Source organism: Pantoea sp. SM3640, from assembly GCF_015654165.1.
Taxonomy (GTDB): Bacteria; Pseudomonadota; Gammaproteobacteria; order Enterobacterales; family Enterobacteriaceae; genus Pantoea; species Pantoea vagans.
In genome coordinates this window covers 2,473,659-2,704,344 of the sequence record NZ_CP064872.1, presented here as the reverse complement: position 1 = coordinate 2,704,344, position 230,686 = coordinate 2,473,659, and the positions used below count along the sequence as shown (strand labels likewise).

208 protein-coding genes, 3 tRNA genes, 1 other RNA gene, 1 pseudogene and 1 riboswitch (1 of these 214 running past the window's edge) are annotated in these 230,686 nt (G+C 56.1%); of the genes and pseudogenes, 128 read left to right on the top strand and 85 right to left on the bottom strand.

All coding sequences use genetic code 11. The annotated features are described in order from the left end of the window. The first annotated feature begins 305 nt into the window (after positions 1-305). The 15 genes from cydA to IV493_RS12520 all read left to right on the top strand — a co-directional run bounded on the left by cydA (position 306) and on the right by IV493_RS12520 (position 9,980). Positions 306-1,877 carry a cytochrome ubiquinol oxidase subunit I gene (cydA, locus tag IV493_RS12590; RefSeq protein ID WP_061061929.1) on the top strand — a complete coding sequence of 524 codons (1,572 nt, stop codon included), beginning with the start codon at positions 306-308 and terminating at the stop codon, positions 1,875-1,877. Between the two features lie 11 nt (positions 1,878-1,888). Further along, a complete protein-coding gene (gene cydB, locus IV493_RS12585; protein ID WP_195857233.1) occupies positions 1,889-3,028 on the top strand; it encodes a cytochrome d ubiquinol oxidase subunit II in 1,140 nt (379 codons plus the stop codon). A 15-nt stretch (positions 3,029-3,043) separates the two neighbouring features. Beyond that, positions 3,044-3,148, top strand: coding sequence for a cytochrome bd-I oxidase subunit CydX (gene cydX / locus IV493_RS12580; protein WP_013357150.1), 105 nt, complete (start codon positions 3,044-3,046; stop codon positions 3,146-3,148). Continuing rightward, positions 3,148-3,441, top strand: a complete 294-nt coding sequence (gene ybgE, locus IV493_RS12575; protein ID WP_095707545.1) for a cyd operon protein YbgE — start codon at positions 3,148-3,150, stop codon at positions 3,439-3,441. Before cydX ends, ybgE begins: the two co-directional genes overlap by 1 nt. A 178-nt stretch (positions 3,442-3,619) precedes the next feature. Continuing rightward, the gene (gene ybgC / locus IV493_RS12570) at positions 3,620-4,024 is read left to right on the top strand and encodes a tol-pal system-associated acyl-CoA thioesterase (protein ID WP_010260759.1); all 405 of its coding nucleotides are present in this window, start codon (positions 3,620-3,622) and stop codon (positions 4,022-4,024) included. Next, positions 4,021-4,707 carry a Tol-Pal system protein TolQ gene (gene tolQ, locus IV493_RS12565; protein WP_003853142.1) on the top strand — a complete coding sequence of 229 codons (687 nt, stop codon included), beginning with the start codon at positions 4,021-4,023 and terminating at the stop codon, positions 4,705-4,707. Before ybgC ends, tolQ begins: the two co-directional genes overlap by 4 nt. 13 nt (positions 4,708-4,720) lie before the next feature. Beyond that, on the top strand, positions 4,721-5,149 hold the full coding sequence (tolR, locus tag IV493_RS12560) for a colicin uptake protein TolR (RefSeq protein ID WP_013357153.1): 429 nt from the start codon (positions 4,721-4,723) through the stop codon (positions 5,147-5,149). Positions 5,150-5,176: 27 nt separating this feature from the next. Further along, positions 5,177-6,502 carry a cell envelope integrity protein TolA gene (tolA, locus tag IV493_RS12555; protein WP_013357154.1) on the top strand — a complete coding sequence of 442 codons (1,326 nt, stop codon included), beginning with the start codon at positions 5,177-5,179 and terminating at the stop codon, positions 6,500-6,502. Between the two features lie 115 nt (positions 6,503-6,617). After that, positions 6,618-7,913 (top strand): Tol-Pal system beta propeller repeat protein TolB, encoded by a 1,296-nt coding sequence (gene tolB, locus IV493_RS12550; protein ID WP_013357155.1) that lies wholly within the window; start codon positions 6,618-6,620, stop codon positions 7,911-7,913. A 51-nt stretch (positions 7,914-7,964) separates the two neighbouring features. Beyond that, a complete protein-coding gene (gene pal / locus IV493_RS12545; protein WP_003853135.1) occupies positions 7,965-8,492 on the top strand; it encodes a peptidoglycan-associated lipoprotein Pal in 528 nt (175 codons plus the stop codon). A 9-nt stretch (positions 8,493-8,501) separates the two neighbouring features. Beyond that, positions 8,502-9,296: a cell division protein CpoB gene (gene cpoB / locus IV493_RS12540; protein ID WP_013357156.1), complete on the top strand. Its 795-nt coding sequence runs from the start codon at positions 8,502-8,504 to the stop codon at positions 9,294-9,296. A 164-nt stretch (positions 9,297-9,460) separates the two neighbouring features. Beyond that, positions 9,461-9,536, top strand: a tRNA-Lys gene (locus IV493_RS12535). A gap of 69 nt (positions 9,537-9,605) precedes the next feature. Further along, positions 9,606-9,681: transfer RNA gene (locus tag IV493_RS12530), tRNA-Lys, on the top strand. Between the two features lie 46 nt (positions 9,682-9,727). Beyond that, positions 9,728-9,803 (top strand) — tRNA-Lys (locus IV493_RS12525). 43 nt (positions 9,804-9,846) lie between these two features. Beyond that, positions 9,847-9,980, top strand: a non-coding RNA gene (locus IV493_RS12520) — RtT sRNA. Positions 9,981-10,379: 399 nt separating this feature from the next. On the opposite strand, the gene IV493_RS12515 is transcribed toward IV493_RS12520, so the two are convergent. Beyond that, on the bottom strand, positions 10,380-11,855 hold the full coding sequence (locus IV493_RS12515; RefSeq protein WP_013357157.1) for an AlkA N-terminal domain-containing protein: 1,476 nt from the start codon (positions 11,853-11,855) through the stop codon (positions 10,380-10,382). Positions 11,856-12,013: 158 nt separating this feature from the next. On the opposite strand from IV493_RS12515, the gene IV493_RS12510 reads away from it, so the two are divergent. The 3 genes from IV493_RS12510 (at position 12,014) to pnuC (ending at position 14,481) form a co-directional block, all read left to right on the top strand. Beyond that, positions 12,014-12,547, top strand: coding sequence for a methylated-DNA--[protein]-cysteine S-methyltransferase (locus IV493_RS12510; RefSeq protein WP_033782350.1), 534 nt, complete (start codon positions 12,014-12,016; stop codon positions 12,545-12,547). 126 nt (positions 12,548-12,673) lie between these two features. Then, on the top strand, positions 12,674-13,735 hold the full coding sequence (gene nadA, locus IV493_RS12505; protein ID WP_195857232.1) for a quinolinate synthase NadA: 1,062 nt from the start codon (positions 12,674-12,676) through the stop codon (positions 13,733-13,735). Between the two features lie 23 nt (positions 13,736-13,758). Further along, complete coding sequence (gene pnuC, locus IV493_RS12500) at positions 13,759-14,481, top strand: nicotinamide riboside transporter PnuC (RefSeq protein ID WP_013357161.1); 723 nt, start codon at positions 13,759-13,761, stop codon at positions 14,479-14,481. Here pnuC and zitB read toward each other — a convergent pair. The 4 genes from zitB to IV493_RS12480 all read right to left on the bottom strand — a co-directional run bounded on the left by zitB (position 14,475) and on the right by IV493_RS12480 (position 19,558). Next, complete coding sequence (gene zitB / locus IV493_RS12495) at positions 14,475-15,464, bottom strand: CDF family zinc transporter ZitB (RefSeq protein WP_195857231.1); 990 nt, start codon at positions 15,462-15,464, stop codon at positions 14,475-14,477. The two genes, pnuC and zitB, sit on opposite strands and share 7 nt — an antisense overlap. Next, entirely contained in the window at positions 15,442-18,528 is a 3,087-nt protein-coding gene (locus IV493_RS12490; RefSeq protein ID WP_195857230.1) for an ATP-binding protein, read from the bottom strand. Before IV493_RS12490 ends, zitB begins: the two co-directional genes overlap by 23 nt. Beyond that, positions 18,510-19,091 carry a response regulator transcription factor gene (locus IV493_RS12485; protein ID WP_033782354.1) on the bottom strand — a complete coding sequence of 194 codons (582 nt, stop codon included), beginning with the start codon at positions 19,089-19,091 and terminating at the stop codon, positions 18,510-18,512. Before IV493_RS12485 ends, IV493_RS12490 begins: the two co-directional genes overlap by 19 nt. Positions 19,092-19,189: 98 nt before the next feature. Then, positions 19,190-19,558: a YbgS-like family protein gene (locus IV493_RS12480; RefSeq protein WP_033731893.1), complete on the bottom strand. Its 369-nt coding sequence runs from the start codon at positions 19,556-19,558 to the stop codon at positions 19,190-19,192. A gap of 287 nt (positions 19,559-19,845) precedes the next feature. On the opposite strand from IV493_RS12480, the gene aroG reads away from it, so the two are divergent. Continuing rightward, entirely contained in the window at positions 19,846-20,898 is a 1,053-nt protein-coding gene (gene aroG, locus IV493_RS12475; protein WP_033731895.1) for a 3-deoxy-7-phosphoheptulonate synthase AroG, read from the top strand. A gap of 342 nt (positions 20,899-21,240) precedes the next feature. Here aroG and gpmA read toward each other — a convergent pair whose 3' ends face one another. The 6 genes from gpmA to modE form a co-directional block, all read right to left on the bottom strand. Continuing rightward, the gene (gene gpmA / locus IV493_RS12470) at positions 21,241-21,993 is read right to left on the bottom strand and encodes a 2,3-diphosphoglycerate-dependent phosphoglycerate mutase (RefSeq protein WP_003851893.1); all 753 of its coding nucleotides are present in this window, start codon (positions 21,991-21,993) and stop codon (positions 21,241-21,243) included. 152 nt (positions 21,994-22,145) lie between these two features. Beyond that, the gene (gene galM / locus IV493_RS12465; protein WP_195857229.1) at positions 22,146-23,180 is read right to left on the bottom strand and encodes a galactose-1-epimerase; all 1,035 of its coding nucleotides are present in this window, start codon (positions 23,178-23,180) and stop codon (positions 22,146-22,148) included. Continuing rightward, positions 23,174-24,322 (bottom strand): galactokinase, encoded by a 1,149-nt coding sequence (gene galK / locus IV493_RS12460; protein ID WP_195857228.1) that lies wholly within the window; start codon positions 24,320-24,322, stop codon positions 23,174-23,176. The genes galM and galK overlap by 7 nt, the downstream gene beginning before the upstream one ends. Beyond that, positions 24,319-25,365, bottom strand: a complete 1,047-nt coding sequence (gene galT, locus IV493_RS12455) for a galactose-1-phosphate uridylyltransferase (protein ID WP_095707539.1) — start codon at positions 25,363-25,365, stop codon at positions 24,319-24,321. The genes galK and galT overlap by 4 nt, the downstream gene beginning before the upstream one ends. 605 nt (positions 25,366-25,970) lie before the next feature. Next, positions 25,971-27,443: a molybdate ABC transporter ATP-binding protein ModF gene (gene modF / locus IV493_RS12450; protein WP_195857227.1), complete on the bottom strand. Its 1,473-nt coding sequence runs from the start codon at positions 27,441-27,443 to the stop codon at positions 25,971-25,973. Positions 27,444-27,512: 69 nt separating this feature from the next. Continuing rightward, the gene (modE, locus tag IV493_RS12445; protein WP_195857226.1) at positions 27,513-28,295 is read right to left on the bottom strand and encodes a molybdenum-dependent transcriptional regulator; all 783 of its coding nucleotides are present in this window, start codon (positions 28,293-28,295) and stop codon (positions 27,513-27,515) included. A 136-nt stretch (positions 28,296-28,431) separates the two neighbouring features. On the opposite strand from modE, the gene IV493_RS12440 reads away from it, so the two are divergent. The 4 genes from IV493_RS12440 (at position 28,432) to modC (ending at position 31,250) form a co-directional block, all read left to right on the top strand. After that, positions 28,432-28,587, top strand: a complete 156-nt coding sequence (locus IV493_RS12440; protein ID WP_033731900.1) for an AcrZ family multidrug efflux pump-associated protein — start codon at positions 28,432-28,434, stop codon at positions 28,585-28,587. Between the two features lie 145 nt (positions 28,588-28,732). Then, positions 28,733-29,506 (top strand): molybdate ABC transporter substrate-binding protein, encoded by a 774-nt coding sequence (gene modA, locus IV493_RS12435; RefSeq protein WP_033782358.1) that lies wholly within the window; start codon positions 28,733-28,735, stop codon positions 29,504-29,506. Then, positions 29,503-30,192, top strand: coding sequence for a molybdate ABC transporter permease subunit (modB, locus tag IV493_RS12430; protein ID WP_195857225.1), 690 nt, complete (start codon positions 29,503-29,505; stop codon positions 30,190-30,192). Before modA ends, modB begins: the two co-directional genes overlap by 4 nt. Further along, the gene (modC, locus tag IV493_RS12425) at positions 30,192-31,250 is read left to right on the top strand and encodes a molybdenum ABC transporter ATP-binding protein ModC (RefSeq protein WP_013357174.1); all 1,059 of its coding nucleotides are present in this window, start codon (positions 30,192-30,194) and stop codon (positions 31,248-31,250) included. The genes modB and modC overlap by 1 nt, the downstream gene beginning before the upstream one ends. Here the strand turns inward: modC and IV493_RS12420 are convergent, their stop codons facing one another. Next, positions 31,251-32,069: a pyridoxal phosphatase gene (locus IV493_RS12420; protein WP_110331532.1), complete on the bottom strand. Its 819-nt coding sequence runs from the start codon at positions 32,067-32,069 to the stop codon at positions 31,251-31,253. A 155-nt stretch (positions 32,070-32,224) separates the two neighbouring features. Here IV493_RS12420 and pgl point away from each other — a divergent pair, with 155 nt between their 5' ends. After that, a complete protein-coding gene (gene pgl / locus IV493_RS12415; protein ID WP_013357176.1) occupies positions 32,225-33,226 on the top strand; it encodes a 6-phosphogluconolactonase in 1,002 nt (333 codons plus the stop codon). A gap of 356 nt (positions 33,227-33,582) precedes the next feature. Here the strand turns inward: pgl and IV493_RS12410 are convergent, their stop codons facing one another. Together IV493_RS12410 and bioA are read right to left on the bottom strand one after the other, a co-directional pair. Next, a complete protein-coding gene (locus IV493_RS12410; protein ID WP_013357177.1) occupies positions 33,583-34,059 on the bottom strand; it encodes a kinase inhibitor in 477 nt (158 codons plus the stop codon). A 75-nt stretch (positions 34,060-34,134) separates the two neighbouring features. Then, positions 34,135-35,439, bottom strand: coding sequence for an adenosylmethionine--8-amino-7-oxononanoate transaminase (gene bioA / locus IV493_RS12405; RefSeq protein ID WP_195857224.1), 1,305 nt, complete (start codon positions 35,437-35,439; stop codon positions 34,135-34,137). Between the two features lie 86 nt (positions 35,440-35,525). On the opposite strand from bioA, the gene bioB reads away from it, so the two are divergent. Genes bioB through bioD form a run of 4 tightly spaced genes read left to right on the top strand, consistent with a single transcriptional unit; the run spans position 35,526 to position 39,115 of the window. Then, the gene (gene bioB / locus IV493_RS12400) at positions 35,526-36,557 is read left to right on the top strand and encodes a biotin synthase BioB (protein ID WP_095707533.1); all 1,032 of its coding nucleotides are present in this window, start codon (positions 35,526-35,528) and stop codon (positions 36,555-36,557) included. Next, positions 36,557-37,708 carry an 8-amino-7-oxononanoate synthase gene (bioF, locus tag IV493_RS12395; RefSeq protein ID WP_195857223.1) on the top strand — a complete coding sequence of 384 codons (1,152 nt, stop codon included), beginning with the start codon at positions 36,557-36,559 and terminating at the stop codon, positions 37,706-37,708. The genes bioB and bioF overlap by 1 nt, the downstream gene beginning before the upstream one ends. After that, entirely contained in the window at positions 37,692-38,447 is a 756-nt protein-coding gene (bioC, locus tag IV493_RS12390) for a malonyl-ACP O-methyltransferase BioC (RefSeq protein WP_195857222.1), read from the top strand. The genes bioF and bioC overlap by 17 nt, the downstream gene beginning before the upstream one ends. Next, complete coding sequence (gene bioD / locus IV493_RS12385; protein ID WP_195857221.1) at positions 38,444-39,115, top strand: dethiobiotin synthase; 672 nt, start codon at positions 38,444-38,446, stop codon at positions 39,113-39,115. Before bioC ends, bioD begins: the two co-directional genes overlap by 4 nt. A 121-nt stretch (positions 39,116-39,236) precedes the next feature. On the opposite strand, the gene IV493_RS12380 is transcribed toward bioD, so the two are convergent. Then, positions 39,237-39,959, bottom strand: a complete 723-nt coding sequence (locus tag IV493_RS12380) for an ABC transporter ATP-binding protein (RefSeq protein WP_013357183.1) — start codon at positions 39,957-39,959, stop codon at positions 39,237-39,239. 892 nt (positions 39,960-40,851) lie between these two features. On the opposite strand from IV493_RS12380, the gene uvrB reads away from it, so the two are divergent. Then, positions 40,852-42,873 carry an excinuclease ABC subunit UvrB gene (gene uvrB / locus IV493_RS12375; protein WP_033731912.1) on the top strand — a complete coding sequence of 674 codons (2,022 nt, stop codon included), beginning with the start codon at positions 40,852-40,854 and terminating at the stop codon, positions 42,871-42,873. Here uvrB and yvcK read toward each other — a convergent pair. Beyond that, positions 42,857-43,780 carry a uridine diphosphate-N-acetylglucosamine-binding protein YvcK gene (gene yvcK, locus IV493_RS12370; RefSeq protein ID WP_033782368.1) on the bottom strand — a complete coding sequence of 308 codons (924 nt, stop codon included), beginning with the start codon at positions 43,778-43,780 and terminating at the stop codon, positions 42,857-42,859. The two genes, uvrB and yvcK, sit on opposite strands and share 17 nt — an antisense overlap. A 204-nt stretch (positions 43,781-43,984) precedes the next feature. Further along, positions 43,985-44,118, top strand: a riboswitch (molybdenum cofactor riboswitch). Between yvcK and moaA the strand changes: the two genes are divergently transcribed. The 5 genes from moaA to moaE all read left to right on the top strand — a co-directional run bounded on the left by moaA (position 44,108) and on the right by moaE (position 46,804). Further along, positions 44,108-45,094 carry a GTP 3',8-cyclase MoaA gene (gene moaA, locus IV493_RS12365; RefSeq protein ID WP_195857220.1) on the top strand — a complete coding sequence of 329 codons (987 nt, stop codon included), beginning with the start codon at positions 44,108-44,110 and terminating at the stop codon, positions 45,092-45,094. (Overlaps the previous riboswitch by 11 nt.) A 14-nt stretch (positions 45,095-45,108) precedes the next feature. Further along, a complete protein-coding gene (moaB, locus tag IV493_RS12360; protein WP_013357188.1) occupies positions 45,109-45,624 on the top strand; it encodes a molybdenum cofactor biosynthesis protein B in 516 nt (171 codons plus the stop codon). Between the two features lie 2 nt (positions 45,625-45,626). Beyond that, positions 45,627-46,112 carry a cyclic pyranopterin monophosphate synthase MoaC gene (moaC, locus tag IV493_RS12355; protein WP_095707527.1) on the top strand — a complete coding sequence of 162 codons (486 nt, stop codon included), beginning with the start codon at positions 45,627-45,629 and terminating at the stop codon, positions 46,110-46,112. Next, entirely contained in the window at positions 46,105-46,350 is a 246-nt protein-coding gene (gene moaD / locus IV493_RS12350) for a molybdopterin synthase sulfur carrier subunit (RefSeq protein ID WP_095707526.1), read from the top strand. Before moaC ends, moaD begins: the two co-directional genes overlap by 8 nt. Position 46,351: 1 nt before the next feature. Next, positions 46,352-46,804, top strand: coding sequence for a molybdopterin synthase catalytic subunit MoaE (moaE, locus tag IV493_RS12345; protein ID WP_095707525.1), 453 nt, complete (start codon positions 46,352-46,354; stop codon positions 46,802-46,804). Positions 46,805-46,899: 95 nt separating this feature from the next. Here the strand turns inward: moaE and IV493_RS12340 are convergent, their stop codons facing one another. Then, a complete protein-coding gene (locus tag IV493_RS12340) occupies positions 46,900-47,685 on the bottom strand; it encodes an OBAP family protein (RefSeq protein ID WP_195857219.1) in 786 nt (261 codons plus the stop codon). A 106-nt stretch (positions 47,686-47,791) separates the two neighbouring features. Between IV493_RS12340 and IV493_RS12335 the strand changes: the two genes are divergently transcribed. Beyond that, positions 47,792-48,886 (top strand): DUF1615 domain-containing protein, encoded by a 1,095-nt coding sequence (locus IV493_RS12335; protein ID WP_195857218.1) that lies wholly within the window; start codon positions 47,792-47,794, stop codon positions 48,884-48,886. A gap of 98 nt (positions 48,887-48,984) precedes the next feature. Further along, positions 48,985-49,692 carry a Bax inhibitor-1/YccA family protein gene (locus tag IV493_RS12330; protein WP_195857217.1) on the top strand — a complete coding sequence of 236 codons (708 nt, stop codon included), beginning with the start codon at positions 48,985-48,987 and terminating at the stop codon, positions 49,690-49,692. A 48-nt stretch (positions 49,693-49,740) separates the two neighbouring features. Here IV493_RS12330 and IV493_RS12325 read toward each other — a convergent pair whose 3' ends face one another. Genes IV493_RS12325 through IV493_RS12315 form a run of 3 tightly spaced genes read right to left on the bottom strand, consistent with a single transcriptional unit; the run spans position 49,741 to position 52,708 of the window. Next, complete coding sequence (locus tag IV493_RS12325; RefSeq protein WP_013357195.1) at positions 49,741-50,706, bottom strand: lysylphosphatidylglycerol synthase domain-containing protein; 966 nt, start codon at positions 50,704-50,706, stop codon at positions 49,741-49,743. Further along, the gene (gene clsB, locus IV493_RS12320; RefSeq protein ID WP_195857216.1) at positions 50,706-51,950 is read right to left on the bottom strand and encodes a cardiolipin synthase ClsB; all 1,245 of its coding nucleotides are present in this window, start codon (positions 51,948-51,950) and stop codon (positions 50,706-50,708) included. The genes IV493_RS12325 and clsB overlap by 1 nt, the downstream gene beginning before the upstream one ends. Further along, the gene (locus IV493_RS12315; RefSeq protein WP_013357197.1) at positions 51,947-52,708 is read right to left on the bottom strand and encodes an endonuclease/exonuclease/phosphatase family protein; all 762 of its coding nucleotides are present in this window, start codon (positions 52,706-52,708) and stop codon (positions 51,947-51,949) included. The genes clsB and IV493_RS12315 overlap by 4 nt, the downstream gene beginning before the upstream one ends. A 179-nt stretch (positions 52,709-52,887) precedes the next feature. Here IV493_RS12315 and IV493_RS12310 point away from each other — a divergent pair, with 179 nt between their 5' ends. The 4 genes from IV493_RS12310 to IV493_RS12295 all read left to right on the top strand — a co-directional run bounded on the left by IV493_RS12310 (position 52,888) and on the right by IV493_RS12295 (position 57,079). After that, positions 52,888-53,280 carry a YbhQ family protein gene (locus tag IV493_RS12310; RefSeq protein WP_031594396.1) on the top strand — a complete coding sequence of 131 codons (393 nt, stop codon included), beginning with the start codon at positions 52,888-52,890 and terminating at the stop codon, positions 53,278-53,280. A 217-nt stretch (positions 53,281-53,497) separates the two neighbouring features. After that, positions 53,498-54,868: an ATP-dependent RNA helicase RhlE gene (gene rhlE, locus IV493_RS12305; protein ID WP_013357199.1), complete on the top strand. Its 1,371-nt coding sequence runs from the start codon at positions 53,498-53,500 to the stop codon at positions 54,866-54,868. 2 nt (positions 54,869-54,870) lie between these two features. Then, a complete protein-coding gene (gene dusC, locus IV493_RS12300; RefSeq protein ID WP_095707520.1) occupies positions 54,871-55,821 on the top strand; it encodes a tRNA dihydrouridine(16) synthase DusC in 951 nt (316 codons plus the stop codon). 70 nt (positions 55,822-55,891) lie between these two features. Then, positions 55,892-57,079, top strand: coding sequence for an MFS transporter (locus tag IV493_RS12295; RefSeq protein ID WP_033782378.1), 1,188 nt, complete (start codon positions 55,892-55,894; stop codon positions 57,077-57,079). Between the two features lie 20 nt (positions 57,080-57,099). Here IV493_RS12295 and IV493_RS12290 read toward each other — a convergent pair whose 3' ends face one another. The 4 genes from IV493_RS12290 to IV493_RS12275 form a co-directional block, all read right to left on the bottom strand. Then, positions 57,100-58,701, bottom strand: a complete 1,602-nt coding sequence (locus IV493_RS12290; protein ID WP_147788501.1) for an inorganic phosphate transporter — start codon at positions 58,699-58,701, stop codon at positions 57,100-57,102. A gap of 187 nt (positions 58,702-58,888) precedes the next feature. Beyond that, on the bottom strand, positions 58,889-59,992 hold the full coding sequence (locus IV493_RS12285; RefSeq protein ID WP_195857215.1) for a L,D-transpeptidase family protein: 1,104 nt from the start codon (positions 59,990-59,992) through the stop codon (positions 58,889-58,891). Between the two features lie 214 nt (positions 59,993-60,206). Then, positions 60,207-62,021 carry a glycoside hydrolase family 15 protein gene (locus tag IV493_RS12280; protein ID WP_195857214.1) on the bottom strand — a complete coding sequence of 605 codons (1,815 nt, stop codon included), beginning with the start codon at positions 62,019-62,021 and terminating at the stop codon, positions 60,207-60,209. Between the two features lie 202 nt (positions 62,022-62,223). Beyond that, a complete protein-coding gene (locus IV493_RS12275) occupies positions 62,224-62,805 on the bottom strand; it encodes a DedA family protein (RefSeq protein WP_033782384.1) in 582 nt (193 codons plus the stop codon). Between the two features lie 205 nt (positions 62,806-63,010). Between IV493_RS12275 and IV493_RS12270 the strand changes: the two genes are divergently transcribed. From IV493_RS12270 to IV493_RS12260, 3 genes are all read left to right on the top strand, one after another. Continuing rightward, positions 63,011-63,598, top strand: a complete 588-nt coding sequence (locus IV493_RS12270) for a Yip1 family protein (RefSeq protein ID WP_013357206.1) — start codon at positions 63,011-63,013, stop codon at positions 63,596-63,598. A gap of 179 nt (positions 63,599-63,777) precedes the next feature. Then, positions 63,778-64,725, top strand: a complete 948-nt coding sequence (pbpG, locus tag IV493_RS12265; RefSeq protein ID WP_033782386.1) for a D-alanyl-D-alanine endopeptidase — start codon at positions 63,778-63,780, stop codon at positions 64,723-64,725. 227 nt (positions 64,726-64,952) lie between these two features. Further along, on the top strand, positions 64,953-67,394 hold the full coding sequence (locus IV493_RS12260; protein WP_095707516.1) for a DUF3772 domain-containing protein: 2,442 nt from the start codon (positions 64,953-64,955) through the stop codon (positions 67,392-67,394). Between the two features lie 80 nt (positions 67,395-67,474). Here IV493_RS12260 and IV493_RS12255 read toward each other — a convergent pair whose 3' ends face one another. The 3 genes from IV493_RS12255 to dld all read right to left on the bottom strand — a co-directional run bounded on the left by IV493_RS12255 (position 67,475) and on the right by dld (position 73,560). Next, positions 67,475-70,126, bottom strand: a complete 2,652-nt coding sequence (locus IV493_RS12255; protein WP_195857213.1) for a beta-N-acetylhexosaminidase — start codon at positions 70,124-70,126, stop codon at positions 67,475-67,477. Between the two features lie 50 nt (positions 70,127-70,176). Beyond that, positions 70,177-71,574 (bottom strand): OprD family outer membrane porin, encoded by a 1,398-nt coding sequence (locus IV493_RS12250; RefSeq protein ID WP_195857212.1) that lies wholly within the window; start codon positions 71,572-71,574, stop codon positions 70,177-70,179. A 282-nt stretch (positions 71,575-71,856) separates the two neighbouring features. Then, a complete protein-coding gene (gene dld / locus IV493_RS12245; RefSeq protein ID WP_195857211.1) occupies positions 71,857-73,560 on the bottom strand; it encodes a D-lactate dehydrogenase in 1,704 nt (567 codons plus the stop codon). Between the two features lie 155 nt (positions 73,561-73,715). On the opposite strand from dld, the gene bglX reads away from it, so the two are divergent. Together bglX and IV493_RS12235 are read left to right on the top strand one after the other, a co-directional pair. Beyond that, the gene (gene bglX / locus IV493_RS12240; protein ID WP_195857210.1) at positions 73,716-76,013 is read left to right on the top strand and encodes a beta-glucosidase BglX; all 2,298 of its coding nucleotides are present in this window, start codon (positions 73,716-73,718) and stop codon (positions 76,011-76,013) included. Between the two features lie 96 nt (positions 76,014-76,109). After that, positions 76,110-76,982, top strand: a complete 873-nt coding sequence (locus IV493_RS12235) for an oxygenase MpaB family protein (RefSeq protein ID WP_195857209.1) — start codon at positions 76,110-76,112, stop codon at positions 76,980-76,982. Between the two features lie 720 nt (positions 76,983-77,702). On the opposite strand, the gene IV493_RS12230 is transcribed toward IV493_RS12235, so the two are convergent. Together IV493_RS12230 and IV493_RS12225 are read right to left on the bottom strand one after the other, a co-directional pair. Further along, complete coding sequence (locus IV493_RS12230) at positions 77,703-79,160, bottom strand: MFS transporter (protein ID WP_095707511.1); 1,458 nt, start codon at positions 79,158-79,160, stop codon at positions 77,703-77,705. A 104-nt stretch (positions 79,161-79,264) separates the two neighbouring features. Then, positions 79,265-80,011, bottom strand: coding sequence for an SDR family NAD(P)-dependent oxidoreductase (locus tag IV493_RS12225; protein ID WP_095707510.1), 747 nt, complete (start codon positions 80,009-80,011; stop codon positions 79,265-79,267). A gap of 128 nt (positions 80,012-80,139) precedes the next feature. Between IV493_RS12225 and IV493_RS12220 the strand changes: the two genes are divergently transcribed. Then, a complete protein-coding gene (locus IV493_RS12220; protein WP_095707509.1) occupies positions 80,140-80,988 on the top strand; it encodes a LysR family transcriptional regulator in 849 nt (282 codons plus the stop codon). Positions 80,989-81,015: 27 nt separating this feature from the next. Here IV493_RS12220 and IV493_RS12215 read toward each other — a convergent pair whose 3' ends face one another. From IV493_RS12215 to IV493_RS12180, 8 genes are all read right to left on the bottom strand, one after another. Beyond that, positions 81,016-81,327 carry a chorismate mutase gene (locus IV493_RS12215; protein WP_095707508.1) on the bottom strand — a complete coding sequence of 104 codons (312 nt, stop codon included), beginning with the start codon at positions 81,325-81,327 and terminating at the stop codon, positions 81,016-81,018. 105 nt (positions 81,328-81,432) lie between these two features. Continuing rightward, a complete protein-coding gene (locus IV493_RS12210) occupies positions 81,433-82,011 on the bottom strand; it encodes a DUF308 domain-containing protein (RefSeq protein WP_095707507.1) in 579 nt (192 codons plus the stop codon). Positions 82,012-82,223: 212 nt separating this feature from the next. After that, positions 82,224-82,877: a hypothetical protein gene (locus IV493_RS12205; RefSeq protein ID WP_143813133.1), complete on the bottom strand. Its 654-nt coding sequence runs from the start codon at positions 82,875-82,877 to the stop codon at positions 82,224-82,226. 329 nt (positions 82,878-83,206) lie between these two features. Then, positions 83,207-83,797: a TetR/AcrR family transcriptional regulator gene (locus tag IV493_RS12200; protein ID WP_095707506.1), complete on the bottom strand. Its 591-nt coding sequence runs from the start codon at positions 83,795-83,797 to the stop codon at positions 83,207-83,209. Between the two features lie 54 nt (positions 83,798-83,851). After that, a complete protein-coding gene (locus IV493_RS12195) occupies positions 83,852-84,427 on the bottom strand; it encodes a cytochrome b (RefSeq protein WP_095707505.1) in 576 nt (191 codons plus the stop codon). Continuing rightward, positions 84,427-85,470 carry a catalase family peroxidase gene (locus tag IV493_RS12190; RefSeq protein ID WP_095707504.1) on the bottom strand — a complete coding sequence of 348 codons (1,044 nt, stop codon included), beginning with the start codon at positions 85,468-85,470 and terminating at the stop codon, positions 84,427-84,429. Before IV493_RS12190 ends, IV493_RS12195 begins: the two co-directional genes overlap by 1 nt. Before the next feature lie 292 nt (positions 85,471-85,762). Then, complete coding sequence (locus IV493_RS12185) at positions 85,763-86,653, bottom strand: alpha/beta fold hydrolase (protein ID WP_195857208.1); 891 nt, start codon at positions 86,651-86,653, stop codon at positions 85,763-85,765. Continuing rightward, the gene (locus tag IV493_RS12180) at positions 86,646-87,275 is read right to left on the bottom strand and encodes a TetR/AcrR family transcriptional regulator (RefSeq protein WP_095707502.1); all 630 of its coding nucleotides are present in this window, start codon (positions 87,273-87,275) and stop codon (positions 86,646-86,648) included. Before IV493_RS12180 ends, IV493_RS12185 begins: the two co-directional genes overlap by 8 nt. 1,016 nt (positions 87,276-88,291) lie before the next feature. On the opposite strand from IV493_RS12180, the gene IV493_RS12175 reads away from it, so the two are divergent. From IV493_RS12175 to IV493_RS12165, 3 genes are all read left to right on the top strand, one after another. After that, a complete protein-coding gene (locus tag IV493_RS12175; RefSeq protein ID WP_095707501.1) occupies positions 88,292-88,657 on the top strand; it encodes a hypothetical protein in 366 nt (121 codons plus the stop codon). Positions 88,658-88,995: 338 nt separating this feature from the next. Next, on the top strand, positions 88,996-89,631 hold the full coding sequence (locus IV493_RS12170; protein ID WP_195857207.1) for a DUF2268 domain-containing protein: 636 nt from the start codon (positions 88,996-88,998) through the stop codon (positions 89,629-89,631). A gap of 401 nt (positions 89,632-90,032) precedes the next feature. Continuing rightward, positions 90,033-90,446, top strand: a complete 414-nt coding sequence (locus IV493_RS12165; RefSeq protein WP_095707500.1) for a hypothetical protein — start codon at positions 90,033-90,035, stop codon at positions 90,444-90,446. A gap of 229 nt (positions 90,447-90,675) precedes the next feature. Here IV493_RS12165 and IV493_RS12160 read toward each other — a convergent pair whose 3' ends face one another. Next, the gene (locus tag IV493_RS12160) at positions 90,676-91,281 is read right to left on the bottom strand and encodes a hypothetical protein (protein ID WP_195857206.1); all 606 of its coding nucleotides are present in this window, start codon (positions 91,279-91,281) and stop codon (positions 90,676-90,678) included. A gap of 241 nt (positions 91,282-91,522) precedes the next feature. Then, complete coding sequence (locus tag IV493_RS12155) at positions 91,523-92,515, bottom strand: threonine/serine dehydratase (RefSeq protein ID WP_179291178.1); 993 nt, start codon at positions 92,513-92,515, stop codon at positions 91,523-91,525. A 52-nt stretch (positions 92,516-92,567) separates the two neighbouring features. Between IV493_RS12155 and IV493_RS12150 the strand changes: the two genes are divergently transcribed. Together IV493_RS12150 and IV493_RS12145 are read left to right on the top strand one after the other, a co-directional pair. Next, a complete protein-coding gene (locus tag IV493_RS12150) occupies positions 92,568-92,906 on the top strand; it encodes a helix-turn-helix transcriptional regulator (protein ID WP_195857205.1) in 339 nt (112 codons plus the stop codon). 746 nt (positions 92,907-93,652) lie between these two features. Continuing rightward, on the top strand, positions 93,653-94,627 hold the full coding sequence (locus tag IV493_RS12145) for an alpha/beta hydrolase (RefSeq protein WP_230300009.1): 975 nt from the start codon (positions 93,653-93,655) through the stop codon (positions 94,625-94,627). 255 nt (positions 94,628-94,882) lie between these two features. Here IV493_RS12145 and IV493_RS12140 read toward each other — a convergent pair whose 3' ends face one another. The 5 genes and pseudogenes from IV493_RS12140 to IV493_RS18575 form a co-directional block, all read right to left on the bottom strand. Beyond that, positions 94,883-95,257 carry a hypothetical protein gene (locus IV493_RS12140; RefSeq protein ID WP_195857203.1) on the bottom strand — a complete coding sequence of 125 codons (375 nt, stop codon included), beginning with the start codon at positions 95,255-95,257 and terminating at the stop codon, positions 94,883-94,885. A gap of 166 nt (positions 95,258-95,423) precedes the next feature. Continuing rightward, positions 95,424-96,350, bottom strand: a complete 927-nt coding sequence (locus IV493_RS12135; protein WP_195857202.1) for a hypothetical protein — start codon at positions 96,348-96,350, stop codon at positions 95,424-95,426. 365 nt (positions 96,351-96,715) lie between these two features. Then, positions 96,716-97,006 (bottom strand): Bor family protein, encoded by a 291-nt coding sequence (locus IV493_RS12130; RefSeq protein ID WP_195857201.1) that lies wholly within the window; start codon positions 97,004-97,006, stop codon positions 96,716-96,718. A gap of 198 nt (positions 97,007-97,204) precedes the next feature. Beyond that, a pseudogene (locus IV493_RS12125) lies at positions 97,205-97,363 on the bottom strand (molecular chaperone DnaJ); the annotation flags it as partial. A 449-nt stretch (positions 97,364-97,812) separates the two neighbouring features. Beyond that, positions 97,813-98,145, bottom strand: a complete 333-nt coding sequence (locus IV493_RS18575; RefSeq protein WP_049788858.1) for a hypothetical protein — start codon at positions 98,143-98,145, stop codon at positions 97,813-97,815. A 155-nt stretch (positions 98,146-98,300) separates the two neighbouring features. Between IV493_RS18575 and IV493_RS12115 the strand changes: the two genes are divergently transcribed. Beyond that, positions 98,301-98,879, top strand: coding sequence for a TetR/AcrR family transcriptional regulator (locus IV493_RS12115; RefSeq protein WP_230299970.1), 579 nt, complete (start codon positions 98,301-98,303; stop codon positions 98,877-98,879). Between the two features lie 33 nt (positions 98,880-98,912). Here the strand turns inward: IV493_RS12115 and IV493_RS12110 are convergent, their stop codons facing one another. Continuing rightward, complete coding sequence (locus tag IV493_RS12110) at positions 98,913-99,692, bottom strand: BPL-N domain-containing protein (protein ID WP_195857200.1); 780 nt, start codon at positions 99,690-99,692, stop codon at positions 98,913-98,915. 675 nt (positions 99,693-100,367) lie between these two features. Between IV493_RS12110 and IV493_RS12105 the strand changes: the two genes are divergently transcribed. The 3 genes from IV493_RS12105 (at position 100,368) to idi (ending at position 104,253) form a co-directional block, all read left to right on the top strand. Beyond that, positions 100,368-101,477, top strand: a complete 1,110-nt coding sequence (locus IV493_RS12105) for a suppressor of fused domain protein (protein WP_195857199.1) — start codon at positions 100,368-100,370, stop codon at positions 101,475-101,477. Between the two features lie 191 nt (positions 101,478-101,668). Continuing rightward, on the top strand, positions 101,669-103,564 hold the full coding sequence (locus IV493_RS12100) for a methyl-accepting chemotaxis protein (RefSeq protein WP_135909628.1): 1,896 nt from the start codon (positions 101,669-101,671) through the stop codon (positions 103,562-103,564). Between the two features lie 146 nt (positions 103,565-103,710). Then, entirely contained in the window at positions 103,711-104,253 is a 543-nt protein-coding gene (idi, locus tag IV493_RS12095; protein ID WP_013357221.1) for an isopentenyl-diphosphate Delta-isomerase, read from the top strand. A 55-nt stretch (positions 104,254-104,308) separates the two neighbouring features. Here the strand turns inward: idi and IV493_RS12090 are convergent, their stop codons facing one another. Further along, a complete protein-coding gene (locus IV493_RS12090; protein ID WP_195857198.1) occupies positions 104,309-105,784 on the bottom strand; it encodes an MFS transporter in 1,476 nt (491 codons plus the stop codon). 306 nt (positions 105,785-106,090) lie between these two features. Here IV493_RS12090 and IV493_RS12085 point away from each other — a divergent pair, with 306 nt between their 5' ends. The 4 genes from IV493_RS12085 to IV493_RS12070 are packed head-to-tail and all read left to right on the top strand — an operon-like array spanning position 106,091 to position 109,840. Further along, the gene (locus tag IV493_RS12085) at positions 106,091-107,002 is read left to right on the top strand and encodes an ABC transporter substrate-binding protein (protein ID WP_107319444.1); all 912 of its coding nucleotides are present in this window, start codon (positions 106,091-106,093) and stop codon (positions 107,000-107,002) included. A 3-nt stretch (positions 107,003-107,005) separates the two neighbouring features. Beyond that, positions 107,006-108,181 (top strand): ABC transporter permease, encoded by a 1,176-nt coding sequence (locus IV493_RS12080; RefSeq protein ID WP_195857197.1) that lies wholly within the window; start codon positions 107,006-107,008, stop codon positions 108,179-108,181. Next, positions 108,174-109,121 (top strand): ABC transporter ATP-binding protein, encoded by a 948-nt coding sequence (locus IV493_RS12075; protein ID WP_033782408.1) that lies wholly within the window; start codon positions 108,174-108,176, stop codon positions 109,119-109,121. The genes IV493_RS12080 and IV493_RS12075 overlap by 8 nt, the downstream gene beginning before the upstream one ends. Continuing rightward, a complete protein-coding gene (locus IV493_RS12070; RefSeq protein WP_033782410.1) occupies positions 109,109-109,840 on the top strand; it encodes an ABC transporter permease in 732 nt (243 codons plus the stop codon). The genes IV493_RS12075 and IV493_RS12070 overlap by 13 nt, the downstream gene beginning before the upstream one ends. A gap of 175 nt (positions 109,841-110,015) precedes the next feature. On the opposite strand, the gene IV493_RS12065 is transcribed toward IV493_RS12070, so the two are convergent. Continuing rightward, a complete protein-coding gene (locus tag IV493_RS12065) occupies positions 110,016-110,750 on the bottom strand; it encodes a MerR family transcriptional regulator (RefSeq protein ID WP_013357228.1) in 735 nt (244 codons plus the stop codon). 149 nt (positions 110,751-110,899) lie between these two features. Between IV493_RS12065 and IV493_RS12060 the strand changes: the two genes are divergently transcribed. The 4 genes from IV493_RS12060 to ybiB all read left to right on the top strand — a co-directional run bounded on the left by IV493_RS12060 (position 110,900) and on the right by ybiB (position 115,262). Continuing rightward, positions 110,900-111,463: an XRE family transcriptional regulator gene (locus tag IV493_RS12060; RefSeq protein ID WP_095707489.1), complete on the top strand. Its 564-nt coding sequence runs from the start codon at positions 110,900-110,902 to the stop codon at positions 111,461-111,463. Beyond that, positions 111,460-111,978, top strand: coding sequence for a GNAT family N-acetyltransferase (locus IV493_RS12055; RefSeq protein ID WP_013357230.1), 519 nt, complete (start codon positions 111,460-111,462; stop codon positions 111,976-111,978). The genes IV493_RS12060 and IV493_RS12055 overlap by 4 nt, the downstream gene beginning before the upstream one ends. Positions 111,979-112,101: 123 nt before the next feature. Next, complete coding sequence (gene dinG, locus IV493_RS12050; RefSeq protein WP_195857196.1) at positions 112,102-114,270, top strand: ATP-dependent DNA helicase DinG; 2,169 nt, start codon at positions 112,102-112,104, stop codon at positions 114,268-114,270. Between the two features lie 26 nt (positions 114,271-114,296). Beyond that, positions 114,297-115,262, top strand: coding sequence for a DNA-binding protein YbiB (gene ybiB, locus IV493_RS12045; RefSeq protein WP_195857195.1), 966 nt, complete (start codon positions 114,297-114,299; stop codon positions 115,260-115,262). 1 nt (position 115,263) lies between these two features. Here the strand turns inward: ybiB and IV493_RS12040 are convergent, their stop codons facing one another. The 3 genes from IV493_RS12040 to hutH (IV493_RS12030) form a co-directional block, all read right to left on the bottom strand. Then, the gene (locus IV493_RS12040; protein ID WP_195857194.1) at positions 115,264-116,421 is read right to left on the bottom strand and encodes a M20 aminoacylase family protein; all 1,158 of its coding nucleotides are present in this window, start codon (positions 116,419-116,421) and stop codon (positions 115,264-115,266) included. Between the two features lie 200 nt (positions 116,422-116,621). After that, a complete protein-coding gene (gene hutU / locus IV493_RS12035) occupies positions 116,622-118,307 on the bottom strand; it encodes a urocanate hydratase (protein ID WP_195857193.1) in 1,686 nt (561 codons plus the stop codon). 15 nt (positions 118,308-118,322) lie between these two features. Then, on the bottom strand, positions 118,323-119,873 hold the full coding sequence (hutH, locus tag IV493_RS12030) for a histidine ammonia-lyase (protein WP_195857192.1): 1,551 nt from the start codon (positions 119,871-119,873) through the stop codon (positions 118,323-118,325). 326 nt (positions 119,874-120,199) lie between these two features. On the opposite strand from hutH (IV493_RS12030), the gene hutC reads away from it, so the two are divergent. Further along, a complete protein-coding gene (gene hutC / locus IV493_RS12025) occupies positions 120,200-120,955 on the top strand; it encodes a histidine utilization repressor (RefSeq protein WP_013357236.1) in 756 nt (251 codons plus the stop codon). On the opposite strand, the gene IV493_RS12020 is transcribed toward hutC, so the two are convergent. Both IV493_RS12020 and IV493_RS12015 read right to left on the bottom strand, forming a co-directional pair. After that, on the bottom strand, positions 120,939-121,481 hold the full coding sequence (locus IV493_RS12020) for a HutD family protein (RefSeq protein WP_195857191.1): 543 nt from the start codon (positions 121,479-121,481) through the stop codon (positions 120,939-120,941). The genes hutC and IV493_RS12020 overlap by 17 nt on opposite strands. After that, positions 121,478-122,833 (bottom strand): formimidoylglutamate deiminase, encoded by a 1,356-nt coding sequence (locus IV493_RS12015; RefSeq protein WP_195857190.1) that lies wholly within the window; start codon positions 122,831-122,833, stop codon positions 121,478-121,480. Before IV493_RS12015 ends, IV493_RS12020 begins: the two co-directional genes overlap by 4 nt. An 81-nt stretch (positions 122,834-122,914) precedes the next feature. Here IV493_RS12015 and hutI point away from each other — a divergent pair, with 81 nt between their 5' ends. From hutI to hutH (IV493_RS11980), 7 genes are all read left to right on the top strand, one after another. After that, positions 122,915-124,132 (top strand): imidazolonepropionase, encoded by a 1,218-nt coding sequence (gene hutI, locus IV493_RS12010; protein WP_147788481.1) that lies wholly within the window; start codon positions 122,915-122,917, stop codon positions 124,130-124,132. Next, the gene (gene hutG, locus IV493_RS12005) at positions 124,129-124,920 is read left to right on the top strand and encodes an N-formylglutamate deformylase (protein WP_147788480.1); all 792 of its coding nucleotides are present in this window, start codon (positions 124,129-124,131) and stop codon (positions 124,918-124,920) included. Before hutI ends, hutG begins: the two co-directional genes overlap by 4 nt. Positions 124,921-125,227: 307 nt before the next feature. Next, a complete protein-coding gene (locus IV493_RS12000; protein WP_147788479.1) occupies positions 125,228-126,076 on the top strand; it encodes a transporter substrate-binding domain-containing protein in 849 nt (282 codons plus the stop codon). Positions 126,077-126,088: 12 nt separating this feature from the next. After that, on the top strand, positions 126,089-126,808 hold the full coding sequence (locus IV493_RS11995; protein WP_013357242.1) for an ABC transporter permease: 720 nt from the start codon (positions 126,089-126,091) through the stop codon (positions 126,806-126,808). Between the two features lie 8 nt (positions 126,809-126,816). Next, complete coding sequence (locus tag IV493_RS11990) at positions 126,817-127,557, top strand: ABC transporter permease (RefSeq protein ID WP_095707478.1); 741 nt, start codon at positions 126,817-126,819, stop codon at positions 127,555-127,557. After that, a complete protein-coding gene (locus IV493_RS11985) occupies positions 127,550-128,344 on the top strand; it encodes an ABC transporter ATP-binding protein (RefSeq protein ID WP_013357244.1) in 795 nt (264 codons plus the stop codon). Before IV493_RS11990 ends, IV493_RS11985 begins: the two co-directional genes overlap by 8 nt. After that, positions 128,341-129,858, top strand: coding sequence for a histidine ammonia-lyase (hutH, locus tag IV493_RS11980; protein WP_195857189.1), 1,518 nt, complete (start codon positions 128,341-128,343; stop codon positions 129,856-129,858). Before IV493_RS11985 ends, hutH (IV493_RS11980) begins: the two co-directional genes overlap by 4 nt. Positions 129,859-129,861: 3 nt before the next feature. On the opposite strand, the gene IV493_RS11975 is transcribed toward hutH (IV493_RS11980), so the two are convergent. Continuing rightward, complete coding sequence (locus tag IV493_RS11975; protein WP_013357246.1) at positions 129,862-130,494, bottom strand: flavin reductase family protein; 633 nt, start codon at positions 130,492-130,494, stop codon at positions 129,862-129,864. 141 nt (positions 130,495-130,635) lie between these two features. Between IV493_RS11975 and rlmF the strand changes: the two genes are divergently transcribed. Further along, positions 130,636-131,568: a 23S rRNA (adenine(1618)-N(6))-methyltransferase RlmF gene (gene rlmF, locus IV493_RS11970; RefSeq protein ID WP_195857188.1), complete on the top strand. Its 933-nt coding sequence runs from the start codon at positions 130,636-130,638 to the stop codon at positions 131,566-131,568. Between the two features lie 307 nt (positions 131,569-131,875). On the opposite strand, the gene glnQ is transcribed toward rlmF, so the two are convergent. From glnQ to rhtA, 5 genes are all read right to left on the bottom strand, one after another. Then, the gene (gene glnQ, locus IV493_RS11965) at positions 131,876-132,598 is read right to left on the bottom strand and encodes a glutamine ABC transporter ATP-binding protein GlnQ (protein WP_010254327.1); all 723 of its coding nucleotides are present in this window, start codon (positions 132,596-132,598) and stop codon (positions 131,876-131,878) included. After that, positions 132,595-133,254 carry a glutamine ABC transporter permease GlnP gene (gene glnP, locus IV493_RS11960; RefSeq protein WP_013357248.1) on the bottom strand — a complete coding sequence of 220 codons (660 nt, stop codon included), beginning with the start codon at positions 133,252-133,254 and terminating at the stop codon, positions 132,595-132,597. The genes glnQ and glnP overlap by 4 nt, the downstream gene beginning before the upstream one ends. Before the next feature lie 78 nt (positions 133,255-133,332). Next, positions 133,333-134,079 carry a glutamine ABC transporter substrate-binding protein GlnH gene (gene glnH, locus IV493_RS11955; RefSeq protein WP_013357249.1) on the bottom strand — a complete coding sequence of 249 codons (747 nt, stop codon included), beginning with the start codon at positions 134,077-134,079 and terminating at the stop codon, positions 133,333-133,335. A 318-nt stretch (positions 134,080-134,397) separates the two neighbouring features. Further along, the gene (dps, locus tag IV493_RS11950; protein WP_013357250.1) at positions 134,398-134,901 is read right to left on the bottom strand and encodes a DNA starvation/stationary phase protection protein Dps; all 504 of its coding nucleotides are present in this window, start codon (positions 134,899-134,901) and stop codon (positions 134,398-134,400) included. A gap of 325 nt (positions 134,902-135,226) precedes the next feature. Further along, positions 135,227-136,141 carry a threonine/homoserine exporter RhtA gene (rhtA, locus tag IV493_RS11945; RefSeq protein WP_013357251.1) on the bottom strand — a complete coding sequence of 305 codons (915 nt, stop codon included), beginning with the start codon at positions 136,139-136,141 and terminating at the stop codon, positions 135,227-135,229. Positions 136,142-136,509: 368 nt separating this feature from the next. Between rhtA and ompX the strand changes: the two genes are divergently transcribed. Continuing rightward, positions 136,510-137,022: an outer membrane protein OmpX gene (gene ompX / locus IV493_RS11940; protein WP_013357252.1), complete on the top strand. Its 513-nt coding sequence runs from the start codon at positions 136,510-136,512 to the stop codon at positions 137,020-137,022. Positions 137,023-137,263: 241 nt separating this feature from the next. Here ompX and IV493_RS18680 read toward each other — a convergent pair whose 3' ends face one another. Beyond that, on the bottom strand, positions 137,264-137,455 hold the full coding sequence (locus IV493_RS18680; protein WP_033782439.1) for a hypothetical protein: 192 nt from the start codon (positions 137,453-137,455) through the stop codon (positions 137,264-137,266). A gap of 253 nt (positions 137,456-137,708) precedes the next feature. On the opposite strand from IV493_RS18680, the gene mntR reads away from it, so the two are divergent. From mntR to IV493_RS11900, 7 genes are all read left to right on the top strand, one after another. After that, positions 137,709-138,167, top strand: coding sequence for a manganese-binding transcriptional regulator MntR (gene mntR / locus IV493_RS11930; RefSeq protein ID WP_163842972.1), 459 nt, complete (start codon positions 137,709-137,711; stop codon positions 138,165-138,167). A 20-nt stretch (positions 138,168-138,187) separates the two neighbouring features. Continuing rightward, entirely contained in the window at positions 138,188-139,297 is a 1,110-nt protein-coding gene (locus IV493_RS11925; protein ID WP_095707474.1) for an SLC13 family permease, read from the top strand. A 149-nt stretch (positions 139,298-139,446) separates the two neighbouring features. Next, a complete protein-coding gene (locus IV493_RS11920) occupies positions 139,447-140,592 on the top strand; it encodes an HlyD family secretion protein (RefSeq protein ID WP_033782445.1) in 1,146 nt (381 codons plus the stop codon). Next, a complete protein-coding gene (locus IV493_RS11915; protein WP_013357256.1) occupies positions 140,589-142,157 on the top strand; it encodes a DHA2 family efflux MFS transporter permease subunit in 1,569 nt (522 codons plus the stop codon). Before IV493_RS11920 ends, IV493_RS11915 begins: the two co-directional genes overlap by 4 nt. 1 nt (position 142,158) lies before the next feature. After that, positions 142,159-143,688 (top strand): efflux transporter outer membrane subunit, encoded by a 1,530-nt coding sequence (locus tag IV493_RS11910; RefSeq protein ID WP_195857187.1) that lies wholly within the window; start codon positions 142,159-142,161, stop codon positions 143,686-143,688. Between the two features lie 868 nt (positions 143,689-144,556). Beyond that, positions 144,557-144,958: an H-NS family nucleoid-associated regulatory protein gene (locus IV493_RS11905; protein ID WP_003850507.1), complete on the top strand. Its 402-nt coding sequence runs from the start codon at positions 144,557-144,559 to the stop codon at positions 144,956-144,958. 178 nt (positions 144,959-145,136) lie between these two features. Continuing rightward, entirely contained in the window at positions 145,137-146,729 is a 1,593-nt protein-coding gene (locus IV493_RS11900) for an ABC-F family ATPase (protein ID WP_033782451.1), read from the top strand. Between the two features lie 303 nt (positions 146,730-147,032). Here IV493_RS11900 and moeB read toward each other — a convergent pair whose 3' ends face one another. Together moeB and moeA are read right to left on the bottom strand one after the other, a co-directional pair. Further along, entirely contained in the window at positions 147,033-147,809 is a 777-nt protein-coding gene (moeB, locus tag IV493_RS11895) for a molybdopterin-synthase adenylyltransferase MoeB (protein ID WP_195857186.1), read from the bottom strand. Next, positions 147,810-149,045, bottom strand: a complete 1,236-nt coding sequence (moeA, locus tag IV493_RS11890; RefSeq protein WP_230299969.1) for a molybdopterin molybdotransferase MoeA — start codon at positions 149,043-149,045, stop codon at positions 147,810-147,812. It lies immediately after the preceding gene. A 256-nt stretch (positions 149,046-149,301) separates the two neighbouring features. Between moeA and IV493_RS11885 the strand changes: the two genes are divergently transcribed. The 9 genes from IV493_RS11885 to IV493_RS11845 all read left to right on the top strand — a co-directional run bounded on the left by IV493_RS11885 (position 149,302) and on the right by IV493_RS11845 (position 159,163). Then, complete coding sequence (locus tag IV493_RS11885; RefSeq protein WP_195857185.1) at positions 149,302-150,261, top strand: isoaspartyl peptidase/L-asparaginase family protein; 960 nt, start codon at positions 149,302-149,304, stop codon at positions 150,259-150,261. A 10-nt stretch (positions 150,262-150,271) separates the two neighbouring features. Continuing rightward, positions 150,272-152,128 carry a dipeptide ABC transporter ATP-binding protein gene (locus tag IV493_RS11880; protein WP_013357263.1) on the top strand — a complete coding sequence of 619 codons (1,857 nt, stop codon included), beginning with the start codon at positions 150,272-150,274 and terminating at the stop codon, positions 152,126-152,128. A 54-nt stretch (positions 152,129-152,182) separates the two neighbouring features. Then, positions 152,183-153,718 (top strand): glutathione ABC transporter substrate-binding protein GsiB, encoded by a 1,536-nt coding sequence (gene gsiB, locus IV493_RS11875; protein WP_033782461.1) that lies wholly within the window; start codon positions 152,183-152,185, stop codon positions 153,716-153,718. Positions 153,719-153,764: 46 nt separating this feature from the next. Further along, on the top strand, positions 153,765-154,694 hold the full coding sequence (gsiC, locus tag IV493_RS11870) for a glutathione ABC transporter permease GsiC (protein WP_195857184.1): 930 nt from the start codon (positions 153,765-153,767) through the stop codon (positions 154,692-154,694). Beyond that, on the top strand, positions 154,691-155,596 hold the full coding sequence (gene gsiD, locus IV493_RS11865; RefSeq protein WP_013357266.1) for a glutathione ABC transporter permease GsiD: 906 nt from the start codon (positions 154,691-154,693) through the stop codon (positions 155,594-155,596). Before gsiC ends, gsiD begins: the two co-directional genes overlap by 4 nt. After that, positions 155,593-156,042, top strand: coding sequence for a DUF4385 domain-containing protein (locus tag IV493_RS11860; RefSeq protein ID WP_013357267.1), 450 nt, complete (start codon positions 155,593-155,595; stop codon positions 156,040-156,042). The genes gsiD and IV493_RS11860 overlap by 4 nt, the downstream gene beginning before the upstream one ends. A gap of 435 nt (positions 156,043-156,477) precedes the next feature. After that, positions 156,478-157,113, top strand: coding sequence for a carbonic anhydrase (locus IV493_RS11855; RefSeq protein ID WP_013357268.1), 636 nt, complete (start codon positions 156,478-156,480; stop codon positions 157,111-157,113). A gap of 141 nt (positions 157,114-157,254) precedes the next feature. Beyond that, complete coding sequence (locus IV493_RS11850) at positions 157,255-157,914, top strand: DUF3313 domain-containing protein (protein ID WP_033782464.1); 660 nt, start codon at positions 157,255-157,257, stop codon at positions 157,912-157,914. Positions 157,915-158,026: 112 nt separating this feature from the next. Continuing rightward, positions 158,027-159,163 carry a PQQ-dependent sugar dehydrogenase gene (locus tag IV493_RS11845; RefSeq protein WP_195857183.1) on the top strand — a complete coding sequence of 379 codons (1,137 nt, stop codon included), beginning with the start codon at positions 158,027-158,029 and terminating at the stop codon, positions 159,161-159,163. A gap of 147 nt (positions 159,164-159,310) precedes the next feature. On the opposite strand, the gene IV493_RS11840 is transcribed toward IV493_RS11845, so the two are convergent. Continuing rightward, positions 159,311-159,967 (bottom strand): HAD family phosphatase, encoded by a 657-nt coding sequence (locus IV493_RS11840; protein WP_195857182.1) that lies wholly within the window; start codon positions 159,965-159,967, stop codon positions 159,311-159,313. 272 nt (positions 159,968-160,239) lie between these two features. Here IV493_RS11840 and IV493_RS11835 point away from each other — a divergent pair, with 272 nt between their 5' ends. Further along, the gene (locus tag IV493_RS11835; protein WP_195857181.1) at positions 160,240-161,442 is read left to right on the top strand and encodes a serine hydrolase; all 1,203 of its coding nucleotides are present in this window, start codon (positions 160,240-160,242) and stop codon (positions 161,440-161,442) included. Positions 161,443-161,681: 239 nt separating this feature from the next. On the opposite strand, the gene ybjG is transcribed toward IV493_RS11835, so the two are convergent. After that, positions 161,682-162,287, bottom strand: a complete 606-nt coding sequence (gene ybjG, locus IV493_RS11830) for an undecaprenyl-diphosphate phosphatase (RefSeq protein ID WP_013357273.1) — start codon at positions 162,285-162,287, stop codon at positions 161,682-161,684. 403 nt (positions 162,288-162,690) lie between these two features. After that, positions 162,691-164,379: an aspartate:alanine antiporter gene (locus tag IV493_RS11825; RefSeq protein WP_013357276.1), complete on the bottom strand. Its 1,689-nt coding sequence runs from the start codon at positions 164,377-164,379 to the stop codon at positions 162,691-162,693. Between the two features lie 258 nt (positions 164,380-164,637). Here IV493_RS11825 and ybjM point away from each other — a divergent pair, with 258 nt between their 5' ends. Further along, on the top strand, positions 164,638-165,003 hold the full coding sequence (ybjM, locus tag IV493_RS11820) for an inner membrane protein YbjM (RefSeq protein WP_033782470.1): 366 nt from the start codon (positions 164,638-164,640) through the stop codon (positions 165,001-165,003). Between the two features lie 89 nt (positions 165,004-165,092). On the opposite strand, the gene IV493_RS11815 is transcribed toward ybjM, so the two are convergent. Next, positions 165,093-165,356 carry a GrxA family glutaredoxin gene (locus IV493_RS11815; RefSeq protein WP_003849263.1) on the bottom strand — a complete coding sequence of 88 codons (264 nt, stop codon included), beginning with the start codon at positions 165,354-165,356 and terminating at the stop codon, positions 165,093-165,095. 254 nt (positions 165,357-165,610) lie between these two features. On the opposite strand from IV493_RS11815, the gene IV493_RS11810 reads away from it, so the two are divergent. From IV493_RS11810 to rlmC, 10 genes are all read left to right on the top strand, one after another. Continuing rightward, entirely contained in the window at positions 165,611-165,862 is a 252-nt protein-coding gene (locus IV493_RS11810; protein ID WP_013357278.1) for a DUF1418 family protein, read from the top strand. Positions 165,863-165,878: 16 nt separating this feature from the next. Next, a complete protein-coding gene (gene nfsA / locus IV493_RS11805) occupies positions 165,879-166,601 on the top strand; it encodes an oxygen-insensitive NADPH nitroreductase (protein WP_013357279.1) in 723 nt (240 codons plus the stop codon). A 20-nt stretch (positions 166,602-166,621) separates the two neighbouring features. Further along, positions 166,622-167,524 (top strand): 30S ribosomal protein S6--L-glutamate ligase, encoded by a 903-nt coding sequence (rimK, locus tag IV493_RS11800; protein ID WP_013357280.1) that lies wholly within the window; start codon positions 166,622-166,624, stop codon positions 167,522-167,524. Between the two features lie 87 nt (positions 167,525-167,611). Further along, a complete protein-coding gene (locus IV493_RS11795; RefSeq protein ID WP_003849273.1) occupies positions 167,612-168,091 on the top strand; it encodes a YbjN domain-containing protein in 480 nt (159 codons plus the stop codon). A gap of 384 nt (positions 168,092-168,475) precedes the next feature. Then, the gene (gene potF, locus IV493_RS11790) at positions 168,476-169,585 is read left to right on the top strand and encodes a spermidine/putrescine ABC transporter substrate-binding protein PotF (protein ID WP_010669743.1); all 1,110 of its coding nucleotides are present in this window, start codon (positions 168,476-168,478) and stop codon (positions 169,583-169,585) included. Between the two features lie 123 nt (positions 169,586-169,708). Next, positions 169,709-170,842, top strand: a complete 1,134-nt coding sequence (potG, locus tag IV493_RS11785) for a putrescine ABC transporter ATP-binding subunit PotG (protein WP_195857180.1) — start codon at positions 169,709-169,711, stop codon at positions 170,840-170,842. Positions 170,843-170,851: 9 nt separating this feature from the next. Further along, positions 170,852-171,814 carry a putrescine ABC transporter permease PotH gene (gene potH / locus IV493_RS11780; RefSeq protein WP_110331608.1) on the top strand — a complete coding sequence of 321 codons (963 nt, stop codon included), beginning with the start codon at positions 170,852-170,854 and terminating at the stop codon, positions 171,812-171,814. Next, complete coding sequence (gene potI / locus IV493_RS11775) at positions 171,811-172,656, top strand: putrescine ABC transporter permease PotI (RefSeq protein WP_013357282.1); 846 nt, start codon at positions 171,811-171,813, stop codon at positions 172,654-172,656. Before potH ends, potI begins: the two co-directional genes overlap by 4 nt. Positions 172,657-172,731: 75 nt before the next feature. Further along, a complete protein-coding gene (locus IV493_RS11770; RefSeq protein ID WP_195857179.1) occupies positions 172,732-173,199 on the top strand; it encodes a YbjO family protein in 468 nt (155 codons plus the stop codon). Positions 173,200-173,240: 41 nt separating this feature from the next. Beyond that, positions 173,241-174,371, top strand: coding sequence for a 23S rRNA (uracil(747)-C(5))-methyltransferase RlmC (gene rlmC, locus IV493_RS11765; RefSeq protein WP_195857178.1), 1,131 nt, complete (start codon positions 173,241-173,243; stop codon positions 174,369-174,371). A gap of 21 nt (positions 174,372-174,392) precedes the next feature. Here rlmC and IV493_RS11760 read toward each other — a convergent pair whose 3' ends face one another. The 6 genes from IV493_RS11760 to IV493_RS11735 all read right to left on the bottom strand — a co-directional run bounded on the left by IV493_RS11760 (position 174,393) and on the right by IV493_RS11735 (position 178,869). After that, on the bottom strand, positions 174,393-175,124 hold the full coding sequence (locus tag IV493_RS11760) for an arginine ABC transporter substrate-binding protein (protein WP_013357285.1): 732 nt from the start codon (positions 175,122-175,124) through the stop codon (positions 174,393-174,395). Between the two features lie 115 nt (positions 175,125-175,239). Further along, positions 175,240-175,908 (bottom strand): arginine ABC transporter permease ArtM, encoded by a 669-nt coding sequence (gene artM / locus IV493_RS11755; RefSeq protein WP_013357286.1) that lies wholly within the window; start codon positions 175,906-175,908, stop codon positions 175,240-175,242. Further along, positions 175,908-176,624 (bottom strand): arginine ABC transporter permease ArtQ, encoded by a 717-nt coding sequence (gene artQ, locus IV493_RS11750; protein WP_195857177.1) that lies wholly within the window; start codon positions 176,622-176,624, stop codon positions 175,908-175,910. The genes artM and artQ overlap by 1 nt, the downstream gene beginning before the upstream one ends. Positions 176,625-176,630: 6 nt before the next feature. Then, complete coding sequence (gene artJ / locus IV493_RS11745; RefSeq protein ID WP_033732083.1) at positions 176,631-177,362, bottom strand: arginine ABC transporter substrate-binding protein; 732 nt, start codon at positions 177,360-177,362, stop codon at positions 176,631-176,633. A 15-nt stretch (positions 177,363-177,377) separates the two neighbouring features. After that, positions 177,378-178,106 carry an arginine ABC transporter ATP-binding protein ArtP gene (gene artP, locus IV493_RS11740; protein WP_013357289.1) on the bottom strand — a complete coding sequence of 243 codons (729 nt, stop codon included), beginning with the start codon at positions 178,104-178,106 and terminating at the stop codon, positions 177,378-177,380. A gap of 223 nt (positions 178,107-178,329) precedes the next feature. Then, entirely contained in the window at positions 178,330-178,869 is a 540-nt protein-coding gene (locus IV493_RS11735) for a lipoprotein (protein WP_013357291.1), read from the bottom strand. A gap of 106 nt (positions 178,870-178,975) precedes the next feature. Between IV493_RS11735 and IV493_RS11730 the strand changes: the two genes are divergently transcribed. Then, positions 178,976-179,296 carry a heavy metal-binding domain-containing protein gene (locus IV493_RS11730; RefSeq protein ID WP_003849304.1) on the top strand — a complete coding sequence of 107 codons (321 nt, stop codon included), beginning with the start codon at positions 178,976-178,978 and terminating at the stop codon, positions 179,294-179,296. Beyond that, a complete protein-coding gene (locus tag IV493_RS11725; RefSeq protein ID WP_095707458.1) occupies positions 179,293-180,117 on the top strand; it encodes an N-acetylmuramoyl-L-alanine amidase in 825 nt (274 codons plus the stop codon). Before IV493_RS11730 ends, IV493_RS11725 begins: the two co-directional genes overlap by 4 nt. Before the next feature lie 4 nt (positions 180,118-180,121). Here the strand turns inward: IV493_RS11725 and ltaE are convergent, their stop codons facing one another. The 3 genes from ltaE to IV493_RS11710 all read right to left on the bottom strand — a co-directional run bounded on the left by ltaE (position 180,122) and on the right by IV493_RS11710 (position 183,946). Continuing rightward, entirely contained in the window at positions 180,122-181,123 is a 1,002-nt protein-coding gene (gene ltaE / locus IV493_RS11720; protein ID WP_195857176.1) for a low-specificity L-threonine aldolase, read from the bottom strand. Positions 181,124-181,194: 71 nt separating this feature from the next. Then, complete coding sequence (gene poxB / locus IV493_RS11715; protein ID WP_195857175.1) at positions 181,195-182,916, bottom strand: ubiquinone-dependent pyruvate dehydrogenase; 1,722 nt, start codon at positions 182,914-182,916, stop codon at positions 181,195-181,197. A 130-nt stretch (positions 182,917-183,046) separates the two neighbouring features. Continuing rightward, positions 183,047-183,946: a lysine exporter LysO family protein gene (locus IV493_RS11710; protein WP_195857174.1), complete on the bottom strand. Its 900-nt coding sequence runs from the start codon at positions 183,944-183,946 to the stop codon at positions 183,047-183,049. A gap of 125 nt (positions 183,947-184,071) precedes the next feature. On the opposite strand from IV493_RS11710, the gene IV493_RS11705 reads away from it, so the two are divergent. Further along, a complete protein-coding gene (locus tag IV493_RS11705) occupies positions 184,072-185,709 on the top strand; it encodes an ATP-dependent endonuclease (RefSeq protein ID WP_195857173.1) in 1,638 nt (545 codons plus the stop codon). A gap of 74 nt (positions 185,710-185,783) precedes the next feature. Here the strand turns inward: IV493_RS11705 and cspD are convergent, their stop codons facing one another. Beyond that, positions 185,784-186,005, bottom strand: coding sequence for a cold shock-like protein CspD (cspD, locus tag IV493_RS11700; protein ID WP_013357297.1), 222 nt, complete (start codon positions 186,003-186,005; stop codon positions 185,784-185,786). 316 nt (positions 186,006-186,321) lie between these two features. Between cspD and clpS the strand changes: the two genes are divergently transcribed. Both clpS and clpA read left to right on the top strand, forming a co-directional pair. Beyond that, a complete protein-coding gene (gene clpS / locus IV493_RS11695) occupies positions 186,322-186,642 on the top strand; it encodes an ATP-dependent Clp protease adapter ClpS (RefSeq protein ID WP_003849318.1) in 321 nt (106 codons plus the stop codon). Positions 186,643-186,694: 52 nt separating this feature from the next. Next, positions 186,695-188,971 carry an ATP-dependent Clp protease ATP-binding subunit ClpA gene (gene clpA / locus IV493_RS11690; protein WP_033732099.1) on the top strand — a complete coding sequence of 759 codons (2,277 nt, stop codon included), beginning with the start codon at positions 186,695-186,697 and terminating at the stop codon, positions 188,969-188,971. 86 nt (positions 188,972-189,057) lie between these two features. Here clpA and infA read toward each other — a convergent pair whose 3' ends face one another. From infA to trxB, 5 genes are all read right to left on the bottom strand, one after another. Then, positions 189,058-189,276: a translation initiation factor IF-1 gene (gene infA, locus IV493_RS11685; protein WP_002211347.1), complete on the bottom strand. Its 219-nt coding sequence runs from the start codon at positions 189,274-189,276 to the stop codon at positions 189,058-189,060. 345 nt (positions 189,277-189,621) lie between these two features. Then, a complete protein-coding gene (gene aat / locus IV493_RS11680; RefSeq protein WP_110331618.1) occupies positions 189,622-190,314 on the bottom strand; it encodes a leucyl/phenylalanyl-tRNA--protein transferase in 693 nt (230 codons plus the stop codon). 13 nt (positions 190,315-190,327) lie between these two features. Further along, positions 190,328-192,076 (bottom strand): cysteine/glutathione ABC transporter ATP-binding protein/permease CydC, encoded by a 1,749-nt coding sequence (gene cydC, locus IV493_RS11675; protein WP_195857172.1) that lies wholly within the window; start codon positions 192,074-192,076, stop codon positions 190,328-190,330. After that, positions 192,076-193,845 carry a cysteine/glutathione ABC transporter permease/ATP-binding protein CydD gene (gene cydD, locus IV493_RS11670; protein WP_147788457.1) on the bottom strand — a complete coding sequence of 590 codons (1,770 nt, stop codon included), beginning with the start codon at positions 193,843-193,845 and terminating at the stop codon, positions 192,076-192,078. Before cydD ends, cydC begins: the two co-directional genes overlap by 1 nt. A gap of 143 nt (positions 193,846-193,988) precedes the next feature. After that, entirely contained in the window at positions 193,989-194,957 is a 969-nt protein-coding gene (trxB, locus tag IV493_RS11665) for a thioredoxin-disulfide reductase (protein ID WP_013357303.1), read from the bottom strand. Positions 194,958-195,477: 520 nt separating this feature from the next. On the opposite strand from trxB, the gene lrp reads away from it, so the two are divergent. From lrp to IV493_RS11635, 6 genes are all read left to right on the top strand, one after another. Then, positions 195,478-195,972: a leucine-responsive transcriptional regulator Lrp gene (gene lrp, locus IV493_RS11660; protein ID WP_006118610.1), complete on the top strand. Its 495-nt coding sequence runs from the start codon at positions 195,478-195,480 to the stop codon at positions 195,970-195,972. Positions 195,973-196,090: 118 nt separating this feature from the next. Continuing rightward, positions 196,091-199,612, top strand: coding sequence for a DNA translocase FtsK 4TM domain-containing protein (locus IV493_RS11655; RefSeq protein ID WP_195857171.1), 3,522 nt, complete (start codon positions 196,091-196,093; stop codon positions 199,610-199,612). Positions 199,613-199,789: 177 nt separating this feature from the next. Continuing rightward, entirely contained in the window at positions 199,790-200,401 is a 612-nt protein-coding gene (gene lolA, locus IV493_RS11650) for an outer membrane lipoprotein chaperone LolA (protein ID WP_003849334.1), read from the top strand. 7 nt (positions 200,402-200,408) lie between these two features. Continuing rightward, a complete protein-coding gene (locus IV493_RS11645; protein ID WP_095707449.1) occupies positions 200,409-201,752 on the top strand; it encodes a replication-associated recombination protein A in 1,344 nt (447 codons plus the stop codon). 92 nt (positions 201,753-201,844) lie between these two features. Next, positions 201,845-203,137 carry a serine--tRNA ligase gene (gene serS / locus IV493_RS11640; RefSeq protein WP_195857170.1) on the top strand — a complete coding sequence of 431 codons (1,293 nt, stop codon included), beginning with the start codon at positions 201,845-201,847 and terminating at the stop codon, positions 203,135-203,137. Between the two features lie 319 nt (positions 203,138-203,456). Further along, complete coding sequence (locus tag IV493_RS11635; RefSeq protein WP_041457190.1) at positions 203,457-204,608, top strand: MFS transporter; 1,152 nt, start codon at positions 203,457-203,459, stop codon at positions 204,606-204,608. 52 nt (positions 204,609-204,660) lie between these two features. On the opposite strand, the gene pflA is transcribed toward IV493_RS11635, so the two are convergent. The 4 genes from pflA to ycaO form a co-directional block, all read right to left on the bottom strand. Next, positions 204,661-205,401, bottom strand: coding sequence for a pyruvate formate lyase 1-activating protein (gene pflA, locus IV493_RS11630; protein WP_195857169.1), 741 nt, complete (start codon positions 205,399-205,401; stop codon positions 204,661-204,663). Between the two features lie 162 nt (positions 205,402-205,563). Next, positions 205,564-207,846: a formate C-acetyltransferase gene (gene pflB / locus IV493_RS11625; protein WP_013357310.1), complete on the bottom strand. Its 2,283-nt coding sequence runs from the start codon at positions 207,844-207,846 to the stop codon at positions 205,564-205,566. Between the two features lie 71 nt (positions 207,847-207,917). Further along, positions 207,918-208,778: a formate transporter FocA gene (focA, locus tag IV493_RS11620; protein ID WP_033782513.1), complete on the bottom strand. Its 861-nt coding sequence runs from the start codon at positions 208,776-208,778 to the stop codon at positions 207,918-207,920. Positions 208,779-209,151: 373 nt separating this feature from the next. Continuing rightward, positions 209,152-210,915: a 30S ribosomal protein S12 methylthiotransferase accessory factor YcaO gene (gene ycaO, locus IV493_RS11615; protein WP_110331626.1), complete on the bottom strand. Its 1,764-nt coding sequence runs from the start codon at positions 210,913-210,915 to the stop codon at positions 209,152-209,154. A gap of 326 nt (positions 210,916-211,241) precedes the next feature. Between ycaO and serC the strand changes: the two genes are divergently transcribed. The 12 genes from serC to IV493_RS11555 all read left to right on the top strand — a co-directional run bounded on the left by serC (position 211,242) and on the right by IV493_RS11555 (position 225,250). Beyond that, on the top strand, positions 211,242-212,327 hold the full coding sequence (gene serC / locus IV493_RS11610; RefSeq protein WP_013357313.1) for a 3-phosphoserine/phosphohydroxythreonine transaminase: 1,086 nt from the start codon (positions 211,242-211,244) through the stop codon (positions 212,325-212,327). 82 nt (positions 212,328-212,409) lie between these two features. After that, complete coding sequence (gene aroA, locus IV493_RS11605) at positions 212,410-213,696, top strand: 3-phosphoshikimate 1-carboxyvinyltransferase (protein WP_195857168.1); 1,287 nt, start codon at positions 212,410-212,412, stop codon at positions 213,694-213,696. Between the two features lie 199 nt (positions 213,697-213,895). After that, a complete protein-coding gene (cmk, locus tag IV493_RS11600) occupies positions 213,896-214,582 on the top strand; it encodes a (d)CMP kinase (protein WP_013357315.1) in 687 nt (228 codons plus the stop codon). Between the two features lie 108 nt (positions 214,583-214,690). Continuing rightward, entirely contained in the window at positions 214,691-216,364 is a 1,674-nt protein-coding gene (gene rpsA / locus IV493_RS11595; RefSeq protein ID WP_013357316.1) for a 30S ribosomal protein S1, read from the top strand. A gap of 82 nt (positions 216,365-216,446) precedes the next feature. Then, complete coding sequence (gene ihfB, locus IV493_RS11590) at positions 216,447-216,731, top strand: integration host factor subunit beta (RefSeq protein ID WP_003849360.1); 285 nt, start codon at positions 216,447-216,449, stop codon at positions 216,729-216,731. Positions 216,732-216,935: 204 nt separating this feature from the next. After that, positions 216,936-219,191 (top strand): DNA internalization-related competence protein ComEC/Rec2, encoded by a 2,256-nt coding sequence (locus IV493_RS11585; RefSeq protein WP_195857167.1) that lies wholly within the window; start codon positions 216,936-216,938, stop codon positions 219,189-219,191. Between the two features lie 34 nt (positions 219,192-219,225). Beyond that, positions 219,226-220,974 (top strand): lipid A ABC transporter ATP-binding protein/permease MsbA, encoded by a 1,749-nt coding sequence (msbA, locus tag IV493_RS11580; protein ID WP_013357318.1) that lies wholly within the window; start codon positions 219,226-219,228, stop codon positions 220,972-220,974. Then, the gene (lpxK, locus tag IV493_RS11575; protein WP_195857166.1) at positions 220,971-221,957 is read left to right on the top strand and encodes a tetraacyldisaccharide 4'-kinase; all 987 of its coding nucleotides are present in this window, start codon (positions 220,971-220,973) and stop codon (positions 221,955-221,957) included. The genes msbA and lpxK overlap by 4 nt, the downstream gene beginning before the upstream one ends. Before the next feature lie 39 nt (positions 221,958-221,996). After that, the gene (locus tag IV493_RS11570; protein ID WP_195857165.1) at positions 221,997-223,211 is read left to right on the top strand and encodes a winged helix-turn-helix domain-containing protein; all 1,215 of its coding nucleotides are present in this window, start codon (positions 221,997-221,999) and stop codon (positions 223,209-223,211) included. Positions 223,212-223,316: 105 nt separating this feature from the next. Further along, positions 223,317-223,499 carry a Trm112 family protein gene (locus IV493_RS11565; protein WP_003849374.1) on the top strand — a complete coding sequence of 61 codons (183 nt, stop codon included), beginning with the start codon at positions 223,317-223,319 and terminating at the stop codon, positions 223,497-223,499. Beyond that, positions 223,496-224,245, top strand: coding sequence for a 3-deoxy-manno-octulosonate cytidylyltransferase (kdsB, locus tag IV493_RS11560; protein WP_195857164.1), 750 nt, complete (start codon positions 223,496-223,498; stop codon positions 224,243-224,245). Before IV493_RS11565 ends, kdsB begins: the two co-directional genes overlap by 4 nt. Positions 224,246-224,356: 111 nt before the next feature. Beyond that, positions 224,357-225,250: a phosphotransferase gene (locus tag IV493_RS11555; protein ID WP_195857163.1), complete on the top strand. Its 894-nt coding sequence runs from the start codon at positions 224,357-224,359 to the stop codon at positions 225,248-225,250. On the opposite strand, the gene elyC is transcribed toward IV493_RS11555, so the two are convergent. Continuing rightward, the gene (elyC, locus tag IV493_RS11550; RefSeq protein WP_095707440.1) at positions 225,230-226,015 is read right to left on the bottom strand and encodes an envelope biogenesis factor ElyC; all 786 of its coding nucleotides are present in this window, start codon (positions 226,013-226,015) and stop codon (positions 225,230-225,232) included. The two genes, IV493_RS11555 and elyC, sit on opposite strands and share 21 nt — an antisense overlap. A gap of 125 nt (positions 226,016-226,140) precedes the next feature. Between elyC and cmoM the strand changes: the two genes are divergently transcribed. The 4 genes in view from cmoM to mukB are tightly spaced (each overlapping or abutting the next) and all read left to right on the top strand, a layout consistent with a single transcriptional unit that may run on beyond the window. Then, entirely contained in the window at positions 226,141-226,926 is a 786-nt protein-coding gene (gene cmoM, locus IV493_RS11545) for a tRNA uridine 5-oxyacetic acid(34) methyltransferase CmoM (RefSeq protein WP_013357324.1), read from the top strand. Next, the gene (gene mukF / locus IV493_RS11540; RefSeq protein WP_013357325.1) at positions 226,923-228,245 is read left to right on the top strand and encodes a chromosome partition protein MukF; all 1,323 of its coding nucleotides are present in this window, start codon (positions 226,923-226,925) and stop codon (positions 228,243-228,245) included. The genes cmoM and mukF overlap by 4 nt, the downstream gene beginning before the upstream one ends. Then, positions 228,226-228,951, top strand: coding sequence for a chromosome partition protein MukE (gene mukE, locus IV493_RS11535; protein ID WP_013357326.1), 726 nt, complete (start codon positions 228,226-228,228; stop codon positions 228,949-228,951). Before mukF ends, mukE begins: the two co-directional genes overlap by 20 nt. Beyond that, positions 228,948-230,686 carry the beginning of a chromosome partition protein MukB gene (mukB, locus tag IV493_RS11530; protein WP_195857162.1) on the top strand. 2,749 nt of this gene lie beyond the right edge of the window, so 1,739 of the gene's 4,488 nt are visible here — the first part of the coding sequence; the start codon lies at positions 228,948-228,950; its stop codon lies off the right edge, out of view. Before mukE ends, mukB begins: the two co-directional genes overlap by 4 nt.

Sequence of the window (230,686 nt, the reverse complement as noted above, 5' to 3'; positions counted from 1 at the left end):
CTGGCAAAGCGCAACGCTAAGAGCGTAAATTGCGCTGCATCAATCCAGCCTTTTACACAAATTTTCAAACGTCTGCTCAGCCCGGGATGACACCCGCTTTCCTCCTGTTAAAGCACGCGTTAATGAAAGCGCGGATTGACAATTTTCAGAGCTGCTTTATTCGCTACTCGCCTGTTCGGGCAGCTCACAAATCTGTTCTGCTGGTCATAAAAAAACTGGAATCAATAAACAGTCGTTCCTGACTCTGATTACGTTCGTTCTGATCGCGCGCGTGACGGAGACAAAGCGAGGAGCAAGGAGTCCTTATGTTAGATATCGTCGAACTGTCGCGGTTACAGTTTGCCTTAACAGCGATGTACCATTTTCTGTTCGTCCCTTTAACGCTGGGTATGGCGTTTTTGCTGGCGATCATGGAGACGGTCTATGTCCTGAGCGGTAAACAAATTTATAAAGATATGACGAAGTTCTGGGGCAAGTTATTTGGTATTAACTTTGCGCTGGGTGTCGCTACCGGCCTGACCATGGAATTTCAGTTCGGGACAAACTGGTCATATTACTCTCACTACGTCGGCGATATCTTCGGCGCGCCGCTCGCCATTGAAGGTCTGATGGCGTTCTTCCTGGAATCGACCTTTGTCGGCCTGTTCTTTTTTGGCTGGGATCGGCTGGGTAAAGTGCAGCACATGGCGGTGACCTGGCTGGTGGCGCTGGGCTCGAACATGTCCGCGCTGTGGATTCTGGTTGCTAACGGCTGGATGCAGAACCCCATCGCCTCTGAATTCAACTTCGAAACCATGCGCATGGAGATGGTCAGCTTCTCAGAGCTGGTACTGAACCCGGTGGCGCAGGTGAAATTCGTTCACACCGTAGCGGCCGGTTACACGACCGGTGCGATGTTCATTCTGGGCATCAGCGCGTGGTACATGCTGAAAGGGCGCGACCTTGCTTTTGCTAAACGCTCGTTCGCTATTGCGGCCAGCTTTGGCATGGCGGCGGTCCTCTCCGTGATCCTGCTGGGCGATGAGTCAGGCTATGAAATGGGCGACGTGCAGAAAACCAAGCTGGCCGCTATCGAAGCGGAGTGGGAAACCCAGCCGGCACCAGCCTCATTTACGCTGTTTGGCCTGCCCGATCAGGCAACGCAGGAGAACCGGTATGCCGTGCAGATCCCGTGGCTGCTGGGCCTGATCGCAACCCGATCAATCGATAAGCCGGTCACCGGCCTGAAAGATCTGATGGCTCAGCATGAAGTGCGCATCCGCAACGGCATGAAAGCCTACACGTTGCTGAATGAACTGCGCAGCGGCAGTCAGGATCCCGCAGTACGTGACGCGTTCAACAGTCACAAGCAGGATCTCGGTTATGGTCTGCTGCTGAAGCGCTATACCGATAACGTGGCGGATGCGACCGAAGCGCAGATCAAACAGGCGACGCAGGACTCTATCCCGCGCGTAGCGCCGCTCTATTTCGCGTTCCGCATCATGGTGCTGTGTGGCGTACTGCTGCTGGGCATTATCACGCTCTCTTTCTGGAGCGTAATACGCAATCGCGTGGGCAAAAATCGCTGGTTACTGAAAGCGGCGCTGTTTGGTATTCCGTTACCCTGGATTGCCGTCGAGTCAGGCTGGTTCGTAGCCGAGTATGGTCGTCAGCCCTGGGCTATCGGTGAAATCCTGCCGACCGCGGTGGCCAACTCCTCGCTGACTGTTGGCGATCTACTGTTCTCGATGATCCTGATCTGCGGACTCTACACGCTGTTCCTGGTGGCAGAAATGTACCTGATGTTCAAATTCGCCCGCCTTGGGCCGAGCAGCCTGAAAACCGGGCGATATCATCATGAGCAGATTACGGCAACTACTCAGCCGGTTCAGGGATAAGGAGAGCGACCATGTTTGATTATGAAGTTCTGCGCTTTGTCTGGTGGCTGCTGATTGGCGTGCTGCTGATTGGCTTTGCTGTCGCAGATGGTTTTGATATGGGCGTCGGCATGCTGACACGCATTCTGGGCCGCACCGATACTGAACGTCGCATCATGATTAACAGTATAGCCCCGCACTGGGACGGTAACCAGGTCTGGCTGATCACCGCGGGTGGCGCACTGTTTGCCGCCTGGCCGATGGTCTACGCAGCGGCCTTCTCCGGCTTCTATGTGGCGATGATTCTGGTGCTCGCGTCACTCTTCTTCCGTCCGGTCGGTTTCGATTACCGCTCGAAGATTGAAGATAACCGCTGGCGCGGTGCCTGGGACTGGGGCATTTTCATTGGCAGCTTCGTGCCACCGCTGGTGATTGGCGTGGCCTTTGGCAACCTGTTACAGGGCGTGCCGTTCCATGCCGATGCGTATCTGCGCCTGTTCTATACCGGCAACTTCTTCCAGCTGCTGAATCCGTTTGGCCTGCTGGCGGGTGTGGTCAGTGTGGCGATGATTCTGGCACAGGGCGCAACCTACCTGCAGATGCGCACCACTGGCGAACTGCATCTGCGTTCGCGTACCGCTGCACAACTTGCCGCGCTGGTGATGATGGTCTGCTTCATCCTGGCGGGTGTCTGGGTGAAATACGGTATCGAGGGTTATGTGGTGACCAGCACAATGGATCACTTCGCCGCCTCAAACCCACTGGGAAAAACTGTCGTGCGCGAAGCGGGTGCCTGGATGATTAACTTCCAGAACCATCCTGTACTGTGGCTGTTCCCGCTGCTTGGTTCGGTGCTGCCGCTGCTTACCGTACTCTGCTCGCGGGTTGAAAAGGGTGCCTGGGCGTTCCTGTTCTCATCACTGACGCTGGCCTGCGTCATCATGACTGCCGGCATTGCGATGTTTCCGTTCATCATGCCATCCAGCACCGTACCGGGGACCAGCCTGACCATGTGGGACGCCACGTCCAGTCTGCTGACGTTGCAAACCATGACCGTGGCCGCCGCTATCTTTGTCCCAATCATTCTGATTTACACCACCTGGTGCTACTGGAAGATGTTTGGCCGTATTACCAAAGAGCAGATTGAAAGCAACAGTCACTCACTCTATTAATAAAGGAGATGTCGCATGTGGTATTTTGCCTGGATTCTCGGCACGTTGCTGGCCTGTGCCTTTGGTATCGTGACCGCGCTGGCGATTGAGCACGTTGAAGCGCAGGATGAGACTCACTGATGCGCACGCCAGTTCGGATGCTCTATGATCTGATGGATAAGGGCCCGTTACGGGCCCTTTCACTGCTGCTGGCGCTGCTGACGGCGGGCGGCGTGATGTGGGATCCGACCCGTTTTGCCAATCAGGCGGGCCAGCTTCCTGCTCTGCAGGGGCTGGTGCTGATCTGGGCGGTCTGCTGCGGCGTAATTCACGGTGTGGGTTTCCGGCCACGGAAAACCCGATGGCAGGCGCTGTTTACGCCGTTACCGGCTCTGCTGGTGTTAGTGATTGCGCTTTACCGTTTTTACCTTTAATTCCCCACCTCACCCGCGCTGTCAGTGAATATTTGTCAGCATCTGGTCAATAAATCTCTCTGAAATCGTTCCGTTTGTTACGGAGCGATAATTATTTTCGCCTGGCTCTGGCGACCCATTCCCAACCCCAATTCTCTTGCGTATAGTAGCAACGTTTAAAACGAGGCCGGGATGTAGAGTGAGTACAACGCTGTTTCGCTGGCCGGTTCGGGTCTACTACGAAGATACTGATGCCGGTGGTGTGGTTTATCACGCCAGCTATATCGCTTTTTATGAACGAGCACGTACCGAAATGTTGCGACAGCACCATTTCAATCAGCAGACGCTGTTAGAACAGCAGATCGCTTTTGTGGTACGGCGCATATCGGTGGACTATCTGGCGGCGGCGCGTCTTGATGACCTTCTGGAGATCCAGAGTGAGGTTACCTCAATGACACGGGCAACCATGACGTTCACGCAGCGTATCGTGAATACTGAAGGCAAAGTGCTCAATGAGGCAGAAGTCCTGATTGCCTGCATTAACCCACATCTGATGAAGCCGATTGCGCTTCCCAAGTCTATTGTCGCGGAGTTCAAGCAGTGACTGACATGAACATTCTTGATTTGTTCCTGAAGGCGAGCCTTCTGGTCAAACTTATCATGTTGATTTTGATCGGCTTTTCTATTGCCTCCTGGGCCATCATTATTCAGCGCACACGTATTCTGAATGCGGCGGGAAGAGAAGCGGAGGCGTTTGAAGACAAATTCTGGTCCGGTATCGAACTCTCGCGCCTGTATCAGGAGAGCCAGGAGCGCCGGGAAGAACTGGGCGGCTCGGAGCAGATTTTCTATTCCGGCTTCAAAGAATTTGCCCGCCTGCATCGCGCCAATAATCATGCGCCGGAAGCGGTCATTGACGGGGCGAGTCGTGCTATGCGCATCTCAATGAACCGTGAGCTGGAAGCACTGGAAAACCACATTCCATTCCTCGGCACCGTCGGCTCTATCAGTCCTTACATCGGGCTGTTCGGTACCGTCTGGGGAATTATGCACGCCTTTATCGCGCTGGGCGCGGTGAAGCAGGCGACGCTGCAGATGGTGGCACCGGGTATCGCTGAAGCACTGATTGCGACCGCTATCGGTCTGTTTGCCGCGATTCCGGCGGTCATGGCGTACAACCGTCTGAACCAGCGCGTGAACAAACTGGAGCAGGGCTACGACAACTTTATGGAAGAGTTCACTGCCATCCTGCATCGCCAGGCTTTCTCCAGCGATAGCGCTAAGTAAATAGAGGTTAATGATGGCCAGAGTACGTGGTCGCAAAAGCCGCGACCTGAAGTCGGAAATCAACATCGTTCCGCTACTGGACGTCCTGCTGGTGCTGTTGCTGATCTTCATGGCAACGGCACCCATTATTACCCAGAGCGTGGAAGTGGATCTGCCTGATGCGACCGACTCTAAAACGGTTTCCAGCGATGATAATCCGCCGGTAATTGTTGAAGTCGCGGGCGTGGGGCAGTACAGCCTGGTCGTGGATCACGACCGCATGGACCAACTCCCGCCTGAGCAGGTGATCAGCGAAGCGCAGCGTCGACTGGAAGCGAATCCTAAGACGGTCTTTTTGATCGGGGGCGCGAAAGAGGTGCCTTACGATGAAATTATTAAAGCGCTCAACCTGCTGCACCAGGCGGGTGTTAAATCTGTCGGTTTGATGACGCAGCCGATTTAAAATCGAACCGTTTTTTGGGAACCGAGTGTGTCGAAGGCAACCGAGCAAAACGAGAAGTTAAAGCGCGCGATAATCATTTCGGTGATTCTGCATATCGTGCTGATCGCGCTGCTGATTTGGAGCTCGTTTAATGAGCACGTTGACCCCAGCAGTGCGGGTGGCGGAGGCAGCGATATCGATGCAGTGATGGTCGATCCCGGTGCCGTCGTGAGTCAATACAATCGTCAGCAGAACCAGCAGAGCGACAGCCAGCGGGCTGAGCAGCAGCGTAAAAAGCAGGCGCAGCAGCAGGCTGAAGAGCTGCAACAGAAACAGGCTGCTGAACAGCAGCGTCTGAAAGCGCTGGAGAAAGAGCGTTTAGCCGCGCAGGAAACCGCGAAAGAAGAGGCTAAACAGCAGGCTGAGCAGCAGAAAGCGGCTATCGATGCTGCTAAACAGGCTCAGGAGCAACAAAAAACCGCTGAAGCGGCGGCAGCCAAAGCGAAAGCGGATGCGAAAGCCCAGGCGGATGCACAGGCAAAAGCCGCCGCCGAGCAGGCGAAGCAGGCCGCCGCCGACGCAAAGAAGCAGGCTGATCAGCAGGCGAAAGCCGCCGCGGCGGCCGCCGCAAAAGAGAAAGCTGTTGCGGAAGCCAAAGCAAAGTCTGAAGCGGATGCAAAAGCGGCAGCCGAAGCCAAAGTGAAAGCGGCGGCGGAGGCAAAAGCTAAAGCGGCCGAAGAGGCGAAAGAAAAAGCCGCTGAAGCCAAAGAAAAAGCAGCTGAGGCAGCGAAAGAGAAAGCTGCAGAAGCGGCGAAAGAGAAAGCTGAGGCCGCTAAAGAAGCGGCTAAAGAGAAGGCAGAAGCGGCTGCAAAGGCGAAAGCCGATGCTGCGGCAAAAGCCAAAGCCGATGCGGCAGCCAAAGCAAAAGCGGATGCTGCTGCTAAGGCCAAAGCAGATGCGAAAGCGAAAGCCGCAGCGGATGCCGCCAATGGCAGCGATGTCGATGATTTACTGGGCGGACTCGCTTCCGGCAAAAATGCACCGAAAAGCGGCACTTCCGGTGGCGCAGCAGGGCAGGGAAACCAGAAGAAAGCGGGCGCATCAGGCGCGGAAATCAACTCCTATATGGGGCAGGTTGTCAGTGCGATTCAGAGCCGATTCTACGATGCCGATCTGTATCGCGGAAAAACCTGTGATTTGCGGATTAAACTTGCGCCTGATGGCTTGTTAATCGATGTTAAGTCAGAGGGTGGCGATCCTGCGCTCTGTCAGGCCGCGATTGCTGCCGCTAAACAGGCACGCATTCCGAAGCCGCCTTCGCAGGCGGTCTACGAAGTGTTTAAAAACGCCCCAATGCGTTTTAAACCGCAATAATGCAGTAACGGGCGGCAAGTTGTTCTATGTTTAGCTTGCCGTACTTAAGTTGTACTCGTGGTTTCCAGGAACAGTGCCAATTATCGTGGACTGAGGTTCAGATAAGGGAGATAAAATGAAGCAAGCTCTTCGCGTTACGTTAGGCTTTTTTATCCTGCTGTGGGCAGCCATGCTGCATGCAGAAGTTCGAATTGAGATCACCCAGGGTGTCAACACTGCGCGCCCGATTGGCGTGGTGCCGTTTAAATGGGCGGGTGCGGGTGCTGCGCCGGAAGATGTCGGCGGCATCGTAGCGGCTGACCTGCGTAACAGTGGCAAATTTAATCCACTGGACCGCTCGCGTCTGCCACAGCAGCCTGCCAGCGCGCAGGAAGTTCAGCCTGCCGCCTGGAGCGCGCTCGGCATTGATGCCGTTGTCGTCGGTCAGGTCGCTTCTAACCCGGATGGCAGCTATCAGGTTTCTTACCAGCTGGTTGATACCGGCGGTGCGCCAGGTACCGTACTGGCACAGAACTCGTATAAAGTGACTAAACAGTGGCTGCGTTATGCTGCCCACACGGCCAGTGACGAAACCTTCCAGAAGCTGACCGGCATTAAAGGTGCTTTCCGTACCCGCATCGCCTATGTCGTGCAGACCAATGGCGGTCAGTTCCCGTATGAGCTGCGCGTGGCTGACTACGATGGTTACAACCAGTTCGTGGTACATCGTTCACCACAGCCACTGATGTCGCCAGCCTGGTCTCCGGATGGCAGCAAAGTTGCCTACGTGACCTTTGAAAGCGGCAAATCTGCGCTGGTGGTTCAGACGCTGTCTAACGGTGCTATCCGTCAGGTCGCCTCTTATCCACGTCATAACGGTGCACCGGCGTTTTCGCCAGATGGCTCTAAGCTCGCTTTCGCGCTCTCTAAAACCGGCAGCCTGAACCTCTATGTGATGGATCTGGCGTCAGGTCAGACGCGTCAGGTGACAGATGGTCGCTATAACAGCACTGAACCGACCTGGTTCCCGGACAGCCAGACGCTGGCTTATACCTCGGATCAGGCGGGTGCCCCTCAGATCTATAAAGTTGGTCTGAATGGCGGCACGCCACAGCGTATTACCTGGGAAGGTGGTCAGAACCAGGATGCGGATGTCGCAACAGATGGTAAATCTATGGTGATGATTAGCACCAGCGGTGGTGCTCAACACGTCGCCAAACAGGATCTGGAAACGGGAGCCGTTCAAACGTTAACGGACACGTTCCTGGATGAAACGCCGAGCCTGGCACCAAACGGCACAATGGTAATCTATAGCTCTACTCAGGGGATGGGTTCCGTGCTGCAGTTGGTTTCAACCGACGGTCGTTTCAAAGCGCGTCTTCCGGCAACTGATGGACAGGTCAAATTTCCTGCCTGGTCGCCGTATCTGTAATGTCTGACAGTTCAGACATCGCAAACAATAAACAATAATGGGATTTTTGAAATGCAACTGAACAAAGTGCTGAAGGGTTTGATGCTGGCTCTGCCGGTTCTGGCAGTAGCGGCTTGTAGCTCACACAAAAACAACAACAATGACCAGACTGGCATGGGCGCTGATGGCGCTTACGGTGCTAACTCTGGCATGAACGGTAACGGCGGCAACATGTCTTCTGACGAGCAAGCTCGTCTGCAGATGCAGCAGCTGCAGCAGAACAACATCGTGTACTTCGGCCTGGACAAGTATGACGTTCAGTCTGATTACGCACAGATGCTGGATCAGCACGCGACCTTCCTGCGCAGCAACCCATCATACAAAGTGACCATCGAAGGTCACGCGGATGAGCGCGGTACGCCGGAATACAACATCGCCCTGGGCGAACGTCGTGCTAACGCCGTTAAAATGTACCTGCAGGGTAAAGGCGTGTCGGCTGATCAGATGTCTATCGTTTCTTACGGTAAAGAGAAGCCAGCCGTTCTGGGTCATGACGAAGCAGCGTATTCTAAAAACCGTCGTGCCGTACTGGTCTACTAAGAGAATCACATGGTTAGTAACTTCAGACGTCATCTGTTGAGTCTGTCGTTACTGATTGGCGTAGCGGCCCCCTGGGCCGCTAATGCCCAAGCGTCAATCAGTAGCGTTGGCTCCGGCTCGGTCGAAGACCGTGTCACCACTCTTGAACGAATCTCTAATGCCCAGGCACAGCTGATGCAGCAACTGCAGCAGCAGATGAGCGATAACCAGCGCGATATCGATGCGTTGCGTGGGCAAATCCAGCAAAACTCGTATCAGTTGAATCAGGTGGTTGAGCGGCAGAAGCAGCTTTACCAGCAGATTGACAGCCTGAGCAGCGCCAGCAGCAGCAGCGGGCAACAGGCAGCCGGCAGCGATGCCGCAGCAGATACCAGCGCAGCAGCCACCGCAGGCGCGGCAGCATCCACGGAGAGCGCACCTGCGCAGACCGGTGACGCTAACAGCGATTACAATGCGGCTGTGGCGCTGATTCTGGAGAAGAAACAGTATGACCAGGCGATCAGTGCGCTTCAGGCGTGGGTAAAACGTTACCCGGATTCGACCTATCAGCCGAATGCGAATTACTGGCTGGGTCAGCTGAACTACAACAAAGGCAAAAAGGACGACGCGGCGTATTATTACGCTACGGTAGTGAAGAACTATCCGAAGTCGCCGAAAGCTGCAGAAGCGTTGCTGAAAGTGGGTGTCATCATGCAGGAGAAGAAAGACACGGCGAAAGCCAAAGCGGTCTTCCAGCAGGTGATCAAACTTTATCCAGACACCGAATCTGCTAAACAGGCGCAAAAACGTCTGGCAAGCCTGTAATTTGTCCGGTTCAGACCAGATATCGTGTGATTTCTGGTCTTGCCGTATGAAAGGTAAGCAACTGAAGCATTTAGCAGAAATAAGAGTTGCGCTACCCCGCTAAATCAGTAATATATGCCGCCGTTGCCGGGACACATTGCAAAGTGTCTGGTAAGCCTGAAGATGGGTCGTTAGCTCAGTTGGTAGAGCAGTTGACTTTTAATCAATTGGTCGCAGGTTCGAATCCTGCACGACCCACCATCTCCTTCAGACGCGCTTTACCGCGCTGTTTTAAGAAGAACACTTCAGCATTGCTTCACAACCTAAGATGGGTCGTTAGCTCAGTTGGTAGAGCAGTTGACTTTTAATCAATTGGTCGCAGGTTCGAATCCTGCACGACCCACCATCTTATCTCAGCCGCCTGGCGCGCTGAACGGTTGTAAGCCCCCAGCGGGTCGTTAGCTCAGTTGGTAGAGCAGTTGACTTTTAATCAATTGGTCGCAGGTTCGAATCCTGCACGACCCACCAATTAAGAAAGAAGCGCCTTTAAGGCGCTTTTTTCGTTTTCAGAGCACGGTATTCACCGTGCAGGGTGAGAACCTGCAGCAGGTTCGACTGAATCGCCCGGCGATTCAGGCTGATGCTTCAGCATCACCCGGAGGGCGAGGCCCTGGAAGGGCCGAGGCAATCCTGCACGACCCACCAATTAGAAAGAAGCGCCCTTTGGGCGCTTTTTTCGTTTCTGCGGTATCTGGCTCACGTTAAATGTATAAAGCCACTGGCGTTTGAGGTAGTGGGCAAAGTCTGGCGCAGTTCGCTGAGAGATCCAGCCTGCGCAGAGAACACGGTCAGATCAGAAAGACGCAAAAGCCGTCATCCATGACACGCTCGGCCCGCGCCGTCCTGGCGCGGGACGCTTTCCTCCTCTGACCGTGTTCCCTGCGCATCGGGCTTAATTGTTGCTGGAGGATTAAAGCTGATTTAGCTTTCTCAGCCATCTAAAAGCGCTGCTGGCGATAATTGCGCAGGACGCTTTCTTCTTCTGAGCGTATTAACTGCTCGTTTTGCTTTTGCTTTGCGGGGAGAGTTGCCCTGTACTCATCCTCACGCCTTTTTCTTCACCTTCGCCACTGCCAGGCTCTCCCAGATATGCATCACCGCATAGCTGCGCCAGGGACGCCAGGATTGCGAACGCGCTTCCGCTTCTCTGGATGTCATGCCGCCCAGGTTGTTACGGATGGCGATATCTTCCTTGGGAAAGGCATCCGGCCAGCGCAGGGCGCGCATCGCGATATAGTGCGCAGTCCAGGGACCAATGCCCGGCAGGCTGACCAGCTTTTTTATCACCTCGTCAGGCTGCTGAGCGGCGCTGAGACGCAGGTCACCGCTGGCGCAGGCGCTGGCAAAGGCGATGATGGCGCGGGAGCGCGCGGCGCTGACAATGCCCATCGGTGCGACATCGTCCACCGTCAGTCCGGCGATGCGTTCAGGAAGCGCGGTATAACGGGTGAGATCGGCAAAAGGCGTCTCGCAGGGCTCACCAAAGGCGGCGGCAAAACGGCTGCTGACCGTGGTGGCCGCTTTGACGGTTACCTGCTGGCCGATAATGGCGCGCACGCCCAGCTCAAAGGCGTCGAATGCGCCGGGCACGCGCAGACCGGGATGTGCGATCAGGCTGGGTGCCAGCAGCGGATCCTGGGCCAGGCAGGCGGCGATACGCTGTGGCTGCGCATCGAGATCGAACAGGTCACGCAGACGGCGCAGCAGCAGAGGCAGCACTGGCGTCAGGGACGTTGAGAGCGTCACCTGCAATGCGTTCTTCTGCGGCAGATGGGAAACGCTGACCCAGCCCCGGCAGCGACCCAGCGCCACAGTGCGTCGCCAGCTGCCATCTTCCACCGCTTCGACCTCCTTCATCAGGTGCGTCTGCAAAAACCAGAGCATCGCCGCCCAGTCATAGGGGGGGCGATAGGTCAGCCGCAGCGTCACGCGGTCGCCGGGCTGCGCACGCTTAGTGCCAGTGTCATCCCGGCGCAGCGCGCTCGGCGTCATGCGGTAGCGCGCCTGGAAAACATCATTAAACCGGCGCAGGCTGCTGAAACCGCTGGCGTAGGCGACCTCTGTGACAGGCAGTTGTGTTTCTGTCAGCAGCTGTTTTGCCAGCAGCATTCGCCGCGTCTGCTTCAGCTCCAGCGGCGAAACGCCGAGTTCATGCTGCACGATACGGCGCAGCTGACGCAGGCTGAGGCCGAATTCCGCAGCAATTGCTTCCAGGCCTTCGCGCTCCTCCAGCATGCCTTCCTCGATACGCTGAATCAGCCGCTCTGCGACGCGATGCGGCTGATCAACCGGCGCATTGCCGGGTGCCAGTTCTGGCCGACAGCGCAGGCAGGGGCGAAAGCGCGCTTTTTCCGCCGCCTCAGCGCTGCTGAAGAAAAGGCAGTTCTTCTGCATGGGTGCTTTAACCGGGCAGACCGGACGGCAATAGATACCGGTTGACGTCACACCCACAAAGAAAACGCCGTCAAAGCGGGTATCACGAGAGGTTAGCGCCTGGTAGGCAATTTCGGGATCGAGCATGGCATTTCTCCGGCAAATAGGGACAGCCTATACCGGCTGGATCCGTCAGACTGGCTGTTTTCGGACAGCAAAACAGTTTAACGCCATGACCGGAAACAGCCAGTCAGGGGGAAAAAAAGTGCGATACTGGATGACGGAACCGTGACGGGAGAATCACCATGTACTACTTCAAACCGATAGCTACCCCGGTAGGTGAACTGAAACTGGTCGCCAGCGACAGTGGCCTGGCGGGCATCTTGTGGGAAAACGACGATCCGAAGCGCACCCGATTTTTGCCGCAGACGCGCAATGACGATCATCCCATTCTGATCGAAACTGAGCGTCAGCTCAGCGAATACTTTACCGGTGAGCGTCGCTGCTTTGAGCTGCCACTCGACATGGTCGGCACCGACTTTCAGAAAAAAGTCTGGCAGGCGCTGGTGGCGATTCCATTTGGTGAAACGCGCAGCTACAGTCAGATTGCCAGAGAGATCGGTCATCCGCAGGCAGTACGGGCGGTCGGCGCGGCCAATGGTCGTAATCCACTCTCCATTGTTGCGCCATGCCACCGCGTGATTGGCGCTAACGGCAAGCTGACCGGCTTTGCAGGCGGGCTGGACATCAAAGCTTTCCTGCTGGCGCTGGAAGCGCCGCAGTCGCTTATCGATAAAGCAGCTTCAGAGCCGGTCCAGTTAGTGATACAGGCGGACTAAAAATCCCACGACACAGTCTGGCTTTTCCGCTATCGTGTTTAGCATATAAAACACGATGGTGGATTGAACGCCATTATTCGCCTTTACTGGCGATTTTCGTTAATTAGATAAAACGAGAGCTGTGTCATGAGTGTGATGTTCGATCCTGAAAGCGCCGTTTACCCTTTTCCGCCTAAACCTGCTCGTCTGAGTGATGACGAGAAGGCGTTTTACCGTGAGAAAATCAAAGCGCTGCTGAAGGCGCGTAACGCGGTGATGGTGGCGCACTACTACACCGATCCGGAAATCCAGGCGCTGGCGGAAGAGACCGGCGGCTGCGTCTCCGACTCGCTGGAGATGGCGCGTTTCGGCAGTAATCATTCCGCCACCACACTGCTGGTGGCAGGCGTGCGCTTTATGGGCGAAACCGCCAAAATCCTCAGCCCTGAAAAAACCGTGCTGATGCCGACGCTGCAGGCGGAGTGCTCACTGGATCTCGGCTGCCCGATTGAAGAGTTTAACGCCTTCTGTGATGCCTATCCCGATCGCACCGTCGTGGTCTATGCCAATACCTCAGCGGCAGTCAAAGCGCGGGCCGACTGGGTAGTGACCTCCAGCATTGCGGTTGAGCTGATTGAGCATCTCGACAGCCTGGGCGAAAAGATTATCTGGGCGCCGGATCGTCATCTGGGCCGCTACGTCACTCAGAAGTCGGGCGCGGATGTGCTGTGCTGGCAGGGCGCCTGCATTGTGCATGACGAGTTTAAAACCCAGGCGCTGCAGCGTATGAAAGCGCTCTATCCCGACGCGGCGGTGCTGGTGCATCCTGAGTCACCACAGGCGATTGTCGATCTGGCGGACGCCGTTGGCTCGACCAGCCAGCTGATTCAGGCGGCGAAATCTCTGCCACATCCGCAGATGATTGTGGCGACCGATCGCGGCATCTTCTACAAAATGCAGCAAATGGTGCCGGATAAAGAGCTACTGGAAGCGCCGACCGCGGGCGAGGGCGCAACCTGCCGCAGCTGCGCTCACTGTCCGTGGATGGCGATGAACGGCCTTAAAGCTATCGCAGAGGCGCTGGAGACGGGCGGCGCGGGACATGAGATTCAGGTGGATGAGACGCTGCGAGAGGCGGCGTTACTGCCGCTAAATCGCATGCTATCCTTTGCAGCGGAACTTAAACTCAACGTGAAGGGCAACGCCTAAGCGTTCCCGGACAGGTGCTCAGCATGGACTTCTTCAGCACACATAATATTCTGGTTCACATTCCTCTGGGTGCCGGAGGCTACGATCTCTCATGGATTGAGGCCATCGGCACGCTGGCGGGCTTACTCTGTATCTGGTTTGCCAGCCTGGAAAAAATCATCAACTATCCGTTCGGTCTGATCAACGTGACGCTGTTTGCGGTGATCTTCTTTCAAATCCAGCTCTATGCCAGCCTTCTGCTGCAGCTCTTCTTCTTTGCCGCCAATATCTATGGCTGGTACGCCTGGAGCCGTCAGACCGCCGATCATCAGGCCGAGCTGAAAATCCGCTGGCTGCCACTGCCCAAAGCGCTCGCCTGGGCGGCGGGTTGCGTGATCGCCATTGCGCTGATGACGCTTTATATCGACCCGGTGTTTGCGCTGTTAACCCGTGCAGCGGTGACGCTGATGAACGGTATTGGCCTGTCGGTGGCGATGCCCGCGTTGCAGCCGGATGCCTTCCCGTTCTGGGATTCCTGCATGATGGTGTTGTCGATTGCGGCGATGGTGCTGATGACGCGCAAATATGTTGAGAACTGGCTGCTGTGGGTCATCATCAACGTGATTAGCGTGATGATTTTCGCCCGTCAGGGCGTCTATGCGATGTCGCTGGAGTATGTGATCCTGACACTGATTGCGCTGAACGGATCGCGTATGTGGATCCGCAGCGCGCGGCAACAGGGTTCCCGCGCGCTGTCGGCTCAGTGAGTGTGTGCTTCGCCTTTAGCGTGAGCAGGGTCATGATCATGGTCGTGAGAATGACTGTGATCATGGCCGGAGGCAGCCGCGCTGCTTAAGCCGAGTTCACATTCGGCGCCGGCACAGGGCTGATACTCCATCTGCACCGTCGCATGCGCAATCTGGTAGTTCTGGCGCAGGTAGTCGTGAATACGATGCAGCAGCGCATCGTGATCGTAAGGCGGGATCACCTGCGCATGCAGTGTCAGCAGCGGCTTTTCGCCGACCTGCCACAAATGCACATGGTGAACATTGCGCACTTCGGCGATGTTCAGCGTCAGATCCCGTATCAGCCGGTTCACATCCAGTGAATGCGGTGCCCCTTCCAGTAACTCCTGCAGACTTTCACGCAGCAGCGCCCAGGCGCTGCGCAGCACCAGCAGGGAGACCAGCAGTGACAGAATCGGGTCAATTGGCGTCCAGCCGGTCAGCAGGATGATTACCGCTGCCACAATCGCGCCCACCGAACCCAGCAGGTCACCCATGACATGCAGCGCGGCGGCACGCACGTTGAGATTCTTCTCTCCGCTGCCGTGGTGCAGCAGCCAGAACGACAGAATATTGGCCAGCAGGCCGCCAACTGCGATCCCCAGCATCAGGCCGCCCGTGACCGGCTGCGGGTCGGCAAAGCGGCGCACCGCTTCCCAGACGATGAGCGCGGTAATGCCCAGCAGTGCGATGGCGTTAACAAATGCGGCCAGCGTAGTCAGGCGCAGCAGGCCAAAGGTGTGACGTGCATTAGGTTTACGGCGCGAGAACTGCACCGCCAGCAAGGCCATCAGCAGCGCGGCGGCGTCGGTCAGCATATGCCCTGCGTCCGCCAGCAGCGCCAGTGAACCCGAGAGCCAGCCGCCAATCACTTCAGCAACCATGAAGACGACGGTCACCCCGAAGGCGGCCGCCAGACGCGTGCGATTACTATCCTGCCCGCTATGAGTGTGGGTATGTGCCATAAGTTTCCAGTTTTTTCAGTAACCTGTTTACGAATAATATCAGTAATTGCCACGTCTCAGACGTATCCTGATGCTGTTTAACCTGCTCCGTCAGCTGCTGGCTGAGCTGCGCGCCATGCTCCAGCCCTGCCAGCAGGCAGCTTCCTTTCATCCGGTGTGCTGCTTCGGCGAACTGCGTCCAGTCTGCGCGTTCGTGTGCCTCACGCATCACCGCCAGGTCCTGTGTCACCGTACTGTGCAGCGTCTGGCTCAGACGGCTGAGGAATTTGTCATTCTGCTGCGCCAGCTGCCACAGATTGTCATCCAGTGTCGCCAGCGGGTCTTCCTGCCACGCCTGCTGCCACTCTGCCAGCAGCGCGCTGAGATCGGCTAACTGTACCGGTTTAATCAGCACCCGCTCGCCCGCCTCAGGCGGTCGTGACAGAAGCTGCGCGTCAGCCGAGCAGAGCACCCGCATCGCCTGACGTCCACGCTGGCGGTCACGCCGCCGCAATATCCGCAGCAGCAACGTACCGTCAGGGCGCGGCATCATCTGGTCGATAAACAATAGATCATAAGGCTGCTTTGCGTCGGCCTGCAGCAGCGCGCGTCCCTGTTCGAAGGTGTCAGCCTGAATCGCAAAGCGCACTAGCTGCTGCTGCATCACCAGCAGATTGGCTGGATGGTCATCGACAATCGCCACCCTAAGATGAGGAAAGCCGGGCAGGGACGTCTCATCCGCATGGCTTAGCGGCGCGCAGATCTCCAGCGGCAGCGTTACGGTGACCTGAGTGCCGTGACCAGGTTCAGAGGTGAGCCGGATGTCGCCGCCCATCCGCAACACCATTTCGCGGCAGATAAACAGTCCCAGCCCGCTGCCCTGCACCGAAACGGATTTTCCGGACGGCGCCTGATACCACGGGTCAAACAGCTTCTGCTGTTCCTCCGGCGGAATCCCGCTGCCGCTGTCGCTCACCGTCAGAACCAGCTGCTGCTTAGCGGCAAGAGTCAGACGAATCGCGCCGTGGCGGGTGAATTTCAGCGCATTGGTCATCAGGTTGTTGACTACCTGCTGCAAACGGTCGGCATCAATCAATACGGTGTCAGGCAGCGGCGTCAGCGCCTCGACGATCAGACGCGGGCCGTCAGTACGCATCAACGGATGATAAAAATGCTGCTGTTGATTGAGCCACTGCGCCAGCGCCAGCGGACGGGGTGCCAGGGTAAAACTGTTGCTCTCGATGCGCGCATGATCCTGCAGGTCATTCAGCAGGGTCAGCAGCGATTGTGCGCTGCTGTGTAGCAGCGAAAGATTCTGGCTACTGTGCTGTTGTTTCTCCAGCTCCAGCAGACCCAGGATCGCCTGCATCGGCGTGCGCAGTTCATGGCTGACCGTCGCCAGGAACTGGCTTTTCATCGCATTGGCATGTTCCGCCTGCTCACGCTGCTGACGTTCCCGGCGCTGCTGCCAGTAGCGGCGCGCCAGCAGCAACAGCAGCAGCACAATGGCTGCACCCGCTACTGCCAGCACTACCATCGGCAGCGAACGCATTACCATCACGCTGCCGGGCTGCGGCGGCGTTGACCAGCTATCACGCATCTGGCTCTGGGTATCGGCCGGAATCTGCTGCAGCGCGCGATCCAGCAGGGTGCGCAGCACTGGCTGGTCCGGCGTGACGCCCAGCGCAATCGGCCAGGCGATGTCGCTGGCGGCAAAGGCGAGGTGAATACGGGTATCATCGCGGCTGGCGATACGCCAGCGGGCGGAGAGCACGTTATCGACCAGCGCATCGATCTGCCCCTTTGCCAGTGCGTCATAGAGGCTATTACGATCGGCAAACGGCTGTGGCTGCAGATCCGCAGGCAGCAGACGCAGCGCCAGGTCATCCTGCAACACGCCGATCCGCTTGCCGCGCAGGTCGCGCCAGTGTGCCAGCGTATCGGACTGGACGCTGTAGATGCCCCACAGCGCGCGCCACACCGGCAGCGACGTGCTCTGCATCGCATCGCCATTCAGCGGCTGCATCAGCTGCAGCATCGCCTGCTTTTGCTGAATCAGCGTGCTGGCCTGGCGGGGATTACTGACCCACACCGGCTCAAACGCTAATCCGGTGCTCTGCGCAATCGCTTTCAGCAAGTCCACGCCATAGCCCCGGGCGGTTCCGCTGGCATCGCGGTAACTCCAGGGATAGTTGTCCGGCTCGGCGGTGTAAGTAATACGCGGATGATCGGCAATCCAGGCGCGCTCAGCAGGGCTGAGCATCAGGGTCTGGGTATCCTGATAGCGCGGCAGGCTGCTGCTCCAGCGCGCCTGTAGCGTGTTCATCAGTTCTGCAGGCAGCTGACGCAGGCTCTGATTTATCCAGCTGATAAGCTGGGGATCGCGCGCCACCGCACGCAGGTTGAGCTGGCCGGCCTCGATGTGGGAGGCGATCTGATAAATCTGGCCCTGTTGCAGCTGGCTTAGCAGAAAGCCGGCGCTGGTTTCATCCGCCACCACATAGTCATTCTGCTGATTAAGCAGGGTATAGAGCGCCTGCAGATCGCTGCTGTAGCGTCGCCAGCTGTGACGGGCCGCCAGCGCAGATGGCAACTGAGCCAGGGTGCTGTCGCTGATTGCAAGCGAGGCATTCTGGCTGTTGAACATTACGGCACGCTGGTTTTGCTGATTGCGATAAACCCGCAGCGGACTGCTTAACCAGTTTTCGCTGCTCAGGGTGCCGGGTGGCAGCGGGGCACTCCACATGCCAAGCGCAAAATCGATTTGGCCGCTGCTGAGCGCCTGCATCAGGTGCGGTTGATCGCTGTAGAGATTGAGCGTGAACTGCGCGCCGGTCAGCTGTCGCAGCGCGGAAAGATAGTCGGCGTTGATACCATAGAGGTCATTGCCGATACGCATCGCCCAGGGCGCGTGGTTTTCTTCCAGCAGGCCGACGCGCAGGATCCTGCCCTGCATGGTTTCCGCATGGGTCACCGGCAGCATCATCGGCAGATTCACGCTGCTCACCGGACGCACCTCAGCCAGCGCGGAGCCGCACCAGAACAGCAGGATCAGCAGAATAATTCTCACTGCTGGGCTTTCCACAGGTCAGCCAGTTCCACCACTGATCGGGCACCGGTTTTTTCCAGGATGTTCTTTTTATGGGTACTGACCGTTTTGTTACTGATGTGCAGCTGAGCCGCGATTTGCAGATTGGACAGGCCGCTGGCCAGCAGTGCCAGAATCTGACGCTCCTTCTGGGTCAGCGGCAGCTCAGGCTCATCATCCATCTCCGGAAAGGCCGTCTGACCGCCCAGCACCGCCAGGATGGCGCTGAGCAACTGCGTCATGCGCTGACTCTTTACCACGTAACCGGCGGCACCCAGCGCCTGAGCGCGACGCATATAGTGGCGGGTCTGCTGCGCAGAGTAGATAAGGACCGGGCAATCAGGACGATGGATCTTGAGGCGACGCAGGAACTCCAGCCCATCGCTGTCCGGCAGGCCGATATCCAGCACAATAATGTCCGGTTGCTCCTCAAGTAAGGGGCGGGCGGCTTTTTCACTGCTGGCAGAAAGCAGCTTAACGGGTATGGGCGACTGGCTCAGGGCAGCTTCAAGTGCCACTTCAACCAGCGGATGATCGTCAATCAAAAGCAAAACGGCCATGAAGGATTTCCTGTAAATTTCACAGGATTAGCATAGCGGAAGAGTGGGGCTGAGGGGAGAAAAACCCGGAGAGCCGCAGCTCTCCAGGCTAAACAGAATTACTGTGAAGTGCCGTCGGTTTTCGTGTTTACATCACCGCCGCCCACTTTAGTCTGAACTTTTTTATTTACGTTCGGACATTTGCCATCTTTACACTGGCTGTTCTGGTCAATTTCGTTAGCAGACATATTACCATTGCTGGTGGTGCTGCCGGACGTTGCCGGATTAGTGTCGGTGCCAGTGTTATTAATTTTGCTGTTATCGACATTATTCGGTGGCAGATTCTCTTTCGCTCCACCCGCTGCTGCACCTGCACTGGCTGCCTGGTTCGCTGTACCGTTATTGCTGCTGCTGTCTGCAGCCAGTACCGCACCGCTGCTCAGTGTCATTGCTGCTGTCAAAAAAATTAAGGCAAACTTTTTCATCATTATGCTCCCGTTAATAAATGAAGAGGCTTTAAGCCCAGAGGTGCAATTTCGGGTAAAGAAATCCCTGACGAAATAAAATTCGCCAGTTGGCTTAAACAGGGTAATTAAATAAGGTAAGCGGGACGTTCCTCAGTGCTTACCATTAAAAAGTTTAGTCGCTAACCTGATTAATGCAAATATGACCCGCACATTTAACCCGCAGCGGGAATTTACACCCCTGACGCTTCGGGCTACATTGGACAGGATGTGTCCGGCGGGCGCCGGGCAAGAAATAATATGGAATCAGTATGAATTACCAGAACGATGATTTACGCATCAAAGAGATTAAAGAGCTGTTACCTCCTGTTGCGCTGCTCGAAAAATTCCCGGCGACCGATCGTGCTGCACAGACCGTTTCACAGGCCCGTCAGGCGATTCATCAGATCCTGCAGGGCAAGGATGATCGTCTGCTGGTGGTGATTGGACCCTGCTCAATTCATGACACTGACGCGGCGAAAGAGTATGCAAGCCGCCTGCTGGCACTGCGTGATGAGCTGAAAGGCGAGCTGGAAGTGGTCATGCGGGTCTATTTTGAAAAGCCGCGCACGACGGTGGGCTGGAAAGGGCTGATTAATGACCCGTATATGGATAACAGCTACCAGCTGAACGACGGTCTGCGTCTGGCGCGTAAGCTGCTGCTGGAGATTAATGACAGCGGTTTACCGGCGGCGGGCGAGTTTCTGGATATGATTACCCCGCAGTATGTGGCAGACCTGATGAGCTGGGGCGCGATTGGTGCGCGTACTACGGAATCTCAGGTTCACCGCGAGCTGGCATCCGGTCTTTCCTGTCCGGTAGGCTTTAAAAACGGCACCGATGGCACGATCAAGGTGGCGATTGATGCGATCAACGCAGCGGGCTCCCCGCACTGTTTCCTGTCAGTAACCAAGTATGGTCACTCCGCGATTGTGGAAACCAGCGGCAACGGTGACTGCCACATCATCCTGCGCGGCGGCAAAGAGCCGAACTATAGCGCGCAGCATGTCGCTGATGTTAAAGCGGGTCTGGCGAAAGCGGGTCTGCCACAGCAGGTGATGATCGATTTCAGCCATGCCAACAGCAGCAAGCAGTTCCAGCGTCAGATGGTTGTGGCAGACGATGTTTCACAGCAGCTGATCAACGGTGAGCAGGCGATTGTCGGTGTGATGATTGAGAGTCATCTGGTGGAAGGCAACCAGAGCCTGGAGAGCGGCGAGCCGCTGGTCTATGGCAAAAGCGTCACCGACGCCTGTATCGGCTGGGAAGATACTGATAAAGTGCTGCGTCAGCTGGCGGCAGCGGTTAAACAGCGCCGCGGTTGATTGGTTATTCAGACTCATTAACAAAGTCTGGCCGGATTTGCTGTGGAGAGTGAGCCTGCTCAGGGAACACGGACAGATCGGAAAGACGCTCAAGCCAGTCCCTGGTCGCTCTGCCCGCGCCATCCCTGGCGCGGGACGCTTTCCTCTTCTGACGCTGTTCCCTGCGCGTCGAGCTAGTTTATTGCTGCCAGACTTAGACGGATTTGAGTATGTGATTAGTCTGGTACGTGCTGACATCCAGGCTTTTACTCTGGCAGTTAAACATGACGCGCAGCATTGCCGGGCGCAGCCCAATAAAAAAGGCCAGACTTTCGTCTGGCCTTTTTGCATGTCAGCGAGAAATTACTTCGCTTTACCCTGATTCGCAACGGCGGCAGCTTTCGCAGCAATCTCGTCCTGGTCGCCCAGGTAGTAGCGTTTCAGCGGTTTGAAGTTTTCATCGAACTCATACACCAGCGGAACGCCGGTAGGAATGTTCAGCTCGAGAATTTCATCTTCGCTCAGGTTATCCAGATATTTCACCAGCGCACGCAGTGAGTTGCCGTGTGCAGCAATGATCACTTTCTCACCGCTTTTGATGCGCGGTAGAATGGTGTCGTTCCAGTAAGGGATAACGCGGTCGATGGTCAGCGCCAGGCTTTCGGTCGTTGGCAGCTGCTCCGGGGTCAGTTTCGCATAACGCGGGTCATGGCCCGGGAAGCGCTCATCTGAACGATCCAGCTCTGGTGGGGTAACGGCAAAGCCGCGACGCCACTGTTTAACCTGCTCGTCGCCATATTTGGCGGCCGTTTCAGCTTTATCCAGACCCTGCAGCGCACCGTAGTGACGCTCGTTCAGACGCCAGGTTTTTTCAACCGGCAGCCAGGCCTGATCCAGCTCATCCAGCACATTCCACAGCGTATGAATCGCACGCTTCAGTACGGAGGTGTAAGCGAAATCAAAAACAAAGCCCTCTTTCTTCAGCAGCTGACCTGCTGATTTGGCTTCGCCACGACCTTTCTCAGAAAGGTCAACATCATACCAACCGGTAAAGCGGTTTTCGTTGTTCCACTGGCTTTCGCCGTGTCGCACCAGAACCAGCTTAGTTACAGCCATAGCTTAACTCCTTAATACTGTGATGTTTCTGTGAGATTGGAAACCTGCTGCTGCCCGCCTGAAAACACGAGCTGATTGCGCCATACCATAACGGAAAAGCGGGCAGCGCGTAAGCCTGTGTGTGACGCACTGCGCGTTTTTCAGCCGGAGGCTCAGCGTGGCGTGAAGCGATACCGCGTCACGGATTCCCAGCGATCTCCCGGCTGCAGCCAGCAATCCGGCTGAGACCACTCAGCATGATTAGGCGAATCCGGTAAAAATTCACTCTCCAGCGCAATGCCCTGGAATGCAGTATAGCTCGCCTGCTCACGGGCACGCGTACCGGCCAGGTAGTTGCCGGTGTAGAACTGCAGTGCCGGTGCCGAGGTGGTCACGCTGAGCTGTAACCTGCCATCTTCTGACCAGAGTTCCGCCGCAGGCTGACTATCGTCGCCTGCACTGTTGAGCAGAAACGCATGGTCATAACCCTTCACCGCCCGCTGATCGTCGTCTGTCAGAAAATCCTGCGCCACGACTTTGGCGTTGCGGAAATCGAAACTGGTATCGGCGACGGCTTTCAGCGGGGCATTCGGAATCCCTTCGCTGTCGACCGGCAGATACTGGTCGGCGTGCAGTTGTAAGCGATGCTGGCGGGCGTCGCCATGATGCGCATCAAGGTTAAAGTAGGCATGGTTAGTCAGATTGACCGGGCAGGGCTGGTCGCAGCGCGCTTCATAGCGGATGCTCAGGCAGTTCTGGTCATCCAGCTGATAGTGCAGGTCGGCAATCAGATTGCCCGGATAGCCTTGATCGCCATCCGGCGAATCGATGCGGTAATGCACCTCGCTGTCGGACTGGCTGACAATCTGCCAGCGGCGTTTATCAAAGCCTTCCGGCCCGCCATGCAGCTGATGGGCACCCTGGTTGGGCACCAGCTGGCGGTTCAGCTTATTGAGCTTTGCTCCGGCGATGCGGTTGGCGTAACGGCCCACCGTGGCACCCAGATAGGCATCCTGATGCAGATAGTCAGAGGGTGTGGCGCAGCCGAGCAGCGCTTCACGCACGGTGCCATCCTGCATCGGGATGCGGGCAGAAAGCCAGGTTGCGCCCCAGTCCATAAAGGTCGCCAGCATGCCGTTGGCATTGCGCAGTACCGTTATGCGCCACGGCTGACCGTCGGGCGCATGGGAGTTGACGTCATTCAGCATTGGCCCGCTCCTTCAGAGGCTTTGCAGACGTAGAAGGTCTCTTTGATGCCAGTCGCGGCTTCATACTGCTCTGCAACGGCGGCTTTCACCTGATCGACCAGATCCAGTGGCATGAGTGCCACGATGCAGCCACCAAAGCCGCCGCCGGTCATACGCACGCCGCCGCGTTCACCGATCTGCGCTTTCACGATCTCAACCAGCGTATCGATCGGCGGCACGGTGATCTCGAAGTCGTCACGCATTGAGGCGTGTGATTCGGCCATCAACTGGCCCATACGGGTCAGGTCGCCCTGAGTCAGCGCATCGGCCGCTTCCAGCGTACGGGCGTTCTCGGTCAGGACGTGACGCACGCGTTTTGCCACCTGCGTGTCGAGCTGCGCCTGCGCCGCTTCAAACTCGGCCAGTTCAACGTCACGCAGCGCCTTCTTGCTGAAGAAACGCGCGCCCGCTTCACACTGCTCGCGGCGGGTATTGTATTCGCTGCCGACCAGGCTGCGACGGAAGTTGGAGTTGATGATCACCACCGCGATATCTTCCGGCATCGACACCGGACGCGTGCCCAGCGTGCGGCAGTCGAGCAGCATGGCGTGATCTTTCTGCCCCAGTGCGGAAATCAGCTGGTCCATAATGCCGCAGTTACAGCCAACAAACTGGTTCTCCGCTTCCTGACCATTCACCGCGATGGCTGCGCCATCCAGCGGCAGGTTATAAAGCTGCTGCACCACGGTGCCAACCGCGACTTCCAGCGAGGCGGATGAACTGAGGCCCGCACCCTGCGGCACGTTGCCGCTGATCACCATATCGATGCCGCCGAAATCAGCATGACGCTGCTGCAGATGTTTCACCACGCCGCGCACATAGTTAGCCCACATTGGTTCCTGCACGCTGACGATCTCTTCGTCCAGCGAGAAGGTGTCCTGCGCATTCTCATAATCAGCCGCGACCACGCGAATCTGGCGATCGTCACGGCGGGCGCAGGCGATCACCGTCTGGTAATCGATGGCACACGGCAGCACAAAGCCGTCGTTATAGTCGGTGTGCTCGCCAATCAGGTTAACGCGGCCCGGCGCCTGAATGGTGTGGGTGGCGGCGTAACCGAAGGTGTCAGAGAAAAGCTGCTGCGTGATGGTTTTTAAGCTCATTGTTGTGCCTCACGGAAGTGAACGTCGCTGACAGAACGCAGACGTTCCGCCGCCTGTTCCGCCGTTAAATCGCGTTGGGTTTCGGCCAGCATTTCATAGCCAACCATAAATTTACGTACCGTTGCTGAGCGCAGCAGCGGCGGATAGAAGTGCGCATGCAGCTGCCAGTGATCGTTGGCTTCGCCGTTAAACGGCGCGCCGTGCCAGCCCATGGAGTAGGGAAAGGAGCACTGGAACAGGTTGTCGTAGCGGCTGGTCAGCTGCTTGATGGCTTTCGCCAGATCGGCACTCTGCGCTTCACTGAGATCGGTCAGCTGTTTAACGTGCGCTTTCGGCAGCAGCAGGGTTTCAAACGGCCAGGCGGCCCACCACGGCACCACGGCCAGCCAGTGTTCGGTTTCCACCACGGTGCGGCTGCCATCCTGCTGCTCGCGTGCCAGATAATCGACCAGCATCGGCGAGCCATGTTTAGCGAAATAGTCGCGCTGATGATCATCTTCGCGCTGCGCTTCATTCGGCAGGAAGCTGTTAGCCCAGATCTGACCGTGCGGATGCGGGTTAGAGCAGCCCATCGCTGCGCCTTTGTTCTCAAACACCTGCACCCACGGATAGTGCTGACCCAGATCGGCGGTCTGCGCCTGCCAGGTGCGCACCACTTCTTCCAGCGCGCTCAGTGACATCTCCGGCAGAGTTTTGCTGTGATCGGGCGAGAAGCAGATGACCCGACTGGTGCCGCGTGCGCTTTCACAGCGCATCAGGATATCGTCGCTCTCGGGCGCGTCAGGCGTGTCGGTCATCAGTGCAGCAAAGTCATTGGTAAAGACGTACGTGCCAGCATAGTCCGGGTTTTTGTCACCGGTGATGCGGGTATTTCCGGCACACAGGAAGCAGTCCGGATCGTGCGACGGTAAGGTATTGACCGCCGGCGTTTCCTGCGCGCCCTGCCACGGACGTTTGGCCCGATGAGGTGAAACGAGAATCCATTGATCAATCAGTGGATTGTAACGGCGATGCGGGTGATCGACCGGGTTGAATTTTTCCATGTGAGATCCTGGTAAGCGTCAAAAGCCAGAGAGGCATCGGTAAAAAGTAGCACATCAGCGCGCCCGAAAGCGTGATCAAGTCTGGATAAATGGTATCGCTTACACAAGCTGAATATTCTTATTTCGTGGCATTGTGTGCGCATTCAGAAGATTAAAGGTGGGAAGGAATGGTAGCGCTTACACAAAGGTACATTAAAATGCCGCGATAGCGGCGTTGCAGATTGCTGACAAACCCAATCAGGGTTGCTCTGACAGCAGCGCGTTAGCTAAAAGCGCAGGCAACAAGGGCAGAGGAGGAAAGCGTCCCGCGCCATGGACAAAAACGCCGGGAGCGTTTTTGAACAACGCAACGCGTTGGCCCGGCAACGGGCGCACCTCAGGGATGAGGTGCGTACTAAAAACGCCGGGAGCGTTTTTGAACAACGCAACGCGTTGGCCCGGCAACGGGCGCACCTCAGGGATGAGGTGCGTAATCGCGCGGGCCGAGCGGCCATGGATGGTTTAAGCGACTTTCCGATCTGACCGTGTTGCCTTCGCAGACTCGGTCTCACAGCTGGGTATGGCAGACTTTGTCAGCAATCTCGTTGAGGGACATTGTTAACGCGTTAGCGCAGCGTTTCCTGCTGAAAAGCGTAGCCGCCATCATCGGGAACAAAGCTCAGACGATGTGTGATGCAGGCGGGCGCATCTTCGACATGATGCGAAACAAACAGCAGCTGCGTGCGACCTTCGCCAATCAGCACATCGACGAAGCGCCGTACCAGCTGGCGGTTAATCGGGTCGAGTCCCTGAAGTGGCTCGTCCAGAATCAGCAGCGTCGGATGCTTAACCAGCGCGCGGGCAATCAGCACCAGCCGCTGTTGTCCCCATGAGAGCGAGTGGAACGGCGCATCGCCCAGCCGGTTATCCATTCCCAGCAGTGTCAGCCACTGTTGTGCCAGCGCTTTCTGCCGATCGGACGCCGCCTGATAGAGGCCGATGGAGTCGAAGAAACCCGACAGGATCACCGTCCGCACATTGGTGCTGACGCGATAATCGAGGTGCAGGCTGCTGCTGACATAGCCAATATGCTGTTTGATATCCCAGATGGTTTCGCCACTGCCGCGACGACGGCCAAACAGGGTGAGATCATTGCTGTAGCCCTGCGGATGATCGCCGGTTACCAGACTCAGCAGCGTCGATTTTCCGGCGCCGTTAGGACCGATAATCTGCCAGTGCTCGCCCGCGTTAACCTGCCAGTTCAGCCCCTGAATCACCGGCTTATCATTGTAGGAGACGGTGCCGTTGCGCAGGATAACGCGAGGGGCATCATCCGCCAGTGAAGGCAGCTGATCCGGCACATCCGCTTCGGGCAGCGCCATACCCATCAGCTGCTCACTGTGTGCCAGCTGTGCCACCAGCGCTTCCGTTAAGATCGTCTGGCGCGGGCCACTGTGCGTGAGCGTGCACTCCGCCAGCACACCCACCTGCTGAACGAAATCGGGAATATCGTCAAAGCGATTAAGCACCAGCACCAGCGTAAACGCCGGATGCTGCAGATTGCGTAACGTGTCGGTCAGGCTGGCACGCGACGCCACATCCAGTCCGTCAAACGGCTCATCTAAGATCAGCAAATCTGGCTGGTTCATCAGGGCCTGGCAAAGCAGGGTTTTGCGGGTTTCGCCGGTTGAGAGATATTTGAAGCGGCGTGACAACAGCGGTTCGATGCCAAACTGCTGTGCCAGCTGTTTGCAACGTTCCGGCTGCTGCACTTCCGCCTGAATCACCTCTGCCACGGTCAGCCCGGTATCCTCTTCGCCTTCGCTGAGCATATCGGTGTTGTTGCGCTGCCACTCCTGCGCCACCAGCGTCTGTAACTGCTCCAGCGACAGACGGACCGGCCTTGTGAAATCGCTGCTGACTGAACCCGCCAGCGGCGGCAGTTCACCGGAGAGTGCGCGCGCCAGTGAGGATTTACCGCTGCCGTTGGCACCGACAAAGGCCCAGCTTTCGCCGCGCTGCAGTTCCACCTGATTCAGCGTCAGTATCCGGGTATCGCTAAGATGAAACGTGCCTTGCAAAATATGCAATGAAGCCATGATCTGTTCCATTTTCTGCATCGTGTCACTGAGTTGTAACCATTGGCTGTAATGATGTCAAATAAGCCGCTAGAGCAGGGTGGCGACGATGGCGTTCTCCGCATTGAAACTGGCGATCACCGCGTCGCCGGGCTGCAGCTTCAGCTGTTGTAGCTGTTCATTAGTAAGAGTGGCACACAGGGTTTCGCCGCTGGCGAGTTGCATCAGCACCTCACTCATCTGCTCACCCGGTTCGATGGCAGTGACGGTGGCGGCCAGCTGATTGTCTTCCTCTGCGGCGTCACGACGGATGCGGATCCATGGCGCTTTGATCAGCACCAGCACCTCTTTACCCGCCGCCAGCTGCAGACGATCGGCGCTGCGCTGGGTCAGCGCCACATTGAGCTGAGTGACGCCATCAGCCAGCTGAATCAGCAGATGCTGAACCACCTGCTGCGCATCGTTGCTGACCACGGTGCCGAACAGCTGGTTGCGGGCGCTGGTCTGCAGTGAGAAGCGAGCGATGGCCGCCAGCAGGCTGTCGAGCGGCAGCGTATCCTGCTGCAGCGCATCGAAGGCTTTCTGCTGGATCTGCTCCATCAGATGAAACAGCTGAATCAGGCGTTCACCGTAGCGGGTCAGCGTGGCACCGCCGCCGCCTTTGCCGCCGGTTGCCCGCGCCACCAGCGTTTCATCCGCCATCTGGTTCATCTCATTAATCGCATCCCAGGCACTTTTGTAACTGATACCAGCCAGTTTCGCCCCCTGACTGATCGATCCGGTCTGCTGGACGCGTTTCAGCAGCTCAATACGCCGCGGATCGGCAAACAGTTTCTGTTGTAAACGGATATGAAGGGATAGTTCAGCTTCCATGACAGCTCCGGCAAAGGGTTAAGGCGAAGGCCGATGATAGCGGCGTTTTATGACCAAAGTAAAAGCACGAAAAGGGCTGCGCAAAATTTTACTGACCCGTTACAATCACTTTTTTGTTAGCAGAGTGAGACTCTCCATGCTGGAATTACTGAAAAGCCTCGCCGTGGCCGTACTGATGGTCCCTGTGGTAATGGCGCTGATGCTGGGTATGATTTATGGCCTGGGTGAAGTGTTTAATATCTTCTCTAAAGTGGGTCATCGCGAAAAATCTTCAGCCCGTTCGCATAATTAATTTCTGCCACGCCCGCCATCCTGGCGGGCGTCGTCATTTTTGTAACGCACCGATTCAACCTTCTCTGACGCCTGCCGATAATTTACTGAACCTCCCTGATATTGCGTTATATTATCCGCTACACAACGAATAGCCGGAGAGAATCATGTCATTTAATTACACCCGCTGGAGCGTCGCGGCGCTGGTTACCGTGTCGCTGGCCGGACAGGCCGTGGCCGCCGATAACATTACCGTGTTTGCCGCGGCTTCTCTGACCAATGCGATGCAGGATATTGCCAGTCAGTATCAGAAGGAAAAGGGCGTAACGGTCGTCTCTTCGTTCGCCTCATCCTCCACGCTGGCGCGTCAGCTTGAACAGGGCGCGCCTGCCGACCTGTTTATCTCTGCCGATCAGCAGTGGATGGATGATGCCGTAGCGAAGAAAAGCGTGATCACCCGCACCCGCTACACCCTGCTGGGCAACGACCTGGTACTGATTGCGCCACGCAGTGCCGCAGCTAAAGCGGTGACGCTGGATCCGCAGACCGACTGGAAAACATTGCTGCACGGCGAACGTCTGGCGGTTGGCGATCCGGACCACGTTCCGGCGGGAATTTACGCCAAAGAAGCGCTGCAAAAACTGGGCGCCTGGGACGGCGTAGCGCCCGCGTTAGCGCCCGCTAATAATGTGCGGGCAGCGCTGGCGCTGGTCGAGCGTAACGAAACGCCTTATGGCATTGTCTACGGTTCCGACGCCGTCGCCAGCGACAAAGTGCAGGTGGTGGGGCGTTTTCCGGCAGACAGCCATAAACCGGTGGAATATCCGATGGCGATCGTAAACGATCACGACACGGCTACCGTTAAAGCCTTTTATGATTACCTGAAAGGACCGCAGGCTGCGGCGATTTTCAAACATTATGGATTCACACCGACGAAATGATACTCAGCGATCCCGAATGGCAGGCAGTACTGCTTAGCCTTAAAGTCTCTGTCATAGCCGTGCTGGGCAGTCTGCCGTTTGGCATCCTGATGGCCTGGATTCTGGTGCGCTGCCGTTTCCCCGGCAAAGCGCTGCTCGACAGCCTGATTCACCTGCCGCTGGTGCTGCCGCCGGTAGTGGTGGGGTATCTGCTGCTGGTTAGCCTGGGACGACGCGGGATCATTGGTGAAAAGCTGTTTGACTGGTTTGGTTTCAGCTTTGCGTTCAGCTGGCGCGGTGCGGCACTGGCGTCTGCCGTCATCGCCTTTCCACTGATGGTACGCGCCATCCGGCTGGCGCTGGAAGCGGTGGATAGCCGGCTGGAGCAGGCAGCGCGTACGCTGGGTGCCGGACGCTGGCGGGTCTTTTTCACCATTACACTGCCGCTGACGTTGCCGGGTGTGATCGCCGGAACGGTACTGGCGTTTGCCCGATCGCTGGGCGAATTTGGCGCCACGATCACGTTCGTTTCCAATATTCCCGGTGAAACGCGCACGCTTCCGCTGGCGATGTTTACCCTGATCGAAACGCCCGGTGCAGAGGGTGCGGCGGCGCGACTCTGCGTGATCGCTATCGTGCTGGCACTGGGTTCACTGCTGGCGTCGGAATGGCTGGCACGGGCAGGCCGTAAGCGGATGGGAAGCTGATGCTATCACTCAACTTTATGCAGCAGCAGGGCGATCATCAGCTTGAGGTCGATCTGCAGATCCCGGCCAAAGGGATCACCGCCATTTTCGGTGTTTCCGGTGCCGGTAAAACCTCACTCATCAACGCCATCAGCGGACTGACTCAGCCGCAGCGCGGGCGAATTGAGCTTAACGATCGCCTGCTGTTTGATGCAGAGCAGAAGATTGCGCTGCCGCCGGAAAAACGCCGCATCGGTTATGTGTTTCAGGATGCTCGGCTGTTCCCGCACTACCGGGTCCGGGGCAACCTGCAATATGGTATGGCGCCGTCAATGAAAGCGCAGTTCGACAGTCTGGTCTCGCTGCTGGGGCTGGAGGCGCTGCTGTCGCGCTTTCCGCTGTCGCTGTCGGGCGGTGAAAAGCAGCGGGTCGCGATTGGCCGGGCGCTGCTGACCGCACCGGATATGCTGCTGCTGGATGAGCCGCTGGCGTCGCTGGATCTGCCGCGCAAACGTGAACTGATGCCTTATCTGCAAAAGCTGGCGAAGCAGGTCGATATTCCGATGCTCTACGTCTCGCACAGTCTGGATGAAATCCTGCATCTGGCTGATAACGTGCTGGTGCTGGATGCGGGCAAGGTTAAAGCCTTTGGTCCGCTGGAGCGGGTCTGGAGCAGCAGCGCGATGCGGCCCTGGCTGCCGGTGAGCGAACTGACCAGCGTGCTGCGGGTGCAGGTGCTGGAGCAGCATCCCGACTATCCGATGACCGCACTGTCGCTGGGCGATCAGCACATCTGGGTCAGCCGGGTAAATCAGCCGGTGAAAACGCCGCTGCGTATTCGCATCGCCTCATCCGATGTTTCGCTGGCGCTGCAACCGCCGCAGCATACCTCCATCCGCAACATTTTACCGGCACAGGTCGTTGAGCTGCTGGAGGTCGGAGACCAGGTAGAGGTGAAGCTGCGTATCGGCATCAGCGAACTCTGGGCGCGCATCACGCCATGGGCGCGCGATGAACTGGGCATCCGGCCCGAACAGTGGCTCTATGCCCAGATTAAAAGCGTCTCCGTGACGCCCTGATTACAGGACGAACTGACGGAGAGTATCGGCAATACCGGTTTCAAGGTTAGTGCCGATCACCTTTTTCGCCCGTGCTTTGATCGCCTCGTCGGCATTGCCCATCGCCACGCCCAGTCCGGCCGTTTCCAGCATGCTGAGGTCGTTGTAGTTATCACCAAATGCGATCACATCGGACATGCTCAGCCCCAGCGATTCAACCCACTGCGCCAGCCGTTTGCCTTTGCTGTTGCCGCCTTTAGCGATATCCACCTGATCGTGCCATGACCATTCGCAGGCCAGCCCCAGCTCCGCTTCCACTGCAGTGGCGAACTGTTGCAGCTCCTGATGATTGTCGTGCGACAGGGCAAACTTCCAGATCGAACCGGCGTCACGTGCCGCCTGGGCTAAATCAGGCACCTGACGGAACAGCGGACGCTGATGCTCAGGCAGCGATTCGGCCCATTTCAGCGTGCGCATCACGTGACCGGTCGGCGTCTGATAGAGCATCACATCATCCACGTAAAGCAAGCCGTGAATCTGCTGCTGATCCAGCCTCTCAATGACCTGTAACGCCAGCTGCGGGTCGAGAGGATCGGACGCCAGCACCTGTTTCGCCTGGTAATCATACAAATAGGTGCCATTACAGCAGATTGCGGGTGTATCCAGTTGTAGTGCCTGATAAAAAGGGTGGATAGCACAGTGATGGCGTCCGGTCACAATAGCGACATGAACACCCGCCTGGCGGGCCTGGTTCAGTGCGTCAATTGACTGCGGCAGAATCGTTTTGGCTGGGGTCAGCAGCGTGCCGTCGAGGTCGAGGGCAATTACCCGGTAGCTCATTCATCCTCTCGTTTTTTCAGGTTTGCAGAGGCTGAAGTCTACACCTGTCCACGGTCCGGAGACAAAAAACAGGGCACAAATGATTCCAGCGCAGGCCAATAAAACACGCTACAGTGATTCACAGATCATGATCAGGCAGCAAAAAAGGAGAATGCATGAAACAGGTTGTCTACACCGCCAGTCCCGAGAGCCAGCAGATTCACGTCTGGCAGATGAATGATGAGGGTGCGCTGACGTTGCTTCAGGTGATTGATGTCGCCGGCCAGGTTCAGCCGATGGTGGTGAGTCCGAAACGCGATTTTCTCTATGTCGGTGTGCGTCCCAATTTTCGCGTGCTGGCGTTCCAGATTGCCGCCGATGGCACGCTGACCGAAGCCGGTCAGGCACCGCTGCCGGGCAGTCCGACCCACATTTCCACCGATCGCGAGGGTCGGTTCCTGTTCTGCGGTTCCTACAATGATGCCTGCGTCAGCGTCAGCCCGATTGGCGATGATGGCATTCCGCAGGCCCCGCTACAGGTGATCAACGGCCTGGATGGCTGTCACTCGGCCAATATCGATACCGATAACAAGACACTCTACGTACCGGCACTGAAGCAGGACCGTATCTGTCTGTTTGCGCTGGGCGCAGACGGTCAGCTGACGCCGCGCAAACAGGCGCAGGTCACGACGGTAGAGGGCGCAGGTCCGCGTCATATGCAGTTCCATCCGGGCGGGCAGTTTGCTTACTGCGTCAACGAGCTCGACAGCACGGTTGATGTCTGGGCATTAAATACCGGTGAAGGCGAAGCAGAAAGCGTGCAGACGCTGGATATGATGCCGCCTGACTTCAGCGGTACGCGCTGGGCAGCCGATATTCATCTGACGCCGGATGGCCGTTTCCTCTACGCCTGCGATCGCACCAGCAGCACGCTGGCAATTTTCAGCGTCAGCGAACTGGGCGATGAACTGACGCTGGAAGGGTTCCAGCCGACGGAAACGCAGCCGCGCGGGTTCAATATCGATCACAGCGGACGTTTTCTGGTGGCGGCGGGACAGAAATCGCATCACATCGAAGTGTATGCGATTAGCGAACCGAAGGGGCTGTTACAGCCGCTGGGACGTTATGCGGTAGGGCAGGGCCCGATGTGGGTGGTGATTCATCAGCTGCAGGCGTAACGCATCCTGAAAAACGCCTCTCCTGAGCGGGAGAGGCGTTCAGACGATTGAAAAACTCAAATCAGGGTGCATCGGACAGCGATGGATTAGCTCAACACGCAGGGAATACAGTCAGAGGAGGAAAGCGTCCCGCGCCATGGACAAAAACGCCGGGAGCGTTTTTGAACAACGCAAAGCGTTGGCCCATTTACGGGCGCACCTCAGGGATGAGGTGCGTAATCGCGCGGGCCGAGCGAGCCAGGGATTGGCGTAAGCGACTTTCCGATTTGACCGAATTTCCTGCGCTGGCTCGGTCTCACAGCTAACCGGGACAGACTTTTAAGTACATCTCTCCCGGTCGGGAAAGATATACTGAATTACTGATAATTCACGGTCAGCGAGGCGCTCGCCAGGGCGTGGAAATGCACATTAAAGCCGACCATTGCGCCACTGGCGCCTTCATCCACCTCAATCGTCTCCACATCCAGCGCATGCACGGTGAAAATGTAGCGATGGGTTTCGCCCTGTGGCGGTGCCGCGCCACCATAGCCCGCCTGACCGAAATCGGTGCGGGTCTGGATTGCGCCTGCTGGCAGTGACGCTTTGCCGGAACCGGCACCCTGCGGCAGTGACGTGGTGCTGGCCGGAATATTCGCCACGACCCAGTGCCACCAGCCGGAACCCGTCGGCGCATCTGGATCGTAGCAGGTCACCACAAAACTTTTGGTGCCTTCCGGTGCCGCTTCCCAGGCAAGATGGGGAGAAATATTCTCGCCCTGATAACCCATGCCGTTGAAAACATGCTTTTCTGGCATCTTCTCGCCGTCATTAAAATCCTGACTAAAAACGCGCATCACATCTCCTTAACTGTCGATGAATAGCCTTTCATCATAACCAAAAGCGCCACCAGTGCCAGTGGTCAGCCCGCTTCAGGCGGCAAAATGTTGCGAATGTTCCAGCGCGCTGCCAATCGCCTGCACCAGCTGACTCAGTGCCTGGGGCGTGATGATGTAGGGCGGCATCAGGTAGATCAGACGGCCAAAAGGCCGGATCCAGACGCCCTGTTCAACAAAGAACTGCTGCAGGGCCGCCATGTTGACCACCTGATGGGTTTCCACCACGCCAATCGCTCCCAGCACGCGCACATCGGCCACCTGTGGGGAACGGCGCAGCGGCAGCAGCTCAGCCCGCAGCTGCTGTTCGATTGCGGCCACCTGACGCTGCCAGTGACCGTCCGCCAGCATGCTCAGGCTCTCCGCCGCCACCGCACAGGCCAGCGGATTGCCCATAAAGGTCGGGCCATGCATAAAACAGCCTGCCGCGCTGCGGCTGATGGTGTCGGCGACGTCGCGGGTGGTCAGGGTCGCTGCCAGCGTCATCATGCCGCCGGTCAGCGCTTTGCCGACGCAGAGAATATCCGGGGTAATGCCTGCATGTTCACAGGCAAAGAGCTTGCCGGTGCGGCCAAAGCCGGTAGCGATCTCATCCGCTATCAGCAGTACGCCATAGCGGTCGCACGCTTCCCGCACCTGCTGCAGATAGCGCGGATGATAGAAACGCATGCCGCCCGCACCCTGCACAATCGGCTCAAGGATCACCGCTGCCAGCTGCCGGTGATGCTGTTCGATCAGTCGGGCGAAATCATCGAAATCGCGTTCGTCCCATTCATCATTAAAGCCGCAGGCCGGTGCCGCCGCAAAGTGGTGCTCAGGCAGATAACCGCGCCACAGACTGTGCATCGAGTTATCGGGATCGCAAACCGACATCGCGGCAAAGGTATCGCCATGATAGCCGCGCTTCAGCGTCAGGAACTGCTGGCGCGTCTCACCCCGGCCCAGCCAGTACTGTAGTGCCATCTTCATCGACACTTCCACCGCCACCGAGCCGGAATCGGCCAGGAAGACGCACTCCAGCGCCTCGGGCGTCATCGCCACCAGCTGACGGCAGAGCGCCACTGCTGCCGGATGGGTAATGCCGCCAAACATCACGTGCGACATCTGCGTGACCTGCTCCGTTAGCGCCCGGTTCAGTCGCGGGTGGTTGTAACCATGAATCGCCGCCCACCACGATGACATTCCATCCACCAGCTCACGGCCATCGGCCAGCTGCAGCTGAAAACCCTGCGCAGCGACGACCGGGTAGCAGGGCAGCGGATCCTTCATCGAGGTGTAGGGATGCCAGATGTGCTGGCGGTCAAAACGGGCATCATCGGAGGAGAAAACGGGGGTAGTCATCGGAGTTGTAAACCAAAATAAAAAAATATAGTTTACAAGTATACCCCTGCTTTCTGTCGGGATGACACCCTTTTCTGGAGTACGTAATGGCTCAACGCTGGACAATTGCACAGGCGCAAGCGCTGTTTGATCAACCTTTTCTTGAACTGATGTTTAAAGCGCAGCAGGTGCATCGTCAGCACTTCGACCCGCGCCAGGTGCAGGTCAGTACCCTGCTGTCGATCAAAACCGGCGCCTGCCCGGAAGATTGCAAATATTGCCCGCAGAGCGCGCGCTACAAGACCGGCCTGGAGTCGGAACGTCTGATGGAAGTGGAGGAGGTACTGACCTCCGCGCGTCAGGCCAAAGCCGCCGGTTCGACCCGTTTCTGCATGGGTGCCGCGTGGAAAAACCCGCACGAGCGCGATATGCCCTACCTGGAAAAGATGGTCGAAGGCGTGAAGGCGATGGGAATGGAAACCTGCATGACGCTCGGCACGCTCAGCGATCAACAGGCGCAGCGGCTGGCGGGCGCGGGCCTCGATTACTACAACCATAACCTCGACACCTCACCGGAATTCTATGGCTCCATCATCACCACCCGCAGCTATCAGGAACGTCTGGATACGCTCGGCAAAGTGCGCGACGCCGGAATCAAAGTCTGTTCGGGCGGCATCGTCGGCCTGGGCGAAACCGTGAACGATCGCGCCGGTCTGCTGGTGCAGTTAGCCAATCTGCCGACCCCGCCGGAGAGCGTGCCGATCAACATGCTGGTCAAAGTCAAAGGCACGCCGCTGGCGGACAACGATGACGTAGAGCCGTTCGATTTTATCCGTACCATCGCGGTGGCGCGCATCATGATGCCGACCTCGCATGTGCGTCTCTCCGCGGGTCGTGAGCAGATGAGCGAGCAGACTCAGGCTATGTGCTTTATGGCCGGGGCGAACTCGATTTTCTACGGCTGCAAACTGCTGACCACGCCGAATCCGGAAGAGGATAAAGACCGCGTGCTGTTCCGCAAACTGGGTCTGAATCCGGAGCATACCCACACCCGGCATGGCGACCAGCAGCAGGAAGAACACCTCAGCGAGCAGCTGTTCCATGCGGACACTGAACAGTTCTACAACGCGGCGCTGTAATGAGCTGGAAGCAACGGATCCGGCAGGCGCTGGACCAGCGTCGTGCGGCCGATGGCTGGCGGCAGCGTCGGGTCATTGATGAGCAATCGACCCGCACGTTAGAGAGCGGCGGTCGCCGCTATCTGCACTTCTCCAGCAATGACTATCTCGGTTTAACCCGCCATCCGGCGGTGATTGCGGGCTGGCAGCAGGGCGCGGCGCTGGCGGGCGCGGGGGCGGGTGCCTCAGGTCACGTCACCGGTTATCACCGTCAGCACGCCGAACTTGAGGCGCAGCTGGCCGACTGGCTCGGCTATGACCGTGCGCTGCTGTTTATCTCCGGGTTCGCGGCCAATCAGGCGGTGATTCATCTGCTGGGCGAGAAAAACGATCGCATCCTGGCCGATAAACTCAGCCATGCCTCGCTGCTCGACGCCGCCAGCCACAGCCCGGCGCAGCTGCGGCGTTTCAGTCATAACGACCCGGAGAGCCTGACGGCACGGCTCGCGTCACCCTGCGAGGGGGAAACGCTGGTGGTGACCGAGGGGATTTTCAGCATGGATGGCGACAGCGCACCGCTGGCTTCGCTGGCGCAACAGACGCGTCAGGCACAGGGCTGGCTGCTGGTGGATGATGCGCACGGCATCGGCGTGGCAGGTGAGCAGGGGCGGGGCAGCTGCTGGCAGCAGGGCGTTAAGCCGGAACTGCTGGTGGTCACTTTTGGCAAAGCCTTTGGCGTCAGCGGTGCCGCGCTGCTGTGCGATGCGGATACCGCCGACTATTTCCTGCAGTTCAGCCGGCATCTGATCTATTCCACCGCCATGCCCGCTGCGCAGGCTGTGGCGCTACAGGCGGCACTGCGCGAAATTCAGCAGGGTGATGCGCTGCGCCAGCAGTTGCAGCAGAACATTGCGCATTTCCGGCGTGGCGCGGCCGCGCTGCCGTGGCAACTGATGGACTCAGCCAGCGCGATCCAGCCGCTGCTGATCGGTGAAAATGGCGATGCGATGGCGCTCTCGGCGCGGCTGGCGGAGGCGGGCTGCTGGGTCAGTGCGATTCGGCCACCTACCGTGCCGCCGGGAACGGCCCGGCTGCGCATTACCCTGACGGCGGCACATCGCCCGGAAGATATCGATCGGTTACTGGAGGCGCTGCATGACGCTGCGGGTTGATAAGCAGGCGGTGGCACGTGCCTTTGGTCGGGCGGCCAGCCATTACGATGCCCATGCGGCACTGCAACGGCTCAGCGGCGATGCGCTGCTGGCACGCGCACCGGCTTACAGCGGACTGCAGCTGCTGGATGCCGGGTGTGGCACTGGCTGGTACAGCAGGCTGTGGCGCGAACGCGGCAAACAGGTGACGGCGCTGGATCTCTCACCGCAGATGCTGCAACAGGCGCGGGACAACGACGCGGCGCAGCGCTATCTGGTGGGCGACATTGACGCGCTGCCGCTGGCGGATAACAGTATCGACATGGTGTGGAGCAACCTGGCGGTGCAGTGGAGTGAGGATCTGCCCGGCGCGCTGCGCCAGTTCCGACGGGTGCTGCGGCCCGAGGGCACGCTGCTGTTTTCCACGCTGGGCGACGGTTCGTTGCAGGAGGTGCATGAAGCCTGGTCCCATCTGGATGCGTTACCCCATGCTAACCGCTTTCTCAGCGAGGCGGAGATTGCGGCGGCCTGCCATGCAGAGCAACTGATTTGCAGCGCAGAAAGGGTGACGCTGCATTTTCCCGATGCGCTCAGTGCCATGCGTTCGCTGAAAGGGATTGGCGCGACCCATCTGCATCAGGGTCGCGACGGGCAGATACTCACCCGACAACGGCTCAACCAGTTAGAGGCACACTGGCCGCGCGATCGGCACGGCTATCGCCTGAGTTACCATTTAATCTATGGAGTCACGCTTTCATGAAACGGCTTTTTATCACCGGCACCGACACCGAAGTCGGTAAAACGGTCGCCAGCGGCGCACTGTTGCAGGCAGCCGCCGCAGCGGGCTACCGCTGTGCGGGCTACAAGCCGGTTGCGTCAGGCTGTGAGATGACGCCTGAAGGCATTCGCAACAGTGATGCGCTGGCGCTGCAGCGCTTCAGCAACGTGCCGTTAAGCTATCAGCAGGTCAATCCGCTGGCGTTTATGGAGCCGACCTCGCCACACATCGTCAGCGCCGAAGAGGGCAGGCCGATCACCCATCTGGCACTGTCAGCGGGTCTGGCGGCGCTGGAGCCACTGGCGGACTGGATTCTGGTGGAGGGTGCGGGCGGCTGGTACACCCCGCTGTCAGAGACGCACACCTATGCGGACTGGGTAGTCAGTGAACAGCTGCCCGTGATTCTGGTGGTGGGAATTAAGCTCGGCTGCATCAATCACGCCATGCTCACCGCCGAGGCGGTGCGTGCGTGCGGCCTGCCACTGGTGGGCTGGATCGCCAACACCGTCGAACCGCCCGGCAAACGCTATCAGGAATATCTCACCAGCCTGAAGCAGCGACTGCCTGCGACCTGTCTGGGCACCATTCCGTATCTCACCGATGCGCAGCAGCAGGCCTCCTGTGGACAGTATCTGACGCTGCCAGAGTAAAGCCTGACCCAACGGGCTTTATGCTTTGTCAGTCTGAGCCTGTGCAGTGCTCACCAGCCTGAACGTCAGGTTGTTGCGCGCTGCCTGCAATCCTGACGCCAGCCGTGGCAGGGACTCAGCGTCAGGCCACCGTCAGCCACTTATCCACGGTGTGGTCATCGAGCTGCTCCATGCTGCCCTGCGCCACATTACGGCCACGGTGCAGCAGCAGGAAATAGTCCGCCACCCGCCGAATCAGCGACAGGCGCTGCTCCAGCAGCAGGATGGTCAGCCCGTAGTCGAGGTTAAGCCGGCGGATCAGGTTGCCCATCTCCTCTTCCAGCCACGGCGACATCCCATCAGTCGGCTCATCCAGAATCAGCAGTTTGGGCTGCAGCACCAGCGCGCGCGCCAGGGCCAGCTGTTGCTGCTGATCGATGGGTAGATCGCCGCTGCGTTGCTGGCGCAGGGAGTAGAGCGCCGGGAACAAATCAAAGACCATTTCGGGAATGGCGCGATGACGATCGCGCTGGCTGGCACCCGCCAGCAGGGCAATCAGCAGGTTATCTTCCACACTCATCTGGGTAAAAATGTGGCGGCCCTGTGGCACATAGCCGATGCCCATCTGCGCCCGCTGTTCGGCCGGTTGCAGCAGCAAATCTTCCGGCGGCGAGCCATCCTCTTTCCAGGAAATGGTGCCGCTGTTAATCGGCAGTCTGCCCATGATGCAGTTGACCAGCGTGGTCTTGCCCATGCCAGGACGGCCCAGAATGCCGGTGCAGGTGCCAGGCGACAGATCCAGGTCCACATCCCACAGGATATGGTTCTGACCGTAAAATTGATTTACCGAACGTAGACTCAGCATCTGACACTCTCCTTCCCGATCATTAGCCTGATTGCTTCCGCTCTTTGTCGTCTGGCAAACAAGTCATCAGCAACGGCAGCCTCACCATTGCAGCACAGTGCGCGTAAAGCGCGGTGACGTTACTGACTCCTGCAATTCCCAGGCCAGATCTTAAAACGGCCCTGTTTCCTGCTGAAGTGCGCTGTATCAGGGAGGAAAGGTGAGAAAAACTTATCAATTACCCATGGTCATCACGCGCCTGCACTTTTACAGTGCCTGTGGGCGCTGTTTGTGGTGCAGACGTGCTGCGGTAACGCAGAATGTCTGATTAAGAATCTTAGTGGAACGATGAAAATTTGCGTGCCACGCCAGGCGACAGAATAAAAATGCAGAATAATCCGTCAGCAGCCGACGCGAAATTTAACGCAAAAAAAATTATTTTCAACGAGGCGGGACGGCAGGGAAAAATTATACACAGCTGATGGCGGCGGGGCTGCCATCACTTATCCACTATTCCTGTGGATAACCTTGTGCATTAGGTAATGAAAACCGGTTAGAAGCGAGGAAATACGCGGCCTGGTAACATAATGACGAGATTCTGGCCTTATTAGCTTAAACCAGTAAAATCAGCTGGTTATCAAAAAACAAGCCTGCGAATTTTCTGTCAGGTAACCGAACTGTAATTTTGTGACGTTCTATTGACAAATGTTAAATCCGATCCCGGTCTGGGGATAACATTGCGCAACACGCTTTGCGATATCACGTATCTGAAGCAGGCGGGCTAAGTCTTACCCTGATTGCATTAACCTTGCACGATTACTGTTTTTATATCCAGTATTATTTTCTGGCAAAATCACCATAGCAGAGTAAAATAAGTGCCTGCCCGCCGACTTCTCCAGCAGGAACTGCATTCATGACCAAAGCTTTTAAACTCAATTCCGCTTTTAAACCTTCGGGCGACCAGCCTGAGGCGATCCGTCGCCTGGAAGAGGGGCTGGAGGATGGACTGGCCCATCAGACCTTATTAGGCGTAACCGGCTCCGGTAAAACCTTTACTGTCGCCAACGTCATTGCCGACCTCAATCGTCCGACGATGGTGCTGGCACCGAACAAAACGCTGGCGGCGCAGCTCTATGGCGAGATGAAAGAGTTTTTCCCGGATAACGCCGTCGAGTTTTTCGTCTCTTACTACGACTACTATCAGCCTGAAGCCTATGTGCCGAGCTCCGACACCTTTATTGAAAAGGATGCGTCGGTGAATGAACACATCGAACAGATGCGTCTGTCAGCGACCAAGGCGCTGCTGGAGCGGCGCGATGTTATCGTGGTGGCGTCGGTTTCGGCGATCTACGGTCTGGGCGATCCCGATCTCTATCTGAAAATGATGCTGCACCTGACCCGCGGCATGATTATCGATCAGCGCAGCATCCTGCGCCGCCTCTCAGAGCTGCAGTACACCCGCAACGATCAGGCGTTTCAGCGCGGCACCTTCCGCGTGCGTGGCGAAGTGATCGATATCTTCCCGGCGGAGTCGGACGATATTGCGCTGCGCGTCGAACTGTTTGACGAAGAGGTCGAGCGTCTTTCGCTGTTCGACCCGCTGACCGGGCAGATCGATTCAGTGGTGCCGCGCTTTACCATTTATCCCAAGACGCACTACGTCACGCCGCGTGAGCGCATTCTGCAGGCGATGGAAGACATCAAAGTCGAGCTGGCGGATCGCCGCCGGGTGCTGCTGGAGAACAATAAACTGCTGGAAGAGCAGCGTATTACTCAGCGTACCCAGTTTGATCTGGAGATGATGAGTGAGCTGGGTTACTGCTCCGGCATCGAGAACTACTCGCGCTACCTCTCCGCACGCGGACCGGGCGAAGCGCCACCGACGCTGTTTGACTATCTCCCTGCCGATGGCCTGCTGGTGGTGGATGAGTCGCACGTCACCATCCCGCAGATTGGCGGCATGTACAAAGGGGACCGGGCGCGCAAAGAGACGCTGGTGGAGTATGGCTTCCGCCTGCCGTCGGCGCTGGACAACCGTCCGATGAAGTTTGAAGAGTTTGAGGCGCTGGCCCCGCAGACCATCTATGTCTCGGCAACGCCGGGCAAATATGAGCTGGAAAAATCGGGCGACGAAGTGGTCGATCAGGTGGTGCGTCCTACCGGTCTGCTGGATCCGATCATCGAAGTGCGTCCGGTCGGCACCCAGGTTGACGATCTGCTGTCGGAAATCCATCAGCGCGTGGCGATCAACGAACGTGTGCTGGTGACGGTGCTGACCAAGCGCATGGCGGAAGATCTCACTGAATATCTGACGGAGCATGGCGAGAAGGTGCGCTATCTGCACTCCGACATCGACACCGTAGAGCGTATGGAGATTATCCGCGACTTACGTCTGGGTGAGTTTGATGTGCTGGTGGGCATCAACTTACTGCGTGAGGGGCTGGATATGCCGGAAGTGTCGCTGGTGGCGATTCTGGATGCGGATAAAGAGGGCTTCCTGCGTTCCGAACGATCGCTGATTCAGACCATTGGTCGTGCGGCGCGTAACATCAACGGTAAAGCGATTCTCTATGGCGATAAAATCACGCCGTCGATGGCGCGTGCCATTGAAGAGACAGAGCGCCGCCGCGAGAAACAGCAGCTGCACAACGAAAAGAATGGCATTGTGCCGCAGGGCCTGAACAAGAAGATCACGGATATTCTGGAGCTGGGCAAGAATGTGGTGAAAACCCGCGGCAAAGCGAAACCGGCTCGTCCTGGCGAGGCTCAGGCACTGGCCGATTTCCAGCTGTTAACGCCGCAGGCGCTGCAGAAGAAAATCCACGAGCTGGAAGGGCAGATGCAGCAGCACGCGCAGAACCTGGAGTTCGAACAGGCGGCCAGCGTGCGCGATCAGCTGCATGAGCTGCGAACGCTGTTTATCGCGGCCTCGTAGTGCCGTCAAAGCTCTGAATGGCGTGTTCCAGCGCCACCCGTAACAGCTGGCGGTCGTGACGATATTTAATGTCGGCGGCCTCCAGCGGTTCACGGACAATCAGCCGGTTTTCAATGCCCTCTGTGGCGACCGACGGTCCGACCACTACGGCATCGATCACCCGCTTGCCGATATAACGTTCCATCATCTGTAGCTTGTCAGCCACTGAAAGACTGGCCGCGGCGGGGCTGAGCTCACGGCCCAGATTGCCGATAAACACCATAGTGGCAGGCGTGCGACGCAGGGCCTGTGCCATCTCTTCCATCAGCAGAATCGGCATCAGGCTGGTGTAGAAACTGCCTGGACCAATCAGGATCAGATCCGCTTCTGCAATGGCCTGCAGCGCTTCCCGCGTCGGCTGGACGTTGGGATGCAGCATCAGCTCCTGCGGCGGCTGCTTCATCTCATCGATGGCGGTTTCGCCGTAAACCATATTGCCTTCGGCATCCATCGCCACCAGGTCCACCGGCTGCTCCGACATCGGGATTAAAAAGGCGTCGACCTTCAGCAGGTTACGGATGATGTTGATCGCTTCCAGCGGGCGAACGCTCAGATGATCCAGCGCCCGTAGCATCAGATTGCCGAGGTTGTGACCGGCCAGTTCGCCGTTACCGGCAAAACGGTACTCGAACATCGCGGAGGCGACGCTGGGTTCTGCAATCAGCTGGTTCAGGCAGTTGCGCATGTCGCCCCAGGCGATACCGCCTTCGGATCGACGAATGCGGCCGGTCGATCCGCCATTGTCGGTGGTGGTGACGATGCCGGTGAGACGGGAGCCCAGCGGGGAAAGGGCCGACATCACGCGGCCTAAACCGTGTCCGCCGCCCAGTGCCACAACGCGATCAAGATCGGCCAGTGTGCGATTCATACTTCTCCTTAACATCTCGTCGCGTAGCGTGGCTCTAAACGCTAATCCCGCGCGGATGACTTGCGTCAAAATCTGGATCGCATTTTAACGTATCCTGTCGCGAAAATGCGGTGAAAATTCGATATGTATAAGAATATATAGCGAAAAGAGCAAATGGAAGAGTGAGGAAATTCACGCTACCATCATGTTTACCGCGCTGATCAACGGGTCAGCGTACACTCAAGCCTGAATGCCTAAGTCTGCGGATAGGGGGTTCAGGCCGTAGCCATCGAGCTGCCAGGGTGCAGGAAGAAATGACTGCATCTCCCAATCTGGAAAGGTGTTCTGGTGTCACAATTTACTGATGCATACGCGCGTAAGTTCTATTACCTGCGCCTGTCGGTCACGGATGTCTGTAATTTCCGCTGTACCTATTGTCTTCCTGACGGCTACAAACCGCAGGGAATTCGTAACAAAAGCTTTCTCTCTCTGGATGAAATCCGCCGCGTCACGCGGGCTTTCGCCGCAGCCGGAACCGAAAAAGTGCGGCTGACCGGTGGTGAGCCGTCGTTGCGCCGTGATTTCACCGACATCATTGCGGCAGTGCGTGAAAACGCCTCTATCCGCCAGATCGCAGTGACCACCAATGGCTACAGGCTGGCGCGCGACGTGAAACAGTGGCGCGACGCGGGTCTGACCGCACTCAACGTCAGCGTTGACAGCCTGGACGCCCGTCAGTTTCACGCTATTACCGGTCAGGATAAATTCCATCAGGTGATGAACGGCATCGACGCGGCGCTGGACGCCGGTTTTCGTCAGGTCAAAGTCAACAGCGTGCTGATGCGCGATCTCAACAGCCGTAATCTGGCCACATTCCTCGACTGGATCCGCACCCGTCCGATTCAGCTGCGCTTTATCGAACTGATGGAGACCGGCGACGGCGGCACGCTGTTCCGCGACCAGCACGTTTCCGGCATGGTGATCCGCGATCAGCTCATTGCCCAGGGCTGGCAGCGTCGCGAAAGCGGACGCAGCGACGGCCCGGCGCAGGTCTTTTATCATCCCGACTATGTCGGCGAGATTGGCCTGATCATGCCTTACGCCAAAGATTTCTGTGCCAGCTGCAACCGTCTGCGCGTCTCGGCGCAGGGAAACCTTCACCTGTGCCTGTTTGGTGACGGCGGCATACCGCTGCGTGACCTGCTGGCGTCCGATGAGCAGCAGGCCGAACTGCAGGCGCGCATCGCCAGCAGCCTGGGACAGAAGAAGCAGACGCACTTCCTGCATCAGGGCAACACCGGTATCACACAGAATCTCTCTTACATTGGCGGCTAATTTCAGGAGGAAGTATGGGTAAACCAGCCAGCGAATTTCAGGCCGTGCAGATTGCGGTGATGACGGTGTCAGACCGTCGCGATGCCAGCAACGATACCTCCGGCGACTATCTGCGCGAGGCAGCGGCGGAAGCGGGCCATGAAGTGGTCGATCACGCCATCGTGCCGGATAACCTCTATCGCATTCGCGCCACCGTATCGCGCTGGATCGCCAGTGACGATGTCCAGGTGGTGATCATCAATGGCGGCACCGGCTTTAACCTGAAAAACAGCACGCCGGAAGCGCTGCTGCCGCTGTTTGACCGCGAGATTGACGGGTTTGGCGAACTGTTCCGGATGATCTCCTATGAGGAGATTGGCGGCTCGACGCTGCAGTCGCGCGCCATTGCCGGTCTGGCAAACGGGACGCTGATTCTGGCCGTGCCGGGTTCCACCAGCGCCTGCCGCACCGCCTGGGAGCGGATTATCGCTGACCAGCTTGATGCGCGCACTGCGCCCTGTAATTTTGTCTCACATCTGAAGAAACGGTAAGTATGTCTCAACTCACACACATTAATGCCGCGGGCGAAGCACACATGGTGGATGTTTCCGCCAAGGCTGAAACCGTGCGCGAAGCGCGCGCCGAAGTGCTGGTGCTGATGCAGCCGGAAACGCTGCAGATGATTATGGAAGGCAGCCATCACAAAGGGGATGTCTTCGCCACGGCGCGCATCGCCGGGATCCAGGCAGCAAAACGCACCTGGGAGCTCATCCCGCTCTGTCATCCGCTGATGCTGAGCAAAGTGGAAGTGAATCTGGAAGCGGAACCAGACCATAGCCGGGTGCGCATCACCACGCTCTGTCGCCTGACCGGCAAAACCGGCGTCGAGATGGAAGCGCTGACGGCAGCGTCAGTAGCCGCGCTGACCATCTACGACATGTGCAAAGCCGTGCAGAAGGATATCGTCATCGATCAGCTGCGCTTAATCAGCAAGAGCGGTGGCAAAAGCGGCGATTTCCAGGCGGTCACGCATGATTAAGGTGCTGTTTTTCGCCCAGGTGCGCGAGCTGATCGGCAGCGCATCCCTTGAGGTTAACGCTGACTATCCGGATGTGGCGGCGCTGCGCGCTGCGCTGGCCGAACGCGACGATCGCTGGGCGCTGGCATTGGAGTCGGGCAAACTGCTGGCGGCCGTCAACCAGACGCTGGTGCCGATGAGTCACCCGCTGCATGCTGGTGATGAAGTGGCCTTTTTCCCGCCCGTAACCGGAGGCTGAGATGGAAACGCAGATTCGCGTCGGCCCCGCACCCTTTGATATGGCGGAAGCGTATCGCTGGCTGGCGGCCTGTGATGAAGATGGAGCGGTAGTGACTTTTACCGGCAAAGTGCGTAACCACAATCTGGGTGATAACGTGGCGGCGCTGACGCTGGAGCACTATCCCGGCATGACCGAAAAAGCGCTGCAGGAGATTGTTGATGCGGCGCGCGAACGCTGGCCGCTGCAGCGCGTCACGGTAATCCACCGCGTCGGCGAGCTGTTTCCCGGCGATGAGATCGTGCTGGTGGGCGTCACCAGCGCCCATCGCGGTAGCGCCTTTTCTGCCGCGGAGTTCATCATGGATTACCTGAAAACTCGTGCGCCGTTCTGGAAGCGCGAAGCGACAGAGCAGGGCGATCGCTGGGTAGATGCCCGCGACAGCGACCATCACGCTGCTCAACGCTGGGACTAAGGCATTAATGGCGCAAGCGGGCAGAGGTTTCTCCGCCCGCTGCGTTACCGCTGATCCCTCCCGCGTCACAGCCCGCTAACACGCAGACACAACGCCTACGGCTGCTTCAACTGCTCCGCCGGACCAAAGTTGGTCTGACCGTGGCTGTGCTCACCACCACCGCTGGTGCGCTTAAGCTGAATAACCTGGCCCTTTTCCCAGGCGTTAGCACCCGGCGCCGCCGGATTGGCTACGATATCCGCCCGATCGGCCCGGATCTGCTTGCTGTCCACGTCAAAGCGGCGATCGCGATCCGCCAGCAGCCGTGGATCCATCTGACCATCCTGGGTAAAGCCCATCATCAGCGACGGAATGCCGATCGGCAGCGTTTTGTCGCGATCGGTATGCCAGGTGTGCCAGGTTTTGCCATAGGTATTCACGATGCGGGTCATCAGCGCGTGGTCGGCGACTTTCGGTAAGCCTGGCGCAATCAGCGTGCCCGATTTCACCTCATACTGATGGCTGTGCCACAGCTTCTTCTCTTCGGGCGGCAGAGTCTTAAACAGCCGTTCGCTGATGATGTACTCCACGCCCATCAGCCGCGCGTCGCGCGTGTTGCCGTCGTAAATCACCGCCTGCATCACATCGTCGTTCAGCACGGTGACATAGTGGTGCGCCTCCATCTGACCGTTTTTATCGCCGTTATAAAAATGGAAGCCATCGAGATAAGTATTGATGGCGTCGATAGGCGGACGGGACTGCATCACGCTGGCACCGGTTTCCAGCACTTTCAGTGAGGAGGAGGTCGGCGCGCCCGGTGACTGCACCTGGGCAGGGGTATTACTGGCGCCGCAGCCGGTTAATAACAGGCTGAACGCCGCAACAGGCCAGAGTTTAAACATCGTAAGTTCCTTTAACGTTAAAAAAGGTAACCTTAGTTCAGTTCTCTCCTGCCTGTGAAACTCTGGCAATGGTAGAGTAGGGCTTTGGTTCATTCTGAGGACAGGCATGTCATCCACCCCGATTCTGCAACGTCTGACACTGGTCGCCGCCCTGGTGCTGGCGGGTTGTAGCAGCAAGAAAACGCCGGAGGCGCCGGTACGGCAGCCTGAAGATGTCAAAGCGCAAATCCAGCGGCTGCTGCCGTCGCACGTCAGCAATAAAGCGGCCTGGAGCGACGATATCTACACCACCTTCCGCACGCAGCAGATCGACCCCAGCGCCAGTAACCTGTGCGCGGTGATCGCCGTGGCGGATCAGGAGAGTAACTTCAGCGCCGAGGCCGCGGTGCCAGGCCTGCCGAAAATCGCCTGGGGCGAGATCAACCGCCGTGCAGCGCAGGTGCACGTCCCGGCCTTCCTGGTGCGCACCGCGCTGCTGATCAAATCCCCGACCGGAGAAAGCTACGCCGCCCGGCTGGACAAGGTGCGCAGTGAAAAAGACCTTAGCGCCATCTTTGATGATCTGATCGATATGGTGCCGATGGGCCAGACGCTGTTCGGCAATCTCAACCCAATTCACACCGGCGGGCCGATGCAGGTCAGCATCGCGTTTGCCGAAGCGCACGGCAAAGGCTATCCGTGGCCGATCGATGGCACCATCCGACGCGAAGTCTTTACCCGTCACGGCGGGATCTACTTCGGGACGATGCACCTGCTCGGCTATCCGGCTGACTACAGCCAGCCGCTCTATCGCTTTGCCGACTACAATGCAGGCTGGTACGCCAGCCGCAATGCGGCGTTCCAGGCGGCAGTGTCAAAAGCCACCGGCATGAAGCTGGCGCTGGATGGCGATCTGATCCTCTATGGCTCAGACGCGGCGGGCGGCACCGAACTGGCGGTGCGGACGCTCTCAAAGCAGATCGACATGAGCAACAGCGCCATTCGCCGCGATCTGGAGAAAGGGGAGAAAGAATCATTCAGCGACAGCGAACTCTGGAAACAGGTTTTTGCCCTGGCGGATAAAATGGCAGGCCGTAAGCTGCCGCGTGAAATGCTGCCGGGCATTAAGCTGGAAAGTCCGAAAATTACCCGTAATCTGACGACGGCGTGGTTTGCGCAGCGCGTCGACAGTCGTTATCAGCAGTGTCTGTCGCGGCGTTAACCGGCATGTTATGGCACAGTTGAGCTGAGCTGTGCCACACTTAAATCTGGCATGGCTCCCGGCAGGGAGCTGTTCATCCGTTCAACAAGAGGTGCATCATGGACCGATATCCACGCAATGATTCCATCGTTCAACCCGCATCTCGCGGTTTACAAGCCTATATGGCGCAGGTCTATGGCTGGATGACCTGTGGTCTGTTACTGACCGCATTTGTCTCCTGGTTTGCGGCGCGTACGCCCGCGGTGATGGAGCTGGTGTTTGCCAATCGCATTACCTTCTTCGGGCTGATTATCGCGCAGCTGGCGCTGGTGTTCTTCCTGTCAGGGATGGTGCATCGTCTGAGCGGAGCCGTAGCCACCGGGCTGTTTATGCTCTATTCGGCGCTAACCGGCATTACCATGGCGAGTATCTTCCTGGTCTACACCTACTCCTCCATCGCCAGCACCTTCTTTGTCACGGCAGGGATGTTTGGTGCGATGAGCTTTTACGGCTATACCACCAAACGCGACTTGAGCCGTTTTGGCAGCCTGCTGTTTATGGGGCTGATTGGCATTGTGCTGGCGTCGCTGGTGAACTTCTGGCTCAAAAGCCCGGCGCTGACGTGGGCGATTACCTATATCGGCGTGGTGCTCTTTGTGGGATTAACGGCTTATGACACGCAGAAGCTGAAAAACATCGGTGAGCAGATTGATGCCCGCGACACGGAAAACCTGCGTCGCTACTCGATCATGGGCGCGCTGACGCTCTATCTCGACTTCATTAACCTGTTCCTGATGCTGCTGCGGATCCTCGGTAACCGCCGCTGATTTTCAGTGTAAAAGGGGGAGGCGCGAAGGTTGCGCCTCCTTTTTTTATTACGATTTCTGTAACTTCTGCTCGTTCTTCTGACGCAGATGCTTCGCCCGACTCTCCAGGCCCAGATAGAGCACCAGCGCTAACAGCAGCGGCAGGATAAAGTAGAGCACACGATAGGCCAGCAGCGCCGCAATGATGGTGCCATGCGAAGCGTGCTGACCGCTGAGCAGCGCCAGGAACACCGCTTCCAGAACGCCAATGCCCGCCGGAATGTGAATGATTACCCCGGCAATACTGCTGATCAGCAGGACGCCCAGTACCATCGGATAGCCCACGTCGCGTCCCAGCAGCAGCCAGATAATCGCGCCCATCACCATCCAGTTGGCACAGGAAACTGCAAACTGCAGCAGCGCCATGCGCAGTGAAGGCAGCTGCAGCGTCTGGCCTTTAATCGTCCAGCGACGCTGTTTTGAGAAGGCGCAGGCCCAGAGGTAAATCGCCACCAGCACCAGCAGAACCACGCCAATCAGCCGCAGCGTGGTCTCACCAATAAACCAGCCGCCGGGGATCGAGACCATGCCCGCACTGAACACCACGCCCGCCAGCAGAATATAGCCCAGCCAGTTAGTCGCGATGCTCAGGGAGAAGATGCGGGTGATGGTGCCGCTGTCGAGGCCCAGCCGGGAATAGAGCCGGTAGCGCATAGCGACACCGCCCACCCACGTACTCAGCGTCAGGTTAAAGGCGTAACAGATAAACGACACCAGCATGACCTGCCGCTTCGCCAGCTTATGGCCGCAGTAGGCGCGGCCAATCAGGTCATAGCAGCCATAAACCAGGTAACTCAGCACCACCAGTCCGGCGGCGGTCAGGACGACAAAGCGGTTGTAGTTAACGATGACCTCATAAACATCTTCCCAGTTCACTTTGCGGGCATAAACCACCAGCAGAACCACCACCGCCACGAAAAACAGCACGGTGAGGATCTTTTTTGCCAGTTGCCAGCGTGGATGTTTTTTTGCCATCAGGATTTTGCTCCCGGGTTGTCTGCTTCTACACGATCCTGCGTTTCCATTTCAGGCTGGACCGGCTCACCCACCTGAGCCAGCAGCGGCGTGTGTGCCGGAAGCCAGCCCGCGATGGCGGGGAAATGACGCAGGAAATGGAATACCACCACGCTTTTGCTCAGTTGCCACCAGTTGCGCGGCGGCAGGCGATCCTCCTGCACGCGCTGGCAGTCGTTGGCCAGCAGCGCTTCGAGGTTGTCACGCAGCGTCTGGTTGAATGGCCGGTCGTGGATGATCAGGTTAGCTTCCAGATTCAGAGAGAGGCTCAGCGGGTCGAGGTTGCTGGAGCCGACGGTCGCCCAGTAATCATCTTTTACGGCGATCTTGCCGTGCAGCGGACGACGGATATATTCGTAGACTTCAACGCCGCCATCGACCAGATAGTTGTAGAGCAGCTCTGCGCCCACTTTCACAATCGGCATATCCGGCTCGCCCTGCACAATCAGTCGCACCCGGACGCCACGCTGCGCGGCATTGCGCATCTCACGCAGCAGCCGGTAGCCCGGGAAGAAGTAGGCGTTGGCAATAATCACATCCTTTTTGGCCTCGCGCAGCATCTCCAGATAATGCACTTCGATGTCGTCGCGGTGCTCGTCATTATCGCGATAGACATAAAGCACCTGGGCATCGCCGGGTTTAGCATTCACCGCCGGACGATGAGAGCGCGATCCCCACCAGCGGCGGGTATGCTGTTCGCTGCCAATCGCCTGTTGCAGATAGCGGGCGATGTCAGCCACGACCGGGCCTTTGACCTGCACGGCGTAATCCTGCTTCGCCTCCGGGCCATAATCGGTGTTGTGTTCAGCCGAGAAGTTGATGCCGCCGACAAAGGCCACCACGTCATCCACCACCACCGTTTTACGGTGCAGGCGGCGGAAGACGTTGGTGCGCATCCCCATCACCAGCGGGCGCGGATCGTAGTAGATAAAACGCACACCCGCGCTGGTCAGGCTGTTCACAAATTTGTCGGAGAGTTCAGCGGAGCCGTAGCCATCGACCATCACTTCGACCCGCACGCCGCGCTGGGCCGCTGCCAGCAATTCGCGGTGCAGGGCGTTGCCGACGTCATCCTCAAACAGAATAAAGGTTTCGATCAAAACTGAGCGTTCTGCCCGCTGAATCGCGCCAAAGACGCGCGGGAAAAACGCTTCACCATTTTCCAGCAACAGCAGCCGGTTGCCTTCCTGCCAGTTAAAATTCATAGATGAATCTCCACCGCCAGCGGCGCGTGATCGGAAAGATGGGACCAGGGCTTACGCGGCAGCGCCCACGGATGACTCACGGTGGCGTTGCGCACATAGATGCGGTCAAGCCGCAATAGCGGGAAGCGCGCCGGGAAGGTGCGCGCCGGGCGTCCGGTCTTCATACTGAATACCTCTTTCAGGCCTGCGCCCTGTTTTAATATGGCGTTAGCGCGTCGCTGCCAGTCGTTGAAATCGCCTGCTACGACGACCGGCGCGTCGGGTGGCAGCGAGTTGACCATTTCACAGATCTTCTTCATCTGCGCGTGACGATGCGCCTCTTTCAGACCCAGGTGAACACAGATGACATGCAGCGTGCCGTGCGGCTCGGGCAGGGCGATCTGACAGTGCAGCATGCCGCGATTTTCACTGCCTGCCACCGAGATATCCCGGTTCTCATAGTCAGTTATCGGAAAGCGTGACAACACGGCATTGCCGTGATGTCCCTCCGGATAGACCGCATTGCGGCCGTAGGCGAAATCGTTCCACATGGTGTCAGCCAGAAACTCATAATGAGGCGATTCAGGCCATTCTTCATGGTTAAGGGAGTGGATGGCATGGGTGCCCATTACCTCCTGGAGAAAGACCACATCCGCCGAGGTTGCGCGAACGGCTTCGCGCAATTCCGGCAGGATGAAGCGGCGATTAAACGGGGCAAACCCCTTGTGTGTATTGATCGTCAGGACTTTTATTGAAAATCCTTGCGCATTTTGTGGCATACTCGCGACGCACTCCTTTTCATCATCAATAGAATCAAAGTGTAGTCTTTGTCACAAATGGGTGGTGAGAGAGCGCGATATTTAGGGCGTTATCCGAAAATTGTTTTACATTGAGGAAACCGTTTCCGGCTTGTGCCGGTAGCACTTGGGCGACCTGTTGGGTCTGCCAGGAGAATTGAATGAAATGGTCTAATCGTATTCAAATCATCACGGGTCAGACGTTGTTGCATATCGCTATGCATCTGCTGGTGATCGCTGCGCTGATCTGGGGCTGGAAACACAAGGCGCTGGTTGATGTCTGCAGCACGCTGGTGGCGATGTACGCACTGGTTTTTGTTGCCATGCTGGTGACACAGCGCATCGCCCGTTTACGTACGCTCGGCGATTATCTTGAAGAAGCGACCACCACTTACTACTTTGGCGCCGCCATGATGACACTGTTCCTGGTGTCGCGGATTTACCACAACAACCTGCTGCTGGCCTGTCTCGGCGTAGTGATGTTGCTGGGTCCGGCGCTGGTTTCGCTGCTGGCGAAAGAGCCACCGCGGCGCATCGAAAATAAACGTAGTTAAGTTGAAGGCCACCGCGAGGTGGCCTTCCTGTTTCTGCGCAGTTAAGTTATGTCAGTAAATGTGAGCTATCTCGCACACTTCATTTAAAGCTGCTACACTCGCCCGCTTACGCATCGTAGTTTGTGCCCTTTTCACGCGTCAGCCCCAGCTGCCGTCACTATCCCTCTGAAAACTACACCGTGAATCACGGCCAGAGCGGACCGGAGTAAACCACGTAATGTCATTTGACTCTCTCGGCCTGAGTGCCGATATTTTGCGCGCGGTTGCCGAACAAGGCTACAGCGAACCTACACCTATCCAGCGCCAGGCGATTCCTGTGGTGCTGGCAGGCCGCGATCTGCTGGCGAGTGCCCAGACCGGCACCGGCAAAACGGCCGGCTTTACCTTACCGTTGTTACAGAAACTCTCTGCCACCGCGACGCCCATCCGCGGTCGTCGCCCGGTGCGCGCCCTGATCCTGACCCCAACCCGTGAACTCGCGGCGCAGGTCGGCGAAAACGTCAGCGACTACAGCAAATATCTCTCGCTGCGTTCGCTGGTCGTGTTTGGCGGCGTCAGCATCAATCCACAGATGGTTAAGCTGCGTGGCGGCGTCGATGTGCTGGTGGCCACACCAGGTCGCCTGCTGGATCTGGCTCAGCAGAATGCCGTTGACCTGTCTCAGGTCGAAATTCTGGTGCTGGATGAAGCGGACCGTATGCTGGATATGGGCTTTATCCACGACATTCGTCGCGTACTGGCACGTCTGCCGGCCAAACGTCAGAACCTGCTGTTCTCAGCCACTTTCTCGGATGAGATCAAAGGCCTGGCGGAAAAACTGCTGACCAACCCGGAAATGATTGAAGTGGCTCGCCGCAACACCGCTTCTGAGCAGGTGGCGCAGCAGGTGCATTTCGTTGATAAGAAGCGTAAGCGGGAACTGCTGTCGCAGCTGATCGGCGAAGGTAACTGGCAGCAGGTACTGGTCTTTACCCGTACCAAACACGGCGCTAACCACCTTGCCGAGCAGCTGGGCAAAGATGGCATCACCGCTGCCGCAATCCACGGTAACAAAAGCCAGGGTGCCCGTACCCGTGCGCTGGCCGACTTTAAGTCAGGCGGCATTCGCGTGCTGGTTGCGACCGATATCGCGGCCCGTGGCCTGGATATCGAAGAGCTGCCACACGTCGTGAACTACGAGCTGCCTAACGTCGCCGAAGATTACGTTCACCGTATTGGCCGTACCGGCCGTGCGGCTGCAACCGGTGTCGCACTGTCGCTGGTCTGCGTCGATGAGCACAAACTGCTGCGTGATATCGAGCGTCTGCTGAAGCGTGAAATCCCGCGTCTGGCGATTGAGGGTTATGAACCGGATCCGAGCATCAAGGCCGAGCCGATCATCAACGGTCGTCAGCAGCAGTCTCGTGGCGGTGCAGGTGGTGGCGGTCGTGGGCGTGGTCAGGGCGGACAGGGTGCAGGCGCATCGCGTTCATCTTCATCCGGCGACAAACGTCCTCAGGCGCGTCGTCAGAGCCAGGCGGCACCTCAGGGCGATAAGCCCGCAGCCCGTCCACGTCGTCCGGCTCCGAAGCGCACTGGAAACGTCTGAGTATGAGGGTTTTACTGGCTCCGATGGAGGGCGTGCTGGACTCACTGGTGCGCCAGCTGCTATCGGAAGTGAACGACTACGATCTCTGCATCACTGAGTTTTTGCGCGTAGTCGATCAACTGCTGCCGGTAAAATCCTTCACCCGTCTCTGCCCCGAACTGCATCACGCCAGCCGTACGCCATCCGGCACGCGGGTGCGGATGCAGCTGCTGGGGCAGCATCCCGAATGGTTAGCCGAGAACGCCGCACGCGCGGTGGAGCTGGGTTCCTGGGGTGTTGATCTCAACTGTGGTTGTCCCTCTAAACTGGTCAACGGCAGCGGAGGCGGCGCAACCCTTCTGAAAGATCCCGATCTGATTTATCGCGGCGCGAAAGCGATGCGTGAAGCGGTGCCTGCCGATTTGCCGGTAACGGTAAAAGTGCGGCTCGGCTGGGATTCCAGTGCCCGCAGCCTGGAGATTGCCGACGCGGTCCAGCAGGCCGGTGCCAGCGAACTAACAGTGCATGGACGGACCAAAGAAGAGGGCTATCGCGCAGAAGCGATCAACTGGCAGGCGATTGGCGACATTCGTCAGCGGCTGCGCATTCCGGTGATTGCTAATGGCGAGATATGGGACTGGCAAAGCGCGCAAAACTGTATGGCGGTCACCGGCTGCGATGCGGTAATGATTGGCCGTGGTGCACTGAACATCCCTAACCTGAGCCGGGTGGTGAAATACAACGAACCGCCGATGGCCTGGCCCGATGTGGTGCGGTTATTGCAGAAATACAGCCGGCTGGAGAAGCAGGGCGATACCGGCCTCTATCATGTGGCGCGGATCAAACAGTGGCTCGGTTATCTGCGCAAAGCGTATGGCGAAGCCGATGGCTTATTCAGTGAAATCCGTGCGTTAAAAAACTCGGGCGACATCGCGCAGGCAATTGACCGTCATGCACATGTTCATGGTTTGTGATAAAAAATCAGGCGACCCCTTAACCGCCTGACGGTATAGTGGGCAAAATTTCCCACACCACAAGCCTGCTATGTCTGACACCGCTGTGTTGAGCAACAGTCAGCTCAACAAACGAATCCTCTCAGTTATCATTTTCACTTTCTTCTGCTATCTCTCCGTCGGACTGCCGCTGGCCGTGCTGCCGGGCTTCGTCAAAAATCAGCTTGGCTTCAGCTCCTTTATCGCCGGTCTGATTATCAGCATCCAGTATTTTGCAACGCTGCTCAGCCGTCCGCAGTCGGGCCGTCTCGCCGATCGCCTGGGGCCAAAAAGGGTGGTAATGCTGGGGCTGCTCTGCTGCGGCATGAGCGGGGTGCTGACTATCGTGGCGGCGCTGCTGAGCAGCTGGCCGTGGCTGAGTCTGGCGCTGCTGGCTATCGGGCGACTGTTTCTTGGCGTGGGCGAAAGCTTCAGCAGCACCGGTTCCACGCTGTGGGGCATGAATATCGTCGGGCCGTTGCAGACCGCGCGCGTCATCTCCTGGAACGGTGTCGCCACCTATCTGGCGATGGCTGTTGGTGCGCCGCTGGGTGTGCTGCTGAACAGTCAATTTGGTATGAGCGGATTTGCCGGACTGATTGCGCTGATGGGCGTCGTTGGGTATCTGATGGCCAGCCGCAAACCGGCGGTCACCGTCAGTGTGGGCGAGCGCATTCCGTTTCATCGCGTCTTCTCCCGCGTCTGGCTTTATGGCCTGGCGCTGGGCTTCGGCACCATCGGCTTTGGCGTCATCGCCACCTTTATCACCCTCTATTTTGCCAGCCGCGACTGGCAGGGCGCGGCCTATGCGCTGACGCTGTTCAGCCTGGGGTTTGTGCTGGTGCGGCTGGGTTTTGGTCGCTTTATTACCCGCTTTGGCGGACTGCGCGTGTCGCTGTTCTCTTTCCTGCTGGAGTGTCTGGGACTGCTGATTATCTGGCAGGCGGACAGCGCCTGGCTGGTGGGCGCGGGCGCGTTCCTCACCGGTAGCGGTTTCTCGCTGGTCTTTCCGGCGCTGGGCGTTGAGGCAGTTAAACGGGTTGAGCGTCAGGATCAGGGCTCGGCGCTGGGCACCTATTCCGCCTTTCTCGATCTGGGACTCGGTTTAACCGGGCCGGTGGCGGGCTTATTTATCGGACACTGGGGGATGCAGTCGGTCTATCTGGCTGCCGCCGTGATGGTGCTGGGCGCGCTGCTGATCACGCTGCGGCTCTATACGCAGCAACGGCTCACCACCTGACCGGTGGTGAGCCCTGACTATCAGAAATGGGTAAACACCCAGTAGAGCAGGGCAGAAAGCAGAATGGAGACCGGCAGCGTCAATACCCAGGCGACAGCCAGATTTCGCAGAGTCGAAAACTGCAGGCCTGAGCGGTTGGCCGCCATGGTGCCCGCCACGCCGGACGACAGCACATGGGTGGTCGACACCGGCAGGCCAAAGCCATCGGCTGCGCCAATGGTCATCATCGCCACCAGCTCGGCGCTGGCACCCTGGGCGTAGCTCAGATGGGTTTTGCCGATCCGTTCTCCCACCGTTACCACAATCCTGCGCCAGCCGACCATGGTGCCAAGCCCCAGCGCTATCGCCACCACCACTTTCACCCACATCGGAATAAAGCGGGTGGCGCTGTCGAGTTCGGTTTTCACAGCCTTAAGATTGCGTTCGGTCTCCTGCGGCAGCGTCACCTTCGCGGTCTGCAGATGCTTGATCGACTCCGAAGCCAGATACATCTGGTTGCGGGTATTGGTCACCGCCTGGGCAGGGATATTATCCATCGAGCCGTAACGGCGAATCTGATCGCCCACTTCGTTAAGCGTCCGCGCCAGCGCCGGTAACACCTCGGCGTTCATCTGGTTGCTGCCGACAAAGCCGGTCAGCACGTCGCGGGCCGCCGGGGGATGCGCCGTCGCCGGTTGCAGTTGCAGTAGCTGATGGGCGGTCACTTCAGTCAGTGCGGCCACACGTGGGATCTGATCGGCCGGCAGCGATCGGTTCAGGGCGTAGGCGATCGGCATGGTGCCCACCAGGATCAGCATAATCAGCCCCATTCCTTTCTGGCCGTCGTTGGAGCCGTGCGCAAAGGAGACGCCGGTACAGGTCAGGATCAGCAGACCACGGATCCAGACCGGCGGTGGCTGGTCACTTTTCGGGGCCTGATAAAGCTGGCGATTACGGATAAACATCTTCATCACCCAGAGCAGCAGCCCGGCGCAGACAAAACCCACCACCGGCGACAGCAGCAGGGCATAGCCGACCTTGAGTGCCTGATCCCAGTCCACGCCGCTCAGTCCGCTGCGCCCATGCAGCATGGCGTTAGCCACCCCGACGCCGATAATCGAACCAATCAGCGTATGCGATGACGACGAGGGCAGGCCAAAATACCAGGTGCCGAGATTCCAGATAATGGCGGAGAAGAGCAGCGCATAGACCATGGCGAAGCCGTTGCCGCTGCTGGCCTGCAGGATCAGCTCGACCGGCAGCAGCGAGATAATGCCAAAGGCCACCACGCCGCTGGAGAGCAGTACGCCCATAAAGTTACAGAAACCGGACCAGACTACTGCCACGCCAGGCGTCAGCGAATGGGTGTAGATCACCGTGGCGACCGCATTGGCGGTATCGTGAAAGCCATTGACGAATTCAAAACCGAGCGCAATCAGCAGCGCCAGTCCCAGCAGAAAGAACGGCAGATAGCTGGTGACCGGGGTGTTGGTTTCTTCAACATCATTGACCAGGTTAAGTCCGGCGAAGGCCAGCCCGGCGATCAGCAGAATGAAAAACAGCGGTTTGCTGAAGCGGCTGCCCTTACCGTTGAAATCGGGGCGTCCCCGGGCTGATGAGGAGGAGAGACTGTTTTCGCTCATGGTGTACCTCACGTGGCTGATGCCGGATGCTGATTTGCATCGGGTTAACGGAGTGTGATACGCGCTTTATATGACAGATTAATGATGGTCACGCGGGGAAGGCGGGCGGAAATGTTCGGTAATTTGCCTTAATCCAGGCAATAAAAAAGCCAGCGACAGGCGCTGGCTTCTTAGAGCAGGACGGCGATTACGAGTTGGTATTGGCCGCTGCTGCAGGTGCTGCTGGTGTGACCTGCTCAGTGGCGGGCTGCTGTGGCTGTGCAGCATCACTGTTTGCACCCTGTGGGGTCACTGGCGTCATCGGCTGTTCCTGTGGTGCAGCCTGCGGGTTTTCCGGCATTGGTACAGGTGCAGTCTGGATGTTGTTTTCCACACCGTTCACTTTTACCGGCATACCGGTACGGCCCTGAATGGCGCCGTTAACCTGATCCTGATTGACGCTGGCATCAACCAGCACTTTGCTTACTGCCTGCGTCAGCGTAATCGGCACCAGTTCACGTGAGTTGAACTGCTCTTCCGTAGTCGACAGCGGGTTATGCACTTCAACATAACGTGAACCGTCTGGCTCTACGGTCGCTTTTACCGGCTGATCGACGAACTGAACGCGCGTACCGACCGGCACGTTCTGATACAGCCATTTAATATCGTCAGCGCGCAGACGCACACAGCCGTGGCTCACGCGCAGGCCGATACCGAAGTTGGCGTTGGTGCCGTGAATCGCATAGAGACGACCGATATAGAGCGCGTAAAGACCCATCGGGTTATCCGGGCCTGCCGGGAACACGGCTGGCAGCGTTTCACCGCGTGCCGCGTAGTCCGCATGCATACCTTTGGTTGGCGTCCAGGTCGGGCCATCTTTCTTACGTTCTACCGCTGTGGTCCAGTTAATCGGGGTATCTTTACCCAATTCACCGATACCAATTGGCAGCACCACGACGGTTTTGCTGCCTTTCGGGTAGTAGTAAAGACGCATCTCTGCGCTGTTAATCACAATACCTTCACGCGGTGCGTCAGGCAGAATCAGCTGCTGTGGGATGATCATTTTGCTGCCAGCTTTAGGCAGATAAACGTCAACACCCGGATTGGCTTCCAGCATATTGCTGAGGCCCATCTGGTACTGCGCCGCAAAAGCTTCCAGCGGCAGCTTGCTGTCTTCAGGAACCGTAATTTCAATATTTTCCCCGATCAGACGGCTGTTGGCCGGCGGTAACGGGTAAACCACAGCAAAGGCTGACTGGCTGAATGCCGCCAGAGCCAGAGCGATTGAAGCGAAAGCGCGAATAATTTTCATATTTTACAAGTCTTTATCGCCATATTTCAGGCTGGTCTATGTGTCGAATTCATGCTGGCCAATGTGACCTGCTGCGCATTATATGTTCATTAATCTGACGTTGTGAATCGGGAATTTAACCTGCCTGCAATACTTTACGTAAATTCACCGCGGATGTTAGCGCATTTCCGGAAAGCAGGGCGTGTAAAATGCGGCTTTCCGGGGGCAGTCCTGATTAAGGTTGCCACTGCGTCTGTTCACCGCTGAGTTTGCGATTCAGGAAAAAGGCGGCACTGATTAACGCCAGATGCGTCAGCGCCTGCGGCGTATTGCCCAGCGCATGACCGTGGCTGTCAAACTCCTCGGCGTACAGGCCCAGCGGATTGGCGTAGCTCAGCAGCTTCTCAAATTCAAAATGCGCTTCCTGAATCCGGCCCGCTCGCGCCAGACACTCGACATACCAGAATGAGCAGGCACCAAAGGAGCCTTCCGATCCCTTGAGGCCATCGGCCGGTGTTTCATGCGTATTGTAACGCCGCACCATACCGTCGCTGACCAGATTGGTTTTGATCGCGTCCAGCGTGGCAATCCAGTCCGGGTCGGTGGCACCGACGAAGCGCACCAGCGGCATCAGCAGCATGGAGGCGTCAAGATGTTCACCATGACGGGTGGCAGAGAAATGGCCGCGTTCACTGTTCCAGAAGTTTGCCCAGATATCTTCGCGGATCTCGCGACGCGCCCGATCCCAGCGTTCATAAGGCATCGGCAGAGATCGCTTCATGCCGAGACGCAGCGCACGATCCATTGCCACCCAGCACATCAGACGCGAATGCAGGAAATGCTCGGGTTCACCGCGCATCTCCCATATACCGGCATCGGGCTGATTCCAGTGTTCACACAGCCAGTCGATCATTTTGACCACATGCTCCCAGCCGCGCTGCGAGATCGCCTCACCATACTTATTGGCCAGATAGACCGCATCCATCAGCTCGCCATAGATATCGAGCTGGGTCTGCTGCCAGGCGTCATTGCCGATGCGAACCGGACGGGAGTCGGCATAGCCGGAAAGATTGAGTAACTCCATCTCATGCAACTCGGTGCCGCTGTCCAGCCGGTACATTACCTGCAGGCGCATCTCATCGTGATGGCTGTTTTCAACACAGCGGCCGACCCAGTGGGTAAAGTGTTTGGCTTCATCCACGTAGCCCAGCCGCATCAGTGCATACATGCTGAACGAGGCGTCGCGGATCCAGGAGGCGCGATAGTCCCAGTTGCGTTCGCCGCCCAGCTCTTCAGGCAGGCCAAAGGTTGCCGCCGCCGCAATCGAGCCGTGCTGATGTGAAGTCAGCAGCTTCAGCACCAGCGCCGAACGCTGCACCATCTCGCGCCAGCGTCCCTGATAGGTGCTGTGGGCGCTCCAGCGTCGCCAGTAGTTCAGCGTCTCTTCAAAACAGTGTTCGGTCGCCAGCGCTTCGATATGTGCATCATCCACGCTGCCAAATTCAAACTGCGCATGTTCGCCAGGCTGTAAGGTGAAGTGGGCCGTGGCGCTGTCGTCTTCAAGCGTCATCACCACGGAGGCTGCCAGGCGCAGCGACGGCTGACCTTCAGCATGAAAGTCGATGCAGCCGTTGTGCGCTTCGGCCCGGGTCTGCGCCCGGGCGTAGTCATGACGCGGTGAACAGCGCAGCTGAAAGGTTGCGCTGCCGCGAACCATCTTGACCCGGCGGATCAGGCGCGGCAGTTTGTTCTTGTCATCACAAATCGGCATGTAGTCGGTGATTTCCGCCACGCCTTCATCATCCAGCCAGCGCGTCTGCAGGATATTCGTGTCGGGCAGGTAAAGCTGCTGACGCCGCGCATTGGGCCAGTCAGGTGCGAGGGAGAAAAGGCCGGCATCATCGCTGTCGAGCAGGGCGGCAAACACCGACGGGCTGTCGAGTTCAGGCCAGCAGAGATAATCAATAGTGCCGTCGTTAGCGACCAGCGCACAGGTGCGCAAATCGCCGATGACGCCGTGGTCTTCAATCTTACGTTTTACCTTACTCATTCTTATCTCCCTGTCAGTGTCCATCCTAACTATAGCTGAGCCATCCGATGCGGCTTCGTTTGGGCACAGATGGTTAACGCGCGATTGAATAAGGAAGGAGAGGGGAAGGTGGGCGGGTGAGACTCACGTCATCGTCAACAGGTCGCCAGACGCTTTTCAGCGTCTGGCGACCTCTGTGTAATCAGGAGAAGACGCCATTCGTTTATTGCTGATCGGCCCGGCGATTGTGCCAGCGACGGATCACCCAGCGCAGCACAAAGGCAAAGACGACCGCCCCGACCAGCCACAGCAGATGTTTCAGATGCTGGTCGAGTTTATGCAGCCACGGCGCGATGATGCCGCCTGCGAAATAGCCCAGCGTCACAAAGATCAGCGACCAGATAGCCGCCCCGATGACGTTAAGAATAAAAAACTTCATCGGGTTAAGGCGGCTGGCACCGATGATGATGGGGCCAATCAGCCGGAAGCCATACATAAATCGCACGCCAATCACGAACAGGCTGGGGCGGCGTTTGATCAGGCGGTTTGCCTTCACCACTTTGTCCTGATGCTTTTTAAAGCGGCGAAGGATCCGCGTGCCCCAGCGGCGACCGACCCAGTAGAGCAGCTGATCGCCAACAATGCCGCCACCCATTGCCGCCAGCACGACCCCCACATAATGCAGCAGCCCCTCATGCGCGGCCACGCCGCCCAGCAGCGTAAATGTCTCCCCCTCGGCAATACAGCCAATAAAAAGTGCCAGATAACCGTATTGCGTAATTAATGCGTTGATATCCAGATGCAAAATGACTCTCCCTGTTCGGTGATGATTTCTTTCAGTCTATACGCGATTTGGCTTCGCTTCCGCCCGGCCACCACGGGTCTGTTTATTTATGCTGTTTTTTTGTCCGGTCACCACGAAAATTTCACTGCCGTTTATACTTGAGGAGACGCTGCCCCCAAAGACGCATGCATCACCGGGCGGCCCATCGCATCAGAGGAGTGACTGTATGAACCATGTCTGGGGACTTCTGGCGCATCCGAACCAGGAAATGCGTCATATCAAGCAAGAGAATGAGAGCGTCTCGCACCACTACACCCACCATGTTCTGCTGATGGCGGCGATCCCGGTGATCTGCGCCTTTGTCGGTACAACTCAGCTGGGCTGGAATCTGGGCGAGGGGCAATATGTGCAACTTAACCTGGCAACCGGCATCGCGCTGGGCATTCTGTTCTACCTGATTATTCTGGGTGGCGTCGCGGTTATGGGGCGCGTGATCCACTGGATGGCGCGTGATTATCCGCAGCGTCCCGGCGTCCAGCGCTGCACCGTGTTTGCGGGATACGTGGCAACGCCACTGTTTCTCAGCGGGCTGGTGGCACTCTATCCGCTGGTCTGGCTCTGTGTACTGGCAGGGGCGCTGGCGCTGCTCTACACCGGCTATCTGCTCTATATTGGCATTCCGCTGTTTCTGAATATCGATCGCGAAGAGAGCCTGCGTTTTTCCGGCTCAACGCTTGCCATCGGCGTGCTGGTTTTTGAAGTGTTACTGGCATTAACCGTGGTGCTGTGGGGATATGGACCGCATCTGTTCTGACTGACCGCTGCCGCCGCTCTGGCGGCAGTTCTCTTTTTACGCCCGGAAACAATCTCACCAGGAAATTTCTTAACCTAAAGCGTATGATGCTGCTGCCAGCCCGCGCGCCGACGTGACTGAAGCGGGCGGCCTGTGTCGGTCTGACACAGTACACAATCATAACCGGGTTTTTTTCTACGATGCCTGCAAAAATTCGCTCCACCCTGCTTTCGCTGGCGCTGCTCGTTTCCGGGCAGATTGTTTCACTTCCGGCGCAGGCGACGACTTCATTGTCGCAACTTACGCCTATTGCTCAGCCGCAGATCGCTTCTGGCAGTGCGATGATTGTCGACCTCACCACCAATAAAGTGCTCTTCTCCAGTCACCCGGATCGGGTCAGGCCCATTGCGTCTATCACCAAGCTGATGACCGCGATGGTGGTGCTGGATGCGCATCTGCCGATGAATGAGATGATTAACGTCGATATCAGCCAGACGCCGGAAATGCGTGGCGTATTCTCGCGCGTTAAGCTCAACAGCCAGATCAGCCGCCGCAATATGATGTTACTGGCGCTGATGTCTTCAGAAAACCGTGCCGCCGCCAGCCTGGCCCACGCCTATCCGGGCGGTTATCACGCCTTTATCCAGGCAATGAATGCTAAAGCGCGGTCACTCGGCATGAAACAGACCCGCTATGTGGAGCCAACCGGCCTCTCAACGCAGAACGTCTCCAGCGCGCAGGACCTGGTGAAGTTACTCAAAGCGACGCGGGAATATCCGATGCTTGGGGCGCTCAGCACCACAAAAGAAGAGACGGCCGTGTTTGCCCATCCGAGCTACGCGCTGCCGTTCCGCAATACCAACCATCTGGTCTATAAAAATGACTGGCATATTCAGCTGACCAAAACCGGTTATACCGACGAGGCGGGCCACTGCCTGGTGATGCGCACGATGATTAACAATCGTCCGGTGGCGCTGGTAGTGCTGGATGCCTTTGGCAAATATACTCACTTCGCCGACGCTAACCGACTGCGCAGCTGGATTGAGACCGGCAAAGCCGCGCCAGTGCCTGCCGCTGCGCTGGCGTATAAAAAGCAGAAGTCGGGCCAGGTTGCCAGCAATGGTGCCGGCAGTGCCGACGTTGAGTAGAAAATAGCCGGTGTCGCGCACGGCGCGCACCGGCATTGCCTGCAGGCTGAGCAGGTAGCCGGGAAGAAACAGGCACAGGCATACAGCGATGTTCATGCCGCTGCCTGTCCCGAATCAGCCCGAAAAATGCCCGTTATTCCTATATTGCCATCCCTTGCAAAGCCCTAAACTTACGCGCGACTGGCGAGGGAAGATCGCCTGATTTAAGCTGCCGGAATCTTACACATATGTTTATACGATCCCTTTTTGCATTGTTAATGCTGGCGCTGGCAGGGTTTGCCCCGGCGCTGGCGCTGGCCGCGGATGATACGGCCGGTGCTGCTCAGGAACAGGATGCTCCGCCGAAGCTGAATGCCGCGGTTGAACTGCCGAAAATGCAGAAGATCCTCGACAAAATTAAAAGTCAGGTTTCTGTCGACGCTGGCGAAAACAAGCTGACGCAGCTGAATGAAATGGCGCTGGAGCTCTCCGGTAATGCCGATACGCTGGGTCAGGCGCTGGTTCCCGATCGCCAGCAACTGGAAGCCCAGCTGCAGGTGCTGGGTCCGGCCCCGAAAGCGGACAGCGGCGTCAAAGAGACGCCGGAAGTGACGCGCAAGCGTAACACGCTGGAGAGTCAGAAAAGCAAACTCGACGACCAGATTAAGCAGGCTGAAGGCATTAAAAATGGCGCACTGATGCTCTCCTCGCAGATTGTTAACCTGCGTCGCGATCAGCTGAAAAGCCAGCTGGCGCTGAACTCCGGCAGCATCCTCGGGGCGCGCTTCTGGTCACCGTTGCTCAGCACACAGGATCTGGATGGCGAGAAAATTGGTGAGTTTCTGCAGGAGTTGCAGGACACCGCTGCGCTCTCCTGGGAGCCGGGCTGGCGCGTGGGCAGTGTCTTCTGGCTGCTGGCAGCGCTGCTGGTAATGACGGTGGGCCGTCGTTACAGTGAAGAGTTTCTGGCCTGGGTCAGCATTAATAAACTGCCGGAAGGGAAGCTGCGTCGCAGTTTCCTGGCGGCAGCGATAGCGCTCACCACGCTGGTGGCGGTTGTCCTCACCTTTAACTTTATCTCCCTGGCTTTCACCCGCCGTGATGAGGTCTCTGAAAACGTTCAGGACTTTGTGGATCAACTGGTTCGGCTCAGCGTCTTTTGTGGCCTGATTGCCGGACTGGGACGCGCGTTCCTTTCTACCCGTCGGCCCAGTTGGCGATTACCAACCATCTCTAATGAAGTGGCGATGGCGTTAAAACCGTTTCCACCGATTACTGCGGTGCTGGTCTTTATCTTCCAGACGGTCGAGGCGTTCAATTACAGCGTCGGCACCAGCCTGAATACCACCATTTTTGCCAACGGGCTGACAGCTCTGCTGATTGGCTGTACTGCGCTGGCGATCAGCATGCGCACCAACCGTGTGCGTCGTCGCATGACGCTGGCGGGCACCCCGCCTGAAGCGCGCTCAACGCTGGTCGGTCTGATTCAGATGGGCCTGACGCTGACCGCAATTGCGATCCTTGTCTCGCTGCTGATTGGCTACGTTACGCTGGCGCGCTTCCTGAGTTATGAGTTGATCTGGTGCGGCTTGCTGTTTGGCTCGTTCTACTTCCTCAGTCACCTGCTGAAAGATGGCTGTGAGAGCCTGTTTTCGACCAGTAACCCGACCGGTCGCCGCATCCAGAGTTCACTTAACATTAATGAGCGTCACCTGCAGCAGACGGCCACGCTGCTGACGGCCATCGGTAAAACCTTCCTGGTGCTGGTTGTGGCACTGGCGCTGGTCAACGGCACCTTTGCCTCCTCAACGCCGCTTGAGCTGCTGCAGAAAGCGATTGAATTCTGGGGCGGTAAAGGCCTTGAATCCCTGAACATCGTACCGGCACACATGGTGAATGCGATAATCTGCCTGATTGTCGGAATCTATGTGCTGCGCTCGGTGCGCCGCTGGCTCGACACCGATTTCCTGCCAAAAACCACCATGGATGCGGGGATGCGCGTGTCGCTGGTGACGCTGTTCAGCAACATCGGTTACGTGCTGATTATCCTGCTGACCCTGTCGATCATGGGTCTGCAATGGAACAAACTGGCGTGGATTGTCAGTGCGCTGTCGGTTGGTATCGGTTTTGGCTTACAGGAGATCGTGAAGAACTTTATCTCGGGGCTGATTCTGTTAACCGAGCGTCCGGTGAAAGTCGGCGATCTGGTGAGCATCAGCGGCATTGAAGGGGACATCCGCCGCATTAACGTGCGCGCCACCGAGATTCAGCTGGGCGACAAGTCCACGGTGATTGTGCCGAACTCGCAGTTTATCTCGCAGAACGTGCGCAATGCGACCATGGGCAATGCGCAGGGGGTGGTCACGATTACGCTGACTTTCCCGCTGGATATCGATCCGGTGAAGGTGCGCGATATTCTGCTGGAAGTTTACAACGAGAACGAACGTATTCTGGAAACGCCGGAGCCGTCTGTTTCGTTTAAAGATCTGACTCAGCAGGGCATTATTCTGAGCGTCACGGGTAACGTAGCGGGTCAGCGCCAGATCTCAGGGGCGAAGAGCGACCTGCTGTTCGATATTCTGACGCGTCTGCGTAAAGAGGGCATTCTGCTCTCCACACCGCAAACCATGATTATCGAGCGCCGTCAGATGCCGGGTGTGGAGCCGGTACCCGAAGAGAAGCTGGTTTAGGTGTGAAAGGGGCCGACTTCTGTCGGCCTTTTTTATGTTCACAACGCTGGTTTCCCGGCCAGTTCTCTCACTCTCGCTTACTACAAAGTTTCCACGCGGCTGGTGCGCTGCCCGTTGCGGCTCACCGAGCGGATTGCCACGGCACCGCTGACCTGCGGTGGTCTGTTGGCATCGTAGCGCTGCCAGTTAACCCCCTTGTCCAGACTGTACTCCAGCGTTACCCCAGGCAAGGCCACGTTCATCGACAGGATGCCATCAACGATTTTTGCTCCCGGCACCGGCAGGCGATAATCGATACCCGCCTTATCCAGCTTCGCCAGTTCCCGCTGTCCCAGCAGGTTGGCAAATCGCTGCCAGTCATGCAGGCGTGCCTGCTGATCGACGAGATGGGTTTTGCCTCCCATGTATTCCTGACCTGGCTGGTAATCCCGCTCCCAGTTGGCGCGGTGCCAGCTTCGTTCCGCGACCGCAAACAGGCGCGGATAGATCATGTGCTCCATCTGGGCATCTGTTCGCACGGTTTCGCTCCACAGCTGGGCCGACATGCCATAAGCACCGCGCCACGGCTTCTCTGATTTAGCGCTGAAAACGTTACCGTCGCGATCCAACGAGGTTTCTGCATTCTGCGGCAGATTGTCCGGTGCGAAGCCGAAGATTTTACGCTCGTCGTTGAAACGCGTGCCCCAGTAGTAGCCGCGCTCCAGCGGGTTCACCTCATACGGAAAGTCCAGATAGAGATAGTCGGGACTAGAGATCACCACGTCGTAACCTTTCTGTGACCAGTCAGCTGCACTGTCAAAACCGCCCCAGTAGAGCGTGTCCCAGAAGTTGACCGCAACCCGCGGGGTGGCGAAGGCTGCGGCATTTCTGGCATCTTTTAAACCATCCTGCCACGCCTGCATTTTGCCGATGCCGTGCCGGTTAACAATCTCACTGACGGTCAGGGCAAAATAGCTCGGCAGGTGTGCCAGATCTTCCACTTTGCCGCTCTTCACCAGTGCCTGACAGACCTGCGATTTTGCCCACGGCAGATCTTCACGGCTCCAGTCGCGCAGTCCGGTATCCGGTTTAGGGCTATTTTTGTCAGAGTAGCCTGCGCCCAGCCGGATGTTTTTCGCCTCGTCGCCGCCAAAATGCCAGACATCGAGCGGCTGTCCCGCTTCCTGATGCATCGCCTGAACTTCACCGATCACCTTGTCAACAAAGCACTGTGAGCCGTCAATGCAGGGATTAAGATAGCTGGTGCGGTCATAGAGCTGCACGGAGGTGGTATTGGAGTCGTCAGTGGGATCAATCAGGCGATACGCGCTGGCCTGTTCAGATTCTCCCTCCTTCATCAGCCGCTGATAGCGTGCTTCCATGGCGATAACCGCCGCGCGGGCATGGGCGGGCATATCGATTTCCGGGATCACCTGAATGTGGCGCGCCTGCGCATATTTCACAATGTCGATGTAATCGGCACGACTGAAAAAGCCACTGCCGCTGTTATCGCTGAACGGACCCGAACCGAGCTGCGGCAGCAGACAACGCTGTTCAGTCAGGTCATGACAGCGTTTAGCGCCCACGTCAGTCAGTTCGGGTAAGCCAGGAATTTCAAGCCGCCAGCCCTCATCGTCACTCAGGTGAAAATGAAAGCGGTTCATCTTCCACGCTGCCATCTGATCAAGCAGCCGCATCACTGCCTGCTTACTGTGAAAGTTACGGGCAACGTCAAGAAACGCGCCGCGATAAGCAAAGCGCGGCGCATCATGGGCTTCCAGCGCGGCGATACGCGCCGCACCCTCGCCAGGGACCAGTGAGAGAATCGACATCAGACCGTAGAAAGCCCCGGCAGCATCGTAGGCCACCACAACGGCGCCGCGAGGCGTGATATCCAGATTGTATGCACCCGATTTCGCCGTTTTGCCGCTGAAGTGGCCTGGCTTGATCTGTGTCGTGATGGCGAATCCATCGGGTGCTTCTTTCAGGCCGAGCAGGGTGAGGCGCTGTTTTACCGCCTCACCGGTTTCAGGTGTCAGCCCGGTAAGCATCAGCCTGACGCCGCGGCTGAGATCGGCATCCTGCGGGCGGAGCTTCACCTCAAGCGGCGTGGGGGTGATTTGACCGCGCAGCGCAGAGACGGGCAGGGCAGCAACATCGCTGTTCTTATCAAACCGGCTGGCGGGCTGCATCAGGACATTGTGGTCATCGGCACTGCGTCGCCAGTGGTCACCCAGCGGCGATACAAACTGGCTGGGGTCTTCATGATCGGTGCTGGCAATAATTTTGGGCGCTGCCTGCCCGGACGTAACATACCAGCGCGGCATCACATCAGTGACAAACAGCTGCCAGTATTCGTTAACGATGGGAATCTGCACCGACTCACCTGCACCAATGCCGGTAAACTTCTCCGTTGGCTCCAGCCGGGTTAAGTCGCCTACCAGATGCGTCATTTTAAACTGATCGTTTTCGACCCGCAGCGTCTGGTGAACGTTGCTCATGTAGATGGCCCAGTGTTTGTCGGTCAGAGCCGGGCCGTTATTGGTCAGGGTAATGGTGGCGCGATTGCAGGCGGCATAATCGGCTCCCAGCGCGGCGCAGTCGGTGCCATTCAGAGCGGCCTGGTTGTCATTTACTTCATAAGTAATGCCAAACTGGCTGATTTGATTCACCACCTGCTGCTCTGACGGACTGGCGTGGCCTGTGACTGCAACGCCCAACAGAGTGAGCGCGATAAGGCTAAATTTTAACATGTTGATTTTTATCCTTGCTGGTGAAGAGATATCCGGAAGCTCGCAGGGCATCAGAACAGCGTAAACGGCACGATAACCATAAATTTGATGTCCTTCTCGTCCTGGAAAATGTTGCCGTAACCGCCGCTGTAACTGGGCAGATCGCTGTGATTGTCGTAGCGGGTGTAGTGCAGTTTAAACAGGGTATCTTTGGCGCGGCCCTGCTGGATTTGATAGATCAGATCGAGGTTCCAGGCGGACTCTGTCAACCGCTGACTCTGGTCAACGGTGGGCAGGGTGGCGGGTCTGGCATCCCAGCCCCAGACGTACGATGCGCCCACTTTCCATCCCGCCAGCTGCCACGGTGTTAAGTCGAGCATCGCACCGGCAAAGATCGCTTTTTCGCCATTGGCATTCCAGTCGGAACGGGCATCCCACCAGATATCCAGTCGGCCATTGGAGCTGGCATAGCCCGGCGTCATGCGCTGCAGGAAGAAGCCCTGATTGCCCTCTGCTTTGACCCAGCTGCCTTCGAGGCGCAGATCCACCGGGCCGACGTTGTAACCGATCGTGATTGCCTGTAGCCAGGCGAGGCCGTCATAAACATCCCGGGAATTAGCCGCACCGCCCTGCACGTTGTCGTGTGCACCGTAAAACTGATAGCTGGTGGAGAGTGCATTGCCGTAAGGCGTGGCCGACCAGGAGGCTTTGGCAAAATATTGATCCATATAATCTGCCGCCTGACCAAATGCACCTTCCAGCACCAGTTTATTTTTGAAGTCATATTTCATGCCGAATGAGTGCAGATAGCTGATATGCGTTTTGCCATCAGCCTGCCGGAAATCATATAAATCACGATACCAGGGTGCCTTATATTTATCACTCCACATCCACGAGAATGATAATGCTCCGGCTTCCTGAAAATCATATAGCGCACCCACTTCGACACCGCGATAGGTGCCGGGTAAGAAACTCCAGTGCGGTGCAATCAGCGTCTGGCCGGTTGGCTGAATATATCCGGCGCGTAACCAGTAATCGTTATATTTAAGCTTTAGCGCGGCTTTATAAACCGAAGCACCGCCGCTGTCGCCATTCCATTTTTCATCCCAGCGGGTACGTGCCTTACTGAAGCCAATTTCGTTGGGCGCGGCGGGGCCACTGTTGGCAAGTTCGGCAGCGCCAAAAACGGCGAGGTCCAGACCTATCCACTCTCCGGCGTAGCCTGACTGGAAGTCGAGATTACTGTTGAGCGAGGCGTGATGTAAATTAGCCCGATACTGTCCCTGATAGTCACTGGCGGGATCGGTGTCTCTGCGATCCCGCTGCCGCTGCCAGTAAAAAACATTGCCTTTTAGCGATGCGTCGTCAATAAATCCGGCCGCATGAGTGGGTGATGAATTTATTGCTGACAGGGCTATTACCACAGTGGCTATTACTGTTAACGCTAACGCGAAATTATTTTTCCGCATGGTCATTCCTCCCTGAATGAAATAAAGGCAATTACACGGCTTTTTGTTTTAGTGGCGACAATCTATTTTTCGCGACGCGAATTATCAATTAGCAGGATGATGATTTGTGAGATGTTGCGCAGAACCCAATGAGAGAAAATAAAGAAGGTGCAATCTGGGAAGAGGAATTAATTTTTTGATGAAGTTGTTAGTAATAAATATGGGCCGTAAAGGGGAGTGAGCGGGTCAAAAAGAAGTGTGACGATCAGCCTGCCCGGACCGGCAGGCTGACCGATAACGCGATTAAACCTGCTTCACCGCCCAGCCTTTTTGCTTGCTGGTTTTGCCAATGCCAGGATTGAAGCTATTGGTCGGATCGAGCTGGCGATAGAACGCCGCCAGCTGCGGTTTTGCCTGATAGAGATGGCCGACATTATGCTCAGCGGGATATTCCGCCCCGCGCGCCTGCAGGATCTCCAGCATCTGCGCTTTAAGTGCATGCACATCCACCCCTTTTCTGACGATGTAATCCTGATGGAAGACATGACAGAAGAAGTGACCATAGTAGAGGCGATGGCTTAATGATGCACGGATCGCATCGGGCAGGGTTTCGAACCAGTCCGCATCGTTGCGACGCAGCGCGATGTCCAGCGCCAGAATATCCTCGACCTCATCTGCATGGACTGCGTGGTAGCGCACAGCCGCACCCGCTGCCGCAAAGCGATGCAGAAACGCGTGCGCACCTTCTTTGCCTTCACACTCGAAGAACTCGCCACCGCCTTCACGGAAGTAGTCGCGCAGATAGTTACGCGCTTCTGCCACGCCGTCGCCCGACATCTTCAGCATCAGATGATGTTCATATTTGTCGCGATACTGCTTCATGCGTTTGGGCAGATGCGCCGGGAACAGTTTGCTCAGGCGCTGCAACAGCCGGTCGCTGAAGTGCGGTTTAACGAAGGAGAGCTTGCTCAGCCAGGCGTCAACCCGTCCTTTCAGCGTGAAAAACAGCGGCATCTTGTCGGTGCCCAGCTTGTCGATCATCAGGAAGGTGTCTTTGCCGTAGACTTCCGCAATGTCATAAATGTCGCGGTGCATATATTCGCCCGCCACCGGCAGATGGGTGAAATGCGCCAGGATGTGACGGCGGATATCGTTAAGCACACCGGGTTCGTTAGTGCCGATGTAAAATACCTGCTGCTGCGGTTCGCTGGTGAACGTATCGAGTCGCACCGCGAAGACCGCCAGCTTCCCGGCACAGCCGGACGCTTCAAACAGGCGACGCGCATCGGCGTTATAACGGGCGGGCGTATCCGCATCGACTTCACGGACCCGGTCGGCATATTCATGATCGGAGGCGTGACGGCCATCGTGTTGCACGTCGCCGGGCTGCCAGCGGTCGTCATCCAGCCGTCCCAGAATCTCTTCCGGCGAGGTCCCCAGATCGATACCCAGATGGTTCACCAGCTTCAGTCTTCCCTGTGCATCAATCTGCGCATACAGGGCCATCTCACTGTAGGCCGGGCCGCGCTTAATCAGCGATCCGCCGGAGTTATTACAGATGCCACCCAGCACCGAGGCCCCAATGCATGAGGAGCCAATCACCGAGTGGGGTTCACGTCCCAGCGGCTTCAGCGCTTTTTCCAGCTGATAGAGTGTGCTGCCGGGGAACGCCAGCACCTGCTGGCCTTCGTCGATCAGCTGAAGCTTATCCAGTCGCAGGGTACTGACAATCACCAGCGGACGGTCGTAATCATTGCCATGTGGTGTTGAACCTTCGGTCAGGCCGGTATTCGCCGCCTGCATCAGGATGATGACATCCGCTTTCACCAGCGTCTGCAATACCCGCCAGAGCTCCAGCAGCGTACCGGGAAACGCCACGGCCAGCGCCTCACCTTCGCCGGAGCGAAAGCCTTTGCGATAGCGGGCAGTCTGTTCAGGTTCTGTCAGCAGATGGGCAGGGCCGACCAGGCGGCGAAGGTCAGAAAGCAGGGCAGAGGTTTGTATCATGAGCAATTCCCTTGTCTTATCAGTGCGTCCTAACTGTAGCACGTCAACTGACCTCAACGCAGTGTGACAGCGGCAGCTACCTGCTATTCTCATCTTGTGGCACACTGCCGCCTGTTTATTCGATATTGCGCAGTTACTTAAGAGAACCCAACCTGATGAAATGGATTTACTCTGTTAGTCTCGCTGTCTCCCTCGCGATGCAACCCGCACTGGCTGAGACAGTGCCAGGTAACCACCCGATGACCGAACAGGCGCGTGATGCCTTCGTTAACCAGCTGCTTAAAAAAATGACGCTGGATGAGAAGATCGGTCAGCTGCGTTTAATTAGTGTCGGACCTGATAATCCGAAAGAAGCCATTCGCGACATGATTCAGAAGAGTCAGGTTGGCGCGATTTTTAACACTGTCACGCGTCAGGATATCCGCGCGATGCAGGATCAGGCGATGCAGCTCAGCCGCCTTAAGATCCCCCTGTTTTTCGCCTTCGACGTGATTCACGGTCAGCGCACTATTTTCCCGATCCCTCTGGCTCTGGCGGCCAGCTGGGATCTGGATGCCGTTAAAGAAGTAGGGCGCGTCTCCGCCTATGAAGCGGCCGACGACGGTCTGAATATGACCTGGGCGCCAATGGTCGATGTCAGCCGTGAACCGCGCTGGGGTCGTGGTTCCGAGGGCTTCGGGGAAGATACCTATCTCACCAGCGAAATGGGTCGCAGCATGGTGCAGGCGATGCAGGGCAAAAGTGCCGCCGATCGCTACAGCGTGATGACCAGCGTGAAACACTTCGCGCTTTATGGTGCCGTTGAGGGTGGACGCGATTACAACACCGTGGACATGAGCCCGCAGCGCATGTTCCAGGACTATCTGCCACCGTATAAAGCCTCACTGGATGCGGGCAGCGGCGGCGTGATGGTGGCGCTGAACTCCATAAATGGCGTCCCCGCCACGGCGGACAGCTGGCTGCTGAAAGATCTGCTGCGCGATAAATGGAAATTCAAAGGCATTACCATCAGCGATCACGGTGCGATTAAAGAGCTGATCAAACATGGCGTCGCCAGCGATCCGCAGGAAGCGGTACGCATCGCCCTGAAGTCGGGTGTCGATATGAGCATGAGCGACGAATATTACAGCAAGTATCTGCCGGACCTGGTGAAGAGCGGCGATGTCACGATGGCCGAAATTGATGATGCGGCGCGTCATGTGCTTAACGTCAAATATGACATGGGCCTGTTTAACGATCCCTACAGCCATTTAGGTCCGAAAGAGAGCGACCCGCAGGACACCAATGCGGAAAGCCGTCTGCATCGCGCTGAAGCACGCGATGTGGCGCGTAAAAGTATCGTACTGCTGAAAAACCGGCTGGAAACCCTGCCGCTGAAAAAATCGGGCACCATTGCGCTGATTGGTCCGCTGGCAGACAGTCAGCGCGACATTATGGGCAGCTGGTCCGCGGCAGGTGTAGCGAAGCAATCCGTTTCGCTGCTGCAGGGCATGCGCAATGCCACCGAAGGCAAAGCGACGCTGCTTTATGAGAAGGGCGCTAACGTCAGCGACAACAAAGGGATTCAGGACTTCCTGAACCTCTATGAGCAGGCGGTTTCCGTGGATACGCGTTCAGCTGAGCAGATGATCGATGACGCGGTTGCCAAAGCGAAGCAGGCCGATGTGGTGGTTGCCGCCGTGGGCGAAGCGCAGGGGATGGCGCATGAAGCCTCCAGCCGCAGCGACCTGGTGATCCCACCAAGTCAGCAGAAGCTGTTAGCGGCACTGAAAGCCACCGGTAAGCCGCTGGTGATTGTCCTGATGAACGGACGTCCGCTGTCGATAGTGAATGAAGATCGCATGGCTGATGCGGTACTGGAAACCTGGTTCAGCGGCACCGAGGGCGGCAACGCTATCGCCGATGTGCTGTTCGGTGACTACAACCCGTCGGGCAAACTGCCAGTCTCCTTCCCGCGTTCAGTGGGTCAGATTCCGATCTACTACAACCATCTGCCAACAGGCCGTCCTTACAACTTTGCGAAGCCGAACAAGTACACCTCGCATTACTATGATGCGGTTAACGGCCCGCTCTATCCGTTTGGTTACGGTCTGAGCTACACCAGCTTCACCGTGTCGCCGGTAAAAATGTCCTCACCGACCATGCCGCGCGACGGCAGCGTTGAGGCCAGCGTGACAGTGACCAACAGCGGTAAGCGCGATGGTGCGACGGTAGTGCAGATGTATCTGAACGACCCGGTCGCGTCCATCAGCCGTCCGGTGCAGGAGCTGCGTGGCTTTAAGCGCATCATGATGAAAGCAGGTGAGTCGCAAACCGTGACCTTTAAAATTGACGTGGATGCGCTGAAGTTCTGGAACCAGCAGATGCAGCACGTTGCAGAGCCCGGCAAATTCAACGTGATGATTGGACTCGATTCCGTTCGTACCGAGAATGCGCAGTTCAGCTATCAATAACCGTCAGCCTTTTCCCTGAACTCAGGGGAAGGTGATGCGGCGCGTCGGGAGCGTCCTGTTACCGCGCGCCGCATCATATCCACTATCAGAGCCGCCATGATTAATCTGCGTGACCGCATTCAGCAGCAGGTCTTCCGCCTTAACGGCCTGTCGATGAATGAATTTGACCTCTCTCAACCGCCTGGCGATCCCGGCCTTTTTGGCCCGGACAGCGTAATCTGGCGCATCCATGGTGACTTCACCTCCATGATGTGCGGCGGAATCAGCGCGCTGCTATTGCAGATGCTGCATCCGGCGGCGCTGGCGGGCGTCTGGGATCACTCCAATTTCCGCGAAGATATGATGGGCCGCCTGCGCCGTACCAGTCAGTTTATTGCCGTGACCACCTACGGTAATTCGCAGGATGCACAGACGCTGATCGAGCGGGTGAAACGTATTCACCTGAAAGTCAGCGGCGTCGACAGCGCGGGCAAACCTTATGCCGCCAGCGATCCGCATCTGCTCACCTGGGTGCATGTGGCAGAGACCAGCCGTTTTCTGGCCGCTCATCTGCGCTACAAAAATCCGCAGCTTACCCGGGCGGAACAGGATCAGTACTATCAGGAAGCGGCACTGATTGCCGAAGCGCTGGGTGCAGAGAAGGTGCCGAAAAGCGTCGTCGATGTGGCAGATTATCTGCAACAGATGCGTCCGGAGCTGCGCTTTGATGAACGCACCGCCGAAGTGACGCGATTGCTGATGAATGCCCCTGCTCCGAGCTGGCAGGCGAAACCGGTGATGAAAATCATGCTGAAGTCGGGATTCGGGCTGATGCCCGCGTGGGCGCAGGCGATGTCCGGCCGTGAAATCGGCCGCTTTGAGCAGGCGATGATTGACCAGAAGATTAATGCGATTGCGGTGGGGTTGAGGTGGTCAATTCAGCGCGGGGCCTGGTATCGGGCGATGCTGAGGATGGGCAGGCTGGGGTGAGGGGCTATGAATGTCCGCTTTGTGCCAGAAGCGGACGTTTAATACATGGCGGTTAACTGGTTTTATTTCGCTGAACACTACGTCTCTGGTAAGCATCCGGAATAGTCATTTCACTGCGTGCCGATTAGTACCCGGAATTTATGGCTATGACTATTTTGACTTTATGCTAGCACGACACCCTGTTGCACTATCCCCTGAGCGACTCCTGCAGCGGCAGGTTTGCACTGGATGATATTTCAGAAACGCATGGCAAAGACATTACGCCATCGGCATACACGTCACCACCGTGACACCCGGCTCATTCCTTACGGACCGCGTAGGACGTTCGATGGTATGAAGCGCCCGAATGATGCCTGACACGCTATTCGGGCATATTCGTTACGCACGGGAGGCGAAAAACGGAAAACAACCCGGAAATTCCGGCAAGCCTGCTCAGGCCATACTGGCGTTGAGATGAACCCGACGTCACCGGTGCATCTGTTGTGAGGCAGTGATGCCCTAAGGTTAGCTGGTCAAAAAACTGGCGGCCCTGAATCAGGAAATTGTCTGGTGGAAGGATCTTACGCGTTCAACCGCTGACGGCTGAAATAGACGGCCACTGATCTGACTTTCCGGACTGAAGAAGCGATCAGGTTCCGATGCATAGACGGTGCATCACTTAAGCGAAGACAGCGGGCTTATCAACTGGCTGCTGCCTCGCAGCCAGCTGAGGCTGTAATGTTAGCGTTGGGATACGCGGGCCGGGCTCGCGGAACTCTCCGGGCCGTGCCGGATAAGTCGTGTACTCAGCGCAGCCCCGATAGCCAGGCAGGCGGCCATTATAAGAAGCGCAACAATAAAGGCATGGGTAATGGCTTCGCCGCTGTGACTGCTGCCCAGCATGCTGTAAAAAATGCCGCCAATCACGGCGACGCTAAGCGCCGTGCTGATCTGTAAGGTGGCGCTGGTTATTCCCGCAATCATGCCTGAGAACGATGGCGCGACCTGGCCCGTAACCATCCGCACCAAAGTTGGCATCGCAAGTCCCTGTCCCATGCCGGTCACAAAAAGCAACGCGGAGAGCGGCAGTATGGCGGGCGGTTTGCCCGTAAGCGTCATGGCAATCAATCCTGCCATGCCCGCCAGCCCGGCGGTTTCACATCCCATCCCGATTGCGCTCAGGTAATGACCGGTAAATCGCCTCAGCCAGGGCGTCAGTAACGGGCCGATCAGAAAACCCACGCCAAACGGCAGAAAAGTCGTGCCTGCGCTCAGCGCTTTTAAATGCAGTGCGCCCTGCAGATAGACCGAAAACAGAAGAAAGAAGGTACCAATGGAATAAAACAGTAAAACAATTACCAGTCCCTGCCCCAGCCCCGGGGCGCGTAATACGTCCGGATCCAGCAGGGGCGATCCGCCCTTCTGGCTGAGCTGTTTCTCATAGCGCCATAACAGCACGGCCAGCAGCGGGAAGGTAAGCAATAACATCCACGTCCACCAGGGCCATCCCGTTTCACGCCCTTCAATTAGCGGTACAATCAGCGTGCTTAGCGTTATTGTGGCCAGCAGTGTACCTAGAGGATCAAGCCGCTGCGCCACTCGCGCCCGCGTTTCTTTCAGCAGCGGGAGACCAAAAAGAACGACCAGCAGTGCCACCGGCAGGTTAACCAAAAAAATCGCCCGCCATCCCAGGTGAAACAGATCGGCTGAAATCAGGATCCCACCCAGGACCTGTCCGATCACAGAGGCCATACCAAACACCGCGCCATAGATACTCAGTGCTAAGGGTCTCTCCGCTTCGGGAAAAATGGCCTGTACAGAAGCCAGCGCCTGCGGGGCCATAATGGCGGCCGTGGCGCCCTGTAATATCCGTCCGGCTATCAGTACCCAGGATGATCCGGCAAAACCGCACAGCAACGATGCCGCGGCAAACCCAATCAGCCCGATAAAGAACATCTTTCCTCGACCGTAGATATCACCCAGCCGGCCACCGGTGATCAGGGTCACGGCATAAACAGCAGCATAGGATGAAATAACCAGCTGTTCCGCCGAGGAAGTGGTGCTCAGCTCATTCTGAATAGCAGGCAGCGCTACGTTAACAATAAAGAAATCGAGCGGCGGCAAAAATGCCCCGACCAGTAAGATAACAAACATCGCCCAGCGGCGCGGCTCAGCGTGCGGGATGCTGTGTGCCGACATAGATCACTCCTTATGGAACAGTTTCCCAGGTAAAGGATGCGTGTTAATCGGGAATGTTGAGTTCGCGGGGCAGGTCGCCCCGCTGAAACGTCACGCCGTACTGGTCAGCGCATGCCACCGGAGGCGAGGATCACCTCACCGCTGATCCATGCCGCCTCGTCTGAGGCGAGAAAGGAGACGATCGGCGCAACGTCCTTCACCTGTCCGATGCGGCCGAGCGGCGTCTGCTCCTCATTCCATCTCTGGAAGTCTGAGTTTATCGCACCCGCGCTATGGCTTCCTTCGGTTTCGATCAGGCCAGGATTGACTGCATTGACGCGGATTTGCCGGGGACCCAGCTCTCTGGAAAGCACACCGGTGATGGCGTCGATCGCGCCTTTGGCCCCGCTATAAATGGCGCTCTCCGCAAGAAAAACGCGGGTGACGAACGAACTTATGTTGATGATGCTGCTGCCTTTACCCAGGTGCGGCACGGCTGCGGCGCTGACCAGTAACGGGCCCAGCACATTAATGTCGAACTGCCTGCGGTAAAGCGCCTCGGTGCTTTCCTCAATGCTGGCAAACTGATAAACACCGGCATTGTTCACCACAATGTCCAGCCGGCCGAAAAGTTCGAGAGTGGTGTTAATGAGTGACTCAACCTCTGGCTGGCGGGTGACGTCCGCCGCGACGGCCATTGCCTTTCCGCCAGCAGCTTCAATCGCCGCAACCACCTTTTCTGCCCCGTTTCTGTCTGAGACGTAATTGATGACAACGTCTGCACCGTCAGCAGCCAGCTGGCGGGCGATCCCTGCGCCTATACCTTTTGAGCCACCGGTAACGAGGGCAACTTTGCCTTTGAGTCTGTTCATACTTTCGCTTCCTGTAAGAGCCGCCTGAGGCGACGGAGTGAAAGAACCTATGGTGATACCTGCAAAGTTGTTTGAGAACTGACACTTTTGTATATTGGCCGTTCATTTTTGAACGGTGGGTTCAGCGTATGGAGTGGGGAGATGTTCAGGTCTTTCTTGCCGTCATCCGTAACGGCTCGTTCGGCAAGGCGGCATTGAGTCTCGGCGTAAGTCATCCGACGGTCGGACGCCGCATTAAAGCACTGGAGGATGAAGCGCAGCAGGCGTTGTTCCGTCGCACAAAAGAAGGTCTGGTGCTGACCGATGCCGGTGATGGCGTCATGAAACTGGCAGAGGCGATGGAAAATTCCGCGCTGGCACTGGAGCGACGTCTGGCGGGTAATCACGACCGTCTTGAAGGAATACTGCGCATCTCCGCCGCAGAATGGTTTACTAACACTGTACTGGCACCCGTGCTGAGCGAACTGACGCGCCGTCATCCGGCAATTGTGCCGGAGGTGATTGCCAGTTTCCGCCTGCTTGATCTGTCGCGCCGTGATGCGGACGTCGCGTTTCGTATCGTTCCCTTCACCGATCCGGATATCGTCCAGCGCCGCCTGATGAGTGTGCCCTACGCGCTTTACGGGACGCCAGAAACGGCACAGGCGCTGCTGACAGTGCCCTCATCGGTGGGTTTAATCCTGATGAATACCGGACAGTCATATTTTCCTGACGTCGCCTGGCTGCTGGAGAAGTTTCCGCAGTCACGACCTGCTTTTAAAAGCACAAGCCGGGCTGTGCAGGCTCAGATGTGCCTGCGGGGAATGGGCGTCGCCGTACTGCCTCAACCGCTGGGCGATACCACACCTGGCCTGCAGCGCATAGCAACGTCCGATTTTCCACCTTCACGGGATATCTGGGTCGGATACCATCAGGATCTGCGTCATATGGACCGCCTGCGCGCCCTGCTGGACATTGCAAAAAGGATGCTGACCTGAACGTCATGACGCTCAGGTCGCCGCTTCTCAGACAGGTCTTACCGTGTGAGATGCTTTCACTTCCCCGTGCCTGCGCACCACTTCATCAATAATTGTGCGCATAAATCCTTCCACAAAATTCGCGTCAAGACCTGCACTCTGCCCGATTTCTCTGAATCGGGTGAACTGCAGGGCTTCTCTGCCTGTGTCAGTTCCTGGCAGATGATGTGCGGCTTTGAGCTCACCCACTTTATGCGTGCAGCGGAAACGCTCAGCAAGGATATGGATAAGCGCAGCATCGAGATTATCGATCGTCAGCCGATACGAGAAGAGCTCTGCCTGATGATCATGAGAATACATTGCTTCACCTCTGACATTAACCTGATTTAATTGTGGGGCAGACTGACGGCGAAATGCTATCAGCCGCCAGATTATGAGTGGCCGTTAAACCGCCAGTTTTAGGGTTCAGCAGTGAGCCCTGTTTCGACGACTCTTTTTTATGGTCAGGGTGATGGCCGAAATCAGGAAATAGAAGACGCCAAAAGCCGCGTAAGGTACAACCGTGGTCACATCCAGAGCCATATTACTGCTCGCCTGTTTAAACATAAACACACCCGCTAATGCAGATTGCGCGCCGCTTAAAATCATTGCCCACTGTCCATTAGCCAGTTTCCAGCGACGAACGGACGCCGAGAGCTGCAGTACACCTGAAAATATGGCCCACAGCCCAAAGACTTTAATGGTGGCATTCATACTGATGGAAAGCGCCCAGATAATAGCGGCGGCGACAATCAGGCTGACAATAAAGTTAAACTTCTGTGGAGGATTAACGGATAACCCGCCGGACTTACTGGCATCTAAATAATTCGCGATGGCATCCCATGTGGGATAGAGAACAAGCAGAACAGCGCCAATAGCGGGATAATTTTTTCCTATCAGTACCGCAAGGGTAATCCAGACAAGCGATCCCGCCGCACGAATATAGTAGTAAGAGTGAAGCCATTGGTTCTGAGCTTTGGCAAATAATAATGTGTTGGTTTGCATGATGATTCTCCAAATTTATTTTAATTATTACAGATAATGCAGGTGAGAGGATTCACCTGACTTAATCCAGTATTCATTTCGTCAGATAATAAAATAAACAGGCAATGAATTCCCCGGGATATCTATTTCTGATAATGTATTCACGGAAACAGACCTTTAATTAAAAGAATAACCTGCCCGTTAAAGCCATCGATGAAAATCTGTTATCATATTTAATCACTGCGCTCAGTTTCAGCCACGGCCCGCTGGCGATATCCCGCCTGGTTTAACTGACGAAGCCCGCGTATACGTAATGGATTGCCGCGGTAAAAAGGCACCGGCGCCCGGACAAATTCAGGTGCAATCCAGATATAAATGATTGAAGGTGTCAGAGTTACGAGCGGGTAAGGTTGCGGGCAGGCAAAGAAAAAATCTGAAACAAGCGAATAACAACAGGAACCACATCTTAATTCAGGATGTTTTCTGTTTATTTTCTCACATACCCCTGAATCGGCCTGCTGAACCGACTCACTGCTATTAACGTCAGAAGCTTCACTGAAAGCGTTATCAGTCAGGCTGCATGCGGTTAGATTTTCCCTGATAGGTTTTGCAGAAACAAAGACTGTTCGGGCTGGTTGCAATAGCAGTTTTCTGCTGGCGAGCAGTTGTGCAAGCATCGAGTCAATATCTGCCCGGTGCGGGGGCTCAGTGGCAGACTGTTTTTGCATGACGGGCTCTTTTAAAGCTTCAGAGCGGGTAAGCCGTACCTGCTCTTGCAGCTGAGACTGAAAACCTGAGGCAACCGGATCGGGAAACCGATCATTCATTCTTACGGTATTCAATGCTGCAAAATCTGGCATGGAAGACAGTGCTCGAATAGTCGTCATCTTTAACCTCTCCGTCTGAGTCAGTGGGCAGTGAAATAGCTTTCATCAGGGTATTTCTTTAATCGTTAACTTTCGTGAAGCGAACTCATGTCCGCACCGTACAATCACCCGACCTATCAGAAGGTAGGCTTAACAGTGATAAACACACCGGCTGATGATGACCTGCTTCATATGGGGCATGTAACCGCTCATTTAATTGTTGCAAAACCCGGTCGCCGTAACTGCCCTGCGGTTTCGCGGTTTAATAAGCCAGCGAGCCTGGCTGCTGACGGAATAAAACCGGTCAGGCGGCCTTTAAATCCGGCAGGCAGCACCTTATTTGCTTTGACTCAGTGTAATTTCACCAATCTTCCGATGGCCGGTTTCACAATTTCCAGAAATACGTCAGCGTTATTAAAAGCACGCGCAGAGATAATGGCACCATGTACCGTTGCCATGAGCGATTTAGCTTCAGTGGCTGCATTTTCACGCAGAGTAAATACGCCGCTCTTCTCGCCTCTGCTCATTACGCCAGTGAGCCAGTCCGTGAGATCGGCAAAATGACCACTGACTTCCTGAGCCACTTCTTTGGGTAAAACCGGTAATTCAACAGCCAGCGTCACACAAATACAGAAAGGGGAGTTGTTCTCTTTTATGCAGGTTGCCCAGAAGTTTACATAGCTGTTTATTTCGCCCAGCGCATCTCCGGCGAAGTGCTGACTGGTGGCTGCCATTCCTGCCTGTGCCTGCTGACGATAGTCACTGACAACCGCCTGAACCAAACCCGCTTTACCGGGGAAATGGTGATGAATACTGGACTTGCGAATCTGGACCCGTTCCGCTAAATCAGCATAGCTGAAGCTGTTATATCCACCGGAGGTAAGCAGTTCCCGGGTATGGTGCATAATTTCTTCGGCTTTCTGTGAACGTTCTGTACTCATCCGGGCTCCGGCAGCAAAAATAAAATAGCGTCAAATCTCTAAACGGCCCTGAACCTACTGACCGTCAGACGGGTTGTCAAGAGCCCCTGACGTGGAGCTTTTGCGGATACCCGCCATACTGCTGAATACGCCATCGCGCAGGATCAACGCGTGAAACAGCGCAGCGGCAAGATGTAGAAGGACGGTCATGAACAGCGCCAGTGCTACCCAGCTGTGAAGCGGCCGCAGCAGCGCCCAGGTGTCGTTGCTTACCGGAATAATGGGCGGCAGCACCAGATGACCCAGCGTGACAGGATAGCCCGCCGCCGACAGCATCGCCCAGCCGAGCAGAGGCTGAGCCAGCATCATGGCATACAGCGCCCAGTGTGAGAGGTGCGCTAATGCTTTCTGCCAGCCCGGCAGCGTGGCCGGAAGTGCAGGCGTCGAGGTAGTGAATCGGATCCACAGACGAACAATGACCAGAACTAAAATCATCAGGCCCAGCGGCTTGTGAATGGCAACCAGCAGGCCGTGCAGGGACGAAACCGTAGACACCATCGCAACGCCAATAAACAACATGGCCATAATGGCCGCCGCCATCAGCCAGTGGATTACCCGCAGTGCCGGGTGAAATCTGTTATGCTGTTTCATCAGTGAGTTTCCGCCTGTTCATGAGTGCGTGCATTGTAAGATTTGGCGTAAGCGGATGACCGGGCATTCAGAAGCGGGTCATCTGAGGCAGTAATGCCATCCGGTAAAATCAGCGGGTCAAAATTAATGTCATTACAGGCACCCTGCTGCTGTGGCGTCATTTTGTTAATGGTCAGCGTGCCGGCATTGATCTTCTGACGATCGGCTGGCCAGTCAATCGATGCGTCGTTGCTTTTATCATGCGAGCCCGCAACGGTGATAATCAGGTCCCATTTCTGCGGCCCCTGCGCCAGCCGCTGCTCAAGGTCGCGCTGAAGGAAATCAGTGTTTTCTTTCTCTTTTTCATCCAGCGGCTGATAGTCGGCGTGTGGCACCATACTCCAGCGCACCAGATGTGCGTGGCCTTCTGGGTCAATAAAATTAAATGCGTTCAGGCTGTTAAAGCGATCGCGGGTCCAGCCTGAAGAGGGCACATATTGCTTTGCCCAGGCAAAGAACGTTTTGATTTCCGGATGCTGCTGTACAAAAGCCTGCATTCTGGCAGGGTCGCGTTTACCGGTTTGTACGTCCGGCAGCGAGGCTATCTGGAGATCGTAAAATCCCTGTACACTCTGTACCGGAAAAAACGGCATCGCATTCATACCGGTGCGCCACTGCTCACCATTTTTCTGATAAAACGCCAGCGCCATACTGCGCACCGGTACCGCATAATCGGGCGCATTCGGATTGCCGCCCGCGATAGCTAAACGGCCGGTCACAGGCGTGTCGCCTGGCGCGAAAAGAGCCGCACGCGAAAGGAAACTAGCGTTACCGTTAGCAGCAAAATCACCCAGAATACAGACGCCTTTAGCATGATTGCGGCGATAGCCCGGATGGTGGCCGCCAGATTTTTCTAAAGTTGCCACCAGTTTGTCGGACGTCAGCCGGCTGGTCTTCAGCCACCCGCCAGCCCACAGGAGCAGAACAATCAGTAGCAAAGGGACCAAAGCAATAAGCGCCAGGCGCACTATTGTTTGACTGACTGTAAGAGAACGTTTATGCATGAATATACTCAACATGGCAGAAGTTAGAGTTATCGCTCAACCCATTATCTTTTACATGTGATAACAGGCTGACTTTCTAAGATACGCAGGGTGCCTTCAGTAAATCTACTAGTAGGTAGGCTGGCATGTCAAAGCATGATTGCGCTCTTTTTAAACCTGCCGTGCTTTTGCCGCAGCAACGTGCTGTAGCTATGACAGCGAAAATGCCATAGCGATTACAGGAATACTTTTCAGTCCCTACCGAAAGACAGCAGCAAGATCTCCGGCATTATTCCGGAGATCATTTTCGGATTTAGCAAAGAAATGCCTGTAAAGCACGCAGCGTTTCCTGCGGATTTTCTTCCGCATTAAAGTGGCCGCCGGCAATTTCCACGCCCTGCGCGTGAGGAATAAAAGTACTCTGCCAGCTTGCCAGCGGGGACTCAGCGAGTCTGCCAAGGAACACTTCTCCCCACAGCACCAGGGTAGGTGCTGTGATTATTTTTCCGGCGGCTAAATCACGGCGATCGTCTTCTACATCCTGCCAGGCCCCGGCGCGGTAATCTTCGCAGAAGGCATGTACACGTTCCGGTTCGCGCCAGCTGCGGCGGAAATCCTCCAGTACGTCATCCGTAAAACAGTTCAGGGAACCATCGGCTGTATGCACGCGCAGTATCTCCTCAAGGTACGTCTGCGTCATGCATTGCTCCGGAGCGCCAGCGGGCAAAGCGAAAGTGCGCCAGTGAGGTGTGGCAAGCGGATTATCAGCCATTATCTCCCATACCTTTGATACCGGCAGATTGTCCAGCAGTACCAGTTTTTCGACTTTCTCTGGCCAGCTCAGGGCGATGCGATAGGCGATTAACGCGCCGCGATCGTGTCCTGCTACGCTAAAGCGTTGATGCCCCAGTGTCGCCATTACCTCTACCACTTCCTGAGCCATCGTGCGTTTTGCATACTCCTCATGTGCCGCATCGCCAGGTAATACGCATGAGCGGCCATAGCCTTTTAAATCCAGGCAGATTACACGGTGTGATTGTGCCAGGGCTGGCGCGATGTGGTGCCATGAAGCATGCGTTTCAGGAAAACCATGCAACAGAACCAGCGCAGGTAAGGTAACGTTGCCGCCGATACGTGCATAAAAACGACCTTTCGGATGCTCAATAAAACACTCTTCAAAGCCTGGAAATAATGTGTCAGTCATGATGTTTACTCGCGTTAATTGTCCAGCTTTCGAACAGGCGTAAGGCCTGCCCGACGATATGATGCATTTGCTCAGGTGTGCTGCCGTCACGGGCCTGTATCGACAGCCCGTTGAAGATTGCCATAAAAAACTCGGCCAGGGCTCCGGGTTGGGCTTCGGCTTTCAGCTCGCCGCGGTCCGCCGCTCTTTGCAGAAATGCTTTAGCCTGCGCATGCGTATTACGGCGCAGCGCACTGAGCTTGTCGGACAGGTGCTGATGTTCCGGGCGGCAGTTAATGGCTCCCAGAACAACCATGCATCCTCGCCCGGAATCCGGCTGGCTGAAAAGCTTGATGTAACCGCTCAGCAGGTTGCCGAACGTTTCTGCCACAGGCCCATCCTTTTCCAGCCAGTGCTGTGTCAGGCTGCCTTCATGGGTGAGATACCACTCAACCGCAGAGCAGAACAGGCGCTCTTTATCACCAAAGGCGTTATATAAACTGGGACGATTCATCCCTGTCGCTTTGCTGAGATCATCCAGTGAAGTGCCTTCATAACTGTTGCGCCAGAACACGCGCATGGCCTTGTTGAGGGCATCATCTCTTGAGTATTTCGGCGGTCGCCCGCGTGTGGCTGAAATCATAGTTTTTACCCGCAATCAATTATTGTACTTCATAGTACAAAATTAAATGTGAATTGCAAACGACGGACTACAGAGGAAGCACAGAAGGTAAAAAAGGGAAGTACCACTGAGACATCAGGGTATAGTCTTCGCTTTCAAGTCGGGATTTCAGTGGAATACGAATTTATAAAATTAACAGACAATTATGGCTCAGCAGTCCTTGGTTGACGGATGGTGGTGTTTTTTTGGCAGCCGATGATGTCGTTCTGCACACCCGGTTCTCAATAGGGGTCGATCAGGTAACGGTTGTTTTACTCACTTCCTCCCGCGCTGGATGACAATAATATCTGGCGAAGAGATCAGACACTAAGTCCTGATACTTTACACAGGCAGAGACAAGCCAAAAGTGGACATGGTCTTCTCGCTACATTTTAAAACGAATGTCCGCAACTCGCTCATAGCGGACCTTACTCCAGTGTCAGTCCGATCCGTGCCAAAAGCAGACATTTCCAAAATCTGCATGCATTGATCTTTCGAGACGAGTACTCACTGCATAGCCATGCAGACGCGTCAAAATTATCAAGAACGTTTTGCGGGATTTGTGCACGGAGAAAGGTACCGGAATTAGCCCTGTTCGCGTCAGGAGCGGTCTGCGGGGGTGCAGGCAAGTGCTGTTATGCTAGATACAGCGTGAAGGCGTGTACGGAAAAAATTTTGCCGCCGGTCTAATACCCGCGGCAATCCGGCCGATACTTAAATCATCCTGCACCAGGGATATGCAACGACCCAGACCGCTGTTTTTTCTGGCTCCCGGACGGGAGCCATTTTTTTGCCTTCTGCTGCATGTTAAGCCTTGCAGAACGGCATTTTTTTTCCATGCTTAGAGGTGCCGGTCCCTTGCTGGAGCCGGCGCATTTGCCGTAAATGTGAACGTTTTCTTATTGTTCAGCCCGCTAAAGATGGCGGGTTTTTTTCTGCCAGCTGGCTGAGAAAATGTAAGGCTGGCTGAAAATCTTTTTTTATTACCGGAGATACTCATGAAAACGCTGGTTCTTTCCCTGCTAGTCATCCCATTTCTGTCAGAGGCGGCATTGACCGCGCCCGGTTACCCTGGCTGTAATATCAAAGAACAGCATCTGATTAAGGGCGAAATGGGGGGATCTGTTACCGATCCGCTTCAGGCACATATTTCCGTACGCTCTAACATTCTGCAGGCGGACATCAGCACCGCGCGTAAGGCCCGGGTACTGACTCAGGCCCGGGCCGATAAACTCTGGCAGCGCGTTGAAGTGGTGCGTAATGATGCTGACAATTTAGTAAAGAAACAGGGTTTTCTGAGCGCGGGCGAACGTGCAAGCTATGATCGTGAACTGGATGACGTGGCGAAAACACTCTGCCAGTAAACGGCTGGTTCCTGCCGCGATAAAAGAAGGCGTCACAGTATTCCTCTTCGTACCGCCGTGATGGCGGTTTTTTTGCCCTGAAAAGGAGCACGCCGCAGCCGGCTCCAGTTACGGGATTCGTGATCGGATTGTTATGTTTAATTTGGCATAATTTTCCTGCCGCCATCACTTTGACGTTCTCTTCTCACTCATAGCGGACATAGCCTTCGTATCCGTCAGCTTTGTGCCAGAAGCGGACATTAGTGATCATTGGTCGGCCACTTGCTGAGCAGCAACATGACATGCCCTATATGTCTGTTAGTATCCGCATATTACTAATGTTTCTGGGTAAGACTGACATGTCTCAAATAACCATCCATATTCTGAATGCTCAGGAAAAACTCACTGTTCACAGTAAATGGCTGAGAACTAACCTGACCGATACCTACGTCCAGGTCACAAGGTTGATGCCGACTCCTTCAGTAGACGTCATAGTTAAGTCCGGGAAGTTTGTTATCCCTGAGAAAGGGCATGTCGGTTTTTGTCCTGAAGCTGGAGTTATTTATATAACAGTCGATCCGGAAAATCCTGCATTCTGCAAAAACGTTGAGAACTCCCTTGAACGTATGTTTGCTCATGAACTTCACCATGCTGCGAGGTGGGCAGGACCGGGATACGGCTCAACGCTGGGCGAAGTACTAGTCTCTGAAGGACTTGCCGGGCATTTTTCTCTTGAGCTTTTTGGTGGTAAATCTGAGCCTTGGGAAAGCCTCATGACTGATACTGTTAAGCCCTACTATCCACTCATGCTTGAAAACTGGCATCGTACTGATTATGACCATAATGCCTGGCTTTTCGGAACTGGAGATTTACCAAGGTGGCTGGGTTATACGGCAGGTTTCAACCTGATATCCAGGTATCTCGCATCATCCCCAAACTTGAAAGCATCAATGCTGGCGAACATAAATGCTGAGGAGTTAAAGGCTTTTATATGAAGTACATACTTTTATTTCTCTTAAGCTTTTATTCAACTTATAAGCGAAAATCTCATGGTCCGCTTATCGCTCATAGCTGCCCCTGCATAACGTCTTGCTGGGCAGCTTAGTGCCATAAGCGGACGTTGTCGCCTGACTCAAATCAGATGAGTATGCTTTAGAACTTTTATGGTAGATGTAAAGGGGTTCACAAAATAAAACTCACAAGGAAAAGCGATGGCAATCATACTGGCCTGCCCCAAAAAAACTGACTGACGGCCTCAATGTCGTTATTGTCAGGATGCCCGTCGCAGGTCGTTACGCGGATGCTGCGCCTGAAGCCTGTTTTGCGATCAAGCCTCGCGCCGAAAATTTAAGCGGATGCGCAGCACCAATAAAGCTGCTCAGACACAGAGAGAATCATGGCGAACATTATTGACGACAAATGGATTAGGGTATCTGTCATATCAGCAATATTTAGTAGTTTCGTAGGTTCATTACTGGTTTTAACCTATCTTTCACTGGGGAAAAGCAGTGCGCCGGTAATGGGCCTCATATTGATTTATTTTTTCATCGTTACGATGAGTATTATTGGGACCACGATGGGATCAATGATAATCGGCATGCCATTAGCGATGATTTCGAAGCGATTTTATCCTGATGCTGCCCTGAAGGGGAGCTGTTTTATCGTGTGCTCTGTGCTCTTCATGTGGCTGTTTATACTGGCATGGCCTGTTATCAGGATATGTGAAGCGTCTTATTCGGATATTTTGCTTTTAAGCCCCTATGCTTTCTGTTCAGCTGCTGCACTTGCTTACCTGGTCCACTGGGAATGATGCGTATACATCAGATAGTGCAGACCGAAGTTAAATGGTGAACGCGCCGCCTGGCATGAACGCTATTCAGCATATTTAATGTTTTTCCGGGCTCATGCACTCTACAGCAAAGCCCGAATTTAATTTTATATCTGCCCACATGACACTGATTCTCTGGGGTACGGAGCGTAAATCGCCAGTGTCATAACTTAACATGTTCGCCTGAAGTAGAGATCAGCCCTGTGGGTGCTTACCATCCTATCGAATTGCACCGGCTGAATGCAGTCTGTGGCACAATGAGCGCCATATGGTTTTCTGCCATGCACTGTTTAAAAACTTCGTTTTTGTAATTTCCTGCCTTTAAACCCAGCAGGGTGTTGGTCCGTTCCGCTGCGTTTTTTTCAATGTAATAGCCACAACTTTCTTTTAAATACTTGGAGTTATCGCTCGCGGAAATCGACCGTCTCATCTGGACTTCAATTGAATTAACTGACTTATCCTGGGGTACGGCTTTTGCTGGTTTCAAGCCAGTATAGAGTGGATTGACCAGTAACGCCTGTGCAAAGCGTTGATTTTCGGCGGTTAAATGGCCGGTTTTACACAACTGCAGATAGACCTGCGAAAGGCGTTGCTCCTCAGCGTTGGCAGCTTGTGTGCATTCTTCCTGGACTTGTTCATCAGACTTAGCCGGCTGTTTTTCAGTGGATCTCCAGTAACTATTTTTAAAGTCCGGAACCGTGCCTTCAAAGCTGCCAAAAGGGCACAATGCACTGGCACAACCCAGTAAAAACAGGGGTACGCACGTCAGCATCAGAATACGTAACAGGGGAAAGGCTTTAAGCCTGCTTTTATTCATATCATTCTCATTTTATTTAGCTTCGTAGAGAAGGCAGGGACATTATAATTATTTTGACGGACTGCGTTCAGATGAGGCCCGGTCTTCTGCACAGAGTAACATAATCGGGGCAGACCTCGCTTTTTAGGGCAAGTTCGCATATCGATCTAAGTTAAGAAGGGGGCATGATATTTTATCAATTCTCACTCTCACACCGGCTGCGCGCTATTCTGTTTCCTGCCTGCACCTTTGCTGCGTGTCGTCAGAGTGTGGCCTCATTCACTAATTTCAGATAACGGTAACCCGATATATTTCTGCCGCTAACCACACAGACGACCTTACGTCCACTCAATTCTTTTGCATAACGAAGGACTGCCGCAATTGCAGGTGCTCCCGAAGGTTCAATAACATGGCTGTGCTGATTAAGCATCAACAGCATCGCGGCTTTGATACCGGTTTCTGAAATAAGAAGAACACGATCAACGCGGTCTCGTACAAGGGGCCAGGTCATTGCTTCAGGCTCAATATAGCCACTAATGCCTTCGGCGATTGACGGGGATAATTCCACCGGTATCGTTTTGCCAGCCTCTTTCCAGTGTGCAAAGGTCGGGCTGGCTTCACTTTGTATGGCCCACACTTCGGCAGCTGGATTGATAGCTTTGACGGCCGTCGCAATACCTGACGCCAGCCCGCCGCCGCCGATATTCACGAGAATGACCTCAGCGTCTGTCCAGTCTTCCATTATTTCCAGACCGACGGTGCCAGCTCCGGCTATCATCTGCTCATTATCGTAGGCGGAGACAAACGTCGCGCCGGACTCCTGCGCGGCCACAATCGCGGCCTGTCTCGCCTCTTCAATATTTTCAAAGAACGTAACCTGAGCACCATAGCTTTTCATTGCTGAGACCTTAATCGGGTCTGCTGAATAGGGCAGAAATATGGACACCGGTACGCCTGCTGCGTGACCCGCGCAGGCAAGCCCCAGACCATGATTTCCCGCCGTCGGGGCAATGACGCCGGCAATGCGCTGGTCTGCATTAAGACTGGCAACGACGTTTGCAGCCCCCCTCAATTTAAAGCTACCCGTATGCTGAAGATTCTCCATCTTGAGCCTGACCTCTGCTCCTGCAAGAGAAGACAGCGCCTGCGAAGGCTGCAGCGGGGTTCTGCAAACCGTTGTTTTAATGCGCGCGGAAGCAGCGTAAATCGCCTTCAGCGTGACACTGCCCATTGGTCTTTGAGTGTGGTTTGTCATAATATGAGCTCAGAATTTATATAGGAAAATAACTATATAGGAGAATGACTATATGAACAATCCTGAAATATCAATGGCTGACCTCTTCCGCGCCCTCGGCAATGAGCACCGACTCGTGATGGTGGAGTGGCTTTCCGATCCCAGGTCACATTTTCCGGAACAACAGGATGGCGATCTGGTTGAGGATGGGGTGTGTGTCGGGTTTATTACCGAAAAGATTGGTCTTAGTCAGCCGACCGTGACAGGCCATCTTCAGATTCTGGCTAAGGCCGGAATAGTGAACTCGAAACGTATCAAAAACTGGGTTTTCTATAAACTCGACCGTCAGCGGATAGATGAAGCAACCGTAATGCTGTCAGAATTTGGGAAGCTTGCGACGGGTCCACATTAACAGCCATAATTGGACAGAATGTCCATAACGAAGGGAGCAAAACCGGTAAGTCGGTACACTTCGTTTATAGTATTCCTGCCTTTCAGACGGACATATCGAATCATCGTTATCTGCCGTCATCTTATGCAAAACTGCAGTTTAAACTTCAGAAACTACCCTGGCTGATAATCCACCTGCAGGTCAGGGTGGGTTTTTCGCTGATAGCTGGTATTTATCTGCGTGTCAGTCCATAAACTTCTAAACCTGATTACAGCTTTCCATTGGTTAAGCGGAAAGAGCTGTCCTAACCCTGACTTCAAAAATAGATTGTTATGCATAGGTCGGCCAGATTTAAAGGATAGGTGTCAATCGATACTGAAGTGGTGCATGAAACCCGCCCACCGGAACCAATATGTAAATGTCTGCTTTGTGCCAGAAGCGGACGTTGACAGCCCGGCACTGCAGTGGCTGCCCTGAAGCTGGACGCAAGTGATTCTTCAGTTTCAGGCCTGACTAAATTTGGCTCCGCAATCCAAAATATATAAAACATTTTCATTTAATTTGTGACATTCATCCTCTCCATATTTTCATACCCTCAACAAAAAAACACCTTAAAATCAGGCTCTATTTGGCATTTAAACTATAATTAGGTCTCATCACCTGGATTCGTACGGATGATTTTTCACTGACCTGATACAGTTAATTGTTAAGGATATATCATGAATAAAGTGACCTCTGCCCTGATTAGCAGCAGTATTTTTCTGGCTATGAGTGCGGCCGGCGCGGCCTCAAACGATGTTCATCTGGAGCATCACACGCAGTCTTTCGTTGACCAGCTGAACAGCGGTAATGGAAAACCCATTGAGAAACTTTCGCCGGAGGAAGCCCGCAAGGTTTTGTCCGGTGCACAGTCTTCAGTGAAAGTTGACCTCTCCGGCGTGACAACCTCAAACAAAACCATTCAGGTCGATGGTAAGCCCGTAGAACTGACCATCGTCAGGCCTGAAAATGCCTCAGGAAAGCTGCCGGCCTTTATGTTTTTCCACGGAGGAGGATGGGTTCTGGGAGATTTCCCGACGCATCAGCGCATGGTCCGGGACCTGGTCCTTGCGTCCGGTGCGGTGGCCGTCTTTGTAAACTATACCCCCAGTCCGGAAGCACACTATCCGGTTGCCATAAACCAGGCCTACGGTGCCACAAAGTGGGTCGCTGAACATGGCGATGAAATCAGTGTCGACGGTAAGCGCCTCGCGGTCGCGGGAAACAGCGTTGGCGGAAACATGGCGGCAGTGGTAAGCCTGATGGCAAAAGAAAAACACGGACCTGACCTGCGTTACCAGGTGTTGTTCTGGCCGGTAACCGATGCAAAATTTGACACAGCCTCCTACGAAAAATATGCGACAAAGCGCTTCCTGACCCGGAATATGATGAAATGGTTCTGGGATAATTACACAACCAGCGATGCGAAGCGCAATGAAATATACGCTTCACCGCTCCGTGCTTCAGAAACCCAGCTGAAAGGTCTCCCGCCAGCGCTTGTACAGACGGCAGAGAACGATGTGCTGCGGGATGAAGGGGAAGCTTACGCCCGTAAGCTTAACGCAGCCGGCGTGGACGTGGTTCAGGTGCGTTATAACGGCATGATACATGATTACGGACTGCTGAATGCTCTCGCCGAAGTTCCTGAAGTTCAGGCCTCACTGACTCAGGCGGGTAGTCTGCTTCGTGAGCATCTGAAATAGTTTTAGCGGGCTGCTCAGAATGCTGACCAGCCCGGGTTTACTCTTCCTGAACCCTTCTTCATGCCGTAGATCAGTGCGGTTATGGCAATCCAGCAAATCAGACATTTCATCCCGAAAGACTATTACGCCGGAAAATAACGTCTACTGTTCGCTCTTAGCGGACCTTGCAGCACGTATGTCCGTTTGTACCAGAAGCGGACGCTGCAAACATCAGAATGTAATAATATGTGGGTTAATAGTCAGTACTTTTGCTGATCACTTTCGTAAACTAAACCGTATAAAATCATGAGGAAACAATGGCTTCATCATTAGATGATCATTAAAAATAAATAGGTCAGGTGATATGGCAATGACATCGTAGATATTATCGAAAATGAGTTGTAGATGGGTTCTGAACACAGGCACATCAGCATCATCCGCTATGACGAATACAGCCTCATTGCCTAAGCCGCTCCCATTAAACATCTCATGAGTGATTCCATGATCGCTAAAATCCATTTCGGACCACATAAGTTTACCGCTATACCATGGATATTGATGAAAAATATCCATTACTATGCTCAAGTCATCTCCTTCCACAACATCAAAATCTGCCTTGAGCAACTCCTTACATTCTTCAAACAATGTCATTCCCACTCTCTTTGTAGCTGTTTATTTCTAGCATAACCGCTCAAGAGTATTGTCTAAAGAATTATGAACTTCCGCTCATCGCTCACAGCGGCCCTTCAACTTCATTATGTTAAGAAGGTGACTGAACTCACTCGGCCTCGCAAGGAGCGTGAATAACGCCTAATTTCTACGTTTCTCTCTGCCGTTCCGCGAGTGCATGTTTTGCTGCGCGTGATGCCCATTCATCAGATGGGCCCAGGTGTTCAATCTCGGTTTCTGCTATCGGCGTGACAAGGATCAGCGGAACTGAGCCAAAAGGTAAATTATCAATCCTGCGGTCATCAAGACTGAGAATGATTCGGCTCAATGGGTGATATTCGTCTGTAAGCGTACAAAACAGGATTGCGCCATATTTTTCAACATCGTCAGTAACCTGATACCCATCAGCAACGAGATCGCCCAAACTAATTAAGAGAGATGCCCAGTCATCCATCGGATGGCTGATGGTAGTTGAAGCGTCTAATTCCATGAAAAGTTCGCAGCCTACGCCATTTTCCGGGTCAGCAATGCCGGCCCAGGGCGTCGAGAGGCCATCGGTGGCCAGCGTAAATGTCGTTTTGCTCTTAATGTTGAGTACTCGACGATGGGGCCCGAACCAGTTCGTCTGGTTGTGTACGTTTGCGTCATCTCGTTCAGCTACAAAGTGATCTGAGACACTGCCATACCTTTCCCAAAAGGCTCGTCTTGCTATAGCGGCGGCCTCATAAATTGGGTCTTGAGGACCGCGCGGCACGATTGTCTTATCGAACAGTGTATCAACTGTAACGCGCCCGCGTATTAACGGTATTTTAGATCCTGTCCAGCGAACGATGACCTTATTAAAAGGCTGTAAATGTGATGCTTCAATTTTCTCGACAACCTCCCGGACCGTTTGAAGGGCGTGGTTCCCCTCTGCAATGTGACTCCCATCTGCATACATGTAGCCTCCAGTTAGTGAGGAGACGCCAGCCTGTTCGGTTATAAAGAACCATTCTCCGTTCACAGCGCCAACGGGTGCCTTGCCTAAGGCCGAGCGCAAGTCTCTTGCCGCATCAGCGTTTGAATATGCTGTCATGTCTGCCCTTTAGCTTCACGTCTTAGGTATTTTTTGTAATTTACATTCCAAGCCCTGCGCGCCAAAGTGCCGCGCAGGTAGTCGAGAAAATGAATGGCGACTGTTTATAAAAATACTCTTATGGATGTAAAAGTACCAACGTCCGCTCTTCGCTCATAGTGGACTTTAATGTCTAACAGCTTAACCACTGCTTTTACCAGGCTGGGCGATGTTACCTGAACTCGTTCCGGGTAACGTCGTCAGCAGGCAAGCCGCGCAACGGTGCGACAGCACAATTTAATAGTTACAACATATCAATGTATTTTAATCACTGAACATGGAAAATAGCAGGCAGGATTAGGCCGGCGAACCGGCCTGAGGCATTATCAGATGGCGCAATAAACGCGCGCTTCACGTGGCGTGTAGATACCAAACGTCACCACGCTCAGTAAGCCATTAACAAACGTCTGCTGCACTTCAACCCGGCTAACTTTTTCCGGGCTGCCGCACACCCGTGCCGCATCAATGCTCTTACGCTGACCGATACCTGAAACAAAGAACGGCTGGCTGGTCGTTTTCGTCGCCGCGCCAACCTGGTTCTGTTTCATCACGAAAGTCTGCTGCGCACAGCCGGTTAAACTCAGAGCCAACAACGCCGCAACACAAAGCTTGTTCATAAATATCCTTATCGCCAGAAATGAAAAAAAGCTGAGTGTAATCATCACTCAGCCAGCAATCAGGTTATCGACAACGAAAGCGGAAACTTGAGAGAAATTTCTGAGTTCCCCTTAACGGATATGTTGTGCTGAATAGTACAGCAATTAAAAAAGCCCCTGCACTGCAGGGGCTTTTTATGTTTACCGTTGCGTTTCCGCTTAGCGAGTCAAATTGTCGAAAAACTTTTTGACGCCATCGGGAAAGCTTTTTGAACGCCGACTGTTCTTCTTTCCCACCACACCACCAAAGCCCTCTTCCAGCTTACGTAGCAGCGCCTTTTGTTTCTCGTTAAGGCTAACCGGCGTTTCAACCACGACAAATGGAGTTCAATGGCGTGCGCATGAAAGGGCCATCTGACTCAAACGTTTTCGTGACGGAGTTTTACGATTTCTTTCCGGGCTGAAATGTCCCCTTTGTGACACAAGCAAAAATCCAATGTGGTCCGTTTGCCCACTAAGAACACTTCACCTGATCGTTTCAGCAATGTTCAACAGGGGTGTCTGCTCATTTCATCATCACTGCTTAGTGACCTTTAGTATCAGGCAACCTCTCGGCTGTGCGCCGCTACTTTACGCCTGATAAATCAGATAAAAGGGCGTGAAATCGACTCTATGCCCAGCATAATTAAAAACAGAAGAAAACACTGCCTGAAGCGCATGGGACTAATACGTGCCCGCACCTTCTGGCCGAGCCACATTCCGGCCAGAGCAGGGAGTATGGATATAAATGAAAGTGAAAATTGCTCTATCCGGAACGCGTCATGAAGCTAAAGTCCTGCCGCCAGCGCAATCGTAGACACGGTAAATGACAGGCCAGGGGCCTGGACGTGTTCATCGTTACTGAAACGAAGCGACTGAAGATAGAGAACGGCTGGCATAACAAATAGACCTGTCGCACCGGTTAGCAGGCCTGTTATGAAGCCAGTAACGGGTGACAACCCTTTCTCCCGAGCCTGAGTAACGGTAAGCGATGGAGAAACTATCGCTAAAACAGCATATACGATTAAAGCCACACCCAGGCCGAACGCTGACCAGGCGGGATTAATGCTAATCAGAAGCGAAGATGCTGCCACCGTACCAGCCAGTATAAGCAGCAGCATCAGCCAGAAGCGCCTGACGATCAGAATGACGAAGCAGGCGTCGCGTTATAAGTTAAGGCTGATATATGCCGCAGCTTACCTTTTATAGCTGTTAGCGTTGAGTTCCTGAAACTGGTATTATGCGAAAATGAAAATTTAAAAAGACGTTATTGAAAATGAAAGTCGATTCATTCAAAGATCTTATAAAGAAAGCCGCTTTGAACCTTTTTAAAGAGAAGGGGCTGAACAATGTCTCAACGCGAGACCTGAATGCCCGGCTTAATATTTCCAGAAGCCATATGTATCATTACTATAGTAACTGGGATGAGCTTAAGCTCGACGCCATAAAAAAGATGCTGGATGATGATGTTAATGACTATCTCCTGAAATTAAAAGAGCGCAAAACTGGCACAATATCAGAGGAGCTATTGTTTTTTTTAGATTATCTGCTGCCAGATGCTCCCTCTTCGCACTGGATTCTCTATCTTGAAATATGGCCTCTTTCAGCAAGAGATCAGCGTTATGCTGACCTTATTCACGCCAATTTAATGCAGTGGAATGACATCGTCGAAGATATCATTACGCGTGGTATCGAAGTGGGGGAATTTACCTCTGCCAATAGTCAGGTTTCAGCCCGACAAATTGCGGCTGTGCTTGATGGTTATTCAAGCATGATCATACTTGATTATTCTGCTGAAAAACGCGCTCTCTTTCTTGAAGAAATTTTTAAGTTTTCTCTTCAGATGGTGAGATAAAGATGAGCGCAGACGTTCCGGCTTTACCCGTGCTCATTGATGACTGACGTCCAGATATTTCAGTAGTTTTATCATTTTGCGCTCAGTGGGGATGTATCCTGGTTGGCTGGCATCGATCCAGCTTTCGTCAGCTTCAGGGTGAGGTCCGGTCAGTACCACTTTCCCTTTTCCATAGGTATAGGCCGCCATGGCAACATCGCCATTACTGTACCAGGCGATGGGAGTGAACCCTCTGCTGGCGGAACTGTTATTCAGATAAGGACCATCCTGATAATAAGCTGATTCTTTCTTTCCTCCCCACAGTATTGTTAACGTGTAATCGTCCTCATCCGTAGCTTCTGCGCCCGGTCTTCCTGCTTCGGTATCCAGAGGTGCGTCGATCAGACCTATCCAGTCTTTATCAGCAAGATAAGCGCCCATGCAAAGGCCAAGAAATCCCTTACCAGAGCGAACAAAATTCCGGATGGCTTCTGCACCCTCATCGCCTATAGCATTATAAGCTGCGGGAATATCCTGTCCGCCCCCTGGCTGAATATAGAGGTCAAATTTTTTGAGATTACTGCTGTTTAGTTTTAAATTCTCATTTTCTCCAATATAGCTGACAGAGAGATTCAAACCTGTTTTTACAAGCGATTTCACCACCATTTCTGAGCAACCTTCACAGCCAGCTTCCCCCCGATAAACAGCGATGTTAACGGGGTTTGTGCCATCAGAATAGGCTGCTGGCGCATAGCCTGCCGAGGCTGCCATCAATGCTGAGGTAAAGACAAAAGCGCCCAGATAGCGTCTGCAACGGAATTTATCGGACTTCATTACATATCCCTTAGTGTTCGACAGAAAAAATAAACAGACAGTGAAAAAGAGAATGATAGTAAAAACTCTAAATTAGAGCGGTTGCCCTAATTTACAGTTGAGGTCATAGTTGTCAAGTTTTAATTTATTCACAGGAAAGTGATTTATCTTTCATTCAGATTGGTTGTGTTGATTAAGCAAGGTAAATACTGCCGGATATCATAAAAAAGAGTCATGTATCGGGAATAGTACCGATCCTGTTCAACATGAGCTTTTCTTATGACCTGAAAGTAAGGATAAAAGTTAAGAGGATGCCAGTCAGGATGATTATCAGTAAGTTATGAAATCAGGCGCGTCTTCCGTATCCGACTCAATAGCACCGCAGAATGGACAAACTTTTATTGGCGGGAGACCTTGCGCAAGGGACCCATGTGCGTGCGGATTAGCCTTTTTATTCTTAGTGAGGAGTGGGCAGAAACCTGCAGGCTCTGTTTTTGTTTGCTCCAATAGCCCCAAAGCCGCTATCTCGCATGACGTTGAAATCAGGCCTCGCTTCTTCTTACAGCCTTTACCCTGCTTTATCCAACCCCCAACTCCCCACACTTTGAGACTATTACCCTTGTCTCAGCGTGCGGCAGCCAGGATCCTGCTCTATTCTCGGGGAAAATGGATTCCTCCAGGCTTTGTCGAGGCACTATGACGTACAAATCCCTGATTGCTGAAGTCCACAATCAGCAGCGCACCCTGACCGCCATTGTCGAACAGGATGAGCGCACCGCCTATTTTTACATCTGGCCAACCGACCTGTTCCGCAGTCAGTATGCGGTGCGTGGCTGCTGGCTTCGTAACCTGCTGCCTGCACCGGCACAGGAAGATCGTGAGGCAATGGAGCAGGGCATCGCGCCGCTGCTCAGCGCCGAGTATTGCCGTAATCTGGAAGCGGAGCCCGCGCTGGACCCGGCGGGTCTGCAGGTGCTGTGGGAGCCTTCTGATGATGGCGCGGCGCTGTGGTATTACGGCCAGCTGCTGGCGGTGATCCCCGGCTGGAGCCTCTATCAGGAGAAGCAGGTGAGCTTCTCTGCGGGCTGCATCAAAAAGAACCGGCTGACGGCCCCGCTGGGCTCGGCATCGACCAACGACTACTACGCCCGTGCGGAGCATCAGCGTCAGTTCTGGCGCGAATGGCACGACGGCAGCGAGTGGGACAGGGTCCAGCAGGATCTTATGGCCTGCTATCAGGCGCGCTTTGGCGAGTCAGTGAAATATTACGCGATCGATCAGGGCAGCTGGCCGCCGATGGCGATCTCGCAGCACTGGCATCAGGGCGTATGGTATTTCCTGACGCTCGGCATGAGCATCCGGCCCATGCCGCAGGTCGATTACCTGTTTGATGAGCTGGCACCGCAGTATCGCCGTATCGAACTGGGCATGGCGGTCGACGGTGAAATCATGACCGAAGGCAACGCGGTGCAGATGGCGAGTGCACTGGCGGAGTTCGTGCATCTGCCGTGGGCGCGGCTCACCTGGCTGGGTGAGGGCCACACGCTGGCGTCGGAAGTGGCTCCCGTCGGCTTTGAAAGCTTCCTGCTGGCGAATGAACTGGCAACCGAACACGCGCAGTTCAAGCTGCCCAAGCGCGATGGCGATCGACCTGCTTTGCTCTGGACCACGCCTGTCACCGAAGCGGAGCGTCAGTTCGCGCAGGCCGATGAACATGGCGGCCAGAAGTTACGGGAATTGTTAACAGCGGAGGGCAACGATCATGTCTTCCGTCCGCGCCAGCAGGTGATCAATCCTGAGGAATAGGCCAGCAATAACGCGCCTGTTCACGCGATCCCCGGCAACAGTCGGGGACGTGATAGTCCCGTCTTGAAATTAAATTTTTACAAAAATCAAACATTTCTCAAATATGTGATCCCGCTCATCTCAAGTTCCTGTTTAGTGAGCCGTTAACCCGGATCAGGCAATCGCGCCGCACCAGGTTCAGGGGAACAAAGATGTTTAAAACAACACAATCCCGCTTCACCGCAACAATGATCGCGTTCTTTGTTGCGCTTTTACTCGTTACAGTTTGGGTCATCAATCAGTTCGTCGCGCCACAGCTGGTCGACAGCGAAAGTCGTCTGGTCCGCTATCAGGTCGATTCACTCGCCTCCGGCATCGTTGAACAGATGAACCGCGTGCAGGCACAGCAGCGTGCGATTACCGAAGCTGCCTCTGTCATGGACAGCGCCACTATCGACACCCTGTTACCGACGCTGGTGAACCAGTATCAGGACAGCAATGTGTTTGGTGGCGGTATCTGGCCACTGCCAAACCGTCGCGATCCGGCCAAAGAGAAAGACAGCAGCTTCTTTGCCCGTAATGCCAGCAATGAATTACAGGTCAACACCTACTGGAACTCCGACGCCGCCGATAAATACTGGGAGCAACCCTGGTACAAAGATGGTCTGGCTGCCGCGAAAGGGCAGTGCGCCTGGGCAAAAGCCTATCAGGATGCCGCCAGCCCGCAGCCGCGTACCAACTGCGCCATGGCTATCTACCGCAATGGCTCGGCCTGGGGTGTTGCCACCATCGACGTGACCCTGGGGTTCTTTAACCAGCTGGCGAAGCAGATGGGTGAAACTATTCACGGCAATGTGCTGATAGTCGAAGCTGACGGCAAAGTCGTGGGCAATGGCGCGCTGGTGAATGCCGCGCCGAAGCTGGAGAACCTGGCTGACGTGCAGATGCCGATGGCCGCGCCGCTGAAAACGCTGCTGAACGGCGTGGGCAATCAGCCGCTGGAAACCACCTATGACAGCAGCGAAGGCGAGCAGACCCTGTTCGTGCAGGCCATTCCTGGCAGCCCGTGGTATCTCGCCAGCAGCCTGCCAACCAGCCTGCTGAAAGCGCAGTCGCACAACATGCTGACCCGTCTGGGTCTGGTGCAGATCCCACTGGCGGTCATTCTGCTGCTGGTGTCGCTGGGCTTTGTCCGCGCCATGATGAAACGCCTCAACGTGCTGAACAGCAACATCGAAGCGCTGTCGACCGGTGGTGCCGATCTGACCCAGCGTCTGCCAGCCAGCAACAGCCCGGAGTTCAACGCTGTCGCGCAGAGCTTTAACCAGTTCATCAGCTATCTGCAGGGACTGTTGCAGCAGGTGGGCGACAGCGCACTGGCGATTACCGCTGCCTCGCGCGAAATTGCCAGCGGCAACGCCAATCTCTCCTCCCGTACCGAAGATCAGGCCAGCTCGATTGTTGAAACGGCCGCGTCGATGGAGCAGCTGACCGGCACCGTGCGTCAGAACGCCGACAACGCCACTCACGCTAACCAGCTGGCGGGCGATGCCTCGCAGGTGGCCGCGCGTGGCACCGAAGTAGTCCGTCAGGTGGTCACCACGATGGGTGAGATTCATCACTCGTCCCGTAAAGTGGTCGACATCATCAGTGTGATCGACAGCATCGCCTTCCAGACCAACATCCTGGCACTCAACGCTGCGGTAGAAGCTGCCCGGGCCGGTGAACAGGGCCGTGGTTTTGCGGTAGTTGCATCGGAAGTACGTAACCTGGCGCAGCGTTCAGCTAACTCGGCGCGTGAGATTAAAAAGCTAATCGAAGAATCCGTGGCAAACATCGATACCGGCAGCGCGCTGGTTGAGCAGGCGGGTCAGACCATGGATGAGCTGATGAAGGGGGTAAGCAGCGTAACGACCCTGATGAGCGAAATCATGTCCGCCAGCCGCGAGCAGAGCCTGGGTATCGAACAGGTTAACGTGGCGATTACTCAGCTTGATGGCACCACACAGCAGAACGCCGTGCTGGTAGAGCAGGTTTCTGCTGCCGCGCAGGCGATGGAGTCGCAGAGCACCCAGCTTGAGCAGGTGGTTCAGAGCTTCCGACTGTAATCCTCTTTCAGGCCAGCCTTGCTGGCCTGATTTTCTCTCTGCTTCATCTGCTTATCTCCGCCTGAGACGCGCAAAAATTCCGCGATGTTCCCCCCAGACTGCTTATTCTGTGCCAGAATAGTTGGGAATAATCTCAAGGAAAAGCCATGTCTGCTATTGAAGTTATCCTCGTTGACCACCTCGATCGTCCCACCGGCAAAATGGAAAAGCTGGAAGTGCATGAAAAAGGATTACTGCACCGCGCGGTGACGGTCTACGTCTTCAATTCCCGGCAGGAGCTGTTACTGCAGCGGCGTGCCAGCGATAAATATCACTGTGGTGGCTTGTGGAGTAATACCTGCTGTGGCCATCCTTATCCGCATGAATCGACCCGCGACGCCGCCGAGCGCCGTCTGCGTGAAGAGATGGGGATGATCGTGACGCTGACGCCGGTATTTGAGCTGAGCTATAACCTGAAGCTGAGCAACGGCCTGACCGAGCATGAATATGGTCACGTCTTCTTTGCCGTCTGCGACAGCCTGCCGCAGCTGAATCCGCAGGAAGCCGATGCCTTCGATTATCGTCCGATGACGCTGATTGAGCAGCAGATGCAGCAGCAGCCGCAGCAGTTTACGCCGTGGTTTTTGCATACCTTCCCGCGTATCCCGGACTATCTGGAGCAGTTTCCTTTCCCGGCCGTAACGGCATAAAAAAACCGCACCGAGGTGCGGTTTTCCTGCGCTCTATTTACGCCCTGACCGCTGTTTAACGCGGCAGCTCAAAATCCTCTGCATCCACATCATAGCCTGATGGTTCCCAGCGGATCGCCAGCAGCGCCAGCAGTCCGGCCAGCGGGGCCAGGAAGATCACCCAGAACACGCCAGTGCCCAGCGCGGCAACCAGCACCGGGAACAGAAACAGCGACACAGTCGAACTGCCGCGCATCAGCGTCTGGTTGAAGCCGACGCCCACGCCGCGCAGCGAAGTCGGGTAGCTCAGCGACGCAAAGGTCATGGTATGAGACCCCGGCCCGAAGCCCTGACCAAACAGGAACAGCGCCAGCATGCCGATCGCCAGCGCGGCTTCCTGACCGCCTTCCGGACGACCAATCAGCGCCAGACCCAGCAGCGCCACGCACTGACAGCCATAACCCGCCACCGACATCTTCCACGCACCCAGACGCGGCACCAGTCGCACCGCCAGAATCCCGCCGACAAAGGCGAACAGCAGATTCAGCGCCAGTGACACCAGAATGGTGGTGAGCATCGACTGAGCAAAGAAGCTGGAGATAATCACCGGCAGACCAAACGCCACCGCATTATAGGCAAACGACGAGGCGATAGAGGTGATGGTCGCCAGCAGCGTGCGGCGGCGATAAACGCCCTGCAGCAGCGCGCCATAGTTGCGCCAGCTCGCCTTGCGCACGGGGGTGGCAGCGGTCAGCCCGGCGTCGGGTGCCACCTGCGCGTTGATGTTCCAGGCACTGCGTAAAATCGCGGCGGCCCCGTTCAGATCGCCCTGATTAGCCGCCCATACCGGCGATTCACTCATGTAACGGCTGCGGATGGCGATGATAACAATCGCCGGAACGGCCCCAAAACCGAGGATCAGCCGCCAGAGCCAGTCGGTGTGGCTTTCAGGCAACACCGCATAAAGCAGCAGCACCAGCAGATAAGAGATGCTGATCGCCGCGTACCAGGTCGGACACCACATCGCCACGCTGGCGGCTTTATTCCCCTTGCCGCGTAGCTTTGAAAACTCCGCCAGAAACGCCATCGCCACCGGCAGATCGATCCCGACGCCCAGTCCCATCACAAAGCGCGCGCCAGCCAGCACAGACTCGTTCGGGGCAAACGCACAGGCGATGGCGGCCACCACGAAAAAGAACATATCGGCCATAAAGACCCGATAACGGCCAATTTTGTCGGTGAGATAGCCGCCAATCAGCGCGCCGATGATCGCGCCGAAGGTGATGGCCGAGGCGACCATGCCGGTGCCGGTCGGAGTGAGACTAAACTCGCGCGTGATGTCTTTAATGCCAAACGCCAGCGCGCCCAGGTCGTAGGCGTCAAGGAACACGCCGCCCAGTGCAATCGCCACCACAATACGGGCATTGTTACGGGCGCTGTCGCCGCTGTTCACTAAACGGGAGACGTCAGCTGCGCTGCGAATCCACTGTGTTTCGCCACCGGGCGAACTCCCTGCTGTTGCCACATGGGCGGAAGAGGTCAGGTCGGACATGATGTTGTACGTCTTTTATTATAAAAACAGATTTTCGAGAATAGCCGTTTAGACGCCCAGACGTAAATTCATTTCGGTTATAGATAATAATTTTTTAATCCCAAATCGTTATCAATTTGCGATAAAGTCAGCTGCATCGCCGCCGCGCCAGGCTACGCTTTTAAGGCAGATTATTTCCGCTGCACGCCTTGTCAGTCTCCCTCTCAGCGGCAGGCGAGCAGCCTCAACGCTAAGGCGTCTCATGCCTTGCGAGTCATCACGCGAAAACATCATGCAAAAACAACAAACTGCGATAAGGAAAAGACCATGGTCAGAATTCGGGGTTGGGTGGGAGTCAGCGCGTTGCTGCTCAGTATGGGGATGGCACAGGCGGCGGATCCTGTGCGGGTCGGCTCCAAAATTGATACTGAAGGATCACTGCTGGGCAACGTAATCCTTCAGGTTCTGGAAAAGCACGGCGTAAAAACCGTCAATAAAATCCAGCTCGGCACAACACAGGTGGTACGCGGTGCCATCACGGCGGGCGAGCTTGATATCTACCCCGAATATACCGGCAACGGCGCGTTTTTCTTCAATGATGAAAAAGACAGCGCCTGGAAGAATGCCGCCGCTGGCTACGAAAAGGTGAAGAAGCTGGATGCGGAGAAAAACCATCTGGTGTGGCTGACACCGGCTCCGGCCAACAACACCTGGACCATTGCCGTGCGTAAAGACCTGGCGGAGAAAAACCAGCTCACCTCGCTGGCCGATCTCAGCGCCTTTCTGAAAAAGGGCGGCACCTTCAAACTGGCCGCCTCAGCCGAATTTATCGAACGCAGCGATGCTTTACCGGCCTTTGAAAAAGCCTACGGCTTTGACCTCAAGCAGGATCAGCTGCTGTCGCTGGCGGGCGGCGATACTGCTGTGACCATCAGCGCGGCGGCGCAGCAGACCTCTGGCGTTAACGCGGCGATGGCCTACGGCACCGACGGTCCGGTGGCGGCACTGGGTCTGCAGACGCTCAGCGATCCCAAAGGTGTTCAGCCGATTTACGCGCCGACGCCGGTGATCCGCGAATCAGTACTTAAAGCCTATCCGCAGATTGCCGACTGGCTGAAGCCAGTCTTCAGCGCGCTTGATGAAAAAACGCTGCAACAGCTCAACGCCAAAATTGCGGTCGACGGCCAGGACGCCAGCAGCGTAGCGACCGAGTGGCTGCAGCAGAAAAAGCTGCTGTAACCGATGCAGATATCGCGGGACGCGATACGCCGTCCGGCTCAGCAGCCGGTGGCTTTGCTGCTGCTGACGCTGCTGAGCCTGGCGCTGGTGACTTTGCCGTTCCTTAACTTCGCCCCGAATCGTCTGGTGGCGGGTGAACCCCTGATGGGCTGGCAGATAAACCGCTTCGGGCTGTTGCTGCTGCCGCTGGTGACGCTGTGGCTGCTGCTGTGGCGTCAGTCCGGGCGCGTCACGCTGATGGTGGCGCTGCTGGCGGCTGAACTGATGCTGGCGGCGATCATCTGGCTCAGCGGTCATCAGGCAACGTTGCTGAGTCAGCAGGGCAGCCGTCTGGCGCGCACCAGCTTTGCCAGCGGCCTGTGGTGCAGCGGTGCGCTGATCCTGCTGCTGATCACCGATCAGGTGCGGCAGCTGACCCCGCATCGGCTGGCACAGCTGCTGCTTAATCTGCAGGTCTGGCTCCTGCCGCTGTTGCTGCTGTTCAGTGGCCAGCTCGCCGATCTCTCCCTGCTGAAAGAGTATGCCAACCGTCATGCGGTGTTTGATGCGGCGCTGAGCCGTCATCTTACGCTACTGGCCGGTACGGTCTTGCCTGCATTGATGATTGCGCTGCCGCTGGGCGTCACGCTGTTCCGGCGGCCCGGCTGGCAGGGAAGTGTCTTCGGTGTACTGAATGTGATTCAGACGGTGCCGTCAGTGGCGCTGTTTGGTCTGCTGATTGCGCCGCTGGCCGGTCTGGCTCAGCATTTTCCGTGGCTCGGTGACTGGGGTATCAGCGGCATTGGTATGGCCCCGGCGCTGATCGCCCTGGTGCTTTATGCACTGTTGCCGCTGGTGCGCAGCGTGGTCGTAGGTTTACAACAGGTGCCGCAGGAGGTGCGCGAAAGCGCGCGCGGCACGGGCATGAGCGGCTGGCAGCAGTTTATCGCGGTGGACGTGCCGCTGGCGCTGCCGGTCTGGCTCGCGGGCCTGCGTGTCGTCGTCGTGCAGACGCTGGGCATGGCGGTGGTGGCGGCGCTGATTGGTGCGGGCGGCTTTGGCGCGATTATTTTCCAGGGGCTGTTAAGCAGTGCGCTGGATTTGGTGTTGCTGGGCGTTATCCCGGTGATTGCGCTGGCGGTCGTCATTGATGCGCTGTTCCGCCTGCTGATCTCACTGCTGGAGAGAAAAGATGATTGAGTTTGATGGCGTTTCCCGCGCCTTTAACGGTAAAGCGGCGGTAAAAAATCTGTCGCTGCAGGTAGCAAAAGGGGAATTCTGCGTACTGCTCGGTACCTCCGGCTCCGGCAAATCGACCACGCTGAAAATGATCAACCGGCTGGTGGAGTTTGATAGTGGTGAGATCCGCTTTGCCGGTGAGTCGATTCGCCAGCTCGATGCCCGTATATTACGCCGACGCATGGGCTATGCCATTCAGTCGATTGGCCTGTTTCCGCACTGGACGGTGCGGAAGAATATCGCCACGGTGCCGGTCCTGCTGGGCTGGTCCAGAGCGCAGATCGATGAGCGCATCGCGGCGCTGCTGGCGCTGCTGAACCTTGACGCGCAGCTGCTGAATCGCTATCCGCATCAGCTCTCCGGCGGGCAGCAGCAACGGGTGGGCGTGGCGCGGGCACTGGCGGCTGACCCGGAAGTGCTGCTGATGGATGAGCCGTTCGGCGCACTCGATCCGGTGACGCGCGGCGTGCTGCAGCAGGAGATGCTGCGTATTCATCGGCTGTCGGGCCGCACCATCGTGCTGGTGACGCATGACATCGACGAAGCGCTGACGCTGGCAGATCGCATCGTGCTGATGGATAACGGTGAAATTGTCCAGCAGGGCAGGCCGGCAGAGCTGCTGACCCAGCCAAAAAATGACTTTGTGCGCGACTTCTTTGGCCGCAGCGAGATGGGCGTCCGGCTGCTGTCGCTGGAACAGGTCGGAAATGCGGTACGGCGTGGAGAATGGTTTGCAGGCGAACCGATCGCTGCCGCACTGACGCTGCGGGATGCGCTATCGCAGTTTATCGCCCGGCGCACTGATAAACTGCCGGTCGTTGACGATCGGCAGCAGCCGCTGGGCGTGCTCCACTTTGGCGACCTGCTGCAATTGCGCGAGGGCTTAACATGCGCAGGCTAAGGGATCCGCTGCTGTGGCTGGTGCTGTTCTATGGCGCGCTGCTGACCCTGATGCCTTACAGCGGGCCGCTGTTTCACCGCTGGTTTCCCGAACTGGCACGGCCACTCTATCAGCAGGAGAGCTTCTGGCAGCTGACGCTGGCGCATCTGTTTCTGGTGGTCACCGCCAGCCTGCTGGCCATTGTTATCGGCATTGGCAGCGGTGTGCTGGTGACCCGGCGAGCGGGGCGCGCTTTCCGGCCGCTGATGGAAACTATCGTGGCGGCGGGGCAGACTATTCCGCCGGTGGCGGTACTGGCGATTGCGGTGCCGGTAATGGGCTTTGGCGCGTGGCCGGCGGTGGTGGCGCTGCTGCTGTACGGATTACTGCCGATTTTACAGGGTACGCTGGCGGGCATTGATAGCGTACCCGCCAGCAGCCGGGAGATTGCCATCGGGGTCGGCATGAGTAGCTGGCAGCGGTTGTGGCAGATTGAACTGGCGCTGGCTGCACCGGTGATCATCGCCGGGATACGCACGTCGGTAATCATTAACATCGGCACCGCGGCTATCGCTTCGACGGTGGGCGCGAAAAGTCTGGGGTCGCCGGTGATTATCGGCCTGAGCGGGTTTAATACAGCTTATGTAATTCAGGGAGCACTACTGGTGGCGCTGCTGGCAATAGTGAGCGATCGCCTGTTTGAACGCCTGCAGCGCTGGCTTAGCGTGAGTGAACAATAAGAGAGTATCCCACCAGCATCAGACCGCTGGTGCCGCCGAGAGCCATAATGAAAAACAGCGTGGCGAAAAAGGCTTTTTTGACATTCATGGATGAAACCTGAGCTTGTTAACAGTGAGGCGGGGATAATAGCGCGCGCAAGGCAGGAGGCAAAGTGCCCGGCGTGCGTTTTTGTTATCAGGCCGGTTCGTGTAACCGCACGCCATAGCCCTGTTCCTGCCAGTGTGACAGTTGCTCCTGCTGACGACGGGTCAGTTTTTTACCGGTAAAGACAAACATATTCATGCCGGGGAAGAGTTCAGGACGGGGAACATCCAGCGGTTCTGCCAGTACATCAATCCGCCAGCCATGCTGAGACAGACGCCAGCCTTCCAGCCATATACGTGTGCGATCGTCGATGCCCCAGCCAATAATCAGCGCATCTTTACCCGATTTTTTGCGACTGGCGGTCAGACAGAATGCAACATAGTCGATCAGCAGACCATCAAGCAGACTGCACATGGTGCGGGCTGTGTTCTGATCCAGACTCAGCTTCTGGCGCACCGGCATGAAAACGTGATCAATCAGCGCATCAATCGGATGTTCGCGACCAATCGCGGCAATTTTATTACGAAGTTTAGCAGGTCTGACGTGGCGCAGTACGCTAATCAGCTCATCCTGCAGTGTGGTCCAGCCATCGTGTGCATCAACATCGCCACCTTCCAGCAGTGCCTTCACTTTACCGACCGGCACGCCACTTTCGATCCAGCGCATAATCTCTTCGATGCGCTGCACATCCTCTTCGTCAAACTGACGATGTCCGCCTTCGGTACGTTGCGGCTTCAGTAAGCCATAACGACGCTGCCAGGCGCGCAGGGTGACTGGGTTTATGCCACAGCGCTCGGCGACGTCACCGATACTGTATAAGGTCATAAATTCCTCTTTCGATTGGTCTGAGTGCGATTACCATAACGAAGCAAACTAAGTTGTACAATACATTTCTTAATGTACAACTTGACTGATACGGCTTTTCCAGGCTATATCTCAAATAAGATAATTATTCCCACAAATGAGAAAAAACCATGCCGGAGCTGAATACGGAGCAACGACTGGCGGTGCGGCTGGCAGAATTACGCCTGCAACGCGGCTGGTCTCTTGATGAACTTTCTGTCGCTACCGGCATCAGCCGCGCGACATTATCGCGCATTGAGCGAAGCGAGACCAGTCCCACGGCTGCATTGCTTAATCGTCTGTGTGTCGCCTACGGCTTAACGATGTCGCGCCTGCTCAGTGAAGTGGAAGAAGAGTCCAGGCTGCTGGTCAGAAATGAGCAACAGCCGGTGTGGCAGGATGACGCCAGCGGCTTTGTCCGCCGGAATATTTCACCACCTGCCGTTCATTTTAGATGCGAACTCGTAGAGGGCAAGTTACGGCCTGGTGCGCGTATCGATTATGATGCGCCACCCATTCAGGGGCTGGAGCAGCATATCTGGCTGCGCGAGGGTGGTCTCACCGTCACGATGGGGTCTCAGGCGTGGACGCTACAGCCCGGCGACTGCCTGCGGTTTCATCTGATCGGAAAATCGGCTTTTGAGGCGCACCTGACTGACGGCGCGCGTTACTTACTGGTGGTGGCGAAACCATGACGGATTACGCAACGCTCAGCGCGACCCAGGCACAACAGCTGCTGGGCGAACTGACCGACGTTTTGCAGGGCTGCGTGGCAGACGGTGCCAGCGTCGGCTTTATTGATCCCGAAGATAGTGAGGTGATGGTGCGATTCTGGCAGCAGCGGATCGCCAGCATCACCAGTGGCGACAGCGAACTTATCGTCGCGCGTCAGCACGGTCGCATCGTGGCCACGGTCATCCTCAGCCGTAGCGGCATGCCTAATGGCCGCCACCGCGCAGAGATCAGTAAACTGCTGGTGCATCCGCAGGCGCGCCGTCAGGGTATCGCCCGTGAACTGATGCAGCGTGCGGAGCGGCGAGCACGCGCGCAGGGCAAAACCCTGCTGGTGCTGGATACACGCAGCGGCGATGTCGCGAGCGACCTCTATCGCTCGCTGGGCTGGCAGGTAGCGGGGTCGATTCCCTGTTATGCCGAATCCATCGCAGGCGTGCTGGATGCCACCACCTATATGTACAAAGTTCTGGCGTAAAACACCGCCGTCGGACAATCGCTGAAATTTACGACACGGCACGAAAAATTCGGCGCGAAAGCTGACGTCGCCAGGATACTGTGTAAAAATACAGGCCATTTTTTCGGTGTGGTAACGCAAATCATGGCCCTGACAGCCGCAGTAAAAAGCCAGATAGCGCAGTGGTATAAAGCGCTTCAGCAGCAGGTGCCTGATTTTATTCCGCGTGCGCCGCAGCGCCAGATGATCGCCGAAGTAGCGAAATGCCTGGCGGGTGACGACGCGCGTCATCTGGCGGTCGAAGCGCCGACCGGCGTGGGAAAAACCCTCTCTTATCTGATTCCGGGCATCGCAGCCAGCCGCGCTCAGGAAAAGCAGCTGGTGATCAGCACCGCCAACGTGGCGCTGCAGGATCAAATCTTCACCAAAGATCTGCCGCTGCTGAAGAAAATCATCCCCGATCTCACTTTTACCGCCGCCTTTGGTCGCGGGCGCTATGTCTGTCCGCGCAATCTGGCGGCGATGGCGGCCGATGACGATCAGCAGGGCGATCTGCTGCTTTATCTGGACGATGACGCCGTCAGCAGCACCAAAGAAGAACAGACGCAGTGTGGCCGCTTACAGAAATCGCTGGATCGCTACCAGTGGGATGGTCTGCGCGATCACAGCGAGGAGAACGTCAGCGACAGCCTGTGGCAGCGACTCTCTACTGATAAAGCGAGTTGTCTGGGTTCGCACTGCCACTGGTATCGTGAATGTCCGTTCTTTGTGGCGCGGCGCGAAATCGAGCAGGTGGATGTGGTGGTAGCGAACCATGCGCTGGTGATGGCGGCGATGGAGAATGAGTCGGTGCTGCCACCCGCTAAAAACCTGATGCTGGTACTGGATGAAGGACATCATCTGCCGGAAGTGGCCCGCGATGCGCTGGAGATGAGCGCCGACATCACGCCGGGCTGGAGCAGCCTGCAGCTCGACCTGTTTATCAAGCTGGTCGAGAGCATCATGACGCAGACGCGGCCAAAATCGCCGCCGCCACTGGTGAATCCGGAACGGCTGAAGGCGCACTGCGATGAGCTGCGCGAACTGCTGACTATTACCGCGCAGGCGCTGAATCCGTTGCTGCCGCCCAATAACCAGCCGGGCGAATTTCGCTTTGTGCTGGGCGCGCTGCCGCAGGAGCTGCTGGATCTCTGCGCCCGGCTGTTTAAACTTAGCGATGCCCTGCGGGGACTGAGCGAAGGCCTGATTAATGCGCTCAGTGAGCAGACCGGCAAGGTCGATATGGTGCGGCTGCATCGCAACCTGCTGCAGCTCAACCGGCAGTTTGGCTGGTTCGAATCGGTAAGCAAGCTCTGGCGGCTGGCGGCGATGGAAAAAGCCTCTGGCGCGCCGGTATCGAAGTGGATTACCCGCGAGCTGCGCGAAGGCCAGGCGCATCTGCTGTTTCACTGCGCCGGCATCCGCGTCAGCGACCAGCTGGAGAAGATGCTGTGGCGCAAAATTCCGCATGTCGTAGTCACCTCCGCCACGCTGCGATCGCTCAACAGCTTCAATCGCCTGCAGGAGATGTCGGGGCTTAGCGAAAAAGCGGGCGACCGCTTTGTGGCGCTCGACTCACCGTTTAACCATGTGGAGCAGGGCAAGCTGGTGATCCCGCAGATGCGCCTGGAGCCGCTGATGACGCACGAAGCGGAGCACATTGCCGAGATGGCCGGGTTCTTCCGTCAGCAGATGACGGAGAAGAAGCATAAGGGTGTACTGGTGCTGTTTGCCAGCAACCGGGCGATGCAGCAGTTTGTGGCCTGTCTGCCCGAACTGCGGCTCTCAATGCTGGTGCAGGGCGATCAGCCGCGCAGCCGCCTGGTGGATCTGCACCGTCAGCGCGTTACCCAAGGTGACACCAGCATTCTGATTGGCCTGCAGTCCTTTGCTGAGGGGCTGGATCTCAAAGGCGATTTGCTGAGTCAGGTGCATATCCACAAAATCGCTTTTCCCCCGGTGGACAGTCCGGTAATTTTGACCGAAGGCGAATGGCTGAAAAGCCTGAAGCGCTATCCGTTTGAGGTGCAGAGTTTACCCAGCGCCTCATTTACCCTGATTCAACAGGTCGGACGCCTGATTCGCAGCCATCAGTGTTATGGCGAAATCGTGATTTACGACCGCCGTCTGCTGAGCAAAGCCTACGGCAGCCGGTTGTTAGCCGCACTGCCGATCTTTCCGATTGAGCAGCCGGAAACGCCAGAGCCGGCAGCGATACCGGCCGCCGTGGTGCCAAAGCACACCGTGCGTAAACGCCGTCCCACGCGGCGCTGAGCCGCGCACTTAACCGGAAGCGAGTGATGGAACTGAATAAAATCATTAAAGAGGTGGGTCGCGGTAAAAATCATGCCCGCGATATCGACTTTGACACTGCCGTGGCGCTCTATGGCGCGATGCTGGCGGGCGAAGTGCCGGATCTGGAGTTGGGCGCTATTCTGATTGCGCTGCGTATTAAAGGCGAAGGTGAAGCCGAAATGCGCGGCTTTTATCAGGCGATGCAGGCGCAGATGATGCAACTGCGTGCGCCGGAAAACCGCCCGATGCCGGTGGTGATCCCCAGCTACAACGGCGCACGCCGCCAGGGGAATCTGACGCCGTTGCTGGCGTTGCTGCTGGTGAAACTTGGCTTCCCGGTGCTGGTACACGGCGTCAGCGACGACGCGACACGCATCACCAGCGAAGCGGTGTTTGCCGCGCTGGGTATCGCCCCCGTCACCACCGCAGAGGCGGCGCAGGCAAAACTCAATCAGGGCCTGGCATTTATCACCATCGATCATCTCTGCCCGCCAATGGCGAAACAGCTATCGCTGCGCTGGCGGATGGGGGTGCGTAACAGCGCCCACACGCTGGCAAAACTGGCCACGCCGTTTGCGGAGCGGGCAGCGCTGCGGCTGTCGAGCGTCTCGCATCCTGAATATATACCGCGTGTGGCGAAATTCTTCAGCGACATCGATGCGTCTGCGATACTGCTCAATGGCACCGAGGGGGAGGTCTATGCCAATCCCCAGCGCTGCCCTGCGATCAGTATGATTCAGGGTGCAGGCGCGGAAGCGGAAGTGTGGGTTGAACGTCAGCCGGAAGTGGCGGTAGAACTGCCGGCAGACAAGACGGCAGAAGTCACTGCGCGATGGATTGAAGAGGTACTGAATCAGCAGCGCCCGGTGCCTGCGTCACTGCGACTGCAGCTCGCCTGCTGCCTGCGCGCCAGCGGCCAGTGCGACTCGCTGGCAGCGGCAGAGCAGCAGATCCTCGCCGCCGGGTACTGACTCAGGCTACCGGCAGCGCCTGTTCAACCAGGTTCTGCCAGAAACGGATGCCGATCGGCAGCAGCGCGTCGTTGAAGTCATAGCGGGCGTTGTGCAGCGGCGCGGAAGGCGCTTCGCCGTCTGCGCCCAGCCAGAAGTAAGCGCCGGGACAGGCTTCCATCATGCAGGCAAAATCTTCTGACGCCATCGATGGATTAACCTGCCAGTGAACCTGTTCAGCACCCAGTGTTGAGAGCGCCACCTCGCGCACCTGCTCAGCCGGGGCCACATGGTTGGCGGTGACCGGATAGCCCGGCAGCCACTCAATCTCACCGCTCACGCCAAACGGACGCGGCAGGGTTCCGACAAACTCATCAATCAGCCCGCGCACTTTTTCGCGCACGCTGGTCTGCAGGCAGCGCACCGTGCCGCGTAAAACAATCTGCTCCGGGATGACGTTAATCGCTTCACCACCGTGAATCTGCGTCACGCTGACCACGGCTGACGCCAGCGGCGAGAGCCGGCGTGACGGAATGGTCTGCAGCGCCAGAATCAGCTCGGCCGCCACCACCATCGGGTCGGCACCGCTTTCCGGCATCGCCGCGTGGCAGCTTTTGCCGTGCAGCGTAATTTCAAACGAATCCAGCGACGCCATCATCGCGCCAGGGTTGACCGCCAGTGAGCCGAGCGGCAGTCCCGGCCAGTTGTGCATGGCGTAGATCGCATCCATCGGAAAGCGCTGGAACAGCCCCTCTTCCACCATTTTGCGTGCCCCGCCCAGATTCTCTTCGGCAGGCTGAAAGATGAAATGCACCGTGCCGCTGAACTGACGAGTGGCGGCCAGCTGGCGGGCGGCAGCCAGCAGAATAGCGCTGTGACCGTCGTGTCCACAGGCGTGCATCACGCCTGGCGTCGCAGAACGCCACTCGGCATCACCTTTTTCCGTAATCGGCAGCGCATCCATATCTGCACGCAGCCCGATAACCGGGCCGGGACCGTTTTCCAGTGTGCCGATGACGCCGGTGCCCGCCAGGCCACGGAACACCTGCAATCCCGCCTGCGCTAACTCTTCCGCAATAAACTGGCTGGTTTGCTGTTCCTGGTAACCTAATTCGGGATGGCGATGAAACTCACGACGCCAGCGCAGGGCATCTTCAAGCAGGGCAGGGGAAAGGGTCATGCAGAGTCGCGCTCCATACAGAATGAGAAGATTTCACTTTAGTGGTCGGGTGATGCCGCGTCTATCGCCGTCAGGACTAAATCTGGCTATAGGCTAAATCAAAATGGAATAAGTAATAAGGAAGTGATGTTTATGCCAGAGGGTAAGAATGGAATAGCGGGGGAAAACGGGGCAAGCTGCTGCTCGCCCCGGTCAAAGGATTACTTATGCATCGGCAGGTTCAGGCCATGTTCAGCCGCGCACTGCTGCGCCAGCTCATAGCCTGCGTCGGCATGACGCATCACACCGGTGGCCGGGTCGTTCCACAATACGCGACCCAGACGCGCATCAGCTTCTTTGCTGCCGTCACAGACAATCACCACACCGGAGTGCTGTGAGAAGCCCATGCCGACACCGCCGCCATGATGCAGGCTGACCCAGGTTGCGCCGCCTGCGGTATTCAGCAGGGCGTTGAGCAGCGGCCAGTCTGAGACCGCATCCGAGCCATCTTTCATCGCTTCGGTCTCACGGTTAGGAGAGGCGACCGAGCCGCAGTCAAGATGGTCGCGGCCAATCACGACCGGCGCTTTCAGCTCGCCGTTGCGGACCATTTCGTTGAACGCCAGACCGGCAAGATGCCGTTCACCCAGTCCCAGCCAGCAGATACGGGCAGGCAGGCCCTGGAAGGCGATGCGCTCCTGCGCCATATCCAGCCAGCGATGCAGCGTTTTGTGGTGCGGGAACAGCTCTTTGAGTTTGGCGTCGGTCTTGTAGATATCTTCCGGATCGCCGGAGAGCGCGACCCAGCGGAACGGGCCTTTGCCTTCGCAGAACAGCGGACGGATATAGGCTGGCACAAAGCCAGGGAAATCGAACGCGTTGCTGACACCCTCGTCCAGCGCCACCTGACGAATGTTGTTGCCGTAATCTACGGTCGGGATGCCCATATGACAGAAGTCGAGCATCGCCTGGACATGAACCGCCATTGAGGCGCGTGCCGCTTTTTCTACCGCCTTCGGCTGTGAGACGCGCTCCTGCTGCCAGCGCGCCAGATCCCAGCCAATCGGCAGATAGCCATTAATCGGGTCGTGCGCCGATGTCTGGTCGGTCACGATGTCCGGCTTCGGTCCACCCGCCTGGGCGCGTTTCACCAGCTCCGGCAGGATCTCAGCGGCATTACCCAGCAGGCCGACCGAAATCGCTTTTTTGGCGGCGGTGGCTTCGCTGATTAACGCCAGCGCTTCATCCAGCGTGGTGGCTTTGTAGTCCACGTAACGGGTACGCAGACGGAAATCGATGCGCGACTCCTGGCACTCAATCGCCAGTACACAGGCCCCGGCCAGTACACCTGCTAATGGTTGGGCGCCGCCCATGCCGCCCAGCCCGGCGGTAAGGATCCAGCGTCCGCTGAGGTCGTTGTTGTAGTGCTGACGGCCCGCTTCCACGAAGGTTTCATAGGTGCCCTGCACGATGCCCTGCGCACCAATATAAATCCAGGAACCGGCGGTCATCTGGCCGTACATCATCAGACCCGCTTTATCCAGCTCATGGAAGTGATCCCAGGTCGCCCAGTGCGGCACCAGGTTGGAGTTCGCCAGCAGCACGCGCGGCGCATCTGCGTGGGTGCGGAAGATGCCGACCGGCTTGCCGCTCTGGATCAGCAGCGTCTCATCCGGCTGCAGCGCCCGCAGCGAACGCAGGATCTGCTCGAAGCATTCCCAGTTGCGTGCTGCCTTACCGATGCCGCCGTATACCACCAGATCTTCCGGACGTTCGGCGACATCGGGATCGAGGTTGTTCTGAATCATGCGGTAAGCCGCTTCAATCAGCCAGTTGGCGCAGTGCAGCGTAGTACCGTGTGGTGCACGAATCTCACGTGCCACAGCCTGAGAAAGAGTTTCGCTCATGAAGGATTCCTTAATTCAAGAAGTTGGGCGCATGCTCGGCAGCAGCGCGGTCAATGCCTGAGGCCAGTCAGCGCGACTTGCCCACTGACGCATTGCCTCGATATCGGGTGCCAGCAGACGGTCTTCCTCAAGGAAGGCGACCTGCTCGCGAATGGTGTCGATGGCCTGCTCAATCAGCGTGGAGCTTTTGAGTGGCCGGTTAAATTCGATGCCCTGCGCCGCAGCCATCGCCTCGATGCCCACTACGGCGGCGCTGTTAAAGCACATGCTGCCGAGACGGCGGGCGGCGTAAGTCGCCATGGAGACGTGGTCTTCCTGATTCGCTGAGGTCGGCAGACTGTCGACGCTGCCCGGATGGGCCAGCGATTTGTTCTCAGAAGCCAGCGCGGCGGCGGTGACCTGGGCGATCATAAAGCCGGAGTTTACGCCGCCGTCACGCACCAGGAAGGGCGGCAGACCGGATAAGCCGCTGTCCAGCAGCAGCGCCAGTCGCCGTTCCGAGATGGCACCCACTTCGGCAATTGCCAGTGCCAGGATGTCAGCGGCAAAAGCCACCGGCTCAGCGTGGAAGTTGCCGCCGGAGATCACATCGCCGCTGTCGCTGAACACCAGCGGGTTGTCCGAGGCGGCGTTCGCTTCGATTTCCAGAATTCGCGCCGCGTGGCTGACGTTATCCAGGCAGGCGCCCATTACCTGGGGCACGCAGCGGATGGAGTAGGGGTCCTGAACGCGGCCGCAATGGGTATGCGACTGCAGAATTTCACTGCCCTCAATCAGGGTGCTGACGGCTGCCGCGACGGCAATCTGGCCCTGCTGGCCGCGCGCCTTGTGGATGCGGGCATCGAACGGTTTCAGCGAGCCTTTGATCGCTTCCAGCGACAGCGCACCGGCCATCAGACCGGCGGCAAACAGGTTCTCACCTTCAAACAGGCCGCGCAGCGCCAGCGCAGTCGAAACCTGGGTGCCGTTGAGCAGCGCCAGGCCCTCTTTCGGACCGAGCACAAACGGCGACAGGCCAACGCTTGCCAGTCCCTCGGTTGCCGGGATTAGCGTGCCATTGACCCGTACCTGACCTTCGCCCAGCAGCATCAGCGACATGTGCGCCAGCGGTGCCAGATCGCCAGAGGCGCCGACCGAGCCTTTTTCCGGAATGCAGGGCATTACGCCCGCGTTGAACAGCGCCAGCAGCGCCTCAACCAGTTCGATACGCACGCCAGAGTGACCGCGCGCCAGGCTGATGATTTTGGTGGCGACCACCAGGCGGGTGACATTGTCAGGCAGCAGATCGCCCAGACCCACGCTGTGTGACAGCACCAGATTGCGCTGCAGATCCGCCAGCCGGCTGGCCGGGATTTGCGTCTGTGCCAGCTTGCCAAAGCCGGTATTAATGCCATACACCACGTTGCCGGAGGCGACAATCGTCTCCACGGTCTGCTGCGCCGCCGCAATCGCCTGACGCGCACTGTCGTCAAGACTCAGCGTGACGTTACCCTGATAGATAGCGCGTAATGTGGCGAGGTCCACCTCGCCGGGCACCAGGCGCAATGCCTGAAACGAACCTGACATAGTCTACTCCTGTCTATACAAGTGTGCTGGCAAGGCTAAGCTGCTTTCCATGCCCTGAACCAGCGGAATAATGCGAGTGAAACATAAGCGTTAATTCTTGTCTATGCTTGTCTATACAATCAAACAGACTAAGCAAGTGCCGTGCCAGACCGATCACAAAAATCGAATGTCCACCTGGCGCGGGTCGCGGGTTAAACGCGACGGAGGGAGTGCACCATCAGGATGCGCAGACTGCACCAGTGGGGCACGGCGTGCGCTACTGGATGTATATACATTCACGCAGTGAGACAGTAAACTTAAGGGACTTTCAGCATAAGGAACAGCAAATGGTCGAGCATACGGCACTGGCACAACTGGCGGCGGCGATGAGCGATGAACCGGCCCCGATTTATCAGCGGGTGAAGCAGGCCATCGTCAGCCAGATCCGTGAAGGGTTGTGGAAAGCGAATCAGCGTGTGCCATCAGAAAGTGAACTGGTGAATGAGCTGGGCGTCAGCCGCATGACCATTAACCGGGCGCTGCGCGAACTGACCAGCGAAGGTTTTCTGGTGCGGATGCAGGGCGTCGGCACCTTTGTGGCGGAGATGAAAGGCTATACCGCTATGCTGGAGGTGCATAACATCGCCGATGAGATCGCTCAGCGCGGTCATCAGCACAGCTGTAAAATTCTCGCCATCGGTCAGGATAAAGCCGATCCTGAGCAGGCCGCCGTGCTGGGGCTTACCACCGGACAGACGCTCTACCATTCGCTTATTGTGCATTACGAAAATGATCTGCCGGTGCAGCTTGAGGATCGTCTGGTCAATCCGCTGGTCGCGCCCGACTACCTGACGCAGGATTATCAGCAGATGACGCCCTATACCTATCTGATGCGGGTCGCGCCGCTGACGGCAGGCGAGCACATTGTTGAAGCGGTGCTGCCCGATGCGCGTCAGCGTAAACATCTGTCGCTGGATGAACACGAACCCTGCCTGCTGATTCGCCGTCAGACCTGGAGCGACACAAAAATCGTCACCTATGCGCGACTGCTCTATCCCGGCTCACGCTACAAACTACTGGGGCGCTTCAGGGGACACGGTTAAGTCGGGTAAACAGCAGCCGGGCATCCGGCTCGCACGGGCTGAGTTGTGTTTCTTCATCGACCCACCACGCGCCCTGTTGCGCGGTCAGCCTTTCCCCGTCAGCGGTCTGCCACGCACCCGCCAGCACCCAGGCGACGCCGTGCAGGCTACTGACCGGTGCGGTAACCACCTCCACCGTAGCCTGCCATTCATCGCGTCGGGTCATGATATTAAAATCTTCGCTGACGCTACCCTGCAGCTGCGCCGTTAAGGCGAGTTCTCCGGCAAACGCCCAGGGCTTTTGCGGGGTTAAAAGGTGCTGCACGCCGGGCGCGGTTAACAACACCGGATCGCCATGCAGCAGGGTAATCACCCGATCGATGTCCGGAAAGGCGGAGAAGGGACCATCCTGCGCCAGGGTCGCAATGCTGGCGCGCCAGCCGAAGTGCTCAGCACCGGGCGGGAAGCTGATGATCTCGCGGGTTTCGCCGCCGCCGTTGCGCCAGCGGCTGACCGCCAGATCGTCGTACCTGAACCGGGCGATCATCGCAGTGCCGCCATCGCCTGAGCAAAGCGTGCTGCACACGCCGCCTGCTGCGGATGCACCCCATCTTCAATCACGGCTTTACCCGCCACATAAACGTCCCGAATCTGATCGCGCTGTCCGGCAAACAGCCAGCGGTTCAGCACCGCATGTGAATCCACGCTGCCGAGCCATGCATCATCGCGCAGCACCAGCCAGTCGGCACGTTGTCCCACCGCCAGCGCGCCCTGCTGAATGCCGCACGCCTGGGCTCCGCCCGCCGCGGCCTGCTGCCACAGCAAATCGCCTACCGAGGGCTGGCCGGGCAGGGTAATCCGGTTGCGACGCTGGTCACGCAGCCGCTGCGCATACTCCAGCCAGCGCAGCTCCTCCTGGGCGCTCAGCGAGACGTGACTGTCGGAGCCGATGCCCCAGCGTCCGCCCTGCGCGATATACTCCACTGCCGGAAAGATGCCGTCGCCGAGGTTGGCTTCGGTGGTCGGACAGAGACCCGCTACCGCGCCGCTTCGCGCAAGACGCGACAGTTCATCTTCATCCAGATGGGTGGCGTGGATCAGGCACCAGCGTGCATCCACCGCAAAGCGGTTCAGCAGCCAGGCTACCGGACGCTCGCCGCTCCACGCCAGCGAGTCATTGACCTCTTTCTGCTGTTCAGCCACATGAATATGCACCGGCAGCGCCGGATCGCTGGCCGCCAGCACCTCGTGCATCTGGCTTTCGCTTACTGCCCGCAGCGAATGGAAACAGAGGCCACGGTTCAGCAGGGGCCGCTGCTGCTGCCACGCATCCAGCCGCGCCTGCTGTTGCAGGTAGTGTTCGGTCTGCTGGATAAAACGCTTCTGACCCGCCGTCGCAGGCTGGCTGCCAAAGCCACTGTAGCTGTAGAGCACCGGCAACATTGTCTGACCAATACCGGCAATCTCCGCCGCTTCAATCAGCTGTTGCAGCATCGCGTCATCGCTGTAGGGCGCGCCGCTGGGGTCGTGATGGAGATAGTGAAACTCTGCTACCTGGGTGTAGCCGCCTTTCAGCATCTCGATGTAGAGCAGGGCGGCAATATCACCCACCTGCTCTGGCGTCAGGCGCTGCACCATGCGGTACATCAGGTCCCGCCAGGTCCAGAAGCTGTCCTGTGGATCGCCCGCCACTTCCGCCAGACCCGCCATCGCACGCTGGAAGGCGTGCGAGTGCAGGTTGGCGATGGCCGGGATCACCTCGCCGTTGAGGCGGATAGCCTGATCGGCGAGGCTGTCCGGGGAAATGGAGTCGATAAAACCGGCCTGATTGACCGTAATACGTACCTGCTGCTGCCAGCCCTCCGCCAGCAGTGCGCGCGGAGCAAAAAAAGTCGCCATGGTTGATCCTCATCGGATGTGGTTGTATATACATATACATACTTTGAGGCACAGTGTAAACGGTGGAGGCATGAGGCAGCGATGACAGAAGAGATGCGCGTAGAGGCGGTGTGGACGGGGGCCGACCTGGTCACCATGCGTGACGGAAAGTACCATCTGATCCCACAGGGCGCACTGGTGGTGCGGGCGGGCAGGCTGGTGTGGGTCGGGCCTGAAGCGGAGATGCCCGCCTTCGTCGCCGATCGGCATCATCGTCTGCCAGGCGGTATCGTGACGCCGGGGCTGGTGGATTGTCATACTCACCTGGTGTTTGGCGGCGACCGCAGCCAGGAGTTTGAACAGCGTCTGAATGGCGTCAGCTACGCAGAGATTGCCGCGCAGGGCGGGGGCATTCTCTCCACCGTGCGCGCCACCCGCGCGGCGACGGAAGAGGAGCTGGTGGCCTCGGCCCGCTGGCGACTCGACCGCCTGCTGGCCGAGGGTGTCACCACCGTGGAGATCAAGTCCGGCTATGGTCTGGATGAAGAGAGCGAATTGCGGATGCTACGGGCGGTTCGTCAGCTGGGCGAGAGCGTGGCCGCCGATGTCCACGCCACCTGCCTGGCGGCGCACGCCTTTCCGCCGGAGTTTAAGCACGATCCGGATGGCTGGGTCGACATCATCTGCGACCGTCTGCTGCCGCAGGTTCAGGCGCTGGGGCTGGCGGATGCGGTGGATGCCTTCTGCGAGCATCTCGCCTTTTCCCCGGAGCAGGTGGCGCGAGTGTTTGACCGGGCGGTGGCGCTGGGCATGCCGGTGAAGCTGCATGCAGAACAGCTTTCCGCGCTGGGCGGTGCTGCACTGGCGGCCCGCTATGGTGCGCTTTCAGCTGATCATCTTGAATATGCCACCGAAGAGGATGCCAGGGCGATGGCGCAGCATGGCACCGTGGCGGTGCTGCTGCCCGGTGCGTTTTATCTGCTGCGCGAAACCCAGCGTCCGCCGGTGGATCTCTTCCGCCGCCACGGCGTGCCGATGGCGCTGGCCAGCGATGCCAATCCCGGCACCTCGCCCGCGCTGTCGCTGCGACTGATGCTCAATATGGGCTGTACGCTGTTTGGCATGACGCCGGAAGAGGCGCTGGCGGGCGTCACCCTGTGGGGGGCAAAAGCGCTGGGGCTGGCGGAGAGTCACGGCTCGCTGGAGGCGGGTAAAGTGGCAAACTTCGTCCACTGGCCGCTGGCACGTCCGGCAGAACTGGTTTACTGGCTGGGTGGTGAACTGCCCTGTACCGTTATCTATCGTGGAGAACCGCAATGAACCCTTTCTATTTTTCCCAGGGCAGCCTGCCGCTGCTGGTCAGCATTCCCCACGCTGGTACTGAACTGACGCCTGAGGTAGACGCCGGATTGAGCGAGGCCGCGCGCGGCCTGCCTGACACCGACTGGCACATCCCGCTGCTGTATGATTTTGTGCGTGACCTCGGGGCCAGTGTGTTAATCGGCCGCTATTCCCGTTTTGTGGTCGATCTTAATCGTCCGCCCGATAATCAGCCACTCTATACCACTGCCACCACCGGCCTGTTCCCGGAAACCCTGTTCGACGGCACGCCAACCTTTGCACCAGGCAAAACGCCCGATGCCACAGCGCGTCAGGGCTACATCGAGCAGATCTGGCAACCTTACCATCAGCAGATTCAGCAGGAGCTGGCGCGGCTTAAAGCGCAGCACGGCTATGCGTTGCTGTTTGACGCCCACTCCATCGCCAGTAAAATCCCCCGCCTGTTTGAGGGGCGGCTGCCCGATATCAACATCGGCACCAACGATGGCGCGAGCTGCACGCCTGAAATGAGCGCGGCGATTGAGGCGGTGTGTGCGGCCCAGACCGACTACAGCTGGGTGCTCAACGGCCGCTTTAAGGGCGGTTACATCACCCGCGCCTATGGCCAGCCTCAGCAGCAGATTAAGGCAGTTCAGCTGGAACTGGCGCAGCTGAACTACATGGATGAAACCCCGCCTTATGCCTGGCAGCAGGCGCGTGCCGCAGGGTTACAAAAAGTGTTAAAGGCGATGATCCACGCCATGCTGGCGCAGGCCAGACCGCAATAAATCTGCGATGCGCCGCCCTGGTGCAGCGCTGCGCTAATCGGGTGCAGGTGAGAGCAGCCTGTCTGGCTGCTCCCTTGCTTCCGCCTCCATTCGTCGCTTTTGCAGAGCTGGCATAACCTTTGCTTGGTTGTATGTACAAGTGCTGCAGCGCGTGCTCAATCTGAATAAATCCCGTCTGGCTCACAAAATGATAAAGCCGGCAATGAACTGCACTGCGTTAACTTGTATATACATGACATATCATCCTGTGAAATTTATGTTAAATATTGCAGGGCGATCACCAGGCCGCTACTTTCAGGAGAACCGTATGACGCACCCTCTGACCCTTCGTCGTTTATGTCTCACTACGCTGGTTTCCAGTCTGCTGCTCTGTGGCGTCAGCGCCCAGGCTAAAGAGTGGAAGTCCATCACCATTGCCACTGAAGGCAGTTATGAACCCTGGAACCTCACCCTGCCGGGCGGCAAGCTGGGCGGTTTCGAACCGGAGCTGATGGCGGATCTCTGCCAGCGCATGGCGATTCAGTGCAAGCTGGTGGTACAGAACTGGGATGGCATGATCGCCGGACTGAATGCCGGAAAATATGACGTGATCATGGATGCGATTGTGATTACGCCCGACCGCAAAAAAGTGGTGAATTTCACCGTCCCTTACGCCTCCACGCCCGCCACCTTTATCACGGTAAAAGAGTCACTGCTGCCCGCCGACAGTAAGATCATCAAACTTACCGACGATGAAAAAACCATAGCGCCTGCCATTGCACCCCTGAAAGCCGCGCTGAAGGGCAAAACGATCGGTATCGCCTCCGGCACGGTCTACACGCCGTTTATCGACAAATACTTCAAAGATGTGGCGGATGTACGTGAATACACCAGCTCAGCCGATGCGATCCTCGATTTGCAGGCCGGACGCATTGATGCGGTGTTTGATGATGTGACCTTTGCACAGTCGATGCTGGCGCGACCGGATAACCGTAACCTCAGCTTCAGCGGTCCGCAGCTGGGCGGTCCGATCTGGGGTGAGGGCGAGGCGTTGGGCGTGCGCATGGCAGACAACGATCTGAAAGGCCGGCTGGATCAGGCGATCAAAGCCGCGCTGGCCGACGGCACAGTGAAAAAGCTGAGCGAGAAGTGGTTCAAAACTGACGTCACACCCTGAGAGAGGTAACGGATGATAAGCCTGCTGAGTTTTGGCCCGGACGGCTGGGGACGGTTGATTCTGAGTGCCACGCTGACCACGCTGCTGCTGTCGTTTGCCGCGCTGCTGGTTGGCGCGGTGGTGGGGTCGGGCGTTGCTGCCGCAAAGTTATCGCCGCACCGGGCGGTGCGCTGGCTGGGGGAAGGTTACTCGGTGATCTTCCGTGGCATTCCTGAGCTGCTGGTGATCTACCTGTTCTACTTCGGCGGATCGGGGTTGATCACGCAGATCGGACAGCTGTTTGGCGCGGACGGCTTTATCGAAGCGCCGCCATTTCTGATCGGGGCGCTGGCTATCGGGCTTATCTCCGGCTCTTACCAGGCGGAAGTCTACCGCGCCGCACGACTGGCACTGGCGAAAGGGGAGATTGAAGCCGCTGTCGCGATTGGCATGCCGCGCTGGCGCATCCGGCAACGCATTCTGCTGCCGCAGGTGGCGCGCTATGCGCTGCCCGGCCTGTCAAACGTCTGGCAGATGAGCCTGAAAGATTCGGCGCTGGTGTCGGTGACCGGCATTGTCGAGCTGATGCGGGCCAGCCAGATTGCGGCCGGTTCGACCCGTGACTACTTCTCCTTTTACCTGGTGGGCGGAGCCTGTTACCTGCTGCTGACGCTGCTGTCGAACCGCGCCTTTCTGCGCGCCGAATCCCGTCTTGGCCGCGCCTGGCAAAGCCGCACCGCTGCGCAGCATTAAGGAGACTTATGATCGATTTTGCGTTCCTCACTGACACCTTCCTTAAACTCAGCGCTGCACTGCCGGTCACGCTGGGCCTGTTTATCAGTGCGTTTCTCTGCGGAGGCGTGCTGGCAGTAGGTATTCTGGCACTGCGCATGAGCCGCTGGCGGGTGCTGAGCGCGTTTGCCCGTGGTTACATTCTGGTATTTCGCGGCTCGCCGCTGATGATTCAGCTGTTCCTGATCTACTACGGTCTGGGGCAGTTTGGCGTGATCCGTCACAGCATCTTCTGGCCGTTCCTGCGAGAGCCTTTTACCTGCGCAGTGCTGGCACTGTCGCTCTGTACCGCTGCCTACACCGCGGAGATTCTGCGTGGCGCGCTGCTGGCGGTGCCGCCCGGTCAGGTGGAAGCGGGCATGGCCTGCGGTATGTCGCGCGGGCTGCTGCTGCGACGGATTATCGCGCCGGTGATGCTGCGTTACGCGCTGCCCGCGTACTCTACCGAAGCGATCCTGCTGGTGAAATCGACCGCGCTGGCCAGTCTGGTGACGGTGTGGGATGTCACCGGGGTAGCGCAGCAGATCATTCAGCGCACCTACCGCACCATGGAGGTGTTTCTCTGTGCGGCGGCGATCTACCTGATCCTCAACTTCATTATTGTTCAACTCTATGCCCTGCTGGAGCGGCGTCTGACGCCGGTACATAAACCGGAAAAAAAGCCGTTACTGACCGCTAAGCCGATTACCGGAGGAGAGAAAAATGTCTGAACTGCAACCCGTCACGCTGTCGGCCAGCGATATCCATAAATCTTTTGGTGCCATGGAGGTGCTGAAAGGCATCTCGCTGCAGGCGCACAAGGGCGATGTCATCTCCATTCTTGGTGCCAGCGGATCGGGCAAAAGTACGCTGCTGCGCTGCATTAACCTGCTGGAGACGCCCGATTCCGGCGTGGTCAGCGTCGGCGGTGAAACCATCGAGATGAAGCGCCATGCACGCGGGCATCAGCTGGCAGCCAATCCGCGGCAGATTGAACGGCTGCGTTCCCGACTGGGGATGGTGTTTCAGAGCTTTAACCTCTGGTCGCATCTCACCGTGCTGCAGAATGTCATTGAAGGGCCGCACTACGTGCTGAAGCGCGATAAAAAAGCCTGCATCGCCCAGGCGGAACAGCTGCTGGATCGGGTTGGTCTGCTGAATCGCAAAGACTTCTATCCCGCCCAGCTTTCGGGGGGGCAGCAGCAGCGGGTGGCAATCGCCCGTGCGCTGGCAATGGACCCGGAGGTGATGCTGTTTGATGAGCCGACGTCAGCACTGGACCCGGAACTGGTGGGCGAGGTGCTGAAGGTCATGCGCAGCCTGGCGGAAGAGGGGCGGACCATGCTGGTGGTCACTCACGAGATGGGCTTTGCCCGCAACGTCTCAAACCGGGTGGTGTTTATGCATCAGGGCACGATTGATTGTCAGGGCACGCCAGAGGCGATGTTCGGCGAGGCCGGTTCGACGCGCTTTAAGCAGTTTATCTCCAGTCATCATCAGGTGGAGCCGGTGGTATGAGTGGCGTGACGAAGCAGAGGCGGGTCTGGGGCGATGGTCCGCTCAAATGGCAGGAACTGGTGCAGGTTGCCCGGCACGGTGCCACCCTGACGCTGAGCGACAGCGCCTGGCAGCGCATCGCGCAGAGTCGTGAAATCGTCGGCAACATCGTGGCGGCGGGGCAGGTGGCGTACGGTATCAATACCGGGCTGGGAGCGCTCTGTAACATCACGCTGTCTGAAGATGAGCTGGGCCAGCTGTCGCGCAATACGCTGATGAGCCATGCCTGCGGCGTCGGACCGGTGCTGAAAAAAGCGGAGGTGCGCGCCATTCTGTGCGCCGCGATTGCTAACTACAGCCACGGCAAATCGGGTGTCTCAGTGGCGCTGGTGCAGCAGCTGCTGGCGCTGCTGAATCTGCAGATTACGCCACAGGTGCCGTCGCAGGGATCGGTGGGCTATCTGACCCATATGGCGCATATCGGCCTGGCGCTGATTGGTATTGGCGAGGTGGAGTGGCGTGGCGAAATCATCCCGGCGCAGCAGGCGCTGGAACAGGCGGGGTTAGCCCCTTACCGGCCTGGCGCAAAAGAGGGGCTGAGCCTGGTTAACGGCACGCCCTGCATGACCGGCTTAGCCTGTCTGGCTCTGGACGATGCTGAACGTCTGCTGGACTGGGCGGATGTTACCGGCGCAATGAGCTTTGAGGCGCTGCGCGGACAGCTGGTGGCCTTTGACCCTGAGGTGCTGGCGCTCAAGGCCAGTCCGGGGATTCAGCGCAGCGGCGAACGTCTGCGCCAGTTGTTACGTGACAGCCCGCTGCTGAACGCGAGCGTCGGCATCCGGACTCAGGATTCGCTGAGCCTGCGGTCGATGCCGCAGGTGCACGGTGCCTGCCGCGATCAGTTCGACCATGCCGCCCGTCAGGTGGAGACCGAACTCAACGCCTGTACCGACAATCCGCTGATTCTGGGCACGCCACAGGCCTGGCGCGTGGTGTCGCAGTCACATCCGCACGGTGAGTCGGTGGCGATGGCCTGCGACCTGCTGGCGATTGCGCTGGCGGAGCTGGGCAGTATTGCTGAGCGACGGCTGGATCGGCTGGTCAACCCGCTTGTCAGCGGCCTGCCGCCGTTTCTGGTTGCGGAGCCTGGCGTCAATTCCGGCATGATGATTGCGCAATATGTGGCGGCATCACTCTGCGCGGAAAACCGTCAGCTGGCGCAGCCTGCGGTGCTCGATAACTATGTCACATCGGGATTACAGGAGGATCATCTGAGCCTCGGCACCGGGTCGGCGCTGAAACTGCTGAAGCTGGTCAGCAATGTCGATCACATTATCGCGATTGAGTATCTGCTGGCGGCGCAGGCGCTGGAGTTTCATGGTGAATCAGAGCTGGCAGCGGGCACGCGGCGCGCCTGGCAGCTGTTGCGGCAGGTGGTTGATCGCTGGCAGCAGGATCGCTGGCTGGCCCCCGACATTGCCCGCGCGGTGGCGCAGATAAAAGCGCACCGGGCCGATGCGCTTATGGAGTGAGGATTATTTGCGGCGTGCGTCCGGGCGGACTAAATCAAAGCGCTGCGCTTCACTGATCCCGTAATAGGCACTGGGTCCGCCCGCGCGCAGAATCGGCTCGGCTTTGGCGGTCTGATAGATGCCCTCTTCAAGCAGCGATTCATCGATGTGGATCGCCACCGCTTCACCCATCACCAGCCAGCTGTCGAGCAGGTTACCGCTGGCATCCTGCAGCTGAATGAGTTGCGTCAGGCGGCACTCGAAGTTGACCGGGCTTTCCGCTACCAGGCTGGCACTGACCTGTGAAGCGGCCAGCGGCGTTAGCCCGGCAAAGGCGAACTCATCCTGATCGGCAGGCAGCGAGGCAGAACTTTCATTCATCGCTTCGGCCAGCGGACGGGTCGCCAGGTTCCAGACAAACTCTTTGGTCTCTGCAATATTCCGCACGCTGTCTTTCCAGCCGCTGCTGGCGAAACCGATAATCGGCGGATGATAGTTGAAGCAGTTAAAGAAGCTGTAAGGGGCCAGATTGTGCTGACCGCTGGCGCTGACAGAGCTAATCCAGCCAATCGGGCGCGGCCCGATGATGGCGTTCAGCGGATCGTGCGGCAGTCCGTGACCAGCACGGGGTTGATAGGAATAGCGTTTCCGGGTCATAACGTCTCCAGCAGATGATTTTATTTATCTTAGCCCGACAGCATCACCCGACGGAATCGGAAAGAGGTAAGCGGATGGTGCGGGTTTATTTTCCGCCGCCTACAGCGTATTGTACGCGCGCCTGAATAATTGAGAGAACGTATGAAAAAGTCAGCCAGCACGTCGCCCTTCCACGCCCGCAATCGCCATCAGGGCGAATACGATTTTGCCGCGCTAACCGCTGCCCATCCGCCGCTGGTGGCGAAAGTCCGGCCTAACGGTTATGGCGTGCAGTCCGTGGATTTCGCGGACCCGGAGGCGGTAATGCTGCTGAACCAGGCGCTCATCAAACTGTTTTATGACATCGACTGGCAACTGGCCCCCGGCTCACTCTGCCCGCCTGTGCCAGGACGCGCTGATTATCTGCACTACCTGGCCGATCTGATGGCGCTGGACAACAACGGCGCGATCCCGGCGGCGGACGTGCTGGATATCGGCTGCGGCGCAAACTGCATCTATCCACTGATTGGTGCGGCGGAATATGGCTGGCGCTTTACCGGCACCGAAATTGATGAAGCCGCCATCAAAGCCGCTAACCGCATCGTCGCGGCTAACCCACGCCTGACGCGCCAGATCCGTCTGCGTCGTCAGAAAAACAGCGATGCGGTGCTGGCGGGCGTGGTCAGCAAAAATGAATTTTTCAGCGCGGTGATGTGTAACCCGCCGTTCCACGCGTCGGCTGAAGAGGCGTCCTCGGGATCGCAGCGTAAAGTGCGCAATCTCGGGCTGGATAAAAGTGCGCCACTTAACTTTGGCGGGCAGCACAATGAGCTGTGGTATCCCGGTGGCGAAAAGGCGTTTATCGGCAAGATGATCGCCGAGAGCGTGGCGTTTGGTCGCCAGATTGGCTGGTTTACTTCATTAGTTTCGCGCAAAGAGAATTTACCGGCGCTGGAAAAACAGCTGCAGGCGCTCGACGTCGAAGAGGTGCGGGTGGTGAATATGGCGCAGGGTCAGAAGCAGAGCCGCTTCCTGGCGTGGAGTTTTATGCCTGCCGCACAGCGCAGCAAGCTGCTGAGTCGCCTGGGGAACTGAGGCATCTCATTACGCAGGTAACAGGAATCTCTCTGCTGAGAAAAAAGGACGGGCTGCGATGCGGCCGTTTCAGACTGCTGACAAACCCAATCAGGGTTGCTCTGGCAGCAACACATTAGCTAATAGCGCAGGGAACACGGACAGAGGAGGAAAGCGTCCCGCGCCATGGACGGCGCGGGACGAGCGACCAGGGATGGTTTAAGCGACATTCCGATCTGCCCGTGTTCCCTTCGCAGGGTCGGTCTCACAGCTGGGCAGGGCAGACTTTGCCAACAATCAAAACGGGCCGCTAAGCGGCCCGTTTTGATCAGGATACGTGCTGCAGGAATTCGCGCAGACGTTCGCTGGGGGGATTGCTAATCAGACTGTCGGGATCGCCATCTTCCGCAATCCGGCCCTTGTCGATAAAGATCAGACGCGAGGCGACCTTCTGCGCAAAGCCCACTTCGTGCGTCACAATCACCATCGTCATGCCTTCTTCCGCCAGATCCTGCATCACTTTCAGTACTTCGTGACGTAACTCCGGGTCCAGCGCAGAGGTTGGCTCATCAAACAGCATCATCTTCGGCTTGACCGCCAGCGCACGGGCAATCGCCACACGCTGCTGCTGGCCGCCGGACAGCTCGGACGGGAAGTGATGCGCACGCTCTGCCAGACCTACTTTGCCCAGAAGCTCTCGTGCCAGCTGGCGTGCTGCCTCTTTGCTGGCACCGCGCACCCGGATAGGACCGAAAGCGACGTTGTCCAGCGCACTCATCTGTGGGAACAGATGAAACTGCTGAAACACCATACCCGCTTCCTGACGGATCAGACGGTCGTCGACTTTCGGGTCGTTAACGCGCAGGCCATCAACAATCAGCTCGCCGCTGGTGATCTCTTCCAGCTTGTTAATGCAGCGCAGCAGCGTCGACTTACCGGAACCGGATGGGCCGATAATCACCACCACTTCACCCTGGTTAATCTTCAGATCGATATTGTGCAGCACCTGGGTCTGGCCAAAATGCTTGGAGACATCTTTAAATTCAATCACAGGATTTTCACCCTTTTCTCAATGCGGCGCAGCACAAAGCTCAACACCAGCGTAATCACCAGATAGATGATCGCGACGGCGCTCCAGATTTCCAGAGCGCGGAAGTTACCGGCAATAATCTCCTGACCCTGACGTGTCAGTTCGGCCACGCCGATAACGATAAACAGTGAGGTATCTTTGATGCTGACAATCCACTGGTTGCCCAGCGGCGGCAGCATACGACGCAGTGCCAGCGGCATAATCACGTAGCGCAGTGTCTCGCGGCTCGACAGGCCAAGCGCCAGTCCGGCTTCACGGAATCCCTTGTTGATCGACAGCACGGCACCACGGGTGATCTCGGCAATATACGCGCCGGAGTTAATCATGATGGTCACCACGGCGGCGGTGAAAGGATCAATACGCAGGTCAGGGAATGCCATCGGCAGCGCAAAGTAAATAAACATCACCTGCACCACGATAGGGGTGCCACGGATGATTTCGATAAACACCAGGGCGATGTTATTGGTGATCCAGCCACCGTAAGCGCGGGCAAAACCGGCCACCAGCCCGATAAACAGGCCGCCAACCAGGCCAATGATTGAGATAATTAAGGTCAGTTTGGCGCCTTCGAGCAGCGCTGGCATGGCGGGCCAGATGACGCTCCAGTCAAACTCCATGGTGTCACTCCAGATATGTTGCGATGGAAAAAAGCAGGGAAAAAGTTTCCCTGCTGAAATCAGATAACGGGCAAATTATTATTTAGGTTCAGTGCCGAACCATTTTTTATAAAGCGTGTTGTAGGTGCCGTTCTCTTTCAGGGTTTTCAGTGCGCCGTTTACCTTCTCACGTAAATCGTCGCTGCCTTTCGGGAAGGCGATGCCATACTGCTGCGCTTCAATCGAATCGCCTACCGCTTTAAAGCGGCCTTTACCCGCGGTGTGGATGAAGTACAGGATGTTTGGCGTGTCATGCAGCACCGCGTCTGCACGGTTGGTGCCCAGCTCCATGTAGGCGCTGTCGATGTTCGGGAACTGACGCAGATCTTTCGATTTGATGTTGGCTTTGGCGTACTCCACAGAGCCGGTGCCGCTTTTCACTGCGACGACTTTGCCGTTCAGATCGCTGATGCCTTTGATGTTGTTTTCATTGTTACGCACCATCACCTGCAGACCGCTTTTGTAATAGCCATCAGAGAACTCGATCGCTTTTTTACGTTCTTCGGTAATGGTGATACCCGCCAGTGCCAGATCGACATTGCGCGTTTGCAGTGCAGGGATAATGCCGCTGAAGTCCATTGGCTTCAGGGTGTAATCGAGCTTCAGCTCTTTCGCAATGGCATCCCACAGATCCACGTCAAAACCGACATATTTGTCACCCTGTTTGAATTCAAACGGAACAAAGGCGGTATCGGTAGCGACGACCAGCTTCTTTTCTGCTGCAGTGGAAGAGAGAGAGAAGGCCAGCGCCAGCGCGGCCACAGAAACTTTTAACAGTGACTTCATCATTTTTCCTTTTTTACTACCAGGCGGCAGGGCCTGCGTTTGCGGCTTGTCATATGAAAGAATTATGCCAACTTTGCAAAATCCGCGAAATCAGAGAGTTAAATAACACAGCTGACACGATTTTGCAGTTAATTCTGCCATTGCACCTTATTGGTGCTCAACTTTGGTGCAGGTAACTGTTTTGGTGCAAGCGGTAGTTTGCCTCAGATGTTAAGGCTGTGAAGCGGGGGAGGGAAGAACTGTTAACAGGGTCATAAAATTGCGGTAACACAGACGTAAAAAAGGCGGGTTTCCCCGCCTGATTGAGTGCAATACGTGTTATTCAATGTTGGCTTCGATGAACCACAGGAATTTGTCCAGATCGCGCGATGCCGCAGTAAAGATGTCAGCGGTATCTTCGTCTTTTACTTCTGAAATCGCTTTACGGGTATCGTTCGCCACAACGCTGTAACGGTCTGCCAGCGCTTTCAGATGATCCTGCACACTGTGGATATTCAGCGGATAGCTTTTCAGCGGAGTCTTGTCATTCACAACCTGCGTGGTGCCCAGCGCCACGCCACCCAGCTGAACCACACGCTCGGCAATGGTGTCCTGATGGTCAGTAATCGTAGTGCGGAAGCCATCCAGCATCTCATGCACACCGATAAAATTAGCACCGCGCATGTTCCAGTGCGCCTGCTTAGTGATCAATGACAGGTCAATAAACTCGACTACCAGACGGTTTAACACCGCGATGGTGGCTTTCTTCTCATCTTCGGCCACGTCGTTGCGGGTATAAATCAGGTCAGAAGATTTCGTTTTAACCAATTTAGCGGTACTCATCGTTTCAGTCCTCTCTTTGATGGTTGTCCTAATCAAGTACCGGATAAGTATAGCAGCGCTTTTGAGCTTTGCAGAAACGACTTTGACGATGGATGAAATAGCGTGTGTCTTTATTAAAGGCCGGGCTGGACGGGTAAGGTTAAAGCTATGTTAAAATATAACTATTATTAAATAGTCATTTAAATCATAACATTATAAGCAGTTGTAAATAACAGGTAAGTGACTGTTTCAAAATAGGATGAGCCGTAAAGCGCAGCGGTTAAGAATAATTCTCATGCTGAGCATGATTGTTATTTCGCCCGCCAGCGTGGCGGGCTGAAATCGATTATTTATGCCTGTCGTCTGATAATTCAACGCTGCTTAACTGATTCTTTTTCGGACGCATAGTCAGTGTTGAACCGGCTGAGGCGATGATGATGGCCAGCAGCGCCAGCCACTGAAGTCCGGTCAGCGTTTCCCCCAGAAACAGCATGCCGGAAAAGGCGGCCATGGCGGGTTCAAGACTCATCAGCGTGCCGAAAATGCGCGCCGGTAAGCGGGTGAGGGCGATCATCTCCAGTGAATAGGGAATGGCGCTGGAAAGCAGCGCGACCAGCAACGCGATCGGCATCACCGCCCATGTCCAGATGCCGCTTTCGGCGAACGTCAGCCCAAGCGGCACAAAAATGACCGAGGCGATCAACGAACCGATGGCTACCGTTGCGGGGCCATGCTCTGCACCTGCCCGTTGTCCCGCCAGAATATAGATCGCCCAGCAAGCACCTGCACCCACTGCCAGCGCTGCGCCCAGCGGGTCAATCGCGGTCATGTCTGTACCAAACGGCAGCAGGAACCACAGGCCAATTACCGCCAGCAACACCCAGACAAAATCCAGTGGCCGGCGCGATCCAAACAGCGCCAGCGCCAGCGGGCCGGTAAATTCCAGTCCCACCGCCACGCCCAGTGGCACGGTACGAATCGCCAGATAAAACGTGAAATTCATGGTGCCCAGAGCCAGTCCATACATCAGCAGGGGCAGACGCTGCTCCCGGCTGAAGCGTAAACGCCAGGGCTTGAAAATGACGCAGAGTATCAGGGTACCAAAGCCTAAGCGCAGTGCGGTAATCCCAGTGGCACCTACAGAAGGAAACAGGCTTTTTGCCAGCGAAGCGCCGCCCTGCAGCGACAGCATCGCAATCAGTAGCACGGCAATCGGCATGACTATCGGGGCAAGATTTTTGGAAGCGGGAGAGGCAGACATCCTGTGTACTTTTCCTGGTCAAAAACGTAATGAGTCAGCCAGTGTAAAGGAAATAGCGGGCAAAGAATCACGGAATCGCGTTTTAAATCTGACTTAACTGAGCAAATTTTGGCCAGAATCAGGGCCATTTAGGTAAAGAAATGTCAGGATTTTTTAGGATTTAACTTAAAGAACGAAATGAGCACAAAATGATTATTGCAGAAAGATGACGGATTTTATAAGAAAAATGAATGACATAGGATGTCGCATTAACTTCCTGTTACACCAAACTTTCTGTTAGACAACAAAATCCGGGCAGAGTTTCTCGCTATTTTTTGTTATATTTTCAGCGTTGTCAGGAGAGAAGTATTTTCACATTTGAGGTGGTTATGAAAAAAATTGCATGTCTTTCAGCATTAGCCTGTGTACTGGCAGTATCTGCAGGTTCAGCAATGGCACAGAGCACCGTAACTGGTGGCTATGCTCAGAGCGACTATCAGGGCGTGGCTAACAAAGCTAACGGCTTCAACCTGAAATACCGCTACGAAGACGGTTCTAACCCACTGGGTTGGATCGGTTCATTCACCTACACTGAAAAAGATCGTACCGAAGCTGGCATCTACAATAAAGGCCAGTACTACGGTGTGACCGGTGGTCCAGCTTTCCGTCTGAACGACTGGGCTAGCATCTACGGTGTTGTGGGTATCGGCTACGGTAAATTCCAGCAGAACGATACTGCATCACGCGCTAAAACTGATTCAAGCGACGTAGGCTTCTCCTACGGTGCAGGTCTGCAGTTTAACCCAATTCAGGACGTTGCGCTGGACGTTGGTTACGAGCAGAGCCGTATCCGTAACGTTGACGTTGGCACCTGGATTGCTGGCGTAGGTTACAGCTTCTAAGTTTAGCTTAGCTGACCTGCAAAAAAACGGCCCCTTGTGGGCCGTTTTTTATTGTGCTGATTTTACCCCGCTCGCCTTTCACCCCGAACCGATATCCGATGGCTTCTGCTATCCGCAGCCGATAACCAGCCGTAGCTGTTAATGCCGTAAGGCATACAGATTTCGTAGGCAAATAAGAAAAGGGATGAAGAAAGAGGGAAGTGAGCCTCTCAGTCGCTGGCTGAAAGGCGCTGAAGCAGGATTAGCCGCGCCAGATCAGATTCTGGCAGCGACGATCGGCAGGCTTATGGCCCAGCAGTTTCTCAATTAACATCAGACGCAGTGTGAACGGGGAACGCGTCAGCAGGCACAGCCAGGATTTCATCTCCGTGGTTGTTTTTTTCTCAGCCTGGAAGCATTTGCTGCAATCTAAGCAACATTTCAGGGTGCTCATAGAATCACCTCCCAATCATTGTCGACGCGGTAGTCAGCAGCCTGCGGTGAGAAACGTCATCACACCGGCGCAACAGAGGATCAACTGGGATCCCGCCTTTTGCTGCTTACATTATCAACAAATATAGCACTGGCTATATTGTTTAGCCAAGCCTAATGACGAAAAATTTGAGCTTCTTTGCGGCTGGTTTACAATGAGCGCAGCTAAATCCGTATAGCAGTGTCAATACGGGAAATAATAATGAGGAAGCTTAATGAGTCGTCGTGCTAAAAGCGTGGTTTCTGCGCCAAAAGGACCACTGAAAGATATTGAAGAGCATGTCGAAGGTTTTCGGCAGGTGCGTGAAGCGCATCGTCGGGAATTAATTGATGACTACGTTGAGTTAATCTCTGATTTGATTGGTGAATTTGGCGAAGCGCGTCAGGTCGATATGGCGGCCCGTCTGGGCGTTTCGCAACCGACCGTGGCAAAAATGCTGAAGCGGCTTGGCAGTGCCGGGCTGGTTGAGCAGGTGCCTTACCGCGGTGTTTTCCTGACCGGTGAAGGCGAGAAGCTGGCAGAGGAGAGCCGCGCCCGTCATCATATTGTTGAAAGTTTTCTGCTGGCGTTAGGCATCAGCCACGAAACGGCCCGACGCGATTCAGAAGGTATTGAGCATCACGTCAGTGATGAAACGCTGGCTGTATTTAAGAAGTTCTCCGAAACCCGTTAACGCTAAGGCGTACCCTCACCATGCCTCAACTGCTTCGATCTTTTTTGCATGACTCTATTTTGCATTTACTAATCGTGATTGGTGTAGTTCTGGCATTTCTGGCGGATTTCCGCTGGGCCGCTCTGCCCGGTGCCGTAGACTGGCATACCATCATCACGCTCACCGGGTTGTTGATTCTGACCAAAGGGCTGGAAACCAGCGGCTACTTTGACGTGCTGGGGGGACGGCTGGTTGCGCGTTTCCGGCATGAACGGGCGCTGGCACTCTTTATGGTGCTGGCTGCAGCGTTGCTCTCGACGTTTTTAACCAACGATGTGGCGCTGTTCATTCTGGTGCCGCTGACGCTGACGCTGCGTAAGTTCTCCCGTTTACCTATCTCGCGACTGATTATTTTTGAGGCGCTGGCGGTTAATGCCGGATCGCTGCTGACGCCGGTTGGCAATCCGCAAAACATTCTGTTGTGGAGCCACGGCAAGCTGAGCGTGGTGGCATTTATCGTGCAGATGCTGCCGCTGGCCGCCTGGCTGCTGCTGAGTCTGGTGGTGTTAACCTGGTTCAGCTTTTCAAAGCGGTCGATTGATAAGCATGACAACCCGGAACAGCCGCAGTGGCAGAAGCCGCTTTTTATCGTCAGCGTCGTGTTGTACCTGCTGTTTATTGCCGGTCTGGAGCTGGAGATCACCGGCTGGATACTGCTGCTGATCCTCGCCACTTTCCTGGTGATGGCACGTCCGGTGCTGCTGCGCATCGACTGGAGCCTGCTGGCAGTATTTATCGCCATGTTTATTGACGTCTTCCTGCTGACGCGTCTGCCGGTGATGCAGGCGCACTTTGATGCGGTGGCGCATTTTGGCCAGGGACAGCTCTATCTGCTGGCGATTGGGCTGTCGCAGGTGATTAGCAACGTCCCGGCAACGATTCTGCTGCTGCAAAAAGTACCGCCGACGGATGTGCTCGCCTGGGCCGTTAACATTGGCGGATTCGGTCTGCTGCCGGGATCGCTTGCTAACCTGATTGCCCTGCGCATGGCGAAAGACAAAGCTGTCTGGTGGCAATTCCATCTCTTTTCCCTTCCTCTGCTGGCCTGGTCAATGGCCAGCGGCTGGCTGCTGTTGCAGTTACTCCATTAGCACGGACGCATCCTGCTACGCCCATCAAGTGGCAGGATGTGCGCCATTCCTCAAGTTTCGTAAAGTTGCACTGGATTTTGTCAATTTCCGAGATAAGGTTAACAGGACCTTTATGCCCGGAATCAGGGCCTTAGCCAGTGATGGGAACTATGAGCGAGAATAACCAACGCGATCAACACCAGCAGGACGCAGATAACGCGACGGATAAAAGCCGTCAGTCAGAGGAAAATCAGGACAACGACCAGCAGCCTGAGCGTAAACGCCCCGGTAAAAAGCCGCTGATTATTCTGGCGGTGGTGGTGGTGGTGATGCTGATTGTCGGCTTCTGGTTCTGGTTCTCTACCCGTAATATTGAAACCACCGATGACGCCTTTACTGAAGGCGATGCCGTTACCATTGCGCCTAAAGCGTCCGGCTATGTCGTGAAACTGCTGGTAAAAGATAACCAGCGGGTGAAGAAGGGCGATCTGCTGGTGGAAATCGATCCCAGTGATAACCGTGCTCAGCGTGAACAGGCTAATGCGCAGCTTGGCTTAGCGGTCGCACAACTGCATCAGGCGCAGGCACAGCTGGCGCTGTCAAAAGTACAGTATCCGGCACAGCGCGATCAGGCGCTGGCGGACCAGGCGAAAGCAGAAGCAAACCTGCTGAATGCGCAGGCGGATTATCGTCGCCAGCGTGGCGTCGACCCGCGTGCGACCAGTCAGCGTAATATCGACAGCGCATCCGCGCAGTTACGTTCGGCGCAGGCGCAGTTACAAAGCGCGAAAGCGCAGGTTGAAGTTGCGTCACAGGTCGCCCTGCAGATTCGTCAGCAGGAAACCAATGTTGAAGCGCGTCAGCAACAGGTTGAGCAGGCAAAGGCGCAGTTAAGTACAGCCGATCTGAATCTCTCCTATACCCAGGTTCGTGCGCCTTATGACGGGTTTATCACTAAACGTAACGTTCAGCTGGGCACCCTGGTGCAGGCCGGTTCCTCACTGTTCTCGCTGGTCTCACCTGAGATCTGGGTCACGGCGAACTTCAAAGAGTCTCAGCTGCAACGGATGAATCCGGGCGACAAAGTGGACATCAGCGTTGATGCCTGGCCGGATATGAAGCTGGAAGGGCATGTCGACAGTATTCAGATGGGCTCCGGTTCGCGCTTCTCAACCTTCCCGTCAGAGAACGCCACCGGCAACTATGTGAAAATCGTTCAGCGCGTGCCGGTGAAAATCGTTATTGATAAGGGCCTTGATCCGAACCATCCGCTGCCGCTGGGTCTCTCGGTTGAACCGAAGGTAACGGTGGAATGAGTACGGCGCAGAGCTGGAAACCCGCCAGTAATCCGTGGTTAGTGGCGATCACGGTCACGCTGGCGGTGTTTATGGAGATCCTCGACACCACCATCGTTAACGTGGCGCTGCCACATATCGCCGGTTCGCTCTCTTCCAGTTACGATGAGTCAACCTGGGTGCTGACCTCCTATCTGGTGGCAAACGGCATCGTGCTGCCTATCTCTGCGTTCTTCAGCCGGCTGTTTGGGCGTAAACAGTTTTTCCTGATCTGCATCGTGATGTTCACCATCTGCTCGTTCCTGTGCGGCATTGCCACGGAACTCTGGCAGATCATTCTATTCCGCGTGCTGCAGGGCTTTTTTGGCGGCGGGTTGCAGCCGGTTCAGCAGTCCGTGCTGCTGGACTACTTCAAGCCGGAAGATCGCGGCAAGGCGTTTGGTCTCTCCTCTATCGCCATTATTGTCGCGCCGGTTATTGGTCCGACATTGGGTGGCTGGATCACCGACAACTACAGCTGGCGCTGGGTCTTCTTTATCAACATTCCGGTCGGCGTGCTGACCGTGCTGGCCATTTATCAACTGCTGGAAGATCCACCGTGGGAGCGTAAATGGGCCAAAGGCAAACTGAAGATCGATTACATCGGTATCAGTCTGATTACGCTGGGGCTGGGTTGCCTGCAGGTGATGCTGGATCGTGGAGAAGATGAGGACTGGTTCGCTTCACACTTTATCGTGCTGTTCGCGGTGCTGGCGCTGGTCGGTATCGTCGGGGCCATCTACTGGCTGATGTATGCCCGTAAGCCGGTGGTCGATATTCTGGTGATGAAAGACCGCAACTTCTGGGTGGCTGGCCTGCTGATGGCTGGGATGGCGATGATTCTCTATGGCAGCTCCGTGGTGTTGCCACAGCTGGCGCAGCAGGATCTCGGGTACACCGCCACCTGGTCAGGGCTGGTGCTGTCGCCTGGCGCGGTGCTGATTGTATTGACGATTCCGCTGGTGCTGAAACTGATGCCGATTGTGCAGACGCGATACATCATCGCGTTTGGCTTCAGCTGTCTGGCCGTGGCGTTTCTCTACTCCTCCACCTTAACGCCCAATGTCGATTTTAAAACGCTGGTGTTGATGCGCAGCGCACAGTCCATTGGGCTGGGTTTCCTGTTTGTTCCGCTTACGACTATCGCCTTTGTCACCATTCCACAGCGGCTTAATGCTGATGCCTCGGCGCTGTTTACCATGTTCCGAAACGTGGCCGGATCGATTGGGATCTCGCTGTCGACCGCGGCCATCACCGAACGCGAGCAGGTACGTTCGGCGCATATGGTGCATAACATGACGCCGCTGAACGAGCCGTTCAACATTACGCTTCAGCACTGGGCGCAGGCGATACGTGATTTTACCTCGGCAGTGGGTGATCCCGTTACGCTGGCAACCGGACAGCTCTATCAGGAGATGATTGCGCAGTCGCGCATCCTCGCTTACATCGATGTCTTCTCAGGCCTGAGTATTGTCGCCCTGATTCTGATTCCATTTTGCTGGCTGCTGTCGCCGATTAAGAGCGAAGGCAGTGCAGGAGCACACTAACATGAAGGTTTATTTCTCTCATCGCCTGAAACCCCTGAGTTTACTGCTGGCCCTGGGGCTGGCAGGCTGCGCCGTCGGACCTGACTATCAGGCACCGAAACCCGTCGTGCCGGGCAGCTACAACACGCTGGATTCGCAGGAGGCGTCAAAACCGCAAACTGCCGCCATTAATTCACGCTGGTGGCGTAGCTTCAACGATCCACAGCTCGACAGCCTGATTGAGCGGGCGATCGCCGGTAACCTGAGCCTGCAGCAGACGGTGCTGCGCATTGCCGGGGCGCGTGAACAGCTGACACAGGCGCAGGGGAGTCTGTTCCCGAGTCTGAGCGGTTCGGCCAAAGTGACGCGACAGCAGCTTGGACTTAAAGGCTTGCTGGAATCCAATGGTGCGACCGATCAGCTCGACAGCAACGTGGCCAGCCAGCTCAGTGGCCTGACCCAGCCGGTTAACCTTTATCAGGGTAGCTTTGATGCCAGTTGGGAACTTGATCTGTGGGGCAAAGTGCGCCGTCAGGTTGAGGCCGCTAATGCACAGCAGCAGGCGGCGATAGAGCAGCGCAATGATGCGCTGGTCTCACTGGAAGCCGAAGTAGCGCGAGCCTGGCTGCAGCTGCGAGGCGCGCAGAGCACCATTAAGACGCTGCAGCAGCAGATTGAGGTAGCGCAGCAGACCACCGAGCTTACGCAGAGTCAGCAGCAGAATGGACTGGCACCGCTGACCGATGTGGAAAATGCCCGAGCCCAGCTCAGCACGCTGCAGGCGCAACTGCCGCAGTATCAGTCACAGGCACGACAGGCGATGAACGGGCTGGCGGTGCTGCTTGGTAAAACGCCGGGTGCGCTGGATGCTGAACTCAGTACGCCAAAAGCGTTACCACCGCTACCGCAGTTTGTCCCGGTGGGTATTCCCTCCACGCTGGCACGTCGTCGTCCCGATATTCGTCAGGCTGAAGCGACGCTGCATGCTCAAACCGCTGAGATTGGCGTGTCTGTGGCGCAGCTTTTCCCGAGCCTGTCACTGACGGGTCAGCTGGGCGTGCGCAATACCGACGTCAGCTATCTGGATAACTGGAGCAGCCATTTCTACAGTTACGGTCCGTCGCTGTCGATTCCGATCTTCCAGGGTGGACAGCTGGTGTCGAGCGTCAAACTCGCCCGGGCACAGCAGGCCAGCGCCGCACTGGATTACCGTCAGACGGTGCTGACGGCATTGCAGGATGTGGAGAATGCGCTGGTCAGCTATCGCGCCGATCAGCAGCGTGTCACTGCGCTGGATGAGACGACCGGTGCCCTTCAGCGCGCCTTTGATCTCGCCAGCGACAGTTACCGGCAGGGGCTTTCAACCTTCCTTGAGGTGCTGGATGCACAGCGTCAGCTGGCGCAGGCACAGGAGCAGGCGACACAGGCGCGGATGCAGAGCGCACTTGATTTAGTTGCGCTCTATAAAGCGCTGGGCGGCGGTTGGGAAACGTACCAGAACGTTGAAATGCCGCAATATCCGGTATTTGGCCCGGCCACCCAGGCAAATTAGTCCTCTGGCGGTCGCTGCCTCTGTGCAGTAACCGCCCTTAATCTTTCTTCCTGTCAGCATTACATCAGAGGCCGACAGCCTCTCCCGGCGAATGATGATTATCTAACCTGTTGAATAGCCAGGTGTCTCACCGACGCTCTGCCCGACACAGGCAGCAGAAAATAAACGCGTGATAAGCACAGGGTTATTTTCAGCAACCGAGAAGCGACGTTATTTTTATGTTGCTGGTCTATTCTGATTCAGCTTTTTGAACTCTGTCACCTTTCTGAATTTATTTCCTGAACGGATTTTTTAAGTCGCCTCATGAGCAGGCAGGTAACCCGGGCGCAACTATTCCTCCGCCTGCGTCAGGCAGAACTGTTAATGCACAGCTGAGGGAACTGCGAATAATCTGACTCTGCTGCTAAACGCAGCGGCAAAAAAAAGTTAACAGATAGCAGTGGGCATTATTAAAAATTCATCAGGGCGTTAATTATTTTGGGCTATTTAACGTCCTGGAGGGCGATTTTTAAGCATAATCTGTAAGCTGGTGTGACTGAGATCGCGATCAGAGCATGTTTTTAATCGGCTATCAGCAGGTGCGCATCCGTAAATAATGATGCTGTAAAAACCCACTTTAGTAGATAAGGTAAACGGTCAGCTTTCGGTATAAAGCCTCTGAAATCGTTTTCAACAATGGAACCGGAGCACGATTTGTTGTTAATTCAGCGTTAATAAAACGTCAGGCACTGCCGATTTTAATAGTGCTGTTTTGTCTGAATTAATACTTAAGAATTATCTGTAGCGTAAAAATAATTTATTTTTTTATTTGAATTAGGTAATCTTGGCGCTACAGTTTTATTAACCCCCCTTAATCAAGGACATTGTGATGAGTGACGCATTTAAAGTACTGAACAATATTCGCACATTACGTGCCCAGGCTCGTGAACTGCCACTGACCGATCTTGAAGAGATCCTGGAAAAATTAACCGTTGTTGTTACTGAGCGCCGCGAAGAAGCAGAAGCGGAAGAGACGCAGAATCGCGAAAAAGAAGAAAAGCTGTCTAAATATCGCGAAATGCTGCTGGCTGACGGCATCGATCCTAATGAATTATTAGGTGCGCTGGAAAGCGGAAAAAAACGCACCAAGCGTGCGCCGCGTCCGGCTAAATATTCTTACACCGATGAAAACGGTGAGCAGAAATCATGGACAGGTCAGGGGCGCACCCCGGCAGCGATTAAAAAAGCGCTGGATTCCGGTAAAAGCCTGGACAGTTTCCTGATCGATTGATCAACACAATCCTTGTAAGTGGGAGCCGGGGGGCCATTAGTGTCCTCCGGCTTTTTTATTTCTGTCGGGATATCAATCACCCCGCCAGGAATCCACGCCTGACGCTGGCGTGCGCTGCGTCACATCTGGCATAATAGCCGCCGTTTTTTCATCCATTCTCTTCACAAAGGTCAATGCCGTGTTAGTTAGCAGCAATATCACCATGCAGTTTGGCAGCAAGCCACTGTTCGAAAATATCTCCGTTAAATTTGGCGGCGGTAATCGTTACGGTTTAATCGGTGCGAACGGCAGCGGAAAATCCACCTTCATGAAGATTTTGGGTGGCGATCTGGTGCCTTCAGGCGGCAACGTCTCTTACGATCCCAACGAGCGCATCGGTAAGTTGCGTCAGGATCAGTTCGCCTTTGAACAATTCAGCGTGCTGGACACCGTTATCATGGGTCACCATGAATTATGGGAAGTAAAGCAGGAGCGCGACCGCATTTATTCTTTGCCAGAAATGAGCGAAGAAGAGGGGTATAAAGTCGGCGATCTTGAAGCGCTTTACGGTGAGATGGATGGCTATAGCGCCGAGTCGCGTGCCGGTGAATTATTACTCGGCGTCGGCATTCCGGTTGAACAGCATTATGGCCCGATGAGCGAAATCGCTCCGGGCTTTAAATTGCGTGTGCTGCTGGCGCAGGCACTGTTTTCTAATCCGGATATTTTGTTACTCGACGAACCGACGAACAACCTGGACATCGATACGATTCGCTGGCTGGAGCAGGTGCTGAACGAGCGTGACAGCACCATGATTATCATTTCGCATGACCGTCACTTCCTTAATATGGTCTGCACCCACATGGCCGATTTGGATTATGGCGAGCTGCGGGTTTATTCCGGTAATTATGACGAATATATGACCGCAGCAACGCAGGCACGTGAACGTCTGTTATCTGATAATGCCAAAAAGAAAGCGCAGATTGCTGACTTACAATCGTTCGTCAGTCGTTTTAGCGCCAACGCCTCTAAATCACGTCAGGCGACTTCACGTGCTAAGCAGATGGATAAAATTAAACTGGATGAAGTGAAAGCCTCCAGTCGTCAGAACCCGTTTATCCGTTTTGAGCAGGACAAGAAACTGTTCCGTAATGCGCTGGAAGTGGAAGGATTAACCAAAGGATTTGATAACGGTCCGCTGTTTAAGAATTTAAATCTGCTGCTGGAAGTGGGCGAGAAGCTGGCGGTAATCGGTGCCAACGGTATTGGTAAGTCAACACTGTTGAAATCGCTGGTGGGTCAGCTTACGCCAGATAATGGCACGGTTAAATGGTCAGAGAATGCGCGTATTGGTTATTACGCTCAGGATCACGCCGATGATTTTGCCAATGATCTGACGGTATTTGACTGGATGAGTCAGTGGAAACAGCCGGGCGATGATGAGCAGACCATTCGCGGTATTCTCGGTCGTCTGCTGTTTTCGCAGGATGATATTAAGAAGCCGGCAAAAGTGCTTTCCGGTGGTGAGAAGGGTCGTATGCTGTTCGGTAAGCTGATGATGGAAAAACCGAACATCCTGATTATGGATGAGCCGACCAACCACCTTGATATGGAGTCGATTGAATCGCTCAATATGGCGCTGGAGATGTATGAAGGCACGCTGGTGTTTGTTTCGCATGACCGCGAATTTGTCAGCTCGCTGGCAACCCGCGTGATTGAGCTGAAAGCAGACAAGGTGGTGGACTTCACCGGTAATTACGAAGATTACCTGCGCAGTCAGGGTATCGTCTGATAAAAACGGGGTGGCGCAGGCCACCCCGTTTTTTTTGGCCTGTGGTGCTGAGAATTTCATTGCTTATGACCCAGTAGTTAAGGGTTATAAGCGGGTTCAGGGGAAGTTCAGCATAGGCTCAGGGAGCATACGCCTTTCGCAAAGACGCAAAGGACGCCATCCATGGCATGCTCAGCGCGGGCGACTACGCACCTCAGGGATGAGGTGCGTAATCTCGCGGGCAGAGCGCCCAGGGATGGTTTAAGCGACTTTCCGATCTGACCGTGTTTCCGAAGCAGGCCAGGCATCACAGCTGTGCGAGCTTCAGGAAGCTGATGTTTTGCTAGCCCCACCGCCACACACTTCACAATGCGCGTCCTGCGCCACTTTCATGCTGCGGAACTCCGCGCTCATCGCATCGTACATCAGCAACCGGCTGGCGGCGGGCGTGCCAAAGGATGTCAGCACTTTAATGGCTTCCATCGCCTGCATCGCACCAATCACACCCACCAGCGGGGCCATAACGCCTGCTTCCACGCAGCTTAGGGTCTGTTCGCCAAACAGGCGGCTGATGCAGCGATAACAGGGGGTGCCAGGCTGCCAGTTGAATACGCTGATCTGACCTTCCATCCGAATTGCGGCGCCTGAAACCAGTGGTACCCGCTGCTGTCGGCAGAGCCGGTTAAGCTGCTCGCGAACCGCAACATTGTCAGTACAGTCCAGCACCACCTGCTGTTGGGCAATCAGCGCCAGCAGCGCCGCATCGTCCAGCTGTCCATTAACCGGATGCAGCTGGCAGTGCGGATTGATGGCGGCCAGGCTTTGTGCGGCAGAGTCCACTTTAGCGCGGCCGATATCCGCGTCATGATGCAGGATCTGCCGTTGCAGGTTCGAGTGCGACACGGTATCGAAGTCCAGCAGCGTCAGATTGCCGACGCCGGCAGAAGCAAGGTAGGGCGCAGCCGCGCAGCCCAGCCCGCCCAGCCCGACGACCAGCGCGTGACTGGCTTTCAGCCGCTCCTGCCCCTCAAAATCAAAGCCGCGCAGAACAATCTGTCGGTTGTAGCGCAGCATCTCCTCATCACTTAATTCAGGCAGCATTTACGCCTCCAGCAGGGCGTTGAACGGTTCCACCTCAACCCATTCACCCGGTTCCACATTGCCGCGATCCCGTTCCAGCACAATAAAGCAGTTCGCCTGGGCGAAAGAGCTGAAGACGTGCGAACCCTGCATCCCGGTGGTCTCTACCTCCAGTTCACCCTGTGCGTTCTGGCGCAGGATGCCGCGCTGGAAGTCGAGCCGGCCCGGTGACTTTTTCAGGCGCGAGGCGCAGCGCACTTTCTGACGGGGTGGCAAGGCGGATTTCTGCTGGCCCGTGAGGGTGGCAAGCAGCGGCTGCACCAGTTGATAGAAAGTGACGGCGGCGGAGACCGGGTTACCCGGCAGGCCACAGAACCAGCTGCTGTTAAGGCGGCCAAAGGCAAACGGCTTGCCGGGCTTGATCGCCAGCTTCCAGAAACTGATGGCACCGAGTTCTTCCAGCATGCTTTTGGTGAAATCCGCTTCACCCACAGAAACGCCGCCGGTGCTGATCACCACATCGGCCTGCCGATCGGCTTCCTCAAATGCGGCGCGCAGAGCAGCGGGATCGTCTTTGATAATGCCAAGGTCGATGACTTCGCAGCCCAGCTTATGCAGCATCAGCGAGACGGCAAAACGGTTGGTGTCATATATCTGACCGTCTGCCAGCGGCTCACCGACCGGCTGAAGTTCATCACCGGTGGAGAAGATAGCCACCCGCAGTTTTCGTAGCACGCTGACCTCGGCGATACCCAGCGAGGCGAGCAGCGGCAGCTCGGCGGCACCCAGACGCGTACCCGCTTCCAGCACCACATGGCCCGGCTGAATATCATCACCGGTCAGGCGAATATTCTGTCCCTGACGCACCGGCGCGGTAATGACAATCGCATCGCCCTGAGCTTCGGTCTGCTCCTGCATTACTACCGCTTCACAGCCTGCGGGCACCGGCGCACCGGTCATGATGCGAATCACGCTGCCCTGCGGCCACTCACCGCTGAACGGTGCGCCAGCAAAGGCCTTGCCTGCCACGGGAAGCGGTTGTCCGCTGCTGACATCGGCCAGCCTGACGGCGTAACCGTCCATCGCGGAGTTATCAAAGGGCGGCACGGCAATCGGTGAGGTGACTGCGGTTGCGGTGATGCGCCCGACCGCCTCGGCCAGCGGCACGCTCAGTGAGTCGGTGACGGGCGTCAGCTGTGACAACATTTTTTGTTGCGCCTCCTCAAGGGAGATCAAACCTGCAGTAAAACTTTCCATGAACAGTCCAGCCTGGTTATTTCAGATGCTGCCTATTATGGTGGGAATTGGTCGCTGAGTCACATCGGCGTCGGCCGGGCCTGCCGGTCATTGCGACCAAAGTGAAATATGGCGGTAAGAAAAGGTTATAACCACAGGAACAGTTTCCGCTTTACAACACTTAGCAGGCTTTCTATAGTCAAAAATCACCAAAAATGGGTGAAAACCATTTTAAATCAGTGTTTTTCGTCCTGATGCAATCACAGGGTAGAGCGTTATGGTCAATGCAGTGATCGCCATTCACGGCGGCGCAGGTGCGATTTCGCGCGCAGCAATGAGCGCTGAAAAGGAGCAACGCTACCGTCAGGCGCTCCACGATATTGTCACTCAGGGTCAGCAGATACTGGCCCAGGGCGGCAGTGCACTCGATGCGGTAACCGAGGCCGTACGACTGTTGGAAGAATGTCCGCTGTTTAACGCGGGCAAAGGCGCGGTCTTCACCCATCAGGGCACCCATGAACTTGATGCCTGCATTATGGATGGCCGCACGCTGGATGTCGGCGCGGTCGCAGGCGTAACGCGATTACGTAATCCGGTCCTGGCGGCTCGTGCCGTGCTGGAAAAAAGCGAGCATGTGCTGTTTATCGGGGAAGGCGCGGAGCAGTTTGCCGTGGCGCAGGGGCTGGAAACGGTCGAACCTGATTACTTTTCGACGCCGGAACGCTGGGAGCAGCTGCAGCGCGCGCTCAACAGCGCTACCGCGGTGCTGGACCATGATGGTGCCGCACATAGCGACGACCCGCTCGACCCGGACCGTAAGTTCGGCACTGTCGGGGCGGTCGCGCTGGATCTGGCGGGCAACCTCGCTGCAGCCACGTCAACGGGCGGGATGACTAACAAGCAGGCCGGACGCGTCGGCGACTCGCCGCTGCCGGGCGCGGGCTGCTACGCCAGCAACGACAGCGTGGCGGTCTCCTGTACCGGCACCGGTGAAGTCTTTATGCGGACGCTGGCGGCTTACGATGTGGCCGCGCAGATGCGCTACGCCGGACGCTCGTTGCAGCAGGCAAGTGTTAACGTTATTCATGACAGCGTGCTGGAACTGGGCGGCAGTGGCGGCTTAATTGCCGTCGATCGCGCAGGCAACGTGGCGCTGCCGTTCAACAGCGAAGGCATGTACCGGGGCGTTGCGCGGGTCGGCGAGGCGGCTGAGGTCGCTATCTATCGCGAAAGTTAAGGATGCAGAAATGAGCGACAGGCAAACGCTACCGCCGCTGGCCCCTGATCAGGTGCTGGCGGTACGCGATCTCAGTGTGCGTTTTCAGCACGAAGCCACCGTCACAGACGCGGTGCGTCATTTGTCACTCGATCTGTTTCGCGGCGAAACGCTGGCGCTGGTAGGCGAGTCAGGTTCAGGAAAATCGGTCACCTCGCTGGCGCTGATGCGACTGATTGAGCAGGCTGGCGGCAGGGTGAGCGGTGAGGTGCAATTACGTCGTCGCAACGGCGAGGTGCTGGATCTGATGCGCGCCTCAAAAAGTCAGATGCGTCGGGTGCGCGGCGCGGATATGGCAATGATCTTTCAGGAGCCAATGACCTCGCTGAATCCGGTCTTCTCCGTGGGCGAGCAGATTGCTGAATCCATCCGTCTTCATCAGGGGCTGAGCCACGCCGGGGCACTGGCAGAGGCGCGCCGGATGCTCGATCTGGTGCGCATTCCCGATGCGCACAATGTCCTGTCTCGTTTTCCGCATCAGCTCTCAGGCGGAATGCGTCAGCGCGTGATGATTGCGATGGCGCTCTGCTGCAAACCGGCGCTGCTGATTGCCGATGAGCCGACCACCGCGCTCGACGTCACTATTCAGGCACAGATTCTGCAACTCATCCGCGTGCTGCAAAAAGAGATGCAGATGGGGGTGATTTTTATCACGCACGATATGGGCGTGGTCGCCGAAATGGCCGATCGCGTTCAGGTCATGTATCGCGGCGATGTGGTGGAGAATGCGCCCGTCGCCGAACTGTTCAGCGCACCGCAGCAGCCCTACACCCAGGCGCTGCTGGCCGCGGTGCCCAGGCTCGGATCGATGCAGGGCCAGCCGCTGCCGGCCAAATTTCCGCTGCTGCATAGCGACGCGGTTGATGACGTGCCGCAGGATACGGTTCGCCGCCTGCAGCCCCCCATTCTGCAGGTACGCGATCTGGTCACCCGCTTCGATATTCGCGGCGGCCTGCTGAATCGCGTCAAAAGCCGGGTTCATGCCGTCGAAAAAGTCAGTTTTGATCTCTATGCCGGAGAGACGCTGGCGCTGGTGGGGGAGTCGGGCTGTGGTAAATCGACCACCGGACGCTCGCTGCTGAAGCTGGTTGCCAGCCAGGGCGGCACGCTGACATTTGACGGACAGCGCATCGACCATCTCTCAGGTGCTGCACTCGCCCATCTGCGGCGCGATATTCAGTTTATTTTCCAGGATCCCTACGCCTCGCTTGATCCCCGTCTGACGGTTGGCTTCTCAATTATGGAGCCACTGCTGGTTCACAAGGCGATGCCGCGTCGCGAGGCGGAGCAGCGTGTCGCCTGGTTACTGGATAAAGTCGGTCTGCTGCCGGAACATGCTCAGCGCTATCCGCATGAATTTTCCGGCGGGCAGCGCCAGCGTATCTGTATTGCCCGCGCGCTGGCGCTGAATCCGAAGGTGGTCATCGCCGATGAGTCCGTCTCGGCGCTGGATGTGTCGATTCAGGCGCAGATTATTAATCTGATGCTCGACCTGCAGCGCGAATTTGGCATCGCCTTTCTGTTTATTTCTCACGATATGGCGGTTGTGGAGCGTGTCAGCCACCGTGTGGCGGTAATGTATCTCGGTCAGATTGTTGAGATAGGGCCGCGTCAGGCGGTGTTTGAACAGCCACAACACCCCTATACCCGAAAACTCATGGCCGCGGTGCCGGTAGCCGATCCGGCGCACCGGCGTCGTGAACGCGCCTTACTGGTCGATGAGATCCCCAGCCCGATTCATGCGTTAGGGGATGAACCTGAAGTGGCGCCGCTGATGGAGGTGGCTCCGGGTCATTTCGTCGCCCGCCACGTTATCAGCGCGACCTGAACAGTGAAGATGTCGCCCCGGCGACCAACCCGACAGGGATTACAGGAGAACAAGATGCAGATTACGATGCGTAAAGGGTTACTGGCGGCTGGCGTGTTAAGCAGCGCAATGACATTGCCCGCCTGGGCAGCACAGGATGCGGTAATTGCCGTCGCGTCCAACTTCACCACGCTCGATCCCTATGATGCCAACGACACGCTGTCGCAGGCGGTAGCGAAATCGTTCTATCAGGGGCTATTTGGCTTCGATAAGGATATGAAACTCACCAATGTGCTGGCGGAGAGCTACCAGGCCAGCGCCGACGGCCTGACGTACACGATTAAGCTGCGCTCCGGGGTTAAATTCCAGGATGGCACGGACTTCAATGCGGACGCGGTGAAGGTCAACCTCGATCGCGCCAGCAATCCGGATAACCATCTTAAGCGCTACAACCTGTTTAAACGCATTGCCAGCACCGAAGTCGTCGATCCGACCACGGTGAAAGTGACGCTGAAAGAGCCGTTCTCAGCCTTTATCAACAATCTGGCCCATCCGGCGGCAGCAATGATTTCGCCTGCCGCGCTGAAAAAATATGGCAAAGAGATCGGCTTCCATCCGGTGGGCACCGGTCCGTTTGTGTTTGAAACCTGGAATCAGACCGACTTTGTAAAGGTGAAGAAGTGGGATGGCTACTGGAAACCGGGCTATCCGAAGCTGGACAGCATTACCTGGCGACCGGTGGTGGATAACAACACCCGCGCGGCCATGCTGCAGACCGGTGAAGCGAACCTTGCGTTCCCGGTGCCTTATGAGCAGGCAAAACTGCTGGAGAAGAACAGTAAGCTCGATGTGGTGACCACGCCTTCGATTATGCAGCGTTACATCAGCCTTAACGTGACGCAGAAGCCGTTCGACAATCCGAAGGTACGTGAAGCGCTCGAGTATGCCATCAACCGTCAGGCGCTGGCGAAAGTGGCCTTCGCCGGTTACGCCACGCCTGCGACCGGCATCGTGCCGCCCGCCATCGACTTTGCGCAGACCTATCCGGCTATCAGCTACGATCCCGCTAAAGCGAAAGCGTTGCTGAAAGAGGCAGGCTACCCGAACGGATTTGAAACTACGCTCTGGTCGTCGCACAACCACAGCACCGCGCAGAAGGTGCTGCAGTTCACTCAGCAGCAGCTGGCGCAGATTGGCGTGAAGGTAAAAGTCACGGCGATGGATGCGGGTCAGCGTGCTGCTGAAGTCGAAGGTAAAGGCCAGAAAGAGAGCAACGTGCGCATGTTCTACACCGGCTGGTCCGCCTCAACCGGTGAAGCCGACTGGGCGCTGACGCCACTGTTTGCCACCGCAGCCTGGCCACCGGCAATCTTTAACACCGCGTTTTACAGCAATCCGAAGGTCGATAAAGATCTGGCCGATGCGCTGAAAACCACCGACCGTGCTGAAAAAGCGCGTCTCTACAAAGAGGCACAGGACACCATCTGGCAGGACCATCCGTGGATCCCGCTGGTGGTTGAGCAGCTGGTTTCTGCCAACAGCAAAAACCTGACTGGTTTTTATGTGATGCCCGATACCTCATTCAATTTTGATGAGGCCACGCTGAAGTAACGGAGCCGGCCAGCCCGTGTGGCTGGCCGCAACTGCAGGATGTTGCATGTTTAACTACTTTCTCAAACGACTGTTTGGGCTGATCCCCACGCTGCTGATCGTGGCGGTGCTGGTATTCCTGTTTGTTCACCTGCTGCCGGGCGACCCGGCGCGCCTGATCGCCGGGCCGGAAGCGGATGCCTCGGTGGTGGCGCTGGTGCGTCAGGAGCTGGGTCTGGATCTGCCGCTGCCACAGCAGTTCTGGCACTTTATGCTGAATGCGCTGCAGGGTGATTTCGGTCAGTCGATGGTCTCAAAGCGGCCGGTTGCGGATGAGATCGCCTCACGCTTTATGCCGACACTGTGGCTGACGCTTGCCAGCATGATCTGGGCGGTGATTTTTGGCATGACCATCGGCATCGTTTCGGCGGTCTGGCGTAACCGCTGGCCCGATCGGATGGGGATGACGCTGGCGGTGTCAGGGATTTCGTTTCCCGCCTTTGCGCTGGGGATGCTGCTGATGCAGGTCTTCTCGGTTGAGCTGGGCTGGCTGCCCACCGTCGGGGCTGAGAGCTGGAAGCATTACATTCTGCCCTCCATCACCTTAGGTGCAGCGGTCGCCGCGGTCATGGCACGGTTTACCCGCGCTTCGTTCGTGGAGGTGATGCAGGAAGATTACATGCGTACCGCCCGGGCCAAAGGGGTACGCGAGTCGCTGGTGGTGGTGAAACATGGCCTGCGCAACGCGATGATCCCGGTGGTCACGATGATGGGGTTGCAGTTTGGTTTTCTGCTGGGTGGCTCAATCGTGGTCGAGGTGGTGTTTAACTGGCCGGGCCTGGGGCGTCTGCTGGTCGACTCCGTGGCGATGCGCGACTATCCGGTTATTCAGGCCGAAGTACTGCTGTTTTCTCTGGAGTTTATTCTGATCAATCTGTTTGTCGACATGCTCTATGCGGTGATTAACCCCGCTATTCGCTTCAAGGAGTCGCGATGAAAAACTGGCGACGTGAAGCGGCCCTGAAAACGATGCCGCTGATAGCGGAGAACCGGGTGCGTACGCCGTGGCGTGAGTTCTGGCGACGCTTCCGGCGTCAGCCGGTGGCGCTGCTGGCCGGGGTGTTTGTGCTGATACTGATTGTACTGGCGGTGATCGCCCCATGGATTGCGCCGTTCGACGCAGAGAACTACTTCGATTATGACCGGCTCAACGACGGTCCGTCGCTGATGCATTATTTTGGCGTCGATTCGCTGGGTCGCGACATCTTCAGCCGGGTGCTGGTCGGCACGCGTATTTCCCTGATTGCCGGCTTTTTCTCGGTGGTCATTGGCGCAGTGATTGGCACGCTGTTTGGTCTGCTGGCCGGGTATTACGAGGGCTGGTGGGACCGTATCACTATGCGCATCTGTGATGTGCTGTTTGCCTTTCCCGGCATTCTGCTGGCGATTGCGGTGGTGGCGATTATGGGCAGCGGCATGAGCAACGTGATTGTGGCAGTCGCTATCTTCAGCATCCCGGCCTTTGCCCGTCTGGTACGCGGTAACACGCTGGTGCTGAAACATCAGACCTATATTGAGTCGGCACGCAGCATCGGCGCGTCTGACTGGACGATCCTGATGCGGCATATTCTGCCCGGCACGGTATCGCCGATTGTGGTCTATTTCACTATGCGGGTCGGCACCTCCATCATCACCGCCGCCAGTCTGTCGTTTCTCGGGCTGGGCGCGCAGCCGCCCACGCCGGAGTGGGGCGCCATGCTGAATGAGGCGCGGGCCGACATGGTGATTGCTCCGCACGTGGCGATTTTCCCCAGTCTGGCGATTTTCTTCACGGTTCTGGCATTTAATTTGCTCGGTGACGGGCTACGTGACGCACTTGATCCTAAACTAAAGAAATGAAACCTTTCGATTATGATCAGGACTTCAGCACGATCGACTTCCGCCAGCATCCCGAGCTTTATCAGGTCGGGCGAGGTGAGCAGGGTGTGCTGATGGTCGAGCCTTATAAAGGCGAAATTCTGCCGCACTGGCGTTTTCGCACCGTTCCCATTGCTGAAGAGTCGGCTGAAAAAATCATGGCGCTGTTTGAGGATTACCGGCGTCAGGACGATTTTGTCGGCATGGATATGGCGCGCAAATTTATCCAGATGGGGTACACCCGGGCGCGGCGTTACAGTAACCACAAAGGCGGCCGCAAATATGACGCGGACGGCAAGGAGCTGCCGCGCGGCGTCAATGAGGAAAAGGCCGCAGCGGCGGCTATCTTCAAAGCTTATTGGGACAAACTGCGTGAGGATGAGGATTATCTGCGCCGCAAAAAAGCGCATCAGCAGCAGTATGGTTAAGCCCTAAATCTCTTCCCCCGGCCACTTCCACCGTGGCTGCCATCATTGCCTGAACCCGCCCGGCTCGTTCTTCGGGCGTTATCCTGCTCCCCTTTGTCAGCCCTGAAAGGCCAGATGCAAATGAGAAATCTTTGGTTTCGGTCAAACTGCGACGTAAAGTAGTGAAAAAACGCGTAAAAGCCGGTCCACGACTCGGACAAAAAAAGCGGGTGAATCACACTCTGCCTTTTCCGGTAACGTCCCGTGCTGTAAAAAGAAATCGGATCCGAAAACGCTGGATGACGGATAAGCGAAACGCTGACGATGACAGCCGTTCAGCGCTGTCCGAAAAACGCGGGTTGATATTCACTTGTTTTCATTAATAATAAACCAGCAAACCCCACTGAGGGGGCTATGCCCCTCAGGTAATGAAATGGATAATGTGAGAGCTAAATAATGAAAGAGATCATCAACGGATTTCTGAATTTCCAGCAGAATGTGTTTCCTGAAAGGAAGGATCTTTTCAAAAGCCTGGCGTCAAATCAAAATCCGAAAGCGCTGTTCATCTCCTGTTCAGACAGCCGTCTGGTACCGGAACTGGTGACGCAGCAGGAGCCAGGAGAGCTGTTCGTTATCCGCAATGCGGGCAACATCGTTCCCTCATTTGGCCCGGAGCCGGGTGGTGTCTCCGCCACGATCGAATATGCGGTGGTCGCGCTGGGCGTCTCAGACATCATCATCTGCGGTCACTCCAACTGCGGTGCCATGAACGCCATCGCGTCATGCGCCTGCATGGATACCATGCCTGCGGTTGAGCACTGGCTGCGCTATGCCGATGCGGCAAAAGCAGTGGTCGAGCAGCGTGAATATGACTCGCCAGAGAAGAAGCTGAACGAGATGGTCAAAGAGAACGTGATCGCTCAGCTGAACAACATGAAGACTCATCCGTCGGTCTCCGTTGCCCTGCGTAACGGCAAGCTGCGCCTGCACGGCTGGGTTTACGACATCGAAACCGGCACCATCATGGCGCTGACTCAGGGCGGTAAGCAGTTCATCACCCTGTCTGATAATCCTGATGCCAGTTTTGAGTAATGCCTTTCACCCGCTGCGTTATGCAGCGGGTATTTTCCGATCTTCCGCACAGATAACCCCTTAAAACGACGCCTATTTTCAGCATTTCCCCCGTGATTTATCTATGCTTGCTTAAACCTTCCTGACACAAGCGAGTTGATCATGCGTAAAACGTCCGTTGCTGCTCTGCTGGCAGTTTCCGCACTGTTGCTCAGTGGATGTACTTCTCATGTTGCAGACAAGCAGCACTATTCGGGTTTCTTAGCGGATTACAGCCAGCTGAAGCCCTCTGAATCGGCCAGCGGGGAACCGACCCTGCGCTGGATTTCTCCCGACTATAAGAGCAGCCAGTATCAGGATGTGCTCTATACACCGGTCGTGTTCTATCCGGCTGCACGGCCCACGGCTCGCGTCAGTCAGCAGACGCTGGATCAGATACGCAGTTACACCGATATTCAGTTGAAAGGGGCGATTGCCACCCGTCTGCCACTGGTTAATCAGGCTTCGCCACATACTCTTAAAGTGCGTGCCGCGATCACCGCCGTCTCGGCAGAGAACGAGGGCGTACAGTTTTACGAAGTGGTGCCGATTGCGGCAGTCGTCGCCAGTACGATGGCGGCATCAGGCCACCGAACTCAGAACAGTGAACTGTTCCTGGAAATCGAAGCCAGCGACGCCGTGACCGGCAAACCGTTGATCCGGGTTGTGCGAAAAGCCTTTGGCAAAACGGTCAGTAACAGCACGACGCCAATCACCTTTGATGACCTGAAGCCGGGTATCGATACGCTGGTTCGTGACACGGTGAGTTTCAACGCGCCATAACCTTTCGGGGCGGCACATCCTTGTCGCCCTGTTTAATCTTTTGTAAATCCTCAGGTTCACCACGCAGCGGATGACTACGCTTAAGGGCACGCTATCCCGTCAGGAGAACCTTATGTCCCGTTTTTCGACTGCTCTTGTGCTCGGCGGCGCGCTGCTGTGCCCCTCGCCACTGTTTGCCGCCGACGTAAAGGTCGAGGTATTGCAGGATAAGTTACAACATCCATGGTCTGTTGCCTTCCTGCCCGACAACAAAACGCTGCTGATTACCGAGCGTAGCGGAGCGCTGCGCAGCTGGAGTCCTGAGAGTGGCCTGTCGCAGCCGATTCAGGGTGTGCCAAAGGTCTGGGCAGAACGGCAGAGTGGACTGCTGGACGTGGTGCTGGCACCGGATTTTGCGACCAGCCGTCGCGTCTGGCTTAGCTACACCGAGGCGAACAGCAGCGGCAAAGCAGGTGCCGTCGTGGGCGTCGGGACGCTGAGTCCGGATAACCGGCAACTCAGCGATTTCCGCGAGGTAGTCCGGCAGACGCCGATGCTCTCCAGCGGCAATAATATCGGCACCCGGCTGGCGTTTGATACGCAGGGCTACCTCTGGATCGCGTTCGGCGATAATTTTGTCAGCAGCGCCGCGCAGGATCTCGATAAGCTGCAGGGCAAACTGCTGCGGCTCAACGCCGATGGCAGCGTGCCGGATGATAATCCGTTTGTAAAAAAGCCCGGCGCGCGGCCAGAGATCTGGGCCTATGGTCTGCGTAATCCGCAGGGACTGGCGCTCAACCCCTGGACCGGCACGATATGGGAAAATGAACATGGCCCGCGCGGTGGCGATGAAGTGAATATCATGAGCCGTGGCAAGAACTACGGCTGGCCACTGGCGACGTACGGCATTGACTATAACGGCGATAAAGTGCCGGAATCAAAGGGCACCCATGCTGCAGGCACCGAACAGCCGCTTTATCACTGGAAGGATTCGCCGGCCATCAGCGGCATGGCGTTTTATAACAGCGCCCGTTTTCCGCAGTGGAAGAATTCGGTGTTTATCGGGGCACTGAAAGAGAAAAACCTGATCCGTCTGAGTCTCAACGGCGAAAAAGTGGTGGAAGAGCAGCGCCTGCTGGGCGATCAGAAAGCGCGAATCCGCGATGTGCGGCAGGGACCGGATGGCTGGCTCTATGTGCTGACCGATGAGTCCAATGGCAGGCTGCTGAAAGTGGGATTAGCGCAGGACGCTGGCGCGTCCCGCGGCTAAGGAGCTGGCCTGGCAGACGATTTTATTTGTCAGTCTGGACCTGAGCCGTGCTCACAATCTTCACGTACTCCATGTATGCGCCGGTTGCTGCGCACGGTCCGTGTCCAGACTGCCTGAAACAATGATGCCTGCCGGGAAGGCGCTGAGTCAGCGTGCCCAGTGGTAAACCTGCCAGCCGCGGTTTAGCGCTTCCTGGTGCAACTGTTCATCCGGGTTGATAACGTGGGCATGATCGGCCTGCTGGAGGAGCGGCAGGTCGTTCATGGAGTCGCTGTAAGCCCAGGTGCGGTCAAAGTTCTCCTGCTGCTGCAGCGCTTTCCAGTCACCCAGGCGGGTCACTTTACCCTCTTTGTAGGTCATGGTGCCGTAGGTGTTGCCGCTGTAGCGCTCATCCACGATCTCAACGCCAATCGCCAGCGCGCCGCAGGCACCCAGCTTCTCGGCAATCGGCACCACCAGATGTTCGCCACTGGCGGAGATGATCATCACTCTGTCACCGCGTGCCCGGTGCCACTCAATGCGCTCGCGGGCGGCCGGATAAACGCGTGGCATGATGTCGCGATGAATGAAGCGGCGCACCCAACCTTCAACGGTCAGTGTTGCCATGCCTGCCAGCGGGGAGAGGGTTTTATTCATGTACTCTTCAATCGACAGCGTGCCGGCATAGTACTGGTTCATCAATGCCTGTTCCTGATCAATCAGTTCGCTGGGGGCGAATCCCTGTGATACCAGCCAGCGCAGCCACAGGCTGGTGCTGTCTTCACAAATCAGTGTTTCATCAAGATCAAAAAGGGCTAAGTCCATGGTCGGTCTCCTCGGCTGACTGGCTTTCAGGTTAGCCGATAATTGTGACGGGCTTAACTCTTCTGCGAAAAATCGGAATTTCACGCAGTTTTGAAAGTGACAGACGCGGGGAAAAGCGGCACGCGCGCGGCGCTTATGCCAGGGTTACTCTACTAAACTCTAAAAAACTTTACGATTCGACGGTTTTTTTCGCTGCCGGCAACGGTTAGCGTTTGAGTGAGAATTTTCTGCCCCTGGAATTTCGATTTAACAAGGACAATCCGGCCAAGCCCATGACAAACACTCGCTTCACATCTCGCCTGCGGCACCTCGTTGCCACCTCATTACTGATTATCGCCCCCATCAGTGCTTTTGCTGAGCAGGCTCCCGCTGCGCCCGGCATTGATGCTAAAGCGTGGATTCTGATCGACTACGCCAGCGGTAAAGTGTTAACCGAATCCAGTGCCGATCAGCGTCTCGATCCTGCCAGCCTGACCAAGATGATGACCAGCTACGTGGTCGGTCAGGCGATTAAAGCGGGCAAAATCAAACCGGATGACCTGGTCACCGTGGGACAGGATGCCTGGGCGACCGGCAATCCTAAGCTGCGCGGCTCTTCGCTGATGTTCCTCAAGCCGGGCGATCGGATACCGGTTCATGAGCTGAATAAAGGGATTGTGATCCAGTCCGGTAATGACGCCTGTATTGCGCTGGCGGACTATGTGGCGGGCAGTCAGGATTCGTTTATCGGCCTGATGAACAACTATGTGAAGGCGCTGGGACTGCAGAATACCCACTTTATGACGGTGCATGGTCTGGATGCAGAAGGGCAGTACAGTACCGCGCGTGATATGGCGCTGATTGCCCAGGCGCTGATCCGCGATGTGCCCGAAGAGTACGCACTGAATAAAGAGAAAGAGTTCACTTTTAATAAGATTCGCCAGATTAACCGCAACCGCCTGTTGTGGAGCACCAACCTTAAGGTGGATGGTGTCAAAACCGGTCACACCTCCGGCGCGGGCAATAACCTGGTGGCTTCCGCGACCGAAGGCGACATGCGTCTGATCTCGGTGGTGCTCGGCACCGCCAGCGACGCGATTCGTTTCCGCGAAAGTGAAAAGCTGCTGACGTGGGGCTTCCGTTTCTTTGAAACGGTAACGCCGATTAAAGCGGATGCGCCGTTTGCGCAGCAGCGGGTCTGGTTTGGCGATAAGAGCCAGGTGAATCTGGGCGTGGCGAAAGATGCCGCGCTGACCATCCCGAAAGGGCAGATGAAGAACCTGAAGGCGAGCTTTAAACTCACGACGCCACAACTCGAAGCACCGCTGAAGAAGAATCAGGTGGTCGGCACCATCGACTTCCAGTTAGACGGTAAGACGATTGAGCAGCGTCCGCTGGTGGTGCTGCAGGATGTGCCGAAAGGCGGCTTCTTCAGCCGGATGATTGATTTTGTGATGATGAAGTTCAACGGCTGGTTCGGGAAGTGGCTATCATAAGTGAGCAGGGACGCTGATGCGTCCCTGAGACAGTTGATTAGTATGTTCTGTAAGCTGTAAGACAGAGCCTGCTCAGGGAACACGGTCAGATCGGAAAGACGCAAAAGCCGTCATCCCTGACATGCTCTGCCCGCGCCATCCATGGCGCGGGACGCTTTCCTCCTCTGCCCGTGTTCCCTTCGGGTTAAGCTTATCGATCGCTGTGAGATCCTGACTCAGGCTTATGAGCAGTCCCTTTCTTAATTCTGTGTCCAGCCCTTACGAATAGGCAAAGCAAACAGCGCCCGATAGAGCGGGTTGATCACCGCCAGCATCCGCTCGCCATAGAACTGCCACGCCAGATGCGACGCCAGACAACTCAGCAGACCCACCAGGAACCCACCCAGCATATCCATTGGCCAGTGAACGCCCAGGTAGACCCGCGACCAGGCGATGGCGCAACCCGCTACCATCAGCACCACACCCGACCAGAGGCGATGCCAGAAAATAAATGCCAGCGCAAAGGTGAATATTGTCGTGCCGTGATCGCTGGGATAAGAGTCATCAGCGGCGTGATGCAGGAACTGATAACCGTAGCCAATGGCGAAAGGGCGGGGATGCGGCAGCAGATGACCCACACACCATGAGATCGCCAGCGCATAGATCAGCGCCATACCCGTTTTCAGTACCAGCACCCGCTGCGAAGAAACCTGATCGCGCGGTCCCCAGAGCCACATCGCGACGATTAACAGTGGCACGATGGCGATCAAATCTCTGGCAATAAAGGTCGCCAGCTGCAGCAACCAGGCGGGTGATGCCGGTGTGGCATTGATGGCAGTAAACAGTGCGTGGTTCAGCTCTTCCATATCGGGATAAATTCCTCAGCAGACAGGCCGGTCATCAGCTTCAGGCAACATCCGGTCACCCAGGCACGATAACAGCGGCAAATAAACGTTCAGCGACAGCGCGCCCGACCAATCAATCAGCACAATTTGCTAACTTAACAGAGCGCTATCCTGCTTTTTGCCGGGCAGTTCGTCTACGGAAAGGCTCTTAATCTCATAATGAGTTGCACAACTGTTTAAGTTTTATGACGGTTTGAGAGGTGATTTCAGAGTGGAAGCGCGGGATCGGGCGAAAAAAAGGCATAAAAAAACCCGCCGGGAAAAAGACCAGCGGGCTCCACAATTTGGGGATTTCAAAGAAAAGCAGTGGCACTTATTATGACTATCGCTTAACAATAAAGTTCTGGACGTCAGCAAAAAAATTTTATAGGGGCAGTATCGGCCAGATAATCACAATCAGCGTCCCCGCCAGCGTCAGTAACACGTTGGCGATCGCATAGGTCCCGGCATAGCCCAGCGCCGGAATATTACTGCGTGCCGTATCGCTGATGATCTCCATGGCCGGTGCGCAGGTTCGCGCGCCCATGATGGCTCCAAACAGCAGGGCGCGGTTCATCCGCAACACATAGGCACCAAACAGATAGCAGATGATCACCGGAATCAGGCTCACCAGCAGACCGCACAGCAGCATCAGCGCACCATCACTGCTCAGGCCGTGATTAATCCCGCTGCCGGCACTTAATCCTACGCCCGCCATAAACACCATCAGGCCAAACTCTTTCACCATGGTAAGCGCGCCCTGCGGAATATAACCAAAGGTCGGATGGTTGGCGCGCAGGAAGCCGAGCATGATACCGGCGAACAGCAGACCCGCCGCGTTACCGATTCCAAAACTGAAATTGCTGAACTGAAACGTAATCAGACCAATCATCAGACCCACGATAAAGAACGCGCAGAAGGCCAGGAGATCGGTCATCTGACTGTGAATCGCGATAAAGCCGATGCGATCTGCCACGCTTTTCACCCGTCGCGCCTCGCCGCTGACCTGCAGCACATCACCTTTGTTAAGCATGATGCTGTCGTCGATCGGCATCTCAATCTGACTGCGTATCACCCGGTTCAGGAAGCAGCCGTGATCGGTAAGGTTTAACTTGCTGAGGCGTTTGTTCACTGCGTTGTGGTTCTTCACCACGATCTCTTCGGTGACGATGCGCATATCCAGCAGATCGCGGTCAAACACCTCTTTGCCGTTACGGAAACTGGGGTCGAGCCGGGCATGTGCATCGGGATAGCCCACGAGCGAGATATCATCACCAAGCTGCAGCACCGCATCCCCATCGGGACTGGCGAGAATACCGTTGCGGCGGATACGCTCAATGTAACAACCTGTCTGACGATAGATACCCAGCTCGCGCAGGTTTTTGCCGCCGCTCCACGCCACCAGTTCCGGGCCCACGCGATAGGCGCGGATCACCGGCAGGAAGACTTTACGCTGGCTGTCGGCATCCAGACCGCGTTCCCGCGCAATCTGCTGCGCACAGGTCGGCAGATCCTGATGTTGCAGACGGGGCAGGTAGCGTGCGCCGAAAATCAGACTGACCAGGCCGATCAGATAGGTCACAGCGTAACCGAGGCTCAGCTGATCCTGCATCAATCCAAGCTGCTTTGGATCGCTGATGCTTTGCCGCAGGGTATCACCTGCGCCGACCAGCACCGGCGTTGAGGTCATCGACCCAGCCAGCATGCCGGCGGTGAGCCCAATATCCCAGCCAAAGAGTTTACCCAGCCCCAGTGCCAGCAACAGCGCGCTGACCACCATGACGATGGCGAGCATGAAATAGTTTTTGCCGTCGCGAAAGAAAATAGAAAAAAAGTTGGGACCCGCTTCAACACCAACACAAAAAATAAACAGCATAAAGCCCAGACTCAACGCATCGGTATTGATCGCGAAGTGCTGCTGCCCTAATAAGAGCGAAACCACTAATACGCCAATCGAATTTCCCAGCTGAACCGAGCCAAGACGCAACTTGCCCAGACAGAGGCCGAGCGCCAAAACGACAAATAATAACAAAATGTCATTTCCGCTTAACAATCCTGCGACGTTAATATTCACTGTTTAACTTCTTGTTTACGTGTAACCTGTTGAAGAGTGGCCTGTTTTTCGCTATCGTGATCAGGCCGTTGAGGTTCTGTTGTATCAACACTGCAAATGGAACCGTTATCGCGGCGCTATTCTAATCACAAATATCTTATACAGCTATTAGCTGTTTTCATTCGTTGCCATAACGAACTGTTTCTTTTTATTTCCACCAGAACGCATCAGGGATATCAGCAGGTTATTGTCGGGGTTACTTTTAATCAGTGGGGTGGTATGCCGCAGCGTTCTTATCTCTGGACTACCCGCCTGTGCGGCGTGGTGTTGTACAGTCTGGTGTTTGTTTTTACCTGTCATTTCTGGCAGGTCGGTCCCGGCCCGCTTCGTGGTCAGCCCGAATTACTGCTCTTTATGTTACCTGGCATTGTGATGGCGTTGATGCAGGTGGAAAGCCCGTTAAAAAGCACGCTGCTGATGGGGCTCTGGGGAACGTTGCTGGCAGCACTGCTGCTCAATAACAGCCTGTTTATTCACAGCAGTGGACTGTTTGCCATCGCGTGGAGTCTCAGCGCGCTGTTCTGGGCTGGCTGCGGGGCGTTGCTGGTGCGGTTAATGCAGATTGTGATGGCGTCACTCAACTAACACGGTGCCCGATGGCTGACGTCAGCCAGAAAGCAAAAAGGCGAGACAGGAAAATCCTGTCTCGCCTTTTTCATTCCGGTTATCTGCGCTTACGCGACAAATCCCAGATTCTCTTTGGTCCAGGCCGCAAACTCGGTGTAACCACCGATATGTTTTTCGTCCACGAAAATCTGCGGTACGGTGCTGACCGGTTTACCGGCGCTGGCTTCCAGGTCGGCTTTAGTAATGCCTTCTGCATTAATATCAACATACTGATAGCTAAAGTCATCGCGCTCCGCGGTCAGTTTGTCGGCCAGTTCATGGGCACGGACACAGTAGGGACAGCCCGGACGACCAAAAATAACAGCAATCATTGAGAACTCCTTGTAGCGACGATTATGTGATGTGTATCACATGATCAAACAGAGAATGGCAACCATCATGCCCGCTCGTATCGCTTAAGGAAAGCAGGATTTGCCTGTTAGTCTGATGCCCGCACGCTATTGCCGCCGTTCAGGAAGCGTCTGAAACAAGGGCTTTTTCACGACGGCAGCCCGTGTAACCCGCGCAATTTTTGGGTTGTTGACCATAATTGACGCTCAGTAAGCCGCAAAGGCAGGAGGATATGATGCAGAGTGTGGCCAGATTACCCCGGTTTATCGTGGTGCTGGAAGCGGCTGGCGGCCTGTTAATTCTGGGTGCGCTGCTGCTGATTAACCACTGGCTGCCGCTGCCGGATCAGGCGGATGCCAGAACGCTGGCTACCGTGCTGTTCATCGCTGGCGTGGTGCTGATGCTGCCTGCTGCCTGGCTATTGATGTGGCGCACCGCGAAAGCTATCGCGCCACAGCTGTTCAATCAGATTGATAAAAAAAGATAATGTTGCTGGAGACTTTATGACACCGACCATTGATTTACTGTGCAGCCACCGTTCAATCCGCGCCTTTACTGACCAGCCGGTCAGCGAAGCCCAGCGTGAAGCGATTATTAATGCGGCGCAATCGGCGTCCACATCCAGCTTTTTACAGTGCTCTTCTATTATCCGTATCACCGACAAAGCGCTGCGTGACAAGCTGGTGACGCTGACCGGCGGACAGACGTGGGTCGCAGATGCACCTGAGTTCTGGGTTTTCTGCGCGGACTTTAATCGCCACCTGCAGATTTGCCCGGATGCGCAGCTGGGCCGTGCTGAGCAGTTGCTGCTGGGCTGCGTCGACACCGCCCTGATGGGACAGAACGCGATGGTCGCGGCGGAATCGCTGGATCTGGGTGGCGTCTTTATCGGCGGGATCCGTAACAGCATTGCGGAAGTGACCGAACTGCTGGGCCTGCCGAAATTTGTGCTGCCGCTGTTTGGTTTCTGCCTGGGGCATCCGGAATCAAAGCCGGACGTCAAACCGCGTATGCCGCATGCGATGCTGGTGCATGAGAACCGCTATCAGCCTCTGGATCCGGCGGTGCTGGCAGAATACGATAGCCGCACAGAACTCTACTATCAGCAGCGCGACAGCAACCAGCGCAGCGAAACCTGGAGCGAGCTGATCCAGCGGCTGATCATTAAAGAGACGCGTCCGTTTATGCTCGATTATCTGCATCAGCAGGGCTGGGCCACGCGTTAATTCACAAAGGGAGAGCTGCGATGAAGATAGCCATTCTGTCGCGCGATGAGACGCTCTACTCCAGCCGGCGATTGCGTGACGAGGCCGCCGCTCGCGGCCACGTGGTACAAATCATCGATCCGCTCTCCTGCTATATGAATATCAATCCCGCCTCACCGGCGGTTCACTACTGTGGTGAACCGCTGGGCCATTTCGATGCCGTTATCCCGCGCATCGGCAACGCCATTACCTTTTACGGCACGGCAGTGCTGCGACAGTTTGAGATGTGCGGCAGCTATCCCCTGAATGAGTCCGCCGCCATTACCCGCACTCGGGATAAATTGCGCTCGCTGCAGCTGCTGGCACGTGAAGGTATCGATATGCCGGTCACCGGCTTTGCCTCCTCGCCCGATGACACTGACGATTTGATCGCCATGGTCGGCGGCGCGCCGCTGGTGGTTAAGCTGGTGGAAGGGACGCAGGGCATTGGCGTGGTGCTGGCGGAAACGCGTCAGGCGGCTGAGAGCGTCATCGATGCCTTCCGCGGCCTGAATGCCCATATCCTGGTGCAGGAGTTCATTAAAGAAGCGCAGGGACGAGATATTCGCTGTCTGGTGATCGGCAATCAGGTAGTGGCAGCAATAGAGCGGGTAGCGAAAGAGGGCGATTTCCGCTCTAATCTGCATCGCGGCGGTAAAGCGTATCCGGTAGCGATCACGCCACAGGAGCGGCAGATCGCCGTAAAAGCAGCGGCCACGCTCGGGCTGGAAATCGCCGGTGTCGATATTCTGCGTGCCCATCGCGGTCCGCTGGTGATGGAAGTGAATGCCTCGCCCGGGCTGGAAGGCATTGAAACCAGCAGCGGCCTTAACATTGCCGCGCTGATGATTCAGCGGATTGAGCAGCAGGCCATCCCCGGGCTCCGTCCTAAAACCGCTGGCTGACACGCGCTTTTCAGCAGTTTTCATGGCATCGCCGCGCATTTTTCCGTAAGCTAAGTCGCCTGTTTATCACCCCACTGGGATTTTACGATGGATTCTCTTGTCGTTCCGGATATCGACCTGCTGCGTCGCTGGCTGGATCAGCAAAATATCACCTGGTTCGAATGCGATGCCTGTCAGGCACTTCATCTGCCGCACATGCAAAACTTCGATGGGGTGTTTGACGCCAAAATCGATCTGGTCGACAACGTCATTCTGTTTTCGGCGCTGGCTGAAGTAAAGCCGACGGCGCTGATTCCGCTGGTCGGCGATCTGTCGCAAATTAATGCCAGTTCACTGACGGTGAAAGCCTTTATCGACATTCAGGATGATAATCTGCCGAAGCTCATTGTCTGTCAGTCAATGACCACTACCGCCGGATTAACCTTTGGTCAGTTCTCACACTTTATGAAACAGAGTGAAGAGCAAATCTCCATGGTGATTCTGGAGGCCTTTGCCAATAATCTGCTGATTGTGGGTGAAGAAGAAGAGCATGTTCCGGTGACCAGCGTTCATTCTGTGCTGCACTAAGCCCGATAGGGTCGCCCACTAAGCCGTCCCTGAGACGGCTTTTTTATGCCCGCGATTTGCCTCCGCCTTTTTTTATTCTGCACTTTGCCCTTTACCGCCAGATATTTGTCGTGGTTTATGCCATGAAAGCCGAACCTCATAGCTCAGACATGCATAAAATATCGCTTTCAGGCGTTTTTTACGCTGGGGTCTGGTGAAGCCTGAGCGGGGGGGCTATGCTTGCGGGGCTGTAACAGACGTGTAACTGCGTCCCAGCTATAGGATTTTGCTATTAAACTCCCGCTGAATAATGATTCATTGTGTCACTGACGTCTTGTACAGAACGCAATGCAGGGATCTCAGGTTTGCAGCGTTGAAATGACCCGCTCAGGAGGATGGAAAAATATGTTCAACTCACGTCAGAAATGGCTGTCAGCTGTGGTAGCTGCTGCGCTGATGGCCGCGTCGGCCAGCAGTATGGCGGAAGATAAAACGCTGCACGTCTACAACTGGTCCGATTATATTTCGCCAGATACTGTGCCGAACTTTGAAAAGCAGTCCGGCATTAAAGTGGTCTACGATGTGTTTGACTCCAACGAAGTGCTGGAAGGCAAACTGATGGCGGGCAGCACTGGCTACGATGTCGTGGTGCCATCTTCCAGCTTCCTGGCGCGTCAGCTGCAGTCCGGCGTATTCCAGCCACTGGATAAGAGCAAACTGCCGAACTACAAAAACCTCGATCCGGCGCTGATGGAAAAAGTGGCGCAGCACGATCCGGGTAATAAATATGCCATTCCTTATCTGTGGGGCACCACCGGTATCGGTTACAACATCGATAAGGTTAAAGCCGCACTGGGCGCCGATGCGCCGGTCAACAGCTGGGATCTGGTGCTGAAGCCGGAAAATCTGGAGAAGCTGAAAAGCTGTGGCGTCTCCTTCCTGGATGCACCGGAAGAGATCTTCGCCACCGTGCTCAACTATCTGGGCAAAGATCCGAATACCTCGGATGCTAAAGAGTATTCCGGCGCAGCGACCGACCTGCTGCTGAAACTGCGTCCGAATATCCGCTACTTCCATTCGTCGCAGTACATCAACGATCTGGCTAACGGCAACATCTGCGTCGCCATCGGCTGGTCAGGCGATATTCTGCAGGCGAAAAACCGTGCCGATGCGGCGAAAAACGGCGTGCATCTGGGCTACAGCGTGCCGAAAGAGGGAGCTCTGGCCTTCTTCGATATGATGGCGATCCCGAAAGATGCCAAAAACCTCGACGGTGCCTACGCCTGGCTGAACTACATCATGGATCCGAAAGTGATCGCTGATGTCTCCAACAAAATGAACTACGCCAACGGCAACAAAGCGTCGCTGCCGCTGATCAATGCCGACGTCCGCAACAACCCGGGTATCTTCCCGACGCCAGAAGCGATGTCGAAATTGTTCGTGCTGAAAGTCCAGGATCCGAAACTGGATCGTGTGCGTACGCGCGCATGGACTAAAGTAAAAAGTGGTAAGTAGTTCGTCCCTAACGGATTGACCTGTCACGCATCAGCAACAGAGGCGCAACCCCGGCCTCTGTTGTGCCATTTTTAGCGGCGGATTTTGCCGCCATGTTCCGCCTGGCTCCGGAGAGAACCCTTTGTGAACGATGCCATTCCCCGCCCTCAACATAAAACCGCAAAGGCTTTAACGCCGCTGCTGGAAATTCGCAATCTGACCAAATCCTTTGACGGCCAGCACGCCGTGGATGATGTCAGTCTGACCATTTATAAAGGTGAAATCTTCGCTCTGCTGGGCGCATCGGGCTGTGGCAAATCCACGCTGCTGCGCATGCTGGCCGGTTTTGAACCCCCAACCAGCGGCCAGATTGTGCTGGATGGACAGGATCTGTCGCACGTTGCTCCCTATCAGCGTCCGATCAACATGATGTTCCAGTCTTACGCGCTGTTTCCGCACATGACGGTGGAGCAGAACATCGCCTTTGGTCTGAAGCAGGATCGGCTGCCGAAAGGGGAGATCACCAGCCGCGTCGCCGAAATGCTGGCGCTGGTGCATATGCAGGAGTTTGCGAAACGCAAACCGCATCAGCTTTCCGGTGGTCAGCGTCAGCGTGTGGCGCTGGCTCGCAGCCTGGCGAAACGGCCCAAACTGCTGCTGCTGGATGAGCCGATGGGCGCGCTGGACAAAAAACTGCGCGACAGGATGCAGCTGGAAGTGGTCGATATTCTGGAGCGTGTGGGCGCGACCTGCGTGATGGTAACGCACGACCAGGAAGAGGCGATGACCATGGCGGGCCGTATTGCGATTATGAATCGCGGTAAGTTCGTGCAGATTGGCGAGCCGGAGGAGATTTACGAGCATCCGACCAGCCGCTACAGCGCCGAATTTATCGGGTCGGTTAACGTCTTCGAAGGCTTACTGCGTGAACGTCAGGCAGATGGCCTGGTGATCGACAGCCCCGGCCTGATGCATCCGCTGAAAGTCGACTCCGATGTTTCGGTAGTGGATAACGTGCCGGTGCACGTCGCGCTGCGTCCGGAAAAAGTGATGTTGTGCGACGAAGGGCCTGCCGATGGCTGTAACTTTGCGGTGGGCGAAGTGGTTCACATCGCCTATCTCGGTGACCTCTCGATTTTCCATGTCCGTCTGCATAGCGGGCAGATGATCAGCGCACAGTTGCAAAACGCGCATCGCTACCGCAAAGGGTTGCCGACCTGGGGTGATGAAGTCCGCCTCTGCTGGGAAAGCGACAGCTGCGTGGTGTTGACGGTTTAAGGAGCGGCTATGAGCCAGATTTTCCAACGCGCTAAAGCGCCCGCCCGCCTGGTCGGTACGCCGCTGCAACGCTGGGCCACGCGGGTAAAAATGCAGCATGGCCGCAAGCTGGTGATCGCACTGCCTTATGTCTGGCTGGTGCTGTTATTCCTGCTGCCGTTTCTGACGGTGCTGAAGATCAGCTTCGCGGACATTGCGCGGGCGATCCCCCCTTACACCGAGCTGGTGAGCTGGGCCGACGACCAGTTCAGTATTGTGCTCAATTTCGGTAACTACCTGACGCTGACCGACGATCCGCTCTACATCGATGCCTATCTGCAGTCGCTGAAAGTGGCAGCGATCTCCACGGTAATCTGTCTGCTAATTGGCTATCCGCTTGCCTGGGCCGTGGCGCACAGCAAGCCGTCGATGCGCACCATTCTGCTGCTGCTGGTGATCCTGCCGTCGTGGACCTCGTTTCTGGTGCGCGTTTACGCCTGGATGGGCCTGCTGAACAACAACGGTATTCTGAACCGCTTCCTGCTGTGGCTGGGCGTGATCGATCATCCGCTGGTGATCCTCTACACCAACACCGCGGTCTATATCGGTATCGTCTACTGCTATCTGCCGTTTATGGTGCTGCCAATCTACACCGCGCTGACCCGTATCGACTACTCGCTGGTGGAAGCCTCACTGGATTTGGGGGCGCGTCCGCTGAAGACCTTTTTCAGCGTGATTGTGCCGCTGACCAAAGGCGGCATTATCGCCGGGTCGATGCTGGTGTTTATTCCGGCGGTGGGGGAGTACGTGATCCCTGAACTGCTGGGTGGCCCGGACAGCATCATGATCGGCCGTATCCTGTGGCAGGAGTTCTTCAATAACCGCGACTGGCCGGTGGCCTCCGCGCTGGCGGTGATTATTCTGCTGATCCTGATTCTGCCGATCATCTGGTTCCATAAGCATCAAAACCGTGAAATGGGAGAGAAGGTATGAATAATTTGCCAACCATCCGCTCGCCCTGGCGAACCGGCATTCTGGTCTGCTGCTTCCTGTTCCTCTATGCGCCGATGCTGCTGCTGGTGGTTTACTCCTTCAACAGCTCACCGCTGGTAACGGTGTGGGACAGCTTCTCATTCCACTGGTACAAAGTGCTGTTTGAGGACAGCGCGATGATTGATGCGGTGCTGCTGAGTCTGAGCATTGCCGGGCTGTCGGCCACCATGGCGGTGGTGCTGGGTACGCTGGCGGCGGTGATCATCGTGCGCTTTGGTCGCTTCCGCGGGCACAACGGTTTTGCTTTTATGCTGACAGCGCCGCTGGTGATGCCCGATGTGATCACCGGCCTGTCGCTGTTGCTGCTGTTTGTGGCCATGGGCAACGCTTTTGGCTGGCCGAGTGAGCGCGGTATGCTGACCATCTGGCTGGCGCACGTCACCTTCTGTACCGCCTATGTGGCGGTGGTGATTAACTCGCGTCTGCGTGAACTGGACCGCTCAATCGAAGAGGCGGCGATGGATTTAGGCGCGACGCCGCTGAAGGTCTTCTTCGTCATTACCGTGCCGATGATTGCGCCGGCGATTGTGACCGGCTGGCTGCTGGCATTTACCCTGTCACTCGACGATCTGGTGATCGCCAGCTTTGTGACCGGGCCTGGCGCTACCACGCTGCCGATGGCGATCTTCGCTACCGTACGCCGCGGCGTGAACCCGGAAATCAATGCGCTGGCTTCCCTGATCCTGTTTGTGGTCGGTTTAGTCGGTTTTATCGCCTGGCGATTCATGGCGCACGAAGAAAAACAGCGTTTAAGCGATATTCAGAAAGCTAAACGTGGCTGAAATACGTAACCTTTGCCACTATATGAACGGGCCGGTTTAACCGGCCCGTTTTTCGATCGGGTGGAGTCAGGGACTATGTCAGAAATCTTCAAAAGCAGTGCAACGCTTTCAGACGCACCGGTTCCGGTGACGGTTGCGGGCATTGCCATTATTGCGACCCGCTGCCTGAGCGTACTGATGCTGGCCAATGAGCTGGGTTACAGTGAAATCGCCAACTTTGTTCACCGCAGCGCCCAGTCCTGGGACTCGACGCTTATCTTTATCGCCAGTCAGCTGATCTTCCTGTTCGAACTGCGCTGCGCCTTTACCCTGATGCGCGGCAGTAACCGTGGCCGCTGGGGCTATGTAGCCACGCAGGGGGTTGTGCTGATCTATATGCTTTTTGCCTCGCTGGGCGGGATCTACCCCGAGATTTTCAGCATTGATGGCGATAATAACGCCCAGATTATCCACCATACGCTGTCGCAGAAAATCCCCGATCTGGTCGTGTTGATGCTGCTGTTTCTGCCTGCCAGCAGCCGCGCTTTTTTCAGAAAGCGGTGATACAATCGCGCTCCGCCCGACCCCATCGTTAAGGCTTTACCATGCACTGCGCGCTTTATGACGCTAACCGTTGCCGCTCCTGTCAGTGGCTGGAAAAACCCTATCCCATTCAGCTGAACGACAAACAGTCGCAGCTGGAACAGCTACTGGCTGAGCAGCCGGTTGCGGACTGGTTACCGCCCGTCACGTCAGCGCAGCAGGCATTTCGTAACAAAGCCAAAATGGTGGTCAGCGGTAGTGTGGAGCGTCCGGTGCTGGGTCTTGTTCACCGTGATGGTGAGCCTGTCGATCTCTGCAACTGCCCGCTCTATCCCGCCAGCTTCCAGCCGGTGTTTGCAGCGCTTAAGCCTTTTATCGCCCGTGCCGGGCTGACGCCCTACAACGTGGCGCGCAAACGCGGTGAACTCAAATTTCTGCTGATCACCGAGAGCCAGCAGGGCGGCGTGATGCTGCGTTTTGTCCTGCGCTCAACCGCCAAACTGGAACAGCTGCGCGCGGCATTGCCGTGGCTGCAGCAGCAGTTACCGCAGCTGGCGGTGATTTCGGCCAACATTCAGCCGGTGCACATGGCGATTCTGGAGGGCGAAGAGGAGATTGCGCTGACGCCCGATCAGTCGCTGGCAGAGAACTTCAATGGCGTGCCGCTGTGGATCCGCCCGCAGAGCTTCTTTCAGACCAACCCGCAGGTTGCCAGCGCGCTCTATGCCACTGCGCGCGACTGGGTGCGTGCGCTGCCGGTTAACAGCATGTGGGATCTCTTCTGCGGCGTAGGCGGTTTTGGCCTGCACTGCGCGACACCGGAAATGGAACTGACCGGCATCGAGATTAGCGCTGAGGCGATTAAATGCGCCCGACGCTCTGCTGAGATGCTGGGGCTGGAAAAAGTGCAGTTTGCGGCGCTGGATTCGACGGCGTTTGCCACCGGACGCGACGCAGTGCCGCAGCTGGTGCTGGTGAATCCGCCACGCCGTGGGATGGGTGAGGCGCTGTGTGACTATCTCAGCCAGATGGCCCCGGATTATCTGCTCTATTCAAGCTGTAATCCGCAGACCATGGCGCAGGATATTGCCCGGCTGAATGACTATGAGGTTATAAAAGTGCAGCTGTTCGACATGTTCCCGCACACCGCGCATTTTGAAGTGCTGACGCTGTTAACCCGACGTCAGCACTAAGTCCGGAGCTTCAGCCGGTCATTACTCCGGGAACCATTTCTGATTGAGCTGCTGCCAGCTGCCGTTGGCTTTCAGTTCAGTCAGCGCCTGATTGAACCGATCGCGCAGCGCGGTATTGCCTTTACGTACCGCAATGCCGAGGCCGGTACCAAAGTAGTCTGCATCCGTGACATGTTCACCGACCGTCGCGAGATCCGGATTGGCCTTTAGCCACTGATTCACTACCGCGCTGTCGCCAAACACGCCATCCAGCCGGCCACTCTTCATATCCAGAATCGCATTCTGATAGCTGTCATACGCCACCACTTTCACTTCCGGATGCTTATCCTGCAGGTACTTCTGGTGGGTAGTGCCGTTTTCAACGCCGATGCGCTTTTCTTTCAAATCACCGAAGCTGCTGAACCGGCCTTTCGGTGCAATCACGATGGCAGAATTAGCGTAATAAGGCTGCGTAAAATCGACCTGCTTGCTGCGCTCCGTGGTGATATCCATACCGGAAATCACGGCGTCATAGCGGCGAAATTTCAGTGACGGGATCAGGCTGTCGAAGGCATTGTTAGTGAAGGTACACTCCGCTTTCATCTGCTGGCACAGCGCTTTAGCCAGATCGATATCAAATCCGACGAGGTTATTTTCCTTATCCAGAGATTCAAAGGGCGGATAGGTTGCTGAAGCAGCGAAGCGAATCGTTTCCGCGGCCTGCGCGGTCACCGCCAGCGAAGCCAGCGCAGCAGCGATAATCCATTTTTTCATTTTATGATTCCTGTGATGTGGTCAGCCAGAGAAGGCGATACCCTGCCATAAAATGAATTTTTATGCAATTAGTGTGATTTTTCAGGCAAAAAGGGCGAGGGGGCTCGCCCGGTATTCAGTTACGTCGTTCAAAGGCCAGGGCGCGTTTTTCGATCAGGCGCATCATCAGCGTCAGCAAACCGTTAACGCAGAGATAAATCAGACCCGCCGCGGCATAGACCGTAATGTCATAGGTGCGACCATAGAGCAGCTGGCCGTGGCCCATGACTTCCATCAGGGTGATGGTGTAGGCCAGCGAGGTGCCTTTAAACACCAGCACCACTTCATTGGAGTAGGAGGAGAGGGCGCGTTTAAATGCATAAGGCAGCAGAATGCGCAGGGTGTCTTTGCGGCTCATTCCCAGTGCCGCGCACGACTGCCACTGTCCGGAAGGAATCGCCCGGACCGCACCGTAAAATAGCTGCGTGGTGTAAGCCGCACTGTTCAGCGATAGCGCCAGCATCGCGCACAGCCACGGCTGCGACAGTAAATGCCACAGCCAGGGAATCTGCTGGATCGAGGGGAATTGTCCCGGACCGTAGTAGATCAGGAAGATTTGCACCAGCAGCGGCGTACCGGTAAACAGCGTGATAAACCCTTTTACCAGCGGATTCAGTACCGGCGTCTTCAGCGACAGCACCACGGTGAAGAGCAGCGCGAGCAGCAGTGCTACCACCAGCGAGGCCGCCGTCAGCGTCAGGCTGGTGTGCAGCCCTTTCATGAGTTCGGGCAGATAGGCCAGCATTAGCTGTTCCCCCGTTCAAAGCGGGTGGTGCGCAGTTCGATGCGGCGTAACACCACCTGGCTCAACAGCGTAATCACTAAGTAGATCGCGGCCGCCACCAGGAACCAGGTAAATGGCTCCTGGGTACGCGTTGCAATACTTTTGGTTTGCAGCATCAGGTCATTAACGCTGATTAGCGAAACCAGTGCGGTATCTTTCAGCAGTACCAGCCACTGATTACCCAGACCGGGCAGGGCATGACGCCACATCTGCGGCATAATCAGCCGGAGAAAAATGGCCGACTTTTTCATGCCCAGCGCCTGCCCCGACTCCCACTGACCGACCGGCACCGCTTTGAGTGCGCCGCGCAGCGTCTGTGAGGCGTAGGCGGCATAGAGCATCGCCAGCGCAATCACACCGCACAGGAACGGACTGACATCGAAGTTCTCAATCTGCATCTGAACCGGCAGCGTAAACAGCCCGAAGTTCAGCGTGAAACCGTCAGAGAGGGTGAGCAGCAGCTGTGAGGCGCCAAAATAGATAAACAGCACCACCAGAATTTCCGGCAGGCCACGGATCAGCGTCACCAGACCGGTGCCAATCCACGCCAGCGGTCTCAGGCGCAGTGACTCCCAGCCAGCGAATATCATCGCCAGCACCAGGCCTGCGATGAGAGCACAAACAGCAAGGCCGACGGTCATCCCGGCGGCGCTTGCGAGGGTCATCATTTCATTCATCAGAGATTACTGCTGGAACCATTTGCTGTAGATGGTTTTGTACGTGCCATCTGCTTTGATCTTATCCAGTGCGCCATTGAATTTAGTCTGCAGATCGGTGTTACCGGTGCGTACCGCAATGCCCAGGCCAGTACCAAAGTAGGCTTTATCCGTCACTTTGTCGCCGACGGCAGCCAGCGCAGCATTCTGCTTCAGCCACTCGTTAACCACGGCGGTGTCACCGAAGACAGCATCAATACGGCCGTTTTTCAGATCCAGCACCGCGTTCTGATAGCTGTCGTAAGGCACGATGGTGATGTCGCTGTGTTTATCCGTCAGGTATTTCTGGTGAGTGGTGCCGTTCTGAACGCCAACCCGCTTGCCTTTCAGCGCTTCAACACTGGCAACTTTGCCTTTCTGAGCAACAAACAGCGCCGAGTTGTCGTAGTAAGGCTTGGTGAACAGGACCTGTTTCTCACGATCCGGCGTGATATCCATGCCCGCCATCACCGCATCAAAGCGACGGAACTTCAGGCTTGGGATCAGGCTGTCGAACGCTTGGTTAGTGAAGGTGCAGGTTGCGTCGATCTCTTTACACAGCGCATTAGCCAGATCGACATCAAAGCCCTGAATCTTATTATCCGCATCCACAAACTCAAAAGGAGGATAAGAGGCTTCGGTCGCAAAACGAATCGTCTGTGCCGCGGTAGCACTCAGGCTAAAACCGGCAAGCAGTGCAGCAAGTACCATTTTTTTCATTTTTAGCATCCTGACTTAGTGCGAAAGATAGTGAGCAAACGCCTCGGTTTGCGGCTGTGTAAAGCGGCTGGCATCGCCCTGTTCCACAATGTGACCGTTCTCCATGTAAACAACGCGGCTGGCCGTTTTACGTGCCACCTCCACTTCATGGGTCACAATCACCTGAGTAATGCGGGTCTGCGCCAGTTCGCGAATGATACTGACAATCTGTGCGGTAATTTCAGGGTCCAGCGCGGCCGTCGGCTCATCGAACAGCAGCACCTGCGGCTCCATCATCAGCGCGCGGGCAATGGCCACACGCTGCTGCTGACCCCCGGATAGGTGCAGCGGAAAGCGATCGCTATAGGGCGTCAGGCGCAGCCGGTCAAGCAGCTTATCGGCACGGGCACGGGCGTCGCTTTTACTGAGGCCCAGAACCCGGCAGGGCGCTTCGATCAGATTCTGCAGCACGGTCAGATGTGGCCAGAGATTATATTGCTGAAACACCATGCCGACGTTCTGACGCAGTTCGCGAATCGCGGCATCAGACGGTTTCTGCGTGAAGTCGAACTGATTGCCGGCAATCTGCAACTGACCTGAACGTGGCTGCTCCAGCAGGTTAAGTACCCGCAGCAGCGAACTCTTGCCCGCACCGCTGGGCCCCAGCAGCACCAGAGTCTCGCCTTGCGGACACTCAAGGTTGATGTCAAACAGCGCCTGATGAGCACCGTAGAAGCAGTTTATTGCGTTTAGTTGAATACTCATGCGCCAGATTTGAATAGCTATTAGTGTCGCGGATTTTAACGTCACCAGAATAGTTATGCAATTAAGGTGGGTTAAAATTTGTAAAACAGCAGGTAAATAGCAAAAGCTTAGCACAATATCATGCGCTGTCTGCGGTCAGTGAAAGGCCTTGTGGCGGGCAGCGGCAATAAAAAAAGCGCAGTCACCTGCGGTGGCTGCGCTTTTCATAACCGTTGAACCTTAATTATTTTTTTGATTTTTCAAGCATCTGGCTCAGGCTGCCACCCTCGGCATGCGCAGGGTTCGCCATGTAGCGCACGTCATCAACGACCCAGCAGGTGCCCTGATGGATCATCAGCACTTCGTCCTGCCACTGCTTGCCGTCGCGGCTCAGATCGACCCGCAGCGGAATGTTGCGTGCATCACGGTTCGGAATGGTGGAGGCATCGGCGACGCTGGCAGCCGTCGGACCCTGTGACAGGCTGGAGAAGAGATCGCCATTGCGCCACTGTGAGCCGGCATTGCTGCCGCTGGCCGCCTGCAGGGAGTGATAAAGCGCATCACTCAGGTAAGGGCGATATTTTGCCAGCGTGTTGCTGTCGGGCAGGCCCTGCACAGGCTGTTCGACACGCAGGTCGTAAAACTTCTGGGCTACCTGGTCAGGACCGCCGTCAATGCAGGGGGCGGTTCGCGGGCCATTATCCTTAATGACTGGCTCAACGGTGGTACAGGCGCTGAGCAGCAGGGCCGCCGGGATCATTAGCGCAAACGCGTTGTTTCTCATCTCGATTTCCTTATGGTTCTCTGGCAAGGTGCCCTTTTTAGCATAGAGTATAGCCGTGCTTTTTAGTCGAAAGAGCCTTAGCCCGGTTTTCAACAAGGAGAATGCGATGAAATTTTCAACAACCCCAACGCTGGAAGGTCACAGCATCAGTGAATATTGCGGCGTGGTTACCGGAGAAGCGATTCTTGGGGCCAACATCTTCCGCGATTTTTTCGCGGGCATCCGTGATGTGGTCGGTGGCCGTTCCGGCGCGTATGAGAAAGAGCTGCGTAAAGCGCGGGAGATCGCGTTTGAAGAGCTGGAAGAGCAGGCGAAAGCGCTGGGTGCCAACGCGGTGGTCGGTATCGACATTGATTACGAAACGGTCGGCAAAGATGGCAGCATGCTGATGGTCAGCGTCAGCGGTACGGCGGTGATCATTCGTTGAAACGCGGGCTGTTGCTGATACTGGCACTGCTGCTGGCGGGCTGTCACTCCGGTATGGAGTCCCGTGACGGCTACTGGGCCGATCTGCGGCATCCGGCGCAGGGCGCACGACCACGGGTGAAGGTGATTGTGGTCCACTACACCGCCGAAGATTTTTCTTCGTCGCTGGCGACGCTCACCGATCGGGAAGTCAGCGCTCACTATCTGATTCCCCGCCAGCCGCCACAGCGCGCCGGTAAAGGCGTTATCTGGCAGCTGGTGCCAGAGCAGCAGCTTGCCTGGCATGCCGGTCCCAGCTTCTGGCGTGGAGCCACCCGCATCAATGACACCTCAATTGGCATTGAGCTGGTGAACGGGGGTTATCGCCGGACGCTGACCGGCCTCGAATGGCAGCCCTTTACCGCCGCGCAGATCACTACGCTGGAGGCGCTGGTGCGGGATATTGCACAGCGTTATGGCATCCCACCAGAAAACATTGTCGGTCACAGTGATATCGCGCCGCAGCGTAAGCAGGATCCCGGCCCGCTGTTCCCGTGGCAGCAGCTGGCACAGCGCGGACTCGGTGCCTGGCCCGATGCCGGACGGGTGCAGTTTTATTTAGCGGGTCAGGATCCGCACGCGCGGGTGCCTGTACAGCCGCTTATGGAAAGTCTGCAACGCTACGGTTATGCAGTGACAGCGGGGATGAGTGCGCGTGAGCAGCAGAAGGTGATTGCTGCGTTTCAGATGCATTTCCGGCCTGCGGATTATCGCGGTCAGCCCGATGCCGAAACCGCCGCGATAGCTGCCGCGCTACTGGAGAAGTATGGCGCGGCGGAATAGCGGATTACTGTTGGAGAAACGCCTTCCAGTGGGCGACAACCTGCTCCAGCGCCGCACGGTCCGCATCCAGATGGGTGACCAGCCGGGTGCGTGTTCCCACGCTGATTAACACGCCGCGTGCCTTCATCCACTCGCCTAAGGGTTTGACCTGGGCTTCCGGCACCGCGACAAACAGCATGTTGGTCTGCTGATCGATGACGCTGACGCCCAGCTCATGCAGCTGCTGTCCCAGCCAGGCGGCATTGTCATGATCCTCCTGCAGTCGCGCCACGTTGTGCTCTAGCGCATAGAGACCCGCCGCCGCCAGAATACCCACCTGACGCATGCCGCCGCCGGTCATTTTGCGCCAGCGACGGGCGCGCTCAATCAACGCCGTGTCGCCGCACAGCAGCGAACCGACGGGCGTGCCCAGACCTTTAGAGAGACAGATGGTGAGGGTGTCGCAGTAGCGGGCAATCGTCGCCAGCGTGGTCTTCTGTGCCACTACCGCGTTGAAAATGCGTGCGCCATCAATGTGCAGCGCCAGCTTGTGCTCGCGGGTAAAGGTCCAGGCCTGTTCCAGATAATCCAGCGGCAGCACTTTTCCGTGATGGGTGTTCTCCAGGCTCAGCAGGCGGGTGCGGGCAAAGTGAATATCATCCGGCTTAATGGCCGCTGCCACCACATCGAGCGGCAGGGTACCATCGTCGGCGGCCAGCACCGGCTGCGGCTGAATACTGCCCAGCACCGCTGCGCCGCCCGCTTCATATTTGTAGTTGTGCGCCTGCTGACCGACGATATATTCATCGCCGCGCTCGCAGTGGCTGAGCAACGCCACCAGGTTTGCCTGGGTGCCGGTCGGGAAAAACAGCGCTGCGGCTTTGCCGCTCAGGCGTGCGGCTTCCGCCTCCAGCGCATTCACGGTGGGATCGTCACGGTAGACGTCATCACCGGTTTCGGCTGACATCATCGCGCTTAACATGGCGGCGCTGGGCCGGGTCACGGTATCACTGCGTAAATCGATCACCTTATGCTCCTGAACGTGGCGGAAGACAAAAAAAAGGCGGGCATCGCGCCCGCCTGGATGGAACCTCTGTTTTACCGCAGCCAGTTGGTTTTCGCCAGTTCTACCACCTCATCCCCGCGACCGTTCATGATGGCGCGCAGCATGTAGAGGCTGAAGCCTTTGGCCTGCTCCATTTTGATCTGCGGCGGCATCGCCAGCTCCTCTTTGGCGGTAATGACATCCACCAGCACCGGGCCATCATGGGCAAACGCCTGCTCCAGCGCGCCATTCAGTTCCGACGCTTTTTCTACCCGGATGCCACGGATGCCGCAGGCCTGGGCGATAGCGGCAAAGTCAGGATTCTCCAGCTCGGTGCCGTCAGTGAGATAGCCACCGGCCTTCATCTCCATCGCCACGAAGCCCAGTACGCTGTTGTTAAAGATCACCAGTTTTACCGGCATTTTTAGCTGCGCCAGTGAGATAAAATCGCCCATCAGCATGCTGAAACCGCCGTCGCCGCACAGCGCGACGACCTGACGGTTGCGATCGATCGACTGCGCGCCCAGCGCCTGTGGCATCGCATTCGCCATCGAGCCATGGTTAAACGAACCCAGCAGGCGACGTTTGCCGTTCATCTTCAGGTACCGCGCCGCCCAGACGGTCGGTGTTCCGACATCGCAGGTAAAAATAGCGTCGTCGCTGGCGTAGTGGCTGATCTGCTGTGCCAGATATTGCGGGTGGATCGGCTGCTTGTCGTTGGGCTGCGCCAGCTCGTCCAGACTTTTACGCGCCTCACCGTAGTGCTTAACTGCACTGTCGAGATGGCTGCGATCGCTTTTGGGCGTCAGTTGCGGCAGTAATGCCTGTAGCGTGCTTTTCACATCGCCGACATAAGCCTGATCGACGTGAGAATGTGATCCCAGACTGCCCGGATTGATATCAATCTGGATGATCTTTGCGTTTTCGGGATAGAAGGCGCGGTAGGGGAACTGGGTGCCGAGCAATACCAGCGTCCCGGCATTCATCATGGCGTGGAAACCGGATGAGAAGCCAATCAGGCCGGTCATGCCGACATCATAAGGGTTATCATATTCGATGTGCTCCTTACCGCGCAGCGCATGGACGATAGGCGCTTTCAGCGCTTCGGCCAGCGCGACCACTTCCTGATGCGCACCGGCACAGCCACTGCCGCACAGCAGCGTAATATCGGTGGCGTCGTTCAGCGTCTGTGCGAGCCGGGCCAGTTCGGCGGGCTGAGGCAGGACCTGCGGCAACTGCGGCGGATACCACTCAGTTCTGGCGCTTTCCGGTGCCAGTTTCAGCGCCACGTCACCAGGCAGTACCACGACTGAGACGCCACGATTCAGAATCGCTTTACGCATGGCAATGCCCAGCACCTGGGGTAACTGCTCAGGATTAGAGACCAGCTCACAGTAGTGGCTGCATTCGCGGAACAGCTCCTGCGGATGAGTTTCCTGGAAATAGCCGCTGCCGATTTCGCTGGAGGGGATATGCGCCGCAATCGCCAGAACCGGGACGCGGTTGCGATGGCAGTCGAACAAACCGTTGATCAGATGTAAGTTGCCTGGCCCGCAGGAACCGGCGCAGACCGCCAGTTCGCCGCTGATATGGGCTTCCGCGCCCGCCGCAAAGGCAGCCACTTCTTCATGGCGCGTCGGCATCCATTCGATGGTGCCCATGCGATTAAGACTGTCGCTCAGGCCATTAAGGGAGTCCCCGGTGACACCCCAGATGCGTTTGACGCCCGCGCTTTCCAGCGTTTTGGCGACCAGCGCCGCCACGGTTTGTTTCATGCTCTTCTCCTTTGTCGGCCCGTACTAAAGAGTGACGTGACCAGAACCGAAAAAAGAAGCGTAGACGACACGGCAGAAAAGCAGACGTGAAAAAATGCGCTGGCAGAGCTCAGCGCATTTCAGACAGGATTCAGGCAGAGAAGAGGGCGATCAGAATCGGGGCCAGCAGACTCATGACAAAGCCGTGCACAATGGCGGCCGGGACAATCTCATTGCCGCCCGCCCGCTGCAGTACCGGCAGGGTAAAGTCCATTGAGGTGGCTCCGCACAGGCCCAGTGCACTCGAACGATGACGGCCAATCAGTGCCGGGATCAGCATGATGGCCACCAGTTCACGCACCAGATCGTTGAAGAAGGCGGCGCTGCCGATGACCGGGCCAAAGGCTTCGGTCATCAGAATGCCGGAGAGGGAGTACCAGCCAAAGCCGCTGGCCAACGCCAGACCGGTCTTCAGAGGGATGCCCAGTACCAGCGCGGCAAGCATGCCGCCGATCAGCGCGCTGACCAGCACGACAACGGCCACCAGCATGCCACGACGGTTCAGGATGATTTGCCGCAGCGTCATGCCGCTGCCGCGCAGCTGAACGCCCACCAGAAACAGCAGGAAGATCAGCGCATATTCGCTTGCGGTTGAGGCGTGATGCAGCAGTGGCCACTGGGTCAGCCCAAGCAAAAAACCAATGACAACGACGCCACACAGCTTCAGGGAGTCCAGCGCCATATGCAGTCGCGATGGCAGTTTCTCCTGCCGGTGCGCATGTTGCCAGGGGGCATACTTTTCCAGTCCGCGCAGTGCCAGCAGATTGCACAGCAGAATACAGAACGCCGCCACCAGTGCGGTGTAAAAAACCGCCAGCAGGTTGCTGCTCAGATTGTCGAGAAAGGCCAGACTGATGCCCATAAAGAAGAGGATCACGTAAACCATCCAGCCCAGCAGCTGATTTACCCGGCGCAGGGTGTCGGTTTTGCGGAAAGGTAGCAGCCAGCCGGCGATCAGCGGCAGCAGAATAATCAGAAGTCCGGAGTACATATCAATGCCATCCATGGGGGAAGAGGCAACACGCTAGCGAAAAAGCGTATCGGAGTAAACCCCATCGCAGCTTGACCGGTTCGCTGGCGGCAACCATGCTGTTTATAACCTGAGGACGGACGCCTATGATTCTGGAACATATCGATATTCGCGGTTTCCGCGGCATCAACAAACTCTCACTCCCTCTAACCCGGACCAATCTGCTGATTGGTGAGAATGCGTGGGGGAAATCCAGCCTGCTGGATGCCCTGAGCCTGCTGCTTTCGCCCCATGAACCAGCCTATGATTTTACCCAGGCTGATTTCCATTTCACGCCAGGCGATTTGACCGATCCTATGCGCCGTCTGTCAGTAGTATTTCATTTTCGCGATGACGGCAGCGACCCGGATGCGGTGCTCTCGGCCTTCTGGCAGCACGATGCTCAGGGTCAGCGTCGGCTTTATTACAGTGTTAGTGCCACCTGGCGTGACAGCGGCATCGAGACCCGACGCCGTTTCGTTGATGTGAACGCACAGCTGTTGCCTGAGCAGCACTGCGCGGCGGCCATTGATCTGCTGCTGAAACGCTATCCGGTGCTGCGACTGCGCGATGCGCGCTTTAGTAAGCGGACGCAAAACAGTGCGCCGGTGGCGACTCCCCATCCTGAGCTGCTGGCGGGCATGGAGTCGCTGGCGCGCGATCTGGAGCATCATCCCCAGCAGCTCAGTGATGAGGTGCTGCGACAGGGGCTGAAGACCATGCAGCAGCTAATGCAGCACTACTTTCTGGTGCAGTTGCCCGATGCGGGCAACGAACTCAGGTCACGGGATGCGCAGACACGCGACGGGGAAAAGGGATGGCGGGCGCTGGATCATCTCAATCAGCTGATTGCCGGAACCGACTCCCGCAGCCGTCAGCTGATCCTGCTGCAAATGTTTACCCTGCTGATTGAGGCGCGAGGCGATGTCCCGCTGGCCGCTGATGCCCGGCCGCTGCTGCTGATTGAAGATCCTGAAACCCGGCTGCATCCGATTATGTTGTCGGTAGCATGGAACCTGCTGAAGCTGCTGCCGTTGCAAAAAATCGCCACCACCAATTCCGCTGAGCTGCTGTCTCAGGTGCCTGTAGAGAACGTCTGTCGTCTGGTACGCGGCCCCTCGCGCGTGGCCGCCTGGCGTATTGGTCCGGAGGGATTGAGTGCCGAAGAGAGCCGACGCATCGGCTTCCATATTCGTGTCAACCGGCCTGCAGCGCTGTTTGCCCGCTGCTGGCTGCTGGTGGAGGGGGAAACCGAAGTCTGGATCATGAATGAGCTGGCACAGCAGTGCGGTTACAACTTCGCGGCTGAAGGGGTAAAAGTAATTGAGTTTGCTCAGTCGGGCTTAAAGCCGCTGCTGAAGTTTGCCCGCCGCATGGGCATCGCCTGGCATGTGCTGACAGACGGTGATCAGGCGGGTAACAAATATGCCAGCACCGCACGTACGCAGTTACAGCCCGGCGATCCTGAGCCGCGTTTTCTGACGCAGCTACCGGCGCTGGATATGGAGAATTTTCTCTATCACCAGGGTTTCCAGGATGTCTATCATCAGATGGCGCACCTGCCGTTAAACGTTCCGATGAGTTCCAGGCGTATTATTACTAAAGCGATTCACCAGAGCTCCAAGCCAGAACTGGCAATCGCAGTGGCGACGTCGGCGGCGGAACGCGGGCCGGAGGCCATCCCGCCGTTAATACGGCAGATGTTTGCCCGGGTGATTGGGCTGGCGCAGCGCCAGGCAGATTAAGTCTGCTTCGGAAAGAAAAATGCCAGCGGCACTGGCTGGCATTTTTGCGTCACTGTTCAGAGGTGGGGTAAGTATCACGCCACGGCCTGTATCTCAACCGGCACGATGAGGCTAGCGTGATTGCCTTTCGGACCTTCATGAACGTCGAACTGAACCTGCTGGCCTGCCTTTAGCGTGCGGTAGCCTTCCATCTGGATGGTGGAGTAGTGTGCAAAAATATCGTCGCCACCGCCAACCGGACAGATAAAGCCAAAGCCTTTGGAATTATTGAACCATTTAACTGTGCCCGTCTCCATGCTTTTACTTCCCTCGCAAGACATTTTATAAGTAGGTGAGGTCTTACAGGCTGTGAGTCGGATTTGATTAAAACTCAATCAGCGTGTGCAGGTAGAATGTAGAGAAAGCGCCGCTGGCGTCAAGCAAACCACCGGGCCAGGTGGGGAAAAAATCATCAAAATTTGAGGTAGTTAACGCTATTGCAAATTTTGTGATGCAGGTCGCGCAAGGGAATTTCTGAATAAATTTTCAGCAGCGACCAGGAGCTTGACAGGCATGTTAAACTCTCAACATGTAGCCATTAAAAGGCTCAAAGCAAAATCTCAACGGAACACTATGGCAAACACAAACGACTGGCTTAACTTTGAACATCTGGCCGAAGACAAAGTACGCGAAGGGTTAAAGCCGCCTTCTATGTATAAAGTCATTCTGAATAATGACGATTATACACCTATGGAATTTGTTATTGACGTCGTACAAAAGTTCTTTTCTTATGATGTTGAACGTGCAACGCAGCTGATGTTGAAAGTTCACTATCACGGCAAGGCGATCTGTGGTGTATTTACTGCAGAAGTCGCCGAAACAAAAGCGGCCCAGGTGAACAACTATGCGCGGGAAAACCATCATCCGTTGCTGTGTACGCTGGAAAAAGCCTGAACCCGTCTCCATATAGGAAACTGGTAAGGGCGATAATTGGGGGAGGTGCCTAATGCTCAATCAAGAACTGGAACTCAGTTTAAATATGGCTTTCGCCAGAGCGCGTGAGCACCGTCATGAGTTTATGACCGTCGAGCATCTGTTACTGGCGTTGCTCAGTAACCCGTCGGCCAGAGAGGCACTGGAAGCCTGTACGGTGGACATTGTGGCTCTGCGGCAGGAACTCGAAGCCTTCATCGAACAAACCACGCCGGTGCTGCCCGCCAGTGAAGAGGAGCGCGATACACAACCGACGCTCAGTTTCCAGCGCGTCCTGCAGCGTGCGGTTTTCCATGTCCAGTCATCCGGTCGCAGCGAAGTCACCGGGGCAAATGTGCTGGTCGCCATCTTCAGCGAGCAGGAGTCGCAAGCGGCCTATCTGTTACGCAAACATGAAGTCAGCCGCCTTGATGTGGTGAATTTCATCTCTCATGGTACGCGCAAAGACGAGCCGGGCCAGGCGCCAGGCGCTGAAAATCCGGTTAACGAAGAGCAAGCAGGCGGGGAGGAGCGTATGGAAAACTTCACCACCAATCTTAATCAGCTTGCTCGCGTCGGTGGTATTGATCCACTGATTGGTCGCGATAAAGAGCTGGAACGTACCATTCAGGTGCTGTGCCGTCGTCGTAAAAACAACCCGCTGCTGGTGGGTGAATCGGGTGTGGGTAAAACCGCCATTGCAGAAGGTCTCGCCTGGCGTATCGAGCAGGGCGATGTACCGGAAGTGATGAAAGACTGCACCATCTACTCGCTGGATATCGGTTCACTGCTGGCGGGCACTAAATACCGTGGTGACTTTGAAAAACGTTTCAAAGCGCTGCTGAAGCAGCTGGAACAGGACGAACACAGCATTCTGTTTATCGATGAGATCCATACCATCATCGGTGCGGGTGCCGCGTCCGGTGGCCAGGTTGATGCCGCTAACCTGATCAAGCCACTGCTTTCTTCGGGCAAGATTCGCGTGATGGGTTCCACCACGTATCAGGAATTCAGCAACATCTTCGAAAAAGATCGTGCTCTGGCGCGTCGTTTCCAGAAGATCGATATCACGGAGCCTTCTGTTGAAGAGACCGTGCAGATCCTGAATGGCCTGAAAACCAAGTACGAAGCGCATCACGATGTACGTTATACCGCTAAAGCGGTGCGTGCAGCCGTGGAACTGGCGGTGAAATATATCAACGATCGTCATCTGCCTGACAAGGCGATTGATGTGATTGATGAAGCGGGTGCGCGTGCGCGCCTGATGCCAGCCAGTAAGCGTAAGAAAACCATCAATGTCTCTGACATTGAAACTGTGGTGGCCCGTATTGCCCGTATCCCTGAGCAAAGCGTGTCGGCAACCGATCGCGATACACTGAGAAATCTGGGCGATCGCCTGAAGATGCTGGTGTTTGGTCAGGACAACGCCATTGAGGCGCTGACGGAAGCAATCAAAATGAGCCGCGCTGGTCTGGGTCAGGATCGTAAGCCGGTCGGGTCCTTCCTGTTTGCCGGACCAACCGGTGTTGGTAAAACGGAAGTCACCGTGCAGCTGGCGAAAGCCCTGGGCATTGAGCTGCTGCGCTTTGATATGTCTGAGTACATGGAGCGTCACACCGTCAGTCGTCTGATTGGTGCGCCTCCGGGTTACGTCGGATTTGATCAGGGTGGCCTGCTGACGGATGCGGTAATCAAGCATCCTCACGCGGTCGTGCTGCTGGATGAGATTGAGAAAGCGCACCCGGATGTCTTTAACCTGCTGCTGCAGGTGATGGATAACGGCATGCTGACCGACAACAACGGTCGTAAAGCAGACTTCCGTAACGTGGTGCTGGTGATGACCACTAACGCCGGTGTGCGTGAGACTGAACGTAAGTCGATTGGCCTGATTCATCAGGACAACAGTACCGATGCGATGGAGGAGATCAAAAAGATCTTTACGCCAGAGTTTCGTAACCGTCTCGACAACATCATCTGGTTCAGTCACCTGTCACCAGAGGTGATCCATCAGGTGGTCGACAAGTTTATTGTCGAGTTGCAGGCGCAGCTGGATGCGAAAGGCGTGTCGCTGGAAGTCAGTGATGAAGCGCGTGACTGGCTGGCTGAGAAGGGCTACGACAAAGCGATGGGCGCACGTCCGATGGCGCGCACCGTGCAGGACAGCCTGAAGAAACCGTTAGCTAATGAACTGCTGTTTGGTTCGCTGGTGGATGGCGGCTCAGTATCAGTCGCGCTGGATCGTGAGAAAGGTGAACTGACTTATCACTTCCTGAGTGCTGAAAAACGCAAAACCGAAGGCACTGTGCATTAATCACCTGCTACAGATGTGAAAAAGGCCGGATTAAAATCCGGCCTTTTTTTTCGCTGCAATATGCAGAGCGATGAGATTACTGCAAATTAGCGACTACGGAAGACAATGCGGCCTTTGCTCAGGTCGTACGGGGTCAACTCAACGGTCACTTTGTCACCCGTCAGGATACGGATGTAGTTTTTGCGCATTTTACCGGAGATGTGAGCAGTGACCACGTGTCCGTTTTCAAGTTCTACGCGGAACATGGTGTTAGGTAACGTATCCAGTACGGTACCTTGCATTTCAATATTGTCTTCTTTGGCCATCGAATCCTCTGGGTGTACTACCTTTCAGTTGAACCGGCAAGATAATGCCCAATTCAACGATTTATGTAAAGAACCGTCGGCGATTTTGCCAACGCTTTGCCGGGGTGCACGTCAGTTGCGCGCATCCGGTAAAATTAGGGTGTTTAAGGTGACGTCTGCAGGGGATTAGCGGGCTAAGAATCTGAATCAACCGGTTACATGCGCACGATTGAAAACAGTTCCGAGAGTGCGTTGAGATTCCCAGCCTGGCAATTCCGGCTCGTTATTGCGAAGCGCGGACGACATACCAAACTCGACTATTATACCACTTATGCGCCTTTATGTGTGCAAAACATCTCTGCACGGCTAAAAAAGCGTTTGTGTCTGCCAGCAGCCATCGCTGACCGGCTGGTCAGCAAGGCGTTGTACATATTGCAGATAATCAGCGCGCGGGATCTCCTGCGCGCCCAGCGAGGCAGTATGGGGATTAAGTACCTGACAATCTACCAGTCGGCCCTGATGCCGGATGAAATGCTGACAAAAGACCCATAGTGCGGTTTTGGATGCATTCTGCTGACGACTGAACATCGACTCACCGCAGAAGATTTGTCCCATCGCCAGCCCATACATGCCACCCACCAGTTGATGTTCATCCCACACCTCGATGGAGTGCGCGTGGCCAAGTTCATACAGTCGCAACCAGGCACGCTTCATCTCAAAGGTAATCCAGGTGCCTTCCTCGCGACCGCTGGCGCAGCCCTCAAGCACCTCGGCAAAGGACTCGTTCATTGTCACCCGATAGGGTGAGCGATTGTGAAAACGCTTCATGCTACGGCTGAGATGAAACTGCTCTGGTAACAGAACGGCCCGGGGATCGGGCGACCACCAGAGAATGGGATCGCCGGGCGAAAACCACGGAAAAATACCGTGCTGATAAGCATTAAGTAACCGGGCAGGGGAGAGATCGCCGCCCATGGCCAGCAGGCCATTTGGCTCACGCAGCGCCATCTCAGGCGGTGGAAAGAGCAGAGATTCCCGTGACAGTTGTACCAGTCTCATCGCGTTATGTTACTCATCGGCATTTCGCTAAGTATAACGCAATACGCTGCCGGAAACGCCAGTAGCGCCCCGCTTTTGAGATTAATTCCGTATGACTGCCCTGTTCAACAATCGCGCCATTATCCATCACGCAGATACGATCCATGCGCTCCAGGCCACTCAGCCGGTGAGTAACCATGATCGAGGTTTTTCCGGCGGTCAGCCGTTGCAACAGGGCGAGAATATGTTGCTCGGTGGTCGCATCAAGCCCTTCGGTGGGCTCATCCAGCAGCCAGAGATCGCCGTCGTGCAGTAACGCGCGCGCCAGCGCCAGCCGGCGCAGTTCACCGCCGGAAAGCGGGCGACCCCCTTCACCCATCCAGGCGTTTAGTCCTTCCTTGTTCTCAAGCAGGCGGTGCAGGCCCACGTCGTTCAGTACGCGGCATAGCTGCTCATCAGTGGCATCGGGACGAGCCAGCAGCAGGTTATCGCGCAGGCTCTGACTGAAAAGATGAACCCGCTGAGTCACCACGCTGATACGCTGGCGCAACGCGGACTCTGACCAGGCGGTAATCGGCAGATCATTCAGGATGATGACACCGTGCTGGCTCTCCCTGGCGCGGGTCAGCAGCGCAAGCAGCGTCGATTTTCCGCAGCCGGTCGGTCCCAGTAGCGCAATATGTTCACCTGCGGCGACCTGCAGGGTACAGCTGTTGAGTGCCTTATCCGGACGGTCGGGGTAGCTGAAGTCGAGCCGATCGATACTGACGTTGAGCGGTCCTGACCGGGCATCTGACTGTGCCGGAAAGGTGATAGCGGGTGACTGATCGATAATGTCATTGACCCGCTGCGCGGCAGTTGTCACCTGCGACATGGGCAGAAAAGCGCCTGCAACCGGTGCCAGCGCCTCAAAGGCGGCCAGGGCGCAGAACACCACCAGCGCAATCAGCGAGCCGGGTAACTGCTGTTCACTGATTGTCGCAGCACCAAGCCAGAGCAGCAGGGTTACGGTTACGCCACTGATCAGCAGCAGCAGGCTCTGGGCGGCGGCCTGTAAACGCTGTTGCTGGCTTTGTGCCTGCTGCCAGCGCTGTTCATCCTGGTCAAGTTGCTGACGCCAGCTCTGCGAGGCACCATATAACGTCAGTTCAGCCTGCGCCGCCAGCCACTGCATCAGCTGCTGACGCCAGCGGGCGCGTCCATGGGCAATTGCAACGCCTGCCGGTGAGCCCAGACGATAAAACAGCGACGGCATCAGAACCAGCGTACTCAGCATGATACCGCCGAGCGTCAGTGCCAGCGGAATATCAATAAAACTCATCCCAAGGGTAACGACCACTATCACCACAAATGCGCCGATCAACGGCGAAATGACGCGCAGATAGAGATGATCCAGCGTATCAACATCGGCGACAAAACGGTTGAGCAGGTCCGCCTGGCGGAACTGTGACAGCTGTCCCGGCGAAAGTGCCATCAGGCGGCTGAAGGTGTGGACGCGCAGATGCTGAAGCACCCTGAACGTCGCATCATGACTGACCAGACGTTCAGCATAGCGTGCGGCGGTACGGATGATCGCAGCACCACGGACGCCAGCCGCGGGCAGCATATAGTTGAAGGTATAGAGGCCCGCTACGCCTGCTACTGACGATGCGGCGAGAAACCAGCCTGACAGGGTCAGCAGGCCAATGCTGGCCAGCAGGGTAGCAATCGCCAGCACGATGCCCAGCGCAAGACGGAAAGGGTGGCACAGCCAGAGACGAAGAAAAGGACGCAAGGCCGACATCAGCGGATCTCCTGTTGACGATGCTTCAGCATTTCGCTGAAGGCACCGGGCTGTTGCGATAGCTGCTGCCAGTTGCCCTGTTGCACCAGTTTACCCGCCTCCATCACCCAGAGGGTCTTCCAGCGACTCAGCGTATCAATCTGATGGGTAATCATCAGGGTGGTCTGGCGGGCAGCCGCCTGGTTCAGGGCCAGCATCACATGACGTTCGCTGAGTGCATCCAGGCTGGCTGCCGGCTCATCAAGCAGCAATAAATGTGAGGATTTATAGAGCGCGCGTGCGACCGCGACCCGCTGTGCCTGACCCACTGACAGCTGATTACCACCATCGCCGGGCTGAGTTTCAATCCCCCTGGGCAGACGAGGCATGAACTCGTTAATGCCACACGATTCCAGCAGCATCGCAAAGCGCTCGCTATCCCAGACCGCATTCATCACGATATTGTCGCGTAAGGTGCTGGCCGGTAACTGAGGATTCTGGCCTACCCAGCTAAGCTGCTGATGCCAGTCGCTCCGCCGTATATCACGCAGTTCGACGCCATTCGCTTTCAGCGAGCCCTGATAAGGCAGGAAGCCAAGCAGGGCGTTCATCAGTGCCGTTTTCCCGGCTCCGCTTTGACCGACCAGCGCAATCTGCTCGCCAGCGGCAATAGTGAAAGTGAGCGGGCCGCACAGCACCTGACCATCGGGCGCGCAGACCCGCAGATCATCGGCGACAAGGGCGATGGAACGGTCGGCTGTGAAAGATAACTGACCCTCCTGCGGCGCGGCGTCAGGTGTCGCCTGCATAAAGGCCTCAAGTGCATCGGCACCGCCGACCGCCTGGGCTTTGGCATGATAGAACGCGCCGAGATCGCGCAGTGGCTGGAAAAACTCCGGGGCGAGGATCAGCACCAGGAACCCGGCAAACAGCGTCACGCCGTGGCCATAATCACCGAAATGTAATTCGCCCAGATAGGAGAAGCCAAAATAGACGGCTACCACAGCAATGGCTAACGAGGCAAAAAACTCCAGCACGGCGGAGGAGAGAAACGCTAAACGCAGCACGTCCATGGTGCGCTGGCGAAAATCAGTGGTGGCGTCGGCAACCGCCTGCTGCTCTGCTTCACCACGATGAAACAGCCGCAGCGTTTCTCTGCCGCGCAGACGGTCGAGAAAGTTACCGCTCAGGCGGGCCAGCACCAGGAAGTTGCGGCGATTGGCCTCGGCCGCACCCATTCCGACCAGCGCCATAAACAGCGGAATCAACGGCGCAGTGGCAAACAGGATCAGACCTGCGGTCCAGTTCAGCGGAAAAACAGTCAGCAGAATGCAGCAGGGGATCAGCACCGCCAGCGTCATCTGCGGCAGGTAGCGGGCGTAGTACTCCTGCATCTCTTCGATCTGCTCCAGCAGCAGGGTTGCCCAGCTCCCGGCTGGTTTTCCCTGAATCCACGCCGGGCCCAGCGCAGACAACCGGTCTAAGACCTGCTGACGTAACGCCTGACGGATAGCCTGCCCCGCCCGATAACCGGTCAGTTCGCGGGCATAGTTAATCAGGGCACGCAGTACGAAGCAGAGCAGTAACAGCACGATACTGACCGTCAGGGTTTCACGCGGCTGCTGGTCTATGATCAGCGCCTGCAGCAGCGAGGCCAGTAAACCCGACTGGGCAATGATCAGCAGGGCACTTACCACGCCCAGCAGCGTGTTGAGCCGCAACCAGCGACTGGCGAAACGACGTTGCTGACGAAGCCAGCGGGTAAGATGCTGCTGCCGCGATTTGTCCATGCGAGACCATGCTAAATGTCGGTGACAGGGGAAAATGGAAAGACATTTCCATCTCTTCAGGCGCCAGAATCTAGCATGAGAGCCATAAAAAAGGCGACGGAAAAACCGTCGCCTGGAACATTTGAGATCAGAGGGTTAACAACTTACCGATCGTTTTTAACCAGCCCGTCAAGAAAACGCTCAGCGTCTAACGCGGCCATACAGCCGGTGCCTGCCGAGGTGATCGCCTGACGATAGATATGGTCCATCACATCGCCTGCCGCAAAGACGCCTGGGATGCTGGTCTGAGTGGCGTTGCCGTGCAGACCCGACTGAACTTTGATGTAACCGTTCTCCAGCGCCAGCTGACCTTCGAAGATAGCCGTATTCGGACTGTGTCCGATAGCAACAAACAGACCCGCGACTTCCAGCGCTTCTGTTTCATCACTGTTCTGGGTAGAACGCAGTGTCAGACCGGTCACACCCATCTGATCGCCTGTGACTTCTTCCAGCGTACGATGGGTGTGCAGCACGATATTGCCATTGCGCACTTTTTCCATCAGCCGGTCGATCAGGATCTTCTCTGCGCGGAAGCTGTCACGACGGTGAATCAGATGCACTTCAGCCGCGATGTTCGCCAGATAGAGCGCCTCTTCAACGGCCGTGTTACCCCCGCCAATCACTGCGACTTTCTGGTTGCGATAGAAGAAACCGTCACAGGTTGCACAGGCAGAGACACCTTTGCCCTTGAACGCCTCTTCAGACGGCAGACCCAGGTAACGAGCTGACGCACCGGTGGCGATGATCAGGGCATCTGCCGTGTATACGCCGCTGTCGCCAGTGAGGGTGAACGGACGGTTCTGCAGATCAACGGTGTGGATGTGATCGAAAATGATCTCAGTATTAAATTTTTCGGCATGCTCGTGCATGCGCTCCATCAGCGATGGACCTGTCAGATCGTGCGGGTCGCCCGGCCAGTTCTCCACTTCAGTGGTAGTGGTCAGCTGTCCGCCTTTTTCCAGACCGGTGATCAGCACCGGGTTCAGGTTGGCGCGTGCAGCATAAACGGCTGCGGTATAACCCGCTGGGCCGGAGCCCAGAATGAGTAACTTACTGTGTTTGGCCGTACTCATGCGTTCCTCAGTTTCATTCGGCTGACATAGCCTGCGATTGTAGGGAATATCCGGCGACAATAACAAGACTTAGCCAATTTTGTTAACGATAGCTGCAAGTGGCGTAGACGATGAGCGGCGGTTTTGCCTGGTCAATGCGCCAGAATGGGGCAAAAATCGGCTTTAAAGGGTGCAAAAGTGGAAAAATACTCATTTAAAAACAGATACCCAGCGGTCTGTCTGGCATCTTGTCCTGAATTTGGTGATTTTACTTTGACAATCGCCTGCGCTTTTGCGAAAACATTATCAGAAGCGAATAACATTTATCGGAACAAAACAGGTTTTCGTCGCCTGTTTTGCGTGTAACGCCGAATAAAAGCAGCCTGATATGGATAATGACGCATGATGTGGACAGACAACATGCGTCATATCGATAGGTGTCAGATCACAGGCTCTGTTAGCTCACTTCAGAAATGCCCCGAACATTGAGCGTTTTCAGGGCGTGGCAGGTAAAGGGAAGGAATTAAGAGAGACAATAATAATGGTAGACAATAAGAAACGCCCCGGGAAAGACCTCGACAGAATTGACAGGAACATTCTGAATGAACTTCAGAAAGATGGTCGCATTTCAAACGTAGAGCTTTCCAAACGCGTAGGCTTATCGCCTACGCCATGTCTTGAGCGTGTACGCCGTCTCGAACGCCAGGGATTTATTCTTGGTTACACTGCGCAGTTAAACCCGCACTATCTGGATGCCTCTCTGCTGGTATTCGTTGAGATTACTCTGAATCGTGGTGCGCCGGATGTGTTTGAGCAATTTAACGCCGCTGTGCAAAAACTTGAGGAAACTCAAGAGTGTCACCTCGTTTCCGGCGATTTCGACTACCTGCTGAAAACGCGCGTACCTGATATGTCTGCCTACCGTAAGCTGCTGGGCGAAACCCTGTTGCGCCTGCCGGGCGTAAACGACACGCGAACTTATGTGGTGATGGAAGAGGTCAAACAGAGCAATCGGCTGGTGATCAAAACTCGCTGATGCGGGGCAGGTGCAAAACCTGTGAGATTTCGGTACACTCCTGTGCATTCATACAGGATCAGCGTCGGGCTTGCCCGACGCTGTTGCTTCTTACTTTACAGGCACCTGGAGAGTCCTCTTGAGCCAGGAATATACAGAAGATAAAGACGTTTCGTTACAATCGCTGAGCAGTGGACGTCGTCTGCTGGAAGCGTTGCTCATTCTGGTGGCGCTGTTTGCCATTTACCTGATGGTTTCACTGGTCAGTTTTAACCCTTCCGATCCGAGCTGGTCGCAAACGGCCTGGCATGAACCTATCCATAATATCGGCGGCAGCGTCGGTGCCTGGCTGGCTGACACCTTACTCTTCATCTTTGGTGTGATGGCGTACGCCATTCCGCCCGTCATTCTGGGTTTGTGCTGGATTGCTTTCCGTCAGCGCGACAGCCAGGACTATTTTGACTACTTTGCCGTCGGGTTACGCTTAATTGGCGTTCTTGCGCTGGTGGTAACGACCTGTGGTATGGCAGCGCTGAACGCTGATGATATCTGGTACTTCGCTTCAGGCGGCGTGATTGGTAGCCTGGTCAGTAATGCTATTGCCCCCTGGTTCAGTCCGGCTGGCGGCACGCTGATGCTGCTCTGCGTCTGGGCGGCGGGGATAACCCTGTATACCGGCTGGTCCTGGCTCACCATTGCAGAAAGAATTGGTGGTGTCGTCATGGGCGTCCTGACGTTTGCCAGCAACCGCTCACGTCACGATGAACCCTGGCAGGAAGAGGATGACGAACGCGACGCGCAAGATTATGCGGATGTCCCTGCATTGCATGCCTCCGATCAGGATGATGACGTGCTGCTGTCTGCGCCGCGTGCTGTCGATCAGGAAGATGATGTGCTGCTTGCCGCTCAGCCTGTGCCGACACAGCCGGATCCGCTACTGGCGAAAGCAGCAGCCGCAACCAGTGCGGCGGTAGCCGCCACTGCGGAAGCTGCAGAGGTGACCATCGCTCCCGCAGCGCCGGTTACCGCGGCACCTGCTGCAGCGGCCTTTACTGCATCGGCACCTGCCGCGTCAGCAGCAATACCTGCATCGTCGACGGCACAACCTGCTCCAGCATCTGCACAGAACATCCCTGCATCTTATGGTGCAACGACGGCTCCAGCGCAGAGTGCTTCTGCAGCCGCAGCTTCACCACCGCTTTACCACTTTGAAATGCCAGACGAAGCTCCGGCTGCGCCATCGTTCAATGCTTACGACGATGACGAACCTAAAATGGGTAACTGGCGTGACACATCAGCGATCCCTGCGGCCGCAACAGCCGCCGCTGCCGGAACGGCGGCCACACGTACTGCGCCTGTTTTCGACTTAGCCCCTGAAACCAATCTGAATCCTCAGGTTAAGCAGGGTATCGGACCGGCGCTGCCGCGTCCTAATCCGGTAAAACTGCCTACGCGTCGTGAGCTGGCTTCTTATGGCATTAAGTTACCTTCTCAGCGCATGGCTGAAGAGAAAGCCAAAGCGGAAGAGAGCGAAACGGCATCGGCTACGTCGGTTTCCACTGCACCTGATGCTGAAGAGGCATTGCAGCAGGCTGAACTGCGTCAGGCCTTCCAGTCTGAACAGCAGCAGCGTTACGGCACCAGCTGGCAGCAGGACGAAGAAGAGGAGCAGGATGCGCAGCAGCAGCATGCACTGGCACGTCAGTTCGCCGAGCAGCAACAGCAGCGCTATGAACCTGAAGTGAGAAAAGAGCCGGTATTGAATATTGATACTGCCTCCGCGTTCGATTTTTCACCGATGAAAGATCTGGTGGATGACGGCCCGTCTGAACCGCTGTTTACCATTGCTGCGACGCCGGAGCCGGAAGCGCCTGCGGTTTCACACGAACCGTGGCAGCAGGTGAGTGAGGTCTCTAGTCCTCAGGCACTGGCTCAGGTGCCTGCACCTGCCCGTTTTGCACCAGCAGAACCTGCCTATAGTGCGCCAGTGACGCCTGCGGCACCCGCAGAGCCTGCCTATCATGCACCAGCGGCACCTCAGGCCCCGGCTTATTCTGCGCCGTCTTATGGGACGCCAGCCGTTGAGCCGGTTCAGCCAGTTGAAGAAGCGAAACCTTCACTGCATGACAGCCTGATCCATCCGTTCCTGATGCGCCACGAGCAGCCGCTGGAGAAACCGTCCACGCCACTGCCTTCGCTGGATCTGCTGACGGCGCCTCCTGAAGAGGAAGAGCCGGTTGATATGTTCTCGCTGGAGCAGACTGCCCGTCTGGTGGAGTCACGCTTAGGCGATTACCGCGTTAAAGCCGAAGTGGTTGGCATCTCACCTGGCCCGGTTATCACCCGTTTCGAGCTTGACCTGGCGCCGGGTGTAAAAGCAGCACGTATCTCTAACCTGTCGCGCGACCTGGCACGATCACTCTCGACTGTCGCGGTTCGCGTGGTGGAAGTGATCCCTGGCAAACCTTATGTGGGCCTGGAACTGCCAAACAAACATCGTCAGACCGTTTATCTGCGTGAAGTCCTGGATTGCCCTAAATTCCGCGACAACCCGTCGCCACTGGCCGTCGTGCTGGGTAAAGACATTGCCGGTCAGCCGGTCGTGGCCGATCTGGCGAAAATGCCGCACTTACTTGTTGCCGGTACTACCGGTTCCGGTAAGTCCGTGGGCGTGAACGCTATGATCATCAGCATGCTCTACAAGGCGACACCAGAAGAAGTTCGCTTCATTATGATCGACCCGAAAATGCTGGAGCTGTCGGTTTACGAAGGCATTCCGCACCTGCTGACCGAAGTGGTCACCGACATGAAGGACGCCGCGAATGCGCTGCGCTGGAGCGTCGGCGAAATGGAGCGTCGCTATAAGCTGATGTCGGCGCTGGGCGTGCGTAACCTGGCGGGTTACAACGAGAAAGTGGAGCAGGCCGAAGCGATGGGCCGTCCGATTCCTGATCCGTTCTGGAAACCGGGCGACAGCATGGATATGACCCCGCCGGTTCTGGAGAAACTGCCGTATATCGTGGTAATGGTCGATGAGTTTGCTGACCTGATCATGGCAGTGGGTAAAAAGGTTGAAGAGCTGATTGCGCGCCTGGCACAGAAAGCCCGTGCTGCGGGTATCCATCTGGTGCTGGCAACACAGCGTCCATCCGTAGATGTGATTACTGGCCTGATCAAAGCGAACATCCCGACACGTATCGCCTTTACCGTTTCGAGCAAGATAGACTCCCGTACCATTCTCGATCAGGGCGGCGCGGAATCCCTGCTGGGTATGGGTGACATGCTTTACATGCCGCCAAACTCCTCACTGCCGGTTCGTGTTCACGGTGCCTTTGTGCGTGACCAGGAAGTACATGCGGTGGTTCAGGACTGGAAAGCACGTGGTCGTCCGCAATATATCGACAGTATTACGGCAGGCGAAGAGAGCGAAAGTGCCGGTGGCATCGATAGCGATGAAGAACTTGATCCGCTGTTCGATCAGGCAGTCGGCTTTGTGGTCGATAAGCGCCGAGCCTCGATTTCAGGCGTTCAGCGTCAGTTCCGCATCGGCTATAACCGCGCGGCACGTATCATTGAGCAGATGGAAGCGCAGGGCATCGTCTCTGCACCAGGACACAATGGTAACCGTGAAGTGCTGTCGCCACCGCCTCACGATATGTAGCGGTTAAATGTTTTGAAACACTACTTGATGAGCCAGTTCCGACTGGCTCATTGTTTTTACGCGGTTAACCCCCATATCTGGATCAGCTTTCGGCTTTTTCCTCTGTTCTGATGACGGAACGGCGACCAGGCTTAATGCAGTTATCGATGGGAACGTTTAAATAAGGAATTGAAGCAGATGAAATTACGCGTAATCGCTCTGGGCCTGTTGGCCACCTTTTCTTCGGCCAGCGTTCTGGCTGATGCTTCCAGTGATCTGCAACAGCGCCTGAACAAGGTCAGCAGCTTCCACGCCAGCTTCACGCAAAAAGTGACCGACAGCAGCGGTGCCAATGTGCAGGATGGTGAAGGCGAATTGTGGGTTAAACGTCCCAGCCTGTTTAACTGGCACATGACCGCGCCGGATGAAAGCATCATCATCTCTGACGGCAAATCGCTGTGGTTCTACAATCCATTTGTTGAGCAGGCGACCGTTAGCCTGCTGCAGAATGCGACCAGCAATACGCCGTTTATGCTGATTGCTCGCAACCAGTCGAATGACTGGAAGCAGTACAACATTAAACAGCAGGGTGACAATTTCGAGCTGACACCGAAAAACAGCGATGGCAACCTGAAACAGTTCACCATTCAGGTGACCTCCAGCGGCACCATTAACCGCTTCAGCGCTATCGAACAGGATGGCCAGCGCAGTGATTACCAGCTGAAAAGCCAGCAGAATGGTGCTATCAGCCCGGATAAATTCACGTTCACACCGCCTAAAGGCGTGACGGTGGACGACCAACGTCAGTGAGGTCACGGTGAGTAACCTGTCCCTGGATTTTTCCACCGAAAATTTCAAACCTCTGGCCGCGCGTATGCGGCCAGAAATATTGAAACAGTACATTGGTCAGCAACATCTGCTGGGTGCGGGCAAACCTCTGCCGCGCGCGATTGAAGCAGGGCACCTGCACTCGATGATCCTGTGGGGACCACCCGGGACCGGCAAGACGACACTCGCTGAAATTATTGCGCATTATGGTAACGCCGATGTGGAGCGTATCTCAGCAGTCACTTCGGGTGTTAAAGAGATTCGTGAGGCGATTGAGCGTGCCCGCCAGAATAAACATGCCGGGCGGCGCACCATCCTGTTTGTGGATGAGGTCCATCGGTTCAACAAGAGCCAGCAGGATGCTTTTCTGCCGCATATCGAAGATGGCACGATTACCTTTATTGGTGCGACCACCGAAAACCCCTCTTTTGAACTCAACTCCGCATTGCTGTCACGCGCCCGCGTTTACCTGCTGAAATCACTGACGACCGAGGATATTGAGCAGGTGCTGGATCAGGCGATGCAGGATAAAGCGCGTGGGTATGGCGACAGTGATATCGTGCTGCCGGACAATACACGCAGGATGATCGCTGAACTGGTTAATGGCGATGCACGCCGGGCGCTGAACACGCTGGAAATGATGGCGGATATGGCTGAAATCACCGCCTCGGGTCAGCGTGAACTGACGCCGCAGTTGCTCAACGAAGTCTCGGGTGAACGATCCGCGCGTTTTGACAACAAAGGCGACCGCTTTTACGACCTGATTTCGGCTCTGCACAAATCCGTGCGTGGCTCGGCACCCGATGCGGCGCTTTACTGGTATGCACGCATTATTACCGCAGGTGGCGACCCGCTCTATGTGGCACGCCGGTTGCTGGCTATCGCCTCAGAAGATGTCGGCAATGCCGACCCACGCGGCATGCAGGTGGCGATTGCCGCGTGGGATTGCTTTACGCGCGTCGGGCCGGCAGAAGGGGAGCGCGCCATCGCTCAGGCCATTGTTTATCTCGCCTGCGCGCCAAAAAGTAATGCGGTCTATATCGCGTTTAAAGCCGCCATGCGTGATGCGCGCGACCATCCCGATTACGATGTACCTGAGCATCTGCGTAATGCGCCGACTAAGCTGATGAAAGAGATGGGCCTGGGTAAAGAGTATCGTTATGCCCATGACGAAACCAACGCCTATGCCGCCGGTGAAGTCTATTTTCCGCAGGAACTGGCCAGCGCACGCTATTACACCCCAACCCAGCGTGGGCTTGAGGGTAAGATTGGTGAAAAGCTAAGCTGGCTCGCTGAGCAGGATCAAAATAGCCCGACAAAACGCTACCGCTGAAACAGACGTTACGGTAATGTGGGCAATGTTTTCAACGCATTCCGCGGGAATGCGTCCCTTCTTTCAACCAACTTTTTATACACAGGATAAGCATGCTCGATCCCAATCTGCTGCGTAACGAGCCAGACGCAGTCGCAGAAAAACTGGCACGCCGGGGATACAAACTGGATGTGGAAACGCTGCGTTCGCTTGAAGAGCGTCGCAAAGTACTGCAGGTGGAAACTGAAAATCTGCAGGCAGAGCGTAACTCCCGATCCAAATCCATCGGTCAGGCCAAAGCACGTGGGGAAGACATCGAGCCGCTGCGTCAGGAAGTGAACGCGCTGGGCGAACGCCTGGATGCCGCAAAAGCAGAACTGGATGAACTGCAGAATCAAATCCGTGACTTTGCGCTGGCGCTGCCGAACATTCCGGCAGATGAAGTGCCGCTGGGCAAAGATGACAGCGAAAACCAGGAAGTGAGCCGCTGGGGTACCCCGCGCGAGTTCAGCTTCCAGGTTAAAGATCACGTTGAACTGGGTGAAGCGGCGAAAGGCCTGGATTTTGCGGCTGCCGTGAAACTGACCGGTTCACGCTTTGTGGTCATGCAGGGTCAGATTGCCCGCCTGCACCGTGCACTGAGTCAGTTTATGATTGACCTGCACACTGAGCAGCATGGCTACCTTGAAACCTACGTGCCTTACCTGGTTAACCATGAAACGCTTTATGGCACCGGACAGCTGCCTAAGTTTGGTGAAGACCTGTTCCACACCCGTCCGCTGGAAGAGCAGTCAGACAGCAGCAACTATGCGTTGATTCCTACCGCGGAAGTGCCGCTGACCAACCTGATGCGCGATGAGATCGTGGAAGAGGATAGCCTGCCGGTTAAACTGACCGCGCATACGCCATGCTTCCGTTCTGAAGCGGGTTCTTACGGTCGTGACACGCGCGGCCTGATCCGTATGCACCAGTTCGACAAAGTTGAAATGGTGCAGATTGTCACTCCGGAACAGTCAATGGATGCGCTGGAAGAGCTGACTGGTCATGCAGAGAAAGTGCTGCAGCTGCTGAATCTGCCGTATCGTAAGGTTTTACTCTGTACCGGCGATATGGGCTTTGGCTCGACCAAAACCTACGATCTGGAAGTCTGGCTGCCAGCGCAGAATACCTATCGTGAAATTTCATCCTGTTCCAACATGGGTGATTTCCAGGCGCGTCGTATGCAGGCGCGTTACCGCAACAAACAGGAAAAGAAACCGCGTCTGGTTCATACCCTGAATGGTTCAGGACTGGCCGTAGGCCGCACTCTGGTCGCGGTGCTGGAAAACTATCAGCATGAAGATGGCCGCATCACCGTGCCTGAAGTTTTACGTCCCTACATGAATGGCGTCGATGTCATCGGCTAAGCGATTCACCATTCTTAAACCCGGCCATGGCCGGGTTTTTTTATGCGTAGTTTTTGAAAAAAAGGATTTACTGAGACTGAATTTAATCACAAATAAACGTTATCGATACCAGGTGCGTCGGAACGCTTAAAAATCTAATTTTTCATAGAGATAGCGCTCAGCAATATGCCGCATAACACAATTGTAACCCACTGAAGATTAGTAAATTAAATTGTCCCGCAGCAAAATGTGCTGCTATCAAATTCAGCCCATTGACTTTAAAAAAGCCAGTGGCAAACTGCGCGCAATTTACTTCATTTTGCTCTGGTTTCTATCCCCTATGTCAACCTGGTCACGCCCCGTGATATTGCTGCTTTGCGGCCTGATGTTAATGACTGTCGCCATTGCCGTGCTGAATACGCTTGTTCCACTGTGGCTGACGCATGACTTACTGACAACCTGGCAGGTGGGCATCGTAAGTTCCTCTTATTACACCGGCAATCTGGCAGGTACATTACTGGCTGGCTGGTTAATCAGACATTACGGGTTTAATCGCAGTTATTATCTGGCAACCGGGCTCTTTGCCGTGGCAACGATTTGCCTGGTAACGATGGAAGGTTTCTGGGCGTGGAGTTCGCTTCGTTTTGTCGCGGGGGTAGGCTGTGCGCTGATGTGGGTCGTGGTTGAAAGCGCACTTCTCTGTAGCGGAACCGTCCGAAATCGTGGACAGCTACTGGCTGCCTATATGATCGTTTATTATCTTGGCACTGTAACCGGTCAGTTACTGGTCAGCACCCTCTCTACAGAATTACTGAGCGTAGTACCCTGGGTCACTTCACTAGTGTTCTGTGCGGTACTGCCTCTGGTCTTTACACGAGTATCAGCCACCGGTGAAGCGGCTGAAGCGGCACCGGCTCGCATCTGGCCGATGCTTCGTCGTCGCAGTTCACGTCTCGGCATCAATGGCTGCATTATCTCCGGTATCGTTTTAGGTTCGCTTTATGGCCTGATGCCGCTTTACCTGTCGCATCAGGGAATGAGTGATGCCAATGTCGGCTACTGGATGGCGTTACTGGTCAGCGCCGGTATTGTCGGGCAGTGGCCAGTTGGTCGCCTGGCCGATCGTTTCGGTCGCCTGCTGGTGCTGCGGGTGCAGGTCTTTGTCGTTATCCTGGGTGCGATGGCGATGTTAACCAATGCCGCAATGGCACCAGCACTGTTTGTTCTGGGGCTGGCAGGCTTCACACTCTATCCGGTGGCTATGTCCTGGGCTTGTGAGACGGTTGCACATCATGAACTGGTTGCGATGAATCAGGCGCTGCTGATGAGTTATACCGTTGGCAGTCTGGCTGGACCGGCAATGACCTCCGTTCTGATGCAGAATTATTCTGACCGGCTGCTGTTTGTGATGATCGCTGCAGTAGCGCTGATCTATCTGCTGATGCTGCTGCGTAAAGCGGACCAGCAGGCGACGCCAGTGGCACATGCCTGATCGCTGAACAGTAAAAAGGGAGCGCTAAGCTCCCTTTTTTATGACCGATTCTTTAGTACATCACTTCGTGGCCGTAGCTGGCGAGAATATTCTTAACGCGTTCCATCGTCTCTTTCCCTGGTGGTTTCACCCCATCCAGCTTGTACTCTTCACCCATCGCAATCCATTTATGCTTACCCAGCTCGTGATAGGGCAGCAATTCAATCTTCTCGACGTTCTCCATGTCACGCGTAAATTCGCCCAGGCGATGCGCGGTGTCATCATCGTCGGAGTAACCGGGTACGACGACAAAACGGATCCAGGTCCGCTTGCCTTTTTTCTGCAGGTAGCGGGCAAAATCCAGGGTACGGTGATTTGATACCCCCACCAGAATCTGATGCACATCGTCATTCATCTGTTTGAGATCGAGCATCACTAAGTCAGTCACGTCGAGCAGTTCGTCGATTACCGGATCGTAGCGGCGTACGAAGCCATTGGTGTCGAGACAGGTATGGATGCCTTCGGCCTTGCAGGCGCGGAACCAGTCACGCACAAATTCAGCCTGAAGAATCGCTTCACCGCCAGACGCAGTAACACCGCCGCCAGAGGCATTCATAAAGTGGCGATAGGAGAGCACATCCGCCATCAGCGCGTCGACGCTGATCTCTTTGCCACTGTGGGTATCCCAGGTGTCGCGGTTGTGACAGTAGAGGCAGCGCATCAGGCAGCCCTGGAAGAAAGTAATGAAACGGATGCCGGGACCATCGACGGTGCCGCAGGATTCAAATGAGTGGATACGACCGTTAACTGACATTGCGATGTTTCTCCAGTGAGTCTGCCGGGACAGACGGCGCAATCTCTGTTGCGCTCAGGGCAGGAAATCGATTCTGGTGGGAACCTTGATGAAGATGACCATCAGAACAGACTTTTAAGGAAAAGGCTCCGCGAGGAGCCTTTTTATCGGGTTTAGCCGTGATTACAGTGACTGTGTGAAGGTACGGGTAATCACATCCTGCTGCTGCTCTTTAGTCAGTGAGTTAAAGCGTACAGCGTAACCAGAAACGCGAATCGTCAGCTGCGGATATTTCTCTGGATGCTCCATCGCGTCCAGCAGCATTTCACGGTTCATAACGTTGACGTTAAGGTGCTGGCCGCCTTCGATGCTGGCTTCGTGATGGAAGTAACCATCCATCAGACCGGCAAGGTTGGTTTTGCGCACGTTATCATCTTTACCCAGCGCGTTTGGCACGATTGAGAAGGTATAGGAGATACCATCTTTTGCATAGGCAAACGGCAGTTTAGCGACAGAAGTCAGTGAAGCCACCGCACCTTTCTGGTCACGACCATGCATCGGGTTAGCACCAGGTCCAAACGGTGCGCCAGCGCGACGTCCATCCGGCGTGTTACCGGTTTTCTTACCATACACCACGTTCGAGGTGATGGTCAGAACAGACTGCGTCGGCACGGCATTACGATAGGTAGTCAACTGCTGAATTTTCTTCATGAAGCGTTCAACGAGATCGCAGGCCAGGTCATCAACACGGGCGTCGTTGTTACCGAACTGTGGATATTCACCCTCGATGTCGAAGTCAATCGCCAGACCATCTTCGTCACGAATCGGTTTCACTTTGGCGTATTTAATTGCAGAAAGTGAATCCGCAGCAACAGAGAGACCGGCGATACCACAGGCCATGGTGCGATAGACATCCCGGTCATGCAGAGCCATCAGTGCCGCTTCATAGCTGTACTTATCATGCATGTAGTGGATGATGTTCAGCGAAGTCACATACTGTTTTGCCAGCCAGTCCATGAAGTGATCCATACGCTCCATGACGGTGTCGAAATCCAGCACGTCGTCGCTGATTTTGTCGCCTTTCGGTCCGACCTGCATTTTCAGTTTTTCATCCACGCCGCCGTTGATTGCGTAAAGCAGCGTTTTCGCCAGGTTGGCACGTGCGCCAAAGAACTGCATTTGTTTGCCGACAATCATCGGACTCACGCAGCAGGCGATGGCGTAGTCATCATTGTTGAAATCAGGACGCATCAGGTCATCGTTCTCATACTGCAAAGATGAAGTATCGATAGAGACTTTAGCGGCGTATTTTTTGAAATTAATGGGCAGTTTTTCTGACCACAGAATGGTCATGTTTGGCTCAGGTGAAGGACCCATGGTGTAGAGGGTATTCAGGAAGCGGAAGGTGCTTTTTGATACCAGTGTGCGACCATCAACGCCCATACCTGCCAGTGATTCGGTTGCCCAGATTGGGTCACCAGAGAACAGCTCATCATATTCCGGGGTACGCAGGAAGCGAACCATGCGCAGTTTCATGACCAGATGGTCAATCAGTTCCTGAGCCTGTTCTTCCGTCAGCTTACCGGCTTTAAGGTCACGCTCAATGTAAACATCCAGGAAGGTTGAGACGCGGCCAAACGACATGGCAGCACCGTTTTGTGATTTAACGGCAGCCAGATAACCATAGTAAGTCCACTGCACAGCTTCCATTGCGTTGGTTGCCGGGCCGGAAATGTCATGACCATATTTTGCGGCCATCTCTTTAATCTGGGCCAGCGCATGATGCTGATCGGAGATCTCTTCACGCAGACGAATGGTTGCTTCGAGATTCACACCGTTCTCTAAATCTTCCTGCAGTGATGCGAACTGAGCGAATTTATCCGCCATCAGGAAATCGATGCCGTATAACGCCACACGACGATAGTCACCGATAATACGGCCACGGCCATAAGCATCAGGAAGACCGGTCAGAATACCTGATTTGCGGCAGCGCAGAATGTCCGGGGTATAAACATCGAATACACCCTGGTTGTGTGTTTTGCGGTATTCGGTGAAGATTTTTTTCAGAGAAGGGTCAAGTTCACGGCCATACACTTTGCATGAACCTTCGACCATTTTGATGCCGCCATAAGGAATGATGGCGCGTTTTAATGGCGCTTCAGTCTGCAGCCCAACAATTTTTTCCAGAGACTTATTAATGTAGCCCGCGTCGTGCGAGGTAATCGTGGAGGCGAGATCGGTGTCGAAGTCGACTGGCGCGTGGGTGCGGTTCTCAATTTTGATGCCTTCCAGCACGCTTTCCCACAGTTTGGTGGTCGCTTCAGTGGCGCCCGCCAGGAATGACTCATCACCTTCATAGGGGGTGTAGTTTTTCTGAATGAAGTCGCGCACATTGACGCTGTTCTGCCATTCGCCTTCAGCAAATCCTTCCCATGCTGAAGCCAGTTTTGCATTAAGTTCGGTCATAATATACCTGCCTTATATGAAGAGACTTTACGGTCGGGCACAGTCAACGTCCTGTGCCGTCAAAAATGCGTTTAATGTACCTGGTCACCTTTGCGGAGATAGATAACCCAGTAGGTCAGCCCAACCAGAACGCCACCGCCGATGATGTTACCGATCGTTACGGGAATCAGATTGTGGAGAATAAAGTTACTGACGGTCAGCGCGTGAAACTGTGCAGCCGTAGTGCCAGCAGCCTGCCAGAACTCAGGTGTTGCGAAGTCGCGGATAGTAATGGCATAGGGAATGAGAAACATGTTGGCGATGCTGTGTTCGAAACCGCTGGCGACAAACATCCCAACAGGCAGAATCATCACGACCAGCTTATCGGTCAGGCTGCGACCGGAATAGCTCATCCAGACGGCGAGGCAGACCAGCAGATTAGCTAATGTACCCAGACAGACTGCTTCTATAAAGGTGTGATGCATTTTGTGATCGGCGGTTTCCAGGACATTTAAGCCCCAGGCACCATTCGCAACCATATGCTGTCCGGCAAACCACATCAGGGCGACAAAGAAGAGTGCACCTGCCAGGTTACCGGCGTAGACGTTAAACCAGTTGCGGGCCAGCTGACCCCAACTGATGCGACCACTGGCTTTAGCCACGACGATTAATACCGTCGAGGTAAAAAGGTCGGCGCCACACACCACGACCAGCATCAAACCGAGTGAGAAACAGATACCGCCAATTAGTTTGGCTATGCCATAGGGCATCGCGCCGCTGCCGGTAGTCGCTGTAATATAAAAAACGAATGCGATTGAGATGAATACGCCAGCGTTTATTGCCAGAAAGAAGGTCGTAAAGGGATGTTTGGTTGCTTTATAGATACCGGCCTCTTCGGCCACTTTCGCCATTGCGGCTGGTAATAAAAGATTAAAAGGGTTGTCAGTTTTCACACTAACTTACTCCTGAAGTTGTCTGAAAAAATACTAACAAAGGAGTATAGGTCAGCAATTGATGTGGATCATGTTTGCCGAAATGGTCGCCATCATCTCGCATGGAAATGAAAAAATAATCGCGTAAATTATTGAAATTATGAGTTTAAATTAATTTTAAAAATACAAATATATTTTAATGTGATGCGGTTGCTCGCACTTTTAATTCAGTCTATGTTACGAATTAATATCTTATATGTTAAGTGAAATGATGCAATGTGGCGGAAGGTATTTTTATTACAGCTAATGTTTCATTGAGATAGAGGGAAATTATGGCACCAGATAAATCCAGTGCCATGTTGAGCTATCTGTTTCCAGCTACAGGCGTTATGCCTTACGCTTTTTTCCAGTAATGACGTTTAGCGGCCTGAAGTTTTTCGTAGGCAGCAAGCAGGGATTGATGGGCCGGGAATGCCTGCAACTCTTCATCCACAGCCTGAAGCCCGTTAAACGGATTCTCACCACTAATAGCAGCGGAAGCCGCTTCCATTGCGTTCTCACCATACATACGCAGGAAGGCGTGATGATACTGCAGCGGATCGCGCTCATCTTCCATTGCCAGTAATAGCAGGGTCTGCAGGCAGCGATAGTAATTAGCCCGCTCTGGCGTAAAGATTGAGCTGTTAAACTCCATTGTCCACTCGGTCCAGATCAATGCCTGATCCAGATCGCCGCCCGCCAGCGCCAGCATCGCTTTTAATTCGCCAATACGCAGCGTGTACCAGCCGTTGTCTTTACCGGTTGCCAGGCCCAGCAGCTCGCGAACGCGGGTGAAGTCGTCAAAACCTTCATCATCCAGCTGTCCAATCAGATCCAGATACTCTTCCGGATTCCAGTTGCTGTCAGGCAGGGCAAGCAGGGTTTCACGCATGCCAGCACCCATGCTGTTATTTGCCAGGAACAGATCTTCCGCCGGGTAGATATCAGACATGCCAGGTACGATGATGCGGCAGGCATAGACGCCCAGGTGCTCGTAGTCAGCGATATAGACCTCCTGATCTTCTGAAGCGAAGATCGCCATCAGCGTAGCAAATTCCTGCTCGGTGCTGCCTGCGAAAGACCAGTCGACAAAGGGATAATCTGCCGTCTCTTTAAACAGATCCCAGGAGATCAGACCGCTTGAATCGATGAAGTGTGTTTCAAGGTTGGCATGTTCAGCCACTTCTTCGTCATCAAAGGTTGGTGGTGTAAACACATCCAGATCTTTGAGGCTGCGACCCTGCAGCAACTCAGTAACGGTACGCTCCAGCGCCACACCGAAATCAGGGTGCGCACCAAAGGAAGCAAAACAGGTGCCATTGGTCGGGTTAAACAGCACCACACAGATAACCGGATATTTGCCGCCCAGCGAAGCGTCATAGGCGAAAATCGGGAAGCCTTCCGCTTCAAGGCGCGCAATCGCCTCAATGACGTCAGGATAACGCTGCATCACCGCATCAGGAATCGCTGGCAGGCTGATTGCTTCAGCAATAATGCGATTTTTAATGTAGCGCTCAAACACTTCTGACAACCCCTGAACACGCGCTTCATTCGCGGTGTTGCCCGCCGACATGCCATTTGAGACATAGAGGTTGCCGATGATGTTCATCGGGATATAGACAGTTTGCTGATCAGACTGGCGGGTAAAGGGCAGAGCGCAGATACCACGCTCAGCATTGCCGGACTGCAAATCAATCAGGCCGGAAGCCGTCAGAGCATTGTCGGCATCGTAAAACGCATGCAGGCGCGCATCCAGAATGCCTTCAGGTAAGGAATCATTCTCTGGTAACGCAAACCATTTTTCATTGGGATAGTGAACAAAATCACCGTTAGCGATCTTTTTCCCCAGCCAGAAGTCAGCAAAAAAATAGTTAGTAGAGAGACGCTCAAAATACTCGCCCAGCGCAGAGGCCAGTGCCGCTTTTTTACTGGCGCCTTTACCATTGGTAAAGCAGAGCGGGCAATCGCGGTCGCGGATATGCACAGACCAGACATGGGGAACAGGATTAAGCCAGGAGGCTTCTTCAATATTAAAGCCAAGATCCTGCAGCTTGTTCTGGAAACGCGCGATGGAGTCTTCCAGTGCGGCATCTTTGCCCGGGATAAATGTTTGCGTCATAGTGCCGCTCTCTCTGTTGTCATAGGGTGCGTAAAGCGCGCCATGATACGGATTTTGCTAACTGACCGCTATCAGGGCGGGACATTTTTACCGGCTTAGTTTACCGGCATAGTTTTCATTGCCGCGGCACTCAGGCCAAATGCGGATTGGTGGGGCTGGATAGAGCCTCACAAAATTCCGTTCAGATTTGCATTGGTAACATAACCTCCGGCGAGCCGGATTCAGAAAATGTGACCGCACCCTGATTTATGATTGCAGCTATCAGAATGCAGTGATAAAACCGGATGGTTATTCATAACCGTTCGATATGACAGTGGTGAGGGGAAATGACGCAAGTTTATAATTTTAGCTCTGGCCCGGCGATGCTACCGGTTGAAGTCCTTCGTCGTGCAGAACAGGAGCTGACGAACTGGCGCGGTCTGGGTACCTCTGTAATGGAGATCAGTCACCGCAGTAAAGAGTTTATTCAGGTGGCTGAGGAAGCGGAGCAGGACTTCCGTGATCTGCTAAAAATACCGGCTAATTACAAAGTTTTATTCTGTCATGGCGGCGCGCGTGCTCAGTTCGCTGCTGTACCGGGTAATCTGCTCGGGCAAGCGACCAGCGCCGACTATGTCGATGGCGGCTACTGGGCACACAGTGCAATTAAGGAAGCGGAAAAGTATTGCTCCCCTCGCACGCTGGATGTGAAAACCACCCGCGATGGTAAACGTGCCATTCTGCCGATGAGCGAATGGCAGGTGAGTGAATCGTCTGCTTACCTGCATTTCTGCCCGAATGAAACTATTGATGGCATCGCCATTGATGAACAGCCCGATTTCGGCAGTAAAACGGTTGTCGCTGACTTCTCATCTACCATTCTGTCACGTCCGATCGATGTGAGCCGCTATGGCGTGATTTATGCAGGCGCGCAAAAAAATGTCGGTCCGGCCGGATTAACGCTGGTTGTCGTTCGCGAAGATCTGCTGGGTCAGGCGCACGCCTCGGTACCTTCAATTCTCGATTACAAAGTGCTGGCCGATAATGATTCGATGTTTAATACCCCGCCAACATTTGCGTGGTATCTCTCAGGCCTGGTGTTTAAATGGCTGAAAGAGAAGGGTGGTGTAGCCGAAATTGATCGTATCAATCAGGCAAAATCTGACCTGCTTTATGGCGTTATCGATCACAGTGGCTTCTACCGTAACGATGTGGCTAAAGAAAACCGCTCACGCATGAATATTCCTTTCCAGCTGGCGGATGCGTCGCTCGATGCACTGTTCCTGGAAGAGTCATTTAAGGCAGGATTACATGCGCTCAAAGGACATCGTGTAGTAGGCGGTATGCGCGCCTCTATCTATAATGCCATGCCGCTGGAAGGTGTGAAGGCGCTGACCGATTTCATGGTCGACTTTGAACGCCGTCACGGCTGATTACTAAGATATCAGCATTGATGCTGATGCCAGACCTCGCCATATGGCGAGGTCTCTGTATTTTTTGAGGATTTTGTTTCACATGCAGGACTCCCTGACTCTCCAACCGATCGCGCGCGTTGATGGCACCGTAAATCTGCCCGGTTCAAAAAGCGTTTCCAATCGCGCATTGCTGCTGGCTGCGCTGGCTAAAGGCACCACCCGTCTGACTAACCTGCTCGACAGCGATGATGTAAAGCACATGCTGAATGCGCTGACTGCGCTGGGCGTAAACTATACGCTTTCCGGCGATCGCACCGTGTGTGAAGTGACGGGAAATGCCGGGCCGCTGCACGCATCTCAACCGCTGTCGCTGTTTCTGGGCAATGCCGGAACCGCAATGCGTCCTCTGGCCGCGGCACTTTGTCTGGGTGAGCACGATATCGAACTGACTGGCGAACCCCGCATGAAAGAGCGTCCCATCGGCCATCTGGTTGACGCGCTTCGTCAGGGTGGCGCAATCATTGATTACCTGGAAAATGAAAACTATCCGCCGCTGCGTTTACGCGGAGGTTTCATTGGGGGTGACGTCAGCGTGGATGGCAGCGTATCCAGTCAGTTCCTGACTGCACTGCTGATGATCGCGCCGCTGGCACAGCAGGACACCTGCATTACCATCAAAGGTGATTTGGTTTCCAAACCTTATATCGATATCACTCTGAATCTGATGCAGTGCTTTGGCGTCGACGTTGAGAATCAGAACTATCAGCGCTTCCTGATCAAGGGCCAGCAACAGTATCAGTCACCGGGCGATTACCTGGTTGAGGGCGATGCCTCTTCCGCCTCCTATTTCCTGGCTGCTGCTGCCATAAAAGGCGGGACGGTTCGCGTCACCGGTATCGGGCGCCAGAGTGTGCAGGGCGACATCCGTTTCGCTGACGTGCTGGAAAGGATGGGCGCTGTGATTGAGTGGGGCGACGATTATATTGCCTGCACGGCCGGAAAACTGCAGGCTATCGATATGGATATGAATCATATCCCTGATGCTGCAATGACCATTGCGACCACCGCGCTGTTTGCAGAGGGCACTACCCAGTTACGTAATATTTATAACTGGCGGGTAAAAGAGACCGATCGACTGAGCGCAATGGCCACGGAATTACGTAAAGTTGGGGCGGAAGTCGAAGAAGGTCATGATTTCATCCGTATTACACCGCCAGCATCGCTGATTCATGCTGATATTGGCACCTACAATGACCACCGCATGGCGATGTGTTTTTCTCTGGTTGCACTTTCTGATACGCCGGTAACCATTCTTGATCCTGGCTGTACAGCGAAAACCTTCCCGGACTATTTTGTTCAACTGGCTAAAATCAGCCAGCACGCCTGATATTGCCTTTCCGGTGCGGTTCCGCACCGGATCTCTCCCTGATTTAATCTGGCTGCAACCGCACCGATATCCTCTGAATTGACTAACATTTCGAACCCCGTCAGTGCGAAAGGGTAACCAAGCCTTGCTATGCAGCGTATAATGCTAAGCATTAAGGGTGGCCTGAAGGTCATAATGCACGCAGCAACAGGAGGGAATAATGACAGTAACTGCCCCGGTCATAACTATTGATGGGCCAAGTGGAGCGGGGAAGGGAACCCTGTGCAAAGCGATGGCAGAATCGCTGCAGTGGCATCTGCTGGATTCCGGTGCTATTTACCGCGTGCTGGCGTTAGCCGCATTGCATCATCAGGTGGACATTGAATCTGAAGAGGCGCTGGTGCCGATTGCTGCGCATCTTGATGTGCGCTTTTTGTCACAAAACGGTGAAATGCAGGTCATACTTGAAGGTGAAGATGTGACCGGTGAAATCCGCACTCAGGAGGTCAGCAATACCGCATCACGTGTCGCTGCGTTTCCACGGGTGCGCGAAGCGTTATTGCGCCGCCAGCGCGGTTTCCGCGAGATGCCGGGCCTGATTGCTGATGGCCGTGATATGGGCACCGTGGTTTTCCCGGATGCGCCAGTAAAGATTTTCCTTGATGCCAGCCCGGAAGAGCGTGCTCAGCGACGTATGCTACAGTTGCAGGGAAATGGCTTTAATGTTAACTTTGACCGCCTTTTAGCCGAGATAAAAGAACGCGACGACCGCGATCGTAACCGCGCAATTGCGCCTCTAGTGGCTGCTGCCGATGCACTGGTTCTGGACTCTACAGAGATGTCTATCGACCAGGTCATTGAAAAAGCGCTACACTATGCCCGCGAGAAGCTGGGCATCCCGGCTTAACTGAATTTATCACCCTGTACCAAGGATCCGGTGCCGGGCATGTGAAACAACCCCATCCGACATGAAGTCAGATGGACGTTAAATTGAAGAATCCTGAAGATTATCAATATGACTGAATCTTTTGCTCAACTATTTGAAGAATCCTTAAAAACAATCGAAACCCGCCCGGGTTCTATCGTTCGTGGCATCGTCGTTTCTATCGACAAAGATGTCGTTCTGGTTGATGCGGGTCTGAAATCTGAATCTGCAATTCCTGCAGAGCAGTTCAAGAACGCAGCCGGCGAACTGGAAATCCAGGTTGGCGACGAAGTTGATGTTGCTCTGGATGCAGTGGAAGACGGCTTCGGTGAAACCCTGCTGTCCCGTGAGAAAGCTAAGCGCCATGAAGCATGGATCACGCTGGAGAAAGCTTACGAAGACGCTGAAACTGTTACCGGTGTTATCAACGGCAAAGTTAAAGGCGGCTTCACAGTTGAGCTCAACGGTATCCGTGCGTTCCTGCCAGGTTCACTGGTAGATGTGCGTCCGGTGCGCGATACGCTGCATCTGGAAGGCAAAGAGCTTGAGTTCAAAGTCATCAAGCTGGATCAGAAACGCAACAACGTCGTGGTTTCACGTCGTGCGGTTATCGAATCCGAAAACAGCGCAGAGCGCGATCAGCTGCTGGAAAACCTGCAGGAAGGCATGGAAGTTAAAGGTATCGTTAAGAACCTCACTGACTACGGTGCATTCGTTGATCTGGGCGGCGTTGATGGCCTGCTGCACATCACTGATATGGCATGGAAACGCGTTAAGCATCCAAGCGAAATCGTTAACGTTGGCGACGAAATCACCGTTAAGGTGCTGAAGTTCGACCGCGAGCGTACCCGTGTTTCTCTGGGTCTGAAGCAGCTGGGCGAAGATCCATGGGTTGCTATCGCTAAACGCTATCCGGAAGGCACCCGCCTGACCGGTCGTGTTACCAACCTGACTGACTACGGCTGCTTCGTGGAAATCGAAGAAGGCGTTGAAGGTCTGGTACACGTGTCTGAAATGGACTGGACCAACAAAAACATCCATCCGTCTAAAGTTGTTAACGTAGGCGATGTTGTTGAAGTTATGGTTCTGGACATTGACGAAGAGCGTCGTCGTATCTCCCTGGGTCTGAAGCAGTGTAAATCTAACCCATGGCAGCTGTTCGCTGAGACGCACAACAAAGGCGATCGTGTTGAAGGTAAAATCAAGTCAATCACTGACTTCGGTATCTTCATCGGCCTGGATGGCGGCATCGACGGTCTGGTTCATCTGTCTGACATCTCCTGGAACGCGACTGGCGAAGAAGCCGTTCGTGAGTACAAAAAAGGCGACGAAATCGCTGCCGTTGTACTGCAGGTTGATGCAGAGCGCGAGCGTATCTCTCTGGGCGTTAAACAGCTGGCAGAAGATCCGTTCAACAACTACATCACTCTGAACAAGAAAGGTGCCATCGTCACCGGTAAAGTGACTGCAGTTGATGCTAAAGGTGCTACAGTTGAATTAGCAGACGGCGTTGAGGGTTATCTGCGCGCTTCTGAAGCTTCACTGGACCGCATTGAAGATGCAACTCTGGTTCTGAACGTTGGCGACGACGTTGAAGCTAAGTTCACCGGCGTTGATCGTAAAAACCGTGTCGTAAGCCTGTCTGTCCGTGCGAAAGACCAGGCTGATGAGAAAGAAGCTATCAATACTGTTAACACCAAACAGGAAGAAAGCAATTTCTCTAGCGCTATGGCTGAAGCGTTCAAAGCGGCTAAAGGCGAGTAATCGACCTGAAGCACCGGGTGGGCAACCACCCGGTTTCGGTAAAAGCTGTCATACATTCCCATAGGGATAAACCGGAGGTTACATGACCAAGTCAGAACTGATCGAAAGACTGGCGGGACAGCATACTCATATACCGGCGAAAGTCGTGGAGGATGCAGTAAAAGAGATGCTTGAGCACATGGCCACTACGCTGGCACAGGGCGAACGCATCGAAATCCGGGGATTCGGCAGCTTTTCTTTGCACTATCGCGCTCCGCGTACTGGACGTAACCCGAAAACGGGTGACAAAGTGGATCTGGAAGGTAAATACGTTCCCCACTTTAAGCCAGGCAAAGAGCTGCGCGATCGCGCAAATATCTACGGCTAAGCCGATACCGAACCAGATAAACGACATCTCCGGATGTCGTTTTTTTTTGCCTGTTATTCAGATTCAGAACTGACATCCGGAATGCTGTGCCCAACACTGCAATCCGTTATTCTTTTTGCGAGACCGCCCGCGCCTGACTGATCCTCTCCTGTCACTTTCACCGCATTTGACCAGAATAATCGTACTGAAATAATGGACACGATTATGCTGACATGGACCGTTCTGGCGCGACTGGCGATCGTTGCAACGTTACCGCTACTGCTGATGGCCCGACTGCCTTCCGGTGAGGCGATAGTGGCCCTGCTCTTTGTGGGCGTGGCTCTGCAACATTGTCCTTATCAGCCCGCTCGTCTGACGGGTATTACTCTGTTGTTTCTGGCATGGGCCTGTCACGATGCCCGCGTGATGGTGCAGGATATTGAACGGCTCTCCGCACGGCCCGCCACCTTCACTCTTCAGATTAATGAACTGCGGCAAGAGCGAAAACAAATCCGGGTTCGTCTGCTGGAAGAGGAGGGCAGGATGATATTTCCGCCCCGCTTTGCCTGGCTCTATTTCGATGCTGACCCAACGATTTACTGCCCTGGACAACGCTGGACGATGCAGCTGCGCTTACGACCGGTTCATGCCCGCCTGAATGAAGGCGACTTCGATGCCCAGCGTTTTGCACTCGCGAATAATACGCCGCTTCAGGGGCGGATCCTTAAACAGCATGCTGTCAGCGATCGCTGTGATGGCCGCTGGCGATTTATTGTATGGCACCGTGACAGAACCCGCGAAATGCCTTTTCGAGGCACGCTGGAGGCACTGACATTTGGCATCAGAGATGAGATGAGCCAGCAGACACGTCAGCTACTGCGAGATACCGGCACGGCGCACCTGATGGCGATATCGGGCATGCATATTGCCCTGGCCGCCAGCACCGGCTGGATGATGGCGCGTGGGGTGCAATTTATCCTGCCAGCCCGCTTTATCGGCTATCTTTTTCCCCTCATCGTGAGCTGGCTATTTGCTGCAGTGTATACGTGGCTCTCCGGGGCTCAGCCGCCCGCAGCCCGTTCACTGCTGGCCCTGACGCTGTGGGCAATAACCCGGTTTGCGGGTGTTCAGCTGAACAGCTGGCAGATCTGGACGTTCTGTATTGCATTGCTGCTGGTGACGGATCCGCTGACGGTGCTCTCTAACAGCTTCTGGCTCTCGGTTCTGGCTGTCGGCATGCTGCTGGTCTGGTACCACTGGTTCCCGCTGCCTGCGCGGTTCCGTCATCAACGGCGCTGGATTCCGTTACAGCTGCTGCATTTGCAGGCGGGCATGATGATTTTGATGGTGCCGTTACAGGTGGCGATATTCAACGGGATCAGCCTGACCGCGCTGGTGGCCAATGTTGTCGCAATCCCGGTCGTCTCATTTATTACTATGCCCCTTGTAACACTTGCCATGCTGCTGCCGGTAGCGCATTTATCTGCCTTCTTCTGGGGTGCGGCCGATCTCTCTTTACGCGCACTGTTTTATTGCCTGACGTTGCTGCCGCCGGGCTGGTGGCCGCTGAATGGCACAGTCTGGTTTACGGTCATGGTATGGGGTGGCCTGATTCTCTGGCGTGCGCAGTTCTTCTTCTCCCTGCCATTAAGCAGCTGCGCGCTAGCGCTGACGATGATACTGAGTCGTCAGCCAGAACCTGAGCAGGGCTGGCGCATCGATATGCTGGATATTGGGCATGGCCTGAGCATAGTGCTCACTCAGGGTAACGAAGCGGTGATGTATGACACAGGACCACGCTGGCAGAACGATAATGCGGGGAGCCGGGTGATCATTCCCTGGCTGGAGCGCAGACAGTTACGTTTAAAACAGGTCATCCTCAGTCATAACCATCTGGATCACACTGGTGGGCTGCAGGCGATTACGCAACGCTGGCCCGCGGTTGAAGTGAGAAGCGCACTGGCGGATAAAACGCACTTACCCTGTGTACGCGGCACGCAGTGGCGCTGGCGACAGCTCCATTTCCGGGTTGTCTGGCCGCTGACGAACCCTTTAGCCGGTGGGAACAACGACTCCTGTGTCATCATCGTCGATGACGGTCAGGTCCGGCTACTGTTAACCGGTGATATCGAAGCTAAAGCGGAACGTCAGCTGGTGGCGCTGGAGAAGCAGGGGCTGAAGGCTGATATCCTGCAGGTACCGCACCACGGAAGCCGTACTTCGTCGACCTCCCTGCTGCTGCGCAAAACACAAGGACACACCGCGATTGCCTCTCTGGCACGCTACAATGCCTGGCGCATGCCTGCGAAAAATGTGCTGGAAAATTACCGAACGGCTGGATTTCAGTGGCTGGACACGGGCCAGTCAGGACAAATCAGTATCAGGATAGAACAGGGCAGAGTGCAGGTTTTCACCCTGCGGGAACAATTAATGCCCCGTTGGTATCATCAGTGGTTTGGCGTCAAACGCGAATCCAGGTAGAATGGCCGGCTATTTCCAACAGCGTGAATAAATAATGCATCAAGATAAAGATCTCTCTACGTGGCAGACGTTTCGCCGACTCTGGCCGATGATCGCGCCTAACAAAGCGGGATTAATCGTGGCCTCTGTTGCCCTGATTATTAATGCTGCGGGCGACGCCTTAATGCTCTCCCTGTTGAAACCGTTACTGGATGATGGCTTTGGTAAAGCTGACAGGTCAGTAATGCTTTGGATGCCATTAGTCGTTATTGGCCTGATGCTGGTTCGCGGAGTCACCAGTTATATCTCCAGCTACTGCATCTCCTGGGTCTCTGGCAATGTCGTGATGAATATCCGTCGTCGCCTGTTCAGCCATATGATGGGCATGCCGGTTTCATTTTTTGACCAGCAGTCAACCGGTACCCTGCTGTCGCGCATTACCTACGATTCGGAGCAGGTTGCTTCTTCATCTTCGGGCGCACTGGTCACTGTCGTGCGTGAAGGTGCCTCGATTATTGGCCTGTTCATCATGATGTTCTACTACAGCTGGCAGCTGTCGTTAATCCTGATTGTCCTGGCGCCTGTCGTCTCATTTGCCATCCGTACCGTATCCAAGCGCTTCCGTTCGATCAGCAAAAGTATGCAGAACACCATGGGGCAGGTGACAACCAGCGCCGAACAGATGCTGAAGGGGCACAAAGAAGTGCTGATCTTTGGCGGTCAGGAAATTGAGTCGGAGCGTTTTTCCCGCGTCAGTAACCGTATGCGCCAGCAGGGTATGAAACTGGTCTCAGCCTCTTCCATTTCTGATCCGATTATTCAGCTGATCGCGTCGCTGGCACTGGCTTTTGTCCTTTATGCTGCCAGCTTCCCAAGCGTAATGGATACGCTGACAGCCGGTACGATCACCGTCGTCTTCTCCTCGATGATTGCCCTGATGCGTCCGCTCAAGTCTCTGACCAACGTCAATGCCCAGTTCCAGCGTGGCATGGCGGCCTGTCAGACGCTGTTCTCTATTCTGGATAGCGAGCAGGAAGTGGACAATGGCACGCGCGAAATCACCCGTGCTAAAGGGGATATCGAATTCCGGGATGTAACCTTTACCTATCCAGGTCGTGAAATTCCGGCACTGCGTAATATCAATCTGTCGCTGCCGGCAGGAAAAACGGTTGCGCTGGTGGGCCGTTCAGGTTCCGGTAAGTCTACGATGGCGAGCCTGCTGACCCGCTTTTACGACATTCAACAGGGTGAAATTCTGCTGGATGGTCATGATCTGCGTGAGTACAGCCTGCGTGCGCTGCGTAATCAGGTGGCGCTGGTGTCGCAGAATGTGCATCTTTTCAACGACACCATTGCTAATAACATCGCCTATGCCCGCAGTGAGCAATATAGCCGTGCAGAGATCGAGCAGGCGGCCACCATGGCGCATGCAATGGACTTTATCAATAAAATGGATAAAGGCCTGGATACGGTGATTGGCGAGAATGGCGTGCTGTTATCTGGCGGTCAGCGTCAGCGTATCGCCATTGCCCGTGCGTTGCTGCGTGATTGTCCGATTCTGATCCTGGATGAAGCGACTTCTGCGCTGGATACCGAGTCAGAACGCGCCATTCAGTCGGCACTGGATGAGTTGCAGAAGAACCGTACCTCGCTGGTAATTGCGCACCGCCTCTCTACCATTGAGAAAGCCGATGAAATCGTGGTGATCGAAGATGGTCAGATTGTTGAACGCGGAACGCATCAGGTGCTGTTAGCAGAACGCGGCGCCTATGCACAGCTGCATAAGATGCAATTCGGCCAATGATTGAACGTATCTGGAGTGGTCGCTCCCCGTTATGGATTCTGTTATGGCCATTCAGCCTGCTGTATGGTGCGATCACGGCCCTGATACGTTTCAGTTACAGGCGCGGCTGGCGTAAAAGCTGGCGTGCGCCTCTGCCTGTCGTGGTGGTGGGTAATCTCACTGCTGGTGGCAATGGAAAGACGCCGGTCGTGATCTGGCTGGTTGAGGCATTGCAGCAACGTGGCCTGCGCGCTGGCGTCGTCTCCAGAGGATATGGCGGCAAGGCGGATCACTATCCCTTGCTGGTCTCGGCGCAGACCCCCACACAACAGGCCGGTGATGAACCAGTACTGATCGCCCAGCGCACCGGAGCGCCGGTTGCGGTTGCGCCCAAACGGCGACAGGCGATTGAGGCGTTACTGAAGCAGGGGCCGCTGGATGTGATTATCACTGACGACGGCCTGCAACATTATGCGCTGCAGCGCGATCGCGAGATCGTGGTGGTGGATGGTGTTCGTCGCTTTGGCAATGGCTGGTGGTTGCCTGCCGGTCCGATGCGTGAACGTGCCGATCGTCTCCACCAGGTCGATGCCGTCATCATTAATGGCGGTGAGGCCCTGGGTGACGAGATTGCGATGCAACTTCAGCCCGGACTCGCCACCAATCTGCTGACCGGGGAAACCCGCGCACCTGAGCAACTGGGTGCCGTGGTTGCCATGGCCGGTATTGGCCATCCTCCGCGTTTTTTCACCACGCTTAAACAGCAGGGCATAACGCCAGTCGCAGAGATCGCCTTTGCTGACCATCATGCCTACAGTGAGGATGAGCTGACACGATTATTACAGCCGGGTCAGCAGCTACTGATGACTGAAAAGGACGCAGTGAAATGCCGTCACTTTGCCCAGCCTGACTGGTGGTATCTGCCGGTTGATGCCCATTTATCCGGTAAAGCCGTAACGCCGTTACTGGACGACATTGAACAATGCTGCCGTCGCCCGCTCTGATACCTGCACCCATTCAGGTGAAGCCTGATAAGGAAGAGGATGAACACCCCGCATTCACTTTCGTTACAGCAAGCACGTCACCTTCATCTCGCCGCGCAGGGCCTGCTGCGCCCTCCGGCAAAACGCGCTGTTTATCAGGATCTGATTAACTGCATCTCCCGCATGTCACTGCTACAAATCGATACCATCCATGTGGTGGCCCGCAGTCCATATCTGGTGCTGTTCAGTCGCCTGGGAAACTACCCTCAGGCATGGCTGGAACAGGCGCTTGCCCAGGGCGATCTCTTTGAGTACTGGGCGCACGAAGCCTGCTTTATTCCCCGCGCCGATTACAGACTGCTTCGTCATCGCATGCTGTCGCCTGAACGCCTTGGCTGGAAATACAACGCGCAGTGGGTTGCTGACCACCAGCAGGCGATTACCGAATTACTGCAGCTGATTCAGGAAAACGGTCCGGTGCGCGCCGCCGATTTCACCCATGCCGATGATCCAAAGTCGGGATGGTGGGCATGGAAACCACACAAACGCCATCTGGAAAATCTCTTCAGCGCCGGTGAGCTGATGGTCGCGGAACGCCGTAACTTTCAGCGCGTCTACGATCTGCGCAGTCGCGTCATGCCCGACTGGCAGGATGCGGTGCATGGCATCAGCGAAGCAGAGGCCACCCGACAGATGCTGATGAACAGCGCCCGTAGCTTAGGGATTTTCCGCGCGGCCTGGCTGCCGGACTACTATCGCCTTAAACGGGCACCCCTGAACGATTTTATCTCTGATGCCCAGGCTGGGGGCGATCTGGTTGCTGTCAATACAGAGGGGCTGGGTGAGATGTGGCTGCATCGTGACTACTTACCGTTGCTGGAGACGCCGCTGCAGGCAACGCGCAGCGCGCTGCTGTCACCGTTTGATCCGGTGGTCTGGGATCGCAAACGTGCGCTGGAGCTGTTCAGCTTTGACTATCGTATCGAGTGTTACACCCCCGAGGAGAAGCGCAAGTTTGGCTATTTCGTTTTGCCCATCCTTCATCGTGGGCAGATAAAAGGGCGGCTCGATGCCCGCATGCTGCGTCAGGCCAAACAGCTGGAGATTAAAAAACTCTGGCTGGAAGAAACGACCCGCGTCACGGCGCGCTTTGTGGTGGATATCCGGCGTGCGATTGAACGCTTCGCAGCCTGGCAGGGAGCAGAAAGCGTCTCAATTCTGCAGGTACCTGATGCACTCAAAGACCACTGGCCAGCCCGGTGGCAGCTGAATTAATCAATTTTGCGGCAGCCGCTGCGGGAAGGTGTTTTACCCCATCCCGCCTGCGCCGCGCTATGGTATGCTTGATGCCTTAAGCATTCGGTTCCTGATGGAGGACATATGGATCATCGTTTACTCGAAATCGTTGCCTGCCCGGTGTGCAATGGCAAACTTTACTTCAACAATGCGCAGCAGGAGCTGATCTGCAAGCCTGATGGCCTGGCTTTCCCGGTTCGTGACGGTATTCCGGTGCTGCTGGAAACCGAAGCCCGCACGCTGTCAGTGGAAGAGATTCATCCATGAGTTTCACTGCCATCATTCCTGCGCGCTATGCGTCAACCCGCTTACCCGGCAAGCCGCTGCTCGATATTCACGGTAAACCGATGGTCGTGCATGTGATGGAGCGCGCCCGTGAATCGGGTGCCAGCCGGGTCATTGTTGCCACCGACCATCCCGATGTGGCTCAGGCAGTGGAAGCGGCAGGCGGTGAAGTCTGCATGACGCGCGCCGATCACCAGTCCGGCACGGAGCGGCTGGCGGAAGTGATCGAAAAATATCAGTTTGCTGATGACGAAATCATCGTCAACGTGCAGGGTGATGAGCCGATGATCCCGGCAGAGATTGTGCGCCAGGTGGCGACCAATCTGGCGGGCTCAGCGGCCGGGATGGCAACGCTGGCGGTGCCAATCACCGATGTGGAAGAAGCCTTCAATCCGAACGCGGTGAAGGTGGTCATGGATGCGAATGGCTATGCGCTCTATTTCTCACGGGCCACCATTCCCTGGGATCGTGAACGCTATGCTGCCTCACGTGAGCAGATTGGCGATACGCTTCTGCGACACATTGGCATCTATGCCTACCGTGCCGGTTTTATTCGCCGCTATGTTGCCTGGGCGCCTTGTCCTCTTGAACAGATTGAGCTGCTCGAGCAACTGCGTGTCTTATGGTACGGCGAAAAAATTCATGTCGCCGTAGCAAAAACCATTCCCAGCGTGGGTGTAGATACGCTAGACGATTTGCAACGCGTCCGCGATGCCATGCAGGCCTGATACACGGGGAGTCAGTCTCCCCGTTTCAGCGCAACGTTATTGATCCGCCGCTAAACTTATCTCCAGTACTTCCTTCAGGATATTGTGATACTCATCTGAGGAGGATGCCGCATGGAACAGCTTAAATCGGAACTCACGCTGGCGCTGGGTGAAACCATCAGCCGCCTCGAATTAATCAGTGAACATCCGCCCACCCGACTCTATGCCCTGTACGATCGGCAGGGGCACCCCATGCCGATGGTGGCAAAATATTTTCGTCATCAGGGGCGGGCAGCGCTGGAAGCCAGAAAGCTGTCATTACTGGGGCAGGCCGGATTGATCCCTGTGCCAGCCGTCTATGGTCTGGTGCTGAGCCAGCAGCCTCCGGTGCATGAAATGCTTCTGATGGCGCGACTGAATGGCGTGACGGCGGAGGCGCCTGCGCGGGATGCTCAGCGCTGGCAACAGTTTTGCGAGCAGGCAGTCGAGGGGCTGCTGGCCTGGCACCGGCTCGACAGCCACGGCCTGGTCGGAACGGTAGACAGCACCCAGCAGAATCACTGGCCGGCCTGGTATGCACAACGGGTTGAAGTATTGTGGTCGACCCTGAGCTATCTGCGCCCACCTGCCTTCACGCTGGAAGATCGTCAGATTCTGTTCCGCTGCCGGTCGCGTCTGGCACATCTTTTTCGCGACTTCGATGATCCCTGTGTGATGCTTCACGGCAACGTGCGGCTGCAGAGCATGCTGAAAAACAGCCGTAGCGACCAGTTAGTCGCGATGACACAGCCGGGCACGATTCTCTGGGCGCCCCGTGAATATGACCTGATCCATCTGGATACCTCACCCGCCGAGACAGCGCTGCTGCACGACTACCTGCAACGGGCACCCGTCTCTGAGGGCTTTGTCTGGCGCCGATGGGTTTATCAACTGTGGGACTGCATCGAGCATCTTGTGCAGACCGGCACGTTTAATCGTCCGCGTTTTGACCATGCCTGCACGCAACTACTCCCCTGGCTCGGCTGAGCCAGGTTCCTCACCTTTAAGCCGCTGCAGTAACGTGCCCAGCGTCTCATACACTGCCCGTTCGCTGTGACTCAGCCAGATTGATGACGGTATCGCCCGTTCCCAGCCATTCAGCGGCGAGGTAATCGCCAGCTGATTAGCAGGCGCAGCAATCGGCTTCAGACCGACCGCGTGGAAAAAGCGTATCGCCCGCGGCATATGATTCGCTGAGGTGACCAGCAGCATCGGGCGATCGCCGACTACCGTTTTGACCGCCTGCGCTTCATCCGCAGTATCACGAGGCTGGTCCAGAATCTGAATATGTTCGCGCGGCACGCCCAGACTTTCTGCTACCTGAGCGGCTACCCAGGCGCTGCTCTTCGGATTGGTGCCACCGGCAGCGCCGGTAAAAATCAGGGTCGACTGTGGATTGCGTTGCCATTGACGAATACCTTCTGCCACGCGTGGCAGACTGTTATTCAGCAGGTTCGAGCTGGGTGCCCAGGCCGGATTGAAGGTATAGCCTCCGCCCAGCACCACAATGTAGTCCACCTTCTCTGCGCCGTTCCAGGTCGGATAACGGTTATCCAGCGGCAAAAGCAGCCGATCGGCCAGCGGTTGCAGGCTCAGCAGCAGCAGTAACAGCCAGCTGACGGAGATCACGGTTTTGCCGCTTTTTTGCCAGTCAGTAAACCAAAGCAGTAAAATGCCCAGCGCCATCAGCAAAAGCAGAAACGGCAAGGGTAAAAGCAGCCCGCCAATCACTTTTTTCAGGGTAAATAACATCGAAAACGCGTCCTGTTGTCCGAAAATAGAGCACCCGGAAGGGAAGATGGGGATGAAAGGTTCATTCTTCTGGTGCCTGTGACAAAATAGCACAAGTCTCACCGCAGCATACCGGAGCGCATGCCATGCAGGATCGTAACTTTGACGATCTCGCGGATAAATTTTCGCAAAATATTTACGGCACCACTAAAGGGAAGATACGCCAGGCCATCCTCCGGGATGAGCTGGAGAAGATAGTACCCGGGCTGTCGCCCCATCCGCTGTCAGTACTGGATGCCGGCGGCGGTGTCGGCCAGGTCTCCAGCGGACTTGCTGCCCAGGGCCATCAGGTTCTGCTGTGCGACCTCTCTGCTGAGATGCTGCGTCGGGCCGCCGAAAATGCGGCGGCGCAAGGTGTGAGCCACAACATGCAATTCAGACAAATTAGCGCCCAGCAGGTGGGCGAACATTTGGATAAGCCGGTGGATCTGGTATTGTTCCACGCTGTGCTTGAGTGGGTCGCTGAACCGGAGAAGGTGCTCAAAGCGCTGTTCGATCTGCTGCGTCCGGGGGGCGTCATGTCGCTGATGTTTTACAATCTGCACGGCCTGACATTGCGCACCTTAACGCTGGGTAACTTCGGCTATCTGCGCACCAACCTGACTAAACGCAAAAAGCGAACCCTGTCGCCTGACTATCCGCGCGACCCCGAGCAGGTCTATCGCTGGCTGGAGGCGTGTGGCTTTGTGATTGAGCAGCGTGCCGGGATCCGGGTATTCAGTGACTACATGAAACCGCCGAAGGGCGAGCCAAAAAGCGACGACGAAATTATTGAGATGGAGCGGCGTTATTGCCGTCAGGAACCCTTTTTAAGCTTAGGGCGCTACATCCATGTGACCGCGCGTAAACCGGGGCAGAAGGACGAATTATGAGTGAATTTTCCCAGACGGTACCTGAACTGGTATCCTGGGCGCGCAAAAATGACTTTTCCCTTGCGCTGCCAGTGGAACGTCTGGCCTTTTTGCTGGCTATCGCCACCCTCAACGGTGAGCGGATGGATGGCGAAATGAGCGAAGGCGATCTGATTGACGCTTTCCGCCATGTCAGTAAAGCCTTTGAACAAACCCATGAAACCGTGTTGGTTCGTGCCAACAACGCCATCAACGACATGGTGCGTCAGCGCCTGCTCAACCGCTTTACCAGTGAACTCACCGAAGGCAATGCTATCTATCGCCTGACGCCGCTGGCGATCGGCATCACCGACTACTACATCCGTCAGCGTGAGTTTTCAACGCTGCGTCTGTCGATGCAGCTGTCGATTGTGGCCAGCGAGCTCAAGCGGGCAGCCGATGCCGCGCAGGAAAACGGCGATGAGTTTCACTGGCATCGCAATGTTTTCGCGCCGCTGAAATATTCGGTGGCGGAGATCTTCGACAGCATCGATATGACCCAGCGTCTTATGGATGAACAGCAGCAGGCGGTGAAAAACGATATCGCTGAACTGCTGAATAAAGACTGGCGCGCGGCGATCTCCAGCTGTGAAATGCTGCTCTCTGAAACCTCCGGGACGCTGCGTGAACTGCAGGATACGCTGGAAGCGGCGGGCGACAAACTTCAGGAAAACCTGCTGCGTATTCAGGATGCCACGCTGGACAGCCCGGACCTGGGCTTCGTCGATAAACTGGTGTTTGACCTGCAAAGCAAGCTCGACCGTATTACCAGCTGGGGCCAGCAGGCGATCGACCTGTGGATCGGCTATGACCGCCACGTCCATAAATTTATTCGTACCGCCATCGACATGGATAAAAACCGTGTCTTTGCCCAGCGTCTGCGGGTATCGGTACAGAATTACTTCGACGCGCCCTGGGCGCTGACCTACGCCAATGCCGACCGCCTGTATGACATGCGCGATGAGGCGCTGACGCTGCGGAATGACGAAGTGATGGGCGAACTGCCGCCAGAGATGGAATACGAAGAGATTAACGAAATTCGCGAACAGCTGGCAGCGATGATTGAAGAAGCGCTGCAGGTCTACAAATCGCAACAAAAACCGCTCAACCTCGCGTCAGTGATGCGTGACTACCTGGCCCAGTATCCACGCGCTCGCCATTTCGACCTGGCGCGCATTGTAGTGGACCAGGCGGTACGCCTTGGCGTAGCGGAAGCTGATTTAGCCGGTTTGCCTGTGGAATGGCAAGCCATCAATGATTACGGAGCCAAGGTGCAGGCACATGTCATCGACAAATATTGAACAAGTGATGCCGGTTAAGCTGGCACAGGCACTGGCCAACCCGATTTTTCCCGCGCTGGACAGCCAGTTACGCGCCGGACGCCATATCGGAATTGAAGAGCTGGATAACCACGCTTTTCTGATGGACTACCAGTCATTTCTCGAAGAGTTTTACACCCGCTATAACGTTGAGTTAATTCGTGCGCCGGAAGGCTTTTTCTATCTGCGTCCGCGTTCGACCACGCTGATTCCGCGTTCCGTGCTCTCTGAGCTGGACATGATGGTCGGGAAGATTCTCTGCTACCTCTATCTCAGCCCGGAACGCCTGGCGAATGAGGGGATCTTCACCCAGCAGGAGCTCTATGACGAACTGCTCTCGCTGGCCGACGAGAACCGTCTGCTGAAGCTGGTTAACCAGCGTTCAACCGGTTCAGACCTGGATCGCACCAAACTGCAGGAGAAAGTGCGCGCCTCTCTGAGCCGCCTGCGCCGTCTTGGCATGGTGTGGTTTTTCGGCAACGACAGCAGCAAATTCCGTATCACGGAATCGGTGTTTCGCTTTGGTGCCGACGTGCGCGGCGGTGATGATGCCCGTGAAGCGCAGCTTCGCCTGATTCGTGATGGCGAGGCCATGCTACTGGAAAATGCGACTGCACCGATCGACACCGATGAAAGTGAAGGTCAGGAAGGCGACGCGAGTGAGAACGCAGAGGAAGAACAGGCATGATTGAGCGCGGAAAGTTTCGTTCGCTTACGCTGATCAACTGGAACGGCTTTTTTGCCCGTACCTTTGATCTTGATGAATTAGTGACCACGCTGTCAGGCGGTAACGGCGCGGGTAAGTCCACCACCATGGCGGCGTTTGTCACCGCACTGATCCCCGATTTAACGCTGCTGCACTTCCGTAACACCACCGAAGCGGGCGCCACGTCGGGATCCCGTGACAAAGGTCTGCACGGTAAACTGCGGGCAGGTGTCTGCTACTCCATGCTGGATGTGGTGAACTCACGCCATCAGCGTGTGGTAGTCGGTGTACGTCTGCAGCAGGTCGCTGGACGCGATAAAAAGGTCGATATCAAGCCGTTCAGTATCCACGGTCTGCCCACCGATACCAACCCGACCGATATGCTGACGGAAGTGCTTAACAGCCGTCAGGCACGCGTCTTACCGCTGAACGAGGTAAAAGAGCGGGTTGAGGCACAGGAAGGCGTGCAGTTCCGCGCTTACAACTCGGTGACGGATTATCACGCCATGCTGTTTGATCTGGGCGTGGTGCCGCGTCGTCTGCGCTCTGCCAGCGATCGCAGCAAGTTCTATCGTCTGATTGAAGCCTCGCTCTATGGCGGTATCTCCAGTGCCATCACCCGATCGCTGCGTGATTACCTGCTGCCTGAAAACAGCGGCGTGCGTAAAGCGTTCCAGGATATGGAAGCTGCGCTGCGCGAGAATCGCATGACGCTGGAGGCGATCCGCGTTACCCAGTCTGATCGCGATCTCTTTAAGCACCTGATCTCAGAGGCGACCAGCTACGTGTCGGCTGACTACATGCGTCACGCCAACGAGCGCCGTGGACATCTCGACAGCGCATTACAGCTGCGCAATGAGCTGTTCAGCAGCCGTAAGCAACTTGCTACCGAGCAGTATCGTCATGTTGAGATGGCGCGCGAGCTGTCAGAGCACAGTGGCGCAGAGAACGATCTCGAAGTCGATTATCAGGCTGCCAGCGATCACCTGAATCTGGTGCAGACGGCGATGCGGCAGCAGGAGAAGATTGAGCGCTACGACGCCGATATCGAAGATCTGACGCTGCGTCTGGAAGAGCAGACCGAAGTGGTTGCCGAAGCGCGCGAAATTCAGGAAGAGAATGAAGCGCGTGCCGAAGCGGCTGAACTGGAAGTGGATGAGCTGAAAAGTCAGCTGGCCGATTTCCAGCAGGCACTCGACGTGCAGCAAACGCGCGCCATCCAGTATCAGCAGGCCCTGCAGGCGCTGGAACGCGCCCGTACGCTCTGCCAGTTGCCCGATCTGACCATCGATAACGCTGCAGAATGGCAGGAGAGTTTCCAGGCGAAAGAGGAGGAGGCGACAGAACGCCTGCTGCGCCTGGAGCAGAAGCTGAGCGTGGCCGAAGCCGCGCACAGTCAGTTTGAACAGGCGCTGGCGCTGGTGACCAGCATTGCTGGTGACGTGACCCGTCAGGATGCGTGGCAAACCGGCCGCGAACTGCTGCGTGATGCCAGCAATCAGCGTCATCACGCCGACCAGCTCTCGTCGCTGCGTCTGCGTCTCAATGAGCTGGAACAGCGTCTGCGCGAGCAGCATGAGGCGGAGCGTCTGCTGGCCGAGTTCTGCAAGCGTCAGGGGCAGCAGTACGAAGCCGATGCGCTGGCGGGCCTGCAGCAGGAGCTTGAAGCGCAGATCGAACAGCTGAACAGCAGCGTCTCGGACGCCGGTGAGCAGCG

Bases quoted from the DNA above. Each gene is read 5' to 3' on its own strand.
- cydA (WP_061061929.1), top strand. From the start codon at position 306: ATGTTAGATATCGTCGAACTGTCGCGGTTACAGTTTGCCTTAACAGCG.
- cydB (WP_195857233.1), top strand. From the start codon at position 1,889: ATGTTTGATTATGAAGTTCTGCGCTTTGTCTGGTGGCTGCTGATTGGC.
- cydX (WP_013357150.1), top strand. From the start codon at position 3,044: ATGTGGTATTTTGCCTGGATTCTCGGCACGTTGCTGGCCTGTGCCTTT.
- ybgE (WP_095707545.1), top strand. From the start codon at position 3,148: ATGCGCACGCCAGTTCGGATGCTCTATGATCTGATGGATAAGGGCCCG.
- tolR (WP_013357153.1), top strand. From the start codon at position 4,721: ATGGCCAGAGTACGTGGTCGCAAAAGCCGCGACCTGAAGTCGGAAATC.
- tolB (WP_013357155.1), top strand. From the start codon at position 6,618: ATGAAGCAAGCTCTTCGCGTTACGTTAGGCTTTTTTATCCTGCTGTGG.
- pal (WP_003853135.1), top strand. From the start codon at position 7,965: ATGCAACTGAACAAAGTGCTGAAGGGTTTGATGCTGGCTCTGCCGGTT.
- cpoB (WP_013357156.1), top strand. From the start codon at position 8,502: ATGGTTAGTAACTTCAGACGTCATCTGTTGAGTCTGTCGTTACTGATT.
- IV493_RS12515 (WP_013357157.1), bottom strand. From the start codon at position 11,855: ATGCTCGATCCCGAAATTGCCTACCAGGCGCTAACCTCTCGTGATACC.
- IV493_RS12510 (WP_033782350.1), top strand. From the start codon at position 12,014: ATGTACTACTTCAAACCGATAGCTACCCCGGTAGGTGAACTGAAACTG.
- nadA (WP_195857232.1), top strand. From the start codon at position 12,674: ATGAGTGTGATGTTCGATCCTGAAAGCGCCGTTTACCCTTTTCCGCCT.
- pnuC (WP_013357161.1), top strand. From the start codon at position 13,759: ATGGACTTCTTCAGCACACATAATATTCTGGTTCACATTCCTCTGGGT.
- zitB (WP_195857231.1), bottom strand. From the start codon at position 15,464: ATGGCACATACCCACACTCATAGCGGGCAGGATAGTAATCGCACGCGT.
- IV493_RS12485 (WP_033782354.1), bottom strand. From the start codon at position 19,091: ATGGCCGTTTTGCTTTTGATTGACGATCATCCGCTGGTTGAAGTGGCA.
- IV493_RS12480 (WP_033731893.1), bottom strand. From the start codon at position 19,558: ATGATGAAAAAGTTTGCCTTAATTTTTTTGACAGCAGCAATGACACTG.
- aroG (WP_033731895.1), top strand. From the start codon at position 19,846: ATGAATTACCAGAACGATGATTTACGCATCAAAGAGATTAAAGAGCTG.
- gpmA (WP_003851893.1), bottom strand. From the start codon at position 21,993: ATGGCTGTAACTAAGCTGGTTCTGGTGCGACACGGCGAAAGCCAGTGG.
- galM (WP_195857229.1), bottom strand. From the start codon at position 23,180: ATGCTGAATGACGTCAACTCCCATGCGCCCGACGGTCAGCCGTGGCGC.
- galK (WP_195857228.1), bottom strand. From the start codon at position 24,322: ATGAGCTTAAAAACCATCACGCAGCAGCTTTTCTCTGACACCTTCGGT.
- galT (WP_095707539.1), bottom strand. From the start codon at position 25,365: ATGGAAAAATTCAACCCGGTCGATCACCCGCATCGCCGTTACAATCCA.
- modF (WP_195857227.1), bottom strand. From the start codon at position 27,443: ATGGCTTCATTGCATATTTTGCAAGGCACGTTTCATCTTAGCGATACC.
- modE (WP_195857226.1), bottom strand. From the start codon at position 28,295: ATGGAAGCTGAACTATCCCTTCATATCCGTTTACAACAGAAACTGTTT.
- IV493_RS12440 (WP_033731900.1), top strand. From the start codon at position 28,432: ATGCTGGAATTACTGAAAAGCCTCGCCGTGGCCGTACTGATGGTCCCT.
- modA (WP_033782358.1), top strand. From the start codon at position 28,733: ATGTCATTTAATTACACCCGCTGGAGCGTCGCGGCGCTGGTTACCGTG.
- modB (WP_195857225.1), top strand. From the start codon at position 29,503: ATGATACTCAGCGATCCCGAATGGCAGGCAGTACTGCTTAGCCTTAAA.
- modC (WP_013357174.1), top strand. From the start codon at position 30,192: ATGCTATCACTCAACTTTATGCAGCAGCAGGGCGATCATCAGCTTGAG.
- IV493_RS12420 (WP_110331532.1), bottom strand. From the start codon at position 32,069: ATGAGCTACCGGGTAATTGCCCTCGACCTCGACGGCACGCTGCTGACC.
- pgl (WP_013357176.1), top strand. From the start codon at position 32,225: ATGAAACAGGTTGTCTACACCGCCAGTCCCGAGAGCCAGCAGATTCAC.
- IV493_RS12410 (WP_013357177.1), bottom strand. From the start codon at position 34,059: ATGCGCGTTTTTAGTCAGGATTTTAATGACGGCGAGAAGATGCCAGAA.
- bioA (WP_195857224.1), bottom strand. From the start codon at position 35,439: ATGACTACCCCCGTTTTCTCCTCCGATGATGCCCGTTTTGACCGCCAG.
- bioB (WP_095707533.1), top strand. From the start codon at position 35,526: ATGGCTCAACGCTGGACAATTGCACAGGCGCAAGCGCTGTTTGATCAA.
- bioF (WP_195857223.1), top strand. From the start codon at position 36,557: ATGAGCTGGAAGCAACGGATCCGGCAGGCGCTGGACCAGCGTCGTGCG.
- bioC (WP_195857222.1), top strand. From the start codon at position 37,692: ATGACGCTGCGGGTTGATAAGCAGGCGGTGGCACGTGCCTTTGGTCGG.
- bioD (WP_195857221.1), top strand. From the start codon at position 38,444: ATGAAACGGCTTTTTATCACCGGCACCGACACCGAAGTCGGTAAAACG.
- IV493_RS12380 (WP_013357183.1), bottom strand. From the start codon at position 39,959: ATGCTGAGTCTACGTTCGGTAAATCAATTTTACGGTCAGAACCATATC.
- uvrB (WP_033731912.1), top strand. From the start codon at position 40,852: ATGACCAAAGCTTTTAAACTCAATTCCGCTTTTAAACCTTCGGGCGAC.
- yvcK (WP_033782368.1), bottom strand. From the start codon at position 43,780: ATGAATCGCACACTGGCCGATCTTGATCGCGTTGTGGCACTGGGCGGC.
- moaB (WP_013357188.1), top strand. From the start codon at position 45,109: ATGGGTAAACCAGCCAGCGAATTTCAGGCCGTGCAGATTGCGGTGATG.
- moaC (WP_095707527.1), top strand. From the start codon at position 45,627: ATGTCTCAACTCACACACATTAATGCCGCGGGCGAAGCACACATGGTG.
- moaD (WP_095707526.1), top strand. From the start codon at position 46,105: ATGATTAAGGTGCTGTTTTTCGCCCAGGTGCGCGAGCTGATCGGCAGC.
- moaE (WP_095707525.1), top strand. From the start codon at position 46,352: ATGGAAACGCAGATTCGCGTCGGCCCCGCACCCTTTGATATGGCGGAA.
- IV493_RS12340 (WP_195857219.1), bottom strand. From the start codon at position 47,685: ATGTTTAAACTCTGGCCTGTTGCGGCGTTCAGCCTGTTATTAACCGGC.
- IV493_RS12335 (WP_195857218.1), top strand. From the start codon at position 47,792: ATGTCATCCACCCCGATTCTGCAACGTCTGACACTGGTCGCCGCCCTG.
- IV493_RS12330 (WP_195857217.1), top strand. From the start codon at position 48,985: ATGGACCGATATCCACGCAATGATTCCATCGTTCAACCCGCATCTCGC.
- IV493_RS12325 (WP_013357195.1), bottom strand. From the start codon at position 50,706: ATGGCAAAAAAACATCCACGCTGGCAACTGGCAAAAAAGATCCTCACC.
- clsB (WP_195857216.1), bottom strand. From the start codon at position 51,950: ATGAATTTTAACTGGCAGGAAGGCAACCGGCTGCTGTTGCTGGAAAAT.
- IV493_RS12315 (WP_013357197.1), bottom strand. From the start codon at position 52,708: ATGCCACAAAATGCGCAAGGATTTTCAATAAAAGTCCTGACGATCAAT.
- IV493_RS12310 (WP_031594396.1), top strand. From the start codon at position 52,888: ATGAAATGGTCTAATCGTATTCAAATCATCACGGGTCAGACGTTGTTG.
- rhlE (WP_013357199.1), top strand. From the start codon at position 53,498: ATGTCATTTGACTCTCTCGGCCTGAGTGCCGATATTTTGCGCGCGGTT.
- dusC (WP_095707520.1), top strand. From the start codon at position 54,871: ATGAGGGTTTTACTGGCTCCGATGGAGGGCGTGCTGGACTCACTGGTG.
- IV493_RS12295 (WP_033782378.1), top strand. From the start codon at position 55,892: ATGTCTGACACCGCTGTGTTGAGCAACAGTCAGCTCAACAAACGAATC.
- IV493_RS12290 (WP_147788501.1), bottom strand. From the start codon at position 58,701: ATGAGCGAAAACAGTCTCTCCTCCTCATCAGCCCGGGGACGCCCCGAT.
- IV493_RS12285 (WP_195857215.1), bottom strand. From the start codon at position 59,992: ATGAAAATTATTCGCGCTTTCGCTTCAATCGCTCTGGCTCTGGCGGCA.
- IV493_RS12280 (WP_195857214.1), bottom strand. From the start codon at position 62,021: ATGAGTAAGGTAAAACGTAAGATTGAAGACCACGGCGTCATCGGCGAT.
- IV493_RS12270 (WP_013357206.1), top strand. From the start codon at position 63,011: ATGAACCATGTCTGGGGACTTCTGGCGCATCCGAACCAGGAAATGCGT.
- pbpG (WP_033782386.1), top strand. From the start codon at position 63,778: ATGCCTGCAAAAATTCGCTCCACCCTGCTTTCGCTGGCGCTGCTCGTT.
- IV493_RS12260 (WP_095707516.1), top strand. From the start codon at position 64,953: ATGTTTATACGATCCCTTTTTGCATTGTTAATGCTGGCGCTGGCAGGG.
- IV493_RS12255 (WP_195857213.1), bottom strand. From the start codon at position 70,126: ATGTTAAAATTTAGCCTTATCGCGCTCACTCTGTTGGGCGTTGCAGTC.
- IV493_RS12250 (WP_195857212.1), bottom strand. From the start codon at position 71,574: ATGCGGAAAAATAATTTCGCGTTAGCGTTAACAGTAATAGCCACTGTG.
- dld (WP_195857211.1), bottom strand. From the start codon at position 73,560: ATGATACAAACCTCTGCCCTGCTTTCTGACCTTCGCCGCCTGGTCGGC.
- bglX (WP_195857210.1), top strand. From the start codon at position 73,716: ATGAAATGGATTTACTCTGTTAGTCTCGCTGTCTCCCTCGCGATGCAA.
- IV493_RS12235 (WP_195857209.1), top strand. From the start codon at position 76,110: ATGATTAATCTGCGTGACCGCATTCAGCAGCAGGTCTTCCGCCTTAAC.
- IV493_RS12230 (WP_095707511.1), bottom strand. From the start codon at position 79,160: ATGTCGGCACACAGCATCCCGCACGCTGAGCCGCGCCGCTGGGCGATG.
- IV493_RS12225 (WP_095707510.1), bottom strand. From the start codon at position 80,011: ATGAACAGACTCAAAGGCAAAGTTGCCCTCGTTACCGGTGGCTCAAAA.
- IV493_RS12220 (WP_095707509.1), top strand. From the start codon at position 80,140: ATGGAGTGGGGAGATGTTCAGGTCTTTCTTGCCGTCATCCGTAACGGC.
- IV493_RS12215 (WP_095707508.1), bottom strand. From the start codon at position 81,327: ATGTATTCTCATGATCATCAGGCAGAGCTCTTCTCGTATCGGCTGACG.
- IV493_RS12210 (WP_095707507.1), bottom strand. From the start codon at position 82,011: ATGCAAACCAACACATTATTATTTGCCAAAGCTCAGAACCAATGGCTT.
- IV493_RS12205 (WP_143813133.1), bottom strand. From the start codon at position 82,877: ATGACGACTATTCGAGCACTGTCTTCCATGCCAGATTTTGCAGCATTG.
- IV493_RS12200 (WP_095707506.1), bottom strand. From the start codon at position 83,797: ATGAGTACAGAACGTTCACAGAAAGCCGAAGAAATTATGCACCATACC.
- IV493_RS12195 (WP_095707505.1), bottom strand. From the start codon at position 84,427: ATGAAACAGCATAACAGATTTCACCCGGCACTGCGGGTAATCCACTGG.
- IV493_RS12190 (WP_095707504.1), bottom strand. From the start codon at position 85,470: ATGCATAAACGTTCTCTTACAGTCAGTCAAACAATAGTGCGCCTGGCG.
- IV493_RS12185 (WP_195857208.1), bottom strand. From the start codon at position 86,653: ATGACTGACACATTATTTCCAGGCTTTGAAGAGTGTTTTATTGAGCAT.
- IV493_RS12180 (WP_095707502.1), bottom strand. From the start codon at position 87,275: ATGATTTCAGCCACACGCGGGCGACCGCCGAAATACTCAAGAGATGAT.
- IV493_RS12175 (WP_095707501.1), top strand. From the start codon at position 88,292: ATGAAAACGCTGGTTCTTTCCCTGCTAGTCATCCCATTTCTGTCAGAG.
- IV493_RS12170 (WP_195857207.1), top strand. From the start codon at position 88,996: ATGTCTCAAATAACCATCCATATTCTGAATGCTCAGGAAAAACTCACT.
- IV493_RS12165 (WP_095707500.1), top strand. From the start codon at position 90,033: ATGGCGAACATTATTGACGACAAATGGATTAGGGTATCTGTCATATCA.
- IV493_RS12160 (WP_195857206.1), bottom strand. From the start codon at position 91,281: ATGAATAAAAGCAGGCTTAAAGCCTTTCCCCTGTTACGTATTCTGATG.
- IV493_RS12155 (WP_179291178.1), bottom strand. From the start codon at position 92,515: ATGACAAACCACACTCAAAGACCAATGGGCAGTGTCACGCTGAAGGCG.
- IV493_RS12150 (WP_195857205.1), top strand. From the start codon at position 92,568: ATGAACAATCCTGAAATATCAATGGCTGACCTCTTCCGCGCCCTCGGC.
- IV493_RS12145 (WP_230300009.1), top strand. From the start codon at position 93,653: ATGAGTGCGGCCGGCGCGGCCTCAAACGATGTTCATCTGGAGCATCAC.
- IV493_RS12140 (WP_195857203.1), bottom strand. From the start codon at position 95,257: ATGACATTGTTTGAAGAATGTAAGGAGTTGCTCAAGGCAGATTTTGAT.
- IV493_RS12135 (WP_195857202.1), bottom strand. From the start codon at position 96,350: ATGACAGCATATTCAAACGCTGATGCGGCAAGAGACTTGCGCTCGGCC.
- IV493_RS12130 (WP_195857201.1), bottom strand. From the start codon at position 97,006: ATGAACAAGCTTTGTGTTGCGGCGTTGTTGGCTCTGAGTTTAACCGGC.
- IV493_RS18575 (WP_049788858.1), bottom strand. From the start codon at position 98,145: ATGCTGCTGCTTATACTGGCTGGTACGGTGGCAGCATCTTCGCTTCTG.
- IV493_RS12115 (WP_230299970.1), top strand. From the start codon at position 98,301: ATGAAAGTCGATTCATTCAAAGATCTTATAAAGAAAGCCGCTTTGAAC.
- IV493_RS12110 (WP_195857200.1), bottom strand. From the start codon at position 99,692: ATGAAGTCCGATAAATTCCGTTGCAGACGCTATCTGGGCGCTTTTGTC.
- IV493_RS12105 (WP_195857199.1), top strand. From the start codon at position 100,368: ATGACGTACAAATCCCTGATTGCTGAAGTCCACAATCAGCAGCGCACC.
- IV493_RS12100 (WP_135909628.1), top strand. From the start codon at position 101,669: ATGTTTAAAACAACACAATCCCGCTTCACCGCAACAATGATCGCGTTC.
- idi (WP_013357221.1), top strand. From the start codon at position 103,711: ATGTCTGCTATTGAAGTTATCCTCGTTGACCACCTCGATCGTCCCACC.
- IV493_RS12090 (WP_195857198.1), bottom strand. From the start codon at position 105,784: ATGTCCGACCTGACCTCTTCCGCCCATGTGGCAACAGCAGGGAGTTCG.
- IV493_RS12085 (WP_107319444.1), top strand. From the start codon at position 106,091: ATGGTCAGAATTCGGGGTTGGGTGGGAGTCAGCGCGTTGCTGCTCAGT.
- IV493_RS12080 (WP_195857197.1), top strand. From the start codon at position 107,006: ATGCAGATATCGCGGGACGCGATACGCCGTCCGGCTCAGCAGCCGGTG.
- IV493_RS12075 (WP_033782408.1), top strand. From the start codon at position 108,174: ATGATTGAGTTTGATGGCGTTTCCCGCGCCTTTAACGGTAAAGCGGCG.
- IV493_RS12070 (WP_033782410.1), top strand. From the start codon at position 109,109: ATGCGCAGGCTAAGGGATCCGCTGCTGTGGCTGGTGCTGTTCTATGGC.
- IV493_RS12065 (WP_013357228.1), bottom strand. From the start codon at position 110,750: ATGACCTTATACAGTATCGGTGACGTCGCCGAGCGCTGTGGCATAAAC.
- IV493_RS12060 (WP_095707489.1), top strand. From the start codon at position 110,900: ATGCCGGAGCTGAATACGGAGCAACGACTGGCGGTGCGGCTGGCAGAA.
- IV493_RS12055 (WP_013357230.1), top strand. From the start codon at position 111,460: ATGACGGATTACGCAACGCTCAGCGCGACCCAGGCACAACAGCTGCTG.
- dinG (WP_195857196.1), top strand. From the start codon at position 112,102: ATGGCCCTGACAGCCGCAGTAAAAAGCCAGATAGCGCAGTGGTATAAA.
- ybiB (WP_195857195.1), top strand. From the start codon at position 114,297: ATGGAACTGAATAAAATCATTAAAGAGGTGGGTCGCGGTAAAAATCAT.
- IV493_RS12040 (WP_195857194.1), bottom strand. From the start codon at position 116,421: ATGACCCTTTCCCCTGCCCTGCTTGAAGATGCCCTGCGCTGGCGTCGT.
- hutU (WP_195857193.1), bottom strand. From the start codon at position 118,307: ATGAGCGAAACTCTTTCTCAGGCTGTGGCACGTGAGATTCGTGCACCA.
- hutH (WP_195857192.1), bottom strand. From the start codon at position 119,873: ATGTCAGGTTCGTTTCAGGCATTGCGCCTGGTGCCCGGCGAGGTGGAC.
- hutC (WP_013357236.1), top strand. From the start codon at position 120,200: ATGGTCGAGCATACGGCACTGGCACAACTGGCGGCGGCGATGAGCGAT.
- IV493_RS12020 (WP_195857191.1), bottom strand. From the start codon at position 121,481: ATGATCGCCCGGTTCAGGTACGACGATCTGGCGGTCAGCCGCTGGCGC.
- IV493_RS12015 (WP_195857190.1), bottom strand. From the start codon at position 122,833: ATGGCGACTTTTTTTGCTCCGCGCGCACTGCTGGCGGAGGGCTGGCAG.
- hutI (WP_147788481.1), top strand. From the start codon at position 122,915: ATGACAGAAGAGATGCGCGTAGAGGCGGTGTGGACGGGGGCCGACCTG.
- hutG (WP_147788480.1), top strand. From the start codon at position 124,129: ATGAACCCTTTCTATTTTTCCCAGGGCAGCCTGCCGCTGCTGGTCAGC.
- IV493_RS12000 (WP_147788479.1), top strand. From the start codon at position 125,228: ATGACGCACCCTCTGACCCTTCGTCGTTTATGTCTCACTACGCTGGTT.
- IV493_RS11995 (WP_013357242.1), top strand. From the start codon at position 126,089: ATGATAAGCCTGCTGAGTTTTGGCCCGGACGGCTGGGGACGGTTGATT.
- IV493_RS11990 (WP_095707478.1), top strand. From the start codon at position 126,817: ATGATCGATTTTGCGTTCCTCACTGACACCTTCCTTAAACTCAGCGCT.
- IV493_RS11985 (WP_013357244.1), top strand. From the start codon at position 127,550: ATGTCTGAACTGCAACCCGTCACGCTGTCGGCCAGCGATATCCATAAA.
- hutH (WP_195857189.1), top strand. From the start codon at position 128,341: ATGAGTGGCGTGACGAAGCAGAGGCGGGTCTGGGGCGATGGTCCGCTC.
- IV493_RS11975 (WP_013357246.1), bottom strand. From the start codon at position 130,494: ATGACCCGGAAACGCTATTCCTATCAACCCCGTGCTGGTCACGGACTG.
- rlmF (WP_195857188.1), top strand. From the start codon at position 130,636: ATGAAAAAGTCAGCCAGCACGTCGCCCTTCCACGCCCGCAATCGCCAT.
- glnP (WP_013357248.1), bottom strand. From the start codon at position 133,254: ATGGAGTTTGACTGGAGCGTCATCTGGCCCGCCATGCCAGCGCTGCTC.
- glnH (WP_013357249.1), bottom strand. From the start codon at position 134,079: ATGAAGTCACTGTTAAAAGTTTCTGTGGCCGCGCTGGCGCTGGCCTTC.
- dps (WP_013357250.1), bottom strand. From the start codon at position 134,901: ATGAGTACCGCTAAATTGGTTAAAACGAAATCTTCTGACCTGATTTAT.
- rhtA (WP_013357251.1), bottom strand. From the start codon at position 136,141: ATGTCTGCCTCTCCCGCTTCCAAAAATCTTGCCCCGATAGTCATGCCG.
- ompX (WP_013357252.1), top strand. From the start codon at position 136,510: ATGAAAAAAATTGCATGTCTTTCAGCATTAGCCTGTGTACTGGCAGTA.
- IV493_RS18680 (WP_033782439.1), bottom strand. From the start codon at position 137,455: ATGAGCACCCTGAAATGTTGCTTAGATTGCAGCAAATGCTTCCAGGCT.
- mntR (WP_163842972.1), top strand. From the start codon at position 137,709: ATGAGTCGTCGTGCTAAAAGCGTGGTTTCTGCGCCAAAAGGACCACTG.
- IV493_RS11925 (WP_095707474.1), top strand. From the start codon at position 138,188: ATGCCTCAACTGCTTCGATCTTTTTTGCATGACTCTATTTTGCATTTA.
- IV493_RS11920 (WP_033782445.1), top strand. From the start codon at position 139,447: ATGAGCGAGAATAACCAACGCGATCAACACCAGCAGGACGCAGATAAC.
- IV493_RS11915 (WP_013357256.1), top strand. From the start codon at position 140,589: ATGAGTACGGCGCAGAGCTGGAAACCCGCCAGTAATCCGTGGTTAGTG.
- IV493_RS11910 (WP_195857187.1), top strand. From the start codon at position 142,159: ATGAAGGTTTATTTCTCTCATCGCCTGAAACCCCTGAGTTTACTGCTG.
- IV493_RS11905 (WP_003850507.1), top strand. From the start codon at position 144,557: ATGAGTGACGCATTTAAAGTACTGAACAATATTCGCACATTACGTGCC.
- moeB (WP_195857186.1), bottom strand. From the start codon at position 147,809: ATGCTGCCTGAATTAAGTGATGAGGAGATGCTGCGCTACAACCGACAG.
- moeA (WP_230299969.1), bottom strand. From the start codon at position 149,045: ATGGAAAGTTTTACTGCAGGTTTGATCTCCCTTGAGGAGGCGCAACAA.
- IV493_RS11885 (WP_195857185.1), top strand. From the start codon at position 149,302: ATGGTCAATGCAGTGATCGCCATTCACGGCGGCGCAGGTGCGATTTCG.
- IV493_RS11880 (WP_013357263.1), top strand. From the start codon at position 150,272: ATGAGCGACAGGCAAACGCTACCGCCGCTGGCCCCTGATCAGGTGCTG.
- gsiB (WP_033782461.1), top strand. From the start codon at position 152,183: ATGCAGATTACGATGCGTAAAGGGTTACTGGCGGCTGGCGTGTTAAGC.
- gsiC (WP_195857184.1), top strand. From the start codon at position 153,765: ATGTTTAACTACTTTCTCAAACGACTGTTTGGGCTGATCCCCACGCTG.
- gsiD (WP_013357266.1), top strand. From the start codon at position 154,691: ATGAAAAACTGGCGACGTGAAGCGGCCCTGAAAACGATGCCGCTGATA.
- IV493_RS11860 (WP_013357267.1), top strand. From the start codon at position 155,593: ATGAAACCTTTCGATTATGATCAGGACTTCAGCACGATCGACTTCCGC.
- IV493_RS11855 (WP_013357268.1), top strand. From the start codon at position 156,478: ATGAAAGAGATCATCAACGGATTTCTGAATTTCCAGCAGAATGTGTTT.
- IV493_RS11850 (WP_033782464.1), top strand. From the start codon at position 157,255: ATGCGTAAAACGTCCGTTGCTGCTCTGCTGGCAGTTTCCGCACTGTTG.
- IV493_RS11845 (WP_195857183.1), top strand. From the start codon at position 158,027: ATGTCCCGTTTTTCGACTGCTCTTGTGCTCGGCGGCGCGCTGCTGTGC.
- IV493_RS11840 (WP_195857182.1), bottom strand. From the start codon at position 159,967: ATGGACTTAGCCCTTTTTGATCTTGATGAAACACTGATTTGTGAAGAC.
- IV493_RS11835 (WP_195857181.1), top strand. From the start codon at position 160,240: ATGACAAACACTCGCTTCACATCTCGCCTGCGGCACCTCGTTGCCACC.
- ybjG (WP_013357273.1), bottom strand. From the start codon at position 162,287: ATGGAAGAGCTGAACCACGCACTGTTTACTGCCATCAATGCCACACCG.
- ybjM (WP_033782470.1), top strand. From the start codon at position 164,638: ATGCCGCAGCGTTCTTATCTCTGGACTACCCGCCTGTGCGGCGTGGTG.
- IV493_RS11815 (WP_003849263.1), bottom strand. From the start codon at position 165,356: ATGATTGCTGTTATTTTTGGTCGTCCGGGCTGTCCCTACTGTGTCCGT.
- IV493_RS11810 (WP_013357278.1), top strand. From the start codon at position 165,611: ATGCAGAGTGTGGCCAGATTACCCCGGTTTATCGTGGTGCTGGAAGCG.
- nfsA (WP_013357279.1), top strand. From the start codon at position 165,879: ATGACACCGACCATTGATTTACTGTGCAGCCACCGTTCAATCCGCGCC.
- rimK (WP_013357280.1), top strand. From the start codon at position 166,622: ATGAAGATAGCCATTCTGTCGCGCGATGAGACGCTCTACTCCAGCCGG.
- IV493_RS11795 (WP_003849273.1), top strand. From the start codon at position 167,612: ATGGATTCTCTTGTCGTTCCGGATATCGACCTGCTGCGTCGCTGGCTG.
- potF (WP_010669743.1), top strand. From the start codon at position 168,476: ATGTTCAACTCACGTCAGAAATGGCTGTCAGCTGTGGTAGCTGCTGCG.
- potH (WP_110331608.1), top strand. From the start codon at position 170,852: ATGAGCCAGATTTTCCAACGCGCTAAAGCGCCCGCCCGCCTGGTCGGT.
- potI (WP_013357282.1), top strand. From the start codon at position 171,811: ATGAATAATTTGCCAACCATCCGCTCGCCCTGGCGAACCGGCATTCTG.
- IV493_RS11770 (WP_195857179.1), top strand. From the start codon at position 172,732: ATGTCAGAAATCTTCAAAAGCAGTGCAACGCTTTCAGACGCACCGGTT.
- rlmC (WP_195857178.1), top strand. From the start codon at position 173,241: ATGCACTGCGCGCTTTATGACGCTAACCGTTGCCGCTCCTGTCAGTGG.
- IV493_RS11760 (WP_013357285.1), bottom strand. From the start codon at position 175,124: ATGAAAAAATGGATTATCGCTGCTGCGCTGGCTTCGCTGGCGGTGACC.
- artM (WP_013357286.1), bottom strand. From the start codon at position 175,908: ATGCTGGCCTATCTGCCCGAACTCATGAAAGGGCTGCACACCAGCCTG.
- artQ (WP_195857177.1), bottom strand. From the start codon at position 176,624: ATGAATGAAATGATGACCCTCGCAAGCGCCGCCGGGATGACCGTCGGC.
- artJ (WP_033732083.1), bottom strand. From the start codon at position 177,362: ATGAAAAAAATGGTACTTGCTGCACTGCTTGCCGGTTTTAGCCTGAGT.
- artP (WP_013357289.1), bottom strand. From the start codon at position 178,106: ATGAGTATTCAACTAAACGCAATAAACTGCTTCTACGGTGCTCATCAG.
- IV493_RS11735 (WP_013357291.1), bottom strand. From the start codon at position 178,869: ATGAGAAACAACGCGTTTGCGCTAATGATCCCGGCGGCCCTGCTGCTC.
- IV493_RS11730 (WP_003849304.1), top strand. From the start codon at position 178,976: ATGAAATTTTCAACAACCCCAACGCTGGAAGGTCACAGCATCAGTGAA.
- poxB (WP_195857175.1), bottom strand. From the start codon at position 182,916: ATGAAACAAACCGTGGCGGCGCTGGTCGCCAAAACGCTGGAAAGCGCG.
- IV493_RS11710 (WP_195857174.1), bottom strand. From the start codon at position 183,946: ATGTACTCCGGACTTCTGATTATTCTGCTGCCGCTGATCGCCGGCTGG.
- IV493_RS11705 (WP_195857173.1), top strand. From the start codon at position 184,072: ATGATTCTGGAACATATCGATATTCGCGGTTTCCGCGGCATCAACAAA.
- cspD (WP_013357297.1), bottom strand. From the start codon at position 186,005: ATGGAGACGGGCACAGTTAAATGGTTCAATAATTCCAAAGGCTTTGGC.
- clpS (WP_003849318.1), top strand. From the start codon at position 186,322: ATGGCAAACACAAACGACTGGCTTAACTTTGAACATCTGGCCGAAGAC.
- clpA (WP_033732099.1), top strand. From the start codon at position 186,695: ATGCTCAATCAAGAACTGGAACTCAGTTTAAATATGGCTTTCGCCAGA.
- infA (WP_002211347.1), bottom strand. From the start codon at position 189,276: ATGGCCAAAGAAGACAATATTGAAATGCAAGGTACCGTACTGGATACG.
- aat (WP_110331618.1), bottom strand. From the start codon at position 190,314: ATGAGACTGGTACAACTGTCACGGGAATCTCTGCTCTTTCCACCGCCT.
- cydC (WP_195857172.1), bottom strand. From the start codon at position 192,076: ATGTCGGCCTTGCGTCCTTTTCTTCGTCTCTGGCTGTGCCACCCTTTC.
- cydD (WP_147788457.1), bottom strand. From the start codon at position 193,845: ATGGACAAATCGCGGCAGCAGCATCTTACCCGCTGGCTTCGTCAGCAA.
- trxB (WP_013357303.1), bottom strand. From the start codon at position 194,957: ATGAGTACGGCCAAACACAGTAAGTTACTCATTCTGGGCTCCGGCCCA.
- lrp (WP_006118610.1), top strand. From the start codon at position 195,478: ATGGTAGACAATAAGAAACGCCCCGGGAAAGACCTCGACAGAATTGAC.
- lolA (WP_003849334.1), top strand. From the start codon at position 199,790: ATGAAATTACGCGTAATCGCTCTGGGCCTGTTGGCCACCTTTTCTTCG.
- serS (WP_195857170.1), top strand. From the start codon at position 201,845: ATGCTCGATCCCAATCTGCTGCGTAACGAGCCAGACGCAGTCGCAGAA.
- IV493_RS11635 (WP_041457190.1), top strand. From the start codon at position 203,457: ATGTCAACCTGGTCACGCCCCGTGATATTGCTGCTTTGCGGCCTGATG.
- pflA (WP_195857169.1), bottom strand. From the start codon at position 205,401: ATGTCAGTTAACGGTCGTATCCACTCATTTGAATCCTGCGGCACCGTC.
- pflB (WP_013357310.1), bottom strand. From the start codon at position 207,846: ATGACCGAACTTAATGCAAAACTGGCTTCAGCATGGGAAGGATTTGCT.
- ycaO (WP_110331626.1), bottom strand. From the start codon at position 210,915: ATGACGCAAACATTTATCCCGGGCAAAGATGCCGCACTGGAAGACTCC.
- serC (WP_013357313.1), top strand. From the start codon at position 211,242: ATGACGCAAGTTTATAATTTTAGCTCTGGCCCGGCGATGCTACCGGTT.
- aroA (WP_195857168.1), top strand. From the start codon at position 212,410: ATGCAGGACTCCCTGACTCTCCAACCGATCGCGCGCGTTGATGGCACC.
- cmk (WP_013357315.1), top strand. From the start codon at position 213,896: ATGACAGTAACTGCCCCGGTCATAACTATTGATGGGCCAAGTGGAGCG.
- rpsA (WP_013357316.1), top strand. From the start codon at position 214,691: ATGACTGAATCTTTTGCTCAACTATTTGAAGAATCCTTAAAAACAATC.
- ihfB (WP_003849360.1), top strand. From the start codon at position 216,447: ATGACCAAGTCAGAACTGATCGAAAGACTGGCGGGACAGCATACTCAT.
- IV493_RS11585 (WP_195857167.1), top strand. From the start codon at position 216,936: ATGCTGACATGGACCGTTCTGGCGCGACTGGCGATCGTTGCAACGTTA.
- msbA (WP_013357318.1), top strand. From the start codon at position 219,226: ATGCATCAAGATAAAGATCTCTCTACGTGGCAGACGTTTCGCCGACTC.
- lpxK (WP_195857166.1), top strand. From the start codon at position 220,971: ATGATTGAACGTATCTGGAGTGGTCGCTCCCCGTTATGGATTCTGTTA.
- IV493_RS11570 (WP_195857165.1), top strand. From the start codon at position 221,997: ATGAACACCCCGCATTCACTTTCGTTACAGCAAGCACGTCACCTTCAT.
- IV493_RS11565 (WP_003849374.1), top strand. From the start codon at position 223,317: ATGGATCATCGTTTACTCGAAATCGTTGCCTGCCCGGTGTGCAATGGC.
- kdsB (WP_195857164.1), top strand. From the start codon at position 223,496: ATGAGTTTCACTGCCATCATTCCTGCGCGCTATGCGTCAACCCGCTTA.
- IV493_RS11555 (WP_195857163.1), top strand. From the start codon at position 224,357: ATGGAACAGCTTAAATCGGAACTCACGCTGGCGCTGGGTGAAACCATC.
- elyC (WP_095707440.1), bottom strand. From the start codon at position 226,015: ATGTTATTTACCCTGAAAAAAGTGATTGGCGGGCTGCTTTTACCCTTG.
- cmoM (WP_013357324.1), top strand. From the start codon at position 226,141: ATGCAGGATCGTAACTTTGACGATCTCGCGGATAAATTTTCGCAAAAT.
- mukF (WP_013357325.1), top strand. From the start codon at position 226,923: ATGAGTGAATTTTCCCAGACGGTACCTGAACTGGTATCCTGGGCGCGC.
- mukE (WP_013357326.1), top strand. From the start codon at position 228,226: ATGTCATCGACAAATATTGAACAAGTGATGCCGGTTAAGCTGGCACAG.